229 protein-coding genes, 1 tRNA gene, 7 pseudogenes and 1 riboswitch (1 of these 238 cut by a window edge) are annotated in these 223,657 nt (G+C 71.3%); of the genes and pseudogenes, 114 read left to right on the top strand and 123 right to left on the bottom strand.

The window, feature by feature from the left end:
• Positions 1-35: 35 nt before the first annotated feature.
• The 3 genes from FDM97_RS01730 to FDM97_RS01715 all read right to left on the bottom strand — a co-directional run bounded on the left by FDM97_RS01730 (position 36) and on the right by FDM97_RS01715 (position 3,045).
• The gene (locus FDM97_RS01730; RefSeq protein ID WP_137988503.1) at positions 36-563 is read right to left on the bottom strand and encodes a flavoprotein; all 528 of its coding nucleotides are present in this window, start codon (positions 561-563) and stop codon (positions 36-38) included.
• A gap of 446 nt (positions 564-1,009) precedes the next feature.
• A complete protein-coding gene (locus FDM97_RS01720; protein ID WP_137988501.1) occupies positions 1,010-1,612 on the bottom strand; it encodes a GNAT family N-acetyltransferase in 603 nt (200 codons plus the stop codon).
• Positions 1,613-1,635: 23 nt separating this feature from the next.
• Positions 1,636-3,045, bottom strand: coding sequence for a hypothetical protein (locus FDM97_RS01715; protein ID WP_217510220.1), 1,410 nt, complete (start codon positions 3,043-3,045; stop codon positions 1,636-1,638).
• A 396-nt stretch (positions 3,046-3,441) separates the two neighbouring features.
• Here FDM97_RS01715 and FDM97_RS01710 point away from each other — a divergent pair, with 396 nt between their 5' ends.
• The 6 genes from FDM97_RS01710 (at position 3,442) to alaS (ending at position 9,880) form a co-directional block, all read left to right on the top strand.
• A complete protein-coding gene (locus FDM97_RS01710; protein ID WP_137988500.1) occupies positions 3,442-4,272 on the top strand; it encodes an aspartyl/asparaginyl beta-hydroxylase domain-containing protein in 831 nt (276 codons plus the stop codon).
• 41 nt (positions 4,273-4,313) lie between these two features.
• Positions 4,314-5,186: a hypothetical protein gene (locus FDM97_RS01705; protein WP_137988499.1), complete on the top strand. Its 873-nt coding sequence runs from the start codon at positions 4,314-4,316 to the stop codon at positions 5,184-5,186.
• Positions 5,183-5,782 carry an LOG family protein gene (locus FDM97_RS01700; protein ID WP_175439005.1) on the top strand — a complete coding sequence of 200 codons (600 nt, stop codon included), beginning with the start codon at positions 5,183-5,185 and terminating at the stop codon, positions 5,780-5,782. The genes FDM97_RS01705 and FDM97_RS01700 overlap by 4 nt, the downstream gene beginning before the upstream one ends.
• A complete protein-coding gene (locus tag FDM97_RS01695) occupies positions 5,779-6,333 on the top strand; it encodes an orotate phosphoribosyltransferase (RefSeq protein WP_137988498.1) in 555 nt (184 codons plus the stop codon). The genes FDM97_RS01700 and FDM97_RS01695 overlap by 4 nt, the downstream gene beginning before the upstream one ends.
• The gene (locus tag FDM97_RS01690; protein ID WP_254705458.1) at positions 6,330-6,983 is read left to right on the top strand and encodes an HAD family hydrolase; all 654 of its coding nucleotides are present in this window, start codon (positions 6,330-6,332) and stop codon (positions 6,981-6,983) included. The genes FDM97_RS01695 and FDM97_RS01690 overlap by 4 nt, the downstream gene beginning before the upstream one ends.
• Before the next feature lie 242 nt (positions 6,984-7,225).
• A complete protein-coding gene (gene alaS, locus FDM97_RS01685; RefSeq protein ID WP_137988497.1) occupies positions 7,226-9,880 on the top strand; it encodes an alanine--tRNA ligase in 2,655 nt (884 codons plus the stop codon).
• Between the two features lie 45 nt (positions 9,881-9,925).
• Here the strand turns inward: alaS and FDM97_RS01680 are convergent, their stop codons facing one another.
• Entirely contained in the window at positions 9,926-10,486 is a 561-nt protein-coding gene (locus FDM97_RS01680) for a GNAT family N-acetyltransferase (RefSeq protein ID WP_175439004.1), read from the bottom strand.
• Positions 10,487-10,905: 419 nt separating this feature from the next.
• On the opposite strand from FDM97_RS01680, the gene FDM97_RS01675 reads away from it, so the two are divergent.
• Positions 10,906-11,295, top strand: coding sequence for a helix-turn-helix domain-containing protein (locus FDM97_RS01675; RefSeq protein ID WP_137988495.1), 390 nt, complete (start codon positions 10,906-10,908; stop codon positions 11,293-11,295).
• Between the two features lie 520 nt (positions 11,296-11,815).
• A pseudogene (locus FDM97_RS01670) lies at positions 11,816-11,943 on the top strand (serine hydrolase domain-containing protein); the annotation flags it as partial.
• Positions 11,944-12,181: 238 nt separating this feature from the next.
• On the opposite strand, the gene FDM97_RS01665 reads toward FDM97_RS01670, so the two are convergent.
• Together FDM97_RS01665 and FDM97_RS01660 are read right to left on the bottom strand one after the other, a co-directional pair.
• Positions 12,182-13,423 (bottom strand): MFS transporter, encoded by a 1,242-nt coding sequence (locus tag FDM97_RS01665; protein ID WP_137988494.1) that lies wholly within the window; start codon positions 13,421-13,423, stop codon positions 12,182-12,184.
• The gene (locus tag FDM97_RS01660; protein WP_137988493.1) at positions 13,420-14,793 is read right to left on the bottom strand and encodes an NAD(P)-binding domain-containing protein; all 1,374 of its coding nucleotides are present in this window, start codon (positions 14,791-14,793) and stop codon (positions 13,420-13,422) included. The genes FDM97_RS01665 and FDM97_RS01660 overlap by 4 nt, the downstream gene beginning before the upstream one ends.
• 108 nt (positions 14,794-14,901) lie before the next feature.
• Between FDM97_RS01660 and FDM97_RS01655 the strand changes: the two genes are divergently transcribed.
• From FDM97_RS01655 to FDM97_RS01640, 4 genes are read left to right on the top strand one after another with little or no spacing between them, the layout of a single operon-like run.
• Positions 14,902-15,957 (top strand): flavin-containing monooxygenase, encoded by a 1,056-nt coding sequence (locus tag FDM97_RS01655; protein WP_137988492.1) that lies wholly within the window; start codon positions 14,902-14,904, stop codon positions 15,955-15,957.
• Positions 15,958-16,005: 48 nt separating this feature from the next.
• A complete protein-coding gene (locus FDM97_RS01650) occupies positions 16,006-16,368 on the top strand; it encodes an ArsR/SmtB family transcription factor (RefSeq protein ID WP_137988491.1) in 363 nt (120 codons plus the stop codon).
• Positions 16,365-16,865 (top strand): GNAT family N-acetyltransferase, encoded by a 501-nt coding sequence (locus tag FDM97_RS01645; protein ID WP_137988490.1) that lies wholly within the window; start codon positions 16,365-16,367, stop codon positions 16,863-16,865. The genes FDM97_RS01650 and FDM97_RS01645 overlap by 4 nt, the downstream gene beginning before the upstream one ends.
• A gap of 51 nt (positions 16,866-16,916) precedes the next feature.
• On the top strand, positions 16,917-17,663 hold the full coding sequence (locus FDM97_RS01640; protein WP_137988489.1) for a TIGR02391 family protein: 747 nt from the start codon (positions 16,917-16,919) through the stop codon (positions 17,661-17,663).
• A gap of 15 nt (positions 17,664-17,678) precedes the next feature.
• On the opposite strand, the gene FDM97_RS01635 is transcribed toward FDM97_RS01640, so the two are convergent.
• From FDM97_RS01635 to FDM97_RS01625, 3 genes are read right to left on the bottom strand one after another with little or no spacing between them, the layout of a single operon-like run.
• Positions 17,679-18,734, bottom strand: coding sequence for an ArsO family NAD(P)H-dependent flavin-containing monooxygenase (locus FDM97_RS01635; protein WP_137988488.1), 1,056 nt, complete (start codon positions 18,732-18,734; stop codon positions 17,679-17,681).
• Entirely contained in the window at positions 18,731-19,501 is a 771-nt protein-coding gene (locus tag FDM97_RS01630; protein ID WP_137988487.1) for an aquaporin, read from the bottom strand. Before FDM97_RS01630 ends, FDM97_RS01635 begins: the two co-directional genes overlap by 4 nt.
• 43 nt (positions 19,502-19,544) lie before the next feature.
• The gene (locus tag FDM97_RS01625) at positions 19,545-19,859 is read right to left on the bottom strand and encodes an ArsR/SmtB family transcription factor (protein ID WP_137988486.1); all 315 of its coding nucleotides are present in this window, start codon (positions 19,857-19,859) and stop codon (positions 19,545-19,547) included.
• Positions 19,860-19,933: 74 nt separating this feature from the next.
• On the opposite strand from FDM97_RS01625, the gene FDM97_RS01620 reads away from it, so the two are divergent.
• The 5 genes from FDM97_RS01620 to FDM97_RS01600 all read left to right on the top strand — a co-directional run bounded on the left by FDM97_RS01620 (position 19,934) and on the right by FDM97_RS01600 (position 24,025).
• A complete protein-coding gene (locus FDM97_RS01620; RefSeq protein WP_137988485.1) occupies positions 19,934-20,575 on the top strand; it encodes an arsenate reductase ArsC in 642 nt (213 codons plus the stop codon).
• A gap of 44 nt (positions 20,576-20,619) precedes the next feature.
• The gene (locus FDM97_RS01615; protein ID WP_137988484.1) at positions 20,620-21,033 is read left to right on the top strand and encodes an arsenate reductase ArsC; all 414 of its coding nucleotides are present in this window, start codon (positions 20,620-20,622) and stop codon (positions 21,031-21,033) included.
• 14 nt (positions 21,034-21,047) lie between these two features.
• Positions 21,048-22,019, top strand: coding sequence for a thioredoxin-disulfide reductase (gene trxB / locus FDM97_RS01610; protein ID WP_137994595.1), 972 nt, complete (start codon positions 21,048-21,050; stop codon positions 22,017-22,019).
• 283 nt (positions 22,020-22,302) lie between these two features.
• The gene (locus FDM97_RS01605; RefSeq protein WP_137988483.1) at positions 22,303-22,773 is read left to right on the top strand and encodes a cation:proton antiporter regulatory subunit; all 471 of its coding nucleotides are present in this window, start codon (positions 22,303-22,305) and stop codon (positions 22,771-22,773) included.
• Between the two features lie 4 nt (positions 22,774-22,777).
• Complete coding sequence (locus tag FDM97_RS01600; protein ID WP_137988482.1) at positions 22,778-24,025, top strand: cation:proton antiporter; 1,248 nt, start codon at positions 22,778-22,780, stop codon at positions 24,023-24,025.
• 198 nt (positions 24,026-24,223) lie between these two features.
• Here FDM97_RS01600 and FDM97_RS01595 read toward each other — a convergent pair whose 3' ends face one another.
• From FDM97_RS01595 to FDM97_RS01585, 3 genes are all read right to left on the bottom strand, one after another.
• Positions 24,224-25,408, bottom strand: a complete 1,185-nt coding sequence (locus tag FDM97_RS01595; protein ID WP_137988481.1) for a cation:proton antiporter — start codon at positions 25,406-25,408, stop codon at positions 24,224-24,226.
• A 5-nt stretch (positions 25,409-25,413) separates the two neighbouring features.
• A complete protein-coding gene (locus FDM97_RS01590; protein ID WP_137988480.1) occupies positions 25,414-25,893 on the bottom strand; it encodes a cation:proton antiporter regulatory subunit in 480 nt (159 codons plus the stop codon).
• A gap of 488 nt (positions 25,894-26,381) precedes the next feature.
• Positions 26,382-26,996, bottom strand: a complete 615-nt coding sequence (locus tag FDM97_RS01585) for a TetR/AcrR family transcriptional regulator (RefSeq protein ID WP_254705457.1) — start codon at positions 26,994-26,996, stop codon at positions 26,382-26,384.
• A gap of 82 nt (positions 26,997-27,078) precedes the next feature.
• On the opposite strand from FDM97_RS01585, the gene FDM97_RS01580 reads away from it, so the two are divergent.
• The 6 genes from FDM97_RS01580 (at position 27,079) to FDM97_RS01555 (ending at position 33,259) form a co-directional block, all read left to right on the top strand.
• Entirely contained in the window at positions 27,079-27,471 is a 393-nt protein-coding gene (locus FDM97_RS01580) for a nuclear transport factor 2 family protein (RefSeq protein WP_137988479.1), read from the top strand.
• A 77-nt stretch (positions 27,472-27,548) separates the two neighbouring features.
• Positions 27,549-28,244: an ester cyclase gene (locus FDM97_RS01575; protein WP_137988478.1), complete on the top strand. Its 696-nt coding sequence runs from the start codon at positions 27,549-27,551 to the stop codon at positions 28,242-28,244.
• A gap of 150 nt (positions 28,245-28,394) precedes the next feature.
• A complete protein-coding gene (locus FDM97_RS01570) occupies positions 28,395-29,483 on the top strand; it encodes a serine/threonine-protein kinase (RefSeq protein ID WP_175439003.1) in 1,089 nt (362 codons plus the stop codon).
• Between the two features lie 512 nt (positions 29,484-29,995).
• Positions 29,996-30,217 carry a hypothetical protein gene (locus FDM97_RS01565; protein ID WP_137988476.1) on the top strand — a complete coding sequence of 74 codons (222 nt, stop codon included), beginning with the start codon at positions 29,996-29,998 and terminating at the stop codon, positions 30,215-30,217.
• Positions 30,218-30,672: 455 nt separating this feature from the next.
• Positions 30,673-32,496, top strand: a complete 1,824-nt coding sequence (locus tag FDM97_RS01560) for a S9 family peptidase (protein WP_137988475.1) — start codon at positions 30,673-30,675, stop codon at positions 32,494-32,496.
• Between the two features lie 22 nt (positions 32,497-32,518).
• A complete protein-coding gene (locus tag FDM97_RS01555; protein WP_137988474.1) occupies positions 32,519-33,259 on the top strand; it encodes an SURF1 family protein in 741 nt (246 codons plus the stop codon).
• Between the two features lie 88 nt (positions 33,260-33,347).
• On the opposite strand, the gene FDM97_RS01550 is transcribed toward FDM97_RS01555, so the two are convergent.
• The 9 genes from FDM97_RS01550 to FDM97_RS01510 all read right to left on the bottom strand — a co-directional run bounded on the left by FDM97_RS01550 (position 33,348) and on the right by FDM97_RS01510 (position 42,439).
• The gene (locus FDM97_RS01550; RefSeq protein ID WP_254705456.1) at positions 33,348-34,643 is read right to left on the bottom strand and encodes a hypothetical protein; all 1,296 of its coding nucleotides are present in this window, start codon (positions 34,641-34,643) and stop codon (positions 33,348-33,350) included.
• A complete protein-coding gene (locus FDM97_RS01545) occupies positions 34,640-35,362 on the bottom strand; it encodes a SigE family RNA polymerase sigma factor (RefSeq protein ID WP_137988473.1) in 723 nt (240 codons plus the stop codon). Before FDM97_RS01545 ends, FDM97_RS01550 begins: the two co-directional genes overlap by 4 nt.
• 312 nt (positions 35,363-35,674) lie before the next feature.
• Complete coding sequence (locus FDM97_RS01540; protein ID WP_137988472.1) at positions 35,675-36,766, bottom strand: aspartate-semialdehyde dehydrogenase; 1,092 nt, start codon at positions 36,764-36,766, stop codon at positions 35,675-35,677.
• Between the two features lie 30 nt (positions 36,767-36,796).
• Positions 36,797-38,068: an aspartate kinase gene (locus FDM97_RS01535; RefSeq protein ID WP_137988471.1), complete on the bottom strand. Its 1,272-nt coding sequence runs from the start codon at positions 38,066-38,068 to the stop codon at positions 36,797-36,799.
• 104 nt (positions 38,069-38,172) lie between these two features.
• A complete protein-coding gene (locus tag FDM97_RS01530) occupies positions 38,173-40,263 on the bottom strand; it encodes a tetratricopeptide repeat protein (protein WP_137988470.1) in 2,091 nt (696 codons plus the stop codon).
• The gene (locus FDM97_RS01525) at positions 40,260-40,661 is read right to left on the bottom strand and encodes a hypothetical protein (protein ID WP_254705455.1); all 402 of its coding nucleotides are present in this window, start codon (positions 40,659-40,661) and stop codon (positions 40,260-40,262) included. The genes FDM97_RS01530 and FDM97_RS01525 overlap by 4 nt, the downstream gene beginning before the upstream one ends.
• 54 nt (positions 40,662-40,715) lie before the next feature.
• Positions 40,716-41,378 (bottom strand): DUF5063 domain-containing protein, encoded by a 663-nt coding sequence (locus FDM97_RS01520; RefSeq protein ID WP_137988469.1) that lies wholly within the window; start codon positions 41,376-41,378, stop codon positions 40,716-40,718.
• Between the two features lie 44 nt (positions 41,379-41,422).
• Positions 41,423-42,022 (bottom strand): recombination mediator RecR, encoded by a 600-nt coding sequence (recR, locus tag FDM97_RS01515; RefSeq protein ID WP_137988468.1) that lies wholly within the window; start codon positions 42,020-42,022, stop codon positions 41,423-41,425.
• A gap of 81 nt (positions 42,023-42,103) precedes the next feature.
• Complete coding sequence (locus FDM97_RS01510; protein ID WP_137994591.1) at positions 42,104-42,439, bottom strand: YbaB/EbfC family nucleoid-associated protein; 336 nt, start codon at positions 42,437-42,439, stop codon at positions 42,104-42,106.
• A gap of 267 nt (positions 42,440-42,706) precedes the next feature.
• Here FDM97_RS01510 and FDM97_RS01505 point away from each other — a divergent pair, with 267 nt between their 5' ends.
• Positions 42,707-43,447: an SLATT domain-containing protein gene (locus tag FDM97_RS01505; protein WP_432816274.1), complete on the top strand. Its 741-nt coding sequence runs from the start codon at positions 42,707-42,709 to the stop codon at positions 43,445-43,447.
• Positions 43,448-43,608: 161 nt separating this feature from the next.
• On the opposite strand, the gene FDM97_RS01500 is transcribed toward FDM97_RS01505, so the two are convergent.
• The 3 genes from FDM97_RS01500 to FDM97_RS01490 all read right to left on the bottom strand — a co-directional run bounded on the left by FDM97_RS01500 (position 43,609) and on the right by FDM97_RS01490 (position 46,560).
• Entirely contained in the window at positions 43,609-44,259 is a 651-nt protein-coding gene (locus FDM97_RS01500) for a hypothetical protein (protein ID WP_137988466.1), read from the bottom strand.
• Between the two features lie 112 nt (positions 44,260-44,371).
• A complete protein-coding gene (locus FDM97_RS01495) occupies positions 44,372-45,067 on the bottom strand; it encodes a GntR family transcriptional regulator (RefSeq protein ID WP_137988465.1) in 696 nt (231 codons plus the stop codon).
• 131 nt (positions 45,068-45,198) lie between these two features.
• Positions 45,199-46,560: an aspartate aminotransferase family protein gene (locus tag FDM97_RS01490; protein WP_137988464.1), complete on the bottom strand. Its 1,362-nt coding sequence runs from the start codon at positions 46,558-46,560 to the stop codon at positions 45,199-45,201.
• A 268-nt stretch (positions 46,561-46,828) separates the two neighbouring features.
• On the opposite strand from FDM97_RS01490, the gene FDM97_RS01485 reads away from it, so the two are divergent.
• Entirely contained in the window at positions 46,829-47,422 is a 594-nt protein-coding gene (locus FDM97_RS01485) for a DJ-1/PfpI family protein (RefSeq protein ID WP_137988463.1), read from the top strand.
• Positions 47,419-47,874: a MarR family winged helix-turn-helix transcriptional regulator gene (locus tag FDM97_RS01480; protein WP_137988462.1), complete on the top strand. Its 456-nt coding sequence runs from the start codon at positions 47,419-47,421 to the stop codon at positions 47,872-47,874. Before FDM97_RS01485 ends, FDM97_RS01480 begins: the two co-directional genes overlap by 4 nt.
• A gap of 10 nt (positions 47,875-47,884) precedes the next feature.
• Here FDM97_RS01480 and FDM97_RS36960 read toward each other — a convergent pair whose 3' ends face one another.
• The 3 genes from FDM97_RS36960 to FDM97_RS01465 all read right to left on the bottom strand — a co-directional run bounded on the left by FDM97_RS36960 (position 47,885) and on the right by FDM97_RS01465 (position 48,971).
• Positions 47,885-48,037 carry a hypothetical protein gene (locus FDM97_RS36960; RefSeq protein ID WP_349775365.1) on the bottom strand — a complete coding sequence of 51 codons (153 nt, stop codon included), beginning with the start codon at positions 48,035-48,037 and terminating at the stop codon, positions 47,885-47,887.
• 102 nt (positions 48,038-48,139) lie between these two features.
• Positions 48,140-48,388 (bottom strand): hypothetical protein, encoded by a 249-nt coding sequence (locus tag FDM97_RS01470; RefSeq protein ID WP_349775364.1) that lies wholly within the window; start codon positions 48,386-48,388, stop codon positions 48,140-48,142.
• A 172-nt stretch (positions 48,389-48,560) separates the two neighbouring features.
• Complete coding sequence (locus FDM97_RS01465; protein WP_175439002.1) at positions 48,561-48,971, bottom strand: hypothetical protein; 411 nt, start codon at positions 48,969-48,971, stop codon at positions 48,561-48,563.
• 144 nt (positions 48,972-49,115) lie between these two features.
• On the opposite strand from FDM97_RS01465, the gene FDM97_RS01460 reads away from it, so the two are divergent.
• Positions 49,116-49,964, top strand: coding sequence for a helix-turn-helix domain-containing protein (locus tag FDM97_RS01460; RefSeq protein ID WP_254705454.1), 849 nt, complete (start codon positions 49,116-49,118; stop codon positions 49,962-49,964).
• Positions 49,961-50,197: a DUF397 domain-containing protein gene (locus FDM97_RS01455; protein WP_137988460.1), complete on the top strand. Its 237-nt coding sequence runs from the start codon at positions 49,961-49,963 to the stop codon at positions 50,195-50,197. Before FDM97_RS01460 ends, FDM97_RS01455 begins: the two co-directional genes overlap by 4 nt.
• Here the strand turns inward: FDM97_RS01455 and FDM97_RS01450 are convergent.
• The 3 genes from FDM97_RS01450 to FDM97_RS01440 form a co-directional block, all read right to left on the bottom strand.
• On the bottom strand, positions 50,148-51,095 hold the full coding sequence (locus tag FDM97_RS01450; RefSeq protein ID WP_254705453.1) for a hypothetical protein: 948 nt from the start codon (positions 51,093-51,095) through the stop codon (positions 50,148-50,150). The genes FDM97_RS01455 and FDM97_RS01450 overlap by 50 nt on opposite strands.
• Positions 51,096-51,189: 94 nt before the next feature.
• Positions 51,190-52,089 carry a glycoside hydrolase family 19 protein gene (locus tag FDM97_RS01445; RefSeq protein ID WP_137988459.1) on the bottom strand — a complete coding sequence of 300 codons (900 nt, stop codon included), beginning with the start codon at positions 52,087-52,089 and terminating at the stop codon, positions 51,190-51,192.
• A gap of 108 nt (positions 52,090-52,197) precedes the next feature.
• Positions 52,198-52,665 carry a MarR family winged helix-turn-helix transcriptional regulator gene (locus FDM97_RS01440; protein ID WP_137988458.1) on the bottom strand — a complete coding sequence of 156 codons (468 nt, stop codon included), beginning with the start codon at positions 52,663-52,665 and terminating at the stop codon, positions 52,198-52,200.
• Between the two features lie 122 nt (positions 52,666-52,787).
• Here FDM97_RS01440 and FDM97_RS01435 point away from each other — a divergent pair, with 122 nt between their 5' ends.
• Entirely contained in the window at positions 52,788-53,285 is a 498-nt protein-coding gene (locus FDM97_RS01435; protein WP_137988457.1) for a MarR family transcriptional regulator, read from the top strand.
• A gap of 113 nt (positions 53,286-53,398) precedes the next feature.
• Here the strand turns inward: FDM97_RS01435 and FDM97_RS01430 are convergent, their stop codons facing one another.
• Positions 53,399-54,340, bottom strand: a complete 942-nt coding sequence (locus tag FDM97_RS01430) for an NADP-dependent oxidoreductase (RefSeq protein WP_137988456.1) — start codon at positions 54,338-54,340, stop codon at positions 53,399-53,401.
• Positions 54,341-54,505: 165 nt separating this feature from the next.
• Between FDM97_RS01430 and FDM97_RS01425 the strand changes: the two genes are divergently transcribed.
• Positions 54,506-56,047 carry a substrate-binding domain-containing protein gene (locus FDM97_RS01425; RefSeq protein ID WP_137988455.1) on the top strand — a complete coding sequence of 514 codons (1,542 nt, stop codon included), beginning with the start codon at positions 54,506-54,508 and terminating at the stop codon, positions 56,045-56,047.
• Between the two features lie 26 nt (positions 56,048-56,073).
• On the top strand, positions 56,074-57,936 hold the full coding sequence (locus tag FDM97_RS01420; protein WP_175439001.1) for a serine/threonine-protein kinase: 1,863 nt from the start codon (positions 56,074-56,076) through the stop codon (positions 57,934-57,936).
• On the opposite strand, the gene FDM97_RS01415 is transcribed toward FDM97_RS01420, so the two are convergent.
• Complete coding sequence (locus FDM97_RS01415) at positions 57,933-58,808, bottom strand: GNAT family N-acetyltransferase (RefSeq protein WP_137988453.1); 876 nt, start codon at positions 58,806-58,808, stop codon at positions 57,933-57,935. The two genes, FDM97_RS01420 and FDM97_RS01415, sit on opposite strands and share 4 nt — an antisense overlap.
• A gap of 198 nt (positions 58,809-59,006) precedes the next feature.
• The gene (locus FDM97_RS01410; RefSeq protein WP_137988452.1) at positions 59,007-60,290 is read right to left on the bottom strand and encodes an adenylosuccinate synthase; all 1,284 of its coding nucleotides are present in this window, start codon (positions 60,288-60,290) and stop codon (positions 59,007-59,009) included.
• 142 nt (positions 60,291-60,432) lie between these two features.
• On the opposite strand from FDM97_RS01410, the gene FDM97_RS01405 reads away from it, so the two are divergent.
• Positions 60,433-61,245 carry a diacylglycerol kinase family protein gene (locus tag FDM97_RS01405; protein ID WP_137988451.1) on the top strand — a complete coding sequence of 271 codons (813 nt, stop codon included), beginning with the start codon at positions 60,433-60,435 and terminating at the stop codon, positions 61,243-61,245.
• Positions 61,246-61,284: 39 nt separating this feature from the next.
• On the opposite strand, the gene FDM97_RS01400 is transcribed toward FDM97_RS01405, so the two are convergent.
• A complete protein-coding gene (locus FDM97_RS01400) occupies positions 61,285-61,791 on the bottom strand; it encodes a GbsR/MarR family transcriptional regulator (RefSeq protein WP_137988450.1) in 507 nt (168 codons plus the stop codon).
• Positions 61,792-61,875: 84 nt separating this feature from the next.
• On the opposite strand from FDM97_RS01400, the gene FDM97_RS01395 reads away from it, so the two are divergent.
• Positions 61,876-62,799, top strand: a complete 924-nt coding sequence (locus FDM97_RS01395) for an ABC transporter ATP-binding protein (protein ID WP_137988449.1) — start codon at positions 61,876-61,878, stop codon at positions 62,797-62,799.
• Positions 62,796-64,379, top strand: coding sequence for an ABC transporter permease (locus FDM97_RS01390; protein WP_137988448.1), 1,584 nt, complete (start codon positions 62,796-62,798; stop codon positions 64,377-64,379). Before FDM97_RS01395 ends, FDM97_RS01390 begins: the two co-directional genes overlap by 4 nt.
• 105 nt (positions 64,380-64,484) lie before the next feature.
• On the opposite strand, the gene FDM97_RS01385 is transcribed toward FDM97_RS01390, so the two are convergent.
• The 18 genes from FDM97_RS01385 to FDM97_RS35645 form a co-directional block, all read right to left on the bottom strand.
• Complete coding sequence (locus FDM97_RS01385) at positions 64,485-65,684, bottom strand: cytochrome P450 (RefSeq protein ID WP_137988447.1); 1,200 nt, start codon at positions 65,682-65,684, stop codon at positions 64,485-64,487.
• 17 nt (positions 65,685-65,701) lie between these two features.
• Positions 65,702-66,361: a response regulator gene (locus tag FDM97_RS01380; protein WP_137988446.1), complete on the bottom strand. Its 660-nt coding sequence runs from the start codon at positions 66,359-66,361 to the stop codon at positions 65,702-65,704.
• Positions 66,358-67,755, bottom strand: a complete 1,398-nt coding sequence (locus tag FDM97_RS01375; RefSeq protein ID WP_137988445.1) for a sensor histidine kinase — start codon at positions 67,753-67,755, stop codon at positions 66,358-66,360. Before FDM97_RS01375 ends, FDM97_RS01380 begins: the two co-directional genes overlap by 4 nt.
• A 55-nt stretch (positions 67,756-67,810) precedes the next feature.
• On the bottom strand, positions 67,811-68,686 hold the full coding sequence (locus FDM97_RS01370; RefSeq protein WP_137988444.1) for an alpha/beta hydrolase: 876 nt from the start codon (positions 68,684-68,686) through the stop codon (positions 67,811-67,813).
• Between the two features lie 108 nt (positions 68,687-68,794).
• Positions 68,795-70,012 carry a kynureninase gene (gene kynU, locus FDM97_RS01365; RefSeq protein WP_137988443.1) on the bottom strand — a complete coding sequence of 406 codons (1,218 nt, stop codon included), beginning with the start codon at positions 70,010-70,012 and terminating at the stop codon, positions 68,795-68,797.
• A complete protein-coding gene (locus FDM97_RS01360; protein WP_137988442.1) occupies positions 70,005-70,853 on the bottom strand; it encodes a tryptophan 2,3-dioxygenase family protein in 849 nt (282 codons plus the stop codon). The genes kynU and FDM97_RS01360 overlap by 8 nt, the downstream gene beginning before the upstream one ends.
• Positions 70,854-70,962: 109 nt before the next feature.
• A complete protein-coding gene (locus FDM97_RS01355; protein ID WP_254705452.1) occupies positions 70,963-71,763 on the bottom strand; it encodes a DUF3152 domain-containing protein in 801 nt (266 codons plus the stop codon).
• A gap of 627 nt (positions 71,764-72,390) precedes the next feature.
• On the bottom strand, positions 72,391-72,804 hold the full coding sequence (locus FDM97_RS01350; protein ID WP_137988440.1) for a DUF3151 domain-containing protein: 414 nt from the start codon (positions 72,802-72,804) through the stop codon (positions 72,391-72,393).
• Between the two features lie 25 nt (positions 72,805-72,829).
• Positions 72,830-74,401, bottom strand: coding sequence for an MFS transporter (locus tag FDM97_RS01345; protein ID WP_137988439.1), 1,572 nt, complete (start codon positions 74,399-74,401; stop codon positions 72,830-72,832).
• A gap of 138 nt (positions 74,402-74,539) precedes the next feature.
• Complete coding sequence (locus FDM97_RS01340) at positions 74,540-75,709, bottom strand: MalY/PatB family protein (RefSeq protein ID WP_137988438.1); 1,170 nt, start codon at positions 75,707-75,709, stop codon at positions 74,540-74,542.
• A 66-nt stretch (positions 75,710-75,775) separates the two neighbouring features.
• A complete protein-coding gene (fbaA, locus tag FDM97_RS01335; protein ID WP_137988437.1) occupies positions 75,776-76,798 on the bottom strand; it encodes a class II fructose-bisphosphate aldolase in 1,023 nt (340 codons plus the stop codon).
• A gap of 226 nt (positions 76,799-77,024) precedes the next feature.
• Positions 77,025-77,564, bottom strand: coding sequence for an orotate phosphoribosyltransferase (gene pyrE / locus FDM97_RS01330; RefSeq protein WP_137988436.1), 540 nt, complete (start codon positions 77,562-77,564; stop codon positions 77,025-77,027).
• A 10-nt stretch (positions 77,565-77,574) separates the two neighbouring features.
• A complete protein-coding gene (locus FDM97_RS01325; RefSeq protein ID WP_137988435.1) occupies positions 77,575-78,384 on the bottom strand; it encodes an aldose epimerase family protein in 810 nt (269 codons plus the stop codon).
• A gap of 36 nt (positions 78,385-78,420) precedes the next feature.
• Positions 78,421-79,329, bottom strand: a complete 909-nt coding sequence (locus FDM97_RS01320) for an SRPBCC domain-containing protein (protein WP_137988434.1) — start codon at positions 79,327-79,329, stop codon at positions 78,421-78,423.
• Positions 79,330-79,394: 65 nt separating this feature from the next.
• Complete coding sequence (locus tag FDM97_RS01315; RefSeq protein WP_432816186.1) at positions 79,395-81,203, bottom strand: spermidine synthase; 1,809 nt, start codon at positions 81,201-81,203, stop codon at positions 79,395-79,397.
• Between the two features lie 75 nt (positions 81,204-81,278).
• Positions 81,279-81,797 carry a DUF2617 family protein gene (locus FDM97_RS01310; protein ID WP_137988433.1) on the bottom strand — a complete coding sequence of 173 codons (519 nt, stop codon included), beginning with the start codon at positions 81,795-81,797 and terminating at the stop codon, positions 81,279-81,281.
• A gap of 310 nt (positions 81,798-82,107) precedes the next feature.
• Positions 82,108-82,335 (bottom strand): hypothetical protein, encoded by a 228-nt coding sequence (locus FDM97_RS01305; protein ID WP_137988432.1) that lies wholly within the window; start codon positions 82,333-82,335, stop codon positions 82,108-82,110.
• A gap of 49 nt (positions 82,336-82,384) precedes the next feature.
• Entirely contained in the window at positions 82,385-82,642 is a 258-nt protein-coding gene (locus FDM97_RS35645) for a hypothetical protein (protein WP_175438999.1), read from the bottom strand.
• A 121-nt stretch (positions 82,643-82,763) separates the two neighbouring features.
• Between FDM97_RS35645 and FDM97_RS01295 the strand changes: the two genes are divergently transcribed.
• On the top strand, positions 82,764-83,939 hold the full coding sequence (locus tag FDM97_RS01295) for a pyridoxal phosphate-dependent aminotransferase (protein ID WP_137988431.1): 1,176 nt from the start codon (positions 82,764-82,766) through the stop codon (positions 83,937-83,939).
• Between the two features lie 222 nt (positions 83,940-84,161).
• Here the strand turns inward: FDM97_RS01295 and FDM97_RS01290 are convergent, their stop codons facing one another.
• Positions 84,162-84,614: a hypothetical protein gene (locus FDM97_RS01290; RefSeq protein WP_137988430.1), complete on the bottom strand. Its 453-nt coding sequence runs from the start codon at positions 84,612-84,614 to the stop codon at positions 84,162-84,164.
• Positions 84,615-84,822: 208 nt separating this feature from the next.
• Here FDM97_RS01290 and FDM97_RS01280 point away from each other — a divergent pair, with 208 nt between their 5' ends.
• Positions 84,823-85,995, top strand: coding sequence for a glycosyltransferase family 39 protein (locus FDM97_RS01280; RefSeq protein ID WP_432816273.1), 1,173 nt, complete (start codon positions 84,823-84,825; stop codon positions 85,993-85,995).
• A gap of 11 nt (positions 85,996-86,006) precedes the next feature.
• Here the strand turns inward: FDM97_RS01280 and FDM97_RS01275 are convergent, their stop codons facing one another.
• Positions 86,007-86,537: a type III secretion system chaperone family protein gene (locus FDM97_RS01275; RefSeq protein WP_137988427.1), complete on the bottom strand. Its 531-nt coding sequence runs from the start codon at positions 86,535-86,537 to the stop codon at positions 86,007-86,009.
• 127 nt (positions 86,538-86,664) lie between these two features.
• On the opposite strand from FDM97_RS01275, the gene FDM97_RS01270 reads away from it, so the two are divergent.
• Entirely contained in the window at positions 86,665-87,102 is a 438-nt protein-coding gene (locus FDM97_RS01270; protein ID WP_137988426.1) for a hypothetical protein, read from the top strand.
• Positions 87,103-87,121: 19 nt separating this feature from the next.
• Here FDM97_RS01270 and clpB read toward each other — a convergent pair whose 3' ends face one another.
• On the bottom strand, positions 87,122-89,707 hold the full coding sequence (clpB, locus tag FDM97_RS01265) for an ATP-dependent chaperone ClpB (RefSeq protein WP_137988425.1): 2,586 nt from the start codon (positions 89,705-89,707) through the stop codon (positions 87,122-87,124).
• Between the two features lie 121 nt (positions 89,708-89,828).
• Between clpB and FDM97_RS01260 the strand changes: the two genes are divergently transcribed.
• Entirely contained in the window at positions 89,829-90,233 is a 405-nt protein-coding gene (locus tag FDM97_RS01260) for a pyridoxamine 5'-phosphate oxidase family protein (RefSeq protein WP_137988424.1), read from the top strand.
• Between the two features lie 138 nt (positions 90,234-90,371).
• Here the strand turns inward: FDM97_RS01260 and FDM97_RS01255 are convergent, their stop codons facing one another.
• Positions 90,372-90,920 (bottom strand): DUF1062 domain-containing protein, encoded by a 549-nt coding sequence (locus tag FDM97_RS01255; RefSeq protein WP_137988423.1) that lies wholly within the window; start codon positions 90,918-90,920, stop codon positions 90,372-90,374.
• Positions 90,921-91,160: 240 nt separating this feature from the next.
• On the opposite strand from FDM97_RS01255, the gene FDM97_RS01250 reads away from it, so the two are divergent.
• Positions 91,161-91,697, top strand: a complete 537-nt coding sequence (locus FDM97_RS01250) for a GNAT family N-acetyltransferase (protein WP_137988422.1) — start codon at positions 91,161-91,163, stop codon at positions 91,695-91,697.
• A 117-nt stretch (positions 91,698-91,814) separates the two neighbouring features.
• Here the strand turns inward: FDM97_RS01250 and FDM97_RS01245 are convergent, their stop codons facing one another.
• Positions 91,815-92,300, bottom strand: a complete 486-nt coding sequence (locus FDM97_RS01245) for a gluzincin family metallopeptidase (protein ID WP_175438998.1) — start codon at positions 92,298-92,300, stop codon at positions 91,815-91,817.
• Positions 92,301-92,373: 73 nt separating this feature from the next.
• Entirely contained in the window at positions 92,374-92,700 is a 327-nt protein-coding gene (locus tag FDM97_RS01240; RefSeq protein WP_137988421.1) for a Rieske (2Fe-2S) protein, read from the bottom strand.
• 363 nt (positions 92,701-93,063) lie between these two features.
• Here FDM97_RS01240 and FDM97_RS01235 point away from each other — a divergent pair, with 363 nt between their 5' ends.
• Positions 93,064-94,053 (top strand): helix-turn-helix transcriptional regulator, encoded by a 990-nt coding sequence (locus FDM97_RS01235; protein WP_137988420.1) that lies wholly within the window; start codon positions 93,064-93,066, stop codon positions 94,051-94,053.
• Between the two features lie 5 nt (positions 94,054-94,058).
• Positions 94,059-94,532 carry a hypothetical protein gene (locus tag FDM97_RS01230; protein ID WP_137988419.1) on the top strand — a complete coding sequence of 158 codons (474 nt, stop codon included), beginning with the start codon at positions 94,059-94,061 and terminating at the stop codon, positions 94,530-94,532.
• 93 nt (positions 94,533-94,625) lie between these two features.
• Here FDM97_RS01230 and FDM97_RS01225 read toward each other — a convergent pair whose 3' ends face one another.
• Genes FDM97_RS01225 through dnaK form a run of 4 tightly spaced genes read right to left on the bottom strand, consistent with a single transcriptional unit; the run spans position 94,626 to position 98,798 of the window.
• A complete protein-coding gene (locus FDM97_RS01225; protein ID WP_137988418.1) occupies positions 94,626-95,084 on the bottom strand; it encodes a heat shock protein transcriptional repressor HspR in 459 nt (152 codons plus the stop codon).
• Positions 95,085-95,088: 4 nt separating this feature from the next.
• Entirely contained in the window at positions 95,089-96,279 is a 1,191-nt protein-coding gene (gene dnaJ, locus FDM97_RS01220) for a molecular chaperone DnaJ (protein WP_137988417.1), read from the bottom strand.
• Positions 96,280-96,309: 30 nt separating this feature from the next.
• The gene (gene grpE, locus FDM97_RS01215; RefSeq protein ID WP_137988416.1) at positions 96,310-96,954 is read right to left on the bottom strand and encodes a nucleotide exchange factor GrpE; all 645 of its coding nucleotides are present in this window, start codon (positions 96,952-96,954) and stop codon (positions 96,310-96,312) included.
• Positions 96,954-98,798, bottom strand: coding sequence for a molecular chaperone DnaK (dnaK, locus tag FDM97_RS01210; protein WP_137988415.1), 1,845 nt, complete (start codon positions 98,796-98,798; stop codon positions 96,954-96,956). The genes grpE and dnaK overlap by 1 nt, the downstream gene beginning before the upstream one ends.
• 298 nt (positions 98,799-99,096) lie before the next feature.
• On the opposite strand from dnaK, the gene FDM97_RS01205 reads away from it, so the two are divergent.
• The 3 genes from FDM97_RS01205 to FDM97_RS01195 all read left to right on the top strand — a co-directional run bounded on the left by FDM97_RS01205 (position 99,097) and on the right by FDM97_RS01195 (position 103,029).
• Entirely contained in the window at positions 99,097-99,582 is a 486-nt protein-coding gene (locus FDM97_RS01205) for a sugar transferase (protein WP_137988414.1), read from the top strand.
• Between the two features lie 143 nt (positions 99,583-99,725).
• On the top strand, positions 99,726-101,996 hold the full coding sequence (locus FDM97_RS01200; protein ID WP_137988413.1) for a (Fe-S)-binding protein: 2,271 nt from the start codon (positions 99,726-99,728) through the stop codon (positions 101,994-101,996).
• A gap of 178 nt (positions 101,997-102,174) precedes the next feature.
• Positions 102,175-103,029: a Yip1 family protein gene (locus FDM97_RS01195; RefSeq protein ID WP_137988412.1), complete on the top strand. Its 855-nt coding sequence runs from the start codon at positions 102,175-102,177 to the stop codon at positions 103,027-103,029.
• 78 nt (positions 103,030-103,107) lie between these two features.
• Here FDM97_RS01195 and FDM97_RS01190 read toward each other — a convergent pair whose 3' ends face one another.
• Both FDM97_RS01190 and dcd read right to left on the bottom strand, forming a co-directional pair.
• Positions 103,108-103,605, bottom strand: a complete 498-nt coding sequence (locus tag FDM97_RS01190) for a phosphoribosyltransferase (protein WP_137988411.1) — start codon at positions 103,603-103,605, stop codon at positions 103,108-103,110.
• Between the two features lie 13 nt (positions 103,606-103,618).
• The gene (dcd, locus tag FDM97_RS01185; RefSeq protein WP_137988410.1) at positions 103,619-104,194 is read right to left on the bottom strand and encodes a dCTP deaminase; all 576 of its coding nucleotides are present in this window, start codon (positions 104,192-104,194) and stop codon (positions 103,619-103,621) included.
• 393 nt (positions 104,195-104,587) lie between these two features.
• Here dcd and FDM97_RS01180 point away from each other — a divergent pair.
• From FDM97_RS01180 to FDM97_RS01170, 3 genes are all read left to right on the top strand, one after another.
• Positions 104,588-104,658, top strand: a tRNA-Gly gene (locus tag FDM97_RS01180).
• A gap of 248 nt (positions 104,659-104,906) precedes the next feature.
• A complete protein-coding gene (locus FDM97_RS01175) occupies positions 104,907-105,836 on the top strand; it encodes a hypothetical protein (RefSeq protein WP_137988409.1) in 930 nt (309 codons plus the stop codon).
• Complete coding sequence (locus FDM97_RS01170; RefSeq protein WP_137988408.1) at positions 105,833-107,320, top strand: hypothetical protein; 1,488 nt, start codon at positions 105,833-105,835, stop codon at positions 107,318-107,320. The genes FDM97_RS01175 and FDM97_RS01170 overlap by 4 nt, the downstream gene beginning before the upstream one ends.
• A 54-nt stretch (positions 107,321-107,374) precedes the next feature.
• Here the strand turns inward: FDM97_RS01170 and FDM97_RS01165 are convergent, their stop codons facing one another.
• The gene (locus FDM97_RS01165; RefSeq protein WP_137988407.1) at positions 107,375-107,779 is read right to left on the bottom strand and encodes a hypothetical protein; all 405 of its coding nucleotides are present in this window, start codon (positions 107,777-107,779) and stop codon (positions 107,375-107,377) included.
• Between the two features lie 690 nt (positions 107,780-108,469).
• On the opposite strand from FDM97_RS01165, the gene FDM97_RS01160 reads away from it, so the two are divergent.
• Positions 108,470-109,804 (top strand): SMI1/KNR4 family protein, encoded by a 1,335-nt coding sequence (locus FDM97_RS01160; protein ID WP_432816272.1) that lies wholly within the window; start codon positions 108,470-108,472, stop codon positions 109,802-109,804.
• Positions 109,805-110,568: 764 nt separating this feature from the next.
• On the opposite strand, the gene FDM97_RS01150 is transcribed toward FDM97_RS01160, so the two are convergent.
• Both FDM97_RS01150 and FDM97_RS01145 read right to left on the bottom strand, forming a co-directional pair.
• Positions 110,569-111,111, bottom strand: coding sequence for a flavoprotein (locus FDM97_RS01150; protein ID WP_137988405.1), 543 nt, complete (start codon positions 111,109-111,111; stop codon positions 110,569-110,571).
• Positions 111,108-111,446: pseudogene (locus tag FDM97_RS01145) on the bottom strand (helix-turn-helix domain-containing protein); the annotation flags it as partial. The pseudogene FDM97_RS01145 and the gene FDM97_RS01150, both read right to left, overlap by 4 nt.
• Here FDM97_RS01145 and FDM97_RS01140 point away from each other — a divergent pair.
• Positions 111,408-111,722, top strand: a pseudogene (locus tag FDM97_RS01140) (glycosyltransferase); the annotation flags it as partial. The pseudogenes FDM97_RS01145 and FDM97_RS01140 overlap by 39 nt on opposite strands.
• 222 nt (positions 111,723-111,944) lie before the next feature.
• On the opposite strand, the gene FDM97_RS35640 reads toward FDM97_RS01140, so the two are convergent.
• Genes FDM97_RS35640 through FDM97_RS01130 form a run of 3 tightly spaced genes read right to left on the bottom strand, consistent with a single transcriptional unit; the run spans position 111,945 to position 112,996 of the window.
• Positions 111,945-112,118, bottom strand: a complete 174-nt coding sequence (locus tag FDM97_RS35640) for a hypothetical protein (RefSeq protein WP_175438997.1) — start codon at positions 112,116-112,118, stop codon at positions 111,945-111,947.
• Between the two features lie 30 nt (positions 112,119-112,148).
• Entirely contained in the window at positions 112,149-112,505 is a 357-nt protein-coding gene (locus FDM97_RS01135; RefSeq protein WP_137988404.1) for a PRC-barrel domain-containing protein, read from the bottom strand.
• Positions 112,502-112,996, bottom strand: a complete 495-nt coding sequence (locus FDM97_RS01130; protein WP_137988403.1) for a DUF5994 family protein — start codon at positions 112,994-112,996, stop codon at positions 112,502-112,504. The genes FDM97_RS01135 and FDM97_RS01130 overlap by 4 nt, the downstream gene beginning before the upstream one ends.
• 283 nt (positions 112,997-113,279) lie before the next feature.
• On the opposite strand from FDM97_RS01130, the gene FDM97_RS01125 reads away from it, so the two are divergent.
• The 4 genes from FDM97_RS01125 to FDM97_RS01110 all read left to right on the top strand — a co-directional run bounded on the left by FDM97_RS01125 (position 113,280) and on the right by FDM97_RS01110 (position 114,746).
• The gene (locus FDM97_RS01125; RefSeq protein ID WP_137988402.1) at positions 113,280-113,831 is read left to right on the top strand and encodes a DUF5994 family protein; all 552 of its coding nucleotides are present in this window, start codon (positions 113,280-113,282) and stop codon (positions 113,829-113,831) included.
• 4 nt (positions 113,832-113,835) lie between these two features.
• Positions 113,836-114,063 (top strand): hypothetical protein, encoded by a 228-nt coding sequence (locus FDM97_RS01120; protein ID WP_137988401.1) that lies wholly within the window; start codon positions 113,836-113,838, stop codon positions 114,061-114,063.
• Positions 114,064-114,168: 105 nt separating this feature from the next.
• Complete coding sequence (locus FDM97_RS01115; protein WP_137988400.1) at positions 114,169-114,435, top strand: hypothetical protein; 267 nt, start codon at positions 114,169-114,171, stop codon at positions 114,433-114,435.
• A 38-nt stretch (positions 114,436-114,473) separates the two neighbouring features.
• Positions 114,474-114,746: a hypothetical protein gene (locus FDM97_RS01110; RefSeq protein WP_137988399.1), complete on the top strand. Its 273-nt coding sequence runs from the start codon at positions 114,474-114,476 to the stop codon at positions 114,744-114,746.
• Between the two features lie 690 nt (positions 114,747-115,436).
• Here FDM97_RS01110 and FDM97_RS01105 read toward each other — a convergent pair.
• Positions 115,437-116,264: an alpha/beta fold hydrolase gene (locus FDM97_RS01105; protein WP_137988398.1), complete on the bottom strand. Its 828-nt coding sequence runs from the start codon at positions 116,262-116,264 to the stop codon at positions 115,437-115,439.
• A 903-nt stretch (positions 116,265-117,167) separates the two neighbouring features.
• Here FDM97_RS01105 and FDM97_RS01100 point away from each other — a divergent pair.
• The 3 genes from FDM97_RS01100 to FDM97_RS01090 all read left to right on the top strand — a co-directional run bounded on the left by FDM97_RS01100 (position 117,168) and on the right by FDM97_RS01090 (position 119,773).
• Positions 117,168-117,515: a transcriptional regulator gene (locus FDM97_RS01100; protein ID WP_137988397.1), complete on the top strand. Its 348-nt coding sequence runs from the start codon at positions 117,168-117,170 to the stop codon at positions 117,513-117,515.
• The gene (locus FDM97_RS01095; RefSeq protein WP_137988396.1) at positions 117,512-118,183 is read left to right on the top strand and encodes a nucleotidyl transferase AbiEii/AbiGii toxin family protein; all 672 of its coding nucleotides are present in this window, start codon (positions 117,512-117,514) and stop codon (positions 118,181-118,183) included. Before FDM97_RS01100 ends, FDM97_RS01095 begins: the two co-directional genes overlap by 4 nt.
• A gap of 561 nt (positions 118,184-118,744) precedes the next feature.
• Entirely contained in the window at positions 118,745-119,773 is a 1,029-nt protein-coding gene (locus FDM97_RS01090) for a hypothetical protein (protein ID WP_137988395.1), read from the top strand.
• Between the two features lie 78 nt (positions 119,774-119,851).
• On the opposite strand, the pseudogene FDM97_RS01085 reads toward FDM97_RS01090, so the two are convergent.
• Positions 119,852-120,313 (bottom strand): annotated as a pseudogene (locus FDM97_RS01085) (tyrosine-type recombinase/integrase); the annotation flags it as partial.
• A 226-nt stretch (positions 120,314-120,539) separates the two neighbouring features.
• On the opposite strand from FDM97_RS01085, the gene FDM97_RS01080 reads away from it, so the two are divergent.
• The gene (locus tag FDM97_RS01080) at positions 120,540-120,974 is read left to right on the top strand and encodes a transketolase C-terminal domain-containing protein (protein ID WP_254705450.1); all 435 of its coding nucleotides are present in this window, start codon (positions 120,540-120,542) and stop codon (positions 120,972-120,974) included.
• Between the two features lie 382 nt (positions 120,975-121,356).
• Entirely contained in the window at positions 121,357-128,793 is a 7,437-nt protein-coding gene (locus FDM97_RS01075; RefSeq protein WP_137988393.1) for a DNRLRE domain-containing protein, read from the top strand.
• Between the two features lie 55 nt (positions 128,794-128,848).
• On the opposite strand, the gene FDM97_RS01070 is transcribed toward FDM97_RS01075, so the two are convergent.
• The 6 genes from FDM97_RS01070 to FDM97_RS01045 all read right to left on the bottom strand — a co-directional run bounded on the left by FDM97_RS01070 (position 128,849) and on the right by FDM97_RS01045 (position 133,318).
• The gene (locus FDM97_RS01070; protein ID WP_175438995.1) at positions 128,849-129,313 is read right to left on the bottom strand and encodes an Imm21 family immunity protein; all 465 of its coding nucleotides are present in this window, start codon (positions 129,311-129,313) and stop codon (positions 128,849-128,851) included.
• 556 nt (positions 129,314-129,869) lie between these two features.
• Positions 129,870-131,072, bottom strand: a complete 1,203-nt coding sequence (locus FDM97_RS01065; RefSeq protein WP_137988391.1) for a cation:proton antiporter — start codon at positions 131,070-131,072, stop codon at positions 129,870-129,872.
• 5 nt (positions 131,073-131,077) lie between these two features.
• Entirely contained in the window at positions 131,078-131,557 is a 480-nt protein-coding gene (locus FDM97_RS01060) for a cation:proton antiporter regulatory subunit (RefSeq protein ID WP_137988390.1), read from the bottom strand.
• 157 nt (positions 131,558-131,714) lie between these two features.
• Complete coding sequence (locus FDM97_RS01055) at positions 131,715-132,089, bottom strand: hypothetical protein (protein WP_137988389.1); 375 nt, start codon at positions 132,087-132,089, stop codon at positions 131,715-131,717.
• 30 nt (positions 132,090-132,119) lie between these two features.
• Positions 132,120-132,671: a hypothetical protein gene (locus FDM97_RS01050; protein ID WP_137988388.1), complete on the bottom strand. Its 552-nt coding sequence runs from the start codon at positions 132,669-132,671 to the stop codon at positions 132,120-132,122.
• A gap of 245 nt (positions 132,672-132,916) precedes the next feature.
• Entirely contained in the window at positions 132,917-133,318 is a 402-nt protein-coding gene (locus FDM97_RS01045) for a hypothetical protein (protein ID WP_137988387.1), read from the bottom strand.
• On the opposite strand from FDM97_RS01045, the gene FDM97_RS01040 reads away from it, so the two are divergent.
• The 6 genes from FDM97_RS01040 to FDM97_RS01015 all read left to right on the top strand — a co-directional run bounded on the left by FDM97_RS01040 (position 133,311) and on the right by FDM97_RS01015 (position 137,661).
• Positions 133,311-133,835 (top strand): hypothetical protein, encoded by a 525-nt coding sequence (locus tag FDM97_RS01040; protein ID WP_137988386.1) that lies wholly within the window; start codon positions 133,311-133,313, stop codon positions 133,833-133,835. The genes FDM97_RS01045 and FDM97_RS01040 overlap by 8 nt on opposite strands.
• Before the next feature lie 438 nt (positions 133,836-134,273).
• Complete coding sequence (locus FDM97_RS01035; RefSeq protein WP_137988385.1) at positions 134,274-134,591, top strand: hypothetical protein; 318 nt, start codon at positions 134,274-134,276, stop codon at positions 134,589-134,591.
• Between the two features lie 4 nt (positions 134,592-134,595).
• Positions 134,596-134,889 (top strand): hypothetical protein, encoded by a 294-nt coding sequence (locus FDM97_RS01030; protein ID WP_254705449.1) that lies wholly within the window; start codon positions 134,596-134,598, stop codon positions 134,887-134,889.
• Positions 134,886-135,323: a hypothetical protein gene (locus FDM97_RS01025; protein ID WP_137988384.1), complete on the top strand. Its 438-nt coding sequence runs from the start codon at positions 134,886-134,888 to the stop codon at positions 135,321-135,323. The genes FDM97_RS01030 and FDM97_RS01025 overlap by 4 nt, the downstream gene beginning before the upstream one ends.
• 71 nt (positions 135,324-135,394) lie before the next feature.
• Entirely contained in the window at positions 135,395-136,339 is a 945-nt protein-coding gene (gene sigJ / locus FDM97_RS01020) for an RNA polymerase sigma factor SigJ (RefSeq protein WP_137988383.1), read from the top strand.
• Positions 136,340-136,452: 113 nt separating this feature from the next.
• Positions 136,453-137,661, top strand: a complete 1,209-nt coding sequence (locus tag FDM97_RS01015; protein ID WP_137988382.1) for an NAD(P)/FAD-dependent oxidoreductase — start codon at positions 136,453-136,455, stop codon at positions 137,659-137,661.
• Positions 137,662-137,749: 88 nt separating this feature from the next.
• On the opposite strand, the gene FDM97_RS01010 is transcribed toward FDM97_RS01015, so the two are convergent.
• The gene (locus FDM97_RS01010) at positions 137,750-138,178 is read right to left on the bottom strand and encodes a hypothetical protein (protein WP_137988381.1); all 429 of its coding nucleotides are present in this window, start codon (positions 138,176-138,178) and stop codon (positions 137,750-137,752) included.
• A gap of 182 nt (positions 138,179-138,360) precedes the next feature.
• On the opposite strand from FDM97_RS01010, the gene sigJ (FDM97_RS01005) reads away from it, so the two are divergent.
• The gene (gene sigJ / locus FDM97_RS01005) at positions 138,361-139,356 is read left to right on the top strand and encodes an RNA polymerase sigma factor SigJ (RefSeq protein ID WP_137988380.1); all 996 of its coding nucleotides are present in this window, start codon (positions 138,361-138,363) and stop codon (positions 139,354-139,356) included.
• A gap of 69 nt (positions 139,357-139,425) precedes the next feature.
• Here the strand turns inward: sigJ (FDM97_RS01005) and FDM97_RS35635 are convergent, their stop codons facing one another.
• The 3 genes from FDM97_RS35635 to FDM97_RS00995 are packed head-to-tail and all read right to left on the bottom strand — an operon-like array spanning position 139,426 to position 140,474.
• Positions 139,426-139,596, bottom strand: a complete 171-nt coding sequence (locus FDM97_RS35635) for a hypothetical protein (RefSeq protein WP_175438994.1) — start codon at positions 139,594-139,596, stop codon at positions 139,426-139,428.
• A gap of 30 nt (positions 139,597-139,626) precedes the next feature.
• Complete coding sequence (locus FDM97_RS01000) at positions 139,627-139,983, bottom strand: PRC-barrel domain-containing protein (RefSeq protein ID WP_137988379.1); 357 nt, start codon at positions 139,981-139,983, stop codon at positions 139,627-139,629.
• Positions 139,980-140,474 (bottom strand): DUF5994 family protein, encoded by a 495-nt coding sequence (locus FDM97_RS00995; RefSeq protein WP_137988378.1) that lies wholly within the window; start codon positions 140,472-140,474, stop codon positions 139,980-139,982. The genes FDM97_RS01000 and FDM97_RS00995 overlap by 4 nt, the downstream gene beginning before the upstream one ends.
• 296 nt (positions 140,475-140,770) lie before the next feature.
• Between FDM97_RS00995 and FDM97_RS00990 the strand changes: the two genes are divergently transcribed.
• Both FDM97_RS00990 and FDM97_RS00985 read left to right on the top strand, forming a co-directional pair.
• A complete protein-coding gene (locus tag FDM97_RS00990; protein ID WP_137988377.1) occupies positions 140,771-141,349 on the top strand; it encodes a DUF5994 family protein in 579 nt (192 codons plus the stop codon).
• 159 nt (positions 141,350-141,508) lie between these two features.
• On the top strand, positions 141,509-141,775 hold the full coding sequence (locus FDM97_RS00985; RefSeq protein ID WP_137988376.1) for a hypothetical protein: 267 nt from the start codon (positions 141,509-141,511) through the stop codon (positions 141,773-141,775).
• Positions 141,776-142,143: 368 nt separating this feature from the next.
• Here FDM97_RS00985 and FDM97_RS00975 read toward each other — a convergent pair whose 3' ends face one another.
• On the bottom strand, positions 142,144-142,959 hold the full coding sequence (locus FDM97_RS00975) for a cysteine--tRNA ligase (protein ID WP_137988375.1): 816 nt from the start codon (positions 142,957-142,959) through the stop codon (positions 142,144-142,146).
• A 160-nt stretch (positions 142,960-143,119) separates the two neighbouring features.
• On the opposite strand from FDM97_RS00975, the gene FDM97_RS00970 reads away from it, so the two are divergent.
• From FDM97_RS00970 to FDM97_RS00960, 3 genes are all read left to right on the top strand, one after another.
• A complete protein-coding gene (locus FDM97_RS00970; RefSeq protein WP_137988374.1) occupies positions 143,120-144,076 on the top strand; it encodes an NmrA/HSCARG family protein in 957 nt (318 codons plus the stop codon).
• Between the two features lie 83 nt (positions 144,077-144,159).
• Positions 144,160-144,798 carry an endonuclease gene (locus tag FDM97_RS00965; RefSeq protein WP_137988373.1) on the top strand — a complete coding sequence of 213 codons (639 nt, stop codon included), beginning with the start codon at positions 144,160-144,162 and terminating at the stop codon, positions 144,796-144,798.
• Positions 144,799-144,850: 52 nt separating this feature from the next.
• Complete coding sequence (locus FDM97_RS00960) at positions 144,851-145,213, top strand: DUF952 domain-containing protein (RefSeq protein WP_137994588.1); 363 nt, start codon at positions 144,851-144,853, stop codon at positions 145,211-145,213.
• A gap of 13 nt (positions 145,214-145,226) precedes the next feature.
• Here FDM97_RS00960 and FDM97_RS00955 read toward each other — a convergent pair whose 3' ends face one another.
• A complete protein-coding gene (locus FDM97_RS00955; protein WP_137988372.1) occupies positions 145,227-145,613 on the bottom strand; it encodes a VOC family protein in 387 nt (128 codons plus the stop codon).
• A 192-nt stretch (positions 145,614-145,805) separates the two neighbouring features.
• On the opposite strand from FDM97_RS00955, the gene FDM97_RS00950 reads away from it, so the two are divergent.
• Positions 145,806-146,390: a TetR/AcrR family transcriptional regulator gene (locus FDM97_RS00950; RefSeq protein WP_137988371.1), complete on the top strand. Its 585-nt coding sequence runs from the start codon at positions 145,806-145,808 to the stop codon at positions 146,388-146,390.
• 49 nt (positions 146,391-146,439) lie between these two features.
• Here the strand turns inward: FDM97_RS00950 and FDM97_RS00945 are convergent, their stop codons facing one another.
• From FDM97_RS00945 to FDM97_RS00935, 3 genes are read right to left on the bottom strand one after another with little or no spacing between them, the layout of a single operon-like run.
• Positions 146,440-147,006 (bottom strand): GNAT family N-acetyltransferase, encoded by a 567-nt coding sequence (locus FDM97_RS00945; protein ID WP_137988370.1) that lies wholly within the window; start codon positions 147,004-147,006, stop codon positions 146,440-146,442.
• Positions 147,007-147,020: 14 nt separating this feature from the next.
• On the bottom strand, positions 147,021-147,590 hold the full coding sequence (locus FDM97_RS00940; RefSeq protein WP_137988369.1) for a helix-turn-helix domain-containing protein: 570 nt from the start codon (positions 147,588-147,590) through the stop codon (positions 147,021-147,023).
• A 34-nt stretch (positions 147,591-147,624) separates the two neighbouring features.
• Complete coding sequence (locus FDM97_RS00935) at positions 147,625-147,924, bottom strand: hypothetical protein (protein ID WP_137988368.1); 300 nt, start codon at positions 147,922-147,924, stop codon at positions 147,625-147,627.
• Positions 147,925-148,055: 131 nt separating this feature from the next.
• Here FDM97_RS00935 and FDM97_RS00930 point away from each other — a divergent pair, with 131 nt between their 5' ends.
• Complete coding sequence (locus FDM97_RS00930; RefSeq protein ID WP_137994587.1) at positions 148,056-148,796, top strand: PP2C family protein-serine/threonine phosphatase; 741 nt, start codon at positions 148,056-148,058, stop codon at positions 148,794-148,796.
• A 30-nt stretch (positions 148,797-148,826) separates the two neighbouring features.
• On the opposite strand, the gene FDM97_RS00925 is transcribed toward FDM97_RS00930, so the two are convergent.
• From FDM97_RS00925 to FDM97_RS00915, 3 genes and pseudogenes are all read right to left on the bottom strand, one after another.
• Positions 148,827-150,194, bottom strand: a complete 1,368-nt coding sequence (locus FDM97_RS00925) for a hypothetical protein (RefSeq protein WP_254705880.1) — start codon at positions 150,192-150,194, stop codon at positions 148,827-148,829.
• Positions 150,191-150,631, bottom strand: a complete 441-nt coding sequence (locus tag FDM97_RS00920; protein ID WP_137994585.1) for a hypothetical protein — start codon at positions 150,629-150,631, stop codon at positions 150,191-150,193. Before FDM97_RS00920 ends, FDM97_RS00925 begins: the two co-directional genes overlap by 4 nt.
• Positions 150,632-150,722: 91 nt before the next feature.
• Positions 150,723-151,392: pseudogene (locus FDM97_RS00915) on the bottom strand (amino acid permease); the annotation flags it as partial.
• A gap of 160 nt (positions 151,393-151,552) precedes the next feature.
• On the opposite strand from FDM97_RS00915, the pseudogene FDM97_RS00910 reads away from it, so the two are divergent.
• A pseudogene (locus FDM97_RS00910) lies at positions 151,553-152,171 on the top strand (NAD(P)-dependent oxidoreductase); the annotation flags it as partial.
• A 142-nt stretch (positions 152,172-152,313) separates the two neighbouring features.
• On the opposite strand, the gene FDM97_RS00900 reads toward FDM97_RS00910, so the two are convergent.
• Entirely contained in the window at positions 152,314-153,120 is an 807-nt protein-coding gene (locus tag FDM97_RS00900; protein WP_137988367.1) for a CbtA family protein, read from the bottom strand.
• Between the two features lie 14 nt (positions 153,121-153,134).
• Complete coding sequence (locus FDM97_RS00895) at positions 153,135-153,365, bottom strand: CbtB domain-containing protein (protein WP_137988366.1); 231 nt, start codon at positions 153,363-153,365, stop codon at positions 153,135-153,137.
• 272 nt (positions 153,366-153,637) lie between these two features.
• Here FDM97_RS00895 and FDM97_RS00890 point away from each other — a divergent pair, with 272 nt between their 5' ends.
• Positions 153,638-154,177 carry a histidine phosphatase family protein gene (locus FDM97_RS00890; RefSeq protein ID WP_254705879.1) on the top strand — a complete coding sequence of 180 codons (540 nt, stop codon included), beginning with the start codon at positions 153,638-153,640 and terminating at the stop codon, positions 154,175-154,177.
• An 81-nt stretch (positions 154,178-154,258) separates the two neighbouring features.
• Here FDM97_RS00890 and FDM97_RS00885 read toward each other — a convergent pair whose 3' ends face one another.
• The gene (locus tag FDM97_RS00885) at positions 154,259-154,621 is read right to left on the bottom strand and encodes a GntR family transcriptional regulator (protein WP_137988364.1); all 363 of its coding nucleotides are present in this window, start codon (positions 154,619-154,621) and stop codon (positions 154,259-154,261) included.
• Between the two features lie 2 nt (positions 154,622-154,623).
• Entirely contained in the window at positions 154,624-155,583 is a 960-nt protein-coding gene (locus FDM97_RS00880; RefSeq protein ID WP_254705448.1) for a hypothetical protein, read from the bottom strand.
• Between the two features lie 119 nt (positions 155,584-155,702).
• Here FDM97_RS00880 and FDM97_RS00875 point away from each other — a divergent pair, with 119 nt between their 5' ends.
• The gene (locus tag FDM97_RS00875) at positions 155,703-156,668 is read left to right on the top strand and encodes a nucleoside hydrolase (protein ID WP_137988363.1); all 966 of its coding nucleotides are present in this window, start codon (positions 155,703-155,705) and stop codon (positions 156,666-156,668) included.
• 131 nt (positions 156,669-156,799) lie between these two features.
• On the opposite strand, the gene FDM97_RS00865 is transcribed toward FDM97_RS00875, so the two are convergent.
• Positions 156,800-157,243, bottom strand: coding sequence for a MarR family winged helix-turn-helix transcriptional regulator (locus FDM97_RS00865; RefSeq protein WP_254705447.1), 444 nt, complete (start codon positions 157,241-157,243; stop codon positions 156,800-156,802).
• Between the two features lie 92 nt (positions 157,244-157,335).
• Here FDM97_RS00865 and FDM97_RS00860 point away from each other — a divergent pair, with 92 nt between their 5' ends.
• From FDM97_RS00860 to FDM97_RS36245, 4 genes are all read left to right on the top strand, one after another.
• Positions 157,336-157,683 carry a DoxX family protein gene (locus tag FDM97_RS00860; RefSeq protein ID WP_137988361.1) on the top strand — a complete coding sequence of 116 codons (348 nt, stop codon included), beginning with the start codon at positions 157,336-157,338 and terminating at the stop codon, positions 157,681-157,683.
• Between the two features lie 124 nt (positions 157,684-157,807).
• A complete protein-coding gene (locus tag FDM97_RS00855; RefSeq protein ID WP_349775363.1) occupies positions 157,808-158,734 on the top strand; it encodes an ATP-binding cassette domain-containing protein in 927 nt (308 codons plus the stop codon).
• A gap of 9 nt (positions 158,735-158,743) precedes the next feature.
• Positions 158,744-159,085 (top strand): suppressor of fused domain protein, encoded by a 342-nt coding sequence (locus FDM97_RS36250; protein ID WP_254705446.1) that lies wholly within the window; start codon positions 158,744-158,746, stop codon positions 159,083-159,085.
• 6 nt (positions 159,086-159,091) lie between these two features.
• Positions 159,092-159,322, top strand: coding sequence for a suppressor of fused domain protein (locus FDM97_RS36245; RefSeq protein WP_284440312.1), 231 nt, complete (start codon positions 159,092-159,094; stop codon positions 159,320-159,322).
• A 12-nt stretch (positions 159,323-159,334) separates the two neighbouring features.
• Here the strand turns inward: FDM97_RS36245 and cobN are convergent, their stop codons facing one another.
• Entirely contained in the window at positions 159,335-163,006 is a 3,672-nt protein-coding gene (gene cobN, locus FDM97_RS00845) for a cobaltochelatase subunit CobN (RefSeq protein WP_137988359.1), read from the bottom strand.
• Positions 163,007-163,045: 39 nt separating this feature from the next.
• Positions 163,046-163,180: riboswitch (cobalamin riboswitch) on the bottom strand.
• Positions 163,181-163,247: 67 nt separating this feature from the next.
• Here cobN and FDM97_RS00840 point away from each other — a divergent pair.
• Genes FDM97_RS00840 through FDM97_RS00830 form a run of 3 tightly spaced genes read left to right on the top strand, consistent with a single transcriptional unit; the run spans position 163,248 to position 166,923 of the window.
• Positions 163,248-164,786 (top strand): cobalamin biosynthesis protein CobG, encoded by a 1,539-nt coding sequence (locus FDM97_RS00840; RefSeq protein ID WP_137988358.1) that lies wholly within the window; start codon positions 163,248-163,250, stop codon positions 164,784-164,786.
• Positions 164,783-165,442 (top strand): precorrin-8X methylmutase, encoded by a 660-nt coding sequence (locus FDM97_RS00835; RefSeq protein WP_254705444.1) that lies wholly within the window; start codon positions 164,783-164,785, stop codon positions 165,440-165,442. The genes FDM97_RS00840 and FDM97_RS00835 overlap by 4 nt, the downstream gene beginning before the upstream one ends.
• Positions 165,439-166,923: a precorrin-2 C(20)-methyltransferase gene (locus tag FDM97_RS00830; protein WP_137988357.1), complete on the top strand. Its 1,485-nt coding sequence runs from the start codon at positions 165,439-165,441 to the stop codon at positions 166,921-166,923. The genes FDM97_RS00835 and FDM97_RS00830 overlap by 4 nt, the downstream gene beginning before the upstream one ends.
• On the opposite strand, the gene FDM97_RS00825 is transcribed toward FDM97_RS00830, so the two are convergent.
• Positions 166,914-168,461 carry a serine hydrolase gene (locus FDM97_RS00825; protein WP_137988356.1) on the bottom strand — a complete coding sequence of 516 codons (1,548 nt, stop codon included), beginning with the start codon at positions 168,459-168,461 and terminating at the stop codon, positions 166,914-166,916. The two genes, FDM97_RS00830 and FDM97_RS00825, sit on opposite strands and share 10 nt — an antisense overlap.
• 234 nt (positions 168,462-168,695) lie before the next feature.
• Between FDM97_RS00825 and FDM97_RS00820 the strand changes: the two genes are divergently transcribed.
• Together FDM97_RS00820 and FDM97_RS00815 are read left to right on the top strand one after the other, a co-directional pair.
• Positions 168,696-169,544: a helix-turn-helix domain-containing protein gene (locus FDM97_RS00820; RefSeq protein WP_254705443.1), complete on the top strand. Its 849-nt coding sequence runs from the start codon at positions 168,696-168,698 to the stop codon at positions 169,542-169,544.
• Positions 169,541-169,780 (top strand): DUF397 domain-containing protein, encoded by a 240-nt coding sequence (locus FDM97_RS00815; RefSeq protein WP_137988355.1) that lies wholly within the window; start codon positions 169,541-169,543, stop codon positions 169,778-169,780. The genes FDM97_RS00820 and FDM97_RS00815 overlap by 4 nt, the downstream gene beginning before the upstream one ends.
• Positions 169,781-169,788: 8 nt before the next feature.
• Here FDM97_RS00815 and FDM97_RS00810 read toward each other — a convergent pair whose 3' ends face one another.
• Positions 169,789-170,517: a cobalt-precorrin-6A reductase gene (locus FDM97_RS00810; protein ID WP_137988354.1), complete on the bottom strand. Its 729-nt coding sequence runs from the start codon at positions 170,515-170,517 to the stop codon at positions 169,789-169,791.
• A 21-nt stretch (positions 170,518-170,538) separates the two neighbouring features.
• Here FDM97_RS00810 and FDM97_RS00805 point away from each other — a divergent pair, with 21 nt between their 5' ends.
• Positions 170,539-171,657, top strand: coding sequence for a cobalt-precorrin-5B (C(1))-methyltransferase (locus tag FDM97_RS00805; RefSeq protein WP_137988353.1), 1,119 nt, complete (start codon positions 170,539-170,541; stop codon positions 171,655-171,657).
• A gap of 10 nt (positions 171,658-171,667) precedes the next feature.
• Here the strand turns inward: FDM97_RS00805 and FDM97_RS00800 are convergent, their stop codons facing one another.
• Genes FDM97_RS00800 through FDM97_RS00790 form a run of 3 tightly spaced genes read right to left on the bottom strand, consistent with a single transcriptional unit; the run spans position 171,668 to position 173,042 of the window.
• Entirely contained in the window at positions 171,668-172,108 is a 441-nt protein-coding gene (locus tag FDM97_RS00800) for a PIN domain-containing protein (protein ID WP_137988352.1), read from the bottom strand.
• Positions 172,105-172,353 (bottom strand): type II toxin-antitoxin system Phd/YefM family antitoxin, encoded by a 249-nt coding sequence (locus FDM97_RS00795; protein WP_137988351.1) that lies wholly within the window; start codon positions 172,351-172,353, stop codon positions 172,105-172,107. The genes FDM97_RS00800 and FDM97_RS00795 overlap by 4 nt, the downstream gene beginning before the upstream one ends.
• A 29-nt stretch (positions 172,354-172,382) precedes the next feature.
• A complete protein-coding gene (locus FDM97_RS00790; RefSeq protein ID WP_137988350.1) occupies positions 172,383-173,042 on the bottom strand; it encodes a hypothetical protein in 660 nt (219 codons plus the stop codon).
• A gap of 104 nt (positions 173,043-173,146) precedes the next feature.
• Between FDM97_RS00790 and FDM97_RS37060 the strand changes: the two genes are divergently transcribed.
• Positions 173,147-173,221: a 50S ribosomal protein bL37 gene (locus tag FDM97_RS37060; protein WP_099895366.1), complete on the top strand. Its 75-nt coding sequence runs from the start codon at positions 173,147-173,149 to the stop codon at positions 173,219-173,221.
• Positions 173,222-173,324: 103 nt separating this feature from the next.
• On the opposite strand, the gene cobM is transcribed toward FDM97_RS37060, so the two are convergent.
• From cobM to FDM97_RS36795, 3 genes are read right to left on the bottom strand one after another with little or no spacing between them, the layout of a single operon-like run.
• Complete coding sequence (cobM, locus tag FDM97_RS00785; protein ID WP_137988349.1) at positions 173,325-174,074, bottom strand: precorrin-4 C(11)-methyltransferase; 750 nt, start codon at positions 174,072-174,074, stop codon at positions 173,325-173,327.
• Positions 174,071-175,300 carry a precorrin-6y C5,15-methyltransferase (decarboxylating) subunit CbiE gene (gene cbiE / locus FDM97_RS00780; RefSeq protein ID WP_137988348.1) on the bottom strand — a complete coding sequence of 410 codons (1,230 nt, stop codon included), beginning with the start codon at positions 175,298-175,300 and terminating at the stop codon, positions 174,071-174,073. The genes cobM and cbiE overlap by 4 nt, the downstream gene beginning before the upstream one ends.
• A gap of 44 nt (positions 175,301-175,344) precedes the next feature.
• A complete protein-coding gene (locus tag FDM97_RS36795) occupies positions 175,345-175,533 on the bottom strand; it encodes a DUF6126 family protein (RefSeq protein ID WP_137988347.1) in 189 nt (62 codons plus the stop codon).
• Positions 175,534-175,631: 98 nt separating this feature from the next.
• Here FDM97_RS36795 and FDM97_RS00770 point away from each other — a divergent pair, with 98 nt between their 5' ends.
• Positions 175,632-176,708, top strand: a complete 1,077-nt coding sequence (locus FDM97_RS00770) for an LLM class flavin-dependent oxidoreductase (RefSeq protein ID WP_137988346.1) — start codon at positions 175,632-175,634, stop codon at positions 176,706-176,708.
• Positions 176,709-176,711: 3 nt separating this feature from the next.
• A complete protein-coding gene (locus FDM97_RS00765; protein ID WP_137988345.1) occupies positions 176,712-177,338 on the top strand; it encodes an FMN reductase in 627 nt (208 codons plus the stop codon).
• A 61-nt stretch (positions 177,339-177,399) separates the two neighbouring features.
• Here the strand turns inward: FDM97_RS00765 and FDM97_RS00760 are convergent, their stop codons facing one another.
• Positions 177,400-178,266 carry an ABC transporter permease gene (locus tag FDM97_RS00760; RefSeq protein WP_137988344.1) on the bottom strand — a complete coding sequence of 289 codons (867 nt, stop codon included), beginning with the start codon at positions 178,264-178,266 and terminating at the stop codon, positions 177,400-177,402.
• Positions 178,263-179,330: an ATP-binding cassette domain-containing protein gene (locus FDM97_RS00755; protein WP_254705442.1), complete on the bottom strand. Its 1,068-nt coding sequence runs from the start codon at positions 179,328-179,330 to the stop codon at positions 178,263-178,265. Before FDM97_RS00755 ends, FDM97_RS00760 begins: the two co-directional genes overlap by 4 nt.
• Before the next feature lie 228 nt (positions 179,331-179,558).
• Here FDM97_RS00755 and FDM97_RS00750 point away from each other — a divergent pair, with 228 nt between their 5' ends.
• Positions 179,559-180,134 carry a hypothetical protein gene (locus FDM97_RS00750; protein WP_254705441.1) on the top strand — a complete coding sequence of 192 codons (576 nt, stop codon included), beginning with the start codon at positions 179,559-179,561 and terminating at the stop codon, positions 180,132-180,134.
• Here FDM97_RS00750 and FDM97_RS00745 read toward each other — a convergent pair.
• The gene (locus FDM97_RS00745; protein ID WP_137988343.1) at positions 180,083-180,496 is read right to left on the bottom strand and encodes a hypothetical protein; all 414 of its coding nucleotides are present in this window, start codon (positions 180,494-180,496) and stop codon (positions 180,083-180,085) included. The genes FDM97_RS00750 and FDM97_RS00745 overlap by 52 nt on opposite strands.
• A gap of 201 nt (positions 180,497-180,697) precedes the next feature.
• Here FDM97_RS00745 and FDM97_RS00740 point away from each other — a divergent pair, with 201 nt between their 5' ends.
• The 7 genes from FDM97_RS00740 (at position 180,698) to FDM97_RS00710 (ending at position 188,141) form a co-directional block, all read left to right on the top strand.
• Positions 180,698-181,120: a DUF7144 family membrane protein gene (locus FDM97_RS00740; protein WP_137988342.1), complete on the top strand. Its 423-nt coding sequence runs from the start codon at positions 180,698-180,700 to the stop codon at positions 181,118-181,120.
• Positions 181,117-181,569 carry a hypothetical protein gene (locus tag FDM97_RS00735; protein WP_137988341.1) on the top strand — a complete coding sequence of 151 codons (453 nt, stop codon included), beginning with the start codon at positions 181,117-181,119 and terminating at the stop codon, positions 181,567-181,569. Before FDM97_RS00740 ends, FDM97_RS00735 begins: the two co-directional genes overlap by 4 nt.
• Positions 181,570-181,573: 4 nt before the next feature.
• Positions 181,574-182,578 (top strand): endonuclease/exonuclease/phosphatase family protein, encoded by a 1,005-nt coding sequence (locus FDM97_RS00730; protein WP_137988340.1) that lies wholly within the window; start codon positions 181,574-181,576, stop codon positions 182,576-182,578.
• Between the two features lie 27 nt (positions 182,579-182,605).
• Positions 182,606-182,845, top strand: coding sequence for a DUF2630 family protein (locus tag FDM97_RS00725; protein ID WP_137994580.1), 240 nt, complete (start codon positions 182,606-182,608; stop codon positions 182,843-182,845).
• Between the two features lie 664 nt (positions 182,846-183,509).
• Complete coding sequence (locus FDM97_RS00720; protein ID WP_175438993.1) at positions 183,510-185,468, top strand: FUSC family protein; 1,959 nt, start codon at positions 183,510-183,512, stop codon at positions 185,466-185,468.
• 198 nt (positions 185,469-185,666) lie between these two features.
• Positions 185,667-187,139, top strand: a complete 1,473-nt coding sequence (locus tag FDM97_RS00715) for an APC family permease (protein ID WP_137988339.1) — start codon at positions 185,667-185,669, stop codon at positions 187,137-187,139.
• Positions 187,140-187,151: 12 nt separating this feature from the next.
• Complete coding sequence (locus FDM97_RS00710) at positions 187,152-188,141, top strand: hypothetical protein (RefSeq protein WP_137988338.1); 990 nt, start codon at positions 187,152-187,154, stop codon at positions 188,139-188,141.
• A 60-nt stretch (positions 188,142-188,201) separates the two neighbouring features.
• Here FDM97_RS00710 and FDM97_RS00705 read toward each other — a convergent pair whose 3' ends face one another.
• Entirely contained in the window at positions 188,202-190,250 is a 2,049-nt protein-coding gene (locus tag FDM97_RS00705; protein WP_137988337.1) for a PhoX family protein, read from the bottom strand.
• A 408-nt stretch (positions 190,251-190,658) separates the two neighbouring features.
• On the opposite strand from FDM97_RS00705, the gene FDM97_RS36790 reads away from it, so the two are divergent.
• Positions 190,659-192,347, top strand: a complete 1,689-nt coding sequence (locus FDM97_RS36790; RefSeq protein WP_284440277.1) for a VWA domain-containing protein — start codon at positions 190,659-190,661, stop codon at positions 192,345-192,347.
• On the opposite strand, the gene FDM97_RS00695 is transcribed toward FDM97_RS36790, so the two are convergent.
• Together FDM97_RS00695 and FDM97_RS00690 are read right to left on the bottom strand one after the other, a co-directional pair.
• Positions 192,314-193,447 carry an ATP-binding protein gene (locus FDM97_RS00695; RefSeq protein WP_137988335.1) on the bottom strand — a complete coding sequence of 378 codons (1,134 nt, stop codon included), beginning with the start codon at positions 193,445-193,447 and terminating at the stop codon, positions 192,314-192,316. The genes FDM97_RS36790 and FDM97_RS00695 overlap by 34 nt on opposite strands.
• Positions 193,444-194,097, bottom strand: a complete 654-nt coding sequence (locus tag FDM97_RS00690; protein WP_137988334.1) for a response regulator transcription factor — start codon at positions 194,095-194,097, stop codon at positions 193,444-193,446. The genes FDM97_RS00695 and FDM97_RS00690 overlap by 4 nt, the downstream gene beginning before the upstream one ends.
• 115 nt (positions 194,098-194,212) lie before the next feature.
• Here FDM97_RS00690 and metG point away from each other — a divergent pair, with 115 nt between their 5' ends.
• Together metG and FDM97_RS00680 are read left to right on the top strand one after the other, a co-directional pair.
• Complete coding sequence (metG, locus tag FDM97_RS00685) at positions 194,213-195,829, top strand: methionine--tRNA ligase (RefSeq protein WP_137988333.1); 1,617 nt, start codon at positions 194,213-194,215, stop codon at positions 195,827-195,829.
• A gap of 135 nt (positions 195,830-195,964) precedes the next feature.
• Entirely contained in the window at positions 195,965-196,807 is an 843-nt protein-coding gene (locus FDM97_RS00680) for an MBL fold metallo-hydrolase (protein ID WP_137988332.1), read from the top strand.
• A gap of 116 nt (positions 196,808-196,923) precedes the next feature.
• Here the strand turns inward: FDM97_RS00680 and FDM97_RS35630 are convergent, their stop codons facing one another.
• From FDM97_RS35630 to FDM97_RS00665, 3 genes are all read right to left on the bottom strand, one after another.
• Positions 196,924-197,187: a hypothetical protein gene (locus FDM97_RS35630; RefSeq protein WP_175438992.1), complete on the bottom strand. Its 264-nt coding sequence runs from the start codon at positions 197,185-197,187 to the stop codon at positions 196,924-196,926.
• 63 nt (positions 197,188-197,250) lie between these two features.
• Entirely contained in the window at positions 197,251-197,460 is a 210-nt protein-coding gene (locus FDM97_RS00670; protein ID WP_137988331.1) for a DUF397 domain-containing protein, read from the bottom strand.
• A complete protein-coding gene (locus FDM97_RS00665; RefSeq protein WP_137988330.1) occupies positions 197,457-198,332 on the bottom strand; it encodes a helix-turn-helix domain-containing protein in 876 nt (291 codons plus the stop codon). The genes FDM97_RS00670 and FDM97_RS00665 overlap by 4 nt, the downstream gene beginning before the upstream one ends.
• A gap of 154 nt (positions 198,333-198,486) precedes the next feature.
• Here FDM97_RS00665 and FDM97_RS00660 point away from each other — a divergent pair, with 154 nt between their 5' ends.
• The 4 genes and pseudogenes from FDM97_RS00660 to FDM97_RS00645 all read left to right on the top strand — a co-directional run.
• Positions 198,487-198,918, top strand: coding sequence for an ATP-binding protein (locus FDM97_RS00660; RefSeq protein ID WP_137988329.1), 432 nt, complete (start codon positions 198,487-198,489; stop codon positions 198,916-198,918).
• A gap of 273 nt (positions 198,919-199,191) precedes the next feature.
• Positions 199,192-200,043, top strand: coding sequence for a helix-turn-helix domain-containing protein (locus tag FDM97_RS00655; RefSeq protein ID WP_137988328.1), 852 nt, complete (start codon positions 199,192-199,194; stop codon positions 200,041-200,043).
• A gap of 52 nt (positions 200,044-200,095) precedes the next feature.
• The gene (locus FDM97_RS00650; protein WP_137988327.1) at positions 200,096-200,707 is read left to right on the top strand and encodes a Uma2 family endonuclease; all 612 of its coding nucleotides are present in this window, start codon (positions 200,096-200,098) and stop codon (positions 200,705-200,707) included.
• 9 nt (positions 200,708-200,716) lie between these two features.
• Positions 200,717-200,992: pseudogene (locus FDM97_RS00645) on the top strand (hypothetical protein); the annotation flags it as partial.
• A gap of 64 nt (positions 200,993-201,056) precedes the next feature.
• Here FDM97_RS00645 and aspS read toward each other — a convergent pair.
• Positions 201,057-202,877: an aspartate--tRNA ligase gene (aspS, locus tag FDM97_RS00640; protein WP_137988326.1), complete on the bottom strand. Its 1,821-nt coding sequence runs from the start codon at positions 202,875-202,877 to the stop codon at positions 201,057-201,059.
• Between the two features lie 137 nt (positions 202,878-203,014).
• Here aspS and FDM97_RS00635 point away from each other — a divergent pair, with 137 nt between their 5' ends.
• Positions 203,015-205,174, top strand: a complete 2,160-nt coding sequence (locus FDM97_RS00635; protein ID WP_137988325.1) for a SpoIIE family protein phosphatase — start codon at positions 203,015-203,017, stop codon at positions 205,172-205,174.
• Between the two features lie 250 nt (positions 205,175-205,424).
• Positions 205,425-206,243 (top strand): oxygen-binding di-iron domain-containing protein, encoded by an 819-nt coding sequence (locus FDM97_RS00630; protein ID WP_137988324.1) that lies wholly within the window; start codon positions 205,425-205,427, stop codon positions 206,241-206,243.
• A 12-nt stretch (positions 206,244-206,255) separates the two neighbouring features.
• Here FDM97_RS00630 and FDM97_RS00625 read toward each other — a convergent pair whose 3' ends face one another.
• A complete protein-coding gene (locus FDM97_RS00625) occupies positions 206,256-207,338 on the bottom strand; it encodes an AI-2E family transporter (RefSeq protein WP_137988323.1) in 1,083 nt (360 codons plus the stop codon).
• Positions 207,339-207,537: 199 nt separating this feature from the next.
• Positions 207,538-208,500 (bottom strand): pirin family protein, encoded by a 963-nt coding sequence (locus FDM97_RS00620; protein WP_137988322.1) that lies wholly within the window; start codon positions 208,498-208,500, stop codon positions 207,538-207,540.
• A 134-nt stretch (positions 208,501-208,634) separates the two neighbouring features.
• Between FDM97_RS00620 and FDM97_RS00615 the strand changes: the two genes are divergently transcribed.
• Positions 208,635-209,111 (top strand): hypothetical protein, encoded by a 477-nt coding sequence (locus tag FDM97_RS00615; RefSeq protein WP_137988321.1) that lies wholly within the window; start codon positions 208,635-208,637, stop codon positions 209,109-209,111.
• 34 nt (positions 209,112-209,145) lie between these two features.
• Here the strand turns inward: FDM97_RS00615 and FDM97_RS00610 are convergent, their stop codons facing one another.
• Positions 209,146-209,649: an SseB family protein gene (locus tag FDM97_RS00610; protein WP_137988320.1), complete on the bottom strand. Its 504-nt coding sequence runs from the start codon at positions 209,647-209,649 to the stop codon at positions 209,146-209,148.
• A gap of 251 nt (positions 209,650-209,900) precedes the next feature.
• On the opposite strand from FDM97_RS00610, the gene FDM97_RS00605 reads away from it, so the two are divergent.
• From FDM97_RS00605 to FDM97_RS00595, 3 genes are all read left to right on the top strand, one after another.
• Positions 209,901-211,730, top strand: coding sequence for an acyl-CoA dehydrogenase (locus FDM97_RS00605; protein WP_137988319.1), 1,830 nt, complete (start codon positions 209,901-209,903; stop codon positions 211,728-211,730).
• A 149-nt stretch (positions 211,731-211,879) separates the two neighbouring features.
• Positions 211,880-213,184 carry a M18 family aminopeptidase gene (locus tag FDM97_RS00600; RefSeq protein WP_137988318.1) on the top strand — a complete coding sequence of 435 codons (1,305 nt, stop codon included), beginning with the start codon at positions 211,880-211,882 and terminating at the stop codon, positions 213,182-213,184.
• A 112-nt stretch (positions 213,185-213,296) separates the two neighbouring features.
• Positions 213,297-213,620: a hypothetical protein gene (locus FDM97_RS00595; RefSeq protein ID WP_137988317.1), complete on the top strand. Its 324-nt coding sequence runs from the start codon at positions 213,297-213,299 to the stop codon at positions 213,618-213,620.
• Positions 213,621-213,633: 13 nt separating this feature from the next.
• On the opposite strand, the gene FDM97_RS00590 is transcribed toward FDM97_RS00595, so the two are convergent.
• A complete protein-coding gene (locus FDM97_RS00590; protein WP_137988316.1) occupies positions 213,634-215,427 on the bottom strand; it encodes an NHL domain-containing thioredoxin family protein in 1,794 nt (597 codons plus the stop codon).
• A 163-nt stretch (positions 215,428-215,590) separates the two neighbouring features.
• Between FDM97_RS00590 and FDM97_RS35625 the strand changes: the two genes are divergently transcribed.
• From FDM97_RS35625 to FDM97_RS00575, 3 genes are read left to right on the top strand one after another with little or no spacing between them, the layout of a single operon-like run.
• On the top strand, positions 215,591-216,808 hold the full coding sequence (locus tag FDM97_RS35625; RefSeq protein WP_175438991.1) for a hypothetical protein: 1,218 nt from the start codon (positions 215,591-215,593) through the stop codon (positions 216,806-216,808).
• A gap of 18 nt (positions 216,809-216,826) precedes the next feature.
• On the top strand, positions 216,827-217,588 hold the full coding sequence (locus FDM97_RS00580) for a bestrophin-like domain (RefSeq protein WP_137988315.1): 762 nt from the start codon (positions 216,827-216,829) through the stop codon (positions 217,586-217,588).
• 30 nt (positions 217,589-217,618) lie between these two features.
• Entirely contained in the window at positions 217,619-218,110 is a 492-nt protein-coding gene (locus tag FDM97_RS00575; protein ID WP_137988314.1) for an LURP-one-related/scramblase family protein, read from the top strand.
• Positions 218,111-218,243: 133 nt separating this feature from the next.
• On the opposite strand, the gene FDM97_RS00570 is transcribed toward FDM97_RS00575, so the two are convergent.
• Positions 218,244-219,053, bottom strand: coding sequence for a carbon-nitrogen family hydrolase (locus FDM97_RS00570; RefSeq protein ID WP_137988313.1), 810 nt, complete (start codon positions 219,051-219,053; stop codon positions 218,244-218,246).
• A gap of 158 nt (positions 219,054-219,211) precedes the next feature.
• On the opposite strand from FDM97_RS00570, the gene FDM97_RS00565 reads away from it, so the two are divergent.
• Positions 219,212-220,039 carry a maleylpyruvate isomerase family mycothiol-dependent enzyme gene (locus FDM97_RS00565; protein ID WP_137988312.1) on the top strand — a complete coding sequence of 276 codons (828 nt, stop codon included), beginning with the start codon at positions 219,212-219,214 and terminating at the stop codon, positions 220,037-220,039.
• Between the two features lie 101 nt (positions 220,040-220,140).
• On the opposite strand, the gene FDM97_RS00560 is transcribed toward FDM97_RS00565, so the two are convergent.
• The 3 genes from FDM97_RS00560 to FDM97_RS36785 form a co-directional block, all read right to left on the bottom strand.
• The gene (locus FDM97_RS00560; protein ID WP_137988311.1) at positions 220,141-221,454 is read right to left on the bottom strand and encodes an MFS transporter; all 1,314 of its coding nucleotides are present in this window, start codon (positions 221,452-221,454) and stop codon (positions 220,141-220,143) included.
• On the bottom strand, positions 221,451-222,092 hold the full coding sequence (locus tag FDM97_RS00555) for a GntR family transcriptional regulator (protein ID WP_175438990.1): 642 nt from the start codon (positions 222,090-222,092) through the stop codon (positions 221,451-221,453). Before FDM97_RS00555 ends, FDM97_RS00560 begins: the two co-directional genes overlap by 4 nt.
• Before the next feature lie 86 nt (positions 222,093-222,178).
• Positions 222,179-222,301 carry a hypothetical protein gene (locus tag FDM97_RS36785; protein ID WP_284440276.1) on the bottom strand — a complete coding sequence of 41 codons (123 nt, stop codon included), beginning with the start codon at positions 222,299-222,301 and terminating at the stop codon, positions 222,179-222,181.
• Between the two features lie 80 nt (positions 222,302-222,381).
• Between FDM97_RS36785 and FDM97_RS00550 the strand changes: the two genes are divergently transcribed.
• Positions 222,382-222,657, top strand: a complete 276-nt coding sequence (locus FDM97_RS00550) for a helix-turn-helix domain-containing protein (protein WP_137988309.1) — start codon at positions 222,382-222,384, stop codon at positions 222,655-222,657.
• Positions 222,658-222,674: 17 nt separating this feature from the next.
• Here the strand turns inward: FDM97_RS00550 and FDM97_RS00545 are convergent, their stop codons facing one another.
• Positions 222,675-223,657: the 3' portion of a dihydrolipoamide acetyltransferase family protein gene (locus FDM97_RS00545; protein WP_137994578.1), read on the bottom strand. Its footprint extends 397 nt past the window's final position; the window shows 983 of its 1,380 coding nt (coding positions 398-1,380); its start codon lies off the right edge, out of view — the gene reads right to left on this strand; its stop codon occupies positions 222,675-222,677.

Raw genomic sequence — 223,657 nt, 5'->3', positions numbered from 1 at the left:
CCACCACGATGCTTAGTGGGTAGGCCGGATCGAGATCAGTCGATCTTGCCCTCCAGCAGCTCCAACGCCTCCTCCCACCGGAAGCGGTCCGCTCCCCCGCCCGCCTTCGGCCGGTGCGGCTCGTACGTCCCGATCAGCACTCCCATCTCCCGCAGCTGGTCCAGGCTCCGGCCGTACGCCGGATGCGCGGCCATGGCCGCGTTCACGTAAGGCAGGACGACCGTCGGAATACCCATCCCGTACGCCTCGCAGAGGATGCCCAGCGCGAGGGTGTCAGCGATGCCGGCAGGCCACTTGTTGATCGTGTTGAAGGTGGCCGGCGCGACGGCGATGGCGTCGGCAGGCGGGAGGGGGCGCGGGTCGCCGGGGCTGCGCCACGCCGAGCGGATCGGATAGCCGGTCTGAGCCTCGATCGCCTCGGTGTCGAGGAAGCCGAGGCCCTGTGGCGTGGCTATGACCCCGACTCCCCAGCCCTGCTCCTGCGCGGCGGTGATCAACTTGTGGGCGTCGCCCGCGATGCCGGCGGCGCAGACGACGACGTACAGGAACGGCTGTGCGGTCACGCGGGGTCTCCCAGTCTGGCTCGGATCAGGGTCGGTGGCCGTTCTCCTCCCCCGGCAGGAGCTGGGCTTGCTCGCGCCGCAAGGGCCTGCTTCTGCCTCGATGGCGGCCCGTCCTACGACCGGCCGGCGGCGGCGTGGCATCCGGAACGTCGGGCGGCGCTTGCCGAGCCGACCCATCGTCGAGGAGGACGGACTGCCAGACCCGCTGCTGGAGTTCTTGGATGCAGGGGCCGCAGGCGTACATGGGCGCTTGGGTGCCCGCCACGCTCGCCGGTCCGATCCACAGGACGCGGGTCCTCTGCTGGCCGCAGTACAGCCAGCAGATCCCGTCGACCCAGTGGTTCCCGTCGTCCGTGGTCGGCGGGTCGGGTAGGCCGCCTCGTGCGAATTCGGCGATGCCGGGGATCACCAGGTGGTGCTGTAAGTCCGCCTCGGTGGTCACCGGCTCACGTCCCCTGGCTGTCGGCTGTGCCCTGCACGCCCGGCGCCGGACCGCCGTCCAGGCCGTCGATCGGCGTCCACTCGTGCTCCAGGATCGAGTACGTGATCGAGTCCCGCCATGCCCCGCGGACGAAGACGTGGTCGCGGATCCGGCCGTCCTCGGTCATGCCGGCCCGAAGCAGGGTTCGCGCGGACGCTTCGTTGAGAGGTGAGCGGGCCGCCCAGATGCGGTGGAGGCCGACCGTCTGGAAGCCTAGGGCGCACAGCAGTTGGACCGTCTCCGTGCCCAGTCCCTTGCCCCACTCGGCCGGGTGCAGGGCGAAGCCGATGGTGGCCGCCTGCTGCGGTTCGGTCGCCAGACGGGCGTAGCCGATCAGCTGGTGCTCGCCGAGCCGGGTGATGGCGAGGCAGTACTCGGTCCTCGGGCTGTCCGCAGCGGAGGCGATGGACCGGTCGACGATCGCCTGGACCTGCTCGGGCGTACGGGGCTCGAAGCTGAGGTGTCGGGTGGCCTCGGGGTCGCCGTAGATGGCCAGGAGGGCGTCGGTGTCCTCGGGTTCGACTTCGCGCAGGGCAAGGCGGGGACCGAACAGGTGGACTGGAGTCATGGGCGCGGAGCCTACCTGCCGGTTCATCGGACGAGGACGGACGTCGGGGTGGCGGTGAAGGCTTCGATCTCCTCCCGCAGGCCCGCCGCCGCGCCGCCGTTTCGGCGCCCGTCGGCGTGCAGCGCGGCGTGGACGCGCTGGGCGCTGCTCGTGATGCCGAAGTTCCGCTGCTCGATGGGGAGGTCGAGCACGGGGCGTACGGCCTCGATGGCGCCCTCGATCTCGCCACGGGCAATGCGGGCGAGGGCGAGGTCGGTCTGCGCGCCGGCCTCGTCGCCGAAGGCCCACTCGTCCTCTACGGCGTCTCGATACGCGGTGACAGCGGCCTCCGACCGGCTCTCGCCGAGCGCCGGGTCGTCGCCGAGGTGCACGGTGGCCTCGGCGACGTAGTACAGCTGCCGGGGTACAGGGAAGGTCATGATGCCGCCGAAGGCGTCGAGGTCGTCGGGTTCGACGGCCGCGCGGGCGTCCTCGGCCTGCTGGATGGCGGTGCGGGTGGCGTCGGCGTCGCCGATCAGGGCGTGTGCGCGGGCGGAGAGACAGGCGAGCCAGACGCCGGTCGTGCCACGGACGTTGCCAGCAACGCCCTGGCCGAGGGTGGCGTAGTCGGCGGCCTCGGCGGGGCGGCCGGCCCAGTACGAGATGAGCGACTGCAGGGAGCGGACCCAAGCGCGCATGGCGTGGTGGTCGGCGTTGTCGGCGCACACGAAGGCGGTACGGGCCTGCATCATCGCGGCGCTCGGGTTGCCCAGGTCGTGGCTGGCCTTGGCGAGCATGCCGGAGGTGATCCCGGCGAGCAGATACAGCTCCCGGGCCTGCAGGGGCTTGACCCGGCCGTGCTCCAGGAGCCGGAAGGTGAGGTCCTGCACCTCGACCAGGTCGCCGAGCAGCGTCGGCAGCGCCAGCCTCGGGTACGCGGCGGTGAGCCGCCGCACTTCGTCATGGATCTGGCCCAGGGTCTCCGGGCCGATGCTGCTGCCCTCCGCCATCGCGGTGAACCGAAGCGCACGACGAGCCGCCATCGCGACCTGCCTTTCCAATTCCGTTGTGCCCGCGTCGAAGTGGGGCTCGCTGCTGAACGGGCCGCCGACAGGCAGTGCCGCTGCCTGCTCGGTGGGGAGGAGGACAGGGGCCGGCCGTGGCGGCGGGACGACGAGCGGGGGATCGGCTGCGGGCGCGGTCGGTGAAGCGGCCGGCGGTGCGGGAGCGAGAAGGAGATCGACGCCAACATCGAACATCGCTTCCAGTACCCGGCACTGGTCGGGGTAGGGGCGGGTCTTCACCGCGCCGCCGTACCAGCGCTCGAACTGCCGCTTCGAGACCGACAGGCCCTGGAGCCGCGGATCGTTCTCGCTCTCGGCGATCGAGCTCGCCGTCGCTTCGAACCGGAGGCGGAAGGTCTCGTAGACCTGCCAGTGCCGCCGGAGCGTCAAGACCCGTAAGAGCGTGGGAGTTTCTGCCACAGCGGATCCTCTCCGTCCCCGTTCGTCTCCACCCGACGATAGCCGCGTCGGATCGGCGGGAAACCCGTTCAGCGGCTCCCTGACCGAGATGACGGCGGCCATGACGGTGGTCATGACGTACGGGCCGTCACCGACCGACATCGACCGGGTCGACGGCCGTCCCGGGAGGGCGGTTCCATGACGGCGGCGACGTCGTATCCATGTCTCACCGCCCACCTCCATGCTGAACGCCACTTCGCCGTACGTGTACTTCCGACGGCGGAGGGTGAGATCGGGAGCCGCCTCGGCAGCTCCGGCCGATCACCCCATCCAGCACCACGTGCCCGTCGGCCCGTTCATGGACGGGCCGGCGACGGGAGGGAACCGATGGATACCCTGACCGCCCTTGCGGGGCAGATCGCCCAGCTCGACGCCGTCGACTCCGCTCAGCTGGAGCGGATGCGCCACGAGGCCCTGACGGCCCAGACCCCCTGGAAGGCGGAGTATGGCGCCTACCAGTCCGGGGGCTGGTGGACGACCTCGCTCATGAACGCGTCCGGCGACCCCGCCGACGTGACGATCGGCGACTGCGCCGCCCGGCCGACGGACCTGCTGGCGCAGATGCCGGCCACCGCTGCTCTGCTGACCGAACTCGGCCTGAACTACATGTGGGTGCGGCTCGCCCGGCTGGAGGCCAACGCCTTCCTGTGGGAGCACCGCGACTACGACGAGCTCGACCAGGTCGAGCGGCACCGGCTGCACATCCCGCTGCACACCAACACGTCGGCGTTCCTGGTCACCGGCGGGGCCAAGGTGCACATGACCGGCGGGCGGATCTGGCGGCTGACGCCGACGTACGCCCACGGGGTCTGCAACCTGCTCGGACCGGACCGGATCCACCTGATCGCCGACGTGTACGCCGACGACGCCTACCGGCGCCTCGCCCGCCGGCCCACGCTGCACCCCGGCTCCGCCGAGCCGCTGCCCTCGGCCGACGCAGCGGTGCTCGCCGAGCGGCTCCAGGCCGCCCGCGGCATGGCCGGCCTCGGCTACACCGACGCGGCCGAGCGGATGCTCCTGCGGCTCTTCTACACCTACGCCCTGCCCGAGGGCGCGGTCTACGACCTGATCGCCGAGCTGCACACCTCGCTCGGCGACGAGGAGGCCGCCACGCGCTGGACGTCGGCCAAGCGCCGCCTCCTCGCCCTCACGGCCTGACCGCCACGGCCCACACGCCGAAATCCGATCGGAGGACGCACGTGCCCACCCTGCACCTGGCCGAACTCACCTTCGCCAACCGCCCGTCCCAGCTCCCGCTGCTGTCCCGGCTCGCCGACGTCCTGGCCACGTCGCCAGCGGTCACGCACCTGATGGTGCGTGGGTCGCTGGCCCACGGCACCGCCGACCGCCTCTCGGACGTCGACTTCGTCGTCGGCGTCCAGGACGCCGATCTGCCCTCGTTCGTCGAAGCCCTGGACGACCTGATGTCCGTCGAGGCCGGCGCCCTGCTGCCCGGCTGGCGCGACACGATCGTCGCCGACCTCGGCGGGGTGGGCATGGTCTTCCTCGTCCCGGACGACGGACGCCTGCACCAGATCGACATGTACCTCGTGCCCGCGTCGCGCGTCCCGAGCCTCCGGGCGACCGTCTCCACGGCCTTACTCCTCGACCGGGAGCCACCGCCCGCCACTCCTGAGGAGAGCGGAGTGGCCGCACGCTTCGCGGCCGAGTTCCTCGCCCGCCCCCGTACCTGCACCGAGCTGCTCATCGAGCACCTGGTGCTGGCCGTGCTGCTGCACAAGCGCATCAAGCGCGGCCAGCGGTTCGTCGCGTACTCCGAGTGGCACCGCCTCCACACCGCGACGAAGGACCTGATCAAGACGGCTCTGGCCCCCACCTCGCGGTTCTGGGGCTGGTACCAGCTGCGCGAGGAGATCGCCGTCACCCCGATCGGCCGGACCTGCCTCGGCGACCTGGAGGCGGCGATCGGCGGACCGGCCGTCCCCTGCGCCGCCGACGTGGACGCGGCCGTCGAGCGGACGCTCGCCCTGGTCGAGCGGGCCTGCCCCGAGGCGCTGATCGGGCTGGAGAGCCCGATCGCCGCGTACCGCACCTACCTGGAGCTGATGTGAACGCGCTCCACCTCGCGGGCCCGGCCTCCGACCGGGCCCGCGAGGGTCTGACCGCCGTCTTCTTCGGTGGGGTCCGTCCCGCCTCCGGCGAGGAGGAGAAGCTGGCCGAGGAGATCGGCCGGACCCTGGCCCAGGCCGGATACCAGCTCCTGCACGGCGGCTACAACGGCCTGATGGAAGCCGCCGCCCGCGGGGCCTCGTCCAAAGGAGCCCTGGTCACCGCAGTGACCCTGATCAGCAAGCACGACGAGTGGGGCGCGTTCAACCCGCACGCCACCACGTCCGTCCACCTGCCCGACCTCGGCACCCGGCTCAACCACTACCTAAACCACGCCGACCTGGTCGTCGCGATGGGCGGAGGCATCGGCACCCTGCACGAGCTGACTGCCGCCGTCTACTACGCGACGACCATCCGGCGTGTACCGATTTTCCTCGCCGGGCCGACCGCCCTGCGCCTGCTCGCCTTCCTGCGCGAGGAGAAGTGGCTGTACGAAACCCCGACCCGACCTCTCGGATTCCTCAGCACCGCCGAGTCCGCCGACGTCTTCCGCGACCGCCTCGCCGCTCTCGACACGGCACAGATCGGAGGAGCATGACCACCAGCACCCGGCTGCCCGACCTCACCGTCCGGCTCGCCGAAACCGCCCTCGTCACGGCCCCCTTCCACCTCGCCGACGGCGCGAGGCTCGACAGCTACTTCGACGAGTACCGTCTGGCCGCCGACCCCGAGCTCCTGCGCGACACCGTCTCCGCCATGGCCGCCCTCGTCCCCGCCGATGCCCAGCTCCTCGCCGGCATCGAACTCGGCGGCGTCCCCCTCGTCGTCGCCCTGTCCGCCGCCACCGGCCTGCCCGCCGTGTTCCTGCGCCGCCGACCGAAGGGATACGGCTCCCGCCGGCAGATCGAAGGCGCGCCCTTCACCGGCCGACGGACCGTTCTCGTCGACGACGTGGTCCGCTCCGGCGGACAACTGCTCGCCATGGCTCGCATCCTGCGGATCGCCGGCGCACCGGTCAGCGACGCACTGTGCGTCCTTGAGCGACCGCTCGGCGGCAGAACGCTGCTGACCGAGCACAACATCACCCTCCACTCCCTGCTCACCGAGGCCGACCTGCCGGAATCGCCGCGGAGGGGTGATCCCGCGTGAAGCGGGCCGTGCTGTTCGACCTCGACGGCGTCCTCGTCGACACCCGCCACGCCCAACTCGCCACCCTGGCGGGCTTCGCGACCTCCGCCCTCGGCCGACGCGTCACCGTCGCCGACCTTCCGGCCGGGGCCGCGACCACCCCGCGCGAGCACATCCTCGCCGAACTCGGCTACACAGGAGCGATCAACCAGGACAGCTGGGACGCGGCGACGGCCACCGCGACCCTCAGCGCCGAGGTGTTCCCGTTCGTGGCCGACACTCTCGCCGCGCTCCGCGCCGCCGACGTCGCCACCGGCATCGTGACCCTGCGAAGCCGCCAGCGGGTCGACTGGTTACTGCCACCCGGCATCCTCGGCCTGATCGACGTCGTCATCTGCTACGAGGACGCGGCGCCGAAGCCCGCGCCGGACGGCCTCCTGCTCGCCCTCGACAAGCTCGGCGTGTCACCCGGCGACGCCGTGTTCGTCGGCGACATGGAGTCCGACATGCACGCGGCCCGCGCGGCCGGCGTGACACCGGTCGGCTCCGGTTGGGGCTTCTCCGACCCGGCGGCGCTCACCCGGGCCGGCGCCGCCGTCGTACTCCCCCACGCCGACGACCTCGCCGGCACGCTCCTGTCCCTGACAGGCACCAGACGGCGGGGCGCATAAATCGAAGCGATCTCGGCTCCGAACCCGCTACGCTGGGTGGCGCAGCCACAGCGGACCGTTGCGTCCGGTGTCGACTGCGCCACCTCAAGCGACGGATCTGGAGTCATGGTCTACACCGTGGGGGCGCGAGCTATCTGCGTCGAGCTGGAGAACTGAGAACCCCTCAGTCCCTGTTCTCGGCCCGGCTCGGCGTGTGATCGACCCCCATCTCTCCACGACTCTTCCGTGAGGGCCACACCACCATGCGCTCGACCCAGATCCGCTCCACCTTCCTGGACTTCTTCACCTCGCGCGGCCACCGCCAGGTCCCGTCCAGCCCGCTGATCCCCTCCGATCCGACCCTTCTTCTCGCCAACGCCGGCATGAACCAGTTCAAGCCCTACTTCCTGGGCGAGGTCACCCCGGAGTTCCCCCGCGCCACCACCATCCAGAAGTGCGCCCGTACCTCCGACATCGACAACGTCGGCCGGACGAACCGGCACGCCACGTTCTTCGAGATGATGGGCAACTTCTCCTTCGGCGACTACTTCAAGGCCGACGCCATCGCCTACGCCTGGGAACTCCTCACCCAGGTCTACAACCTGGAGAAGGACCGCCTCTGGATCACCGTCTACCAGGACGACGACGAGGCCGAGCAGCTCTGGCGCAAGATCGGCGTCCCCGCCGAACGCATCCAGCGCCTGGGCATGGACGACAACTTCTGGTCCATGGGCGTCCCCGGCCCCTGCGGTCCCTGCTCGGAGGTCAACTACGACCGGGGTCCCGGCTTCGGCCGCGAGGGCGGACCGGCCGTCGACAGCGAGCGCTACGTGGAGATCTGGAACCTCGTCTTCATGCAGTACCAGCGCGGCCAGGGCGACAAGAAGGGCGACTTCCCGATCCTCGGCGACCTCGCCCAGCAGAGCATCGACACCGGCCTCGGCCTCGACCGCCTCGCCGCGATCCTCCAGGACGTCGAGAACGTCTGCGGCACCGACCTCCTACAGCCCACCCTCACCACCGTCCAGGAACTCGCCGGCCGCGAGCACCCCGGCAACGGCGAGGAGAAGGTCTCCTTCCAGGTCGTCACCGAGCACGCCCGCTCCATCGCCTACCTGATCGCCGACGGCGTCCTGCCTGCCAAGGACGGCCGCGGCTACGTCCTGCGCCGCCTGATGCGCCGCGCGGTCCGCCACGCCCGCCTCCTCGGCATCGACCAGCCCGTCCTCGCCCCGGCCACCGCCAGCGTCATCGCCAACCTCGGCGGCGTCTGGCCCGAGCTGACCGCCCAGGCCGCCCTCATCGAGCAGGTCGTCACCGCCGAAGAGGAGTCCTTCACCCGCACCCTCGCCCAGGGCACACGGCTCCTGAACGCCGCCATCACCCGCAGCCGCGAGAACCGGTCCACGACCCTGACCGGCGAGACCGCCTTCGAGCTGCACGACACCTTCGGCTTCCCCATCGAGCTGACCATCGAAGCCGCCCGCGACGCCGGCCTGACCGTCGACGAGAACCGCTTCGCCGACCTGCTCGCCGAGCAGCAGCGGCGCGCCAAGGCCGGCGGCAAGGCCAAGACCGCCGAGGCGCTGCGCCGCCAGGACGCCTACCGCGAACTGTCCGCCCGCCACGGCCGTACCGACTTCGTCGGCTACGACCGCCTCGACGCCGAAGCCACCATCCTCGGCCTCATCTCCGACGGCACCGTCGTACCCGGTGCCGACGAGGGCAGCACCCTCGAACTGGTCCTGGACCGCAGCCCGTTCTACGCCGAATCCGGCGGCCAGGTCGGCGACACCGGCACCATCCGCACCTCCGGCGGCACCCTCCTTGAGGTCCTGGACACCAAGCCCGGCCTGGAGGGCTTCCACGTCCACACCGTCCGCGTCACCGAAGGCGAGATCCGCACCGGAGAGCAGGCCGAAGCCCTCGTGGACGGCGCCCGCCGCGAGGCCGTCGCCCGCTCCCACTCCGCCACCCACGTCCTGCACGCCATGCTCCGCCGCACGCTCGGCGACCACGCCCGCCAGCACGGCTCCCTCGTCGACGCCGGCCGCCTCCGCTTCGACTTCGCCCACTTCTCCGCCGTCGACCGCCCCCAGCTCGCCGCCATCGAGACCCTCGTCAACGACCACCTCCTCGCCGACCCCGAGGTACGCGTCTGGCACGCCTCGCGCGCCGAAGCCGAGGCCGCCGGCGCGACCGCCCTGTTCGGAGAGAAGTACGGCGACCGCGTCCGCATCGTCGACATCGGCGACTTCTCCCGCGAGCTCTGCGGCGGCACCCACATCGGCCACGGCTCCAACGCCGGCCCCGTCCGCATCGTCGGCGAAGCCTCCATCGGCTCCAACCTCCGCCGCATCGAAGCCCTCACCGGCCGCGACGCCCTCGACTACTACGACACCGAGCGCCGCCTCCTCGAAGAACTCTCCGCCCTCCTCGGCACCCGCCCCCAGGACGCCCCCAACGCCCTCCGCAAGCGTCTCGACGCCCTCGCCTCCGCCGAACGGGAACTCGGCCGCCTCCGCGAAACCGAGCTACGAGACCGCGCCCAGCAGCTCGCCGCCTCCGCCCGCGCCGTCGCCGGCGGCCGGATCGTCACCGAGAAGGTGACCGGTCTCGGCCCGGACGAGCTCCGCACCCTGGCTCACCACACCGCCGGCCTCCTCGACGCCGGCCACGCCGTCGTCGTCCTCGGCACCGAGCACCAGGGCAAGGCCCTCCTGGCCGCCGCGGTCACCCGCAGCCTCCACGACACCGGCACCGACGCCAGCCGCATCCTCATCCCGGCCGCCCGCACCGTCGGCGGCGGAGCCGGCGGCAAGGGTCCCGTCGCCAGCGCCGGCGGCCGCCGCACCGAAGCCCTCGACGAGGCACTCACGATCGCCGCCCAGGACGCCTCCCGCGCCCTCGACCAGTAGTGCCCGGGTTGCCGGTGCCGCTTGCGGCGGCACCGGCAACCCGTGTCACAGACCTTGTCCGCCCGGCACCAGCTCTTTCAGGAGCACCACGCTCTCGTAGTTCGTCACACCCCACTGCCAGGACCCGACCGGCACGTAGCCGCACCTGCGATACCAGCCGACCAAGTCAACCGCCTCGGCCGACGTATCGATCACCACCTGCGCAGACCCGAGCGCGGCAACACGTTCCTCCGCCAAAGTCAGCAGCCGCTGCCCGAGACCCGTTCCCCGGTGCGAAGGGTCCACAGCCAACTGCCAGAACGACCCTGACCCCGCTGGAGCCGGATACCCCTCCGGCACCTCATACGGAGCCGCCACCGTCACGGTGCCCACCAGCTCCCCCGCCTGCAGAGCCAGCCAGCACTCGCCCCTGCCCAGCCTGTAGGCCGTGTCCTGCACCGACTGATACGAGGCGAAGAAGACCCGGCCTTCGGCAGCATGATCGAAATACGCGCGGTGAAGCAGACGCGTCAGCTCCGCAGCGGAGTCGCCCTCGGCGAACGACCGCACCACAACCGGCTCACGATTGCCGAGCCGTGTCGACCTGCCGACTGGTGGTCTGTCCATGCGAACAAGTATCGGCCGGAGAGTGACACGCCGCCTGCTGAGCTGCACAGATCGGCATTCTGTGCCAGCGGTCGGAGGATGGTCGTCGCCCCCCAGTGAGGCACGAACACTTGGCTCGGCGACTCGTCCGTCGGAGGAGGATCGATCACCGTGCGGTCGGCTTTGCCGCCGTTCGCAGCCGACGGCTGATGTCTGACCCCGCACACGTCCGTAACAACCTGTGGATCGCGCCGAATGCCGAACCGCGACTTCAAGAGCTCGCAGGCTCTGGCCTTCTGCCATGTCTGATCACGTCAACGTGGGCGTCACCGGAATGAACGGCTCCTTCCACCCCGGCGTGAATTGTGTCCGGTCCTCGTTCCCTCGGACCTGAGGGATCGTTTCCCCGGCGGTTCATCACATGATGTGGAGGTACACCGTTGTCCTTTGATTCGCGCTTCAGCGCAGAGGAGCGAGCCGCGTTCGCAGAGCTCGTGATCACCGGCCAGCAGACCACCAGGGAGATCGCCGACAAGCACGAGGTCTCGCGCAGCACCGTTCAGAGCTGGGTCGATCGATACCGCAAGGAGCGGGGCGTACCGACACCACCCCGAGGCGGCGGCGTGGACATGTCCGCCAAGGCAGTTGCCAAGTACGAGAAGCTGGAGAAGGCGAAGGCGGAGTCGGATCGCCGAGCGGAAGTGGCCGAGTCGCGCCTGGCGCAGGTGGAGGCACTGGCGGCGCGACAGAGCTCCGCCATCGAGGCACTCAAGGGAGCGCTTCGGCTGTTCATGAATCCGGATGAGTTCGGCGACGGCGCGTTGGCCTGAGCCCGATGAACGGACGACTACTGAAGCTGAACGTCCTCCGCGCGGTTCTCTCTCCGGTCACCAGCCTGCGCGCGGTCGCGCTCCGACTCGGGCACGGCGGACCGCTGACACATGACGAGGCGTGGCGCCAAGCAAGGCTTCGCACACATCCGGACGAGCTCCCCTACTGGCCACACGCTGGCGATATGGGACCGCAAGGGTGACCCTGGGTCGCCTCTCGAGGCGCACCCGCAGAGCACCGCTGGCGGGTGCGCCTCTCGCTGGTTCCTGCCCGCGGTCGACCCAGTAGCGGGGGTCACTGATCGGCGGAGTCCAGCAGGTACGACACGGTGGTGGGGAGTTTCGGCGAACGCCAAGCGCGTTGTCGGCCGGGGCCCTCCGCGCGCAACAACTCCGCGGCGACGCCGCCCCACGCCCACTCGCCAAGCCATGCCGCTGGTGCCGGTCGAAACCCGTCATGACGGCCCGTAGTGCGCGGGTACGACAACCGCCGTTCGCCCAGCGATCGCCTGATCATCCGTCCGGCATGTGGATCTCCCCACGAAGGATCAGTGGGCGGTACTGCTGACCAACAAGCTCTACTACACCCGCGGCCGCCAACCGCTGACCGACGTCCGCAACGCGTTCCGCGAGGTGGCGTTCGCCTAAGGCACCCGAGCGCCCTTCGCAGCCTGCGGATGATATATACCGAACGGGGGGCGCCGAGCTGGCCGCAGTCCGGCATGGCCACTGCGGCTATCGCCCTGGCATGTTCCCTGAGGGAACGCCGAATCCGTTCCGTTTCGGAACAGAAGGAACAGCCGGCCTCGCCCCAGCTCGTGATCTCCGTCGCCCACTTCAGGAAGCAGTCGGCGATGCCACCGTGCGTGTCGAGCGCTCGTGCGCATCAGACCCCAGTAGACCTCGCCTTCTCTCGCGGGGTGGCTCTCGTCGCCAGGAGGGCTGCCGTGAGGGAGCTTCCGCTCAGGGCGAGGAAGAGGGCGCCGTACCCGCCGAGCACACCGGCGAGAGCGGCTCCGGCCCAAGGGGCGAGGGCGGCGGCGATGGTGGCCGGGGCTGCGAGGAGGGCGGAGAGTCGGCCGTAGTGGGTGGTTCCCCAGCGGTCGGTGACGGCGGTGGCCTGGAGGAGGGTGAGGTTGCCGCGTACGACTCCGGCGAGGACGGAGAGCAGGACGAGGAGCGGGATCGGGCCCGGGACCAGCGCGAGGGCCGCGGTGGTGGCGCCGCCGAGGGCGATCAGGGCGGCGGTTCGGGTGGTTACGGTCGTGCGGGTAGCGAGGGCGGCGTAGAGGGTGCGGCCGAGGGTCTGGCCGGCGCCGCCGAGGCCGAGTGCCCACGCGGCGGTGGTCGGGCTCGCGCCGCGTTCTTCGAGGAGCGGTACGAGTCCGATGACGACGGCGTACATGGCGAAGCCGGAGAGGGTGAACGCGGTGGCGAGCAGGATGAAGGGCCTGCTGCGTGCGGTCCGGTCGCCTCCGGTCGGCTGGTCGGGGTGCTGGGTCTGCGGGGCAGGCGGCCAGGGGGCTCGGAGGGCGAGGGCGTGGGCGGGGAGGGTGATCGCGGCGAGGATGCCTGCGAGCACGAGGTAGGTGGCGCGCCAGTCAAGGTGTTCGGCGAGGGTGGCGGTGAGCGGGGCGAAGACGGTGGAGGCGAGGCCGCCCGCGAGGGTGACGATCGTGAGGGCCCGTACGCGGTCGGGACCCCACCATCGGGTGAGGGCGGCGAAGGCGGGCTGGTAGAAGGTGGCGGCCATCGCGATGCCGGTCAGGGCCCAGGCGGCGTAGAAGGCGGGGAGGTTGGGGGCCGTTGCCACGGCCAGTACGCCGATGACCGCAAGGGCGGATCCTCCGGTCATGACCAGGTGCGGGCCGCGCCGGTCCAGGATGCGGCCGATCGGTACGCCTGCGGCTGCCGAAACGAGGAGGGCCAGGGAGAACGCGCCCGTCGTGGCATCTGACGACCAGCCGGTGTCGGCCGTGATGCGGGAGATCAGGACAGGGAAGGCGTAGTAGACGATCCCCCAGCCGGTGATCTGTGTCAGGCAGAGGGCAGGTAGCGCGGCGCGGGGCCGCGACCGGACCCCCGTCCCGGTCGCGGCCCCGTCCGTGCGGGTGTCGAGGTCGGTCACGAGCCGCAGGAGGGCGCGGGGCTGGTGCTGCCGAGCTGGATCAGCGCGGGAGCGGGAGCACAGCAGCCGCCGCCGTCGGCGGCCGTGTCGGTGTCGGGCTGGTCGAAGAGGCCGGCGCCGCCGCAGACTCCGGTCTCGGGAAGGACGAGTTCGACGCGCTCGGCGGACTCGTGGTCGCCGGCGATCGCGGCGACGACGGAGCGGACCTGCTCGTAGCCGGTGAGGGCGAGGAACGTGGGCGCGCGGCCGTAGGACTTCATGCCGACCAGGTACACGCCCTGCTCCGGGTGCGAGAGCTCCTTCACGCCGTGCGGGTAGACGGTGCCGCAGGAGTGCTGGTTGGGGTCGATCAGTGGCGCCAGCTCGACCGGGGCCTGGAGGCGCTCGTCGAGGCCCAGGCGCAGCTCGTCGAGGAAGGACAGGTCGGGGCGGAAGCCAGTAAGGACGATGACCTCGTCGACCGGGTCGAGGCGGCGGCCGTCCTCCGCCACGAGGACGAGCTGGTCGCCGTCGCGCTCGATCGCCTCCGTACGGAAGCCGGTGACGGCGTCGGCGTGGCCCTCGTCGACGGCGGTCTTGGCGGCGAGGCCGAGGGCGCCGCGGGCGGGGAGCTGGTCGGCGGTGCCGCCGCCGAAGGTGGAGCCGGAGATGCCTCGGCGCAGGATCCATACCGCCTTGGCCCCCTCACCGTCCTCGGACTTGGCCAGGTCGGCGAGCGAGGCGAGCGCCGTGAAGGCGGAGGCGCCGGAGCCGATCACGGCGGTGCGCCTGCCCGCGTAACGGGCGCGGGCGGCCGGGTCCTTGAGGTCCGGGACGCGGTAGGTGACGCGGTCGGCAGCGGCCTTCTCGCCCAGGGCCGGCAGGCCGGAGGCGCCGGCCGGGCTCGGGGTGGTCCAGGTGCCGGAGGCGTCGATCACCGCGCGGGCGAACAGCCGCTCCTCGCGCCCGTCGGCGTACGTGACGTGGACGGCGAAGGGCTGGGTCTCGCGGTCGGCGTCGACGATCCGGTCGCGGCCGGCGCGGGAGACGCCGGCGACCCGGGCTCCGAGGCGGACCTTGTCGCCGAGGACGTCGGCGAGTGGCTGGAGGTACTTCTCCGCCCAGTCACCGCCGGTCGGATACGTCTTCGCGTCGGGCTTCACCCACCCGGTCGGCGCGAGGAGCTTCTCGGCGGCCGGGTCGGTGACTTCGCCCCAGGTGGAGAACAGCCGCACGTGCGCCCACTCACGCACCGCCGCACCCGCCTGCGCGCCGGCCTCCAGGACCAGCGGCTCCAGGCCCCGCTCGACGAGGTGGGAGGCGGCGGCCAGACCGGCCGGGCCGGCTCCGATGACCACGACGGGCAGCTGCTCGGTGGCGGTGGCGTTCATGACGAGTCCCCTTGTGTTTCGACGTCCGTCGATCTCTTGCGCCCTCAGCATGGCACCAGATATCGATAGACGTCAACATAGACATTCATCGAAACGGAGTGATGGTTCGTGGAGTACATCGATGTCGCCGTCATCGGGGGTGGGCAGTCGGGCCTCGCCACGGCGCACAGCCTTCTGCGCGTGGGGCTTCGACCTGTGATCCTGGAGGCATCCGAGCAGGCCGCCGGTTCGTGGCCGCGGTACTACGACAGCCTCACCCTGTTCTCGCCCGCCCGGTACAGCGCGCTGCCGGGGTTGCCGTTCGGTGGCGACCCGGACCGCTACCCGCACCGGGATGAGGTGGTGGCCTACCTGGTGCGGTACGCCGAGCGCCTGGATGCCGACATCCGCACCCGTAGCAGGGTCACGGCTGCACGTGCGGCCGGGGACGGCTTCGCGCTGGACCTCGAAGGCGGGCAGCGGCTGGGGGCTCGAGCGGTGGTGACGGCTAGCGGGGGCTTCGGTCGGCCGAACCGGCCCACCCTGCCCGGGCTCGACACCTTCGCCGGCGCGCTGCTGCACGTCTCGGAGTACCGAACCCCCGAGCCGCACGAGGGGCAGCGGGTCGTGGTCGTCGGCGCGGGGAACTCGGCCGTGCAGGTCGCCGCCGAGCTGGCACAGGTGGCGCGGGTGAGTCTGGCGAGCCGAGCGCCGGTGCGCTGGTTCCCGCAGCGGCCGCTCGGGCGGGACCTGCACTACTGGCTGACGGTCACCGGCCTGGATGCGGCACCGCTCGGCCGCTTCCAGCGGCGTCCGGCCACGATGGCAGTCATCGACGACGGCCGTTACCGCGCCTCCCTCGCCGCCGGCCGGCCGGACCGGCGCCCGATGTTCACGCGGGTCGACGGCCCGACGGTGACCTGGGACGACGGGACGAAGGAGGAGGTGGACGCCATCATCCTGGCCACCGGCTACCGGCCCGACCTCGGCTACCTCACCCCGCTCGGCATCCTCGACGGCTCAGGGCGTCCCCGACACCGGAACGGCGCCTCGCTCACCCACCCACACCTCGTCCACGTGGGGCTGGAGTGGCAGCGCAGCCTGTCGTCGGCGTCCTTGCGGGGCGTCGGCCGCGATGCCGAACGGGCCGCCCGCAGGATCGCCCGTCAGCTGCGCCGCTCATAGCCTCCCTGCCCTCCTGACTCCTGGTTCGACATGTGTCAACATAGACGCATGTCGAATGTCAAGGTGTTGCCGCTGCTCCAGCCGGAGGTCGAGCCGTGCTGCCCGCCGCTGACGGAGCGCCCGCTGACGGCGGACGAGGCCGAGCGGACAGCGAAGATGTTCAAGGCGCTCGGGGACCCGGTGCGCCTGCGGCTGTTCTCGGCGGTCGCCTCTCACGAAGGCGGCGAGGCGTGCGTGTGCGACATCTCCGATGTCGGCGTCTCGCAGCCCACGGTGTCCCATCACCTGAAGAAGCTGAAGGAGGCCGGGCTGCTCTCCTCCGAGCGGCGCGGCACCTGGGTGTACTACCGCGTCGAGCCCGCCGTGCTGGCGGCCATGGGGCAGCTGCTGACCAAGGCGGCTGCCGCGTGACCGCCTCCGCCCTGGTGGTGCCGCTCACCGCCGCGCACGCCGACGAAGTGATCGCGATCTACCAGGTCGGCATCGACGAGGGCAACGCCACCTTCGAGACCACAGCCCCCACCTGGGAGCAGTTCGACGCGGCAAAGCTGCCCGAACACCGGTTTGCCGCCGCCGACGAGACCGGACGGGTCCTCGGCTGGGTCGCCACCACCAAGGTCTCCGACCGGTGCGCGTACGAGGGCGTCGTTGAGCACTCCGTCTACGTCCACCCCGACGCCCGGGGCCAGGGTGTGGCCTCCGCCCTGCTGAAGGCGCTCATCGACTCCACCGAGGCGGCCGGGATCTGGACCATCCAGTCCGGCATTTTCCCGGAGAACGCCGCGAGCCTCGCTGTTCACGAGCGGGCAGGCTTCCGGGTGATCGGCACCCGCGAGCGCATCGGCCGCCACCACGGCGTGTGGCGGGACGTCGTGCTCGTCGAGCGGCGCAGTCCTGCCATCTCCTGATCCCCATGCCATGCGGGTTTCAGTGTCGGTGGGTGTGTGGATGATGGCGTGATGACTCTCGACATCGACTGGGCGCGCGGAGAGCTCGCCCACTTCCTTGAACTGACCGAGCTGTACCGGCCGCCCGACCCGCCAGGCGTGATGGTCCTCAGCAGCAGCCTCTCCAACAGGGGATCGCGCAGGGACATCGTTGCAAGCGCCCATGTTGTGGAGCAGATCCTCGACCGGGTGCTGCCGCGGTGGAAGACCGAGGTCCCGTCCGACCGCAACAAAACGGTCAACCGTTGGTGCCAGCACCGGGAGGCAGCACAGCGCGCCGACGCGGCACTCGAGCGGGATGCGGAGATTCGTGAGCGTCTGGGGGACGACGCTCCCCAGCTCAGTGCCGCGACGATGCATCCGTGGATCTGGCAGGGGGCACGGGCACTGTGGCAGAGCGGTCACTTCCGCGAAGCGGTCACCGCTGCGGCGAGGAAGGTCAACGCCGAGACACGGAACAAGGTGGGACGGCGGGACCTGAGCGAGACGAAGCTCTTCCAGAACGCCTTCTCCCTGACCGCCCCGAAGGACGGCGAGCACCGCCTTCGGCTGATGGAGGATGACGGCGGGGACACCTTCCGCAGCATCCATCGCGGTGCCATGGCCTTCGCCGAGGGCTGCTACGCCGGCATCCGCAATCCCAACAGCCACGAGGACGGCCTCCCAGAGCTGCCCGAGCATGAGGCCCTGGAGCAGCTGGCCGCGTTCAGCGTCCTGGCCCGATGGGTGGATACGGCCACGGTCGCGCAGGCCGAATAGCCCAGGTCTGCAACCTCAGCGCAGAAGCCCGGCAATCTGCCGGGCGGCGTCGCGGGCGGGACGGCCGACGCCGATGAGGGTGGCCGAAGCGGGGCCGGTCCAGTCGCCGTAGCCGAGGAGGTGGAGTCGGGGCTCGCCGGTCGCCCGGGTGCCGGTCGTGGGGATGTGGCCGCGAAGGCCGCGCAGGCCGAGTGGCGCGAGGTGGGAGAGGGCGGGGCGGAAGCCCGTGCACCAGATGATCGCGTCGGCCTCCGCCGTCAAACCGTCGGACCAGGCGACCCCGGTCGGAGTGAGCCGGTCGAACATCGGCTGGGCCTTGAGCAGGCCCGCATCGCGTGCTGCGCGGACGGGCGGAACGGCGACGATGTCGCCCAGCGAGGCGACGCCGCCAGTGTCGGTGCGGCCATCGTCGAGGGCGCGGCGGCGGGCGGTGGCGTGGTCGAAGAGGGCGCGGCCGTCGATGTCGTCGGCGAGGTAGCGGGGTTCGCGCAGGGTGACCCAGGTCAGGTCGGAGCCGTACGCGAGGTCGGCGGCGATCTGGGCTCCGGAATTGCCGCCCCCGACCACGATCACCTTCCGCCCGGTGAAGTCGGAGGGACTGCGGTACTCGACCGTGTCGAGCTGGGCGCCCCAGAACTCCGTACGACCCGGCACTGCGGGGACGAAGGGGCGTGACCAGGTGCCGGTCGCACTCACCACCGCCTGGGTACGCCACGTACCGGAGTCGGTCTCGACGCGCAGGAGTTCGCCGTCGCGGTGGACGCCGGTCACGCGGACGGGTCGGTGGACCGGGAGGTCGTACCGCTGCTCGTAATCGCTCAGGTACGAGACGACGTGGGCGGCGTCCGGGTAGGTCTCGCCGGGCTGCGGGGGCATGAGGCGGCCGGGCAGGGAGGAGTACGCGGCCGGGGAGAACAGGTGCAGGGAGTCCCAAGTGTGCCGCCAGGCACCGCCCGGTGTGAGCTGCGCGTCGAGGATGACGAAGTCCAGGCCCAGGCGGCGCAGGTGATAGCCGGCGGCGAGCCCGGACTGGCCGCCGCCGATCACCACCACATCCACAGCCTGGGTCACTCCGTGTCCGTCCTGCCGCGCATGAAGATCACGGCGACCAGGGCCAGGCCCACGACGGCGCCGATCAGCTGCATGGCGATGAAGCCGGGGACGGAGGCCGGGGCGATGCCCGCGAAGGTGTCGGTGAAGGCGCGGCCGATCGTCACCGCCGGGTTGGCGAAGGAGGTGGAGGAGGTGAACCAGTAGGCGGCGCCGATGTACGAGGCGACGGCGACTGGCGCGAAGCGGAGCCGGTCGGTGCGGGCCAGGCCGAAGATCAGCAGGATCAGGCCGGCGGTCGCCACCACCTCGCCGAGGAGCAGGTTGCCCGCCGAGCGGTCGTGCGTCGACCACTTCACCAGCGGCTCGCCGAACATCGCGTCCGCGAGCACCGCGCCGAGGATCCCGCCGACGATCTGCGACGGGACGTAGACGGCGAGCTCGCGGGCGTTCACGCCGGCACCGCCCCGGCGGGCGGTCCACCACTCCGCCAGGCTGACCACCGGGTTGAAGTGCGCGCCGGACACCGGGCCGAGGAGGGCTATCAGCACGCCGAGGCCGAAGACGGTGGCCGTGGAGTTGGCGAGGAGCTGCAGAGCGACGTCGTCGGTGAGCTGGGTCGCCTGGATGCCGGAGCCGACGACGATCGCCACCAGCGCCGCGGTACCCACGAGCTCGGCAGCGGCTCGGGCGGCGAGCGGGGTACGGGGCGGGGTCGCGCCGGGGGCGGGCTGCGGCGACAGGTCGGTGGCTATGGCGTCGCTCGCGGCGGGCTCGGTGGCGGTCACGGGCGGGTACTCCTCGGCAGGTGAGGCACGGGGGCAGGGGCTACTACGGGCAGGAACGCTTGAAGTTCGCCTCGGCGGTCAGGCGCGCGGTCTGGGCGAGAGCGGTGAACTGGCCGGCGAGCTGCTCGATGACATCCGGCTTGAGGCGGTAGTAGGTGAACCGGCCGCAGGGCTCCGTCTCGACGACCCCGGCTTCGCGCAGGACTCTCAGGTGGTTGGAGAGGTTGGTCTGCTTGGCACCGGTCTCCTCCACGAGGTGGGTGGTGCACAGCGTCTCGCGGGCGAGCAGGGTCACGATCTGGAGGCGCAGGGGATCGCCCAGCACCCGGATCAGATCAGCATCGACTGACGTCATCATGTGCTGATACTCTCACATCACCCGGAGCTGATACCAGCCTGGGCTGACCTCTTTGAACCCAGGGGGTTCTCACCATGGCCGCGTCCTCGTACCCGGTCCTTCCCGACGAACGTCTCGCGGCCGGTGTCGCCCGCCTTGCCGTACGCCACCGCGGCCGGTTCTCCCCGGAGACGGTGCAGCGGTTGATCGCGGACTCCTACCAGCGGCTCGCCGCGAACGCGCACGTCCGCACCCACCTCGTGGTGCTCGCGGAGCGGTTCGCCGCTGAGCGCCTGGACGCACTCGCGCACGTCGAGAACCCGGCCGCGGGCGACGGTCGGCCGCGGGTGCTGTTCGTGTGCAGCCACAACGCCGGCCGCTCCCAGATGGCCGCGGCCCTGCTCGCCCACCGGGCCGGGGACGGCGTGATCGCCTCCTCCGCGGGCACCCACCCGGCCGGCGCCGTCGAGCCGCACGTCGTCCAAGCGCTCACCGAGGCCGGCGTCGCACTCGACGAGGTCTACCCCAAGCCGCTGACCGACGAGGTCGTCCGGGCCGCCGACATCGTGATCACCATGGGCTGCGGCGACGCCTGCCCCGTCTTCCCCGGCCACCGCTACCTGGACTGGCCGGTCCCCGACCCCGACGGCGCCCCGATCACCGTCGTGCGCGAGATCCGCGATGCCCTCGACGCCCGGATCACCGACCTGCTGGACACCCTGCCGTCCGGCTCCTGAACCTTTCCGTCCCCCGCACCACTGCTGCTCCCGAGGAAGAACCGATGACTGCTCCGCTCGCCTCCGTGCTGTTCGTCTGCGTCCACAACGCCGGCCGCTCCCAGATGGCCGCCGGTTTCCTGCGCCACCTGGCCGGCGACCGTGTCGAGGTCCGCTCCGCGGGCTCTCTCCCCGGCGACCAGGTCAACCCCTCCGCCGTGGCCGCCATGGCCGAGCTGGGCATCGACATCTCCGACCAGAAGCCGAAGGTCCTCACCCCCGAGGCCGCCCAGGCGTCCGACTACATCATCACCATGGGCTGCGGCGACGCCTGCCCCGTCTTCCCCGGCAAGACCTACCTCGACTGGCAGCTGGAGGACCCCGCCGGACAGGGCGTCGAGGCCGTCCGCCCCATCCGCGACGAGATCAGGACCCTCATCGAGGGCCTCATCGCCGACATCGACGCCAAGAAGGCGTGACCGGCGTGAGCGACATCGACCAGACCGACGGCATACGCGACGTCGTCATCATCGGCTCCGGCCCCGCCGGGTACACCGCCGCCCTCTACACCGCCCGTGCTCAGCTCAAGCCCCTGCTGTTCGGCAGCTCGATCTTCATCGGCGGCTCGCTCACCACGACCACCGAGGTCGAGAACTTCCCCGGCTTCCCGCAGGGCATCGACGGCCCGGACCTGATGGAGAACATGCGGGCCCAGGCCGTGAGGTTCGGCGCCGAGATGATCGACGACGACGTCGTCGAGGTCGACCTTACTGGCGACGTCAAGCTGCTGACCGACTCCGCCGGCACCATCCACCGCGCCAAGGCCGTGATCATCGCCACCGGCTCCGGCTACCGCAAGCTCGGCCTCCCCAAGGAGCAGGAGCTGTCCGGGCGCGGCGTGTCCTGGTGCGCCACCTGCGACGGCTTCTTCTTCCGCGACCGCGACATCGTCGTGGTCGGCGGCGGCGACACCGCCATGGAAGAAGCCACCTTCCTCACCCGCTTCGCCCGCTCGGTCACCGTCGTCCACCGCCGCTCCACCTTGCGCGCCTCCAAGGCCATGCAGAACCGGGCCTTCGCCGACGACAAGATCTCCTTCGCCTTCGACAGCGAGATCGCGGAGATCAAGTCCGAGAGCGGCATGCTCGCCGGTGTCGTCCTCCGCGACGTCATCACCGGCAAGACCCGCGACCTCGACGCCACCGGCCTGTTCATCGCCATCGGCCACGACCCGCGCACCGAACTCTTCACCGGCCAGATCGACCTCGACGACGAGGGCTACATCAAGGTCGAGTCCCCCTCGACGCGCACGAACCTCCCCGGCGTCTTCGCCGCCGGCGACGTCGTCGACCACACCTACCGCCAGGCCATCACCGCCGCCGCCAGCGGCTGCCAGGCAGCCCTCGACACCGAACGCCATCTGGCAGCACTGGCGCACAAGACTGCCGCGTCGGTCACCGTCTGAAGCGCTGCGAGCAGCCGTGCCCCATCCGTCCCCTTCATGGCGGCGAGCAGTGGTCGACGCGGATATCTTCTGCGAAGCCCCAGGTCAGAGACCTGGGGCTTCGTCATCGTCCAGACCTGTCCGGGCCTGCCGCGCGCGGGCACGTGGCCGTGGGGTGCCGCGAATGCTCCCGTCGTCCATGTTCGTCGCCTGGGTAAAGTAACCGTCAAACCGCCACCCGTACGTGGGCTTCTCGCGTGCCCTCGTCGACACCGCAGGGAGTTCCGTCGTGCCCACTCGGAGGATGAGCAGTACGCCGCTGCCCGGGATAGGGGTCCGCTACGACCTCACCACGCGTGAACAGCGGCGGCTCTCGGTGGTCGCGCGTCGTGACGGGGGGCGGGTGCTCAACGCGTACCACCGGGACGATCCGGACGAGTGCGCGCTGTCGGTGAAGCTGACCTCCGGTGAGGCGGAGGCGCTGATCGACGCGCTGATGCCCTCGCACCACAGCCCGAACCTGCTGTCGACCACGGATCTCGGTCTGGTGGCGGAGCGCGTCGAGCTGTCCTCGACCTCGTACTGGAACGGGCGGCTGCTCGGCGAGACCCGGATGCGGACGGAGACCGGGGTGTCGATCGTCGCGGTGCTGCGCCGGTCCGGCGCGGTGCCCTCTCCGGGGCCGGAGTTCCGGCTGGCCGGCGGTGACGTCCTCATCGTGATCGGCACCCGTGAGGGTGCGGAGGCGGCTGCCTCGATCCTGGGCCGGGAGTGAGCGCGTGCACTCCTCCGCCCTCTTCCTGATCGAGTTCGGTGCGATCATCCTCGGCCTGGGGCTCCTCGGCCGTTTCGCCGGACGGTTCCGGTTCTCCCCGATACCCCTCTACCTGCTGGCCGGGCTCGCCTTCGGCGAGGGCGGTCTGCTGCCCCTGGGCGCGAGCGAGGAGTTCGTCGCCATCGGCGCCGAGATCGGCGTCATCCTGCTGCTGCTGATGCTGGGTCTGGAGTACACGGCCAGCGACCTGGTCACCAACCTCAAGACCCAGTACCCGGCCGGCCTGGTCGACTTCGCCCTCAACGCCCTGCCCGGCGCGGCGATGGCCCTGCTCCTCGGCTGGGGTCCGGTCGCCGCCGTGGTCCTGGCGGGCGTCACCTGGATCTCGTCCTCCGGCGTCATCGCCAAGGTGATGGGTGACCTCGGCCGTCTCGGCAACCGCGAGACCCCGGTCGTCCTGAGCATCCTGGTCCTCGAAGACCTCGCCATGGCCGTGTACCTGCCGATCATCACCGCCCTGCTCGCCGGGGTGAGCCTGGCCGCCGGAAGCATCACCCTCGCCATCGCCCTCGGCGTCGCGGGCTTGGTGCTGTTCCTCGCCGTCCGGTTCGGGCGGGTCATCTCCCGGTTCGTCTCCAGCGACGACCCCGAGAAGCTTCTCCTGGTCGTCCTCGGGCTCACCCTCCTCGTGGCGGGCATCGCCCAGCAGCTCCAGGTCTCCGCCGCCGTCGGCGCGTTCCTCGTCGGCATCGCCCTCTCCGGGGAGGTCGCCGAGGGAGCGCACAACCTGCTGAGCCCGCTGCGGGACCTGTTCGCCGCCGTCTTCTTCGTCTTCTTCGGGCTGCACACCGACCCCGCCAGCATCCCGCCGGTGATCCTGCCCGCCCTCGCGCTGGCCGTGGTCACCGCCGGAACGAAGATCGCCACCGGCTACTGGGCCGCGCGACGTGCCGGGATCTCCGTCAAGGGCCGCTGGCGGGCGGGAGGCACGCTGGTCGCCCGTGGCGAGTTCTCCATCGTGATCGCGGGTCTCGCCGTCACCGCGGGCATCGAACCGGCCCTCGGGCCGCTGGCCACCGCGTACGTGCTCGTCCTGGTGATCGTGGGCCCGCTCACCGCCCGCTACACCGAACCGATCGCCATGCGGCTGACCGCACGCCGCCGGAACAAGGGCCCCGCCCCCGCCCCGGCGGCCGGGACTCTGCCGGAGAGCCTGGAGCCGGTCGACGACGGCACGGTCACCAGGGGGTGACCGACGACGGCCGGGCGGCGATCACCAGCTTCGACACGCTCGTAAGGCTCGCCGTCCTGGCCGTCTACCTCAGCGGAGTCGTCGGCATCGCCGGGAACCTGCCCCAGGGGCTACTCCGGAACACCGACTGGCGGCGGGAACACCGAACAAGACCCCCGGCGCCGCCGAGGCGGCCTCTGAAGCTCACGTGCACGCGGGTCACGGCGGAGGAGGCGCGCCCTCTCGTGCCTCGGTCACCGGCCCCGGCCGGACGGGCAGGACTCCGGCGAAGCGGGTGAGGAGGGGGCCGGCGATGGCGAGGAGGAAGACGTACGCCGTCACCAGCGGGCCCAGCGTGCTGTGCGTGGTCCCGACAAGGCCGACGATGACGAGGGAGAACTCGCCGCGGGCGATCAGCGCGGTGCCGGCGCGCCACTGCCCGCGCCGGCCCACCCCGTCACGGAAGGCCGCGTACCGGCCGACGATCACCTTCGTGACGAGGGTGACGGCCGCGAGCGCGAGCGCGGCGGGCAGCACGGGCAGCAGGTCGGCGGGGTCGACGGACAGGCCGATCGCCAGGAAAAACACGGCGGCGAACAGGTCCCGCAGGGGGCTGAGCACAGCCCGGGTACGGGTCGCGGTCTCCCCCGTCAGGGCCAGCCCGACGAGGAAGGCGCCGACGGCCGCCGAGGCGTGGACGAACTCGGCCAGCGCAGCGACGATCAGGGTGAGGCCGAGGACGCGCAGCAGCAGCTGCTCGGCGTCGGGGTGTGCGACAAGGCGACCGAGGTGATGCCCCCACCGGTAAGAGACGGTGAAGGCGACCAGGACCGCGCCGACCGCGACAAGAACACCCAGGACCGCCTGCCACCACACGCCCCCGGAGGCCAGGACCGCGAGCACGGGCAGGTAGAAGGCCATGGCAAGGTCTTCGAGGACCAGCACCGACAGGACCGCCGGCGTCTCCCGGTTGCCCAGCCGGTGCAGATCGGACAGCAGACGGGCCACGATGCCCGACGAGGAGATGTACGTGGCACCCGCCAGGGCGAGCACTCCGACGCCATCCAGGCCGAGCAGCCACCCGGCCACCGCCCCCGGAGCGGCGTTCAGCACCACATCCACCACGGCCGAGGACACGTGCCGCCGCAGCCCGACCGCGAACTCCTGCAGCGAGAACTCCAGCCCCAGCACCAGGAGCAGCAGAATGACCCCGATGGCGGCGCCGGCCCCGACGAACTCGCCCGCGGCCGGGACCGGGGCGATACCGCCCTCCCCCACGGCCAGGCCCGTGAGCAGATAAAGAGGGATCGGCGAAAGGGTGAAGCGCCGCGCCAGCGCCCCCAGCACGCTCAGGGCGGCCAGGATGACGCCCAGCTCCAGCAGCAGGGCGACCGGCGTCTCCACGGCCCTCAGCCCCGGATGATCTGTTCCACGCCCGCGATGCCCTCGTGCGTACCGATCACCACCAGGACGTCACCTCCCCGCAGGACCGTCCTCGGCGTGGGCGACGCGATCACCTCCTCGCCCCGCACCACCGCCACGACCGACGCCCCGGTCAGCGTCCGCGCCCGCGTATCCCCCAGCGGCCTGCCGTCGAACGCGCTGCCCGCCCGCACCTCGACCTGCCCCGACGCCAGGCCCGGCACCTCCTTGGTCAGGTCCGCGAACCGCTCCGCGATCCGCGGGGCGCCCAGGATCTCCGCGACCGCGTCGGCCTCCTCGTCGTTGAGCTCGAACACCGACCGGCCCTCGTCCGGATCGTCCGTCCCGTAGACGACCACCTCGAAGTCCCCCGTGCGCCGGGCCACCACACCGATCCGGTCGCCCCGGTGGTTGGTGAACTCGTAACGCAGGCCCACGCCGGGCAGCAGCACCTCGGTGACATCCATCCACCCATCGTCCGGTGACCCTCCAGGCACGGCACGGTGGAGGGGCCGTGCGGGTACACCCGCAACCGACGGCCAGTACGAGCATCCCTGGCGTCGGCGATGCGTCTGCAAACGGTCGGCCACAGTGAGCGTGGCTGCTCGTACTCAAGCCCTTGGGAGAGATCTGGGAGACGATCTTCTCCCAGCCTCCTCGTCAGACCGACGCAGCCTCGCCCGTACCAATCCTCTGACCTGCACTGTTGCCAAAATAGCCAGGCCACGAGCCCTGCCGGACCTCATTCGGGACGAAGAGGTCGTGGGTTCAAATCCCGCCACCCCGACAGCTGAAAGACCAGGTCAGGGGCCTGATCCGCGAAAGCGGGTCAGGCCCCTGAATGGTTTCCGGGGGCTTTGCGGCCGGCTCCGCGCGCCCCCCGCGCGCGGGGAGGGGCTGAGCAACCGCGCCCTGGGGTCCGCGTGTTCGCCCTGTGGGCGCGCGGGGCGCCGGCCTAAGGGCTGGGGGGTTCCGGGGGGCGGGCTTCCAGGACGGCGAGTGTGGCGGTGCGCAGGCATGTCGCCGCCTCTTGGACCGTCAGCCGGCCCGCGGCGGCCTCGTCGCCCGCGGCGTGGGACAGGGCGGTGACCGCGGCCACCAGCCAGGTGGCGGGCGGGGTGGGGGCGAACTCGCCTGTCGACTGGCCGTTTTCGATCAGGCGTGTCAGGCGGGCGATGACCGGCTCGTGCCGGGTGCGGTCGGCTTCGGCGCTGCCGAGCTGGAGCAGTACCGGGTGGCGCTCGAACAGGCGCCAGCCGATGTCCTGGAGCCGTAGCAACGAGCCCAGAGCGGACTCCTCGGCCGCTTCCGCCTCGTCCATCGCGGCCATGGCGTCGTCCGTGATCCGGTCGGCCACGGCCTCCAGCAGAGCGTCCCGGGTGCCGAAGTGCGCGTAGACGGTCTGGCGGGTGACGCCGGCCGCGGTGGCGATCGCGGCCATGCCGGCGTCGGGCCGCTCGGCGAGCAGGCGGACCGCGGCGTCCAGTACGGCGGCCCTGCTCCGTTCGGCGTCGGCCCGGCGGCGAGGGCGAACGCGGGACGGGCCGCCCGGGCTCTCGGAAGCAGACAACTCTTACACCCTTGTCAAGGTTGACTGGGCCTGTATATCTTACAGGCATGTAAGCGATCGTATCTCGTCCGGCTGGAGCGTCATGAAGCCTCTCGAAGCGAAGCCGCCCGAGCGGTTCGTCACCGACTTCTTCACCACCTTCACCGAGGCCGTCGTCCGCGGCGAGGAGGACCCCGCCGAGCTGATGGCCAGGTACTACACCCGTGACGTCGTCCAGATCGCCGACGGCGTCCGGCTCGACTGGGACCGGCTCGTCGCCCATCTCCGTCCCGTACGCAGGAACCTGATCGCCTTCCGCTTCGAGGTGCATGAGGCGCTCGCCGCCGGCCACCGGATCGCGGCCCGGTTCACGATCCACGCCCGGATGCGCAAGGGCGGGCCGGTCACCACGCGGGTCCACATGTTCGCGGAGTTCACCCCCGACGGCCTGCTGCGACGAGCCGAACAGCTCACCCGTGCCGTCGGCGCGCCCTGAGACGACCGACAGGGCACACACCCTGAACCGGGCATAGCCTGAAAATGTCCCGAGTCCTCCGATCGATGGGAGACGTCATGACATTCGTGCAGGTCATCGACTGCAAGACGAGCAGGGCCGATGAGTTGAACCACTTGATGGACGCCTGGGTCGAGGCGACTCAGGGCAAGCGGACGGCCACCCACTCGATCGTGGGGCGGGACCGCGCCGACTCCACGCACGTGGTGGAGATCGTGGAGTTCCCCTCGTACGAGGAGGCGATGAAGAACTCGCACCTGCCGGAGACCGACCGGATCTTCCGGGAGATGGTGGCCCTGTGCGACGGGGAGCCGTCGTTCACGGACCTCGACGTCATGCGGGACGAGCAGCTCAACAAGATCGTGGTCCGGAGCTTCTTCGAGGACGTGGTCAACGCGAGGAACATCGACGCCGTGGACGCGATGTGTACCGACGACTACCGGGAGCACGACCCGTCCCTGTCGTCGTACGACATGGGGCTCGCGCAGGCCAAGATCGAGAACCGGGAGATCCTGGAGGCGTTCGAGCCGATGGCGACCATCGAGGGCATGGTGGCCGAGGGCGACATGGTGTGCGCGCGGCTGTCCTTCAAGGGGCGTCACGTCGGTGCGTACCAGGGCATGGAGGCCACCGGCCGGGAGGTCTCGGGAACCGGGCACGCGACCTTCCGCTGCAAGGGCGGCAAGCTCGCGGAGAGCTGGTGGAACTTCGACGACCTCGGTCTGATGCAACAGCTCGGCGCGATAGAGGCCTGATCGACCGTCAGGCGCCTCGATGGCCGGAGGTCGTGGCCGGGGAGTGGATCCAGCGGCTCTACTCTTGAACGGCATCGGATGCCGGACGGCGGAGTACGGCGACGCGTGCTTCTCCTCGGGTTGACCGATCGTCGAAAGGCTGGGTCTCAGGTGCTGGTCGCGGACCGATATCGGCTCCACATATGTGTCGGCCGTGGCGGCATGGGCGAGGTGTGGCAGGCCACCGACGAGGTGCTCGGGCGTGCCGTGGCCGTGAAGTTGATGCTGGGTCACGGCACCGACCCCTCGGCGGCCGAGCGGTTCCGGCTGGAGGCGCAGACCGCGGCGCGGCTGAGTCATCCGCATGTCGTGGGCGTCTTCGACTTCGGGACGTGGGACGGAAAGCTGTTCCTCGTCATGGAGTTGGTCGACGGGGCCAGCCTCGCCGGTGACCCGGGGTCGCCGCCGGTGCTTCCCCCGGACCAGGTCGCCGTGGTGGCCGCCCATGCCGCCGCGGGGCTCGCCGCCGCGCACCGGGAGGGTGTGGTGCACCGGGACATCAAGCCCGGGAACCTGCTGCGCGACGCGGACGGGACGGTGAAGCTCGCGGACTTCGGGATCGCCCGGTTCGTCGACGATCCCTCGGCCGGGCTCACCACGACCGGGCAGATCGTCGGCACGGGCCTCTACCTCGCCCCCGAGCGGGCTCTCGGCCGGCCCGCGTCGCCGGCCTCCGACGTGTACTCGCTCGGCTGCGTGCTGTACCAACTGCTGACGGGGCGGCCTCCGTTCCAGGGCGACACCGCCACATCGCTGCTCTACCAGCACATCGACACCCCGCCCGCTCCGCCCCGGCAGCTCGGGGTGGGGCTGCCCGCCGCGTTCGAGGCGTACCTCCTCATGCTGCTGGCGAAGGAGCCGGAGCAGCGGCCTCCCGCGCAGGCGATCGCGGACTGGTTCGCCTCCGGTGCCTGGCGCGGCCACCCGCAGCCGAAGCCGCAGCCGCAGGCCCAGCCCCAGCCGCAGCCGCACGCCCGGCCTCACCGCCAGCCGCGTCCCCAGGCAGCCCAGCCGCGTCCGCAATCCCGGCCGTCGCGCGCGCCCCAGTCCCCGCCCCCGCCCCCGCCCCGGCGTCAGGCGCGCCGGAGCGAGAGCGGGCTCGCGGCCCTCTCCCGGCGCCGCCCCAGGAAGACGGCCGCCGTCGCCGGCGGCATCGCCTTCGTGGTATTCCTGCTCATCGGCATGGCCTGGCTGTCCTAGGCATCGAGGGCCTGAGCATGCGCAGGCCTCGTCGTGCTCGCGGCCGACCGGGTGGGGAGCGAGCTCGCGCTCCACGACCCCGCCGAGGTCGGCCGGCGCGCCGCCGCACGCGCGCTGGTGCACGACACGTAGGCGCTGGGCATGCGCCACCCCTGGCTCGTCCCGGCCATCAGCTCGTACTTCGTCCACGGCCCCGGCATGGCCCGCTTCCAGGGCCGGGAGCTCGACTGGGCCGTGAACTCCGCCTTCACGTCCGTGACCGGCACCCTGCTCGTCGACGCGACCGAGGCCACGGTCCCGCCACCGCCCAGGTCCCCCCGGGGCAAGGGCCCCGCCTGGCCGGCGAGAAGTCCGAGTTCGGGGTCGAGGCCATCCGCGACGGCCTCGAAGCGCGGCTCGGCGCTCCCGACCGCCGTCACTGAGGCCGGCCGGCCCACCGATCGGGGCGGGTGCCTGACCCGATCGGGGTCCGCCGGGTGGCCCGCCGGACCGCGGTCCGTTCCCCTGGGGACATGCACCCCCTCCAGACAGCCGCCGTCGAGGCGGCGACCGCCGTCCCCGCCGAAGTCGTCGCCGACTCCGGCCCGTCCGCCCTCGCCCTGGGCCTCGGCGCCGCCGCGCTCGCGGGCGCCATCGGCACCGCCGTCGTCCGCAGCCGCCTCTCGAAGACGGTCGACGGATCACCCACGCAGGCACGCCGAGCAGGATCGGCGTCCGACAGACCCCGGGGTTGACCGCCATCGCGTGCGACTCGGGCAGCTTCTCGCCCGGGCCACGCGCGCGGTGAGCGACGCGTACACCTCCCGCCCCCGCCCGCTCGCGAACAGCAGCAGCAGGGTCGCGCCTAACCCGCCTGCTGCTCGGCCTCGTGCGCCAGCGCGTACAGCCCGCGCCGCGCCCCCTCCTCGTACGCCCGGCGCAGCTCCGGGTCCATCAGCGCGCCGCGCAGCGCCCGGTCGCCGCGCTCCCGGGCCGGGGCGCAGAACGGCGCCGGCGCCGGCCCTGCGCATCCACAAGCTGGGCGCGCAGGTCCTGGGCCCCGACGGCCGCCGCGTCCACCACGTCCGCCCGGACATCTGGCCCGCGGGGCGGTAGCGCCCCCGGTACCCCGTCCCAAAGGAGCGCGCGCCCGGGAAGTTATCCACAGGCTGCGGACGACGGGAACGGATTGTCGGCGGACCGGAGCATCATGGGGGCCATGACCGATGACAACAAGATCACCGACATTCCCGCCTGGGAGCAGCGGTTCCGGGCCGCCCGTGTGTCCCTGCCCGAGTGGGCCGAGGAGGCGCCCGACCGTTCGCTGTTCGTGTCCAACGCGACGGGGACGTACGAGCTGTACGCCTGGGACCGGGCGAGCGGCGGACAGCGGCAGGTCACGGACCGGCCGAACGGGACGACGGACGGCACGCTGTCCCCGGACGGCCGGTGGATCTGGTGGTTCTCGGACAAGGACGGGGACGAGTTCGGGGTGTGGATGCGCCAGCCGTTCGACGGCGGCGCGGACGAGCCCGCGGTGCCCGGGCTCGCGCCCTCGTACCCGGCGGGGCTCGCGATCGGGCGGGACGGCACGCTGGTCGTCGGCTGCTCGACGGACGAGGAGGGCTCGACGATCCATCTCGTACGGGACGGGGCGGCCCCGGTCGAGATCTACCGGCACCGGGAGTCCGCCGGGGTCGGCGACCTCTCGCACGACTCCACGCTGATCGCGATCGAACACACCGAGCACGGCGACGCCATGCACTCGGCCCTGCGGGTGCTGCGGGCGGCGGACGCCTCGGTGGTGGCCGAGCTGGACGACTCCAAGGGCGGCACGGAGGAGCTGGGCCTGGCGGTGCTGGGCTTCGCCCCCGTGGACGGTGACACCCGGCTGCTCGTCGGCCACCAGCGGAGGGGCCGCTGGGAGCCGCTGCTGTGGGACGTGGCGACGGGCGAGGAGACCGATCTGCGCCTCGAGCTGCCGGGCGACGTGTCGGCGGAGTGGTACGCGGACGGCACGGGCCTGCTGATCGTGCACAGCTTCGAGGCGCGCAGCGAGCTGTGGCGGTACGACATCGCGACGGGCGCGCTGGTGCGGGTGGAGACCCCGGCCGGGTCGGTGTCCGACGCCACGGCCCGCCCGGACGGCAGCGTGGAGTACCTGTGGTCCTCGGCCGCCCAGCCGCCGGTGGTGCGTTCGACGGCGGGCGGGGTCGTCCTCGACCCGCCGGGCCTGCGGGCGCCCGGTTCGGTGCCGGTGGAGGACGTGTGGGTGGAGGGGCCCGGCGGCCGTATCCACGCCCTCGTGCAGCGGCCCGCGGAGGGCGAGGGGCCGTTCCCCACGATCTTCGAGGTGCACGGCGGACCGGCCTGGCACGACAGCGACGCGTTCGCCTCGGGCCCGGCGGCCTGGCTCGACCACGGCTACGCGGTGGTCCGGGTCAACTACCGCGGTTCTACCGGCTACGGCCGGGAGTGGACGGACGCGCTCAAGCACCGGGTCGGCCTGATCGAGCTGGAGGACGTGGCCGCGGTGCGTGAGTGGGCCGTGGCCTCCGGTCTCGCCGACCCGGCGAAGCTGGTCCTGTCGGGCGGCTCGTGGGGCGGCTATCTGACGCTGCTCGGGCTCGGCACGCAGCCCGACGCCTGGTCGGTGGGGCTGGCCGCCGTCCCGGTCGCGGACTACGTGACGGCGTACGAGGACGAGATGGAGGCCCTGAAGGCGCTGGACCGGACGCTCTTCGGCGGCTCGCCGGAGGAGGTGCCGGACCGGTTCGAGGTCTCGTCGCCGCTGACGTACGTCGACAAGGTCACGGCGCCGGTCTACATCTCGGCGGGCGTCAACGACCCGCGCTGCCCGATCCGCCAGATCGACAACTATGTGGACCGGCTCGCCGCCCGGGGCGCGGTCCACGAGGTGTACCGGTACGACGCGGGGCACGGCTCCCTGGTGGTGGAGGAGCGGATCAAGCAGGTCCGCCTGGAGCTGGCCTTCGCCGCGCGTCACCTGGGGACCCGGCCGGTCGGGGGGTGAGGCGGCTGCGTACCGTGGAGGGGTGTACCGGTTCCTGAAAACGCCCCGCTGGTGGGGGATCAACGTCTTCGTCCTGCTGGCGATCCCGTTCTGCCTGTTCATGGGGACGTGGCAGATGGGCAAGTTCGAGGACCGCGTCGACTCCCACCGGGAGGCGGAGCGGGCCCCGGACCCGGGCACGCTGAGGACCGAGCCGCTGGATGAGCTCCTGCCGGTGGACAAGGAGACCTCGGGCCGGCACGCGCAGGCGAGCGGCCGGTACGGAGAGCAGTTCCTGGTGCCGGACCGCGAGCTGGACGGCCGCCGCGGCAGCTACGTCCTGACGATGCTGAAGACGGACGGCGGCAAGTCCCTGCCGGTGGTACGGGGCTGGCTGCCGGCCGGGGCGAAGGCACCGGCCCCGCCGGCCGGCGAGGTCACCGTGGTCGGCGCCCTCCAGGCCTCCGAGAACGCGGGGACCAAGGGCGTCCACGCGGCGGGCGGCCTCCCGGAGGGGCAGCTCGGCATGATCAGCGCGGGGTCCCTGGTGAACGTGGTCCCCGACGAGGTCTACGACGCCTGGGTCACGGTCACGGACTCCCCCGCCGGACTGACCCCGGTCCCGGCGACCGCCGCGGCGGGCACGTCCCTGGATCTGAAGGCGTTCCAGAACCTCGGCTACACGGCGGAGTGGTTCGTCTTCGCGGGCTTCGTGCTCTTCATGTGGTTCCGCCTCCTGCGCCGCGAGGTGGAGGCCCAGCGGGACGAGGCCCTGGGCCTCTGACACGCGGGCCCGCCCTCTCACGGGCGGGCCGTGGTGCCCAGGACGCCGTGGGGACGCCCTGGGACGCCGTGTGACGCCTTGTGACGCCTCAGGACGCGTCCAGGACCCCGGTGCGGTAGATGGTGCCCGCGCAGGCGTTGGGGATCGTGGTGGTCGCCTGGGGGGCGCCCGCCTCGGCCGTGTGGCTGACCGCGACGCTGCCGTCCGCCGGCGTCCCGTCCATCACGAGCTGGGGCACCGTGCCGTCGGTCGTGTCACCGCCGTTGCCGGTCGAACCCGTGGTCCCCGTCGACGTACCCTCGCCGTCCTTCGTCGGACTGGGGCTCGGGTCCGGGTTCGGGCTCGGGGTCGGATCGGGGTTCGGGGTCGGATCGGGGTTCGGCGAGGTGCCCGTGGTGGGACAGGTCGCCGCGGGGACCCAGGCGAACCTCACCTCGTACGCGTTGTCCGGCTGGAGGACCAGCCGGGGCGACTCCTGCGAGGGGTCGGGCAGTCCGCTCGCCGCGTCCCCGGCCGTGTGCGCGACGACCGAGATCCTGGACGGATCCGCCGCCCCGAGCGCCTGGAAGCCGACGCTGCCGTCGCCGCTCACCAGGCACTCCTTGCCGGAGACGTTGGCGATGCGGAAGGTGCCGTAGACCTTCCCCTCGGCGTCGGGCCCGCCCGCCCGCACCGAGCTGACGGCCAGCTGGCCGGCCTCGCAGGCCGGTGAGGAGCCCCCCGCCGGCTTCGAGCCGGTGCCCGCGCCGCCGTTCGCGGATGCGTCGGCGTCGCCCCCGCCCGTGGCCCCCTGGCTCGGAGCGGTGCCGCTCGGCGTGCCGTCGCCCTTCCCGCCGCCCTCGACGCCGGTCTCGGAGCCGGTGCCGCCCTGGGCCTGCTCGCCGTGGCCGGCGTTCACGGCCTGGTCGGCGGTGATACCGCCGGAGGTGGCGACGTGCACGAAGGCGGGCACGGCCGTGCCGATGAGCACGGCTGCCGCGGCGAAACCGACGACGGCCTGGCGCTTGCGGGTGCGCCGCGCGGGCACGGCACGGCGCAGGTGCTCGAGGGTGCCGTCGGCGGGCTGGAGGTCGGCCACGGCGCCGTGGAGCAGCCGCCGCAGTGCCAGTTCGTCACCGCCGAAGAGGTCGTCGTGGCCGTCGGCCCGCTCGTTGTCCGGCCCGTCGTTCACAATCCCGTGTCCCATGTCGTCGCGGTCACCGTCGGGCAGTCCGCTCGTACCGCCGCTGTCCGCCTCGCGGTTCTTCGCCTCGCGGTTCTTCGCCTCGCGGTTCTTCGCCTCGCCGCTGTTCGCCTCGCCGGACCCCATACCGTCGGGGCTCTTGGCCTCAGGGTTCATGCCGTCGGGGTTCATGCCCTCGGGGTTCATGCCGTCGGAGCTCATGCCGTCGCCTCCATCGCGACGCGCAGCGCCGCGATGCCACGCGAGCCGTACGCCTTCACCGACCCCAGGGATATGCCGAGGGTCTCGGCGACCTGTGCCTCCGTCATGTCCGCGAAGTACCGCAGGACCAGCACCTCGCGCTGGCGCCGCTGCAGCCCGCGCATCGCCTTGATGAGCGCGTCCCGCTCCAGCTGGTCGTACGCGCCCTCCTCCGCGCTCGCCATGTCCGGCATCGGCTTCGAGAGCAGCTTGAGCCCGAGGATGCGGCGGCGCAGCGCGGAACGCGACAGGTTGACGACGGTCTGGCGCAGATAGGCCAGCGTCTTCTCCGGGTCCCGGACCCGCTTGCGCGCGGAGTGGACGCGGATGAACGCCTCCTGGACCACGTCCTCGCAGGAGGCCGTGTCGTCGAGGAGCAGCGCGGCGAGACCGAGCAGCGAGCGGTAGTGGGCCCGGTAGGTCTCGGTGAGGTGATCGACGCTCGTGCCCGAGGTCACGACGCCTTCAGTGCTCTCGCGCGGCGAGGGGATGCCGGTCACCCCGACCGCCCGGCTTCTCGTGGGCACGGGAGCGATCACCGGCATGCCGCCGGCCGGACGCGGTCGCCGGAGCGGACGCGCGACCGTGCCGCGCACGGGAACACCGATCGTGCCCCGGACGGGGATGACTGGCGTGCCGCGGAGCGGGACCACCGCTGGGATGTCGAGTACCTCTGCCACGCCTGTTGGACACGCTTCCCCCCGTCAGGGTTGTACGAGTACGCCACCGATTTATTCGGTGCACCAATTGCCCTCATACGCACTCGTTCTCCCCCCATGCCCGTTTCTCAGCACGTTTTGCGACACACCGAAAGAGCGCACGCAGAGACGCCTCCCGCCCAACCACCGGTTGCAGTAAGGAGAGAAAAGCATCGTCGAACAGGAATCACCCCAGTTCAAGGGGCATCTGGCGCCGAATTGCTCACAAGGCGTTCACAGATCCTACAAAGGTGAGCGGTGTTCCGACGTCGATTTCCGGACGCTCCCGGACGGTCAGGTGCGCTCGCGACCGTCCGGATGGTCGGCCCCCATAGGACGCTCCGGGCGAATGACCGACTCGGCGATCTGTACGGCGTTCAGCGCCGCGCCCTTGCGCAGGTTGTCGCCGCAGACGAAGAACTCCAGCGCCCGCTCGTCGTCCATGGACCTGCGCACCCGCCCCACCCAGACGGGGTCCGTGCCCACGACGTCGGCGGGCGTGGGGAAGTCGCCCGCGGCCGGGTCGTCGTAGAGGACCACACCCGGCGAGGTCGCCAGGATCTCGTGCGCCCGCGCGACGCTCACGGGCCGCTCGAACCGCGCGTGCACGGAGACGGAGTGCGCGGTCACGACCGGCACCCGTACACAGGTCGCGGCGACCGGCAGCCCGGGAAGGCCGAGGATCTTGCGGGTCTCCTCGCGAAGGCGCAGCTCCTCCGAGGACCAGCCGTCCTCCCGCGGAGCGCCCGACCAGGGCAGGACGTTGAGCGCGACCGGCCCGGGGAAGGGCCCGGTGTCGTCGCCGACGGCCCGCCGTACGTCTCCGGGATGGTTGCCGAGCTCGGTCCCGGCCACCAGCGACAGCTGCTCGCGCAGGGCGGCGACACCCGCCTGCCCGCCCCCGCTCGCGGCCTGCTGCGCGGTCACCACCAGCTCGGCGACCCCGAACTCGGCGTGCAGGGCGCCCACGGCGACGATCAGCGCCAGCGTGGAGCAGCCGGGGCTCGCGACGATGCCCCGGGGCCGTACCCGTACGGCGTGGGGATTGATCTCCGGGACCACCAGCGGCACGTCCGGATCCATCCGGAACGCCACCGAGGTGTCCACGACGACCGCGCCCTTGGCGGCGGCGATCGGCGCCCACTGCGCCGCCACCTCCTCGGGCGCGAGGAAGACGGCGAGGTCGACGCCCTCCAGTGCGTCCTCGCTCAGCGCGAGGACCTCGCTCTCCACCCCGCGCACGGCCAGCTTGCGGCCGGCCGAACGCGGGGAGGCGACGAGCCGGATCTCGCCCCAGACGTCGGCGTGCTGCGACAGAAGCTGGAGCATCACCGCACCGACGGCTCCGGTCGCTCCCACGACCGCGAGCGTCGGCTTGCAACTCATCGGTGACTCGTCGGGCGACTCATCGGGACGTCACCGGCCGGTGCCGCCGTAGACGACGGCCTCGTCCGAGTCGCTGTCGAGTCCGAAGGCGGTGTGGACGGCGCGCACGGCCTCGTTCACATCGTCCTCGCGGGTGACGACCGAGATCCGGATCTCGGAGGTCGAGATCAGCTCGATGTTCACGCCCGCGTCCGACAGCGCCCGGAAGAAGTCGGCGGTGACGCCCGGGTTCGTCTTCATACCGGCGCCGACCAGGGAGATCTTGCCGATCTGGTCGTCGTAGCGCAGCGAGTCGAAGCCGATCGCGGCCTTCGCCTTGTCCAGGGCGTCCATGGCCTTGCGGCCCTCGGCCTTGGGAAGGGTGAAGGAGATGTCCGTCAGGCCGGTGGAGGCCGCGGACACGTTCTGCACGATCATGTCGATGTTGATCTCGGCGTCCGCGACGGCACGGAAGATGGCCGCGGCCTCGCCCGGCTTGTCCGGCACGCCGACGACGGTGATCTTCGCCTCGGAGGTGTCGTGGGCGACGCCCGAGATGATGGCCTGCTCCACCTTGCGGTCCCCTTGCGGCTCGTTGCTGACCCACGTGCCCCGCAGCCCCGAGAAGGACGAGCGGACGTGGATCGGGATGTTGTAACGGCGTGCGTACTCGACGCACCGGTGCAGCAGCACCTTGGAGCCGGAGGCGGCGAGCTCCAGCATGTCCTCGAAGGAGATCCAGTCGATCTTCTTCGCCTTCTTCACCACGCGCGGGTCGGCCGTGAACACACCGTCGACGTCGGTGTAGATCTCGCAGACCTCGGCGTCCAGTGCGGCGGCCAGCGCCACGGCCGTGGTGTCGGACCCGCCACGCCCCAGCGTGGTGATGTCCTTCTTGTCCTGGGACACGCCCTGGAAGCCGGCGACGATGGCGATGTTGCCCTCGTCGAGGGCGGTACGGATCCGGCCCGGCGTGACATCGATGATGCGCGCTTTGTTGTGGACCGAGTCGGTGATGACGCCTGCCTGACTGCCCGTGAACGACTGGGCCTCGTGGCCCAGGTTTTTGATCGCCATGGCCAGCAGGGCCATGGAGATCCGCTCTCCGGCGGTCAGCAGCATGTCGAACTCACGCCCGGCAGGGATCGGGGATACCTGCTCGGCGAGATCGATCAACTCGTCCGTCGTGTCGCCCATCGCGGAAACCACGACGACCACCTGGTGGCCGTTCTTCTTGGCGTCCACGATCCGCTTGGCGACGCGCTTGATGCCCTCGGCATCGGCAACGGAGGAGCCTCCGTACTTCTGCACGACAAGGCCCACGTGCGCTCCTCGCTCGGTCTCTGCCGCAGTCATCACTGCGGTCGGCTCAGTCTAACGAGCGGCCCGGAATCGCCGACCGTATATCACATCCTGAGATGTCCCGCTCAGGGTGCGATCACGTCCGGCGGGCCGGGCCGCCCGGGACGGGGTCCCTGCCCGGGACCGGCCGAGGTACGCGGAGGTGTGGGCGGGCTCACATGCCCCAGGTGCGTGGTGAAGGGGTGGTCCTCCCCCAGGAACCGGACGCTGTCGTCCACCACCGCGTCGAACTCCGCCACCGCCCGCTCCGCCTCCCCCACGGCCTCGTACAGCCGCGCCAGGTTGAGCCGGGAGGTGAGCGTCTCGGGATGGGCGGCGCCGAGCAGCTCCCGGCGTTCGGCCAGCGTCCGCTCGTGCAGGGCGATGGCGTCGGCGAACCGCCGCGCGTCCTGGTAGGCGACGCCCAGGTTGTTCCGCACCCGCAGGGTGTCGCGGTGGGCGGGCCCGAGCAGCCGCTCCAGCCCGGCGAGCGCGCCCTCCAGGAGGGCGACCGCGCCGTCCATGTCCCCCATGTGGCGCAGCGTGATCGCGAGGCGTCCCCGTGCCAGGTGGGTCTCGGCCCTGTCCTCGCCCAGGACGCGTTCCAGATCGGCCACGATCCACTCCTGGAGGCGGTACGACTCCCCCAGGTGCCCCTCACGGGCCCAGCACTCGGCGATGCCCTCACGGCTGCCGAGGGTCCGTACGTCGTCCGCTCCGAGGACCTGCTCCCGGCAGGCCACGACCCGCTCGAACCAGTCCGCCGCCCGCAGCGTGTCACCGGCGCCCAGCATGCACCGGGCCGCCCGGTCCATCAGCGCCGCCGTGCGCGCGGTGTCCGCCGCCGCGTCGGTGTGCTGGACGTACGCCTCGATGTGCGGGAACAGGATCCGCCAGGCGGCCCATTCCCCCGCCTCCGCGCTGTCCGCCGGCGCGGCCAGGCCCAGCGCCTCCTCGGCGAGGAGCCGCGCCGCGTCGATGTCCTCCGCCCGCCGGTGCGGATCGCTCGCGTCCGGCGTACGCGCCACGGCCTGGACCAGCCGGTGCACGGAGACGGCCCCGTCCTCGTGCAGCGTCACCATGCTGTGCGCCGCCAGCCGCCCGACCGCGCGCCGCACGGACAGCGGCGGGGCGAGCCGCTCCAGCAGCGCGCGCGGAATCCGTTCCGGCCCCCACCAGGCGAGGACCCGCAGGATCGTCCCGGTCAGCGGGTCGGCCACCGCGAGCCTGTCCAGGGTCAGCCGCCAGGTCCAGGCGACGGCCTGCCCGCCGTCGACGCCGCCCTCGACGGGGATCTCGTACAACTCCCCGGGATACTGAGCGAGTTGCTCCAGGTACTCGGCAGGCGACGTCCGGGTCTCGGCGCAGTACGCGGCCGCCTGCGCCACCGCGAGCGGCAGCTGACCCAGCGTCGCGCACAGGGCGTACGTCCCGGAGGTGTCGCGCGGACCGGTGTGGGTGAGGATCCGGGTGAACATCTCGACGGACTCGCTCCGGTCCGGCACGTCCAGCGTGAGAACCCTCGCGATCCCGTACCAGCCGCCGGCCTGCCGGGTGGTGATCAGGATCTTCCCGTGGCCGACACGGCCGACGTGGCCGGCGCGGGGGACGTGGCCGGCGCGGGGGACGTGGCCGACATGGCCGGCGCGGGCGACGCGGGCGAGCAGCGCCCCGACGTCGGCGGGTTCGGAGACGTCGTCGAGGACGAGCAGCCATCTGTCGTTGCCGGACAGCCACTGCAACGCCCGCTCGCGCAGCGCCTCTTGGGGCAGTACGTCGATGAGGGCGGGCTGCATGGCGGCGGCGAGGCCGGCGAGGCCGGCGTCGAGTTCGGACCGGTTCTCGGCGTTGATCCACCAGACGAGGTCGTGGTCCTCGATCTCTCCCGACACCCAGCGCGCGGCGAGCGTGGACTTGCCGACACCGCCGAGCCCGCAGACGACCAGGACGTCGAACTCCTCGTCGAGGAGCGCGATTTCGCGCCGCCTGCCGACGAAGTGCGCGTGGCGCCGGGGCACGTTCACCAGTCTGCCCGGGTACGCGGCCGAGGCCAGGGCCTCCGGCGGCAGCAGGGTCGCCCGCTCGACCCGGGTGACGTGGTCCCCGGTGCTGACCCACCCGATGTTCCCGCCGGCCGCGACGGACCGGTCCCCGGAGGCTTCGACGCCGCCGCTCACGCGTCGCCCGTCGACACGCTCCCGATGTCCCCACCGGCGGCGACGGACCGGTCCCCGGACGCGGTGACGGGCCCGGCGGCCAGTGTCCCGGCGGCCGGTGTCCCACCGGCGGGCATCGTGGGCGCGGGACCGGCCTGGGCGCCGTTCCCCGTGGCCACGGACCCGATGTTCCCGCCGGCGGCCACGGACCGCTCCCCGGAGGCACTCACACCACCCCCGCCTCGCGACCAGAGCGAGAGCCCCAGGCCCGCGGCGGCCAGTACCGCCCCGACCACGCTCGCGATCTGATCGGCCTTCCCGAGGTCGGCGACGGCCACGACGACGAGCGCCACGACTCCGACCGCCCCGACGCCGACGCCGGTCCACAGCAACGCCTTCGCACGTCCTTGCCCCGTCATGACCACATCATGGCAGGGCGGCCGTCACCCCCGCGGGGAGCCGGGAAGGACGCGCTACTTCTTCAGCGTGCGCAGACCCAGCGGGCCCGCGATCTCCTCCGCCATGACCTTGCCCGCCTCCTCCGCGAGGTCGTCCTCCGCCAGGTCCTCGTCCGTGTCGAGGCCGTCCAGGGCCGCCAGCGGCTGGTCGAGACGGACGTGGGCGACGAGGGACTGCAGCGCCCGCAGGGTCGCCGAGGCCGTCGGACCCCAGTTGGAGAAGTACGAGAACTGCCACCACCACAGCGCCTCGCTCGTCCGGCCCGCCCGGTAGTGGGCCAGACCGTGGCGCAGGTCGGTGACGATGTCGGCGAGGTTGTCGGAGATCCGGGCCGGGACGGGCGCCTTGCGGGGCTCGTACGGGTCGAAGACCTCCGAGAAGACGTCCACCGGGTCCAGCATCACCGCGAACCGCTCGCGCAGGTCGTCGACGTCCGGCTCCGGGCCCGTGTCGGGCTCGTAGCGCTCGTCCGGGACGATGTCCTCGTGCGCGCCCAGCCGGCCGCCGGCCAGCAGCAGCTGGGAGATCTCCAGGAGCAGGAAGGGCACCGCGCTGTCGGGCTCGTCGCCCTTGGCCACTTCCGTGGTGGCCACGATGAAGGACTCGATCGAGTCGGCGATCTGGACCGCGAAGTCGTCCGGATCCTGCGTGATCGCGTGCAGTGTGGCGTCAGACATCGCGGGTGCCTCCTTCGGGCGCGGCCGGCGCGCAGACCCTGTCGTCATACATCTAGCAGTCGCCGCCCCTCGAAGGCACGCCCCAGGGTGACCTCGTCGGCGTACTCCAGATCGCCGCCGACCGGGAGCCCGCTCGCCAGACGCGTGACCTTGAGTCCCATGGGCTTGATCATCCGCGCCAGGTACGTCGCGGTGGCCTCGCCCTCCAGGTTCGGGTCGGTCGCCAGGATCAGCTCCGTGACCGTCCCGTCCGCGAGCCGCGTGAGCAGCTCACGGATGCGCAGGTCGTCCGGGCCGACGCCCTCGATCGGGCTGATCGCGCCGCCGAGCACGTGGTAGCGCCCGCGGAACTCACGCGTCCGCTCGATCGCCACGACGTCCTTGGGCTCCTCGACCACACAGATGACCGACTGGTCCCGGCGCGGGTCGCGGCAGATGTTGCACTGCTCCTGCTGTGCCACGTTGCCGCAGACCGCGCAGAACCTGACCTTCTCCTTGACCTCCAGGAGCGCGTGCGCGAGCCGGCGTACGTCGGTCGGTTCCGCCTGGAGGATGTGGAAGGCGATCCGCTGCGCGCTCTTGGGACCGACGCCGGGCAGCCTGCCCAGTTCGTCGATGAGGTCCTGAACCACGCCTTCGTACAACGGAACGCCCTTCTCAGAAGTGCTTGTTTCTTACGGTAGTGGCTGCCGGGGCGCCTTAGAAGCCCAGGAGCCGCCGGGGGCTCAGAAGCCGAGGCCCGGCATGCCGCCCAGGCCCTGCGCCAGCGGGCCCAGCTTGGCCTGCTGCAGCTGCTGCGCGTTGTCGTTGGCGGCCTGGACCGCGGCCACGACCAGGTCGGCCAGCGTCTCCGTGTCCTCCGGGTCGACGGCCTTGGGGTCGATCACCAGGCCGCGCAGCTCGCCGGAGCCGGTGACCGTCGCCCGCACGAGGCCGCCGCCCGCCTGGCCCTCGACCTCGGTCGCGGCGAGTTCCTCCTGGGCGCGCGCGAGGTCCTGCTGCATCTTCTGGGCCTGCTGGAGGAGCTGCTGCATGTTGGGCTGGCCACCACCGGGAATCACGGTCACTCCTGGCATTTCGACGACAGATGTTCGGTACGCCGAGCCTACGTGGTCCATGCCCGGCCTGCCGCCACAACTCTTTCGAGTGAGAAACTGCGGGCTCCTCTACCTGATCAAGACCCCCTTGCGGGCGGAAATCCCGGGATTCCGGGCCCACAGACCACCATTCGGCGGTAGGAAGGGCAGGCACCACGTGCACCGCACGTCACAGAAGGCCACGAGCGCTGAGCTGAACAGAGGAGTGCCCCGGTGAGCCAGCAGCCGGAGATGCAGCCGCCGCAGCCGCCACCCGGGCAGCCGGAACAGCCGGGGCGGCCCGGGCGGCCCGCCGCGAGCCGCGATCTGACCGGGACGCCGTTCCCGCTCGGCGACTGGGGTGAGCCTGCGGAGCGGCTGGACGAGCTGTACCGCTGGGTCGAGTCCAACGCGCTGCGCACGGCGGAGTGGTACCTGTCCGACCGTGTCTGGAAACGCCGCTGCGCGCGGGCGCTGCGGGTCGGTACGGCGCTGGGCGTCATCGCCGGCGCGGCGCTGCCGCTGCTCGACCTCACGGGCGTCGCGGCCGACGGGGCGGCGGGCTGGGGGTATCTGTCCCTGCTGCTCGGCGCGGCGTGCATGGCGTGCGACCGGTACTTCGGGCTGACGTCCGGCTGGATAAGGGACGTGGCGACGGCGCAGGCGGTGCAGCGGCGACTTCAGGCGCTGCAGTTCGACTGGGCGTCGGAGAGCGTACGGGAGGTCCTCGGGCCGACGGAGGGGACCGCGAGCGAGGCGGCGGAGCGGTGCCTGGGGGTGCTGCGGCGGTTCTCGGAGGACGTGACCGAGCTCGTACGGGCGGAGACGGCGGACTGGATGGTCGAGTTCCGCTCCGGTCCGGCGCCGCTGGCCCTGCAGTCGGTGGGCGTGGTCGCTGCCCGCCCCGAGGGGGCGCACCCCTCGTCCCGCTTCCCGCTGCCTCCGGGCACCCGCCCCAACATGCCGAGGCAGCGGCCGCCCGAGCCCCGCTGACACCGAAGAGGGCGCCCCCGGCAGGAGGCGCCCTTCTTTCGGTCGGTACCGGCTCTTCGGTCGGTACCGGCTCCTTCGGTCGGTACCGGCTCCTTCGGTCGGTACCGGCTCCTTCGGTCGGTACCGGCTCCTTCGGTCGGTACCGGCTCCTTCGGTCGGTATCAGCTCAGGATGATCATCGAGCCCTGTCCGAGGCTCCGGGTCGCCGCCGCGTGCAGCCCGAGCCACACATGGCGCTCCCGCGCGAAGGGGCTGTCGTCGTACGCGATCGGCTGCGCCGGTTCCTCCAGCGAGGTCGGCCGCTCCGGCGGCAGCGGCGCGGCCGGCGGGTTGGCCGGGTCGATCCCGATCGCGGGCGCGACGAACTCCAGTTCCCGCAGCAGCCCGTGCGAGGACCCCAGCGGCCCGCCGCCCTCCAGGAGCTCGTCGTTGGAGAGGGGGGCCGGGAAGTCCACGGGCACGTAGGCGCCGGCGTGGTCGTAGTGCCAGACGAGGTGCGACTGCTGCGCGGTCGACTCGAACATTTCCAGGAGCTGCTCGTAGTCCCCGCCGAGCTCGTCGACCGGTTCGACCGGGAGGCCGCACAGGTGCAGCAGGTAGGCGCGGCGCAGGAAGTGCAGGGCGTCGTAGTCGAACCCGGCGACGGGCGCGACGTCACCGGAGAGCCCCGGCATGTACGCGAAGACGGGGACGGTGGGCAGACCGGACGCGGTCAGCACCGTGTCGTAGGCGGCGATCTCTTCGGCGAAGGGATTGTCGGGGCTGTGGCACAGCACGTCGACAAGGGGGACCAGCCACAGGTCACAGGCCAAGGGAGGCTCGCTCTCCGTCAGTTGCAGGGACGGCCAGGGTAGTCGGCGCGGTCCGCGCCGCACACCCGGTGGTGACCTGCCCTTCGACACGCCCGGTCAACCCGGTGGACCCTCAACGGGAGAGCCGCTCCAGTCGGTCCGCCCACTCCAGCGACTGCGTGTTGTACGCCCGTACGACCGCGATCGCCGCCTCCGCGTCGCCGAGCGTGAGCGCGTCCACGAGGTCGACGTGCCCGCTCCACAGCCAGCCCAGCACATCACGGTCGGAGCGCAGATACGGCACGGAGAACACCCACGCCTGGACCCGCAGCCGGTGCAGGAAGTCGGCGATGTAGTCGTTGGCGGACACCAGGTGGGCCAGCTCGCGCCAGTAGCGGATGTCGTACCCGATGAGGACGTCCAGGTCCCCGGCACGGGCCGCCCGAGCCGCGGACTCGCCCCGGCGCCGTACGGAGACGAGCGCGAGCCCTCGGGAGACGTCGGGACCCAGTGGATGGGCGACGGGATCGTGGCGGCGGAAGATCCCGTCCACGACGAGCATGCGGGCCTCGACCATCCCGCGGTAGTCGTCGATCGTGAACTCGTGCACCCGGAAACCGCGGTGCTGGTCGGAGTCGAGGAGGCCTTGCGCGGAGAGGTCGACGAGGGCTTCGCGTACCGGCGTCGCGGAGACTCCGTACTGCTCCGCGATCTGTTTGACGGTGAATTCCTGCCCGGGCTGCAAACGCCCAGCGAGCACCTCGTCACGCAGCGCGTCCGCGATCTGCCGCCGCAAGGTGTTGCGGGTGACAGCTCCGCTCGCGGGCATGATGGTCGGCCCCCTCCGTCCGGTTTCGGGACACCCTAGACCAGACGGAGGGAACCGCCCCGCTTCCGCCCTGCGCGTTCCACTGCGCGGTGTTGTTCGTTACGCGGTGCGCTTGTCAAGCGGTGTGCTTGTTACGCGGTGTGCTCGTCGGCCACGCTCAGCGCCGCGTCGAGGGCGGCGAGACCCTCCTTGGCCTCCGCCTCGGAGACGTTGCAGGCGGGGACGGCGTGGGTGCGGTTCATGTTGATGAAGGGCCACAGGCCGTGCTTCTTGGCCGCCGCGCCGAAGGCCGCCATGGGGGCGTTGGCCTCACCCGCCGCGTTGTACGGGACGAGCGGCTCGCGCGTCTCCTTGTTCTTGACGAGGTCGAGCGCCCAGAACGTGCCCATGCCGCGCACCTCGCCCACCGACGGGTGACGCTCGGCGAGCTCGCGCAGGCCGGGGCCGAGGACGGTCTCTCCGATGTGGGCGGCGTGCTCGACGACCTTCTCGTCCTCCATGACCTGGATGGTGGCCACGGCGGCGGCGCAGGCGAGCGGGTGGCCGGAGTAGGTCAGGCCGCCGGGGTAGGGCCGCTTGTCGAAGGTGGCGGCGATCTCGGCGGAGATGGCGACACCGCCGAGGGGTACGTAACCGGAGTTCACGCCCTTGGCGAAGGTCATCAGGTCGGGCACGACGTCGAAGTGCTCGGCGGCGAACCACTTGCCGGTCCGGCCGAAGCCCGCCATGACCTCGTCGAGGACGAAGACGATCCCGTACTTGTCGCAGATCTCGCGGACGCCGGCGAGGTAGCCGGGCGGCGGGGTCATGATGCCGGCGGTGCCGGGGACGGTCTCCAGGATGATCGCGGCGATGGTCGCCGGCCCCTCGAAGGCGATGGTGTCCTCGAGGTGCGCGAGTGCGCGCTCGCACTCCTGCCGCTCGTTCTCGGCGTAGAACGGCGAGCGGTAGAGGAACGGCGCCCAGAAGCGCACGACGCCGGCGGAGCCGGTGTCGGAGGCCCAGCGGCGCGGGTCGCCGGTCAGGTTGATCGCGGTGGAGGTGGCGCCGTGGTACGAGCGGAAGGCGGAGAGCACCTTGTGGCGGCCGGTGTGCAGCCGGGCCATCCGTACGGCGTTCTCGACGGCCTCGGCGCCGCCGTTGGTGAAGAAGATCTTGTCCAGGTCACCGGGGGTGCGCTCGGCGATGAGGCGTGCGGCCTCGGAGCGTACGTCGATGGCGAAGGCGGGCGCGAAGGTGGTGAGCTTCGCGGCCTGCTCCTGGATGGCGGCGACGACCTTGGGGTGCTGGTAGCCGATGTTCGTGTAGACGAGGCCGCTGGTGAAGTCGAGGTAGCGGTTGCCGTCGTAGTCCCAGAAGTACGAACCCTCGGCGCCGGCGACGGCGAGCGGGTCGATCAGGCCCTGGGCGGACCAGGAGTGGAACACGTGCGCGCGGTCGGCGGCCTTCACGGCCGCGCCGGCCTGGGGATCGGGTTCGACATGAGGGGTCATGTGGCCAGGGTAGGTACGTGCAGGTCGGAGCGGCCATGACCATCTTGTCCACCGAGACCGGCGGCGACGCGACAGGTTGCTGGGACTCCCTCCGTGTGGGCAATCGTCCCGCAGGGCGGGACGGGTGGGCACACGGGACGGCGCCCTGGCGAGCCCAGGCTCCCGGTCCGTACGGTGCCCACGGACTCGGACACTTGACAGCATCCTGTCGTCATGACAGCCTTCTGTCATACAAGGAACGGCACCGACACAAGCTGGAGGCCCCGAAATGCCCCGCACCGTCCACCTCGCCGTCTACGACACCCTCGCCGACTGGGAGACGGGCCACGCCACGGCCTGGCTCGCCCGCTCCGGCTTCACGGTCAAGACCGTCGGCCCGGTCGCGGACAAGCCGGTCACCAGCATCGGCGGCCTGCGCATCACCCCCGACCTCGCTCTCGCGGACCTGCGCCCCGAGGACAGCGAGCTGCTGATCCTCCCGGGCGCCGACCTCTGGGACACCAGCGACGACCTCGCCCCCTTCGCGGCCGCGGCGCGCCGGTTCCTCGACGCGGGCGTCCCCGTCGCCGCCATCTGCGGCGCCACGGCGGGACTGGCCCGCGAGGGCCTGCTCGACGACCGCCCGCACACCAGCGCCGTGTCGTTCTACCTCGCCGCGACCGGCTACAAGGGCGGCGAGCACTACATCGACACGGACGCGGTCACCGACGGGGACCTGATCACGGCCGGCCCGACCGAGCCGGTCGCCTTCGCCCGCGAGGTGCTCGGGAAGATGGGCGCCTTCGAGGGCACGAAGCTGGACGCCTGGTACCGCCTCTTCCACGACTCGGACCCGGCGGCGTACGAAGAGCTCAACGCGTGAGCCGCGAGCAGCAGGAGGCCCTCAGCCGGACGGCCCTCGGCGTCTTCCGGCTCAACGGCCAGTTTCTCGCCGTGTCCGAGAAGCTGGCCGAACCGGCCGGCCTGACGGCCGCCTGGTGGCAGGTCCTGGGCGCGGTCCTGCGCGAGCCCCTCCCGGTGTCCGGGATCGCCCGTGCCATGGGCATCACCCGCCAGAGCGTCCAGCGGATCGCCGACCTCCTGGTGACCCAGGGCCTGGCCGCGTACGCACCGAACCCGGCCCACCGCCGCGCCAAGCTCCTCACCCCGACCCCCGAGGGCCGCGCCGCGATCCAGCGCATCGACCCGGGCCACGCCGAGCTCGCGGCACGCCTGACGCGGGAGCTGGGCGGCCTGGAGGCCATCGAGGAGACGGCACGGGTCCTGGAACGGCTGTCGGCGGCGCTGGACGCGATCGAAGGCGAAGACCGGTAGGCCGCTCGGGTCACCAGTAGGTGACCTGGCGGATGTAGACGCACTCGTGTCGAGGGACGACCAAGTACGTGAACATGCCGCCGGGAACGAGAGCGTCAGTCCCCTTGGGCCCGACCTCGGAGTAGGTGGCGCCGTCGAGATAGAAGGCGGCAGCAGCCCTCACGAGCTCATCGGCCTTCTTCGCCACTTCTCCACCTCGGCGACGAATGCGGGCGGAGCACCGCCGGTCACGTACCCCTCGCTGGGGTCGTACTCCCCCTCCAGCTCACTCGGACGCCGACCTCGTGGCCTCGTCCTCGACCGCACGGAGTTCGTCCATGGCGGACCGGAAGGCCGGATCCTCCTTGCTGCTGGTGCGCTGGACCACGTCCAGCGCGCTGCGGCGACGCGAAAGGAGGTCCGGGCGACGCTCGATCTCGACCTCACGAGCCCAGATGGCCATCCAGCCGTGGATGGGGCCGAGGGTGTCGTGCTGCACGGCAAGAGAGAAGGCCGCGTTCTTCTGCTGCTCCATCTCCGCGAGGCGATGCGGGGCGATGCGGGGCGATGCGGGGCGATGCGGGCGAGGGCGACCCGCAGGGCGTCGGGGGTGCGCTCGGGACGCGGGATCAGCTCCGCGCCGTGATCCGGCTGTGTGCTCACGGTGTCCTCCAAGGGGCGCCCCGCCACCCTAGCCAGCGGGGACGTCATCCGGAGAGCAGCTCGGAGACCGCGCTGCGCAGCAGCAACGGGTGCACGAACCGGCCCGGGCCGGTCGGCGGAAAGCGCCAGGCGAGGGGCCAGGTCCGGCCGCGCAGGGCGGGGACGGGGACGTAACTCACGTGCGCGGGACCCGCGTTGAGGCGGGTCACACCGCGCGGCCAGGGCCGGTGGGCGGTCGTACCGGCCGGGACGAGGAAGTAGACGCCTCGCCGCCCGTTCGCCTCGGTGACCACGGGGCCGGGATCGCCGCCCGTGAGCTGTTCCATCCAGTCGGCGAGACGGCGGCCGTCGTCCCCGTCGACCCGTACGGCATCGAATTGCACGCCGGCCTTGCGGAGTTGGAATCCGGAAACTGGAATCCAATCCATGTTTACCTGTCGATTCTCTGCATTCACAAGGACATGTTCCCGCGTCGCCGCTAGCGTTTTCCACGACTGAGGAGGGCGCGTCGGCAACCCTTTGACCTGCGCCAACGCACCCTGCAGGCAGTCGAATTCGGCGGGGAGCAGTTGAGACCGGTTGAGATCGGTTGAGTCCGAATGGGGATCGCGATGGCGCGAGCGGAAAACAAGGAATCGGCGGGCCCGGCGGCGCGGATGGCGGCGCAGGTGGCGAAGCGAATGCGCGTGAAGAAAGGACTGACGCAGGACCAGTTGGGGGCGCAGATGGGTTACACCGGCGCGGCGATCAGCGCGCTGGAGACGCTCGCGCAACCGGTGAGCGACGAGATGCTCACGAAGCTGGAGCTGGTGCTCGGGGAGGGAACGGGCATCTTCGAGGAGATGCGGGAGCTGGTACGGCTGGAGAAACTGCCGCGGCAGTTCAGGGACTACGCACCGATCGAGCAGAAGGCGGTGGGCCTGAGCCTGTACGCGAACCACGTCGTCCACGGCCTGTTCCAGACGGAGGAGTACGCGAGGGCGCTGATCGCGGGCGGGTATCCGGAGCCGACGCCGGAACGGGTGGAGGAACTGGTCGAAGGACGGATGGCACGCAAGGCGCTGTTCGACCGGAAGCCGCCGTGCCTGATCGAGCTGGTGCTGGAAGAGTCCGTACTGGAACGGCCGTACGGCACAGAGGAGATCATGCGGGAGCAGTTGGTGTACCTGGTCGAGTGCGCCCGGCGCCGGAACGTCCACTTCCAGATCCTCGCGAAAAGGGCTGGTCTCGGCGGCGAGTACGCAGGTGACCGCGGCGAGCTGAACGTGATCGAGACCCCGGATCACGACCGCCTGACCTTCCTGGAGATCCAGGGCGAGAGCCTCCTGATCACCGACCGGGCAAAGGTCAGTACGCACACCCAGCGGTATGCGAAGATCCGGGCACAGGCTCTGGACCCACGTGAGTCGCTGAGCCTGATCGAGCGCTTGGCGGGAGTACAGACATGAGCGAGAACCTGCGCTGGTTCAAGTCCAGCTACAGCGACAGCGGCGGCGGCGACTGCGTCGAAGTGGCCTTCGACTGGCACAAGTCGTCGTACAGCGACAGCGGCGGCGGCAACTGCGTCGAGGTCGCCACCTGCCCCGACGCCGTCCACCTCCGCGACTCCAAGGTCACCGCCGGGCCCACGTTCACCGTGGAGCCCGCCGCCTGGTCCGCGTTCCTCGCCTGGCAGGACTGAGGAACGCGTACCGCGACCCGGGTCCGGCTCCGCAGAGCGGCATGGTCCGTACGTACCCGCCGAGGTTCTCGTCGTCCGTACCGAGGACGGCCTCGGCGGAGCCGGGCAGGCACTCCACGGCCTCGATCCCGTACTGCGGGAACGTCCCGAGCACGGTCGGGGCCGCCGCGAGCGTGACCCGTACCCGGCCGGCGCCACTCACCGCGGAGTCGAACGGGCCGCCGTCGCCCGCGTCCGCCGCCGAACTCACGATGATCCGGCCGGAGTCGGTCACCGAGATGTCGGAGATGTGCCGCGTGCCGCCGTCGGTCGGGTACGGCGCCCGGTAGGCCCGGCGCGTCACGGCGCCGAACTGGGCCTGCCCCCACGGGGCGAACGTCAGCGGCGCCGCGTAGAGCGTCGCGGGACGGTCCGCGCCCGCTCCCCGGTCCGCCCACAGCGCGGAGAGCTTCCCGTTCTGGGCGACGAGCGCGAAGCTCTCGAAGCCGTCGCCCTCGCCGATCGCGGGCAGCGGCGTGTAGTCGACGACCGTCGCCGTGCCGCCGCTGACCTTCAGGCGGTAGACGATGCCGCGGCCGGTGAGCGCCACGTACTCCCCCGGCATCCCGGGGATGGCCTCGATGGTCTCCAGGTCGACGGGTTCCGCGCCGTCCCAGGCGATCGGGGAGATGCCGTCGGAGCCCTCCCAGTGGGTGATCCGGGACAGACGCTGCTGCCTGGTCCGCTTGTTGTCGTGGACGACCAGCACGTTCGTCCCGGCTCCGGCTCCGGCTCCGTCGCCGGTACGGCCCTCGTCCGCGATGCCGCTGACGCCGCCGCGGGGAGCCAGGCCACGCGCCGCGACATCGAGAGTTCCATGGGGGCGCTCACCTTCACTGTCCGACAGACGCGAGGTCACGCGCCGGGCGTCAGGCTATTGATCAAGGTGAGCGCCTCCCAACGGCGCTCAGGTCATTCGGCGGGGCGGATCGGCGGGGCGGAGACGAACCGTGTCAGCAGTACAGATTCGATCCCGTCGGTACGCCCAGGATCTGGGTGAACTGCTGGTACTTGGTGACCCGGCTCTGGACCTGGGCCGGGTTCTTGCCGTCGCACTCCAGCGCGCCGTTGATCGATCGGATCGTCTGGCCGAAGCCCGCTCCGTTGACCATGGCGTTGTGGCCGGTCATCGTGCCGGGGCCGTTCTGGGTGTTCCAGTACCAGAGGCCGGTCTTCCAGGCGACGGCCGACTCCCGCTCGACGCGGTACGGGTTGTTGAGGAGGTCGATGCCGAGGGCGTCGCCGGCGGCCTTGTAGTTGAAGTTCCAGGAGAGCTGGATGGGGCCGCGGCCGTAGTAGGCGGCCTGGCCGGCGGGGCAGCCGTAGGGCTGGCTCCAGTCGCAGTAGTGCGGGTAGTTGGCGGTGTTCTGCTCGACGATGTGGACCAGGCCGCCGGTCTCGTGGCTGACGTTGGCGAGGAAGGCGGCGGCCTCCTGCTTCTTCACGGTGTCGCTGCCGGTGGTGGCGAAGGCGGGATAGGCGCCGAGGGCCGCCGTGAGGCCGCTGTAGGTGTAGAAGGAGTTCCGGCTCGGGAACATCTGGTTGAACTGGGCTTCGGAGACGACGAATCCGGAGGGGCTCGGGGTCGGGTCCGTACCGCCGCCACCGCCCGTGCCGCAGGTGCCCTCGTCGCGCCAGACGTCGGCGGTGCCGGGGCGTTCGTTCTGGGTCCACCACTTGGCGTACCAGTTGTGGCCGTTGTACGAGGCGGTCATGCCGCCGGTGTAGACGCTGGAGGAGTTCCAGGCTGTGACGCAGGCGGGCGCGGCGCCTGCCGAGGCCGCGGGGAGGAACACGGCGAGGCCGACGGCCGTACAGAGGGCGGACATGAGAATGAGCAGACGTCGCAGCATGCGCTCGTCCTTCCGTGGGGGAAGACCAGCGAAGCGGCTTTGGTCTGGACCTGTCAAGGTCTAGACCAGCGACTGTGACAATCGGCGGCGGCCGGTCCGGTCTCCTTCTCAGCGCTCCAGCACGCGCTCCAACAGGCTTGTCAGCAGCTCGCGTTCGAGCTTCGACAGCGGCTCCATCAGCTCGTCCTGGATGCCGGCCAGCACCTCGTCCAGGCGCTCGAGGTGCCTGCGGCCCTGCCCGGTGAGGGTGATGACGTTGCGGCGGCGGTCCTCGGGGTCGGGGGTGCGCTCGACGTGGCCGCGCTCGGCGAGTTCGTTGATGACGGCGACGAGGTCACTGCGGTAGATGCCGGTGCGGCGACTCAGGCCGGCCTGGCTGGTCGGGCCGTACTCGTCGAGGGAGGCGAGCACCGAGTAGTGCCACTTGCGGGCGTCCTCCCCCGCGAGGCCCGCACTGACCAGGCGGTCCGCCCGCGCGGCGGTCATGGCCAGGAGGCGGCTGGGCAGGCCGCGCAGGCGGGCCGGCGTCTGGCTCTCGTCCATCTCGGGGGCGTCGCTCCCGCTGTCCGTCGTCATGGCCGCAGATTACCTCTTGCGTTAGTGGTCCGAACGATGTAGCTTCATTAGCGCAATAAACGTTAGAGCCACCAACGTTAGAAGAGCGAACGGATCACGCCTAGCAGTCAGGGGACAACACCATGACCACCACTGCATCCATCACGGCAGCCACCGCCGCCGCCACCACCGCCACCACCACCACCACCGCACCCCTCGCCGACGCCCGGGCCGCCGGCCTGGCCCACTACGCCGCCCGCGGCGTCCTGGAGCACGTCCTGGCCCGGCACGGCATCACGTTCCAGGAGCAGATCGCCCTGCGCGCCGCCGTCACCGCAGACGCCCCGCAGACGCCGGACGATCTCGTCACCCAGGTCCGGGGCTCGCTCAAGGCCGATCCGGCCGACATCCGCGCCACTCTCGACGAGCTGCTGGCCAAGCAGCTGCTCGTCGCGGACGGAGCGCGCCTTCGCCCCACGGATGCGGGACGGGAGCTGATCCCCGCCGTCGGCGCGGAGACCGCCCCCATGGCCGCCCGCATCTGGGGCGGGATACCCGCCGAGGACCTGGCCGCCGCCGGCCGCGTCCTCGCCCTGGTCACCGCGCGCGCCAACGCGGAACTTGCGGCACTGACCGCCTGAGCGCGCGAGCGCCTGACCTCCTGACCGCCCCGCCCGGTCATCCGGCGACGGCGCGGTACCCGAGCAGACGGGCCCGGGCCCCGGGGCCCCCCGCCCCCGCCCCCACCCCCGCCTCAGATCATCAGCACGATGCGGCCGGGTCGGTGACCCGCCTCCGCCCGGCGGTGCGCCTCCGCGACCTCCTCCAGGGGCATGACGTCGGCCACCCGGGTGATCAGCTCGCGGGAAGCCACCTTCTCCAGGATCTCCTTCAGCCGGGCGGCGTCCGGCCTGCCGAAGACGGTCTCGACGCGGATGTTCCGTTCGGGCGTCGGCGTCAGGTCGACGGCGAGGGCGACGAAGGCGCCGCCGTCCTTCACGGCCGCGAGGGCAGGGGGACCGACGAGGGCCCCGTCGAAGACACCGTTCACCCGCTCCGGGGCGAACTCCAGCAGCCTCTCGAGCACCTCCGGCATCTCGCCGCGCGGGATGGTGTGCTCGGCGCCGAGGACCTTCAGCTCGCGTTCGTCGCCCTCGTGCGCGACCGCCACCACCCGTAGTCCGGTGGCCGCCGCGTACTGGACCGCGAACCGGCCCACCACCCCGCTGGCGCCGGTGACGAGCAGCGTCGCCCCCTCCGGGAGCGCGAGCCGGTCGAGGGCCTGGAAGGCGGTGATCGCGGCCAGGGGGACGGAGGCGGCCACGGTGAATTCCACGTCGTCCGGGATCGGGGCCAGCCACTCCGGGGCGACCTGAATGACCTCGGCGTACGTGCCCTCGCCCGTCAGCTCCTCGAACCAGGGCACGAAACCGGCCACGCGGGTCCCGGCCGCCATGCCGGGCACCGGATCGAGGAGCTTGCCCGCGAAGTCCGTCCCGAGAACGAACGGAGGAGTGAGATCGCCGACCTCGTCGACGTACTTGCCCGCGCGGATCCGCAGATCCGCCTGGGTCACACCGGCGGCCTTCAGCCGCACCCGTACCCGTCCCGGGACATCACCGGCCTCGGGCTCGGGCCGGCGGGCCATCCTCAGGACCTCAGGGCCGCCGTAGGCGGTCACTTCGACGACACGCATGGGGTTCCTCTCCGACGGGCCCCCTCGTCGCCATTACACCCACGCTCCACACCCCCGGCAACCGTTGATCCGCCAACCCGTGCAGGGCTGAACGAAGGGAGAACTCCAGGTGGCGGGATGCGACCTCCCCCACGGAACCGCACACACGTCCGTACCGTCTCGGGCGTGGACTGGCTTACCGCTGAGAACGTCATCGCCGTGGTCACCGCGCTCCTCGGTGTCCTCGTCTCCGCCGGTGTCGTCTGGTACGAGCGGCGCGTGCCGCGCCACCGGCAGATCGGCTACCGCGTCCAGCTCAACACCCCGCTGGGCAGGCAGAGCCAGGGCCGGACGGGCGACAACGTGCGGATCGGGCTGTTCAACGACCTGCCCGACATCGCCGACGGGGCCAGTCTCGTGCTGCTCCGGGTGGAGAACGACGGTGGCCTCTCCATCGGCCGCGAGGACTACAACGCCCCCGAGCACGCGACCCACGGGCTGACCGTCACCTACGGCGACGGGCAGGTGCGGGGCGTCGTCGCGACCACGTCGCCCGAGTACCAGGATCTGCTGGACCATCTGACAGAGGCGGCCGGACTGCGCAAGGACGGCAGCTCCGTGCTGGTCCCCAAGGTGCCGCTCAATCAGGGTCAGCACTTCAAGCTCCTCGTGCTGCTCGCCGGGAGCGTGACCGACGAGGCCGTCACCGTCACCGGCGGTCTCAAGGAGGGCGTGGTCCGCCGGAACCACAGCACGACGCCCGACGACACACCGCCGCGCTTCAGCCCGGTGGCCAGGAACATCACCATCGTCCTCACCGCCTGTGTGATCGCCCTGGCCACGATCATCGTCCGGAGCGAGACCCCGCCGCCGATCGGCTGCGCCAAGGGCTCGCTCACCGTCACCGGTTCGACCGCGTTCGCACCGGTGGTGCGTGAGCTGGCGAAGAAGTACGAGAAGGACTGCGAGGGCGCCACCGTCGTCGTGGACGCGCACGGCTCGACGGCGGGCATACGGGAACTGGCGGCGGCCGGCGCCGCCGGTGGCGGTCAGGGCTCCCCGGCCGTCGTCGCGCTCTCCGACGGGCGCAAGCCCGGCGGCTACCCGCAGCTGCGCGAGAGCATGGTCGCCGTCTCCCTCTTCACCCTCGTCCTCAACGACGGGATACCGGTCACGAATCTCTCCCTCGACGAGGTCCGCCGCCTCTACCAGGGCGAGATCACCAACTGGAAGCAGATCCCGGGCGGCCCGGACCGGCCGGTGCTGCTGGTCAGCCGCGACGCCAACTCCGGTACACGGGAGGTCTTCCAGCGCCGGGTCCTCGGCCGCAACGAGCCCGCGAACTCCTCGCGGGACTGCGAGAGCAAGGACGACCCGGCGGCCCGGGTCGTGCGCTGCGAACTCGACAGCACGGAGCAGGTGTTGTCGACCGTCGCCCGGCTGCCGGGGGCCATCGGCTACACCGAACTCCGCGCCGGGAGCGGGCTGAAGGGCCTGCACCGGGTGGCCATCGACGGCCGGGCGCCGAACGTGGACGAGATAGGGGAGTCGACGTACCCGTACCGGGAGATCGAGTACGCCTACACCTGGGGACAGCCCCCGGCCGACTCGCTGACCTCCAGTTTTCTCACCTACCTGAGCCGGGGCAGCGGCCAGGACGTCATCCGGACCCATGGGCACCTGCCATGTGCGACGCCCAAGGGGCTGCGGATCTGTGGCGAGGGGTGAGTGGTCGTCTGGCATGCTCTTTCGACGTGGAGCCATTGAACGCGGAAGACCCGGTCAGCATCGGCCCGTTCCGTCTGCTCGGCCGGCTGGGTGCCGGTGGGATGGGCCGGGTGTTCCTGGCGCGTTCCGCGGGCGGCCGGACGGTCGCGGTGAAGATCGTGCACGCCGAGCTGGCGGCGCAGGACGAGTTCCGGCGCCGGTTCGCCCGCGAGGTCGCCGCCCTGGAGCGGGTGGGCGGCACGGGCACGACCCCGGTGCTGGGCTCGGACACGGCGGCCGAGGCCCCCTGGGTGGCCATCGGCTACGTACCGGGTCCTTCGCTGCGGACCGTGGTGGGCGAGGAGTTCGGGCCGCTGCCGCCCGCGACCGTACGCGCGCTCGCGGCCGGGCTCGCGCGGGCGCTCACCCATGTGCACGCCGCCGGGCTGGTCCACCGCGACCTCAAGCCGTCCAATGTCCTGCTCACCGTCGACGGCCCGCAGATCATCGACTTCGGCATCGCCCGTGCCGTCGACACGATCGCCGACGGCGGCGGACTGACCAGTACCGGCGCGGTCGTCGGCTCACCCGGCTTCATGTCCCCGGAGCAGGTGCGCGGCGAGAAGCTGACCCCGGCCTCGGACATCTTCTGCCTCGGCTCGGTCCTCGCGTACGCGGCGACGGGCCGCTCACCGTTCGGCACGGCGGACAGCGGCGTCCACGCCACGATGTTCCGCATCGCGCACGACGAGCCCGACCTGACGGGCCTTCCGCCCGAACTCGCCGGCCTGGTACGGGCCTGCCTCGGGAAGGACCCGGCCGCCCGGCCCTCGGCGACCGAGCTGGTGGAGACGATCACGGTCGCCGACCCGTGGCTCCCGGCGGAGGTGCTGGCCCGCCTCGGCCGCCACGCGGCCCAACTACTCGAAACGGAGACGGAGTCCGGGGCGACGGCCACCGCCGCCGCGGGCGGCGACCCCACGCCCGTACCGGCTCCGAAGCCGCCGAAGCCGAAGCGCCGCCGCACGAGCCTGATCGCGGCCGCCACGGCCCTCGTCGTGGCGGCCGCCGCCGGCCTCACGTACACCTTCTGGCCGGACCCGGGCTCCGGTGTCGACGGCCAGAAGAACAAGGCCCGCGGTGAGACCGACGGGATCTCCGCCCGGCCCTCCGGGATCCTCCCGGCCGCCTTCCTCGGCGCCTGGGAGGGCGTCCTGCAAGGCGCGGCCGACCACCCTCGCGAGACCGTGCGGATCGAGCTCGGGCAAGGCGCGGCGGGCGCCAAGGCCGCCGTCTACGTCCAGGTGACCGAGCAGCGGCTGTGCATGGGCCGCTCCCGGCTCGTCTCCGCCGACGAGGACAAGGTGGTACTCGGCGAGTCCGACGTGACCACCAGCGTCCCGGCCCAGCGGTGCACCGCCGCCGCCCACCAGACCCTCACCCTGCGCTCCCCGGACGTCCTGGAGTGGACCTCGGGCGCGGCGAGGGCCACCTTCCGCAAGGCGCGCACCGGCACGGCCGTGGTCCCTCCCGCGCTCCTCGGCGTCTGGAGGACCCGGCCCAACCCTCTGGTCTACGGCGAGAACGCCGACCGCTACATCGACGAGGTGACGATCACCCAGGGCCCGATCGGCGCCCCTGTCTTCCGCTATGTGAGCGGCTACCCCCGCCAGGACGACGAGGGAAACCTCACCGGGGACGCGGTCAGTTGCACCTCCACGGCGCTCCTCGCCGGCTCCGGCACCCCGCTGGTCATCGGCCCGACGAGCCCCGACCCGGCCTCCTCGGACCGCGACTGCGAACAGGCCGGCACCGCGGGCTATCTGGTGATCGACCGCTTCGAGGGCAAGGAGCGCCTCCTCGTCTTCCCGATGCTCGACGGGGAGCCGGGCGAGTTCTACCGCAACTAGGGGGTGTCAGCGTTCCGGTACTGGTCCCGGACCTCGGGGCGTTGCCGGAAACCGGCTGACGCGTAGGTGGCGACGGCGCCGACATTGGAGCTCGGGGTACACACGATCGCACTCGACGAGCCCAGCTCCCGGAGTGCGGCCGCCGCTGCGACGCTGATCGCCTCGCCGTAGCCGCGACGGCGATGATCCCGGTGCACGCCCATCGGTTCGAGGAGCCCGGGCCTGCCCGGACCGGCCGACCACACCGTCACCGCCGCCACCGCGTTGCCCCGGTCGTCGTACGCGACGAGACACCGGGCGTCGGCGTACGGCGATCCGGCCGCCATCGCGTGCCAGCGCTCGTCCGTGAACCTCGACCCGTCGAACGCCGCCCGAAGCACGGCGGCGAACACGTGCGCCTGCTCCGGCCCGACCACCTCGATCCGCACGCCCGGGTCATGCACCGGCTCCGTGAGGTCGCGGCGCAGCGGCGTCCACGGCTCGTCGACGTTCCAGCCGGCCTCGAAGAGCAGATCCTGGACCAGGGCACCCATCGGTGCCTCGATGCTCGCCTTCCCCTCGGGCAGCACGCCGCGCTCCGGCTCGGTCACGTCGTGAACCAACTGCCGCGCCAGCTCCTCGTCCCGCTGAGCGTCCGGCGCGATCGTCAGCCGCAACAGCCCGGGGCCGTCCAGCAGCCCGACGGCGAGAATCCGTCCGTTCCGCCTCCACGTCCTGACCGCCGCGGCGGTCGCTTCCGCCCCTGACCGCCAGAACCATCCCAGGTCCCCCGGATGCAGTTGCATCGGCGCCCCGTCGTACTGCCACTCCCGCAGCACGCCCACAGCCTCGCTCAGCCCGTCGACTCCCGGCTTTCCCAACACAGTCGCCATGCCCTCGATCACACACCACCGCGCCGACCGCCCGCACCTGGTTTCCGACCGGCCGAGGCGCCGACGCGACGAAGTGACGAAGTACCGCAGGCCCCGCCTGCATGCCCACGAGGGCGGCGCACAGGAAACGTGCGCCGCCCTCGTGGCGTCGTGCCCACCCGTCCCGCCCCGCGGAACGAACGCGCACGACAGGTTCCCCTAGAGGAACGAGTTGATCTCGATCGTCTCGGTCCGGCCGGGGCCGACGCCGATCGCGGAGATCGGGGCGCCCGACATCTCCTCCAGGGCCTTCACGTACGCCTGCGCGTTCTTCGGCAGGTCGGCGAAGGTCTTGGCCTTGGTGATGTCCTCGGACCAGCCCGGCAGCATCTCGTAGACCGGCTTCGCGTGGTGGAAGTCGGTCTGCGAGTACGGGAGCTCCTCGACGCGCTTGCCGTCGATCTCGTACGCGACACAGACCGGGATCTGCTCCCAGCCCGTCAGCACGTCGAGCTTGGTGAGGAAGAAGTCGGTCAGGCCGTTGACGCGGGTCGCGTAGCGGGCGATGACCGCGTCGAACCAGCCGCAGCGGCGGTCGCGGCCGGTGGTGACACCGCGCTCGCCGCCGATGCGGCGCAGGTCCTCGCCGTCCTTGTCGAAGAGCTCGGTCGGGAACGGGCCGGCGCCGACGCGGGTCGTGTACGCCTTGAGGATGCCGATGACCCGGCTGATCTTCGTCGGGCCGACACCCGTACCCGTGCAGGCGCCGCCCGCGGTCGGGTTCGAGGAGGTGACGAAGGGGTACGTGCCGTGGTCGACGTCCAGGAGCGTGCCCTGGCCGCCCTCGAAGAGCACGACCTTGTCCTCGTCCAGCGCGTTGTTGAGGATCAGGGTGGTGTCGGCGACGAAGGGCTTGATCTGCTCCGCGTACTGGAGCATCTCCTCGACGATCTGGGCGGCGTCGATCGCGCGGCGGTTGTAGAGCTTGGCGAGCAGCTGGTTCTTGCCCTCCAGCGCCGCCTCGACCTTCTGGGTCAGGATCGACTCGTCGTACAGGTCCTGGACCCGGATGCCGACACGGTTGATCTTGTCGGCGTAGGTCGGGCCGATGCCCCGGCCGGTGGTGCCGATCTTGCGCTTCCCGAGGAACCGTTCCGTCACCTTGTCGAGGGTGACGTTGTAGGGCGTAATGAGATGCGCGTTACCGCTGATGAGGAGCTTGGACGTGTCGACGCCTCGCTCGTTCAGCCCGCTCAGCTCGGAGAGCAGGACCGCCGGGTCGACGACGACACCGTTTCCGATCACCGGGGTACACCCCGGCGAGAGGATTCCGGAAGGGAGAAGATGCAGCGCGTACTTCTGGTCGCCGACGACGACGGTGTGGCCGGCGTTGTTGCCGCCCTGGTAACGCACTACATAGTCAACGGATCCACCGAGGAGGTCGGTGGCCTTTCCCTTGCCCTCGTCACCCCACTGAGCACCGAGCAGCACAAGTGCGGGCACAGGCGTACACCCCTTCCGGGTGGGGCATGTCCAAGGTCAGGGGCCGAGGCCGCCTCACCGGTGTGCCCCGGAATAGACGAAGCCCCTGGCGCAATAGCGCAAGGGGCTCTTGCACAAAGATGCTACCCGAGGAAGGACCGAGGTGTCGGCTCACGACCAGCTGCTGGTGGTCATCGACCCGGTCGCCCGCCGAAGTGACGGCGAGTCCGTACGGATCGCGAAAGATGTGTTGTGTGCGGGGGCAGAAGCGAAGATCTGCCTCCCGGACAGCCCGGAGGAATTCTCCCGGGCCCTTGCCCGGCGGGGCTCCCGCCGCACTGTGGTGGTCGGCGACGACCGTGCGCTGCTACGGACCGTGACGCTGCTGTACCGGGAGCGTGACCTCGCGGGCGGCGCGCTGGCCCTCGTCCCGATCGGCGCCCCGGGCTGTCTGGAAGTCGCCCACGCGCTCGGCGTGCCGCAGAGCGCGGTGACGGCGGCGCGGGCGGTGCTCGACGGGGTGGTACGGCAGCTCGACCTGCTGGTCGACGACAGCGACGGGGTCGTCCTGGGCGATCTGCGCATCCCGGCGGTCCAGGGCCCGGTGGTGAGCGCCGAGACCCCGCCCTCGGTCTGGGACACGTGCCGCTCCCTGGTCCGCACGCTGGTCCGGCCGGCCCCGGCGCACCTCGCGATCCGCACCCACCGCCTCCGGGTGGAGGCGGACGGCGTGCTGCTCAGCGACATCGACGCCCCGGTGGAGGGGGTGAGCGTACGGTCCCTCGGCGGCGTGGCCGAGGTCACGGTCCATCCTCCGTCCGCGCCCCCCTTCCACACGGACGCGCGCACCCTGACGGTCTCAGGCCCGGACTTCCGCTACCGCGCGGACACGGTGGTGACGGGCCCGGTCCGGCGCAGGACGTGGACGGTACGGGCGGATGCCTGGGGGCTGACGCTGCCGAAGAAGGAGGGCTAGGAGGGGGGAAGGGGCTGGAGGGGGAAGGGCTGGAGGAGGCTAGGAGGCGTCCTGCGCGGTCGTGGCGGCCTTCTGCGCGCGCCAGCGGTCCATCATGGCCAGCATCTCCTTCTGGAGGAACTCGAAGAACTCCGCCGTCTCGGCCGTGCGCCTGCCCGCCGCCGTGTCGGGGCCGAGGAGCTCCGCGCCTTCGCGCAGGACCTTCTCCCAGCGGGTGAGGATCTGGTCGCGGCGGGTGAAGGCCTCGTACCAGACCTCGCTGTGCAGGACGTAGCGGTCGCGGCGCGAGCCCGGGTCGCGTTCGCGGCTGACCATGCTGACCTGGGAGAGGTAGCGGACGGCGCCGGAGACGGCGGCCGGGCTGATCCTGAGCTGTTCGGAGAGCTCGGCCGAGGTCGCGGAGGCGGATTCGGAGGCCAGGAGCGCCGCGAAGACCCGCGCGGCCATGCGCTGCATGCCGGCCTCGGTGAGCTCGGCGGCGAAGCGCTCCACGAAGCGGGACACCGCCTCTTCGTCGCCTGCGATGGGGGTCGTCATGTCGGACATCGTCTCCCTCGTTCCTCGGACGCCCACGATTTTATACGCTTCCTTAACTTCACAAGTTTCTGAAAGAAGCGTACGTTCTGAAACATGACGAAGGCAATCACCGTCGCCGGACTCCACAAGTCCTTCGGGCGGACACACGCGCTGGACGGCCTCGACCTCACCGTCGAGACCGGTGAGGTCCACGGCTTCCTCGGCCCCAACGGCTCCGGGAAGTCCACGACCATCCGGGTGCTCCTCGGGCTGCTGCGGGGCGACTCCGGCGCCGCGCAGCTCCTCGGCAAGGACCCCTGGCAGGACGCCGTCGAGCTGCATCGCCACATCGCGTACGTCCCCGGTGACGTGACGCTCTGGCGCAACCTCTCCGGCGGCGAGGTCATCGACCTCTACGGGCGGCTCCGCGGAGGGCTCGACAAGGCCCGGCGGGCCGAGCTGATCGAGCGCTTCGAGCTCGACCCTACGAAGAAGGGCCGGACGTACTCCAAGGGCAACCGGCAGAAGGTCGCCCTCGTCGCCGCCTTCGCCTCCGACGTCGAGCTCCTCATCCTCGACGAGCCCACCAGCGGCCTCGACCCGCTGATGGAGGGCGTCTTCCAGAGCTGCGTCGCCGAGGCGCGCGAGCGCGGCCGCACGATCCTGCTCTCGTCGCACATCCTCAGCGAGGTCGAGACCCTCTGCGACCGGGTCAGCATCATCCGCAAGGGGCAGACGGTCGAGTCCGGCTCGCTCGCGGACCTGCGCCACCTGACCCGTACGAGCGTCACCGCCGAACTCGCCGGCGCGCCCAACGGACTCGCCCACCTCCCGGGCGTCCACGACCTGGCCCTTCAGACAATCGAGGGGGGCCAAGGGCGCCGGGTCCGGCTCCAGGTCGACACCGACAAGCTCGACGCGGTGCTGCGGTCCCTGACCGAGTCCGGCGTCCGGTCCCTGACCAGCACGCCTCCCACGCTCGAGGAGCTTTTCCTCCGGCACTACACCGACGACACCGACGAGGTGGCGGCGCGATGAGCACGCTCACCGTCCCCCTGACCGGGACCGGCTCCCTCACACGGCTCGCGCTGCGCCGCGACCGGGTCATGATGCCGATCTGGGCCGTCGTCGTCGGTGGCATGGTCGCCAGCGGCGTCGGCTCGATCCAGACCCTGTACGACACCCCCGCCGCCCGCGCCCGGATCGCCGGCGCGATGAGCGGCAACAGCTCCCTGCGGGCGCTGTACGGACCGGTCTTCGACGACTCGGTCGGCGGACTCGTGGCCTGGCGGTTCGGGGTCTTCTGCGCCACCCTCGCCGCCGTGATGAGCCTGATCATCGTCGTCCGGCACACCCGTGAGGAGGAGGAGACGGGCCGCCAGGAGTTGCTCTCCTCCGCCGTGGTGGGGCGCCGGGCGCCGCTGACCGCCGCCCTCCTCACCGCCCTGATCGCCAACACCCTCGTCGCCCTGATCATCACGGCCGGACTCGCCGGCCAGGGAGCGGACGGGGCGCTCGCCCTCGGCCTCGCGGTCGGCGGAACCGGCATGCTCTTCGCCACCATGGCGGCGATCGTCGCCCAGCTCACCGAGAGCGCGCGGCTCGCGAAGGGCCTCGCGGCGGCCGTCCTCGGCACCGCGTTCCTGCTGCGGGCCGCCGGTGACGCGGGGACCTCCGACGGCAGCTCGGTCCTGACCTGGCTCTCCCCGATCGGCTGGGCCGAGAACGTACGCCCGTACGCCGACGAGCGCTGGTGGGTGCTGCTCGTGATCGGCGCCGCCGTCCTCGTACAGGCGGGCATCGCCTACGAGCTGACGAGCCGTCGCGATGTCGGCATGAGCTTCCTGGCGACCCGGCCGGGCCCGGCCGAAGGGCGCCTCGGGACGGCGGCCGCCCTGGCATGGCGGCTGCAGCGCGGCGGACTGCTCGGCTGGTCGATCGGCTTCCTGGTCGCCGGGATCGCGTTCGGCGGGATGGCCGCCGGAGCCGCGGACATCGTCGGTGACAACGAGCAGGCGAGGGAGATCTTCGAGCGGATGGGCGGCCAGGCCCGCCTGGAGAGCGCGTTCCTCGCCGCGATGGTCGGGATGTTCGGGATGATCGCGGCCCTGTACGCGGTGGGGTCGGTGCTGCGGCTGCACGGCGAGGAGACTTCGGGGCGGGCGGAGCCGATCCTGGCCAACGCCGTCGGCCGGGTCCGCTGGGCGGCCGGTCACCTGGTGATCGCCTTCGCGGGCGCGGCGCTGATCATGCTGCTCGCCGGGCTCGGCCTGTACCTGACGTACGGCAAGGACCTCGGCCCGGTCCTGGGCGCCTCGCTGGTCCAGCTGCCCGCGATCTGGACCCTCGCGGGGATCGCGGTCCTGTTCCACGGCGCCTTCCCCAAGGCCGCGGTGGGCGGATGGGCGGCGGCCGGGGTCAGCCTGGTCATCGGCTGGATCGGACCGGCCCTGAACCTGCCCCAGTCGGTCCTGAACCTCTCGCCCTTCGGCCACCTGCCGAAGCTGCCCGGCCAGGACATGGCCTGGACCCCGGTCCTGGCCCTGACCGCCCTCGCGGCGGCCCTGGTGGCCGCGGGCCTGACGGGCCTGCGCCGCCGGGACGTCGTGACGGCCTGACGGCCCGACGGCCCGACGGCCCGACGGCCCGACGGCTGACGGCCCGACGGCTGACGGCCTGAAACGAAGGGCCCCCGGTTTCCCGGGGGCCCTTCGCCATGGGGGTCACACCTCCACGAGCAGCTCGTGCACGCCCCTGATCACGTACCCCGGCTTCCACCGCGGCTCCGCCGCCAGCCGCAGCCCCGGCGCCTGGCGCAGCAACTCCCCGGAGACCGCCGTCAGTTCGAGGCGGGCCAGCGGTGCGCCCAGGCAGTAGTGGATGCCCGCGCCGAAGGTGATGTGGGGGTTGTCGGCCCGGGTGAGGTCGAGCACGTCGGCGGTCGGCCCGAAGCGCGCCGGGTCGCGGTTGGCCGAGCCGAACAGGAGGGCCACCTCCGAGCCGCGCGGGATCACCACACCACCGACCTCGATGTCGTCGAGGACCCAGCGCTCGAACATCTGCAGCGGAGTGTCGTAACGCAGCAGCTCTTCCACAGCTGTGGACAACTTTTCGGGATCCGGACGGACGCCCTCGCGCAGCAGCGTCCACCATCCGTTGACCGTCGTGTTCACCGTCGCCTCGTGCCCCGCGTTCAGCAGCAGCACACAGGTGGAGATCATCTCCTGCTCGGTGAGCCGATCGCTTTCGTCGTGCGCCGCGATCAGCCCCGAGATCAGGTCGTCGCCCGGCTCCTTCCGCCGCCGCTCGATCAGCTCCCGGAGGTAGTCCGAGAACTCGATCGACGCGCGCACCGCCCGCCGCGCCGTCTCCTCCGAGGGCTTCAGTTCGAACATCCCGCAGATGTCGGCCGACCAGGGCCGCAGCATCCGCCGCTCCTCGTCCTCCTCCGGAATGCCCAGCATCTCGGCGATGACGGCGACCGGCAGGGGCTCGGCGACGTCGGCGAGGAGGTCCCCGCCGCCGCGCTCGACCAGGCCGCCGACGAGCTCCGTCGCGAGCCGCCGTACCGTCGGCGCCAGGTTCTCCACGGTCCTCGGCGTGAACGCCTTCGACACCAGCCGCCGGATACGGGTGTGGTCGGCCGCCTCCAGGTCGAGCAGACCATGGTCGTTGAGGGTGTGGAACGGCTCGTGCGCCGCGGGCGGCGCCTCCCGCCCGAACTCCTCGTGCGTGAAGCGGTGCGTGTACGTACGGCCGAGGCGCCGGTCCCGCAGCAGCGCCGACACGTCCTCGTAGTGCGGGATCAGCCACTGGCGCGTACGCCCGTACCAGTGCGCGCGGCCGGCCGCCCGCAGCTCGGCGTAGGCGGGGTACGGGTCGGCGACGAACTCGGGCGACCACGGGTCGAAGGAAGCGTCCATGGCTGGACGCTACCGGCCTACCCGCCGGCCCGCACCAGTCCCGCCTCGTACGCGAACACCGCCGCCTGCGTCCGGTCCCGCAGCCCCAGCTTCACCAGGATCCGGCTCACATGCGTCTTGATCGTCGACTCGGCCACCACGAGATGGTCGGCGATCTCCGCGTTCGACAGGCCCTGCGCGATCAGCACGAGGACCTCCGTCTCCCGCTCGGTCAGCTCCCCGATCCGCGACAGCGCCGGCGGCCTCGGCGTCTCGGCCGCCTTCGCGAACTCGGTGATCAGCCGCTTCGTCACGGTCGGCGCGAGCAGCGCCTCGCCGGCCGCCACGACCCGTACGCCGTCGGCCAGCTGCCGCGCGGACGCGTCCTTCAGCAGAAATCCCGAGGCCCCGGCGCGCAGCGCCTGGTACACGTACTCGTCCAGGTCGAAGGTCGTCAGGACCAGCACCTTCGCGTCCGCGTCCGCGGCCACGATCTCGCGGGTCGCCTCGATGCCGTTCAGCTCCGGCATCCGGATGTCCATCAGGACCACGTCCGGGCGCAGGGCGGCGACCTGGGCGATCGCCTCGCGCCCGTTGACGGCCTCGCCGACGACCTCGATGTCCGGCATCGCGCCGAGCAGCACCGAGAAGCCCTCGCGGACCATCATCTGGTCGTCGACGATCAGTACCTTGATCACTGCTCGGCCTCCTCGCGCGCCACGGGCACGAACGCGGTCACCTCGTAGCCGCCGTCCTCGGTCGGCTCGGCGGTCATCTCGCCGTTCAGCATGGTCACCCGCTCGCGCATGCCGGTGATGCCGTGCCCTGCCCCCATCGGAGGGGGCGGGCGAAGCCCTCCTTGAGGGGTGGTGGCCGGGTGACGGGCGGGCTTGACCAGGCCGCGGGCGGGGCCGTTGACGATCCGCAGGCCCAGGCCGCCGAGGACGTAACTGACCTCCACCTTCGCCCCGGCGCCCGGCGCGTGCCGCAGAACGTTGCTCAGCGCCTCCTGGACGATCCGGTACGCGGAGAGCTCGACGCCCTGCGGAAGCTCCCGCACCGAGCCGGTCACCGTCTTCTCGACGTCGAGCCCGGCCTCGCGGACGTTGGCGACGAGCCCGTCGAGGTCGGCGAGGGTGGGCTGCGGGGCGTCGGGGGCCTCGTAGTCCTCCGCGCGTACGACTCCGAGGACGCGGCGCAGCTCGGTCAGCGCCGCGACCGCGTTCTCGCGGATGGTGGCGAAGGCCTGCTCCAGCTCGGGCGGCGGGTTCTCGACCCGGTAGGGCGCGGCCTCGGCCTGGATGGCGACCACGGACATGTGGTGGGCGACGACGTCGTGCAGCTCGCGGGCGATGGTGGTGCGCTCTTCGAGCAGGGTGCGCCGGGAGCGCTCCTGCGCGGTGACGGTCTGCTGGGCGGTGACCTCCTGCTTCGCCTCCCGGCGGACCTGGACGACGGTCACGACGAGCAGCGCGAGCGCGGCGCAGAAGAGGAGCGGCGGGGCGTCGGTGGTGTAGCCGATGCCCAGGAAGACCTCGGCGAAGACCGCGTACCCGCCGGTCAGCAGCCACATCCAGCCGCCCGTGCGCGGCCGGGTACGGGCGGCGACCACCGTCAGGACGACGAGGTGCGCGACGAAGCCGGCCGGCGACCAGGGCCAGCCGTCGCCGGCGCTGCCGAGGAAGCCCAGGAACGGGGTGGAGGCCAGCGACGCCCAGAAGGCGAGCACCGGGCGCACGAGGGTCAGCAGCACGATCACGGCGGGCGTGAAGGCGTACACCGCAAGCAGCGGAGGGGCGGCGCCCTCGGCGGCCGCGGCGCCTATCAGGAAGACGAAGAAGGCGCAGACCGCGACCACCGCGTGCGGGGTCCACCCGGCGTTGGCGCGTATCCGCTCCGGAAGACGCCGGGTGATCGGCCCGTCCACCGCCATGGGTGGCAGCGGCCGGTAGGCGAAGGCGTTGTGGAACAGGTCCTGGCGCAGCCCGCCGAGCGCGCTCTGGGCCAGGCGGAACTCGGGGCTGCGGCTCGTTTCACGGGTCTCGGTCACGTCAGCCACCGTACGGGGGCGGGCGGACGCGGTCGTCACCATGAATATGGATCCTCCCGCGTCCGTCCCAAGTACTACGCGCCAAACCCTGTCGGATTCAGAAGGCGAGCTGGGCGATCTCCTCCGCGACCACCGCGCACGCGTCCGCCGCCGGGTCGATCAGGGGGAAGTGGCCCACGTCCTGGAGGAGCGTGAATCCGACCGTCTCGCCCGCCTTGGCGGCCGCCTCGACATAGGCGTCGGCGACGGCCTGGGGGACGACGATGTCGTCCCGGCCCTGGACGACGGTGGTGGCGATCCCGGTCGGCAGCAGCAGGGCGGGGTCGGCGTGCCGGGCGCGGACGTCGAACTCGCCTTCGCCGCCGAGGAGTTGTGTCACCGCGTCGCCGCACACCCCGAGCTCGACCGACCGGTCGAAGTGCGCGATGGGGGCCAGTGCCACCACCCCGCGCAGCGGCGGTGGGGCGGGGAGCCGCCAGGACGCGGGTGCGTCGGGGGCCAGGACGTGGCGGGCGGCGGCCCACAGGGCGAGGTGGCCGCCCGCGGAGTGGCCGGTGAGCACGATCCGGCGCGGATCGGCCTGCGGCAGATGCTCGGCGGCCAGCCGCGGTACGGCGTCGAGGGCGGCGGCCACGTCGTCGAAGGTCTCGGGCCAGCGGCCGGCGACGGGGGCGGTACCGCCCTGCCGGGGGATGCTGCTGCCGCGCCGGTACTCGACGTTGGCGACGGCGAAACCCCGGCGGGCCAGAAAGTCCACGAAAGGGGTCAGGTGCTGTCGGTCGTACGGCGCCCGCCAGGCGCCGCCGTGCAGCGCGACGACGAGCGGGGCCCGCTGCCGGCCGTCGCGCGGAGCGTAGAAGTCGACGACCTGGTCGGGGTGTTCGCCGTACGCGGCGGTCGCGTCCGGGGCTACGGCCGGGTGCGAGAAGGCCGACGCTTCTTCGGCGGCGTCGCGCGCGGCGGGGTCCGGCATGCTGTTCCAACCTCTCGGGGACGGGGCCGAATTGGCCTGACCTGCGGGGACCGTACCAGGACTGACGCCCCCACAGATCACGCGATCATCCGACCTACGGCCTACGGCCTACGAGCCCGGCGCGTCGCCCAGCACGTCGCCCAGCACGTCGGCCAGGACCCGCGCCGCCCGCTCCGCGTCGGCGAAACCGACGTACAGCGGGGTGAAGCCGAAGCGCAGCACGTCCGGCCTGCGCAGATCGCCCACGACACCGCGCGCGATCAGCTCGGCCATCACCTTGGGCGCCTCGTCGCAGCGCAGCGCCACCTGGCTGCCGCGCTCGCCGTGCGCCTCGGGTGTCAGCGACTCCACCCGGCCCTCGGGCACGTACGCCCGGACGCACTCCAGGAAGAAGTCCGTCAGGGCGAGGGACTTGGCCCGCACGTCCTCGATGCCGACGCCGTCCCAGACGTCCAGCGCCGCTTCGAGCGCCAGCATGGAGAGGATGTCGGGCGTGCCGACGCGGCCGCGGAGCGCGCCCGCCGCCGCCTCGTACCCGGGGGTCATCCCGAACGGGTCGGCGTGCGAGTTCCAGCCGGGCAGCGGCGAGTCGAAGGCGGCCTGGTGGCGCTCGGCGACGTACAGGTACGCGGGCGAACCGGGGCCGCCGTTCAGGTACTTGTACGTACAGCCGACGGCCAGGTCGACCCCGTTCCCGTCCAGGCCGACCGGCAGGGCGCCCGCGCTGTGGCACAGGTCCCAGACGGCGAGCGCGCCCGCGTCCCGGACCGCGGCGGTGATGCCGGGCAGGTCGTGGAGGCGGCCGGTGCGGTAGTCGACATGGTTGACCAGTGCGGCGGCCGTGCGCGGTCCGACCGCGGCCGGTACGTCGGCGGGCGCGACCGGGACGAGCCGGTGGCCGGTCATCCGTGCCGCGGACTGCGCGATGTACCCGTCCGTGGGAAAGGTCGTCGCGTCGACGAGGATCTCGTCCCGGTCGTCCGAGCTCAGCCGGGCCGCCGCCACGACCGCCTTGAAGACGTTCACGCTGGTCGAGTCGCCGACCACGATCTGCCCCGGGGCGGCGCCGACGAGCGGGGCGATCCGGTCGCCGATCCGCTCGGGGGCGGTCCACCAGCCGGACTCGTCCCAGGAGCGGATGCGCAGCTGCCCCCACTCGCGGGTGATGACGTCGGCCATGCGGGCGGGGACGTGCGCGGGCAGCGCGCCCAGCGAGTTCCCGTCCAGGTAGACGGTCGCGTCGTCGAGGGCGAACTTCTCGCGCAGCTTGCCCAGCTGGTCCTCGGTGTCGAGCCGCAGCGCGTTCTCGCGCAGTACGTCAGACATGGCTGCGCGCCGTCCACAGCTCGGGGAACACGTTCTTCTGCGCGCGCTTCTCCAGCCAGGCCACGCCCGCCGAGCCGCCGGTGCCGGTCTTGGAGCCCATGGCCCGCCGGGTGGCGACGAGGTGGTCGTTGCGCCAGCGCCAGATCAGCTCGGCGACATCGCTGAGCGCCTCGCCGAGGCGGACGAGCTCGCCGTTCTGGTCGGGGTCGGCGTAGATGCCGGCCCAGATCTCCTCGATCTCGGGCGACGGCTCGTACTTCTTCGCCAGGTCGCGCGCGAGCACGGCCTCGGGCACGGGCAGCCCGCGCCGGGCGAGCAGCCTGAGCACCTCGTCGTACATGCTCGGCTCCTGCAGCGCCTTCTCCAGCTCGGCGTGGACGCGGGGCGCGCCGCGGTGCGGCACCAGCATCGACGCGGACTTCTCGCCGAGCAGGAACTCCATCCGCCGGTACATCGCCGACTGGAAGCCGGAGCCCTCGCCGAGGGCCGCGCGGTAGGAGTTGAACTGCGCCGGGGTGAGCTGGGCCAGTGGCCGCCAGGAGTGGTTCAGCGCCTCCAGCTCGCGCACGGAGCGCTTGAGCGCGTCCATCGCCACCGGGACGCGGTCCTCGCGCAGCGCGCGGCTCGCGGTCTCCCACTCGTGGACGATGACGGTGAACCACAGCTCCATGACCTGGGTGGTGACCAGGAAGACCATCTCGCCCGGGTCGTCGGAGCGCAGGTGCTGGAGGTGGGTGAGGACGTCCGCCTGGACATAGTCCTCGTACGGCGTCGTGCCCGCGAAGTCGAGGTTCGGGTCATCGACCGAACCGGCTCCAGAGGCATCGGGGAAGGTGGACATTGCTGTCTCCTCGATACGTACTACCGGGTAGCGGTCCGCTCCTTCCGTTTGGCAGTGGAGCCCCGGTCCCCTCGGGGCGCACGCTTCGTCGCGCGCGCTCCCAAGCGCATCATGGCACGATCGGACCCTCGATGTAGCTACCGTCTTCGTCATACGGAAATGCGTTCGAACGACAGCCCTTGAGCCCCTTGATCTGCTGCATCATCACGGGCGCCGGCTTCCCGGCGCCGGGGCAGGTCATGTGCATCCGGATGCCGATCTCGTGCCCGACCTCGTGGTTGATGATCAGGTGCCGGTACTCGGCGGGCGTGCCGGCGAACGTCGGGGAGCCGAGCATCCACCGCTTCAGGTTCACGACCACCCCCTGGGACGTCTCGCAGTTCAGCTCGCCGCGGGTGTTGAGCCCCTGCGCGAGGCAGAGCCGGTCGGCGGTAGTCGGGGTCGCGATACGGATGACGAAGTCGGCGTTCTCCGAGACCAGTTGGAACCGGCCACGGCCGTGGGCGGCCCAGCCCCGGGGATGGGCCAGGATCTCCTGGATCTCGGCGGCGGCCTGCCGGGCGGAGATGTCGATGCCGTCCTCGACCTGGACGCGGTAGCGCCGCAGGGTGCCACCGGTGCCGACGGCGTCACCGGAGGCCTGGGCCGTGGTGAAGGTACCGGCGCCGGAGGCGGGCACGGTCGTCTTCCTGGGCGTGATCGTCGGCTTCGGCGACAGGGTGCTCGGCTTCGGCCGCAGGGTCGTGACCTGGGGGGTGGGCGTCACCGTGGTCGGGGCCGGGTCGGTGGTGGGGGCCGCGGCGGCTCCGCCGGAGCCGGTGTCCTCGCCGCTGTTGTAGTGGGCGAGCGCGGCGCCACCACCGAGGGAGAGCGTGATCAGCGCGAGCGTCGGCAGGACGAGCCGCCCCACAGGACTCCGCCGGGACCGCCCGCGGCCACGCCGGCGGCTCGTCGCTCGTCTCCGTCCCGCGGGTGCGGCAGCGCGCTTGCCCAAGACAGACTTCTCCCCTGCGTCAGCCGGTGCGGGGGAGAGGGTGGGGCCTCTGCGCCGGCGGCTCTCGGTACAACGGTCCGAAGGATCGTACCGGCCCCTTCGAACGCGATCGAACGCCCGCGGCACTATGACCGGTTTCCTCCGGGTCCCTCCGTACGGATGCCCCGACGCCCCCGAACGCATGGGCGCCGCCCCGGTGTTCACCCGGGTGCCGGCCTGTGCCGCCCCCGGGTGCCGGCCCGGTGCTTCCCGGTCCCCGGCCCGGTGTTCGCCCGGGTGCCGCCTGGTCGCCACCCCGGTCGCCGCCCGGTCCCCGGCCCGGTGTTCGCCCGGGCGTCGCCCCGCGTGCCGCCTGGTCGCCGCCCGGGTGCCGGCCTGTGCCGCCCGGGTGCCGGCCTGTGCCGCCCGGGTGCCGGCCTGTGCCGCCCCGGTCGCCGGCCCCTGTACTGGCCCGGTGCCGCCCGGGTGCCGGCCTGTGCCGGCCCGGTGACAGCGGGCTGCCCCCGGGGGCGCGGGTGGCGCCCCCGGGGGTGGGATCGGGCGTCAGCCGAGGGTCTCGGCCGCCGTCTCGGAGGAGTCGCGCAGGAACGTCGAGCAGCGCTCGTACTCGTCCTTCTCGCCGATCTCGCCGGCCGCCCGCGCCAGCGCGTGCAGCGCCCGCAGGAAGCCGCGGTTGGGCTCGTGCTCCCACGGCACCGGCCCGTGGCCCTTCCAGCCGCTGCGGCGCAGCGCGTCCAGGCCGCGGTGGTAGCCGGTACGGGCGTACGCGTACGACTCGACGACGCGGCCGGCCTCGAACGCCTCGTCGGCGAGCTGGGCCCAGGCCAGCGAAGAGGTCGGGTACTTCGCGGCGACGTCCGCCGGCGCCGTGCCGTTCGCGAGCAGCTCGCGCGGTTCGGGGTCGTCGGGCAGGTGAGTGGGGGGCGGTCCCCCCAGCAGGTTCTCGTGGATGGCCATGGGGCCAGTCTGCCTCAGCGACCGCTCACTGATCGCCCGGGTGCGACCGGCGCCCCCAACCGTGCCCTCGCCGGGGTGCCGGCCGGGACCGATGGCCACCCCGGACTCTGCCCATCGCCCCGGGGCGCCCGGCCCCCGCGCCCGAGCCGTCGCCGGGGACCGAGCGCTCCCCCGGGTTCAGCGGTGGGGCCGTCACCCCGCAGTGGACCTTGCACTCGGGGTGGCAGCCCGGCGCCCCGGCGGGCACCCGGACCGTCGTCCAGGCCAGGACCGCCCCCGCCACCATCAGCCCCGCGCACATCGGCATCGCCCGCCGGAACGTCTCCCCGAACTCCTCCGCCGAGCGGTACGCCTCCGGTCCCATCCCCGCCAGCGCCGGCAGCGCCGCGACCGCGAGCAGCCCCGCCGCGCGGGCCGCCGCGTTGTTGATGCCGCTCGCCAGGCCGGCTCGCCCCACGTGCACCGAGGCCAGGACGGTCGCCGTCAGCGGGGCCACCAGGACGGTCAGGCCGATGCCGAGCACCAGCATGGCCGGCACCACGTCCCGTACGTACGAGGCGTCCTCGCCCACGCGCAGCATCAGGACCATCCCGCCCGCGCACACCAGCGGGCCCACCGTCAGCGGGATCCGCGGCCCGATCTTCTCGCCCAGCTCCCCCGCCTTCGCCGAGAGCAGCAGCATCAGCACGGTGGTCGGCAACAGCGCCGTCCCCGTCGCGAGCGCCGAGTAGCCGGACACCACCTGGAGCTGGAGTGCGACCAGGAAGAAGAAGCCGCCGAGCGCCGCGTACACGCACAGCGTCACCAGATTGACCGAGGTGAACAGCCGGGACGCGAAGACCGACGGCGGCACCATCGCGCTCTCGGCCCGCCGCCGCTCCACGAGGACGAACGCCGCCCCGACCACGACACCCAACGCCCCCGCCCACCACACTCCGGCGATCAGCGCGTACGTGACGAGGCCGAGCCCCCCGGCCGCGAGGACCGCGCCGAGCACGTCGAAGCGGCCGTGGGCGGACTCGTCTCGCGACTCGGGCACGTGCCGCAGCGCGACCGGCACGCACAGCGCGGCCAGCGGCACGTTCAGCAGGAACACCCACCGCCAGCCGGGCCCGTCGACCAGCCAGCCGCCGACGAACGGCCCGATCGCCGCCCCGACCCCGCCGAAGCCGGACCACAGCCCGACGGCCCTGGCCCGGTCCTCCCGGTGGAAGCTCGCCTGGATCAGCGCGAGCGACCCGGGGGTCAGCAGCGCGCCGCCGACGCCCTGGAGGGCGCGGGCGGCGATCAGCACACCGGCGTTCGGCGCGAGCCCGCACAGCAGCGAGGCCACGGCGAACCACACCACCCCGACCACGAACACCCGCCGCCGCCCGTACCGGTCGCCCAGCGCCCCGCCGAGCAGGATGAGGCCGGCGAGCGTGAGCATGTAGGCGTTGACGGTCCACTGGAGCGCGGCCATGTCGGCCCCGAGGTCCTCGCCGATGTGGGGAAGGGCGACGTTGACGACGGTGGAGTCGAGCAGCGCCATCCCCGAGGCGAGGACGGTGGTGAAGACGATCCACCGCCCCGTGCCCGAGGCGAGCCTGATGTCCATGCCTGCCATCGTCCTCGCGGGGGCGGGCCTGTGCACATCCGTGGCGACCCCGGGGAGGGACGGGTGGGCGCAACGGGACGGCGACCTGGCGAGCGCGTCCGCTCCATGACCCCGGCGCCCACGAGACCGGCGTCCGTGTCAGGCCCTCCGCAGCCTGCCCGCCGCCCGCACGAGCGCGTCCACGCCCCGTTCCGCCTTCTTCCGCGGGCAGCCGACGTTCAGCCGGACGAAGCCCGGCGTCCCGTACACCCCGCCCGGCATGATCGCGACCTTCTCGGTCTCCACCAGCTCCCGCTGGAGCGCGGCCTCGTCGATGCCGAGCGGCCGCAGGTCGATCCAGGCCAGGTAGCCCGCCTGCGGGGGCGTCCAGGTCACCCCCGGCAGCCCCTCCGCGAGCCGCTCCTCCACCAGCCGCATCGTTCCGGCCACGTACGCCCGCAGGGAGTCCAGCCACGGCCCGCCCTCCCGGTACGCGGCGATGTGGGCGGTCAGCGAGAGCACGGCCGGAGAGGCGAGCCCCTCACCGGTCTCCATGCGGCGGACGAACGCCTCGCGCTCGTCGGGGTCGCCGATGATCCCGTACGAGCCGGTCAGCGCCGGAAAGTTGAAGGCCTTCGTGCCCGAGGTGATCAGGGCCCAGCGCCGGCCGCGGCCGGCCTCGGTGAAACGGCTCCACGGCAGATGGCGCCGGCCGCCGGCCACCAGGTCCGCGTGGATCTCGTCGCTGACGACCGCGACCCCGTGGCGCTCGGCGAGCCGCGAGAACTCCGCCAGCTCGTCCTCCCGCCAGACCCGGCCCGTCGGGTTGTGCGGCGAGCAGAGCAGCAGCATCCGGCTGTCCGCCCGCGCCAGCTCCGCCTCCAGCGCCTCGGTGTCCCCGACCGGTACGCCGCGCAGCTCACGCCCCAGACCCGTGACGGCCTTGCGAAAGCCGTCGTACGTCGGGGTGTGCACCACCACGCCGTCGCCGGGCTCCGTCCACATCTGGAGCAGCTGCGAGAGCTGGCTCAGCACCGAGGGGGCGTACACCAGCGTCTCGATGTCGAGCGCGGTGTCGTGGCGGGTCGCGTACCAGTGGCGTACCGCCTCCCGGAACGCGCCGAGCCGCCAGTCCGTGTAGCCGAAGACGCCGTGCGCCACCCGCTCCTGAAGCGCCCGCAGCACCTCCGGCGGGGAGGCGAAGTCCATGTCGGAGATGGTGAAGGGGAGCAGCTCACCAGCGCCGAAGCGGTCCGCGATCCCATCCCACTGCACCGACCACGTGCCGTGCCGGTCTATCTCACGGTCGAAGTCGTACGTCGTCGTCACTCAGGCCTCCCGGAGATACGAGGGGCCCGGCACCACCGTGGTGCCGGGCCCTCGCCATACGAACGCCTACTTCAGCTTCGTACCGGTCGAACGCAGCGCCGCGCAGGCCTCGGCCACGCGCGTGGCCATGCCCGCCTCGGCCAGCTTGCCCCAGGTGCGCGGGTCGTAGGTGGACTTCTTGCCGACCTCGCCGTCGACCTTCAGGACACCGTCGTAGTTCTTGAACATGTGGTCCGCCACCGGACGCGTGAAGGCGTACTGGGTGTCGGTGTCGAGGTTCATCTTCACGACGCCGTTCTCCAGCGCGGTGGCGATCTCCTCGGCGGTGGAGCCGGAACCGCCGTGGAAGACGAAGTCGAACGGGGAGGCCTTGCCGTACTTCTCGGCCACGCCCGCCTGCAGGTCCTTGAGCAGCTCGGGACGGAGCACGACGTTGCCCGGCTTGTAGACGCCGTGCACGTTGCCGAAGGAGGCGGCCAGCAGGTAGCGGCCCTTCTCGCCCAGGCCCAGGGCCTCGGCGGTGCGGATCGCGTCGTCGACGGTCGTGTACAGCTCGTCGTTGATCTCGTGGCTGACGCCGTCCTCCTCGCCACCGGTCGGGGTGATCTCGACCTCGAGGATGATCTTGGCGGCGACGGCCTTGGCCAGCAGCTCCTGGCCGATGGCCAGGTTGTCGGCGAGGGTCTCGGCGGAGCCGTCCCACATGTGGGACTGGAACAGCGGGTTCTTGCCGGCCTTGACGCGCTCGGCGGAGATGTCGAGCAGCGGACGGACGTAGCCGTCCAGCTTGTCCTTCGGGCAGTGGTCGGTGTGGAGGGCGACCGTGATGTCGTACTTGGCGGCGACGATGTGCGCGAACTCGGCCAGGGCAACGGCGCCCGTGACCATGTCCTTGTTGTGCTGGCCGCCCAGGAACTCGGCTCCGCCGGTCGAAATCTGGATGATGCCGTCGCTCTCGGCCTCCGCGAAGCCCCGCAGGGCAGCGTGCAGGGTCTGGGACGAGGTCACGTTGATGGCCGGGTAGGCGAACTTGCCTGCCTTCGCCCGGTCGAGCATCTCGTTGTAGACCTCGGGGGTTGCGATGGGCATTCGTCCGCTCCTTGTGATGTGCGGGTGTGTGCGTGGCGTTGCTTGGCCCTGACCTGGGGCGACGTCATCGTCGGGGCCCATCTTTCCAGACTCTTCCGCGGACACCATGGGGAAGGGGCGGAGCGTTTCACGTGAAACACTCCGCCCCTTGCCAAAGCCCCAGGTCAGAGCCGCTCCGTGAGCGGCCCGGGACCTAAGTCACGACTTTGCCTCGATCAGGCGAGGTTCAGGCGAGACCGAGGTCGCCCAGCTGGTATCCGGTGAGGTACGGCAGACCGGCCTCGGCGATCGCACCCGCGGCGCCGCGGTCGACGATCGTGGCCACGGCGACGACCTCGCCGCCCGCCTCGCGCACCGCCTCGACCGCGGTCAGCGGCGAACCGCCGGTGGTGGAGGTGTCCTCGACGACCAGGCAGCGACGGCCCTTGACGTCCGTGCCCTCGATCCGGCGCTGCATGCCGTGCGCCTTCTGGGCCTTCCGGACGACGAAGGCGTCCAGGCGCTGCCCGCGCGCGGCGGAGGCGTGCAGCATCGAGGTGGCCACCGGGTCGGCGCCCAGCGTGAGGCCGCCCACGCAGTCGAAGTCCAGCTCGGCGGTGAGGTCGAGCATGACCTGACCGACCAGCGGTGCGGCCTCGCCGTCCAGCGTGATCCGGCGCAGGTCGATGTAGTAGTCGGCCTCACGACCCGAGGAGAGGGTCACCTTGCCGTGCACCACGGCCTTGTCCTTGATCTGCTGGAGCAGCTCAGCGCGTACGTCAGTCATGCTCATGAGCTTAAGCCGCCTCGGCTCGAAGCCGCCGCCAGGCCAGCGTGGCCTCGATCTCCAGGGGATCGATGGGGGTGACAAGACGAGGAAGCGTGTTGAGGCCGTTCGGCGGACCGGACTGCGGCTCGACGCACACGGCCGCCTCCTGCTCGTCGTAGATCACGACCCACTCGGTGCGGCTGGTCACCTTCAGCTCCAGCTGCTCCGGCCAGGTGAGGGTGACGTCGACGCCGTCGGACATGCCGAAGCAGTCGTCCCAGGGACCGGGGGTAGGGCCGATCCGGCGCCCGGTGGGGAGATGGTCGGAGCCGCGTTCCTCCTGCCAGTCGGCGGTGAAGTCGATCCGTACGTCCTTGCCGCCGCCGAGGCTCCGGTTGAACCAGGGGTGCCAGCCGGCCTGGGCCGGGAAGGAGTCGGCGTAGGTCTCGACACCGAGCTGGAGCGTGAGCGAGTCCTCGGTGAGCGCGAAGGTCTGGGTGACCCGGCCGGCGTACGGCCAGGGGTCCGCGAGCTCGTACGTGAACGCCGCCGTGCGCCCGTCGTCCTCCGTCCGGGCGGCCCGCCACGCGGTGTCGCGGCCGGTGCCGTGGGTGGCGTGCGGCGGGGAGTTGAGGGGCATCTGGTACTTTTCGCCCCCGTTGCGGAACTGGCCCAGCTCGATCCGTCCGCACCACGGGACCATCGGGAAGCACCCGTACCGCTCGCCCTGGCGCAGCAGTTCCATGCCGCCGATCCGCAGGCTCTCGATCCGGCAGCCGTTGTCGGGGTTGATGGTCAACTCGGCGTCGGCCGCCGTCAGTCGTGTCAGCTCGCTCACGCCGTCGACCCTAGTGGCCCCGCGCCCCGGGGGAGGTCAGCGGCGGCGCCGGAGGGCGCGGCCGACGACGACCGCGGAGGCGAGCGCGAGGGCGGCGGCGGGGGCGATCCAGCGCAGGGTGGCGCCCGCGGTGGTGGACTCGGGGGCCGGGACGGGGGCGTACCGGCCGCGCGGCGGGGCGTGGTCGACCTCCTCGGCGCTGCGCCCGATCATCGTCCGCCGCGCGTGGGCGGCCTCGACGGCGGGGGGTTCGGCGGGGTACTCGACCGGCGTGTCGTCGAAGTCACCGCTCAGGAAGGGGTCGAGCGAGGGCTGGGGGACCTGTGACTCGACGGGCGACGGGCGGTGGGGTTCCTCGATCCCGTCGTCGACTCCGTCGCTGTCGATGTCGGCCTCGTCGTCGACCTCGTCGACCGCCTCGGCCTCGTCGACCGCCTCGCCGTCGGCGCCGAGGCCCGCCTCCAGGTCCGCCTCCAGGTCCGCCTCGGCCACGTCCTCGGCCTTCTCCGGCCCGGTTTCCGCTACGGCGGTCAGTCCCGCCACGAACTTCTCGATCAGCCGCTGGGCCGCCGATTCCCGTGTCTCCTCGGAGAGGTCCGCGAGGCGGCCGGCCTGCTTCACGGTGCCCGAGAAGGTGAGCGTCGTGCCGTCGGCCACCGGGGTGAGGGCGATCGCCAGGGACAGCTTCACCGAGGCCTTGCCACGGACCTCGCTGCCCTTGCCCTCGACGGCGATGACTCCGCCGTCCCGTTCGGACAGCCGCAGCGCGCCGCGGTAGGTGATGGTGTTGCCGCCGGCCCGGATCTTCAGGCGGCCCGAGAGGGGGCCCGCCTGCGCGTCGGCGTCCTGCTGGAGCCCGGGGACGCAGCGCGCCACCCGTGCGGGGTCCGTCAGCGTCGCGCGCAGGACATCGGCCGGGACCGGAACGAACACCTCATGCTCCATGGAAGCCGAGCCTACTCAGACCGGGCGCCGCCGTCGCCTGTTTGTCGCTCCCCCGTTGCGGGCGCTCAGCCGCCGTAGCGCGGGTGGACCAGCGTCGACGGCGGAGGTGCGGCCTCCCGCGCGTCCCGGGTCAGCTCCACGGCCCACGCCCCCGTCGCCAGGGCGTCCGCCGTCAGGGACCGCAGCGGGGGCACGTCGGGGGCGAGGCCCAGCTCGGGCGGGTACGTGCCCGCGACCGCCAGGACGTACCCCCAGTCCCCCGCGCCCGTACCTGCCCCCGTACCCGTACCCGTACCGATGCCCGCCTTCGCCCCCGCCTCCGTCGCGCCGGCGGAGCGGTCGGCGCGCTCGGCCCGGTCGGGTCCCGCGGCGAGGCTCGCCCCGCGCCCGTGCGCGCTGTAGGGCCGGGTCGCGAAACCGGCCGCGCGCAGGGTGGAGTCCACCGTCCAGAAGGTGCGCGGGCGGGCCGAGGCCGAGCCGGCGTGGACGACGAGCCGTCCGCCGTCGGCGAGGACCCGGGACGCGAGCCCGTAGAACTCCTCGGAGTACAGCTTGGTGCTGGCGGAGATCCCGGGGTCGGGCAGGTCCGAGATCACCACGTCGTACCGCTCGCCGGCGCCCGCCCCGCGCAGCCAGCGGAACGCGTCCGCGAACGCCACCCGCACGCGCGGGTCCCGGTAGGCGTTGCCGTTGAGGGTGGCGAGCTCGGGGTGGGTCCGGGCGAGCCGTACGACTCCGGGGTCGAGCTCGACGACGGTGACCGAGCGGACGTCGGCGTAGCGCAGCACCTCGCGAGCGGCGAGGCCGTCACCGCCGCCGATGATCAGCACCCGGGCGCGCGGCCCGTTCATCGCGGGGTGCACCAGCGACTCGTGATAGCGGTACTCGTCCTGTCCGCCGACCCGCAGCCGCCCGTCCACGAAGAGGTCCGGCGGTCCCCCACGCTCCCCCGTCACCACCACTTCCTGCAGGTCGGTGCGGACGGCGACCCGCACGCTGTCGCCGTACACCGCGCGGCGCGCCGCCTCCTCGAAGTCGTCGACGAGGACGGTGGCGGTGGCGAGGACGGCGAGGACGGCCAGGTTCGTGCCGATCAGCAGCGCCCGGGAGCGGCGGGTCAGATCGCGCCGGAACAGCCACAGCACCAGGCCGCCGCCCGCCACCGCGTTCACCGCGCCGGTCACGAGCGCGCCGGTGAGCTGGCCGAGCCAGGGCAGCAGCAGGAACGGGAAGGCGAGGCCGCCGACCAGCGCGCCGACGTAGTCGGCGGCGAAGAGGTCGGCGACCGTGCCCGCCGGATCCCTGTCGTACTGCTTGTCGGCGTACTGCTTGTCGTCGTACTGCTTGTCGGCGCACTGCCTGTCGTCGTACTGCCTGTCGTCGTACTGCCTGTCGTCGTACTGCTTGTCCCGCACGCCGTAGGAACGCCCCGACTCCGCCCGCTGGATGAGCGACATCAGCAGCGGGATCTCCGCCCCGATCAGCACCCCGATGGCGAGGGAGAACGCCACCAGGACGTACCGCGCCTCGCCCAGCCAGGCGAACGCGGCGTACAGAACGAGGGCGGAGCAGCCGCCGACCAGCGCCAGCCCGCCCTCGACCAGGCCGAAGCCGACGGCGGCACGGCAGCGCAGCCGCTTGGCGAGCAGCGAGCCGACGCCCATCGCGAACACCATCACGGACAGGACCACGGAGGCCTGGGTGACCGAGTCGCCGATCAAGTACGAGGCGAGCGCGACCAGTTCCAGCTCGTAGACGAGTCCGCACGCGGCGCAGACGAACACGACGACGAGAACCGGAAACCGCACCGCAGTCGGCCGAACGGGCAGCCGCGTCACCCTCTTGGGTGGCATGGTCACGGGCGGATCGATCATGTTCGTAACGCTACGTCACACAAGTTTCGCCGCCTGTCACCCACACGAGTGCACCTGAGGCTCCGAGACGGCGCGTTACAGCGTTGCGGGCATACGAACGCCGATCTGGGTCCTGGTGACCACGAGCTGCCCTTCCTGCGGGTACGCGTGCCAGGTACGCCAGCGGACCTGGCCCTCGTGGCGCTGCGCCAGCATCGCCGTGAAGGCGTAGGGAGAGCCGGGGAACGTCCCGGCGAGGCCGTTGGGATGGTCGGTGACGAGCGCGAGCAACTCCTGGGCACGGCCCGCGAACGAGCCGTGCGAGAGCGTTTCGACGCGCGCCGCGAATTCGTACTCCCATCCGCCGATGCGCTTGGAAACACCCAGTGGCAGCGGCGTACTGCTGCCGGGCATACAGGCGACGGTCTCCGAGCAGCTGTGCTCCTCTTCCTCCAGAAGCACCTGATGGGAGGCGCCGAGCAGCCGCAACTGCAGCTTGGCGCCGGTCAGTTCGAGGTCGAGTACGGCGAGGGCGGGCAGCGGCTCGCGCCCGAGTGCCCAGGCCAGGTCGGCCGCACGCGTGTCGGTGTAGGAGGTCTTCAGGGTCGTGAGCATGGGTCGGCTCCGCAAACACGGTTTGACGGGTGGGCCGGGGGCGCCCCGGAGAAAGGGTTCAACGGGAGTGGGGGATCGCCGGCTCGGGTCCACACACGGTCCGAGGGCTGTCTCTTAACAAGAGCGAGGGAATCATGGACTTCGAGCGACTCGCAGCGTTTTTACCCAACTTGCATTGGTTTCCATCCCCTTCGGGGACCCCACAGTTCAATTGTTCACTCAGGCTCGAAGATCGGCCTACAACACGAAGGTGCCCGGCGGATGTTGGACCGGCCGGGCACCTGGTGATCGCGGGGGCGACTGCCCCGTGTCAGTCGCCCCCGCCGCCGCCACCGCCGCAGCCGCCCCCGCCGCCACCGCCGCCACCGCCGCCACCGCAGGACGAACCGCCTCCGCACGAGCCCCCGCCCCCGCAGGACGAACCGCCCCCGCCGTCGGCCCAGCGGCGCCGCCGCGCGCTCCGCCGCCGGTTGCGGGCGTTGGACGCCAGGCCCATCACCACGATCAGCACGATGAATCCGATGACCAGAAATTCCATCCGTGACACCCCCGTAGGTCTGTTGTGTGAGGGGGATGCCCCTCACGGCTCACGGCCAAATCCGACTTGAGGAACTCCAGAGCTTCAGCTGCAGGAGGAGGAAGAGCTGGAGCAGGACGAGCACGACGAGCTCGAACAGGACGAGCTCGAGCACGATGACGTGGACGTCGAGCAGGAGGAGGACGATGAGGACGAGGAGGACGATGAGGACGAGGAGGTCGACGCCGAGGTGTGCGTGGCCGGACCGGCCCACCAGCTGTCGGCGCCGGGCCGCGGGGTGCTCCTCAGCCCTCGTGCCACCACCCACACGACGATCCCGATGACGGCCGCGATGCCGGCCGTGAAGAGAAGGATTCCCATGGCCTGGCGATCCCCTGTCGGCGACCGCCCCAAAGCGCACTTGAGGAACTCCAGAGCTTCGGCCCAGGATGGCCCCCATGACACGACCGCTGCTCAATCGCCGGCTCGCCGAGTTCGGGACGACGATCTTCGCCGAGATGTCCGCGCTGGCCGTCCGGACCGGGGCGATCAATCTCGGGCAGGGTTTTCCCGACACCGACGGCCCGGAGGAGATCCGGGAGGCCGCGGTCCGCGCGCTGCGCGACGGGCGCGGCAACCAGTACCCGCCGGGACCGGGTGTTCCGGAGCTGCGCACGGCCGTCGCCGAGCACCAGCTGAAGCGGTACGGACTCGCGTACGACCCCGACACGGAGGTCCTCGTCACGGCGGGCGCGACCGAGGCGATCGCCGCCTGTCTGCTCGCCCTCGTCGAGCCGGGCGACGAGGTGATCGCCCTGGAGCCGTACTACGACTCGTACGCCGCGTGCATCGCGATGGCGGGCGGCACCCGCGTCCCGGTCACCCTGCGCCCGCACGACGGCGCCTACCACCTGGACCTGGACGAGCTGCGGGCGGCGGTCACCGACCGGACCCGGCTGATCCTCCTCAACACCCCGCACAATCCCACCGGCACGGTCCTCGACCGCGCCGAGCTCACCGCCGTCGCCGAGCTCGCCCAGGAGCGGGACCTGCTCGTCGTCACCGACGAGGTGTACGAGCACCTCGTGTTCGACGACGCCGAGCACCTGCCGATCGCGAGCCTGCCGGGGATGCGGGAGCGCACGGTCACGATCGGATCGGCCGGCAAGACCTTCTCCTTCACCGGCTGGAAGGTCGGCTGGATCACCGCGCCCCCCGAACTGACCACCGCCGTCCGGTCCGCCAAGCAGTTCCTGACGTACGTCTCCTCGGGCCCGTTCCAGTACGCCGTCGCCGAGGCGCTGCGCCTGCCCGACACGTACTTCGACGGCCTGCGCGCCGATCTGCTCGCCAAGCGCGACCTGCTCTGCGACGGCCTGGCCCAGGCGGGCTTCGAGGTCTACCGCCCGGCCGGCACGTACTTCGTCACCACCGACATCCGCCCGCTCGGCACGTCCGACGGCTTCGCCTTCTGCCGCGCGCTCCCCGAGCGCGCGGGCGTGGTCGCGATCCCCAACGCCGTCTTCTACGACCACCGGGACGCGGGCGCGCCGTTCGTACGCTTCGCGTTCTGCAAGCGCACGGACGTCCTCACGGAGGCGGTGTCCCGCCTGAAGCGGCTGTGACCCCGCCGCCGGTCCGGAGCGCGTGCGGGCAAGGGCGCGCCGGAGGCTGACCGCCTCGGCGCGGGCCGCCTCGCCCCGGCAGGGGGCCAGGGCCAGCATGCCGGCGCAGCCGCCGACGGGCCCGGCGGAGTTCTTCGACTGACAGCCGGCGCGGGAGCCGAAGGCCGTTCAGGATCCGGGCGCACCGCGCGCTGAAGTCCGCACACGCGTCGTGACGCACGGTCAGCCATCGTCCGCGTCCGGCTGTCGCCGGCTGCCGCGGGATGCCTGCTCGACCAGGTTCCGTACGAGGTCGATGCCTTGCGCGGAGGAGGTGGCGACGGCGGCCGCGCGCAGGGCCACGGCCTGGACGTCCTTGCGGCGCATCGCGGTGACGAGGGCCAGCTGGGCGACCGTCTGGTCGGCGACGTCGTCGTCGACGAAGTAGGCGACGGGCACGCCGAAGAAGACGCCGAGGGCGCGCAGCGTCCCGATGGTGGGGTTGGCCGCCTTGCCGTTCATGATCATCGAGAGCCGGCCGACGCTCAGTGACGTCCCGTCGGGGTCGTCGGCGTTCTTGATGCCGTCGACGACCTCCTGCAGGGTGTGCCGCCGGCCCAGGGGCTGGACGTGCTCGAAGAGGTACTCCAGGCGCGCGGCGAGCCGTCGTGCCTCCCGGCCTTCCGTGTCACCCACTGGTGATCGCCCTCTCTGCCCCCGTGACCGTCGGAGGCAGTATGGCGCAGCGCCTCTTGTCACGGCGACACGCGCGCGCCGCCGCGCGGGGCGGAAAGTTTCACCCGGGCGGGCTCACGGCTCGCGCGCGCCCCCTCCGGAGCGTGCCGATTGTCGGGTAGACCGACTTCCCGGGCCGACCCGATTCCCGTGCGCACGGAGGTGCACCCTGTCCGCCGAGACTCTCGACCGCCCGGTCTCGTCCGCCGCTGTCCGCAGCGCCCCTCGCCGGCGGGCCTCGCTGTACCGGGCCGCCCCCGCGCTCGGTCTGTTCGCCGCCGCGCGGCTGACCGGGATGCTCGTCCTCGCGGGCTGGGCCTGGCACACCGGCCGCTCACCGCGCGCGCTGCTCGCGAAGTCCTGGGACTCCGACTGGTACACCCGGATCGCGGCGCACGGCTACGGCCACACGCTCCACTGGCCCGACGGCGTCGTCCAGTCCGACCTGGCCTTCTTCCCGCTGTATCCGGGACTGGTCCGGGCCGTGACGACCGTCCTGCCCGTCACGGGCGGCACCGCGGGGCTGCTCCTGTCGTGGCTCTCGGCCGGCGCGGCGGCGTGGGGGATCTATCTGATCGGCGAACGGCTGTACGGGCGTCCCACCGCGGTCGTCCTGGTGCTGCTCTGGGGCCTGCTGCCCCACTCGATCGTCCTGACCATGGCGTACACCGAGCCCCTGATGACGGCCCTGGCCGCCTGGTCGCTGTACGCCGTGCTCACCCGGCGCTGGCTGTGGGCGGGCACGCTGGCCGCCCTGGCCGGCCTCTCCCGCCCCAACGGGGTCGCGATCGCGGCGGCGGTCCTGGTGGCGGCGGTGTACGCGATGTGGCGCCGTGAAGGGAACTGGCGGGCGGGGGCGGGGGCCGTGCTCGCTCCCGTCGGGTGGGTCTCGTACCTGCTCTGGGTCGGCGCCCGGCGGGGTGATCTGCTCGGCGGGTACTTCGCCGTCCAGGACGGCTGGACCTCCCGGTTCGACTTCGGGATCGGCGCGCTGCGCTTCGTACGGGACATGCTGAGGGGGCCGACGCAGTTCGGCTTCGCGATGGCGCTGGTGATCACGGGCGCGGGGGTGCTGCTGTTCGCGCTGCTCGCGCTGGTGGAGCGGCCGCCGCTGCCGATCCTGGTCTACACGGCCGTGCTCGTCGTGATCACGGTCTTCGGCTCCGGGTTCTTCGAGTCCAAGCCGCGCTTCCTGCTCCCCGCGTTCCCGCTGCTGCTGCCGCCTGCCCACGCACTGGCGAAAGCCCGGCCGGGAGCCGCGATCGTGGTGATCACGGCCCTGGCCGGGCTGTCGTTCGGCTACGGGGTGTACGCGCTGACGCTCGCGCGCATGGCCCTGTGAAGACCCGAGGGCTACTCGCCCTCGGCCTCCTTGTCCTCGGGGGACTCCAGGCCGAACTGCTCCACGAGCCACTTGTCGAACTCGATGGACGCGCGGACCCAGCTGACGGTGGAGGACACGAAGTGCTCCAGCGCGACGCCGGTGCCGATCAGCATCTGGGCCTCACCGATGAGGCGGAGGGTGGCGGAGCCGTCCTCCTCCTCGTGCAGGTGCGTGTACACCTTGGGCCACAGGGTGCGGCGGTTCCAGTCGTCGATCGCGTCGAGAACCTTGGCGCGGTCGTCGGCCGAGTGCGGCCGGTCGTAGAACGTCCGCACCGAGAAGACACGCTGGTCCTCCTCGCCGCGGAACATGAAGTACGTCCGGAATTCCTCCCACGGCGCCGCGAGGTCACCCTCGTCGTCGACGACGTACTTCAGCTCCATCTGGTCGAGGAGCTGCTTGACCAGGTCCTGGTCGGGGACGACGGGGCCCGCCGGTCCTGCGGCCTGAGGCTGGGGCTGGCCCCCGAAATTCGGAATCGAGGACGGGTCGATGCTCACCGTGAATATCCCTTCGTACGGTTGCCGCCATCCTCCCCCATGCCGGGCGGTACGGCGCAAGCCCCACCTCCCACGATCCGCTGCGGGCTGACAAGATCTGGTGCCTATGGGGGACAAAGTAAGACCGGTGAGGCCGCGCCTGTCGACATGGATCTGGGCTTCGGTGCTGGTGTCGTTCCTCTGCGGGGGCCCGCTGGCGCTGGTGGCCTGGACCGTGTGGGAGTGGAAGGACGTCGGCAGGGCGCAGCCCGTCGACTGCACGAAGGCGATGGCGTTCGCGGAGGCGACCCTGCCGAAGAGCGCCTGGGACGCGCGGTGCACGGCGACCCACTGGCAGGACACGTTCGTCGACGTGGAATTCCGGATGCCGCGGCGCGAGGTCCGGCCGTGGCTGGCGGGGACGTACCCGGGCCACGAGCCGCCCCCGTCCTGCCATGCCGACGTCTGCCTCGACGTGGGGTACGGCGAGCCACCGGCACCCGGCGGGGCGGCCGCCGTGAACGTGAAGGTGACGTACGAGGACGGCGACACCGCCCTCGTACATCTCGGGGCCTTCGACCTCTGACCGCGGCCCGACTGCCTGCCTACTGCGCCGCGCCCACGATCAGGCCCTCCTCGAAGCGGTCCACCCGGACCGTGTCGCCGTCCCTGACCTCGCCCGCGAGGATCTCCTTCGCGAGCCGGTCGCCGATCGCCGTCTGGATCAGGCGGCGCAGCGGGCGGGCGCCGTACGCCGGGTCCATGCCCTCGTCGGCCAGCCACTCCAGCGCGGCGGGCGTGACGTCGAGCGTGAGCCGGCGCTCGGCCAGGCGCTTGGCCAGGCGGTCGATCTGGAGGCGCGCGATCCGCCCCAGCTCGGCCTTGTCGAGGGCCGAGAAGACCACCAGGTCGTCCAGCCGGTTGAGGAACTCCGGCTTGAAGGACGCCCTCACCACCTCCAGGACCTGCTCCTTCTTCGCCTCCTCGGAGGTGAGCGGGTCCATCAGGTACTGGCTGCCCAGGTTGGACGTCAGGATCAGGATGGTGTTGCGGAAGTCCACCGTCCGCCCCTGGCCGTCGGTGAGCCGGCCGTCGTCGAGGACCTGGAGCAGGATGTCGAAGACCTCCGGGTGGGCCTTCTCCACCTCGTCGAGCAGTACGACGCTGTACGGGCGACGGCGGACCGCCTCCGTGAGCTGGCCGCCCTCCTCGTAGCCGACGTAGCCGGGGGGCGCGCCGACGAGCCGGGCGACGGAGTGCTTCTCGCCGTACTCCGACATGTCGATGCGGACCATGGCCCGCTCGTCGTCGAAGAGGAAGTCCGCGAGCGCCTTCGCCAGCTCGGTCTTGCCGACACCGGTCGGGCCGAGGAAGAGGAAGGAGCCGGTGGGCCGGTCGGGGTCGGCGATCCCGGCGCGCGTGCGGCGCACGGCGTCGGAGACGGCCCGCACGGCCTCGCTCTGGCCGATCAGCCGCTTGCCGATCTCGTCCTCCATGCGCAGCAGCTTCTGCGTCTCGCCCTCCAGGAGGCGGCCGGCGGGGATGCCGGTCCAGGAGCCGACCACGTCCGCGATGTCGTCCGGTCCGACCTCCTCCTTGACCATAGTGTCCTTGGAGACCTCCTGCTCGGCCTCGGACGCCTCCTCCAGCTCCCGCTCGAGCGCGGGAATCTCGCCGTACAGCAGCTTGGAGGCGGTGTCGAAGTCGCCGTCGCGCTGGGCGCGCTCGGCGCGGCCGCGGAGCTCGTCGAGCTGTTCCTTCAGCTCGCCGACGCGGTTGAGGGACTGCTTCTCCTTCTCCCAGCGGGCGGTCAGGCCGCGCAGCTCCTCCTCGCGGTCGGCGAGGTCGCGGCGCAGCTTCTCCAGGCGCTGCTTGCTCGCCTCGTCGGTCTCGTTCTTGAGGGCGAGCTCCTCCATGTGCAGCCGGTCGACCGAGCGCTGGAGCTCGTCGATCTCGACGGGCGAGGAGTCGATCTCCATGCGGAGCCGGGAGGCGGACTCGTCGACGAGGTCGATGGCCTTGTCGGGCAGGAAGCGGGAGGTGATGTACCGGTCGGAGAGGGTGGCGGCGGCCACCAGGGCCGAGTCGGCGATCTGGACCTTGTGGTGGGCCTCGTACCGCCCCTTGAGTCCGCGCAGGATCGCGATGGTGTCCTCGACGCTGGGCTCGGCGACCAGGACCTGCTGGAAGCGGCGCTCCAGGGCGGGGTCCTTCTCGATCCGCTCGCGGTACTCGTCGAGGGTCGTCGCGCCGACCATGCGCAGCTCGCCGCGGGCCAGCATCGGCTTGAGCATGTTGCCGGCGTCCATGGCCGAGTCGCCGCCGGCGCCCGCGCCGACGACGGTGTGCAGCTCGTCGATGAAGGTGATGATCTGGCCGTCGCTCGCCTTGATCTCGGACAGGACGGTCTTCAGGCGCTCCTCGAACTCACCGCGGTACTTGGCACCGGCGACCATCGCGCCGAGGTCGAGCGCGACCAGGCGCTTGTTGCGGAGCGACTCGGGGACGTCACCCTTCACGATCCGCTGCGCGAGCCCCTCGACGACGGCTGTCTTGCCGACGCCGGGCTCGCCGATGAGGACCGGGTTGTTCTTCGTGCGGCGGGAGAGCACCTGGACGACGCGCCGGATCTCCTGGTCGCGCCCGATGACGGGGTCCAGCTTTCCCTCGCGCGCGGCCGCCGTGAAGTCCGTACCGAACTTCTCCAGCGCCTTGTACTGACCCTCCGGGTCGGGTGTGGTCACCCGGCGCCCTCCCCTGCTCTTCTCGAACGCGTCAAGGAGCTTCTTCGCGCTCGCCCCCTGCCGGTCGAGGATCTCACCCGCCTGGCCGCCCTTCGCCGCGATCCCGATGAGCAGGTGCTCGGTGGACAGGTACTCGTCCCCGAGCTCCTTGGCGCGCTCGGCGGCGTCGGCGATGACGGCGAGCAGCTCCCGGTTGGGCTGCGGCGGCGCGACCGTGGAGCCGGTCACGCTGGGCTGCGCGGCGAGCAGCCGCTCCGCACCGGACCGTACAGCGGCCTGGTCGGCCTCGACGGCGGCGAGCAGGTCGATGATGTTCTCGTTGTCCTGACCCGCGAGCAGCGCCAGCAGAAGATGCGCGGGGGTCAGATCCGGGTGCCCCTGGGACACGGCGCGGCTGGTGGCCGCGTTGATCGCGTCCCGGCTCTTGTTGGTCAGTTCGGCGTCCACGTGCGGTGTCTCCTCCTCGGCGTACGGCTACACACGGTCTATGACTCGTCCAACGTCCACAAAGTTGAGTCTATTCCACTCAAGGTGTGGGAGCCAGGTCCGCCGCGGGTAGGTTCCGGGCATGGCGACTGACCCGAGGAACCCGGACGACTCGTATCTCAGCTTCTGGCGCGAGTACCACATGTGCACCCTCACGACCCCCCGCGCGGACGGTACCCCGCACGTGGTGGCGGTGGGCGTGACGTACGACCCGGAGAACGGGCTGGCGAGGGTCATCACCAACAAGCACAGCCACAAGGTCGCCAACGTCCTGGCGGCGGGCCCGGAGGGCGCGCGGGTCGCGGTCTGCCAGGTGGACAAGGGGCGCTGGGCGACGCTGGAGGGCGTGGCGCGCATCCGCACGGAGGCGGAGGTCGTCGCGGACGCGGTGGACCGCTACGCGGCGCGGTACGGGCGGACGCCGACGCCGAACCCGGACCGGGTGGTCATCGAGATCGCGCTGACGCGAGCGATGGGCCGGGCCTAGGTCCGGTCCAGGCCCGGTCCAGGTCCGGTCCAGGTCCGGTCTAAGCCCGGTCTAAGCCCGGTCCAGGCCGGGTCCGGGCCGGGCCCAGGGGCCTGTCCGGCGGATCATGCCGGACAGGCCCCTGGCCCCGAGGAGGGCTCAGCGCTTGAGCGTGAAGGTGAAGTCGCCGGAGAGCCTGCCGCTCAGCCGGACCGCCGACACGAGACTGCCCTCCGTGATCAGTCTCTCGACCTCGGCCCGCGAAAGACCGCACCCTTCGGCGATCAGTCGCACCGGCCGGACGGGGATCCGCGCCGCGAAGCGCACCGAGACGTCGACCGCCTCGCGCTCCAGGTGATCCGATCCGCCGGTGTCGAGGCGCCAGGCGGCGTCCCAGTCGAGGGCGATGCGGTTACGGCGCCGCACGACCGGATCCTGGAGCAACTCGGCTGTCAGGCCGGGGTCGTTGCCGTGCAGCCGGTCCAGCAGCTCAGGTCGTACGGAGCGGACGTTCGTCCGCTCCAGGACCGTGAGCTTCGCGGTCTCCCCGCAGGCGGTACAGAGGACGAGGAGCCAGGCGTCGATGAGCTTGTGGTGTGCGTTGACGCGGAATGTGCCGCTCGCCCGGAAGCGCTCGGACGCGCACGCGTGGCAACGGCGGAGAACGAGCGGCAGGCAGGTGGGCATGACCACCCAGTTTTCGAGCACAGAAGTACACCGGTTTCAGTGAGAAGTCCGCAGCAGAAAGGAGCGCGGCGCACAGGCGCGACGCGCGACAGATCAGCGCTCGGGGGGTCTCACACGGTGTACAACGGCACGTCCTTGACCAGACGACTCGGTTCGGCAGCACGCTAACGGCGCCCAGCGGCGCCGCTCCACCGGTTTTCGAGCCCATGCGGTCGCCCTAATCCGTTTGCCGTCGGCGAACCGGTCCGATAGGAAGCCCGCATGCTTAGAGGCACCAAGGTCGGGCTCAGGGCCCGCCACGAGGACGACATCCCGATCCTGCGGACCGAGCTCTACGACGACGTGGTCAACGGCTCGCGGGCCGAAGGCGGGCCGTGGCGGCCGATCACGCCCGGCTCGAAGGACCCGCGGCTCGTGGTGGACGACAAGGAGCAGGGGCACGTCCCGTTCTCCGTGGTGGAGTTGGACGGCGGCACGCTGGTCGGCACCGCGACGCTGTGGGGCATCGACACCCACAACCGGTCCGCGCACGTCGGCCTGGGACTGCTGCCGTCCGCTCGCGGCAAGGGCTACGGCACCGACGTGGTCGCGGTGCTGTGCCACTACGGTTTCGTCGTGCGCGGCCTGCAGCGGCTGCAGATCGAGACGCTGTCGGACAACGACGCGATGCTGCGCGCCGCCGAGCGCAACGGCTTCGTCCGCGAGGGCGTACTGCGCTCCTCGGCCTGGGTGTTGGGCGAGTTCCTTGACGAGGTGCTGCTCGGGCTCCTCGTCAAGGACTGGAAGCAGGAGCCGTAGGGCCAGGTCGAAGGACTAGCTCGAAGGGCCGGCTCGCAGGGCCGGGTCGCAGGGCCGGGTCGCAGGGCCGGGTCGCAGGGCCGGGTCGTCTCCTCAGGATCCTCCGACCTCAGAAGGTCAGAGGATCCTGTGCTCTGTCCAGAACGGGCCGAGGTCCTGCGTCGTCGCCGCTGCGCCGTCCCTGCCGAAGCGGTGGACGCGGTCCGGGACGGTGATCTCGGCATCGAAGGAGACGCTCGTACGCGCCCCGTACGGCAGCGGCGCGGGCAGGTCGATCCGCAGCGCGGTGCAGCCGACGGCGAGCGGTCGCGGGGTGCCTCCGGTGGCCCTGCCCACCCGGACCGGGGACGGCCTGTCCGGGGCTCCGCAGCCGTCGGTGCCGTTGCCCCACAGCCGTACGTCGACCGAACGCAGTGGAGTGCGGGCGGCATCGCGGAAGGACACCGTCTGGCGGCCGGTCCAGTGCGAGCCGTCGGCGTCGCCGCGCGGCGACACGTCGTACGAGGGGCGGTCCGGTGTCGCCGCCCTCACGGGGGCGGCGGGGTCCGCGGCGTCCTGGGCCGCGGCCGTCTGCGGCCGCCCCGGGCAGCACAACGGCGCCATCGCGTTTCAGGTCCGCGATGGCGCCGCTGTGTGGGGGAAGCACCTGAGCGATCTACAACGACGGGGGAACCGCTCAGGCACTGCGGGGGGTGGCGGTGATGGTTTCGGGCTCGGACTCGACGAGCTGGTGGTCTCGTTGGTCGAGATTGACGAAAATCATGCCGTACCGGATGGCACAGCGAACGGGCTGCGGGGCGCCACGAGGCCGCCGCAGGCACCGATAGGCGCGAACGTCCTCGTCCTGCTCACGAGCGACGACGATCGGTTCTCCGAAGAGGGTGACCATCAACGAATCACCACGGTGGGGGATGGCCGTGACGAGATCGATGAAATGCCACCCGGATCGATAGGCCGAGGCCATCTCTCGCCGGAAGACCCGGTCGTCCGGCGGCACAGTCATACGCCCGTGCCCGCCGGAGCGGAGTCCCACACCGGGTCACCCTGACCCGTCGGCGCGGAGTCCCACACCGGATCACGTTCGCCGGCCGGGACGAGGTCCCACACCGGGTCACTGGGAGCGGCGACAACGATGGCAGGAGCGCTGTCCCATACCGGGTCGCTGGTGGCCAGCGCTCCTACTGCCGCCGCCCCTATGAAGACGGAAGCAAGTACCGAGCGAAGCAGTTTTCTGGACATGAGCGGCTTCGACCTCACTTGATGGTTTCCTCTCCCCCGCGTACAAGACGATGGCTCAGTCTTTGCGCTTCCACCACCAGGGCAATGCATCATGTTCCTGAAATACAGGATCCTGGGGGGTGTTCAAATGCCGCAGAACGAACCAGAAGCGACACATCCCCACGGGCATGTCGATCTCTGTGCTGCCGGATCGGACTTGTACGCCAGTGCGTTGCGTACGGGGCGAATAACCAGGAGTGAGGCAGAAGCCGCACCCTGCCTCATGGACCTGGCACTTCTCCATCCCGACGCCGACGACCCGGCATGGCTGCGACCGGTCCCACCCTCGGCGGCGCTGGCCCGGCTCGTCCACCCCCTGGAGCGCGAAATCCAGGAACGGCGCAGCCTGGCCATGGGACTCTCCAGCGTTTTCGAGCCGTTCATGGCCATCAGCGCGCAGGACCCCTCGACGACCCACGCGATCACCGTCCTCGAAGGCATCAACCGCATCGACGCCGTCCTCGGCCGCGCCACCGCCGAGTGCTCGCAGGAGCTGCTGACCATCCAGCCGGGCGGCGGACGCAGCGAACACACCCTCAACACCGCGCTCCACCGCATCCAGCCGCTGCTCGAACGCGGCGTACGCGTCCGCACCCTCTACCAGCACACGGCACGGCACAGCCACGGCATGCAGGTCTACCTCGAACAGGCGGGCATGGACCGGCTGCAGGTGCGGACCCTGGAGGAGAGCATCGAGCGGCTCATCATCATCGACCGCTCGGTGGCGCTGATCCCGGCCCGCCAGGACCGCCAAGTCGCCCTGGAACTGCGCCATCCCGGGCTGGTGGAGTACCTGGCGACCGTCTTCGAGCAGTCCTGGGCCCGGGCGACCCCCTTCGGCGAGCAGGTGCCCTACGCCCGGACCCACGACGGCATCAGCGGCATCCAGCGCTCCATCGCCAAACTCCTCGTCGAGGGCCACGTCGACGAGGCCATCGCCCGCCGGCTCGGCATGAACGTCCGGACCTGCCGCGCCCACATCGCCAAGCTCGCCGCCGCCCTCGGCAGCGGCAGCCGCGCCCAACTCGGGTACCTCATAGCCCAGTCCGGAATCCTGAACCAGGAGCAGGACCACTGACCACGATGTACGTACAGATCGACCTCGACGGCCCCGCCGGGACCCTGCGCGTGTCCGGGTACGGGATGCCGACCGTGGACCTCGTCCGGGCGCCGGGGGCCCCGGTGAACGAGCACGTCCCCATCGGCACCCGCAAGACCGCCCTCCTCACGCTCACCGTCGACGGGCAGCCCGCCCGCATCCGGCCGGCCCGGGGGCGGCTGCTGCGGTCGTCGTACCGCGTCGACGCCCGCGTGGACGGGACCCGGTACCGCCTGATGCCGTGCTCCTGGCACGAGAGCCGGCTCGTCCGCGACGGCCAGCGGATCGGCACCCTGGAGTCCTCCGGCGACGGCACGGTCGAGGCCGAGTGGAAGCCCGATGCCGGGCTCACCCCCCGCGACCGCGCCGTGGGCACCGCGCTGGCCGCGGCGTTCGGGACCGGGGCCTCGCCGTGGTGGGAGACGGTCGGGGACATCGTCGGCGAACTCATCCCGTAACCGCAGGAGTGCGGGCATGCGACGAGGCCCCCTCCCGGTCCGGGAGGGGGCCTCGTCACGTACGAGACACGAGAACAGCCGGTTACTCGGGGCTTACTCGGCGCCGGGCCGCTTCGGGCGCCAGACCACCAGCGCGCTCGCCTGCTGCACGTCCTGGTACGGCACCAGATCGCGCCGGTACGAGGCGTGCACCTGCGCCTCGCGCTGCTGCATCGCCATCGCCGCGCCCTCCACGGCCGCCGACAGCTCGGCCACCCGGGCCTGCAGCGCCGCGACCTGGTTCTCCAGCTCGATGATGCGCTTGATGCCCGCCAGGTTGATGCCCTCGTCCTGCGACAACTGCTGGACGGTGCGCAGCAGTTCGATGTCACGGGCCGAGTAGCGCCGGCCGCGCCCGGCCGTGCGGTCCGGGGAGACCAGGCCGAGTCGGTCGTACTGACGCAGCGTCTGCGGGTGCAGGCCCGAGAGCTGGGCCGCCACCGAGATGACGTACACCGGCGTCTCGTCGGTCAGTTCGTACGGGTTGCGGCTGCGTCCCGGTCGGCTGTCCATCGGGTCAAGCTCCCTTCGCGGCCTGGAACAACTCTGCCCTGGGGTCCTCGCCCGCCGTCGCCTCACGGTAGGTCTCGAGGGCCTCGCGGGCCTTGTCGTCGAGCTCCTTGGGCACCGCGACCTCCACCGTCACCAGCAGGTCGCCGCGTGTGCCGTCCTTGCGGACCGCGCCCTTGCCGCGGGCGCGCATGGTCCGGCCGTTGGGCGTGCCGGCGGGGAGCTTGAGCGTCACCGCCGGGCCGCCCAGGGTCGGCACCTTGATCTCGCCGCCGAGCGCCGCCTCGTCGAACGTGACGGGCACGGTGACGGTCAGGTTGTCGTCCTTGCGGCCGAAGACCGGGTGGGCGTCGACATGGACGACGACGTAGAGGTCGCCGGCCGGGCCGCCGCGCTCGCCCGGAGCACCCTTGCCGCGCAGCCGGATCCGCTGCCCGTTCGAGACACCCGCGGGGATGCGGACCTGCATGGTGCGCGAGGACTTGGCGCGCCCGCTGCCCTTGCAGACCTCGCAGGGGGTCTCGGCGATCAGTCCGCGGCCCTTGCAGTCCACGCACGGGTCGGTGAGCGAGAAGGAGCCGCTGCCGCCGCGCGAGACCTGGCCGGTGCCGACGCAGGTCGGGCACACGCGGGGCGTGCCGTTCTTGTCGCCGGTGCCCGAACAGGCCTTGCAGGGCGCCTGGGAGGACATGCGCAGGGGCACGGTGGCGCCGTCCACGGCCTCGGTGAAGCTGAGCGTCACCTCGGACTCGATGTCCTGGCCGCGGCGGGGCTGCGTACGCGTGCCCGCGCCGGCGCCTCCGCCACGGTTGAACAGTCCGCCGAACACGTCGCCGAGGCCGCCGCCGAAGCCGCCCGCCCCGCCGGGGCCGCCGGGGCCCTGGGCGCCGCCGAAGAGGTCGCCCAGGTCGAAGTTGAACGTACCGCCGCCGCCCGGTGCCCCGGCGCGGAAGCCACCGTTGCCGAAGAGCGCGCGGGCGTCGTCGTACTCCTTGCGCTTCTTGGGGTCGCCGAGGACGTCGTTCGCCTCGGAGATCTCCTTGAAGCGCGCCTCCGCGCTCGCGTCACCCTTGTTGGCGTCCGGATGGTTCTCGCGGGCGAGCTTCCGGTACGCCTTCTTGATCTCGGCCTCGGTGGCGTCCTTGGGGACGCCGAGAACCTTGTAGTAGTCCTTCTCGACGAAGTCCTTCGTGCTCATCGACGTCCCTCCTCTCGGACGATCTTCGCGTTAGCCCTCCTCGGGGCCACCGCTCTCCTCGTCTGCCGACGTGTCTTCCTTCGCGGCCGGCGTCGCCCCGGGCTGGGGCTCGGCCACCGCCACGCGCGCGGGCCGGATGGTCCGCTCGCCGATCCGGTACCCCGGCTGCAGGATCGCCACGCAGGTCGTCTCGGTGACATCCGGCGCGTACGAGTGCATCAGGGCCTCGTGGATCGTCGGGTCGAAGGGCTCGCCCTCCTTGCCGAACTGCTGCAGACCCATCTTGGCGACGACGGTCTCCAGCGACTCGGCCACCGACTTGAACCCGCCCACGAGCTCGCCGTGGTCCCGGGCCCGGCCGACGTCGTCGAGCACGGGCAGCAGCTCGGTCAGGAGGTTCGCGACGGCGATCTCCTTGACCGTGACCCGGTCCCGCTCCACGCGGCGGCGGTAGTTCTGGTACTCGGCCTGGAGCCGCTGGAGGTCCCCGGTCCGCTCGCTGAGCGCGGAACGGGCCTGGTCCAGCTGAGCCACCAGGGCTACATCCTGTGCGTCCCCGGCCGGGGCCGCCTCCCCCTCCTTGGAGGAGTCGGCGGCCTTCGGCTCGGCGTCTTCGGGGGTGGCGCCGGAGGGGACGTCGGGCTTCTCCTCGAAGCCCGGGGTCTCCTCCGTCATCAGGCCGCGCCGCCCTTCTTGGGCTCGTCGTCGACGATCTCGGCGTCGACGACGTCGTCGTCGGCCTTGGCCTCGCCCTGCGGGGCGTCGCCGCCGGCGGCCTGGGCGGCCTGGGCGTCGGCGTACATGGCCTGGCCGAGCTTCTGGGAGACGGCCGCGACCTTCTCGGTGGCGGTACGGATCTCCGCGGTGTCCTCGCCCTTGAGCTTCTCCTTCAGCTCGGCGACGGCGGTCTCGACCTCGGCCTTGACCTCACCGGGGACCTTGTCCTCGTTGTCCTTGAGGAACTTCTCCGTCTGGTAGACCAGCTGCTCGCCCTGGTTACGGGTCTCGGCGGCCTCGCGACGACGGTGGTCCTCGTCCGCGTACTGCTCGGCCTCCTGGCGCATCCGGTCGACCTCGTCCTTCGGCAGCGAGGAGCCACCGGTGACGGTCATCTTCTGCTCCTTGCCCGTGCCCAGGTCCTTCGCGGTCACGTGCATGATGCCGTTGGCGTCGATGTCGAACGCGACCTCGATCTGCGGCACACCACGCGGGGCCGGCGGCAGACCGGTCAGCTCGAACATCCCGAGCTTCTTGTTGTACGCCGCGATCTCACGCTCGCCCTGGTACACCTGGATCTGCACCGACGGCTGGTTGTCCTCGGCCGTCGTGAAGATCTCGGACCGCTTGGTCGGGATCGTGGTGTTGCGCTCGATCAGCTTGGTCATGATGCCGCCCTTGGTCTCGATACCAAGCGACAGCGGCGTCACGTCCAGCAGCAGGACGTCCTTGACCTCACCCTTGAGGACACCGGCCTGCAGGGCGGCACCGATGGCGACGACCTCGTCCGGGTTCACACCCTTGTTGGCCTCCTGGCCACCGGTCAGCTCCTTGACGAGCTCGGCGACGGCCGGCATACGGGTGGAGCCACCGACGAGAACGACGTGGTCGATCTCGGACAGGTTGATGCCCGCGTCCTTGATGACGTTGTGGAACGGCGTCTTGCAGCGCTCCAGGAGGTCGGCGGTCAGCTGCTGGAACTGAGCGCGGGTGAGCTTCTCCTCCAGGTGCAGCGGGCCCTCGGCGGAGGCCGTGATGTACGGGAGGTTGATCGACGTCTCGGTGGAGGACGACAGCTCGATCTTCGCCTTCTCCGCGGCCTCGCGGAGACGCTGGAGAGCCATCTTGTCCTTGGCCAGGTCGACGCCGTGGCCGTTGGCGAACTGCTTCACCAGGTAGTCGACGACACGCTGGTCCCAGTCGTCACCACCGAGGTGGTTGTCACCGTTGGTGGCCTTCACCTCGACGACGCCGTCGCCGATCTCCAGGAGGGACACGTCGAAGGTGCCGCCACCGAGGTCGAAGACGAGGATCGTCTGGTCGTCCTTGTCCAGGCCGTAGGCCAGGGCGGCCGCGGTCGGCTCGTTGACGATGCGCAGGACGTTGAGGCCCGCGATCTCGCCGGCCTCCTTGGTGGCCTGACGCTCGGAGTCGTTGAAGTACGCGGGCACGGTGATGACCGCGTCCACGACCTTCTCGCCCAGGTACGCCTCGGCGTCGCGCTTCAGCTTCTGCAGGATGAAGGCGCTCATCTGCTGCGGGTTGAAGCTCTTGCCGTCGATGTCCATCTTCCAGTCGGTGCCCATGTGGCGCTTGACCGAACGGATGGTCCTGTCGACGTTGGTGACCGCCTGGCGCTTGGCGACCTCGCCGACGAGCACCTCACCGTTCTTCGCGAAAGCGACGACGGACGGCGTGGTCCTGGCGCCCTCGGCGTTGGTGATGACGGTGGGCTCGCCGCCTTCCAGAACGCTGACGACGGAGTTAGTCGTGCCCAGGTCGATGCCGACCGCACGTGCCATTTCGATTCCTCCAGCTGACTGACTTGAGTGGAACTGACTCAAGGATGCACGACGGACCGCAACCCGTCAACAGACCTGAGCGGAGGCGACTCAACTCTTCGCCCTGCGAGCCACTCAAAGAGCCGCCGGAGGTGCGTCGTTCAGCGGCGTTCAGCGGCGCTCAGCGGCATTCCGCGGCATTCCGCGTCATTTCCCGGCCGATCACCCCTCCCCGTGAGAGAGTCCGGGGAGCCCTCGACGGGCATAGCGGGCATATCCCACGAATATCCCATAAGCGTCCCTCGAAAGGGTGTGGGGAATGGCGGCCAAGCGCGCACTCGACCTCTTCGCCGGACTCGTCCTGCTGGCCCTCCTGTCCCCCCTGCTCGCGGCGGTCGCGCTCTCCGTCGCCCTCGCCACGGCCGGCCCCGGCGGGATGCTGCGCCGCCGGACGGTCGCGGGCCGCGACGGACGGCCCTTCACGATGGTCACCTTCCGCACGAAGAGCCCACTGGCCGCGCTGCCCCTGCTGCTCCATGTCGTACGGGGCGAGATGTCGCTGGTCGGGCCGTGTCCGCTCGCCCCCGGGCACCGCGAGTGCACGGGCGAGTACCGCCGCCGGCTCTCGGTGCGCCCCGGCCTCACCGGCCTGTGGCAGATCAGCGGGCGCTCGGAGCTGCCCTGGGAGGAGCGCGAGCTGCTCGATCTCCACTATGTGGACCATCATTGGCTGGGAATGGATCTGGCGATCCTGGCGCGTACGCTTCCAGCAGTCCGTAGACGCCGCGCGGCAAGGCTTGCCTGAGCGACACAGATCACCGCAGGGGCCGCTTACAGGGTGGCGCCCCGAAGGGTAATCTCAGCACGGACTGAATAAGTTACCGCTTAGTAGTGCCACACTCGAGAGTGCCGGCACTCCGCCTCGCAGGCCCGCCCGAGGAGCCCCTCATGCAACTCGCCGCGATCGTCGTGTCGATCGTCATCACGGTGGTAGCCGTCGCGCTGTTCGGCCGCGCCATCGCGCAGATCTACCGCTTCGTGCGGCTCGGTCAGCCCGTACCCGCGGGCACGCGCACCGGCGACCCCAAGCAGCGCACCATCACGCTGGTCAAGGAGTTCCTCGGCCACACACGCATGAACCGCTGGGGCGTCGTCGGCGTGGCGCACTGGTTCGTGGCGGTGGGCTTCTTCGCGCTGCTGCTCACGATCGTCAACGCCTTCGGCCAGCTCTTCCAGGCCGACTGGCTGATCCCGATCATCGGCGACTGGCTGCCGTACGAGGTCTTCACCGAGTTCCTCGGTCTGATGACGGTCCTCGGCATCGTGACCCTGATCGTGATCCGGCAGCTGAGCCGGCCGGGCAAGGCGGGCCGCAAGTCCCGCTTCGCGGGCTCCAAGACGGGCCAGGCGTACTTCGTCGAGGGCGTCATCCTGATCGTCGGCGTCTGCATCATGACGCTGCGCGCCCTGGAGGGCGTCCAGCACCACGTGACCAGCTGGGAGCCGGGCTTCTTCGCCTCGTACCCGCTGATCGCGCTGCTCGACGGGCTGGACCTGAACACGATCCAGCACCTCACCTACTTCTTCGCGGCGCTCAAGATCGTCACGTCCTTCACCTGGATGATCACGGTCTCCCTCAACACCAACATGGGTGTGGCCTGGCACCGCTTCCTCGGCTTCCCGAACATCTGGTTCAAGCGCGAGGCCGACGGCTCCACCGCCCTCGGCGCGCTGCAGCCGATGACGACCGGCGGCAAGGAGATCGACTGGGAGGACCCGGCCGAGGACGCCGTCTTCGGTGTCTCCCAGGTCGAGCAGTTCTCCTGGAAGGGCATCCTCGACTTCTCCACCTGCACCGAGTGCGGCCGCTGCCAGTCGCAGTGCCCCGCCTGGAACACGGGCAAGCCGCTCTCCCCCAAGCTCCTGATCATGTCGCTGCGTGACCACGCGTACGCCAAGGCGCCGTACCTGCTGGCCGGCGGCGGCAAGACCATGGAGGGCGAGGAGAAGGCGTCCGCCGAGGCTCTGAAGGACGTCCCCGCCGCCGCTCTCGCCGAGGCCGAGCGCCCGCTGATCGGCACGGTCGAGGAGAACGGCGTCATCGACCCGGACGTGCTGTGGTCCTGCACCACCTGCGGTGCGTGCGTGGAGCAGTGCCCGGTCGACATCGAGCACATCGACCACATCGTCGACATGCGCCGCTACCAGGTGATGATCGAGTCCGCCTTCCCTTCGGAGGCCGGCACGATGCTCAAGAACCTGGAGAAGAAGGGCAACCCCTGGGGTCTGGCCAAGAAGCAGCGCGTCGAGTGGACCAAGGAGGTCGACTTCGAGGTCCCGATCGTCGGCAAGGACGTCGAGGATCTGACGGAGGTCGACTACCTGTACTGGGTCGGCTGCGCCGGCGCCCTGGAGGACCGGGCCAAGAAGACCACCAAGGCCTTCGCCGAGCTGCTGCACATGGCGGGCGTCAAGTTCGCGATCATGGGCGGCGAGGAGAAGTGCACCGGTGACTCGCCGCGGCGCCTGGGCAACGAGCCGCTGTTCCAGCAGCTCGGCCAGGAGAACGTCGCGATGCTGAACATGGCGTTCGGCGAGGACGAGGACGACGAGTCGACGAAGAAGCCGAAGTCCTCGAAGAAGATCGTCGCGACCTGCCCTCACTGCTTCAACACGATCGCGAACGAATACCCGCAGCTGGGCGGCGAGTTCGAGGTCATCCACCACACGCAGCTGCTCCAGCACCTCATCGACGAGGGCAAGCTGATCCCGGTGACGCCGGTCGAGGGTCTGATCACGTACCACGACCCCTGCTACCTGGGCCGCCACAACAAGGTCTACACGCCCCCGCGCGAGATCATGGACAAGGTCCCGGGCCTGCGTCAGCAGGAGATGCACCGCCACAAGGAGCGCGGCTTCTGCTGCGGCGCCGGCGGCGCGCGGATGTGGATGGAGGAGCGGATCGGCAAGCGCATCAACAACGAGCGCGTCGACGAGGCCCTGTCCCTCAACCCGGACATCGTCTCCACCGCCTGCCCGTTCTGCCTGGTCATGCTGACCGACTCGGTCAACGGCAAGAAGAACGAGGGCAAGGCCAAGGAGTCCGTCCAGGTCGTGGACGTGGCGCAGCTGCTGCTCGACTCGGTGAAGACGCCGGTGGAGGAGCTGCCGGCGGAGCCGGAGCCGGAGCCGGAGTCGGAACCGGTGTCGGCCGAGTAGTCCGTACGTCCGTACGTCCGTACGACGAGAAGGGCCGCCCCGCGCGCATGCGGGGCGGCCCTTCTCGTCGTACGACGGCTCGGTGAACGCCCCAGAACCCCTAGGGGATGTCACAGCTCAGTGGCAAGCACAGGGGCAAACGAGCGCCCTCACAGGGGGAACGGGTACGTTCAGAGGCGTGGCTGGATTCAGGAACGGACGCGGCCGGGACAACCGCCCCCCGCAACAACAACCGCAGCAGGCGCCGTACGGGTACAACGCGGCCCCGCCGCCCCACCCGCAGCAGCAGTGGCCCCAGCAGGGCCCGCAGGGCGGCGGCGGCGCGCACGGGGAGCCGGAGTACTTCGGGGACCCGTACGGAGGGCAGCAGCAACAGCAGCAGCACTACGCGGCGAACACCCCGGGGCACACGCAGATGTTCAGCGTGAACGAGGACCCGTACGGCGACGCCGCGACGTACAACGCCGGTGCGGCCCCCGCCGCCCCGGCCGGCCCGCGCCTGCCCTGGAAGGCCCTGCTGAGCGGCATCGTGCTGCGCCCGGCGCCGACGTTCCTGCAGATGCGGGACCACGCCGTCTGGGGCCCGGCGCTGGTCGTCACGTTCCTCTACGGACTGCTCGCGATCTTCGGCTTCGACAAGGCCCGCGACGAGGCCATCAACGCGACCCTGTCGACGGCGATCCCGTACGTCCTGATGACCGGCGTGGGCTTCGTCCTCGGCGGACTGATCCTGGGCGCGGTCACCCACACCCTGGCGCGCCAGCTCGGCGGCGACGGCACCTGGCAGCCGACGGTCGGCCTGTCGATGCTGATCATGTCGATCACGGACGCGCCCCGGCTGGTCTTCGCGGTCTTCCTCGGCGGCGAGAACGGCCTGGTGCAGGTCCTCGGCTGGGTCACCTGGCTGGCGGCGGGCGCGCTGTTCACGATGATGGTGAGCCGCTCGCACGACCTGCCGTGGCCGAAGGCGCTGGGCGCGTCGGCGATCCAGCTGATCGGGCTGCTGAGCCTGATCAAGCTCGGCACCCTCTGAGACGCCCTGGACGACAGGAAGGCCCCCACCGCGGCGGTGGGGGCCTTCCTCATGCCGTATCCGTATCCGTATCCGTGCTCAGGCGTCGAGGACCTGTCCTTCGCGCTTCACGACGGGCGGCTCGACGGACCAGGGGAAGTTGATCCACTCGTCGGTCTTCTTCCACACGTACTCGCACTTCACGAGGGAGTGCGACTTCTCGTAGATGACGGCGGAGCGCACCTCGGCGACGTGGTCGACGCAGAAGTCGTGGACGAGCTTGAGGGTCTTGCCGGTGTCGGCGACGTCGTCGGCGATCAGGACCTTCTTGTCGGAGAAGTCGATCGCGTTGGGGACGGGCGCCAGCATGACGGGCATCTCGAGCGTGGTCCCGACCCCGGTGTAGAACTCGACGTTCACGAGGTGGATGTTCTTGCAGTCGAGCGCGTAGGCCAGACCGCCGGCGACGAAGACGCCGCCGCGAGCGATGGAGAGAACGACATCGGGCTCGTAGCCGTCGTCGGCGATGGTCTGCGCGAGCTCGCGGATCGCGCGCCCGAAGCCCTCGTACGTCAGGTTCTCGCGTACTTCACTCATGCCGGCCGCCGCCTCACACCTGGGTCCGATGGAAGTTCATGTACGAGCGCGAGGCCGTCGGCCCCCGCTGCCCCTGGTAGCGCGAGCCGTAGCGCTCGCTGCCGTACGGGTGCTCGGCGGGCGAGCTCAGCCGGAACATGCACAGCTGCCCGATCTTCATCCCCGGCCACAGCTTGATCGGCAGGGTGGCGAGGTTCGACAGCTCCAGGGTGACGTGCCCGGAGAACCCGGGGTCGATGAACCCGGCGGTCGAGTGCGTGACGAGCCCGAGCCGCCCGAGGGAGCTCTTGCCCTCCAGGCGGGAGGCGATGTCGTCCGGCAGCGTGATGACCTCGTAGGTCGAGGCGAGCACGAACTCGCCCGGGTGCAGGATGAACGCCTCGTCGCCCTCCGGCTCGACCTCGCGGGTCAGGTCGAGCTGCTCGACGGCGGGGTCGATGTGGGGGTACCGGTGGTTCTCGAACACCCGGAAGAAGCGGTCAAGCCTCACGTCGATGCTCGAGGGCTGCACCATGGATTCGTCGTACGGGTCGATGCGCACCCGTCCGGCATCGATCTCGGCCCGGATGTCCTTGTCTGAGAGAAGCACGCCCCCACGATACGCAGAGGGCGCGGACCTCCCCCAATCGGGAAGACTCCGCGCCCCGGATACCATCAGCGCTGCTCAAGCTCCACGGGCACCGCGTGCCTCAACCGCGCACACCGCGGACACCGAATGAGCCGCCCTGGCCCGATCCGCCCGGCACCGAGCTGCTGCAGCGGGAACGAAGCGGTACTGAACACATGCCCTTCGACACAACGGACGACGGTGCGCTCCATCGAACCCATCAAGTCCCTTCCCCGACAAGTGGTGGACGAGACAGCCACATTAGGGGATCAAGAGGACACCGCTCCAGGCGGCACTCCGTCACGGGGAGGTACGCCTCAACTTCGCGATGGGGTACAGTGTCCGAGTCTGCGGTACCGATCACCGGTCCGCTGCGCGGATGTAGTTTAATGGTAGAACATGAGCTTCCCAAGCTCAGAGCGCGGGTTCGATTCCCGTCATCCGCTCTTACAAGAAGGCCCAGGTCAGCGACCTGGGCCTTCTTTGTTATCTAGACCTCTCAGGCCCGCACGTCCTTCATGTGCGACAAGTGCCCTCATGCCACGTCAGATTGGGCAACGATGATGGAGCATAACGGCTACGGACATCAACAACTTGTTGCAAAATGGTGCGGAGCAGGCACCCGCGGGTAATGACTTCCGCGCACAGAGACCAGCGAGCCGCTCAGCCGCGGCCGGGACGGGGAGCAGCTCAGGTGGGCATAGCCATCTTCGACGCAATGGGACTGGCCAAGAAGAATGGGCGTCGGCACAAGAAGCTGGTCCAGCGGCAAGAGTGCCTCACCGAGCGCCTCGTGGCCGAGACCGAGGCACAGGAGCGAACCCGGCGCAGGGCTTACGACAAGGCACTCGTGCCGTTCGTCGATGTGTTCTCCCGTCTGAAGAACGTGGACCTGGCCGAACTGGTGGCCATCGCCGAGCCTGCGGAGACGGAACTGACGGATGTGGAAGTACGCCGTATCCAACTGGACGCGGTGAACGCGGTTGCTACGTTGGCGGGCGGTGTCGCCGTCGGGGCCGGTGCGGGGGCGGTCACGTTCGCCGCAGTGGGGGCATTCGCCGCCGCATCCACGGGAACAGCCATCTCCGCCCTGTCCGGAGCGGCCGCGACGAGTGCCACGCTCGCCTGGCTGGGCGGCGGCTCACTAACGGCGGGCGGCGGCGGGGTGGCGGCGGGGACGGCGGTGCTCACCGGCATCGTGGCACTGCCTGTTCTGCTGGCGCTGGGCGGATTCTTCGAGTGGAAGGGCCGCAACGACCTGCGCGAGCAGCGTGGCGTCGCCGCCGAACTCAATAAGCTCGCCGCTGAACTCCGTGCCAGAGAAGCACGTGTCGAAGCCTCGGGCAAGCGCAGCCGCCAGGTGCGGCAGCTGCTGGACCGACTCCGCAAGGAGATACGGCGCAGACTGCCCGCCTTGCGGACCCTGGTGGACGGTCAGGACGACTACGCCGTCTACACGCCCACGCAGCGAGCCGAGGTGGCCGTTCTCGTCGGGCTAGCCGGTGCCATGGTCGCCGTCATGGGAACTCCGATCACCGACGATGACGGTCATGTCACCGACTTGTCGAAGCGCGTGGTGAAGGACACCCGTATCCGGCTCGAAGCCCTCGTGACCGCCCAGTGAGCGACCGGCCAGCGAGCGACCGGCCGCCGAAGCCGGTGGGCCGGCCGCTGCTTGGTGGCATCGACGCCGCCGCCTGGGCGCTGGCTGACAGTGCGACCCGACGTCTGGCCCTCGCCACCCTGGAGACACTGCGGGTCAGGAAGACGGCGGGAGCCCTTGCCACCCGCTATGTGAACATCGGCAACGAGCAGCGCGCGGGACACCTCTTCGAGCTGATGCATGCGCTGTCCTTCAACCTGTCCGCCATAGACAAGGGCTCTTCGGTGCGTGCCGTCGTCACCGAGTGGGCTCCGGGCGGTTCGCAGACCGACCCGGCCGACCTGCGTCTGCTCAACGGGGGCCGCCTCGTGTGGCAGGCACAGGCGAAGCTCTACCAGGATTCCTCCGCCACCGCCGAGCAGCTCGCCCGGCCCCACTACGACGGCATGCAACGTCTGGTGGCCTCCGACCGGCTGTCGGCCGTCGAGGACCTCTTGGACAAACGGCTCACCATGCCCCCGGAGGGACTTCGGTACGAGAACTACCAGGACGCCCGCGCCCATGTGACCGACCACCTCGAACACGGCGGCGTGCGGAGCGAGGGTGTCCCGCTCGACGAAGCACACCAGGCGGCTCGTGACCCGCGCCGGTGGGCAGACCGGCAGTTCGCGCACACTGGGGCGCAGCAGATAGCAGGTGCCGCCAGGCCCGCGGCCGTGCTGGGCGGGATCACCGCTGGGGTGAGCGCGGCCGTCCATCAGACGGCCCGCGTGCGGGCCGGCGAGACCTCGGCCTCTGTCGCCGCCTTCACCGCGGTCGGCGCCGCCGTCCGCGGGGCCGCCCGCTCCGGCGGAATGGCCGCGCTCGGCGAAGCCGTCCGGATCTCCGCCGCTGCCGGCGTCCTGCCGGCCGCGCTGGGTGGCGGGACGCTCCCGGGGGCCACCGCGCAGGCCGCGTTCGCCGTGGCAGAGGCCGGGCTGGACCTCGCGCTGGGAAGGAGCAACGTCAAACAGTTCGCCGCGCGCGCGTCGACCGCAGCCGTTTCCACCAGTCTCGCCTGGGGCTGCGGTGTCGTCGGCCAGACGTTCCTGCCCGTTCCCGTAGTCGGCGCGCTGGTGGGAGGGGTGGTGGGTCAGGTGGCCGCCGCCGTCATCGTCCAGGGGCTGCAGATCGCCGTCGTCGCGGCCCGCGCGGATGCCGCGGCGGAAGCCCGGGTCCGGCTCCTGGAACAGGAAGCCGCCACGGCTGTCCTCATGGCCGACGCCTTGCGCCGTGCGACCGAGCGGCTGGCCAAGGAACGGAACGCCTACGTCGCCCGTGAGGTGCTCCCCCGATTCGGCCGCGTCCAGATCGCACTGGCCGGGGACCGTCCCGCCCAGGCCCTCGCGGACCTCGCCGAGCTCACACGGCAGTTCGGCGGACAGCCGGTCTACGGGACACAGGAGGAGTTCGACACGTGGATGCTCAACGAGTCGACGTCGCTCACCCTGAACCCCAACTGGTGAATCGCCGGCCCGCGTCACCGGATCGCAAGGCTGACGGGGCCGAGTCGTCCGCTTTCACACACCCCGGGCAGGCTTCGAACCACGGGCCGCCGTTCCCTGAGCTGCCTGAGCCTCAAGCGAGGTGCGCCGCTGCACGCGTTGGTAATACGCGGTGTGCGCGCCGGACCAGAGAGCCCCGTGCACGACGGTCATGAGGAGGGCGGCCACACCGACGAGCTCGATCCCTGCCCTGGCGGTGAAGGTGACAGCCGCGGAGACACCCGCCGACAAGGCTTCCTCGCCGGATGCGGCGGCGTCGTACCCGAAGGCCTCGCGGTAGAGAAAGTAGAGGACCCCGGCGGCCACCGCGACCGCGGCGCTGACGTAGGTGCCTGCTTCATGCCGGGTGCGCCGAGACGCCTGGCGGGCTATCTCCGCATCGAGGTACGCCAAGGTGTACCGGAAGTCGTGCGCGGGCACAGCAGCGTCCTTTGTCTAATGGCCCGTAAGGGACCGTCCGGAGGGGAATGCGCATCGCGACCCTACCGAATCGTCAACACACTGTTGATTACGGGGTCATCAGCTTCCTGATCGACGACTTACTCTTCCACCCCGGCGACGCGCTCACCAGTGCCGGACCAGGCCGTCGCGACCTGGCGGGCCCTCGTCGTAGGTTCGATGTATGCGGGCACGGGGCGTGCCCCAGCCGTGCCCTTAGGGGCGGTGAACAGCGGTCAAATCCGGTAGGCAGAGGCAGTCCCCATGGAGCCCGCCAGGGAAGGAAGCAGCAGGTCAGAGGTCATATGGGTCACCTATGCACCATAGATTCCCAAGCTCAGAGCGCGGGTTCGATTCCCGTCATCCGCTCCATAGCAAAGCCCCAGGTCAGAGACTTGGGGCTTGTTTGTTGTCCAGACCTATTCGAGCTCGCTCGCGTGCCATTCGCGTGCCATAAGTAGCGTAACGGGGCGTCAGATAGGGCAGAGATCCGCCGCTCTCGGTCGAGTGGCTTCGGACGCTCTCGAATACCGAGACGTACATCAACGATCCGCGCCACAAGCAGGGTCGGTGTGGCTGAGCGCTGCACTTGGCCACAGCGCGTTCCAGTTGGCCGCCTCCTCTGTCCTTGGCTCCGCGTACGGTCTGCGCATGGTTGATCAGAGACCCCCGTTGTCATCGGTATGCGGATTCGCGGCCTGGGAGCCCGTGCTGCGGCTCATGCTGGGCGACGACGTGGAGCGGCGTGCCGCCCAGTCGGCCCGTTTGGCCGGACGCATCAGCCAGCACGGCTGGAGCCTTGCCCATCGAGGACCTATGTCGTCGACAGCGCGGATTGCGGTGGAGGACATCCAAAGGGCGCTCGCGCGCGGCGGAGTCCAAGAGATCGCCTTCAGGGCGGAGGCCCAACCGGACGGAAGGACCATGCTCGGCCTGGTCTGGCCTAGCCCGGTCGTGGAACCGGCCATCGGCTACCCGGACCTTGGTGTGCTCATCCTGGCCGATGGTTCCCTTCCCGAGCCATGGCTTCGCCGTCCCAATCCGGTGCCTGGGGCGGTGCCGGCGCCCTCGGCGGATCTGGAGTTGCTGGAGCGGACGCTCCGTGAACGGTTGCCCGACGCCGTTGGCGCGAGCGAGGAGGAGATCGCTGCCGCCGAAGCGCGCCTCGGTGTCACGCTGTCCGAGGAGCTCAAGGTTCTCTACCGGGTGACACGGGTGGACTGGGGCGACGACTTCGAGGCGGCGGACCGCGCCGGTGAGGCTGTTGGCTGCGAGCTCTCCGGCTTGGAGCACCTGTACGCCGTTGACGGGGCTGTCCGACACCTCAGCTGGGATCTGGGTGCGATGCGAGCCGTCAACACCGCACCCGACGCCGCGGTGCAGGGCCTGGCCGGCTCACCGGGCTGGATCGGCTTCGGAAGCAACGGCGGCGACGAGTTCGCGGTCGACCTGACTCCTGGCCCGGGCGGGCACTTCGGGCAGGTCATCCTGGTCGATCACGAGCAGAGCCTCGGTGCCGAGCTCGTGGCCGATTCCCTCACCGATTTCGTTCTGGGCCGGGTGCGGGAAGAACGCCGTGACCGCCGCGGCGATGAGCTTCCGGCTCTGGCCAGGGTCGGCACCGGACGCCTTGAGTCCGTCCAGGCCGCCGCCCATCCTGCCCTGGAAGTCCTGTCCATCGGCACCTGGGACGGCACACCGTTCAGCCTCGCGCCTGTCGCCGGCCTGCCTCGCCTGCGCACTCTCACCGCCTTCCCCGGCACGCTGTCCGACCCTCTGGACGTCGCCGGGCTCACCGGATTGGAGTTCCTGGAACTCGGCGCGCGGGAATGGCGCGTCCTCCTGGATGCTGGAGCCGTTCCGCGCACCCTGAAAGCCGCAGCCATCAAGGTGTGCGACCAGGACCACCTACCCGTCGTGGCCCTCGCCAACGAGATCCTGGCCCTCTGGGACCGGCCCGAGATCATACAAACGCTCATCGAGGGAGACCTCGGCCCGACGGCCTGACCGGCGGGGCCGCACAATCCCCTGTACACCTGGCCAGAGCGACCAAGTAGAGCGCTAAGCCACAGCCGGGTGGGGTCCGTGTTGGACCCCACCCCTGGTCATCCCCTGGCCCGCGCAGCTCCGCTGGGACCAGGGGATGGGGGCGGAAGCTTGTGGACAGCAATTGTCGCGCCACCGTCCTCGCCGACGCGGAAACAGCCGGCCACAACCCGGCCACCCTCCTCGACCAGGCCCTCAACCAGCGAACCCTCGATGACGCCCGCAACCCCGCCCGCGCCTTGACCTGGCGCATCCACCGACTCGGCCAACGCCACACACTCGGGCCTCGCGCCCAGGCAGCAGCCTTGGCCCGCAGCACCACACGCCGCCCACCACCCCGACGCACCCGTCGGCCGCCGCGCCAGCCGCCGCGCCAGCCGCCGTCACACATGCGCCGGCGTTGATCGGCCGACACGTTCCGCGACGGAACAGCGAAGATGATCCGTCGCGGAACACCTGCTCCGTTCCGAGAGGGAACAGGCCGCAACTTGTTCATTTTCGGAACGGCGGTCACGTTCATTTTCAGAACGGTCGCCCGTTCATTCTGTGAACAGGGTGGCCGTCGCCAGGAGGCACGGTGCCGAGCCAGCAATACATGGGAACGCCATCAGGGCCTGCTCATCTCAGCGTCGGACCTGATGGCGCGTTGACGTACTCGAAAGCTCAAAGTGATGCCTCGGCTCCGAGAGTTCCGGCGCTGATGGCTCCTCGCAGAACGTGCGCGATCACCTTCCGGAAGAGCCTGCGATCTTGCCGTCCAGGAGCTCCAGCGCCTCCTCCCACCGGAAGCGGTCCGCTCCACCGCCTGCCTTGGGGCGGTGCGGCTCGTACGACCCGACCAGCACGCCCATCTCGCGCAGCTGGTCCAGGCTCCGGCCGTAGGCCGGATGTGCGGCCATGGCGGCGTTCACGTACGGCAGGACGGCGGTCGGGATGCCCATCCCGTATGCCTCGCACAGGATGCCGAGGGCGAGTGTGTCGGCGATGCCGGCCGCCCACTTGTTGATCGTGTTGAAGGTGGCGGGCGCGACGGCGATGGCGTCGGCAGGCGGGAGTGGACGTGGGCCGCCGGGGCTGCGCCAAGCCGAGCGGATCGGGTAGCCCGTCTGGGCCTCAATCGCCTCGGTGTCAAGGAAGCCGAGCCCCTGGGGCGTGGCGATGACACCGACACCCCAGCCCTGCGCCTGCGCAGCGCTGATCAGCTTGTGGGCGTCGCCCGCGATGCCGACGGCGCAGACGACGACGTACAGGAACGGCTGTGCGGTCACGCGGGGACTCCCAGTCGGCGGCTGAAGTGGTGGAGTTCGGGCAGCGTACGTCGCCGGTCGCGGGCGGCCATGTCGGCGACCAGGTCGCGGACGGCGGGGCGGCGTACGTCCTGGGCGGCGCAGGTCTCAGCGATGCGAAGAGCCTGGTAGCCCTCGGCCAGGCGGCCCTGCTGGTTGTAGGCACGGGCTGCTTCGACCCACAGAGCCGCTCGGCGCTCGGGCACGGGGATATGGCGGCGCATGAGGGGCGCGGCAGTGTTCAGGGCGATGCCGGCGTCACCGAAGGCGACCGCGGCGCTCACCCCACGCACCCCCGCATCGCCCTGGTCCATGGCACCGACCTGATCTTCGCCGAAGCCCACCGCGACCAGCTCCAGGTGCTGCGGGCGACCGCCCGGGACGCCGACGCCATCGTCGTCCCCACCGGAGCCATGGCCGACCACCTCCTCAAGCTCGCCCCGCAGACCGACCGCCGCAAGATCGTCCACATCCCCTGGGGCATCCCCGACCGGCTCCTCAGCTGCCCGCCCTTCCGCACCACCCATCCGTCGAGGAGCCACCTGCGCCTGCTGTACGCGGGCCGGCTGACGGCGGAGAAGGGCGTCGAGGCCTGACTCCGCCACATGCCGTCCCGGCGCCGGTGTGTCGTACGGCAGGAGACCCGGAGCGGCGCACGGGCGGAGGCAGCAGCCTGACCTCGCGCCGGCCGAACCGCCCTCGACACGGCAGACCCAGTCACCCGGCTACCCATCAACGGCCCCCGGGCGCCCAGCCCTGCCCGTACTCGCCCTGACCTGCTGCCATTTACGCGTCAGATGCCCCGGTGCGCCGGGTCACCGGACTGGGTGGCGGTGGGCGGAGCGGCGGCGGAGGCGCATGGCGACGTAGATGAGGTCCGCCACCAGCAGCACGATGCCGATGATCAGCAGGAAGAGTAGTCCGTCGGCGGTGGCACCGATGATGCCCAGCACGATCGCGATGATGATCAGGACCAGGAAGAGCGTCATGAGGGTTGCCCCCTCGGTCGGCTGGTGGGCTCAGCGGCGGGCCAGCTGGCGTTCGCCTTTCGCCCCGGGCTCGTAGGGGAGTTCGTAGTGCCGGAAGACCGCTTCCTCGTCCCCGGCGGGCAGTACGTCGTCGGTGTCGATCGAAGGGCTCTTTTTCACCAGTGCCTTGTCATGGGCGACCTTCACATAGCCGGGCCCCACCGTCGCACCGTCCAGGGGGACGAACACCAGACGGTGTCGGGTGGGCAGGCCGACCCGGATCGTGGCCATGGCCGGCTCGTCGGTGGTGGTGTCGACGTAGATCGCCTCCAGCTCACCGATCCTGTGGCCCCGCGCGTCCACCACGTCGTGGGTTCGCCACTCACGAATGTCCGCCATCTGGATCATGCCGACTCCTCGCGGTCAGTCGCTGGTTCGGGAGGCGTGGCGACAAGGATCTCGGCGGCCTGGGTGACGTTACCGGCATCGACCGCACGGGCCATGGCGTCACGTGCCGCGTCGGGTGTCGTGTCCGGCGGCACCACCAGGAGGGCGAAGTGGTCGTTGTCGCCGCGTGTGATGAGGACGGTGTCGTCGCCGACGGGGAAGGAGTCGAGGTGCACGACCCGGTCGTCGACGACCACACGGGTCGGGACATCCTCCCAGGCGGCGGTATCCAGGCCGACCCTCGTGATGGGTCCGAGGTGCGCGGTGAGCGCCTGCACCAGGGCGGGCAGCTCGGCCACGACGTTACGGGAACGGGGCCACCACGCGCCGTCGAGGACGCCTTCGCGGGAGTGCGTCGTCTGCAGCCGGAGCAGGGCCGTGCCGGGTTTCACCGCCCGATGGATCTCGTCCGGCAGGAGCTTCCGGGGGGTGGGGGTGTCGGGTTCGGCCATAGTGGTCCGCCTGCCTGCACGGGGCCGCCGACACCTCATGGCCGGCGAGATGCCGCCGTGGTCTCACGATACTCCGCGTGCCTGCGATCACGCCCGCGAGCAACCGGCCCGGGCGGTGTTCCCGATGGGAGATCACCTGGTCAGAACGGATCGCCCGACCACGGCACGGAGTACGCTGAAGATACCGGGAGTAACTCGTACACCCGCTCCCACGCGGACGTCGTTTCCGGCGATCAAGGCACTGGGCCACCCCGCAGGGCGGCCCGGAGACGGGTCCGCGATCATGACCACCCTCGCACCCCCGCTTTCGGCACGCCTGTCACTGACGCCGAAGACCACACTCGCCGGCCTCCTGGACGGCGCCTGGTGGCCTCGCTCGAGTGACCTCACCGCCGAACTTCCACCCCTGGTCGACACACTCGAACAGCGCTACGGACGCATCACACGCGTCATGGTGAACCCCACCCGCTGGCCCGTCGTCCCACACAAGGTTCCCGCCACCGGGCACACCGTGCACGTCGGCTGGTTCACGGAACAGGATCCCGACAAGATGATCCTGCTCTCCTACACCGTCGGCCGCTGCGACCTGCTGGTGATCCCGCCCGAGACCGAACCCGCCGCAGCCGCCCGGCTCATGACCGCCGCCGCCATCCCCGGCAGCGTCCTCACCGCCGCTGAGCTGATGTCCGGCGAAACCGCGACCGGCCGCCATGCGCGGGACACCCGCAGCAGCGAAGACACCTGGGAGAACGACGGCGGGTCCGCCCCGCCGCCCCTCCGGCACCCGGTCGTCGGCGCGCGGATGATCCCCCTGCCGGGAAACCAGCGGAGATGACGCCATGGAGACCCTGATCACGCTCGCGGCAGGCACCCTGCTGATCGCGCTCGGCATGCGCCTGATCCACCGGCTCAACGCCCAGCACGACGCACGCATCGCGGCCCACCACTTCGACGAACCCTTCCCGGCCATCACCCGGCCGCCCGGCCACGGCCTCCACACGACGACAAGGCAGGACACGTCGACAGGGCAAGCCTCCCGCCGCAGGCTCACGGGCACCTGGCCCTGACCAGCCTCAGACCACTCCTCCGACCGAAGGCCGCGGGTGGGGCACCCGTCACCCGGGACAACCCACCCGCCGGCCTCTCGCTCGCCCCTGAAGGGACCACGCCCCTTGTACCCCACCGACACAGCGACCCTGCCCTCGGCCGGACACGCCGAAATCCGCATCGTCGCGGCCAGCCCCGAAGCCGCCCGCGCGGTCGCCGAAGTGATCCGCCGCTCCTTCGCCGGGACGGAACAGCGCAGCTACCCCGTTCCCGAAGGCGGCACCCGGCTCCACCTCACCGTCGACACCGAAACCGCTGCAAAGCCCGCCCACTCCTGGCTCACCACCAGCAGACCGTCCCCCCTCACCGGCACCCACGTCGACGAAGTCTGAGAAGCATCGGACCCTCACCTGAACCAAGGGACTCGATCATGGCGACACTCCGCGAGCGACAGGTCTACCGCGAACGAGTCCTGACCGCCCTCTACGAAGCCACCGAAGGCAACCGCCTCCTCGGAGTCCCGGGGCGGAAGCTACGGAACGACCTGCGCATCCCGGAGGAAGACCTGGCCGCCGCCTGCACCTACCTCGCCGGCGAGGGCCTGATCACCGTCGACTGGGAACCGGGCAACACACCCGCGATGGTCTCCCTCACCCACCAGGGAATCCGCCGCATGGAGGCCGAAGAAGAGGAACGCGGCTGAGCCGAACCGCCCGATGGCTCGTCGGCCCGCTCGCACTGCCCGGCCCGCAGTCGTAAAATCGAACATGGATCGAGCACTCTCACGTGTGACGATCCGGAAGGGCGGCCTCGGCGGAGTGAATGCGCTGAGGCCGTTGTGACGACCTGGGGCTTCGTGGTTGTTTCGGGCTGCTCCGGGCGCCGTGCCATCGGGGCTCAGGAACTGAGCCGCATGCCCCGGTGAACGAAGACGCACGGGAAAGGTGTCGACGGTCCGGCGCACGCCGTGCGGGTTCCAGTGCAGCGACGCCTGGTGGCAGGTGAAATGCGAACCGTCCGGCGAAGCTCGCGACGGCCGAACCTCATTCGGGGCGAAGAGGTCGTGGGTTCAGTACCGCCGGCACGGCTCCCGCGCTCGACGCCGGTCCGCTTCGGCTTCGCCCACTTCTCCCCACGCTACCCAGGACACGTGCCACAACGTGCCAGCAGGAGCGGTAAACAGCGGGCACCAGAGGGTCCGCCGGGCCTGGCGGGACGAGGGGTTCAAGGTGCGTTTCCGCAGGTCAGACACCACACACCAGGTTGAGCACCGAGTGATTCCCAAGCTTATAGCGCGGGTTCGATTCCCGTCATCCGCTCTTCTACAAAGCCCCAGGTCAGCGACCTGGGGCTTCGTCGTTGTCTATTCGGGCCCGCGTGCCCTTCACCCTGATCAGCCTTGCAGGAAGTCCAGGAGGTCCTGGTTCAACTTCTCCTTCTCGCCCGGGACCCCGGCGATGCCGTGGCCGGCGCCCGCGTAGACCTTGAGGACGGCGTTCGGGATGATCTGGGCGGCCTTGCGGGCGGTGGTGTCGATCGGCACGATCTGGTCGTCGTCGCCGTGCACGATGAGGGTCGGGATGTCGAACTTCTTCAGGTCCTCGGTGAAGTCCGTCTCCGCGAACGCCGTCACGCAGTCCACACCCGCCTTGATGCTCTGGTGCATGGCCATGTACCAGTACGCGTCCTGGTTGCCCTGGGTGACCGTGTTGTCGGGGCGGTTGGCGCCGAAGAACGCCGGCGCGAGGTCCTTCCAGAACTGCGAGCGTTCCTTGAGGAGGCCGGCCCTGATGCCGTCGAACACCTCGGCCGGCACGCCGTCGGGATTCCCGTTGGTCTTGATCATCAGGGGAGTGATCGAGGAGAGCAGGAGCGCCTTCGCGATCCGGCCGGTGCCGTGGCGGCCGATGTAGCGGGCGAGCTCGCCGCCGCCCATGGAGTGGGCGACCAGCGTGACGTCGCGCAGATCGAGCTGCGTGAGCAGGTCGTTCAGGTCGTCGGCGAAGGTGTCGAAGTCGTAGCCGCCCCAGGGCTGTTCGGAGCGGCCGTGGCCCCGGCGGTCGTGGGCGATGCTGCGGAAGCCGTGGTCGGCGACCAGCTTCATCTGGTCCTCCCAGGCGTCCGCGTTCAGCGGCCAGCCGTGGATGAAGACCACCGGGCGACCGGTGCCCCAGTCCTTGTAGTAGATCTCGACGCCGTCGCGGGTCGTCAGCGTAGGCATGGCCTTCTCCTCATCAGGTTCACCGGCCGACCTGGAGTCGGCCCGTCTGCCACCTTGCGAGCACGCGATGGATCCGACAACGCGAACCACGGGGCGGCCCGATGAACTGATGCGGATGGCCTACTGCCCTACCAGGGCACGCGCGGACGCCACGAGGCCGAGGTCGGCGGCCGATGCGGACCACAGCCGGATCAGCCCTCGGCCTCCGGGCGCGCCGTCGAGTGGAGCAGCTGGTAGGACCTGGCGTCGGCACAGCCGGCGACACCGTCTCCGTGCGGCTGGAGGCCGCACAGGCCGACGGCTCGACGAGGATCTCCGAAGGCACCTACACGGTTCGCGACGGCACGATCGTCGGCGCTGACGCACGACCGCCTACGGGTACCGGGTGCGGGACAGAATTCGGCGCCCTGCCCGCCAGGTCGCCGCTCGTGCTGTCCAAAGGCAGCAGCGGTGCCTTCCCCTGCTGTGGAGGGCCGTGCCACAACGTGCCAGTAGGGGCGGTGAACAGCGGTCACCATGGGGCGGGACGAAGCAGCCAGGACGAGGTCATTGCCACACGTTTTCGCAGGTCAGATGCCATATAGAGGTCAAGTGCCGGGTGATTCCCAAGCTTATAGCGCGGGTTCGATTCCCGTCATCCGCTCTTGAGAGAAGGCCCTGGTCAGAGACCAGGGCCTTCGTCGTTGGCAGGCCGGTCTCGCCGTTCGTACGCTCTTCAGCCCCGCGAGATGGGGCACGCGGAGGGCATGAACATCGCATTGTCTTGCCGGAGGTGTCACATGAGTACTCTGACCTGCCCTTACGGCAGCGTTACCGCCACTGCGGCCAGGTAGAAGCTCTGAGCCGGGTGTTACCTGCACCGGAAACACGGCCCGCCTCGCCCTCCTGCGGAATAATCAAGGCATGGCAGCCACGCCCAGTGTTTCCGAGCTCCGCCGCACCAGATTTGCCAGGCGGCTTCCCGCCAAGCTCTCGGAGCTCGGCGGGCCCGCCCACGGCCACGTCGACCTTCCACTGCACCTCGCGTGGTCCGGCCTGTCTCGGTTCGACCTCGACCAGCCCCGATTGCGGATGGGCTGCTATCGGATCGTGCTGGCCGAAGGGCAGCACGATGACCTGGTCCGTTACCTGAACCGGGATCTGCTCGTCGTCATGTGGCCCGTCCTGCGCACACTGATCAGCCGGGACATCCGCGATGTCTGGGAGGACGCCTTCAACGAACTGACGCCCGACGCCCAGGCCGCTGCGTGAATCTCACGGAACTGCATCGGCGGCTCCTCGCGGATGTCCTCGCCGTGGGCGATGTCTACCCTCTCGTGCTCACGGGTGGCTACGCCGTCCAGGCACACGGTCTGGTCGACCGGCTCAGCAAGGACCTCGATGTCGCCACCGAGAACCCAGAGCCGATGGAGAAGATCACCGCCGCTGTGCGCGCCGGGCTCGAGCAACGCGGCTGGCGGGTACGCGCGTTGGAAACCGACCCGCTGTCCGCGCGGCTCATCGTCACCGACACCTCCACCGGTGAGGAGTGCGAGGTCGATGTCCTCAAGGAAACACTCTGGCGTCCGCCTGTGAAGACCCAGCACGGCTTGGTGCTTTCCCTGGAGGACGTGGTCGGCACGAAGGTTCGCGCGCTGGCGGACCGGGGCCTGGCGCGTGACCTGATCGACGTCCGAGCGGCAACGGATCGCTGGAGTCACATCGAGCTCGAAGAGCTCGGCCGCCGCCACGCCCGTGACAGCTTCGACCTCTCCGATCTACAGGCCCGGCTCGCCGGCGCGGACTGGATCGATGACACCGAGTTCGCGGCCTACGGACTCGACGACCAGCAGACCATCGAGCTCCGCCGGTGGGCTCAGGAGTGGGCCGATGACATCGCCGAGAGACTCCAGGAAGCGGAAAGCCCACTCGACGACTGATCGCCGAGCATCGGACACGCGGAGGGAGCGCCGCATCTCCGAGGAAGCCGGTCGTGCCCCGTCCGTGCCCTTCGAGGCGGTGAACAGCGGTCACCACGGGTATCGCCGAGCGCAGGTCAGCGACCTGGGCCTTCGTCACTGTCTAGACCTCTTGGGGGCTGTCGTGCCCTCCGCGTGCCCCAACTCCCATAAATTCCCTGGCCGGAGGCCATCGGCCGCACCACGCGCATCGCGCAGGCAGGCCGCCAGACCGAACACAGAGACACATGTCCGGTTGACCTGCGTCACGTGGCGCCATGGATTCGCGTCTTCGCTCGGCAGACGGCCGGCGACCGCGCCGCGGAGGGATCTGCCGTACGGGGGACACACAGCAAGCCCCGCCCTCAAGCGCATGGCGCCGCGCCAGTCAGTCGTGACGATCGCGGCCCGATGTGGCCGATGAGCGCATGCAGGGGGGCGCGCCTACGGTGGGAATCGCACCGTCCGCGGCAGTGCCGTGCACGCCGGCGGGCACGGGACCCGGCCCGCGCAGCAGCCGGCCGGGCCGGAAGGGAGTTCATCGTGACGTTCGTGGAGAAGAAGCGACTCGACGTCGGTCGCAGCGAGAAGGCGCTGCTGAAGGTGTCGTGGGAGGGCGAACTGTTCGGGGTGGGGCTGTTCGAGGCAGCGGCCGAGAGGTTTCCCGAGCATGCCGACGTGTTCACGGCGTGCGCGACGATGGAGTGGATCAACATCCACGACTGCGAGCCGTTGGGCCACAGCCTGGGCGTGCACATCACCCTGGAGGAAGCGGAGAAGCTGGGCCGCGAGGGTGAAGCGTTCGCGCGCCACCTCTCGTTCAAGCACCTGGCCGAGATCACGAGCATCGAGACTGCCGAGGCCGATGAGCTGTACGAGCACATGGGCAAGCACACCGACTCTCCGGAGCTGAAGACGCTCGCGGACGACCTCTACGACCACGAGAACGCGCTCCGCGACTGGATGAAGTCCGAGCTGGCCGGGAACTCCGACGGCGGCGAGAAGGTCTTCGCCTGGCTGGAACGTCACGGGGTGAGCCGGAGCGAGGCGATCACCCCGCGCAAGCTCCGCGAGGACGTCGGCGGCGACAAGCAGGAACTGGTGCTCGCGTTCTTCGACACCGAGGACGCCGCCGACGCGGCGGCCGAGACGCTGAGGAACTGGGAGAAGGCCAGCGAGTACATGCGGGTCGACGCCATCGGCGTACTCGTCAAGGACGACAACGGCAAGGTCAAGGAACACAAACTGGGCCGGCGCGCGGGAAAGCACGGTATGGGCATCGGCGTCGCCCTGGGCGTGGTGGCCGCGATCCCCACCGGCGGGCTGTCCCTGGCCGGGGGTCTTCTGGGCGGCGCCGCCGGCGGCGGGGTCATCGGCCAGTTCTTCCACAAGGGCCTGAAGATGAGCGACGAGGACGCGACCCGGATCAGCGGCGAGCTGGACGCCGGCCACGCGGCGGTCGGCGTGCTCACCTGGGACTTCGAGACCCAGGCAGTCTCGGACAAGCTCACCGAGCTAGGCGGGACACCCCAGACGCACGAGGTGGCCAAACTGCCCGCCGAGACCAGCTGAACGACACCATCTTGCGGGCAGACCGTGGACAACCTGCCCTCGGGGCCGGGAAGGCGCTCCGCCCCCGGCCCCGAATCATCAGGCTTCTCGCGCCTGCCTCGGCTGGGCCTTCGACTTGTCACGGGCGGCCCGGACCCGTGCATCGATACCCCCAGCGACCTCCTGCTGACGTTCGTCGTCGGAGTGCTGGTAGATCATCGCGGCCTTCTCCGAGGACTGGCCGACGCGGACCATCGTGTCCTTGAGCGTGGCGCCGGACTGGGTGGAGAGGGTGTGGCCCGTGTGCCGGAGGTCGTGGAAGCGGAAGTCCTTCGGCAGGCCGACCTTGGCGCGGGCCTTCGCCCATTTCCGGCCGAAGGTGGTCCGCCGGAAAGGCGCCCCCCTCTTCCCCACGAACAGCAACCCGTCGGGGTCCTTCTCCGCGAGCCAGTCCAGGTGCCGCTTGACCTCGATGTGGAGGAAGGCGGGCAGGTGGATGGTGCGGACACCGGCCGCGGACTTGGTGTCGCCCTCGACGCGGTGGCCGGTGTTCAGTTCCGGCACCACGCAGGCTCCGGTGATCGTCCGAGCGAAGGTTCCGATCGGGCTCGGTTACGGCCCGCAGCACGGGCTGAACCCGGCAGGCTTGTTCACGTCGTTTCCCGGCTGGCGGGTGTTCGCCCCCGCCGATCCCCGGGAGTACCTCGGCATTCTCAATTCCGCGTTGGACTGTCCGGACCCGGTACTGCTCGTGGAGTTCTCGTCCTTGTACGACGAGGTGTTCTCCGTGACTGAGGCTGATTTCACCGCGAAGCTGCCCCTGGAGGGAGTCCGGTTCGTCCGGCGCGGCACCGATGTCAGCCTCCTCAGCTACGGAGCCGGACTGTCGTGGACGCTGGCGGCCGCGGAGGAGCTCGCCGCCCACGGCTGCTCGGCGGAAGTGATCGACCTGCGGGCCCTGGACAGCCCGGCCATGGACTGGAAGACCCTGGTCAGTGCGGTGTCACGTACGGGAGCGGCCGTCTTCGTGGACCCGGCGGCACAGGGTCAGGCGATCGGCCCACGGGTGATCGCCGAACTGGTGAGCCGCCACCGCCTCCAGCTCCCGATGGACCACGTGGCCTGTGCGGACGTCCAGCCCGTCGCCGCGGCACTCGAACGGCAGGCCACCGCCGGCGTTCCGGAGATGGTGCACACCGTCCGCCGACTGCTGGAGCCGTGACCCGCGGTCCCTGCCCAAGCTGTCTGGCCGCCGCTCGCGAAGGCCGTGCCCCAAGGGCCGGTAGAGGCGGTTACTCGTCGGGGAGCGGAACCCGCGCCTCGCTCGACGCCCGTGTGTTGACAGTTCAGAACAGATCCCTGGCCAGCGGGAACCGGCTCCTGACCAAAGCAGAGCCGTAGCACGTGAACGCCGAGACACAGTTGCAACATATTTCCCTCACAAGATGCCAGCTTGATGAGCAGTCATCCAGATATGGCCGTTGTCCGATCTCGATAAGTTCCCCCTGATCGCCAACAGGTGATCGGTAAGGGGAGGAACGAACAGGATGAGACAACGGACGTCCGCTCTGAGCGAGCGGCATCCGGTGCCTTCGCCTGGCCGGATGAGGCGAATAGCCCTGGCCACGGCGTTGGTGATGACCTTCGGACTGATGGAAGGGATGGCGGCTGCGGAGCCGCCGAAGGCCCCCGTCGAGGAACCGCAGGTGCAGGGCCCCGCCGAGGCTGAGGACGCCGCGTCGGCGCTGCTCATGGCCCGGCTGCAGAACCGGCGGATCGAGGTGACCGGGGAACGGACCGAGGCCACGACGAGCTGGGCCAACCCCGACGGCTCGATGTCGCTGGAGTCGTACACCGGACCCGTCCGGTTCCAGGACGACAACGGCACCTGGCGCAAGGTCGACCCGAGCCTGGTCGAGGCGCCGGGAGGTGGGGTCCATGCGGCTGCCCACCCGCTCGACCTGACGCTGGCCGGCAAGTCGTCGGCCGCGGATGTCGCGCGGATCGAGGCATCGGGTGGCGAGCCGGGCGAGAAGACGACGCCCGCCGTGCCGCTGGTCTCGCTCGACAGCGGTGAGGGGCACGAGATGACCCTCTCGTGGCGCGGCGCCCTGCCCGACCCGACCGTGCACGGGACCGAGGCGCGGTACCCGGGTGTGGCGCCCGGCACCGACATGATCGTCGAGTCGACCCGTACGGGCTTCGAGCAGTTCCTGGAGCTGAAGGACCGTAGCGCCGTCGACGCCAACGGTTCGGTGACGATGACGCTTCAGGCCAACGGTCTGACGGTCAAGGCGAACGCGGACCGGTCGGTGTCGTTCCTCGACCCCCAGACCGGCAAGAACGTCGGTGTCCTGCCCGCGCCGGTGATGTGGGACGCGACAGTCGACCCGAACTCGGGCGAGCACGAGCGCAAGGCCGACGTCGGCCTGAAGGTCACCCAGAACGGCGACACGGTCGACCTCACGCTGACCCCGGACGCGGCCTTCCTCGCCGACCCGGCAACAAAGTTCCCGGTGACCGTCGACCCGGCCGTGAACATCGGCACGAGCTTCGACACCTTCGTGCAGCAGGGCTACACCACCGACCAGTCGACGTCGACCGAGCTGAAGCTGGGCAACAACGGCTCCGGCCAGATAGCCAAGTCGTTCCTCGCCTTCCCGATGTCCAAGATCACCGGCAAGGTGATCAAGTCCGCCAGCCTGAACCTGTACAACTTCCACTCCTGGTCGTGCAGTGCGCGCAGCTGGGAAGTCTGGGACACGAGCTCCGCCTCCACCAGCACCCGCTACACGGCCCAGCCGAGCTGGAACAAGAAGTGGTCGACGTCCACAGCCACCAAGGGCTACTCGTCGTCCTGCGCTGACGGGTGGGTGAGCACGGACATCACGAGCCTGGCAGCCGCCTGGGCAGCCAACGGCAACGGAACCAACACCCTCGGCATCCGGGCGACGGACGAGACCGACGAGTACGCCTGGAAGCGGTTCAACTCCGGTAACGCTGCCTCCGGCACGCCGTACCTGTCGGTCACATACAACACCAAGCCGGGTGCGGCCACTCCGCTGTCGCCACTGACGGGCGCTGCGACGAACGACACGACGCCGACCCTGTCCGCGAAGGCGACCGATGCCGACAGCAACACCGTCCGGCTGTCGTTCGAGCTCTGGACGTCGTCCGGGACGGCGGCTCTGCAGGCCGGCCAATCGGTGTACGTGGCCTCCGGCGCCACCGCGACCTGGACCCCGGGCACGGCCCTCGCCCCCGGCTCGTACAAGTGGCGGGCGGCGGTCTACGACGGCCAGGACTGGAACGGCACCTGGTCGGCCTGGCAGACCTTCACGGTCGACACCACCAAGCCAGGCGCCCCGTTCGTGACGTCCACGGACTATCCGCAGGACGGTGCCTGGCACGGTAGTGGAGGTACGCCGGGCACGTTCACCTTCACTCCGGCCTCTGGCACCACCGACCTGGCTGGGTACGTCTACTCGCTGGACGGCGCCACCGCGGTGAACCTGGCCGCCACCGGGGCCACGACGGTGTCCCTCACTCCGGCCGCTGACGGTCACCGCACCCTGCGCGTCCAGACCAAGGACGAGGCGGGCAACGTCTCGACGGCAGTGCTCTACGACTTCCTGGTCGGCCAGGGCGCGATGGTGCAGCCGGCCGAAGGCTCGGTCAGCGCGCGCCGCGTCAAGCTGGCCGTCGACGCTCAGCCCAAGTACACGCGCATCAGCTATGAGTGGCGCCGCGGCCCGGGAGCGACGATCCACCCGGTCCCGCTGGCCAACCTCACCAAGTCCGACAACACGCCGGTCACCGCGGCGAAGACGCCGCTGTCGGAGATAGGCCCGCACGCCAACTGGTCGGTCCTGGAGACCCTCGGCCAGATCGGCGGCGTCGTCCAGGTCCGCGCACAGCTCTACACCAACAGCGACACCGACCCCGCGTACATCAGCGAGTGGCGGGGCTTCACCGTCGACCCGAACGCCGACGGCGCCGCATCTGACGAGGTCGGCCCTGGTTCGGTCAACCTGCTGACCGGCGACTACTCGGTCAGTGTCACGGACGCCGACGAGTTCGGCCTGTCCTCCTCCCGTACCGCCTCCTCCCGGGGCACGGACCGGGGCTGGATGCCGCAGGGCGAGCGACTGACCGCCAACCAGCAGCACGTGTCCACCGACACGGCCGGCTTCTCCGCCTACACGGCGACGATCACCCGGGACACCACGCTCGGCCAGGACGGGTCGACCGACTCACTGAAGGTCGTGCCGACAACCAATGCCAACGGCGACGCGTTCGCCGAAGTCGGCGGCGACCAGAACGGGCTGCGGCTCGGCATGAAGCCGGGCAAGACGTACCGGTTCTCCGCCTGGGCCTACGTGCCCTCCGCGACCGGTCTGTCCCCGCAGCACGCCCGCGGTCTGAGGCTGTACGCGGGCTTCTCCACGCCGGGCGGCTACGTCGAGCCCACCTCGCGCAAGGTTCCGTACACGGACGCCTGGGCCGAGCTGTCGCTCGACTTCACGGTCCCGGCGGATGCCACCACGGCGTTCCTTCGCCTGTACAACGGCTTCCCCGCCAACTCGGGCAAGGCCGTGTACTTCGACCACCTCTCGCTGCGCGAGCTGGTGGCGCCCTTCGGGCCGGAGTGGGCCGGTGGCGCCACTGGCGGTGTGACGGACAACGAACTGCACTCGCTGACGTTCCCCGGCAAGGACGTCGCGGTCATCACGGGGTACGACGACTCCACGATCACCTTCGCCAAGAGCTCAGACGGCTCCTTCAGCCCCGAGCCTGGAGCCGAGAGTCTGATCCTCTCGGCATCCGGGAGCGAGTATGTGCTGACCAACGACGACGGCACGGTGACCCGCTTCAAGAAGCAGACCGGGTCCGACGTGTACGTCGTCGACAGCGTCTCCGGTACGGATGCCGCTTCCACCAGTCGCTATGTGTACGACACGGCCGACGGCCGCACCCTCGTCAAGCGCGTCATCGCCGACGTGGAGCCGGGTGTCGACGACATCGGGCAGTGCACCGGCGCTGTCCCGGCGCGCGGCTGCGAGGTGCTGGAGTACGTCTACGCGACGGCCACAACCGCCACGGCCACCACTCCGGGCGACGTCATCGACCGCGTCAAGGCCGTGCGCATCTGGTCCTGGGACCCCGCCGCCGGAGCCGTCACCGCCGTCGACGTGGCCACCTACCGCTACGACTCCCTCGGCCGCCTGGCCGAGGCATGGGACCCACGCAAGGGATCGGTCGGCGACACCTCGATCTTCAAGACCGCTTACACCTACGACAGCGGCAACCGCCTCACCAAGATCGACACCGCCGGTGAGCTGCCCTGGTACTTCGACTACGGCAAGGCCGGCGCCGACCAGGACCCGGGCCGTCTGCTCCAGGTCCGCCGCCCCGCGCTCCAGCCGGGCAGCAAGGACGTCGTCGAGGGCGAGACCGCCTCGAAGGTGGTCTACGAAGTGCCCCTGACCCGCTCCGCGGGCGGGCCCCACGACCTCGACGGGGCCAGTGCGGCCAAGTGGGGGCAGTCGGACGTGCCCACGGACGCGACCGCCGTCTTCGACGACGCGTCGGACCCCGGCACCCACACCGCCACGTCGACCACACCCGGCAAGGACGGCTATCAGCAGGCACTCGTCCACTACCTGAACGCGTCCGCGCAGGAGGTGAACACCGCCACCTGGTCCCCCCTCGGCATCGGTGACATCGGCACCGTCGAGTACGACCGCTTCGGCAACACCGTCCGGAAGCTCGATGCTTCGGCCCGTCTGCTCGCCCTGGGTCTCGGTGAGGACGCCGCAGAGCGTGCCGTCGAACTCAACCTGCCGGACGACTCCGCCGCTCGGGCCGCGTTGCTGGACTCCCGTGCCGTCTACAGCCGTGACGGTCAGGACGTCCTCGAAGAGCTGGGTCCCGTCTATCGGGCACTGCTGGACGAGGCGGTGCCGGCGCAGGCCGACCCGCCGATGCCCGCACTCGCTGTAGGCACGTCGGTGCTCGTCCGCGAGCACACCGTCCACAAGTACGACGAGGGCAAGCCCGACGGCGCGGCCTACCACCTGGAGACGACCACCCTCGACGGCGCCAAGATCGAGGGCTACACCAACGACGTCGAGGTCCGGGTCACCAAGACCGGCTACGGCACCCCGATCGGCGGCACCTCCGGCTGGACCCTGCGCACCGAGACCTCGGTGACCACGGACGCCGTGACCGGCGGGGCCAACATGACGGCCACGCTCAAGTACGACGCGTCGGGCCGCGCGGTCGAGTCCCGCAGGCCGGGCTCGAACGGCGCCGACACCGGCACGGTCAAGACCGTGTTCTACACGGCCGACGCCAACCCGGACGACGCAGCCTGCGGCAACCGCCCCGAATGGGCGGGCAACCCGTGTGTCACGCTCCCCGGCGGCAAGGTCACCGGCGCGGACACCACGCGCATGCCGGACACGCTGCCGGTCAAGCGGGTCACCCGCTACTCCCGCTTCGGGGACGTCGAGGAGGTCACCGAGACCAACGCGGGCAAGACCCGCACGTCGACCACCGTCTACGACGCTGCCGACCGGATCGTCTCCACCCGGATCACCGGAGACCTCGGCCAGGACCTCCCCGAGGTCACCACCGAGTACGACCCGGTGACCGGCAACGCCGTCAAGACCACGGCCGGGGCCAAGACCATCACCCGGGTCTTCGACGCGCTCGACCGTCTTCTCTCCTACACGGATGCGGACGGCGGCACGACCACGACCGAGTTCGACAGGTTCGGCAAGCCGGTCAAGGTCAGCGACAACACCGGCTCCACCACCTACACGTACGACCGCACGCAGGAACCGCGCGGCATGGTCACCTCGGTGACCGACAGCATCGCCGGCACCTTCACGGCCAAGTACGACTCGCAAGGCCGACTGGTCGAGCAGACCTACCCGGGCGGCTACGTCCGCAAGGACACGTTCAACGCCGCGGGCGGTGGCACCGGCCGTACGTACACCCGCGTCTCTGACGGTGAGGTCGTCTACGGCCAGCACCTGGACATGACGACCCAGGGCGCCGTCGCCACCGACACCAACTCCACCGACAGCAAGGAGTACACCTACGACCGGCTCGGCCGCCTGACCAAGGCGATCCAGACCACCACCGCCGGCTGCACCACCCGCGCCTACGCCTTCGACGAGGCCGGCCGCAGCATCACCGGCCGCATGAACCGCACCTCGAAGACGGTCTTCGCCGCCGCCGAGGACGGCTCGTGCACCGCCACCGGCGGCACGGTCACCGCCAGCTCGTACGACAGCGCCGACCGGCTGCTGACCGCCGGCTACACGTACGACGCCTTCGGCCGCACCACCGCCACCGGCACCGGCTCGGTCAACACCTACTGGGACAACGACCTCATTGCCTCCCAGACCGTGGGTGACAAGCGACAGTCCTGGAGCCTCGACCCGGCGCACCGCTTCACCGCCTTCACCACCGAGGTGAAGCAGCCGGACGGCACCTGGGCCAACTCGACCAGCAAGCTCAACCACTACGGAGATGACTCCGACGAGCCCCGCTGGATCATCGAGGACACCACCCAGGGCACCGTGACCCGCAACGTCTCCGGACCGGACGGCGACCTCACCGCCACCACGTCCGCGACCGGCGACGTGGAGTTGCAGTTCGCCAACCTCCACGGCGACGTGGCCGTCACCCTCGACCCCGCGACGACCACGCCGAAGGTGCTCACCTTCGACGAGTTCGGCGTCCCGGCCCAGGGCCAGGCCACCCAGCGCTACGGCTGGCTCGGCGCCAAGCAGCGCTCCTCCGAGGCACTCGACAACGTCATCCTCATGGGTGTCCGCCTCTACAGCCCCGAGCTCGGCCGTTTCCTCCAGGTCGACCCGGAGCCGGGAGGCAACGCCAACCCGTACGACTACTGTGCGGGCGACCCCGTCAACTGCAACGACCTCGACGGGAACTGGGGCTTCAGCTTCAAGAAGATGTTCAAGGCGGTCGCCCGCGTAGCGGAAGTGGCCTCCTACATCCCAGGCCCCATCGGCAACGTCGCGTCCGCCGTCGGAGCCATCTCCTACGCCGCCACCGGCAACTGGCGCAAGGCTGCCGAGATGAGCGTCGGCGTCGCCTTCGGCTCCGCCGGCCGCCTCGCGGTCAGGGGCTTCAAGGCAGCGCGTTCTTTGCGCAAGGCCGGCCGCGTCAACCGCGTGGCCTCACGAGCCCGTTCGGTCTTCAGGCGCTCACGGTGCAACTCCTTCGCTCCGGACACACCGGTCCTGATGGCCGACGGCAGCTATCTGCCGATCAGCGCGGTCCGCATCGGTGATCTGGTGCTGTCGACCGATCCCGTCACGGGGGTCAGCACCGCGCAGCCGGTGCTGGACGTCATCTCCGGATTCGGTCTCAAGCACCTGATCGGGATCGACACGGACACCGATCCCACGAACGGCGGCCTCGTCGCCACCTCCGAGCACCCGTTCTGGGTCGTCGGGAAGGGATGGACGCCCGCCCAGCAGGTCCGGGTCGGCGACCGACTCCTGAACCCGTCCGGGGCTGACCATGTAGTCCGCCGCGTCGTCGACCTAGGCGAGGCCGAGGACCAATCCGTCTTCAACCTGAACGTCGGGAACGTTCACACCTTCGTCGTCAACGACGGCACCGCCGACGAGGTCGTCCACAACGCCAGCGAATGCCCTATCGTGCGCGTTCAGGGCCGGCCCAACGGAGGCATTGTCTCTCCAGGCCCCTTCGCCCGGTACGGCGTCCGGTGGCCCAAGGGAATGTCGCGCAGCTTCACCAAGGACGTACGCACCAAGATCGACAACCTGGGCCGCGCCCACGGATGCCACCGGTGCGGGGCCAAGACGCCGGGCGGGGGCCTGAAGCGGTTCATTCCGGACCACTGGCCCGCCGTCTCCATCAACAAGCGCTGGGGAGGGAAGCTGAAGACGCTCCTCCTCCCGCACTGCTCTCGCTGCTCACTCCTGCAGCGGGACAAGCTCCGGGCGCTTTCCAACGCGATCAGAAGGAGAAGGTAGGCAAGTAGGTACTCCCGGTGGGTCGGCCAGTCCGGCCGACCCACCGGGTCACCCCTCACCGGATAACGGAGACGAGCCGGTCGAGCTGGAACTCCGCGTCATCGCTCGGAGCGATCAACAGGGATTGCACCCGGTACCGCCCCTTCGGGACATCAACGCGGAGAACATCCGACTCGCTGACGTCGCTCCCGCCCATCGCGGAGTCCAGGAGCGTGTAACCGCCTTCGAGGGTGATCTCGAACAGGTCCTGCCAGTCCTCCGACCGCACAGCGGCCTCCACCGCCTGCTCCAGCCCTTGATCGTCATCGGCGGCCACCCATCGGACGAACGTCATGACGTTCTCGAGATATGCGATGGGGAGAGGCTCACCTCCTAGCGTCAGCACGTCGCCATGACCGGGCAGAACGATCTTTCCCGCAGAATCGGCGGCCGTCGCGTCCGCCTCGGTGCCGTCCCAGTCGGCCACATACGAATCCGGGCACAGTGCATACAGGCCGAAGTCCGTTTCGAGCCACCTCACCGGCGGTCTCCTTTTTTCGTGATGCGTGGCGCGCTCAAGCCACGTCCATCCCATGTTCCAAGGCAGGCCCCAGACGCTCGAGGTGAGCGTCCGAGATTCCCCAGCCTATAGCGCGGTCCAGATTCCAGTCATCCACTCTCTGACTGCCACGAAGGCCAGAGAGCGACCGGGGAAAGCGGCCATTCAGCGCTTCGGTCACCCGTGCTCGGATGCTCCGGGCGCACGGGCTGCGGCTGCGCACCTGGCGGCCGCTGGGTGACGGCTGAGGACCGGCCGAATCGGACCGGGCTGCAGGGGATACGGAATGCTGCGCACTCCAGCGCGGAAATCTGTCGCCATCGGCGAAACTGGCGACTGGGCCCGCCGGCGCTGGTCGGCACGGCCTGTAGAGGCGGTACACAGTGGTCAACAAGGGGCTCGCCGGAACGCCCGAGACGAGTCCCCATGTGACTGTTTTCGCAGGTCAGACGCCGTGCGCACGTCCAAGTGCCGGGTGATTCCCAAGCTTATGGCGCAGATTCGATTCCCGTCATCCGCACGTGAACGAAGGCCCTGGTCAGCGACCTGGGCCTTCGTTGTTCGTGGGGGGCGTGCCGCCGGGTGCGTCGGTCAGCGGGACGGTCCGGAAGGGCAGGGCGCCGGCCAGGCGGGTGAGGAGAGGGCCGGCGATGGCGAGGATGAAGACGTACGCCGTCACCAGCGGGCCCAGCCTGCTGTGCATCGTCCCGACGAGTCCGACGATGACGAGGGAGAACTCGCCGCGGGCGACGAGCGCCGTCCCGGCACGCCACTGACCCCGTGGGCCCACGCCGTCGCGGGAGGCGGCGTACCGGCCGGCGAGGACCTTCGTGACGACGGTGACGGCGGCCAGCGCGAGCGCGGCGGGCAGTACGGGCAGCAGGTCGGCGGGGGCGACGGACAGCCCGATCGCCAGGAAGAACACGGCGGCGAACAGGTCCCGCAGGGGGCTGAGGACGGCGCGCGTACGGGCCGCGGTCTCCCCGGTGAGCGTCAGTCCGACGAGGAAGGCACCGACGGCGGCGGAGGCGTGGACGAGCTCGGCGAGCGCGGCGACGATCAGGGTGAGGCCGAGAACCCGTAGCAGCAGCTGTTCCGCGTCGGGGTGGGAGAGGAGCCGGCCGAGATGGTGCCCCCATCGGTAGGAGACGGCGAACGCGACCAGGACCGCGCCGACGGCGGCGAGCACGCCCAGGATCGCCTGCCACCACACTCCCCCGGAGGCCAGGACGGCGAGGACGGGCAGGTAGAGGGCCATGGCGAGGTCTTCGAGGACCAGCACCGACAGGATCGCCGGAGTCTCCCGGTTGCCGAGCCGGTGCAGGTCGGACAGCAGGCGGGCGACGATGCCGGAGGAGGAGATGTACGTGGCGCCGGCCAGGGCGAGCATCCCGATGCCGTCCAGGCCGAGGAGCCATCCGGCCACCGCGCCCGGGGCGGCGTTCAGCACCGCGTCGACCAGCGCCGAAGGCACGTGCCGCCGCATCCCGACCGCGAACTCGGCCAGCGAGAACTCCAGGCCGAGCACCAGGAGAAGCAGGATGACCCCGATGGCCGCCCCGGTCCCGACGAACTCACCGGCCGCCGGGACGGGCGCGATACCGCCTTCCCCGATGGCGAGCCCGGTGAGCAGGTAGAGCGGGATCGGCGAGAGGGTGAAGCGCCGGGCCAGTGTCCCCAGGATGCTCAGGGCGGCGAGGATGACGCCGAGCTCCAGCAGCAGCGCGACCGGCGTTTCCACGGCCCTCAGCCCCGGATGATCTGTTCCACGCCCGTGATCCCCCCGTGGGTACCGATCACCACCAGGATGTCCCCGCCCCGGAGAACCTCCTGCGGCGTGGGCGAGGCGATCACCTCTTCGCCCCGTACGACCGCGACGATCGACGCCCCGGTCCGCGTCCGGGCCCGCGTATCACCCAGCGGCCTGCCGTCGAACGCGCTGCCCACCCCCACCTCGACCTGCCCCGACACCAGACCGGGCACCTCCTTGGTCAGATCCGCGAACCGTTCCGCGATCCGGGGGGCGCCCAGGATCTCCGCGACCGCGTCGGCCTCCTCGCTGTTGAACTGGAGCACCGACCGGCCCTCGTCCGGGTCCGGCCCCTCGTAGACGACCAGCTCGAAGTCGCCCGTACGCCGAGCCACCACGCCCACCCGGTCACCCCGGTGATTGGTGAACTCGTAGCGCAGCCCCACGCCGGGCAGCAGCACCTCGGTGACGTCCATCTGCCCATCCTCGGGCGACGCCCGGGGGACGGCACGCGTGAAGGGGCCGTGCGGGTAACCGCGGCGTCGCCTTCCGCCGGCGGGGCACCCGTCGCCCGGGCCGTCCAGCCCCTGCTCACAGGAGGGACGCGCCTGCCGAGGCGAAGATCGATGGGTCTCAGCCGAAGATCTGGAAGAACTCCGGGAACGTGCCAAGGACCCCCAGCGCGATGAGCACCAAACTGACGCCAAGGGCACGCACTGTCTCGTACGGCTTGTCGCGCAGCGCCGTGTGCAACACCACCCACGCCAGCAGCCAGACCGCCACGGCCAGCGTGCTCTTGCCCGAGAGCGGACCGACCGAGTCGCTCCACGCCAGGGCGTCCTTCACGCCCGTGCCGGCCTCGGCGAGCGTGGTGACCACGCCCAGCGCGGTGGCGCCGACACCCGCGGCGATGACCGCTGCCGAGATCGGACCCTCCGCCTTCTCGCTGAGGGGGAACTCATCCCGCCCCTCGCTCTCCGAGGGGTTCGCCCCGTTCGTGGATTCCATGCCGTCTTCGTCCTCTCTTCGCCCCCCGGCTCATTGGAGTGGCGCGACCTTGGTGATGAAGGCGCCCAGCACCCCGGCGATCGCCGCGAATGCGAAAGCGAGAACGAACAGGGTGATGGTGGTGTGCCGGACCCGGTTGTGCCGGATCAGGCCCGGGCCGTAGTACCAGACGATGAACGCGACGGTGGTCGCCAGGATCGGACTGAGCCAGGCGATGTGTTCCTTCCACTCCATGCCGAATTCGTGCCAGTCCGCTGTGGCGTGGTCGGCGAGCAGCTGTGACCTGGGGCTGTCCGGGATCGCCTCCCTGTACCAGGGGTAGACGACCCAGGTACCGGTGATCACGGTCGCCCACGCGGTCACCGCCATCGCTGTGACGCCGATCCTGACCCGCCGCATTCGCTCCACCACTCCTTCGCGGGTCATCAACGAGGGTTTGAGGCTGTAGAGCTCGGCAAGCCCGCCGGAGAATGCGAGCAGAAACGCCGCACCAAGAACGATGCCGTGAATCAGTGCCCACCATTCACGGCCAGTGAAGCTCAGGGCAATCGTCTGGTGCGTTCCCGAGATCAGCGCCGCCATCGGTCTGCCTTTCGAAGGTGACAGTACTTCGACAAGCCAGAAACCCGGCTCGGAACGTCACGAAACGACCTTATCGGCGCCGGGTGATGCTGCCTCGCAAGCCTCCCTCCTCCGCGAGTCAAGCCGTTGCCCCTTCGTGGAGGAGGAGATGTCCAGACCCCGTGAGGCCCCTGGTCGGCTCGGGGCGCGGGGGAAGGCACGCGGGCGTCGCGGTGTGCCCTCCCCTGCCGAGACGGGGCGTCCGCTCAGAGGTTGAAGCGCTCGACCCTCAACGCCCCGTTCTGAACGCCGCCGCTGCCGCCCACCACCTTGAGCTTGACCCGGGCCGTGACGTCCCTGCCGGTGAAGTCCGGCTCGAAGCGCGAGACGCGGACCAGGGTGTGGTTGGACCACTCGGGGTTCCCCCGGGCCGTGACGTAGCGGTGGTTGTTGCTCAGAGGCTGGGCCTGCTCGTCACCGAAGAAGACGGTCGCCTGCAGCAGACCCTGACCGTCGCCGTCCGTGTCCGACGACAACGCCTCGGCGCTGAAGGTCGCCACGAAGACGGCTCCGTACAAGGGAGCGCCCTGGCCCAGCCGGAGGTCGATCGAGGCGCCGGGCACCTCGATCCAAGAGGGGCTCGTGGTCTCGAAGCGGGTCGTGTCCACGTGGCTCGCGGTGCGGATGACGAACGAGGTGACCGAGAAGCTCGGCCGCGGTGGCGAGCCGCTTCCCATGCCGGAGGACGGAGCGGTGCCCGACACCGGCAGGTACGTGCCGCGCGCGGAGGCGAAGGGCACCGCCTGCGCCGCTCTCGCCACGACCCGTGTCCCCGCGGAGGGGCGCGACGGGAAGGTCCGCATCGCCATCGCCGACGGCGGGGTCGTCGTACGGTGCACCCTGCGCGCGCCCGGGGAGGCCGACGACGATGCGGAGGGGAGCGACAGCGCGAACCTGGGCCCACGGCTCGTCGAACTCACCAGCTGGCGCGGCGACTGGGGCACGGTCGTGCGTGAGCGGGACTCGGGTCCCGACGGGGCGTGGGCCTTCGCCCGGTGCGACGGCGAGAACACCGGCTTCGCGGCGCACTGGGGTGACGACTACCCGTACCGGGAGAAGGGCGAGAAGTACGAGCCTGCGACAGCGGCGGAGCCGCATGGCCGCATGAGCGGCGCGTGCCGCTGAGCGAGTACGTAGCCGCGTCCGCGAAGGACCAGATTCGGCGCGGGAACTGCACGGGCCTGCGATTGCCACCGAACCCGTGAGGCGTGCCGCCCGCCGGGCCGACGAACCGGCTGCTGCCCTCGACGCCGTACGACGTGGCCCCGGCCTGCACCTCCCTGCCGTTCGTGGAGCAGCTCCCCGGCCGGCAAGGAGCGGAGCGCTGCTCCGAACGCCTGCTTGCCCCGTGGCGGCAGCACACCATTCGGACGGGACCGACCATGGCAGGCTCCGGCAGTCCTGGAGCACGCAGACAGCCGGCACACCCCTCTGCCCCCAGCGGTCGCACCCTCGGTAGGGTCATGGGGACGCCAGGATCCGGCGTGCGGCGTCATCAGGTCCGCGTTCGTCCGCTGCCCACGCGGCCGTGCGGCGCAGGTGCATCTCCCAGGAGCCAGCCCCATGACATGGCAGTGGATCGGCCTGACCGCGTTCTCTCTCACCCTCCTGCCCTCCGGCGTGGCGATGGCCGTGGACCGGGTCCCCGAGCGGCTGCGCGCCAGGCCGGCGCCCGTACCGACACGTGGCCGGGCCGTTCTGCTGATCTACGCCACGGCGCCGGTCAACGCGCTCCCCCGTCTGGCCGATGCCTCCGCCGACGTCACGCTCGCCTGCACGGTGGCCGGCGGGGCCCTCGCCGTCGCCGGCTGCCTGCTGATGGGGTGGGCCACAGGGGCCGGCCGGCGCCGGGCGGCCGCGGCTCCGTATGGGGAGTGCTGACGCCATGTCCGCCGCACCCCGTCGAACGGGCACCCGACAGCGTCAAGCCGTATCCCTGATCGCGTGGTGGGCCGCGCTCACCCTCATCCTCTGGCTGCTCGGACATACGACAGGCCACCCGGCCGGCCTCGCGCCGAGCGCCGCGTCCGCCGCCCTCCTGGTCGCCGTCGGCGAGACCGGCGACTGGGTCCGCCGGCGGTGGACGGCACGGCGACGCCGCACGGTGCGCGGGAGCGCTCGCCTCGCCGCACGGGCCGGGCGCGGTCAGGGCTCCGTTTCCCGGCGGAGGGTGACGTGAAGGGGCAGAGTCGCCCGCGCGGGCGGACGGGCCTCGCGTTCGCCGTCGGGGTGCTCGTCTTGGCAACCGGCGCCTGGTTCCTCTCCATGACGATCCAGGAGACGAGGGACCTCGGCCACGGCGTGGGGACGACCGCCACGCTCCTGGACGAACCGTCGGACTGCTCCGAGGGGTGTCGGGTGACGTTCGACGTCGCCACCGGCTCCGTGGTGGCGAAACTGCCGGCCCATGAGCTCATCAAGAGGTTCCACAGGGGCAGCGATCTGAGGATCGTCTACGTACCTGAGGACCCGCAACGGATAGCACTCGCCGACAGCGTCGGTCCCGGTCCGATCGTCCTGGGTTCCCTCATCCCTCTCCTGGGACTCTTTCTGGTCGTCAGTTCCTCGGCCACATGGGCGCGTTCCCGGCTGCAGCGCTCCCGGACGCCGTAGGGCGTCGGTGAGCGCGCGTTCGACGGCCTGCGGCGAGCCGGGCCACCCCGGGGGCGCCTAGGATCGCGAGCATGGCCCTGATCATGAGTGACGTGGACCGGTTCGAGACCGCCAGGCCCCGGCTGGAAGCCATCGCCTACCGCCTGCTCGGCTCGTCGAGCGAGGCCGAGGACGCCGTGCAGGAGACGTTCCTGCGCTGGCAGGCGGCCGACGTCCAGCGGATCGAGGTGCCTGAGGCCTGGCTGACGAAGGTCCTCACCAACTTGTGCCTCAACATGCTCACTTCGGCACGCGCCCGGCGTGAGACGTACGTGGGAAGGTGGCTCCCCGAGCCACTGCTCGCCGGGGACCCGATGCTCGGCCCGGCCGAAACCGCCGAGCAGCGCGAGTCGGTGTCCTACGCCGTCCTCGTGCTGCTGGAGCGCCTGTCGCCGGGCGAACGGGCGGTGTACGTGCTGCGTGAGGCCTTCGACTACCCGCACCGGGAGATCGCCGAGATCCTGGACATCACCGAGGCCGCCGCCCAGCAGATCTACCACCGGGCCAAGAAGCACATCACGGACGGCAAGGCCCGCACCGAGATCGACGAGGCCACCGCCCGGAGGATCATCGAGGAGTTCCTGGCCGCGGCGACCAGCGGGCGCACCGAACCCCTCGTACGCCTGCTCACCCAGGACGCCGTCTCGGTCGGCGACGGCGGCGGGAAGATCCCGGCCCGCGCGAAGGCGTTCGAGGGCGCGCTCGCGGTCGCCACGTTCCTGCGCGGCCTGTTCAAGCCCGGCAAGGCCAAGCGGGCCCTTGTCGGCGGCGCGCCCGAGATCTACGCCACGACCGCCAACGGCGGGCCCGCCATCGTGGCGGTCGTGGACGGCCGGGTCGTCGGGATCACCTGCCTGGAGGTCACCGCGGAGGGCATCGCCGCGGTCCGCAGCCAGGTCAACCCCGACAAGCTCGTCCGCGCGACCGAGCAGTGGGCCGCCGCGGGCCACGGGGAGGCCCCGCTCCACACCCTCTGAAGAGACGTGACGCAGGTCACATCACGATCCTGTCAGGGAACGCGGGGCTGTCCGGTTCAAGGGGCGGAACCACGCCGGACAACGGCAGCCCCCGCCCAGACAGGAGCACGGACATGCAGCACCGAATCGTCGTCCTCGGAGCCGGCTACACCGGTGCCGTCGCCGCCGGCCGCCTCGCCAAGCGGCTGCACCACGAGGACGTCGCCATCACCCTCGTCAACCCCGAGCCCGACTTCGTCGAGCGCGTCCGGCTGCACCAGCTCGCGGCCGGCCAGGACCTCAGGCCCCGCCCGTTCGGCGAGATGTTCGCCGGCACGGCTGTGGAGCTGAAGCTCGCGAAAGTCACCGCCGTGGACGTGGACCGCAAGACGGTGACGGTGACGGTCACCGCCGCGAACGGCCCCGAGCGGGAGCAACTGGAGTACGACACCCTGGTCTACGCCCTCGGCAGCGGCTGGAACGACGGGGGAGTCCCCGGCACCGCCGAACACGCCCACGAGATCTCCAGCCGCCCCGGCGCCCTCCGGCTCCGCGATCGCCTGGCCACCCTGGACGCCGGCCGGCCCGTGGTCGTGGTCGGCGGCGGCCTGACAGGCCTGGAGGCCGCGACCGAGATCGCCGAGGCCCGCCCGGACCTCGACGTCGCCCTGGCCGCCCACGGCGCCCTCGGCGACTGGCTCTCGGAGAAGGGCCGCTCCCACCTGCGGAACGTCGTGGACAAGCTCGGCATCACCGTCCACGAACACACCGCGGTCGACGCCGTGGAGGCGGACGGCGTGACGACCGCCGACGGCCGGACCATCCCCGCCGAGGTCACGGTCTGGACCACCGGCTTCGCCGTCCACCCGATCGCCCGGGCCACCGCCCTGGAACTCACCGACCGCGGACAGATCGTGGTCGACACCACGATGCGCTCGGTCTCCCACCCGGATGTGTACGCCGTGGGCGACGCGGCGATGGCGATCGGCCCCGACGACAAGCCCCTCCGCATGTCATGCGCCTCGGGCGTCCCCATGGCCTGGCAGGCCGCCGACGCCATCGCCGCGCGTCTCGCCGACACCAAGGTCCCCCGCGTCTCCATCCGTTACTTCCAGCAGTGCATCTCCCTCGGCCGCAAGGAGGGCCTGATCCAGTTCGTCACCGCCGACGACCGAGCAGTCGACAGGGCCCTGACGGGCCGCGTGGCCGCCCTCTACAAGGAACTGATCTGCAAGGGCGCGGCCTGGGGCGTCGCCAATCCGACAGCGGGCATGCCGTCCCGGCGCCGCCGTGTCGTACGGCAGGAGACTCGGAGCCGCGCACGGGCGGAGGCAGCGGCCTGACCTCGCCGGGTCGGATCTCTTCACGTCATCCGCTCCTGGACGAAGGCCCTGGTCGGGGACCAGGGCCTTCGTCGCTGTCCGGACCTGCTCAGGAGTCGCGCGCCACCTGCGCACCGGACCGGGTGCCGGAGCGCTTCGACAAGCGGGCGGACACTGCCTGGCCCAGCGCCAGCACGCTCAGGCCGAACATCAGGATGCCCAGGGGGACATGGAGCGACGGCAGGTGCGCGACGCCCAGCACCACCTGCACCGAAGCGAGTACGAGGAAGCCCGTCGCGTACAGGATCGGGCGGGGCGACCCACCGCCCGGCCGCCACGCCAGGATCGCGGCGAGCACGTACAGCATCGCCGCGCCGTACATCACCTTCGATCCGGCGTCGTGCAGTGCGTAGCCGTGGGACGAGGACAGCAGCATTCCGGCGGTGACCGACTGGAAGAAGAGAGACAAGGTCTGCAGGGCGATCGCGACCTGCGGGAATGTGAGTCTGCCCGGTACTGCCGTCTTCTGTGCGGCCATGACGTGGCCCCCTCTTCTGCCTCGCGGCGGTGGATCGGTAGTGTCTCGGTGGTTCGACGACGTGGGTCCGCGAAATGTGAGGCGAAGCGCCGATCTCACGGTCCGGCGGGGTGTTGTGACGAAGCGTCGAGAGCGGAAGCGGACGAGAGGGACCAGAACCAGAACCAGGAGCGGTCGCGACCATGAGCATCCCGTCCGAGCCAGGGCACGTCCCGTCCGAGCCAGGGCACATCCCGTCCGAGCCAGGGCACGTCCCGTCCGAGTCGGGCCTGAGCGTGATCGCCGGTGAGCGGCGCCGGCTGATCAACGTCGCCTACCGGCTGCTCGGTTCGCTGGCCGAGGCCGAGGACGCCGTGCAGGAGACCTACGCACGCTGGTACGCGCTGTCGCGGCGGCAGCAGGAGGCCATCGAGTCGCCCGGCGCCTGGCTGACGACGGTGGCCGGCCGCATCTGCCTGGACGTGCTCGGCTCGGCGCGGGTCCGGCGCGAGCGCTACGTCGGCGAATGGCTGCCCGAGCCGCTGCCCGACCGTACGGAGTGGCTCGGCGGGCGGGCGGGCGGCGACAGGACCTGGTCGGCCGACCCCGCCGACCAGGTCACCCTGGACGAGTCGGTGAACATGGCCTTCCTCGTCGTACTGGAGTCGATGACGCCGGCCGAACGCGTGGCGTTCATCCTGCACGACGTCTTCCGGTACCCCTTCGGCGAAGTGGCCGAGATCGTCGGCCGGACGCCCGCGGCCTGCCGGCAGCTGGCGTCCTCGGCCCGTCGGCGTGTTCGCGCCGCGCAGGCTCCGGCGGCCGCGACGGCCGGGCAGGCCAGTCTGGTGCGGCATTTCAAAGAGGCGTGGGAGGCCAGGGACATCAAGGCCCTCGTGGGCCTCCTCGACCCCGGCGCCACGATGATCGCCGACGGCGGCGGCCTGGTCGGCGCCGTCCTCCGCCCGGTCGAGGGCAGCGAGCGCATCACCCAGTACCTGATCCACATCGCCGACAAGGCCCCTGGGCTGACGCTCCTGGAGCGGACGGTCAACGGCCGGCCCGGCCTGGTCGCCCAGCACGCCGGCATCACCGTGACCGTGGCGGCGTTCAGCCTCACGGGCGGCCGCATCACTCGCATCTGGGCGGTCCGCAACCCGGAGAAACTCCGTCCGTGGACCGAGAACGGACAGAGCTAGCCGACCCGCTTCCGTGAAGCCGGGGGCGCGCCCCGGCCGTGCCCTCGGTGGCGGTGAACAGCGGTCACGTCACCGGGCCGGGCGGTGGCGGGCCGAGCGGCGTGCGCGCATGGCGATGTAGACGAGGTCCGCCACGAGCACCGCGATGCCGATGAACAGAAGGAAGAGCAGTCCGTCGGCGGTGGCACCGATGAGGCCCAGCACGATCGCGACGATGACCAGGGCCAGGAAGAGCGTCATGAGGGCTGCCCCCTCGGTCGGTTCGGGGGCTCAGCGGCGCGCCAGCTGCCGTTCGCCGTTCGCCCCGGGCTGGTAGGGGAGGTCGTAGTGCCGGAAGACCGCCTCCTCTTCCCCGGCGGGAAGCACGTCGTCGGTGCCGAGCGAAGGACACTTCTTCACCAGCGCCTTGTCGTGGGCGACCTTCACATAGCCCGGCCCCACCGTCGCACCGTCCAGGGGGACGAACACCAGACGGTGTCGGGTGGGCAGGCCGACGCGGACCGTGGCCATGGCCGGCTCATCGGTGCTGGTGTCGACGTAGATCGCCTCCAGCTCACCGATCCTGCGGTCCCGCGCGTCCACCACGTCGCGGGTCCGCCACTCACGGATGTCCGCCATCTGGATCATGCCGACTCCTCGCGGTCGATCGCTGGTTCGGGAAGCGTGGCGAGAAGGATCTCGGCAGCCTGGGTGACGTTACCGGCGTCGACCGCACGGGCCATGGCATCACGTGCCGCGTCGGGTGTCGTGTCCGGCGGCACCACCAGGAGGGCGAAGTGGTCGTTGTCGCCGCGGGTGATGAGGACGGTGTCGTCGCCGACGGGGAAGGAGTCGAGGTGCACGACCCGGTCGTCGACGACCAGGCGGGTCGGGACCTCCTCCCAGGCGGCGGTGTCCAGGCCCACCCGCGTGAGGGGGCCGAGGTGCGCGGTGAGCGCCTGGATCAGGGCGGGCAGCTCGGTCGCGACGTCCCGGGAGCGGGGCCACCACGCGCCGTCGAGGACGCCTTCGCGGGAGTGCGTCGTCTGCAGCCGGAGCAGGGCCGTGCCGGGCCACACCGCTCGGTGGATCTCGTCCGGAAGGAGCTTCTGAGGGGTGCGAGCGTCGGATTCGGCCATGGTCGTCCGCCTGCCTACGCGGGGCCGCCGACACCTCATGGCCGGCGAGATACCGCCGTGGTCTCACCGTACTCCGGGTGCCTGCGGGCACGCCCGCAGGCGTCGGCCGGGCGGTGTTCCCGGTCGGAGATCGCCTGGTCGGAGATCGCCTGGTCGGAGAGCACTCGTCCGACCATGGGCCGGAGTACGCTGAAGGTACCGGGAGTAACTCGTACACCCGCTCCCACGCGGACGTCGTTTCCGGCGATCAAGACACTGGGCCGCCCTGCAGGACGGCCCGGAGACGGGTCCGCATCATGACCAGGACCGTCGAACGCGGAGTGGCACGAGCGCTCGTTCCCCCGCTCCCGACGCGCTTCTCCCTGACACCGAAGACCACCCTCACCGGCCAGTTGGACGGTGCCTGGTGGCCTTATTCGCGCGACCTCGCCACCGAGCTTCCACCGCTGGTCGACGCGCTGCAGGCGCGCTGCGGACGCATCACACGCGTCACGGTGAACCCCGCCCGCTGGCCCGTCGTCCCGCACAAGGTCCCCGTCACCGGGCACACCGTGCACGTCGGCTGGTTCACGGAACAGGATCCCGACAAGATGATCCTGCTCTCCTACACCGTCGGCCGCTTCGACCTGCTGGTGATCCCGCCCGAGACCGAACCCGCCGCGGCCGCCCGGCTCATGACCGCCGCAGCCATCCCCGGCAGTGTCCTCACCGCCGGTGGGCTGATGTCCGACGAAGCGGCGACCGGCCGCCGTATGCGGGACGCCCGAAGCGGCGAGGACGCCTGGGAGACCGACGGCGGGTCCGCCCCGCCGCCCCTCCGGCACCCGGTCGTCGGCGCGCGGATGATCCCCCTGCCGTGGAACACGCGCGGATGACGACAGGGCAGGCCCGCAGCCGAAGGCTGACGGGCACCTGGCCCCGACCTCAGACCACTCCTCCGGCCGAAGGCCGCGGGTGGGGCACCCGACACCCGGGACAACCCACCCGCCGGCCGCTCGCGTCGCCCCGAAGGGAACGCCGTCTCGTACCCCGTCTTGCACCCCGTCGAGAACGAGCCCCTGCCGCAGGCAGGGCACGCCGAGATCCGTATCGTCGCCGCCACCCCCGAAGCCGCCCGCGCGGTCGCGGAAGTGATCCGCCACGCCTTCGCCGGGACGGAACAGCGCGGCTATCCCGTTCCCGACGGCGGCACCCGGCTCCACCTCACCGTGGACACCGAATCCGCCGCGGAACCCGTCCTCTCCTGGCTCACCACCAGCAGACCGTCCGCACGCACCGGCACCCACGTCGACGAAGTCTGAGAAACGTCGGACCTCCACACGAACCAAAGGACGCGATCATGGCGCCCCTCCGCGAGCGACAGGTCTACCGCGAGCGGGTCCTGACCGCCCTCTACGAAGCCACCGAAGGCAACCGTCTCCCTGGAGTCCCCGGGCGGAAGCTGCCAACACACCCGCGATGGTCTCCCTCACCCACCAGGGAATCAGGCGCATGGAGGCCGAGGAAGGAGAACGCGGCTGAGCCGGACCGCCCGAGGACCGGCCCCCAGTCGTGCAATTGGACGTGGATCGAGCACTCTCACGTGCGACGATCCGAAAGGGCGGCCCTGGCGGAGTGAATGCGCCGGGGCCGTTGTGACGACCGCCGTCATGAGGCGCCGCGCCCGACGTCATGTCGCCGCGCGGTGCCGGCGACCCACCTCGCGCGCGAGGTCCAGTCCGAGGACGCGGTCGAGAAAGGCGAACGTCTCGAACTTGGCACCGGCCGGTACGTCGGCGCGCGCCGCCACGGTGCCCAGCGTGTCCAGGACGGCGGGGACGCCGAGATCATCGGCCAGCACCGCATGGGCGTGTCGCAGCACATCGGCGGGGACCGGCCTGGACGGCTCCTGTGCCCAGTCGGCCACCAGCCGCCGCCAGTCCCCCAGCCTCCGCCGGGCCTCTTCGAGCGCGGTACCGGTGACCGTGACCGGCGTGCGGTAGGCGTGGCCGAGCATCAGCATCCTCACAGCCAGCGGATCGGTCCCCTCCGGGGCGAAGGCGTCCAGGAGCCCCGGGGCGCCGCTGTCCCCGGTCGCCGGGACGACCTGGCCCACGTCGACACGGACCCCGCCGACCTCGTCCTGTGCGGCGGTCTCGTACGCGTGGACGTGTACGTGTACGTCGGCAGCGGCGTCGCAGAGTGCTCCGTTCGGATGGTGGACACCGGCGGTGGCGGGCGGGTGGATGCCCAGAGCGGACATGGCGCGATCAAGCGCCTCGGCCTGCTCGTGCGGCAGGTCCGGCGTGGTGAGGAACGTACGGGACTGCAGGCCGTGCAACTCCGCTGTGCGCGCCAGTACGTCACCGACCAGGAGCGCCCGCAGGCCCATCATGCCGATCCCGGCGTCGCTGACCGGCGGGTGGACGCAGATGCTCAGCAGATGGCGGCTCACGGAAGGAATCTCCACGAGGTGGCCGGTACGGGTGTCGACGATACGCAGCATGATGCGGAGGCTAGTCGTGGAACCCTCCGGCACCGGGGAGGACCACTCCGTCTGGGGCGACGATGCGACGCATACCGGCCGGCACCCCGGGAACGCGCTGACCAGAGGTACACCGAGTGGGGCGGCGTCCGCTGCGCCCGGACCGGAACCGAGGCGAGTCATGGTCGAGAAGAAGATCATCACGGTGATCGGAGCGACCGGTAAGCAGGGCGGCGGGCTCGTGCGGGCCGTCCTCGCCGACCGCGAGGGAGAATTCACGGTACGGGCCGTCACCCGCCACCCCGACGGGGAGCCCGCCCAGGAACTGAAGCGCCTCGGCGTCGGCGACATCGTCCGGGCCGACATGGACGATCCGCCCAGCCTCGCCCCGGCCTTCGAGCACGCGTACGGCGCCTTCGTGGTCACGAACTTCTGGGAGCACATGTCCGCGGAGCGGGAGAAGACCCAGGCCCGCGCGGTCGCCCAGGCCGCCTCGCACGCGGGCGTCCAGCACGCGATCTGGTCCACCCTGGAGGACACCCGTGAGTGCATCCCTCTCGAGGACGAACGGATGCCGACGCTCCAGGAGCACTACAAGGTGCCCCACTTCGACGGCAAGGCCGAGGCGGACCACCACTTCACCGACGCGGGGGTACCGACGACGTTCCTGCGGACCACCTTCTACTGGGAGAACCTCCTCGGCCCGTTCGCCCCGCAGCGCGGCCCGGACGGCGCCTTCCTGCTGACGTATCCGATGGGCGAGAGCAGGCTCTCCGGGATCGCCGTGGACGACATCGGCAAGACCTCGCTGGCCGTCTTCCAGCGCGGCACCAGCCTCATCGGCGCCACGGTCGGCATCGCCGGCGAGCACCTCAAGGTCGCCGACATGGCCGCGGCCCTCACGGACGCGCTCGGCGAGCCGGTGAAGTACCGGCCCCTGACCGCGGACGAGTGGCGCGCGCAGGGTTTTCCCGGCGCGGACGAGGCGGGAAACATGTTCCAGTACTACGCCGACTGCGAGCACCACTTCACGGCGGCCCGCGACCTCGACGCCGTCCGGGGCCTCAATCCCGCCCTCCAGGACTTCGCCACCTGGCTCGCCGCACACCGGGACAGGCTCCGCACCGCCTGGACGTGACGTAACGTGCCGTGCCGTGCCGTGCCGTGGCGTGACGTGGAGTGGAGTGACGTGGCGTGGCCCGAGTGGGAAGGAGCGCTCCGATGGACACCTCCGAAGTGATCGCCAAGCTGCTCGACGAGCACGGACAGACCTACGCCGACGAAGCCGGCATCACCCTGCGCGACAAGCCCGCCCCGCTGTACCAACTGCTGGTGCTCACCGTGCTCTGCTCGATCCGGATCAAGGCCGCGACGGCCACCGCCGCCGCCCGGGAGCTGTTCGCGGCGGGGCTGCGGACGCCCCGGGCGATGGTGGACTCCGACTGGCAGGAGCGCGTGGACGCCCTCGGGCGGGCGCACTACGTCCGGTACGACGAGAGCACCGCGACCGCGCTGGGGGACGGTGCGGAGCTGCTGCTCGACCGCTTCCACGGCGACCTGCGAAGACTCCGCGAGCAGGCCGCGGGCGACACGGGAGCGCTGCGCGAGCTGTTGCAGGAGGTGCCCCGAATCGGGCCGGTGGGCGCCGACATCTTCTGCCGGGAAGTCCAAGCCGTATGGCCGGAGTTGCGTCCGTTCTTCGACGAGCGATCCCGCGCGGCCGCCGCCGAGCTCGGGCTTCCGCATACTCCGGGCGACCTCGCGAACCAGGTCCCGCCGAAGGATCTGGCCCGGCTGGCGGCCGCCCTCGTGCGCGTCAGCCTGTCCAGGAACGCGGCGGAGGAGCTGCGGGCCGCATGAGCGCGGGCCGCATGAGCGGGGGCCGGTGCTGCGCGCCATGCAAGACTGGCGCGTGATCTACCACGTCGTGACGTCAGCCGAGTGGAACGCCCACCCCGACAGCCCGTACGCGCCCGCTTCCCTGGCGGCGGACGGTTTCGTCCACTGCTCCCCCGACGAAGCGACCACGCTGGCCGTCGTCAACGCCTTCTACCGGACCGCGCCGAGACCGCTGCTCGCACTGGTCCTCGCCGAGGACCGCCTCACCGCCAGGCTGGAGTTCGAGGCGGCCGGTGCGACCCCGCCGCCCGGGGTCGGCAAGGACGTGCTGTTTCCGCACCTGTTCGGTCCCGTCGACCGCGACGCCGTCGAGCGGGTGCTGGAGGTCGAGTGGGACGAGGACGGCCGGGCCACAGGGTTGAGGGACGTACGTTGACACCGCCGGTCGGTCACCAGGTCTGCTTCTGGGTGACGCCGATGACGTAGCCGTCGGGCTCGGTGAAGTAGAAGATCTTCTGGCCGTTGTGCTCGGTGACGTCCTTGGTGACGTCGACCAGGGGCCGGACGCGCTCGACGTACGAGTCGAAGTCGTCGACGGCCAGATAGAACATGCCGAAGGCTCCGACGGGGGTGTCCTTGAGGACCGGCAGCCACTGACGCAGCTGGTCGTGGCGCTGGACCATGAGCGCGAACTCGCCGTCGAAGAGCAGGATGCGCAGGTCGTCGTCCGGGTCGCCGCCGGCGGGCAGGGCGGTGAAGCCGAGCTTCTCGAAGAAGTCGACGGTCGCCTGGGTGTCGGTGACGCCGAGGCAGGGGGAGATGGCGGGAGGCTTCATGGGGTCGCTCCTTGAAGGGGTCGGCGGATGACCGCGTCTCGATTAGTACATTAGTACCGTACAAGATAATGAAGGAGGGGGCAATACGGACATACACCACGCCGAAATCATCGCACTGCAGGCACCACCCCCAGAGGGCAGTTACAGTACCTTCGTACTAGATTGCTTGTGTCCTGGTGGGAGGGAGGCCTCGTGGCCGTCGACAAGCCCGTGCGGCGCCGCCGCGATCCGCAGCGTCGGATCGAGGAGATCGCCTCGGCGACCGAGAAGGTCATCGCGGAGCGGGGCATCGAGGGGCTGACCCACCGCGCGGTCGCCGAGGAAGCCGGTGTGCCGCTGGGGGCGACCACGTACCACTTCGCGTCCAAGGACGACCTCATCGCCGCCGCCCTCACGCGAGCCGTCGACCGCTACGCCGCCTACCTCGACGACTGGGTCGCCCAGCGCCCCGACCTCACCACCGACCAGCTCGTGGTCCTGCTCACCGACGTGTTGCTGGGCTGCTTCGGCCCGCAGCGCGATCAGCAGGTGATGGAGTTCGAGCTCTACGTCGCCGCACTGCGCCGCCCCGCCCTGCGCCCCCTCGCCGATCGGTACGTCGAGCTGAGCAGCCGGGCGCTGGCCCACTACACCGACGCCGTCACCGCCACCGCGGCGACGGCCCTGATGAACGGCCTCACCCTGCGCGGCCTCGCCGGCACCACACCCCCCGGACGCGCCGACATCGAGGCGCTCCTGGGGCGGGTCCTCACCCCCAACCCCGCACTGGCCCGCTAGCCGCCCACGGCGTAGTGGACCGGGAGCACCAAGGCCGGTCGGAGACCCGTCAGGCGAGTCGCTTGTAGAAGAAGGTGCAGTCCTTCAGGGCGCCCGAGGGGTTCGTGGCGTAGGACGGGACCGTGCCGAAGGGGGTCCAGCCGGTCGCGGTGTAGAGGTGGGCGGCCGGGCCCGCGGTCTCCGTGTCGAGCAGCAGGAGCGTGATGCCCGCCTCCCGGGCGGCCGCTTCGGCGGTGGCGAGGAGGCGGCGGGCCAGGCCCTGGCCGCGGGCCGTGCGGTGGACCATCAGTTTGACGATCTCGGCGCGGTGGCGGCCGTTGGGCTTCGGCTCCAGGGCCAGGCTCACCGTGCCGACGATGCCGTCGGGGGCCTCGGGGGCCTCGGCGACCCAGACCAGCAGGGAGCCGGCGTCGACCTCGGGGCGGCGGGTGGTCCACCAGGCGGCGGCGTCCTCGTGGTCGAAGGGCTGGAGGAAGCCCAGGGACGCGCCGCCCGCGACGGCGTCGGCGAGGACGTCGGCGAGGCCCTTCGTCGCGGCGCCGAATCCCGCGGGGGAGAGCTGTCGCACGGCGACGGTGGCGGTGGCGGTGGCGGTGACGGTGGCGGTGACGGACATATCGGCGTTCCTTGTCAGGGGAGGACGATCAGGACGGCGTAGCGCACGGGATCCGCGCCCAGGCAGCGGAATCGCGAGCGTTCCCAGAGCCGGAAGCGCAGACAGTCCCCCGCCGCCAGCTCGTGCGTGCGACCGCCCTCGGTCACCTCGAGACCGCCCTCCAGCACCCAGATGTGCTGCTCCATACCCGCGACCGGAGGACCGTCGTACGCGATGTCCGCCCCCGGGCGCAGCACGCCCTCGACGACCTCCCCCCGGAGCCCCGGATGCGGCGGAGACACCGAGCGCCGGGTGAAGCCCGCGGGCTCGTCGCGCCACACCGTCTGCCGGCCGGCGCGCACCACCGGCGGCGGCGCGGACTCCACCTCCGCGAGAAGGCGCGACATCGTCAGCCCGTACGCCGCGCACAGCTTGCCCAGCAGGACCGCGGTCGGGCTCAGCTCCTTGCGCTCCAGGCGGGACAGCGTCGACCGGCTCACGCCCGTACGGCGCGCCAGTTCGTCCAGCGACCAGCCGCGCTCCGTCCGCAGTTCCGCGAGACGGGCCGACAGGCGGGACTCCACCCACTCCCCATCGGTTCTCATATCCGGGAATGTATCTCAGATATGAGACGGAGATCTACGGGGCCAGGCGGGCGAACGCCACCTCGAAGCGCTCCACCGACACCACCCGCTGCCCCTCCCGCTGCGACGACTCGTCCCGGACCTCCGCGGCCCGGTCCTCGCTCGCGTTCATCGACGCCTCGTCCTCCCACAGCGTCAGCGACGTCGCCTTCCCCGTCGCCCGGTCGACGAGGTAGTACGCGCCCCGGAAGCCCGGAAGGGTCTCGACCAGCTTGACGATCGCCTCCGTCTTGGCGGTCAGGTCTCCCTCCGCCGGAACCGGCGACCCCTGGTAGGTGCTCAGCCTCGCGTACATCGACGGACGTCCTTTCCTCGGCGGACAGGCAGCTCAGCACCAGCGTGCGGCGGCGGGCCGCGCCCCGCATGCCGGGACGTCCGCGCGGGACAATGGAGGGTGGGTGGGGGACGAGGAGGCGGGACGCCGTGGTGCCGTACATAGCCGTGACCGCCCTGAGCCACGCCGGGCTGCTGCGCGAACGCAACGAGGACAGCCTCGTCGTCGGACCGTGGACGCTGTGCGGGACCGTGACCGAGAGCCCCCAGACGATGCTGTTCCCCCTCGACCGGCCCCTCCTGGTCGCCGTCGCCGACGGGCTCGGCGGGCAGCCCGCCGGCGAGGTGGCCAGTGCCCTGGTCGTCAGCCGGCTCGCCGCGCTCGGCCCCTCACTCGACGGTACGGAGACGGTCGGCGAGGCGCTCGACCTGTGCAACCGCGCGGTGTACGCGGCCGCCGACGGCCGTCCGGAGCTGGCCACCATGGGGACCACGGTCGCCGGCACCCTCGTCCTCCAGGAGTCGCTGCTGTCGTTCAACGTCGGTGACAGCAAGGTGTTCCACGCCGCACAGGAGGGGCTGCGGCAGGTCAGCGTGGACGACAGCCCGCCGCCCGCGCCCGGGCATCGCACCACGTCGGCCGTCACCCAGACGCTCGGCGGCAGCCACGCGTACAACGCCGTCACCCCGCACGTCGCCGCGTTCCCGCTGGCGCGGGGCGACCGCTACCTGGTGTGCAGCGACGGGCTGACCGACCCCGTGCCCGACGAGGAGATCGAGGATCTGCTGCGGGTGCACGACGACGGCAAGGCGGCCTTCGAACTCTGGAAGGCCGCCATCGAGGCCGGCGGGCCCGACAACATCACCCTCGCCCTCGTCCGTATCGGCGAGTGATCACGCGGCGAGTGACCACGCGGCGAGTGATCAGGTCTTCTCCGGCACCTTCTCCTGAGTCTTCTCCGGAGCCTTCTCCTCCGCCAGGAACTCCATCACCGCCAGCGCGAACAGCAGCGCCAGCGCCAGACCAAGCACCACCCAGCCCGTGGGATAGCTCCAGAGGACGTACGTCAGGACGGCCGCCCCCACCAGGATCCACGTGATCCACACCCGGTAGCGGGCGACGAACGGGCCCACCGGGCCGGTGCGCAGGCCCACGCGGTCGGCCGTGGTGCGGGTGGCGGAGATGCCCGAGTGCCACATCTGGCGGGTCACCGTGGCCCACCGGCCCGGCCCGGAGAGCCAGGCCGCGAGGGCGAGCACCACCCCGAGGACGATGACCATGCGGATCGTCGTCCGCAGGAGGCGGATCAGGGCGTCGTAGACGGAGCTCGCCGCGGCCTGGGAGACGGTGTCCGGGAGGGCGTTGAGGTAGACCGTACGGAACACGGTCAGGACGATGCCCAGGACCAGGGCCGCGACGGCGAAGCCGAGGGCCGCGGCGATCAGGGAGCGGCGCCGGTGCCGGGAGAGCAGGACCCCGCCCACCGCGAGCAGGACGGCCAGGACCGGCAGCCAGAAGCCCATCAGCTGCAGGAGCCGGAACCCGGTCTTCACCTTGCCGATGTCGTCGGCCTTGAGGACCGTGAAGTCCGTGTGCACCTCGGGGATCTTGGAGGCGACCGAGAGTCCGGATTCGACCAGCCGCTGCTTGACCCGTTCGATGACGGGAGCGAGGTCGAGCGTCACCGTGTCGTTCTTGATCTCCACCGCGCCGTCGCCGCTGCCGGTCAGGGCGCGGACGAGCGCGGTGTGGATCGCGCGGTTGGCGTCGGTCCAGACCGTCTCGAACGCGTCGGAGGCCACGACCTCCTGCGCCTTGTCGTTGACGAAGCTGCGGACCGCGCCCTCCAGGGAGTCCCCGAGCCGGCCCAGGGCCTTTTCCAGGAGGGGCCGCTGGTCGGGGGCCACGCCCTCCAGGAGGGCCTTGAGGTCGATGTGTTCCATGACCGCGTCGGTGACCCGGCCCGCGACGGCGGCCTGCACGTCCGGGTCCGAGGCGAGCGGGGCGACCGTGGCGACGTAACGGTCGGTGTCGCCGACCTCGTCGGCCGTCCAGGCGGCGAGGATGCCCAGCGGGGCGAGGACGCAGCCGAGGACGATCAGCAGCGCGGCGAGGAAGGACCGCATCCGGTGCCGGGGCGCGCGCGGCCGTTTCGTCGCCGCCTCGGCCTCCAGGGCGGCGATCCTGGCTCGGAGCGCCTCCAGCTCACCGGAGTCGGGGGTCCCCGGAGTGCCCGGGGTGCCGGGGGTATTGGGGGTGTCAGGGGTGTCGGGGGTGTCTGGCGTACTCATCGGCGTACCGTCTCGTCCGTCTTGAGGTCGTCGACGTCCTCGTCGAACTCGTCGACCTTGTCGGGGCAGTACACCTGGAGCACGATGCGCTCGGCGGCGACCGCCTTGCTGTCGGCGATGACGGGCCGTGAACCGGGTCCCGATGCGCCGTTGGAGAGCTGGTGGATGCGGTAGAGCGCCTGTTTCAGGGCGCTGCCGGGCTGTTCGCAGACGGGGCCTCCGTCCATGCCGAGCAGCCGCTCGGTGATCTCCACGTCGGGTGCCGGGTAGCCGGCCCGCACCAGCTCCTCGTGGAGCCGGTTGGCCTTCTCGGCGGTCTCGGCGTTCCGTTTGACGGCGCTGTACCGGATCAGCCCGGTGACCACGAGACCGACCAGGACGACGATCGCGCCGATGTGGATCCACCGGTGTTCGGCGGCGAAGCGGGTGGGGCTCATGACGGGCCTCCCGGGGGCGTGGCTCCCGTGGGCGCGGCAGCGGCGGCGGCCGTACGCCGGCTGGCTTGCGGAACTTCAGGAACAGCCAGGGAATCAGCAGGCCCAGGATCACCAGGCCGCCGCCGATGAGCAGGACGTACGACCAGACGCTGTCCATGGGCGCAGCCGAGGGGTTGCCCTGGCCGAGGAAGACCATGCCGAGGACGACGAGGACGGTGCCGGGGACGAGCGTGCCGATGATCAGGCCCCAACTGGAGAGCCCCGCCAGGGTTTTCGTACCGCGCGAGGAGACCCAGACGCCGGTCCGGTACAGGACCATGATGACGACGGCGGTGTAGACGCCGTTGGCGGCGAGGGCCGGGTCGATGACGTACGCGATAGTGGAGGCGACGAACGCCAGCAGGCTCGGGTAGTAGAAGATCGTCATCGCGAACTGGCACCAGACCGCGAGGAAGCCGAGCGGCTTGGACAGTCCCTCGGAGACCCAGCGGTAGACGCCGCCGCTCCAGCCGGAGGCGAGTTCGGCGGAGACCAGGGCGGTCGGCAGCAGGAACACGATCGCCGGGACGAGGTAGAGGAAGACGCAGGCCAGACCCGTAGACCGCCATGGTGGGGGCGGCGCGCAGGCTCGCCACGGACGCCGTGGTCATCAGCGCCAGCGTCACCCACGTCATCGTGGGTGTGGGCACGGCCGGCCTGCGGGTCGCGGTCGGCTGGGCCACCTGCCGGGGCACGTCGGCGGGCAGGTCCATGGAACTCATACGTCTCCGCTCTCTCTGCCGAACTGCTGCTTCAGATCGTGACGAATCAGCCCAATTCTGTGTTCGGGCGGTGCGTTTGTCGCTCCGGGTTCATCCGAGTTCGTCCGATCACCCGACTGCCGCAGCCCCGAGAGGCAGGACCGTGCCCCCTGTCGTACGATCGGCGGCCGGGGACTGCGAGATCGTGGTCGTCATGCGGGAGCGGACGCCGCTGGACGCCGAGCTGCTGAAGCGGCTGCCACGGCTGCGGCTGATCGTCACGTCCGGGATGCGCAACGCCTCCGTCGACACGGCCGCCGCGGCCGGGCTCGGGATCACCGTCTGCGGCACCGCCGGCAGCTCCGAGCCGCCCGCCGAACTCACCTGGGCGCTCCTCCTCGGCCTGGCCCGGCACGTGCGGACTCGTCGGTCTCGGCAAGATCGGCGGCCGGGTCGCGCGGGTCGGTCTCGCCTTCGGCATGGACGTCCTGGCCTGGAGCCCGAACCTGACGGAGGAGCGGGCCGCCGAGCACGGGGTCGTCCGCGCCGCGGGGAAGCGGGAGTTGATGGAGCGCGCCGACTTCGTCTCGCTGCACAAGGTGCTGTCCGAGCGCACCCGGGGCATGATCGGCGCCGGCGAACTGCGGGCGCTGCGGGAGGGGTGGATCGCGGGGGCGGGTCTCGACGTCTTCGACACCGAACCTGGCGCCGACGACCTTCCTACGCCCGCTACTTCGGACAGGCGGTCGAGGACATCGAGGCGTTCCTGGCGGGGGGCACCCGTGCGCGAGCTCGGCTGAGGCGAGGCGAGGCGAGGCGAGGCGAGGCGGGGCGGGGCGGGGCGGGGCGAGGCGGGGCGAGGCGAGGCGAGGCGGGGCGGGGCGATGCGAAAGGCTCCGTACTCCCTGCGCGCCCAGGGGGTACGGAGCCGGTGGCGGTCTCTCAGACGGCCGTGGCCGCGGTGGTGGCGGTGGCCGGTGCGGCCGCTGCCTCGCCGGGTGCCAGGAGCCGCTGCGCCAGGACGCCGAAGACGATCCCGAAGGCCGCCCACAGCACCGCCTGGATGCCCAGCGTCGCGAGCCTGAAGTCCCACAGCACGGCGGCGGGGAAGCCCGCCTGCACCGCGTCCTCGTTCCCGGGCAGGAACGCGCACGCGACCGCGACGGCGGCGACGAAGGCACCGCCCGCGACCAGGGTCGCGTTCCAGTTGCCCAGGCGCGGGGCGAGGCGCCGGCCCAGGACGACCGCGGCGATGCCGAGCAGCACGCTCAGCAGGATCATCAGGAAGAAGAGCGTGGTGCGCTTCCCGATGGTGTCCGGGTTGCCGACGGCCGGCGGGGTCGCCGGGTACTTCAGGAACGGCACCAGGTAGACGGTCGTGAAGGCCGCGGCCGCGGTGAGCGCGGCGGTGGCCTTCGGGGTGAAGCGGCCCACCCGTCCGAGGACGAAGCAGAACGCGAGAGACGCGATGCCGCCGAGGGCGACGCCGTAGACGAGGACCCCGGTGGCCAGGCCGGCCGTGGACTGGACGTCCCGGCTGACGAGTTCCTCCTCGGCCTCGGCTTCGGCGGCGTGGCCGGCGTGCGCAGCCTCGTGCGCGGCGGCGGCCTCCTCGACGGCGATCGAGGCGTCGACGGACGGTTCACCGGCGACGTACGCGACGGCGAAGGCGAACAGTCCGGCGATCAGACCCGCGAGCATGCCGCGGACCAGCAGTTTTCTTACGGTGGAGCCGGTAGCGGCGTACATGGTGGTGCCGCCCCTCAGTGGCAGGGGAAGCCGAGCAGATGACGTCCGTCGTGCACCCACTCGTGCACGTCGCTGCCCGCGAAGACGGACAGGGCACCCTGCTCGGCGCCGACGAAGTACAGCGCGACGAGCGCCAGGATGCCGACGAAGAACGCCCAGGGCAGCACGGCGCCGACCGGCAGGGAAGCCGGAAGGGCGACGGAAGGGGTGGATGGAGCGGCGGGCGGGGCGATGGCCTCGGCCATGGTGGTACCTCCTCGGGAACTCGCGTCCCATACGGTGGTGCGCGACGACGCGGGCGGGTCTGACTCACCGGTTCCCGTGGTGGGGCCGGTTCACAGTGGCGCGACCGTGCCGGAGTTGCACCGGACTTCCGTCTCGCCGTCGTCGATTTGTTGAAATGTCGCGGAGACCGTACCGCGCCCGGCCGACCTGGCCAAGAGCGCACGAACGCCTGAGGGATGTATCACCGGTGACCTCGCCCACGACCGTACGTCTGTCCTTGATCTCCCCCGCCATGAACGCGGCGCTGCGCGAGGCCCGGTTCGACGACGACGGTCCGGTGGAGGCGGTGGAGGCGGCGCCCTGGCTGGGGGGTTCGGGGGTACGGGTCCACAGCTCGCCCTCCGGCCGTTGCCGCGCGACGGCCGAGGCCCTGGGGCTCGCGGCCGTACCGCTCGACGCGCTCGCGGGCTGCGCGATGGGGCGCTGGCGGGGGCGGCGCCTGGACGAACTCGCCGCGCAGGAGGGCGCCTCGGTCGCCGCCTGGCTCTCCGACCCGGAGGCCGTGCCGCACGGCGGTGAGTCCCTGCGGGCGCTGCGCGAGCGCGTGGGCGTGTGGCTGGACGGCCTGACGCCCGGCCGGATCGTGGCCGTCGTCGAACCGGACGTCCTGCGCGCGGCCGTCGTCCACGCCCTGGGGGCGGGCGACCAGACCTTCTGGCGCCTCGACGTGCGCCCCCTGGCCTCGGTCGCGCTGAGTGGCCGGTCGGGGAGGTGGAACGTACGGCTGGGCGAGCCGCTCACGCCGCCCACCGGCGCATCGGACGGCGCGTGAGACGCGACGGGGGCGTGAGGTGGGTGACGGGGGCGTGAGGTGGGGGACGGGGGCGTGAGGTGGGGGACGGGGGGCGCGCGCTCACGTCGCCGACAGACTCGTCCTCACCAGGGTCAGGACCTCGTCCTCCGTCATGCCCAACTCCCGCGCCTCCGCCACGACTTCACGCACCCGCTCGACCAGGCGCGCCCGGTCCGGGACGGCCGCGGCCGGGACGATGACCGCGCCGCGGCCGCGGCGGAGTTCGATCAGGCCCTCCTCGCGCAGGCGCTGGTAGCCGCGCAGGACCGTGTGGACGTTGACGCCCAGGGAGTCGGCGAGCTCGCGGGCGGCCGGGAGGCGTTCGCCCGGGGCGGCCGAGCCGTCGGCGAGGGCGCCGCGCACGCAGGCGGCGATCTGGTCGCCGAGGGGGACGGCGGAGGCGGGATCGACCCGGAAGAGCATGCTCAGAGCCTCCCACGCCGCTCGACGAGCGCGTTCAACAGGGCCGATGCGGTCGCCGCGTCGGGCACGGTGACGGCGACCTCCCGGCCGCCGTCCCGCCGTACGACCAGCGCCTCGCCCGAGCGCAGCACGACGCCGGTGCGGTGGGCCCGGACGCGGTAGCCCCAGCCGCCGTACTCCGCGAGCGCGTCGATCTCCCGGGCGCTCGCCCCCTCGACCCCGTCGAGCGGCACGGTGAGGCGCGGCCAGGGGGAGAGCGCGGGGCGGACGGTCAGCCCGCGCCGGTCGACGGTGACGCGGATCCGCGCGGAGACCAGGAGGAGCAGTCCGAGGAGGGCCGGGCCGGGAGCGAACAGCCACTGGCCTTCGTACGCCAGGATCAGCACCCCCGCCCAGGAGCCCACGCCCAGGACCGTCAGCGCCCGCGAGCCGACGGTCCGCGACCAGCTCGCGACCTCGCTCGCGCCGAGCGGCAGCCGTACGTCCTCCGGCGACAGCACGCCGGCCCGCGCCGGAACCTCCTTCGGTACGAGACGCGTCAGCGCACGCCCGAGGAGGACCGCACCCTGCGCGACCGCCGCCGCAAGGACGATGTTCAGCATCGACGAAGCGACCTGCCTCGCGTCGGCCGCGTCGACGTTGTCCTGCACGAGAAGGACGAGCAGCGCACCGACGAAGCCCGCTGTGCCCCACGCGCCCCAGAGCACGCTCCGGCGTATGAGGAAGGCCCAGCCGGCCCCCAGCGCGAGAAGCAGTCCCGAGCTGACGAGGAGAAAGGCCGTCAGGCCGGTCCAGCCGTCGGCGCGACCCTCGAAGCCGGGAGAGAAGTGCGTGGCCATCGGGTCCGGCAGCCGATCGCTCCGGACGCCGAGCAGGGTCAGATGGAGAGCGAGCGCGAGCAGGAACGGCAGCGCGGCCAGGGCGCGGAGGCGAGGCGGGACGCGGTTCACGGAAACCCCCAAGCGTGTAAGTTGTTAGCACTCTACTAGAACAATGCGTGCAGAGTTCAAGAGGCGCGGACGGGGGACCCACGACGGCGGGGACACATGACGGGGGCGCGGGCGTGTGGGACGGTGGACGTATGCCGGTACCCGTGATCCTCGACTGCGATCCCGGTCACGACGACGCCTTCAACATCCTGCTGGCCGCCGCCCATCCGGCCGTGGACCTGCTGGCCATCACCACCGTGGCGGGGAACCAGTCCCTGGAGAAGACGACCCTCAACGCCCGCCGGGTGTGTGCCGTCGCCGGGATCCGCGACGTGCCGATCGCGGCCGGCCGGGACCGGCCGCTGCACGGCGCGGCGCTCGACGCCGAGAACATCCACGGCGGCTCCGGGCTCGACGGGCCCGGCTTCGGCGAGGGGGAACCGGACGTTCCGCAGGACCCGCGCGACGCCCTCACCCTGATCCGGGACACTCTGCTGCGCCACCCCGCGCCGGTGACGCTCGTCCCGACCGGGCCGCTGACCAACATCGCGACCCTGCTGCTCGCACATCCGGAGCTGATGCACCGGATCGAGCGGATCGTGCTGATGGGCGGGTCGACCGGGCGCGGGAACACCACCCCGGCCGCGGAGTTCAACATCCTCTGCGACCCGGAGGCGGCGGACATCGTCTTCACCAGCGGGCTGCCGGTCACCATGTTCGGGCTCAACGCCACGCACCAGGTCCGGGCCACGCCCGACGTCATCACCCGGATCGCGGCGCTCGGCACCCCGCTCGCCAAGCTCTGCATCGAGCTGCTGACCTACTTCGCCGCCACCTACCGCGAGGTCTACGGCTTCGACGCACCGCCGCTGCACGACCCGTTGACGGTGGCGCATCTGATCGACCCGTCGCTGATCAGCCTGGTACGGGCGGCGGTGGCGATCGAGCTGACGGGGACGTACACCCGGGGTGCGACGCTCGTCGACCTGGACGGCGTGACCGGCCTCCCCGCCAACGCGGACGTGGGGATGGAGGTCGACGTCCCGGGGTTCTGGGACCTGATCGTGGAGGCGGTACGGGTCCTGGGCGAGCGGGCCCGGAGCGAGGTCCAGGCCTAGCCCGTCCAGGCCCAGCCCGCCCAGGCCCAGCCCGTCCAGGCCCAGCCCGCCCAGGCCTAGCCCGTCCAGGCCCAGCCCGCCCAGGCCCAGCCCGCCCAGGCCCAGCCCGCCCAGGCCTGGCCCACGGGCCGCTAGTCGCCGGAGCAGTCGTGGTCGCTCGCGTCCACGCTCACCCGGTCCAGCAGGCTGCGCAGCACGGCCTGTTCGGCCTCCGACAGATCGGCGAAGAGCTCGCGCTCCGCCGCGCTCACCGCCTCGTCGACGCGCTCGAGCGCGCTCGCGCCGGCTTCCGTGATCTCCACGATGTGCCGGCGGCGGTCGGCCGGGTCCCGGCGTCGCTCCGCGAGCCCCTCGCTCTCCAACTCATTGAGGATCGCGACGAGTTGACTCGGGTCGACCTCCATCACGGCGGCCAGCTCGCGCTGACTCATCGATCCGGGGGCGAGCCGCATCAGCGTCATCGCCTGCCGCGGATGCAGCCCGGCGACACCGAGGGCGGCGCGGATGCGCGCGCCGGTGAGCTCGCCGCGGAAGGAGAGGAGAAAGCCGAGGCCGTCGGCCGGTGAAGCTGCCATACCACTCACCGTAACAGCGGCTCCATTGTGGAACCAGGTCAATCGTTGATACCGTTCAATGATTCGTGCCCACATATCGTTGGAGCGTCACCATGTTCATCGCCTACGCCGTCGTCGCCACCCTCCTCGCCCTCGCGATCTCCGCCTCCGCCTTCCTGACCTTCACGCGCAACCCCCAGGTCATCGAGAACATGACGAAGCTCGGCGTCCCCGACTCCTGGCTCCCCTGGCTCGGCACCGCGAAGGCGGCGGGTGCGACAGGCCTGCTCGTGGGACTGGTCGTGGCGCCGCTCGGCATCGCCGCGGCGATCGGGGTGGCGCTCTACTTCGTCGGAGCGGTGATCACGCACGTCCGGGCGAAGGACTACGAGATGGCGCCGGCGGTGGTCCTGACGCTGATCGCGGTGGCCGCCGCCGTACTGCGGGTCGCGTCCGCGTGATCCGCGCGAGGTGACGAGACGCAGCGTCTTGCGCAATGGACCGGGAGGGCTTACCGTCGCCAATGCCACGAGACGTCTCGTCTCGTGTCGCGGCCATCGACGTAAAGGACGTCACCCTTGTTCCGTGTCCGCGGTCCTGGAGGTGAACTCCGAACTGCGGACGGTACGGCGGTACGGCAACGGCTACGCGGGCTACCTGACCGGCCGGGCCGCCGAACGGGCGCGGTGGGAGCGGGAGTACGAGGAGTGGCGCGGCGAGATCGCCCACGGCTCGGCCCTCGCCGACACGAACATCGACCGCTTCTCCGCCATCCCGCGCAAAGCCCCGGCCTCGTTCAGCGGGGCGGGCGCCTTCCGGGCCCGGTCACGGGCGCACGGCGCGATGAGCAGGATCCGGGCGGCGCGGGAGCGGCTCCAGCGGCTCACCGAGAACCCGGTGGCGCCCCCGGCCCCGCTGCGCTTCCGAGGGCGCGTCGAGGGCACGGGAGCAGCGGTCGCCGTGACCGAAGTACGAGTGCGGGGCAGGCTGCGCCTGGACTCCCTGCGCGTGGCCCCCGGCGAGCGCCTCCTGATCACCGGCCCGAACGGCGCCGGAAAGAGCACGCTGTTGAGGCTCCTCGCCGGCGAACTGGCCCCGGACGTCGGCACGGTGACGTCCCCGCCCCGCACGGGCCTCCTCCGCCAGGACACGGCCCCGCCCGACGACCCCCGCACGGTGGCCGAAGCCTTCGGCGAGGACCGCGAGGACGAGCTGCTCGCGCTCGGCCTCTTCGCCCCGGCCGACCTGGCCACCCCCGTACGGGACCTGTCGACGGGCCGGCGCCGCAGACTGGAACTCGCCCACCTGCTCACCTGCCCCACCGACCTCCTCCTCCTCGACGAGCCCACCAACCACCTGGCCCCCGGCCTGATGGAAGACCTGGAAGCCGCCCTCGCCACCTACCCCGGCACGCTGGTGATCGTCACCCACGACCGCCGCATCCGCGAGAACTTCCGGGGCCGGCGCGTGGACCTCGCCCCGTGTGCGGTCCCGGTCGCCGGCGCGGCATAGCATCCGCTCATGCTCCAGGCACCGGACGCCCTCGTCACCGCCCTCGACGCGCACGTCCGGCGGTTCTTCGCCGGGCACGCCGTGCGTCCCGTCGACCACGCGCTGCGTGACGGAAGCCGGGGCCGAAGCCCCGGCTTCCGCGTACTCGAGGCGCCCCCCGAACAGCCCGGGGACTGCTGGACGTACGTCACCATCGGATGCTCCCCGGGGGAGCACCCCCGACTGGAGTTCCTGATGACGGCGCCCGTCTCCGACCCGCGCTTCGCCGACCTGCTCGCCATGGCGGTCGCCTACCACCGGGACCCGGCGGACTACCCGCTGGACCTCGGCCACAGCCTGCCGATTGGCTAGCCCTGGCTGCCCGGCTCGGCGTGCACCCATCTGCTCGTCAGCCTGCCGTACCTGCACGGCCCCGACCTGGAGCACTGCCCGCTGCCCGGCGGCGGACACGCCCGCTTCCTGTGGCTGCTCCCGGTGACGGACTCCGAGATCGCCTACCGCCGCGCGCACGGGACGGAGGCGCTGGAGCGGCTCTTCGACGAGGCGGGTGTCAACCCCGTCGATCCGCGCCGCGCCCCCGTCGCGTAACCCGCGGCCGGGTCAGCCCTCGGCGCCGTCCTCCAGGTCGCCCTCGGTCTCCAGGAAGACCTGGCGCAGGGCCGCCAGGGTCTGCGGGTCCGGCTTCTCCCACATGCCGCGGGACTCGGCCTCAAGGAGACGCTCCGCGATGCCGTGCAGGGCCCAGGGGTTGGCCTCCTTCAGGAAGGCCTGGTTCTCCGGGTCCAGGACGTACGTCTCCGTGAGCTTGTCGTACATCCAGTCGGCGACCACACCCGTCGTCGCGTCGTAACCGAAGAGGTAGTCGACCGTCGCCGCCAGCTCGAACGCGCCCTTGTAGCCGTGGCGGCGCATCGCCTCGATCCACTTCGGGTTGACCACCCGGGCGCGGAAGACCCTCGACGTCTCCTCGACCAGGGTCCGGGTGCGGACCGTCTCGGGGCGGGTCGAGTCGCCGATGTACGCCTCCGGGGCCGTGCCCGTGAGCGCGCGGACGGTCGCCACCATGCCGCCGTGGTACTGGAAGTAGTCGTCGGAGTCGGCGATGTCGTGCTCGCGCGTGTCCGTGTTCTTCGCGGCGACGGCGATCCGCTTGTACGCCGTCTCCATCTCCGAACGCGCCGGGCGGCCTTCCAGACCGCGGCCGTACGCGTAGCCGCCCCACACCGTGTACACCTCGGCGAGGTCCGCGTCCGTGCGCCAGTCGCGCGAGTCGATCAGCTGCAGGATGCCCGCGCCGTACGTGCCCGGCCGCGAGCCGAAGATACGGGTGGTGGCCCGCCGCTCGTCGCCGTGCTCGGCCAGGTCGGCCTGCGCGTGCGCCCGTACGTAGTTCTCCGCGGCCGGCTCGTCCAGGGACGCGGCGAGCCGTACGGCGTCGTCGAGGAGCCCGATGACGTGCGGGAACGCGTCCCGGAAGAAGCCCGAGATGCGCAGCGTGACGTCGATGCGCGGACGGCCCAGCTCCTCCAGGGAGATCGGCTCCAGGCCGTTCACGCGACGCGAGGCGTCGTCCCAGGTGGGGCGGATGCCAAGGAGGGCCAGCGCCTCTGCCACGTCGTCGCCCGCCGTGCGCATCGCGCTCGTGCCCCACAGGGACAGACCGACGGAGGTCGGCCACTCGCCGTTGTCGGAGCGGTAGCGCTCCAGGAGGGAGTCGGCGAGCGCCTGGCCGGTCTCCCACGCGAGGCGGGAGGGAACGGCCTTGGGGTCGACGGAGTAGAAGTTCCGGCCGGTCGGCAGCACGTTGACCAGACCGCGCAGCGGCGAGCCCGACGGGCCGGCCGGGACGAAGCCGCCGTCCAACGCGTGCACGGCGTGGGTGAGTTCGTCGGTGGTGGCGGCGAGCCGGGGCACGACCTGCTCGCAGGCGAAACGCAGGACGGCCGCGACGTCGTCCGCCCGCGCGTCGGCGGCCGCGGGCACGCCGTCGGCGCCGGGCGCCGGGGCCAGGCCCCGCGCCACGACGGCCGGAACCGCCGCCGCGTCCCAGCCGGCCGCCTCCATCGCCTCGACCAGCGCCCGCGCCGTCGCCTCCGCCTCGTCGGCGGTGGCCCGGGTCGCGGCCGACTCGTCCAGGCCCAGCGCCTCGCGCAGACCCGGCAGCGCCTGCGTGCCGCCCCAGATCTGCCGGGCGCGCAGGATGGAGAGGACCAGGTTCACCCGGGCCTCGCCGGTCGGCGCGCCGCCCAGCACATGCAGACCGTCTCTGATCTGCGCGTCCTTGACCTCGCAGAGCCAGCCGTCGACGTGCAGCAGGAAGTCGTCGAAGCCGTCGTCCTCGGGGCGGTCCTCCAGACCCAGGTCGTGGTCGAGCTTCGCGGCCTGGATCAGCGTCCAGATCTGCGCGCGGATCGCGGGCAGCTTGGACGGGTCCATCGAGGAGATCTGCGCGTACTCGTCGAGCAGCTGCTCCAGGCGCGCGATGTCGCCGTAGGAGTCGGCGCGCGCCATCGGCGGCACCAGGTGGTCGACGAGGGTCGCGTGCACGCGCCGCTTGGCCTGCGTGCCCTCGCCCGGGTCGTTGACGAGGAACGGGTAGATCAGCGGGATGTCGCCGAGCGCCGCGTCCGGGCCGCACGCGGCGGACAAGCCCGCGTTCTTGCCCGGCAGCCACTCCAGGTTGCCGTGCTTGCCGAGGTGGACCATGGCGTCCGCCCCGAAACCGCCGTCCTCGGCGCGCGCCGCGATCCAGCGGTAGGCAGCCAGGTAGTGGTGGGAGGGCGGGAGATCGGGGTCGTGGTAGATCGCGATCGGGTTCTCGCCGAAGCCGCGCGGCGGCTGGATGAGGATCAGCAGGTTCCCGCGGCGCAGGGCGGCGAGGACGATATCGCCTTCCGGGTCGCCTTCGGCGGTACGGGACCGGTCCAGGAACATCTCGCCGGGCGCCGGACCCCAGTGCTCCTCGACCTGCTCACGGAGCTCCTGCGGCAGGGTCGCGTACCAGCGCTTGTAGTCGGCGGCCGGGATACGGACCGGGTTGCGGGCGAGCTGCTCCTCGGTGAGCCATTCCTGGTCGTGGCCGCCTGCCTCGATCAGGGCGTAGATCAGCTCGTCGCCGTCGCCGGAGACCAGGCCGGGGATCTCGTCCTCGGGCCCGAAGTCGTACCCCTCCTCGCGGAGGCGGCGCAGCAGCGCGACGGCGGAGGCGGGGGTGTCGAGACCGACCGCGTTGCCGATACGGGAGTGCTTGGTCGGGTACGCGGAGAGGACGAGCGCCAGCTTCTTCTCGGCGTTCGGGATGTGCCGCAGGCGGGCGTGGCGGACGGCGATCCCGGCGACGCGGGCGGCGCGCTCGGTGTCGGCGACGTACGCCGGGAGGCCGTCCTCGTCGATCTCCTTGAAGGAGAACGGGACGGTGATGAGCCGGCCGTCGAACTCGGGGACGGCGACCTGGCTGGCGGCGTCCAGCGGGGAGAGACCCTCGTCGTTCTCCTCCCAGGCGGAGCGCGAGCCGGTGAGGCAGAGCGCCTGCAGGATCGGTACGTCGAGGGCCGCGAGCGCGCCCGCGTCCCAGGCCTCCTCATCGCCGCCGGCCTGCGCCTCGGCGGGCTTGGTGCCGCCGGCGGCGAGGACGGTGGTGACGATCGCGTCGGCGGACCGCAGGGTGTCGAGGAGCTCCGGCTCGGGGGCGCGCAGGGAGGCGACGTAGAGCGGCAGGGCCTGGGCGCCGGCGTCCTCGATCGCCTCGCAGAGCGAGCCGATGAAGGCGGTGTTCCCGCTCATGTGGTGGGCGCGGTAGTAGAGCACGGCGACGGTCGGGCCGTCGGTCCGCCTCGACTCGCGCTCCAGCGGGCCCCAGGTCGGCGCGGCGGCCGGGGCCTCGAAGCCGTGGCCGGTGAGCAGCACGGTGTCGGAGAGGAACCGCGCCAGCTGCTCCAGGTTGTCCGGGCCGCCGTGCGCGAGGTAGGCGTGGGCCTCGGTGGCGACGCCGACGGGGACCGTGGAGGTCTCCATGAGCTGGGCGTCCGGGGCCTGTTCCCCGGAGAGCACGACCAGCGGCCGGCCCGCGGCGCGCAGCGCGTCCAGGCCCTCCTCCCAGGACCGCAAGCCCCCGAGGAGGCGTACGAGAACGAGGTCGGCGCCGTCGAGAAGGCCGGGCAGCTCGTCGAGCGTGAGGCGGGAGGGGTTGGCGAACCGGTACTCGACCGGGCCGCCGGCCGCGCGGGCGCTGAGCAGGTCGGTGTCGGAGTGCGACAGCAACAGAATTCGCATGCGAGCGCAGGCCTTCCTCGGGGTTGTCCGCGCCCCGGGTGGTCGTGTGGACGGCGGGAGTTCCTGACTCACCCACCCCGTCTCCGGGCCGGGCTCACAGTGGCGGGACCGCGCCGGAATCTCACCGGGCTTCCTCCCCGGGGTCCTGGGACCCCATGCCGATCTGCATAGTAGAGCGTGGCCCCGGCGGGCCGGGGGGTTGGCCGGATCACACCCGGTGGCCGCCCGGATCCACGTGGGTATGCTCGCCGCCATGCCGCCCACCCCACCCACAACGCCCAACCGGGGCGAACCTCTCATAAGGGACCGTGGCGACGCCTGCCCCGGGGCGCTGCGCCTGCACCCCGCCGACGACGGCCGCCTGGCCCGACTGCGCCTGCCCGCAGGCCTGCTGACGGCTCATCAGGCCGAGGTCCTGGCCGCCGCGGCCGAGGCCCTCGGCGACGGACAGGTCAGTGTCACCTCCCGGGGAAACGTGGAGCTGCGCGGCCTCGGCGAGGGCTGCGGGGCGGAACTGGCGCGACTTCTCGCGGAAGCCGGCCTGCTGCCCTCCACGACCCATGAGCGGGTCCGGAACGTGGTGGCCTCGCCGACGGCGGGCCTGGACGGACTCGGCTTCGGCGACGTGCAGTTGTGGGCCCGCGAACTGGACGCGCTGCTGTGCGCGGAGGACTGGACGGCATCCCTTTCCGGCCGTTTCCTGTTCGTTCTGGACGACGGCCGGGGGGACGTGGCGCAGCTCGGCGGAGATGTGACCTTGATCGCAGCGGGGGCCTGTGCGGCCGGCGGCGACGGTACGGACGGGGCCCAGACCCCGGACGGACCGGACGGACCGGACGGACCAGGCGCCTCGGGCGCGGCGGGGGCCTGTGAGGCCGGCGGCAAGGGTTCGGACGGGGTCCGGACGCCGGACGGGCCGGATATCGGCGCGACAGCGACAAGCAGGCCGGGAGGCCGCGAAGCGAGCGAGCCCGCGCCGGGCGCGGCAGGGCCGGCGCGGCCGGATCGGGTCGCCTCGCCGGGCGCCCCGGGCACCGGCGCGTACCTCCGCGTGGGCGCCCAGGTCTTCCGGATCGCCGCCGCCGACGCCCCCCGCGCCGCGCTCGCCGCCGCCTCCGCCTTCCTCGCCGCCGCGCGGGACGCCGGGAACGGTGCCTGGCGGGTACGGGAGCTGCCCGAGGGACACGAGCCGGACCTGGCGGGGGCCCTCGCCCGGGCCGGGATCGCGGCGGAGCCCGTACCGGGGGCGGAAGTCCCGCACGGAGGACCCCCGGCACCCGGGCCCCTCGGCACCACCGCCCTCCATGTCCTCGCGCCCCTCGGCCGCCTCACCGCCGCCCAGCTGCGCGCCCTGCTCCCCGCCGACGAGGTACGGCTCACGCCCTGGCGCGGCGCGGTCGTCGTCGGGACCTCGGTCGGCGTCGGGACGGCCGGGGACCGGCTGGCCGAGCTGGAGTCGTACGGTCTGATCACCCGCCCCGACTCCCCCTGGGCCGGCGTCAGCGCCTGCACCGGACGCCCCGGCTGTGCCAAGTCCCTCGCCGACGTCCGCACGGACGCGAGCCCCGGCCCGGCGCCCGGACTCCCCGTCCACTTCTCGGGGTGCGAGCGGCGCTGCGGTCACCCGCACGGCACCTGGGTCGACGTCCTCGCCACCGCCGACGACACCTACCTGGTGAACGGCGCGCCCACCTCCCGTACAGACCTCCACGACGCGGTCGCAACGGCCCGCACCACCGCCCGCACCACCGCCCGCACGACCGCCCGCACAACGAGATGAGCGAGAACGACACGATGTTCGACTACGAGAAGGACGGGGCGGAGATCTACCGCCAGTCCTTTGCCACGATCCGTGCCGAGGCGGATCTGGCGGGCCTGCCCGCCGACGTCGCCCAGGTCGCGGTCCGCATGATCCACGCCTGCGGCATGACCGACCTCGTACGCGACATCGCCTACTCGCCCCTGGTCGTCTCCCGCGCACGCGCCGCGCTGCGCGCCGGTGCGCCGATCCTGTGCGACGCGCAGATGGTCGCGAGCGGCGTCACCCGCAAGCGGCTGCCGGCCGACAACGACGTGGTCTGCACGCTCTCCGACCCCTCCGTGCCCGCGCTCGCCGCCGAACTCGGCACCACCCGCAGCGCCGCCGCCCTCGAACTGTGGCGCGACCGCCTCGAAGGCTCCGTCGTCGCCATCGGCAACGCCCCCACCGCCCTGTTCCGCCTCCTGGAGATGATCGAGAAGGGCGCCGGACGCCCGGCGGCCGTCCTCGGCATCCCGGTCGGCTTCATCGGCGCCGCCGAGTCCAAGGACGCGCTGGCGGACCGGGGACAGGAGCTGGACCTCGACTACCTCGTCGTACGGGGCCGGCGCGGCGGCAGCGCGATGACCGCCGCCGCGATCAACGCCATGGCGACCGAAGCGGAGATCCAGGCATGAGCGGGAAGCTGTACGGCGTCGGCCTCGGGCCCGGCGACCCGAACCTGATGACGGTCGCGGCCGTGAAGGCCATCGAGTCGGCCGACGTCGTCGCGTACCACTCGGCCCGCCACGGCCGTTCCATCGCGCGCTCCATCGCGGCGGAGCACATCCGCGAGGACCACATCGAGGAGCGGCTGATGTACCCGCTCACGGTGGAGACCACGGACCACCCCGGCGGCTACCGGGGCGCGCTCGACGACTTCTACGAGGAGGCCTCGGCCCGCCTCGCCGCCCACCTGGACGCGGGCCGCACGGTCGCCGTGCTCGCCGAGGGCGACCCGCTCTTCTACGGCTCGTACCAGCACATGCACAAGCGGCTCGCGCACCGCTACGACACCACCGTCATCCCCGGTGTCACCTCCGTCAGCGCGGCCGCCGCCCGGCTCGGCGAGCCGCTGTGCGAGGCGGAGGAGGTTCTGACGATCATCCCCGGCACGCTGCCGGAGGACGAGCTGACGGCCCGTCTCGCGGGCACCGACTCGGCGGTCGTGATGAAGCTGGGCCGGACGTTCCCGACGGTTCGGCGCGCCCTGGAGCGGGCGGGCCGCCTGGAGGACGCGCGGTACGTGGAGCGGGCGTTCATGGCGGGCGAGCGGACGGAGACCCTGTCCGAGGTGGACGCGGAGACCGTCCCGTACTTCTCGGTGGCCGTGCTGCCCTCCCGTATCGACGCCGTCCCTCCCGTACGGGAGACGGGCGAGGTCGTCGTCGTCGGCACCGGCCCGGCCGGGGCGCCCTGGCTGACACCGGAGTCGCGCGGCGCGCTGGTCAACGCCGACGACCTGGTCGGCTACACCACGTACCTCGACCGGGTCCCGGTGCTGCGCCCCGGCCAGCGCCGGCACGGCTCGGACAACAAGGTCGAGTCCGAGCGCGCCGAGTTCGCCCTCGACCTGGCGCGGCGCGGCCGGCGGGTCGCGGTCGTCTCGGGCGGCGACCCGGGCGTCTTCGCCATGGCGACGGCGGTCCTGGAGGTGGCGAGCGAGCCCGCGTACGCGGACGTGCCCGTACGGGTCCTGCCGGGCGTGACGGCCGCGAACGCGGCGGCGGCCGCGGCGGGCGCCCCGCTCGGCCACGACTACGCCACGATCTCCCTCTCCGACCGGCTCAAGCCCTGGGACGTCATCGCGGGCCGGCTGCGCGCGGCGACGGAGGCGGACCTGGTCCTCGCGCTCTACAACCCGGGGTCGAAGTCCCGTACGCACCAGGTGGCGGCGGCCCGCGACCTGCTGCTCGAACTGCGCGCGCCCGAGACCCCGGTGGTCGTGGCGCGGGACGTCGGCGGCCCGGAGCAGTCGGTGCGGGTGGTGACCCTGAAGACGCTGGAGCCCTCCGAGGTCGACATGCGCACGCTGCTGCTCATCGGCTCGTCCCAGACCCGCGCGGTCGAACGGGGCGACGGCCGCACGATCACGTGGACGCCGCGCCGCTACGGCTGACCGGTCCGGGTGAAGGTGCCGAGACCGTTGGCGTCCAGGTACTCGACGCGGACGGTCTTCCCGTCCGGGGAGAAGGTGACCCCGGTGAGCCCGACGGCGTTCTCGCCGCGCGTGGGGAAGCTGAACGTGTCGCCGTCGTAGTGCGTCAGCGGGTACGACTGGGGCTCCGGCCCCAGTCGCAGGACGAGCCGGCCGTTCTCCTCGCTCACCGTCAGCTTCCCGTAGTAGGCGTTGGCGTACGTGCCGGTGTACGCGTCGTCGGCCCGCGCGGGCTCGGCGTCGGCCGGCGGGTGGGCGTAGTCGGTCGGGGACCGGAGGGCGTCCTCCTGCTGCTGGAACGCGGCGTCGGCGAGCGGCAGCCAGTCCCGGCTCGGCTTCCCGTCCTGCGCGATGTCGAGGAAGTCGAGGGCGACGGCGTCCGCCACGCCCGCGGGGGCGCCGTTGGTGAGGACGACGATGCCGAGCTGCTCGCCCGGCAGCATCGTGACGTTGGTGTGCGCGCCGAGGGCGAACGCGCCGGTGTGCGAGAGGCGGAGCCGGCCCTCGTCGTCGTAACTCACGTTCCAGCCGAGGCCGTAGAAGCCGGTCCGGGCGGCCGGGGCACGGGGCGGGCCGGAGACGACCTCGGGCCAGTGGGTGCGCTCCAGGGCCTCGGCGTCGACGATCTGCCGGCCGTCGAGCTTGCCGTTCGCGAGCTGGAGGCGCAGCCAGGCGGCCATGTCGCGGGCGGAGGAGCTGACACCACCCGCGGGTGACTGGGCGTCGGGATCCCGGACGTACTGCGGCTCCCAGGTCCCGTCGCCGGTCCGCACATGGCCGACGGCCCGGTCGGGGTTGTCGACGTAGTCCGCGAAGCGGGAACTGGTGTCGTCCATCCCGGCCGGCTTGTACAGGGTATCGGCGGCCAGTTTCTCCCAGGCCACGCCCTTCTCACGGGCGACGGCCTCGGCGGCGGCGGTGAGACCGAAGTTGGTGTACGCGTAACTGGCCCGGAAGGGTGCCAGGGGCTCGTACCGCAGGTGGGAGAGGATGTACGCCTGGTCGTAGCCGAGGTCTTCGAGGAGGTCCCCGGCGTGGTCGGGGAGGCCGCTGCGATGCGAGAACAGGTCGGCGACGGTGGCGTGGGAGGTCACCCACGGGTCCTTGAGCCGGAATTCGGGCAGGTGGGGGGAGACGGGCTTCTCCCAGCCGTCGACGCCCACGGCGCCGGCGACGACGGTGGAGGCGACCGGCTTGGACAGTGACGCGAGCTGGAAGACGGTGTCGGCGTCGACGGCCGCCTTCTCGCCTGCCTTCCGCAGGCCATAGCCCTTGAGGCGCAGCACCTCGTCCTCGTACACGACGGCGACGGAGACGCCCGGAACCCCGGTGCGCTTCATGGCCTGTTGGACGACGCCGTCGAGCGCGTCCACAGCACGGTCCACATCGGCACGGTCGAGCTGCGCGGGCGGCTGGGGCGGGGGCGGGGAGGGCCCGGGGGCGGTGGCGCCCAGGAGCGCCGCCACTCCGGCCGCGGCAAGCCATCGAACGGTACCCACCCCTCCATATAACGCCCTGGGGCGGTGTCTGTCGCGCGGAGGGCGAGGGTAGCCCTCGCGTCCGTTTTTGTTTCCCGATTCGGAGAATTCGCGGGAATTTCGGCGCGGGTCGCCGCTAGCGTTTTCCACGACTGCGGAGGGCGTGGCAACCCACCTGACCTGCGTCAACGCCCCTCGTACGCAGTCGAATTCGGCGGGGAGCAGTTGAGACCGGTTGAGATCGGTCGAGACCGAATGGGGATCGCGATGGCGCGAGCGGAAAACAAGGAAACGGCGGGCCCGGCGGCGCGGATGGTGGCGCAGGTGGCGAAGAGAATGCGGGTGAAGAGGGGCCTGACGCAGGACCAGTTGGGGGTGGAGATGGGATATACCGGCGCGGCGGTCAGCGCGATGGAGCGCCTGACGCAGCCGGTGAGCGACGACATGCTGGTGCGGCTGGAGAGGGCGCTGGGCGAGGGAACGGGCATCTTCGAGGAGATGCGGGAGCTGGTACGGCTGGAGAAGCTGCCGAGCCAGTTCCGGGACTACGCGCCGATCGAGCAGAAGGCGGTGGGTCTGAGCCTGTACGCAACGCAGGTCGTGCATGGCCTCTTCCAGACGGAGGAGTACGCCAGGGCGCTGATCGGCGGCGGCTACCCGCCGCTCCCGGAAGCGCGGGTCGAAGAGCTGGTGGAGGCGCGGATGCTGCGGAAGGCGCTCTTCGACCGGGAGCCGACGTGCCTGATCGAGCTGACCCTGCACGAGACCACACTGCGTTGGATGGTCGGCACCAGAGAGATCATGCGGGACCAGTACCAGCTGTTGACCGAGTGCGCCCGACTCAAGAACGTCACCCTCCAGGTGCTGCCGATGGACGTCGGCCTCAGCGGAGAGAATGCTGGTGCCCGAGGCGAGCTGAATGTGATCGAAACGCCGAAACACGACCGCCTCGTCTACCTGGAAGTACAGGACGAAAGCGTGCTGATCACCGACCCGGCGAAGGTAAGTACGTACGCCCAGCGCTGTGCGAAGATCCGGGCACAGGCCTTGGATCCTCGCGACTCTCTGGGCCTCATCGAGCAGTTGGCGGGAGAGGGAAGATGAGCAAGACCCTGCACTGGTTCAAGTCCAGCTACAGCAGCTCCAGCGGCGGCGACTGCGTCGAGGTGGCCTTCGACTGGCGCAAGTCGTCCTACAGCTCCGACAGCGGCGGCAACTGCGTCGAGGTCGCCACCTGCCCCCACTCCGTCCATCTCCGCGACTCCAAGGTCACCGACGGCCCCACCTTCGCCGTCGCCCCCACCACCTGGTCCACCTTCGTCGCGGGCCTCGACGGCTGACCCTGGCGTCAGCCCAGCACCCAGGCGGCGGCCTCCTCGGGGGTCGCCGCCGTCGGCACGCCCTCCGGTACGGGTGGGCGGCGGACCACCACGACGGGGATGCCCGCCTCGCGGGCCGCGCGGAGTTTCGGGGCCGTGGCCGCGCCGCCGCTGTCCTTGGTGACCAGGACGTCGACGCGGTGGCGGCTCAGCAGTTCGCGCTCGCCTTCGAGGGTGAAGGGGCCCCGGTCGAGCAGGATCTCGGTACGGGCCGGCATCGGGGGTTCGGGGGCGTCCACCGAGCGGACGAGGAACCACTGGGGGCAGGCCGCGAAGGCCGCGAGGCCCATCCGGCCGGTCGTCAGGAACACCCGCTCCCCGAGGCCGTCCAGCGCGCCGGCCGCCTCCTCCAGGGAGGCGACCTGGTGCCAGTCGTCGCCCTCGACCGGGACCCAGCCGGGGCGGCGCAGGGCCAGCAGGGGAACATGGGCGGTGGCGGCCGCCCGGGCCGCGTTGAAGCTGATCCGCTCGGCGAAGGGATGGGTGGCGTCGATGACCGCGTCCACGTGGTGCTCGCGCACCCAGTCGACCAGCCCCTCGACACCCCCGAAGCCGCCGACCCGTACCTCGCCGGCCGGGAGCCGGGGCTGGGCGACGCGCCCCGCGAGGGAGCTGGTGACGCGGACGCCCGGGTGCGGGTGCAGGGCCGCGGCGAGGGCGCGGGCCTCGGTCGTCCCGCCGAGAATGAGTACGTGCACGGGAGCCACGGGAGTCCCTTCATGAGTTCGGGCGGCGGGCGCGACGCCCAACTCAAGCACACCGGCCTGCGCCCGGGCTGGACGACCGGTGCCTGTGCGACGGCGGCGACGACGGCCGCGTACACGGCGCTGCTGACCGGCGAGTTCCCCGACCCCGTGACGATCACGCTGCCGAAGGGCGGGCGCCCCTCGTTCGCCCTGGCGGCCGAGGAGCTGGCCGCGGACCACGCCATGGCCGCGATCGTGAAGGACGCGGGTGACGACCCGGACGTCACCCACGGCGCGCTGGTCCGCTCGACGGTACGGATCCTGCCGCCCGGCTCCGGCGTCGTCTTCCGGGCCGGCCCGGGCGTCGGCACGGTCACACTGCCGGGCCTGCCCCTGGAGGTCGGCGAGCCGGCGATCAACCCGGTCCCGCGCCGGATGATGCGCGAGCACATCGCCGAGGTCGCGGCGGCCCACGGCGCCGGCGGCGACGTGGAGATCACGGTCTCCGTCGACCACGGCGAGGAGATCGCCCGCTCCACGTGGAACCCGCGGATCGGCATCCTCGGCGGCCTGTCCATCCTCGGGACGACCGGCATCGTCGTCCCGTACTCCTGCTCGGCCTGGATCGACTCCATCCGCCGCGGCGTGGACGTGGCCCGCGCGGCGGGGCTCACGCACGTGGCGGGCTGCACCGGCTCGACCTCCGAGAAGACGGTGACGACGCTCTACGACCTGCCGGGGATCGCCCTGCTCGACATGGGCGACTTCGCTGGCGCGGTCCTCAAGTACATCCGCCGCCACCCGGTCGACCGCCTCACCGTCTGCGGCGGCTTCGCCAAGCTCTCCAAGCTGGCGGCGGGCCATCTGGACCTGCACTCGGCCCGCTCCCAGGTCGACAAGCCCTTCCTGGCCGACCTGGCCCGCTCGGGCGGCGCGTCCGAGTCCCTGGCGGCGGAGATCGCCGACGCGAACACGGGCCTCGCGGCCCTCCGCCTCTGCGAGGCGGCGGACGTCCCCCTCGGCGACCTGGTGGCCACCCGGGCCCGCGACGAGGCCCTCGCGGTCCTGCGGGGCGCCCCGGTCGCGGTCGACGTCGTCTGCATCGACCGCGCGGGCACGGTGGTGGGACGATCGGCGGTGGCGGGGCCGTAGCGGCCTGACCTCACAGGTCGTCGGGCAACAACCGGAACGCCTTGTGGCCGGTGAGCGGTCGGACCATGCGGAAGTGCCGGTCCGTGGTGAACAGGACCTCCGTGCCGTACGCGGCCGCCAGGGCGACGTTCATCGCGTCCGTCATCCCGATGCCCCTCCCGCCATCCGCGTCCGCGTAGCCTTCGGCGACGGCGATCGCCGTGGACAGATGCGCAGCCACCGGCGGAACCTCGAAACGGCGGGTGGCCGTGTAGCGCTCGATGAACCGGGCTGCGGTCAGCGCCTCGCGTGCACCGGCGCGCGCCGAGACCAGACAGTCCAGTTCGGCGAGCACCATGGGAGAGATCACCAGGTGGCTGATCACCTGCAGCCCTTCCTTGTGCGCTTCGTGCCCGGTCAGACGCGGGTCGAGGAGACGGTAGAGGGCGTTGGTGTCGGCGATGGCGATCACGCCGAAGTCCCGCCCATCCCCTTGAGGACGTCCTCGATCTCATCGTCGGTGAGGTCGGGAAGGCCGAGGTCGGGAAGGTCTATCGGCCCCATGGGGTCGGTGGGATACGGGGGGATCTCGTCTCCTATGGGCACCACGCGCGCGACCGCGACGCCGTTCTTGGTGACCGTGACGGTCTCACCACGGGCCGCCGCGGCCAGGATCTGGGACGACTTCTGATTGAACCCTCGGGCCGTGGCTTCCATGTAGCACATGTTGCTACCCGCGCCCCCCGTCAGGCCGGGTAGCCGATCTCCTCGATGTCGTCGGCGAGTTCGGCGAAATCGACGTCCGGGTTGAGGGCGGCGACGAGCTCCTTCGTCAGCGGACGCAGGGCCAGCACGTGGCGGACGGCGGCCGCGTCGACGGGCGTCTCGTAGTACGCCTCGGCCCACCGCGCGTACGCCTCGGGCGAGCGGTCCACCAGCAGGTGGAAGAGGAACCCCTGGAGGTCGGAGTCGGCCGGGTGGTCGAAGGTGCCCGTGCTCCACGCCGCGTCACCCACCTCCCGCCACAGGCAGGCGGTGACCACCGGGACCCCGTCCTCGTCCGTGAACGCGGGCTCCGTCACGTACGGCCGGAACACCTCGGGCACCGAATCGAGCACGCCGGGCCACGGCTCGCCGTCCGCGAGCGGACCGTACGGGCTCAGGGGCGACTCGTGGTCGAAGCCGCGCACGTAGGCCCCGGCCGGGGAGAAGACGATCGCGTACTCGTTGCCCTGACCGTCCCGCATCGAGGCCATGTCCTCGGACTCGGACCAGTGCGAGTCGAAGGAGTAGTACCGGTCCTCCCACTCCGGGCTCAGGACCGCGTCCAGCATGGCCAGGCCCCGGCAGTGGTCTCTCAGCTCACCGATGCCCGGAAGCGCCCGGGCCACGTCATGTACGGTCATGCGGCCATCCAAGCGCACGCCACCGACAGCCGTTCAGCGGATGCGGCCGGCACCCCGCGTACCTAGGCTTGCCAGGGCAAAGCCCCCCGACGAGAGGGAGTCCCATGGCGAAGCGTGGCAACAAGAAGCGGGCCCGCAAGAAGAAGAAGGCGAACCACGGCAAGCGGCCGAACGCCTGAGGTCCGTGAGTCGAACAGGCCGGGCCGGGCACGACACGTGCCCGGCTCGCCTGCGTCCGCGCCTGCGTCCGCGTCCGCGCCCCCGCCTGCGTCCGCGTCCGCGTCAGCAGACGTGACGCTCCCGCGCCGGGTCGTAGAGGTGGCTGTCGCGGAACTGCGAGGCCGCCAGCGTCCGTCCGACCAGGATCACGGCCGTCTTCGTGATCCCGGCCTCCTTCATCTGCGGCGCGATGTCCTCCAGGGTGCCCCGCAGCACGATCTCGTCCGGGCGGCTGGCCATCGCCACGACCGCGGCCGGGCAGTCGGCGCCGTAGTGCGGCAGCAGCTCGGAGACGACGCGGTCCACGTACCGGGCCGCCAGGTGGAGGACCAGGAGGGCGCCGCTGCGGCCCAGGGTCGCCAGGTCCTCGCCCTCCGGCATGGGGGTGGCCTGCTGGGCGATGCGGGTGAGGATGACCGTCTGGCCCACCGTGGGGACGGTGAGCTCCCGCTTGAGCGCGGCGGCCGCCGCGGCGAATGCCGGGACGCCCGGTACGACCTCGTACGGGATGTCCAGCGCGTCCAGCCGGCGCATCTGCTCGGCCACCGCGCTGAAGACCGACGGGTCCCCCGAGTGGAGCCGGGCCACGTCGTGGCCGGCCTCGTGGGCCCGGACGATCTCGGCGACGATCCCGTCCAGGTCCAGGTCGGCGGTGTCGACGAGGCGCGCGTCCGGCGGGCACTCGGCGAGCAGCTCGCGCGGGACCAGGGAGCCCGCGTACAGGCAGACGCCGCAGGAGGCGAGGGTGCGGGCGCCCCGCACGGTGATCAGGTCGGCCGCGCCCGGGCCCGCGCCGATGAAGTAGACGGTCATGCTCCAACTCCTGATTTCGTTACGGACCACTGCGTGACCGGCATCGCCTGGCGCCAGCCGGTGAAGCCGCCCACCGGGACGGCCTGGGCGACGGCGAGCCGGACCAGTTCACCGCCGTGACGGCGGTAGCGCTCCGCGAGGAGGGCCTCGGACTCCAGCGTCACCGTGTTGGCGACCAGCCGGCCGCCCGCGGGGAGCGCCTCCCAGCAGGCGTCGAGCAGGCCGGGCGCCGTCAGGCCGCCGCCGATGAAGACGGCGTCGGGCGTGGGCAGCCCGGCGAGCGCGGCGGGTGCGGGGCCGGTGACGACGCGCAGGGCCGGTGTGCCGAGGGCGTCGGCGTTGCGGAGGATGCGCTCGGCCCGCTCGGGGTGCTTCTCGACGGTGATCGCCCGGCAGGAGCGGTCGGTCCGCATCCACTCGATGCCGATGGACCCCGACCCGCCGCCGATGTCCCAGAGCAGTTCGCCGGGCGCGGGCGCGAGGGCCGCGAGGGTGGCCGCGCGGACGTACCGCTTGGTGAGCTGGCCGTCGTGCTCGTACGCCTCGTCCGGCAGGCCGGGTACGGCGCCGAGGCGCGGCGCCTCGGGGGAGCGGACGCAGTCGAGGGCGATGACGTTCAGCGCGTCCGCCCGTCCGCCGGGCGGCCAGGTGTCCGCGGTGGCGTCCACGGTCCGCTCGCGGTCCGAGCCCAGCTGCTCCAGGACCCGCATCCGGCTCGGCCCGTACCCGCGCTCGCGCAGCAGGTCCGCCACCTCCGCCGGGGTGCCGCCGTCCGCGCTCAGGACGAGCAGGCGCCTCCCGTCGTACAGGGCGGCGGTGAGCGCGGCGAGCGGCCTGCCCACCAGGGAGACGGTCTCGACGGCCTCCAGGGCCCAGCCGAGGCGGGCGCAGGCGTACGAGACGGAGGACGGGTGCGGAAGGAAGCGGAAGCGGTCGGCGCCGACGGTCTCGGCGAGCGTGCGGCCGATCCCGTAGAACATGGGGTCTCCGCTGGCCAGGACGGCGACGGAGCGGCCCTCGTGGGCCGCGAGGAGGCCGGGGACGGCGGGGCGCAGCGGGGAGGGCCAGGTGACCCGCTCGCCGGGGCACTCGGCCGCGGGCAGCAGGGCGAGCTGTCGGGGGCCGCCGATCAGGACGTCGGCGGCGCGCAGGGTCCGGCGGGAGTTCTCGGGGAGGCCGTCCCAGCCGTCCGCGCCGATCCCGACGACCGATATCGCACCGTTCACGTCGGCGAACTCTACGGGAGCTCTACGTGAGCCGGTCGCGGCGGCTACTTCTGGGCGTTCTGGCCCACGTAGAAGAGCAGCCAGACGAAACCCGCGAACGCGTGCGTCGCGAAGACGTACACGAAGACGCGGAGCATCACGCCGCGCTCTTTCCACCGCTCGTTGTCGAGGGCGGGATCGGGCGCGGGCACGGGATCGGGCGCGGGCACGGGGTCGGTGCCGGTATCGGTCATACCGACCAGAGTACGGCCGGGGAATAGGCCGCGGGGGTGCGCGGTTGGGCAGGATAGTTTAAGATTCAATCAACTCCACCGAGTGAGAGGTGAACACGATGCAGTTCGGGATCTTCACCGTCGGCGACGTCACGACCGACCCCACCACCGGCCGCACCCCCAGCGAGCACGAGCGGATCAAGAACACGGTCGCGATCGCGCTCAAGGCCGAGGAGGTCGGGCTCGACGTCTTCGCGACCGGCGAGCACCACAACCCGCCGTTCGTGCCCTCCTCCCCCACCACCCTGCTCGGGCACATCGCCGCGCGGACCGAGAACCTGATCCTGTCCACCTCCACGACACTGATCACCACCAACGACCCGGTGAAGATCGCCGAGGACTACGCCACCCTCCAGCACCTCGCCGACGGGCGCGTCGACCTGATGATGGGCCGCGGCAACACCGGCCCCGTCTACCCGTGGTTCGGCCAGGACATCCGCCAGGGCATCCCGCTCGCCATCGAGAACTACGCGCTCCTCCACAGGCTGTGGAGGGAGGACGTCGTCGACTGGGAGGGGAAGTTCCGCTCCGCCCTCCAGGGCTTCACCTCGACCCCGCGCCCGCTCGACGGCGTCCCGCCGTTCGTCTGGCACGGCTCCATCCGCTCCCCCGAGATCGCCGAACAGGCCGCGTACTACGGCGACGGCTTCTTCGCCAACCACATCTTCTGGCCCAAGCAGCACACCGAGAAGATGGTCCGCCTCTACCGGCAGCGGTACGCGCACTACGGCCACGGCACCCCCGAGCAGGCCATCGTCGGCCTCGGCGGCCAGGTCTTCATGCGCAAGAACTCCCAGGACGCGGTACGCGAGTTCCGCCCCTACTTCGACAACGCGCCCGTCTACGGCCACGGTCCGTCCCTGGAGGAGTTCAGCCGGGAGACCCCGCTGACCGTCGGCTCGCCCCAGGAGGTCATCGAACGCACGCTGTCCTTCCGGGAGTACGCCGGCGACTACCAGCGTCAGCTCTTCCTGGTCGACCACGCCGGTCTGCCCCTGAAGACGGTCCTGGAGCAGCTCGACATCCTCGGCGAGGAGGTCGTCCCGGTGCTGCGCAAGGAGTTCGCCGCCCTGCGGCCGGCCGGCGTGCCGGAGACCGCCCCGCTCCACCCCGCCGTACGCACTCAGGAGGCGTAAGTCATGCAGACCCTGAAGCTCGTCGCCGTGTCCGCCGGACTCAGCAGCCCCTCCTCGACCCGGCTGCTCGCCGACCGGCTCACCAAGGCCGCCGAGGGGCGGCTCACCGAGCAGGAGTACGCCGTCGAGGTCCAGGTGATCGAGCTGCGCGACCTCGCCCTCGACATCGCCAAGAACTTCGTCTCCGGCTTCCCCTCGGAGCAGCTGGGCGCGGCGATCGACGCCGTGACCGGCGCGGACGGGGTCGTCGCGGTGACCCCCGTCTTCACCGCCTCGTACAGCGGCCTGTTCAAGTCCTTCTTCGACCTGATCGACCCGGACGCGCTGACCGGCAAGCCGGTGCTCATCGGGGCGACCGGCGGCACCGCCCGCCACTCCCTCGTCCTCGACCACGCGCTGCGGCCGCTCTTCGCCTACCTGCGGGCGCTCGTCGTCCCGACGGCCGTCTACGCGGCCTCGGAGGACTGGGGATCGGGCGGCGACGAGTACACCGAGGGCCTGCCGTCCCGGATCCGCCGGGCCGGACACGAACTCGCCGACCTGGTCGCGGCCAGGGGCCCGGCCGGGGACGCGGACGACGACGAACTCGTGCCGTTCGAGCGGCAGCTCGCCGACCTGCGCCTGGACTGAGGCGCCGCCTCGGACCTTGATCACGGTGACACGGTGGCGGCCCCCAGCGGGCCGCGCCGCCTCACTTGCGGTTGTAGAGCCGCATCGTGACCGCCCCGAAGACGACCACGAACAGCGCCGACCACCCCAGCGTCCAGGCGATGTCCGCCGCCGGCCAGTTCCCGGCCATCAACTCCCGTACCGCCGTCGACAGATGCGTCACCGGGCTGTTGTTGACGAAGGCCTGCAGCCAGCCCGGCATCGTCCTCGGGTCGACGAAGACGTTGGAGAGGAACGTCAGCGGGAAGATCACCATCATCGAGACGCCCATGACGGACTTCTCGCTGCGCAGCAGCAGCCCGAACATGGTCCAGATCCACGAGAACGCGAACGAGAACACCAGCAGCAGCGCGACCCCGAGCAGGACGCCCACGGCCCCGCCGTGCGGCCGGTAGCCGATGATCACGCCGACCGTGAGCATGACCGCGGAGGCGACCAGATAGCGCACGACATCGCCCAGCAGATAGCCGACCATCGGTGCGGGCCGCCAGATCGGCAGCGTGCGGAAGCGGTCGAAGACGCCCTTCTCGATGTCCGTGTTGACCGAGACACCCGTGTACATCGTGATCATCACGACGCTCAGCACGAGGATGCCCGGCAGCAGGAACTGGATGTACGCCGAGACCGAGCCGGCCAGCGCGCCCCCGAAGAGGTACGTGTACATCAGCACCATCATGATCGGGAACGCCGTCACGTCGAACAGCTGCTCCGGCACGTGCTTGATCTTGAGCATGGCCCGCCAGCCGAACGTCAGCGAGGCGGAGAGCGCGCTGGGGCGCGGCGGGCGGGACTGCCCCACGAGCAGCGCCGCCAGCTCGTCCGCCTTCGGGGCGACGAAGTCGAGGGCATCGGCCGTCTGCGTGTCCTTGCCGGTGGTGACGGTGGTCATGCCGTCGGTCCCTTCCGGTCGGAGGTCGGATCGGGGGTCCGGTCGGAGGTCGGGGCGGAGGTCGGGGCGGAGGCCGGATCGGGGGCCGGATCGGGGGTGGTGCCGTCGGCGGGCCGGTCCGTCAGCGCCAGGAACACCTCGTCCAGGCTGGGCTGGCCAAGCCCGAAGTTGTCGACCGTGATCCCGGCCCTGGCGAGCTCGGACAGGGCCCGCGCCGCCTGCTCCGCCGCGCCGAGGTCCGTGCCGTGGCCGTTGACGGTGGCGGTCAGCGCGACCGGGTCCGGGTCGAGCTGGACGGTCGCGTTCAGGGCGGTCGTCAGGATCCGCTCGGCCGCCGGGCGCTGCTCGGGTTCCCGGAGCCGTACATGCACCGATCCCGAGCCCACCGAGGCCTTCAGCTCGCCCTTCGTGCCCTCCGCGATCACCTTCCCGTGGTCGATGACGGCGATACGGGACGCCAGCTGGTCCGCCTCGTCCAGGTACTGGGTGGTGAGCAGGACCGTGGTGCCCTGGGCGACGACCGCGCGCACGATGTCCCAGACCTGGTTGCGGCTGCGCGGGTCGAGACCGGTCGTCGGCTCGTCGAGAAAGAGCAGGTCAGGGGTGTTGAGGATGGACGCGGCGATGTCGATGCGGCGCCGCATGCCGCCCGAGTAGTTCTTGATCTGCCGGTCGGCCGCCTCCGCGAGCCCGAAGGCCGCGAGGAGCTGGGCGGAGCGCTCGCGGGCGGCGGGGCGGGAGTGGCCGAGGAGCCGGCCGAGCAGGACCAGGTTCTCGGTGCCGGTCAGGTCCTCGTCGACGGAGGCGTACTGGCCGGTCAGGCTCACCCGGCCCCGTACGGTGTCGGCGTCCTCCACCACGTCGTTGCCGAAGACCCGGGCCCGGCCGCCGTCCGGGCGCAGCAGGGTGGCGAGCATCTTCACGGCGGTGGTCTTGCCCGCGCCGTTGGGGCCGAGGACGCCGTAGACGGTGCCGGCCGGGACGCGAAGGTCGATGCCGTCGACGGCCCGGTTCGTGCCGAAGACCTTGACCAGGCCCTCGGTCTCGATGGCGAGGTCGGTCATGCGCTTCCTTCCGGCAGTCCTTCCGGCGGGCAGGTCGGTTCCGCTTCAACCAGTCTCCGACGACCGCGCCCGGGATGCCAGAGGACGACGTCAGGGGACGACAGGGGACGACAGGGGACGACGTCAGGGGATGACGTCAGGGGATGACCTCGCCTCCGCCGCGCGGCGGAGGCGGAACGGCCGCCGGGCCGACGCCCTGGCCGCCGCCCCACCGGCACGCTGATGCCCATGACGATGAAGCCGAAGACGCGGCCGAAGGCCCTGGCCGACGTGCCCCGTTGGGCCGTCCTCGCCGCCCACGCCGTCCCGCTGCTCGTCCTGCCCTCCGGACTCTGGCGGATCGCGCTCGGGCTCGGCGCCCCGGTCGTCCAGCACGCCGACACCGACCCCGGCACGGGCGGACTCCCGTACCTCGTCGCGCTGACGGCCCTCTCCGAGCTGCTCGCCTTCCTCACCCTCGGGCTCGTCCGCTCCTGGGGCGAGGTGTTCCCGCGGTGGATCCCGTTCCTGGGCGGCCGGAACGTCTCCGTAAGTGCCGCGACCGCCACCGCGCTCGCGGGGGCGGCCGGGCTCTACGGCCTGATGGGCTGGTACGCGTACGCCGCCTACGCCGGACTCGGCGGGCCCGACGGCCGGATGCGCACCGACGCGCTCCAGGAGGCCGTGTTCGCCGGCTGCTATCTGCCCCTGGTCGCCTGGCCCGTCCTGCTCACCGCCGTCGCGATCGCCTACCACCGGCGCCGCACCGGCCGCTACGACGGCGCGCCCCGCACCGGCCGGCCCGCCGCGTCCTCGTGCGTGTAGAAGAAGTAGAAGCTGGCGCAGAACATGCCCGCCGCGACCACGAGGCCGAGCACGGTCGAGGACACCACGCTCGCATCGGAGAGGCTGAACAGGAAGCCGATCGCGATGCCGGCCAGCGCCGCCCACGCCGTGGCGCGCAGTTCGCGTGGCAGAACGTGGCCTTCTCGCCGCAGTGCGTACACGGCGCCGGCGAGGGCGACAGCGGAGACGATTCCGTACAGGAACTGGCCCCAGGAGCCGACGCCTTCACCGCGTGCCATGAAGGACGTGTAGAGGCCGTAGACGGCGCCCAGCGTCGCGGGCAGGGCCCAACCGGGTGTACTCGTCCGGCGCCGTACGGGCACCGCTGCGTGTGCGGCCATGGCAGGAGCTCCTTCACTCTCGCCCCCCTCACCCCCTCACCACCTCAAGGGCACACCCGGAGCCCCGGCCCCCGCAACCGGACCGCCCGGGGCCCGGTCGGGCACGGCCGGGCACGGCCTGGCCAGGGGCTCCGCGGGCCCGATCACCCGTTCGGCGTAGTAGAAAGTTCGGTCCTTGACGATCGGCCGGACGATGAGCGCATGAGCCAGAACACTGCACCCCGCACTCAGAGCACCGGTGACTCCTGGACCTCCGGCGGCACTCTCTTCGCCGGCGTCCTCATGGTGGTCATCGGCATCGTCGACATCCTCCAGGGCATCGTGGCCATCGCGGAGGACGAGGTCTTCACCCGCGTCGGCGACTACGTCTTCAAGTTCGACCTGACGGCCTGGGGCTGGATCCATCTCTGCCTCGGCGTCATCGTCGCCCTCGCCGGCTTCGGCATCCTCAAGGGCACCGCGTGGGGCCGGATCGCCGGTATCGCGCTGGCCTCCCTGAACATCATCGCCCAGTTCCTCTATCTGCCGTACCAGCCGTGGTGGGCCCTGTTCTCGATGGCCGTCTCGGTCTTCGTGATCTGGGCGCTGGCCACGCACGAGACCTACGGCAAGGACACGGTGTGACCCGCACCCGAACCGGCGCCCCCGTCCGGGCCCTCGCCGTCGCCACGGCCGCGCTCCTCGCCCTGGCCGTCACCGGCTGCACCGAGGAGGACCAGCAGAAGGCGGAGGACATCGTCGCCTCCGCCACCGCTGCCGTGGCCTCGGCCGCCCAGGAGAAGATGAACGAGGTCAAGGACGGGGTGAAGGCCACCGGCGACGTGAAGGCCGGGCCGACGGAGGAGGACGGCGACCGGACCATCTCCGAGATCACCGCGACGAACCCGGCGGACAAGAGCGCCGACTACACGATCATGGTCAACTTCCGTGACGGTGAAGGCAATCTGCTCGACGTGGTCGTCCTGAACATCGACGGTGTCGAGCCGGGGCAGTCCAAGACCGGTACGGCGCGCAGCAATCGCACCCTGACGGGAAGCACCACGGCGGAGATCGGGCAGGCCCTGCGACACTGACGAGGTGGCCATCACCGAGGCAACCGCCGCCGAGCCCGCTCCACCCCTCGTACGGCCCAGGCATCGCGTCACCGCCTGGGCCGCCGGGCTGCTGGTGGCCGTACCGGCCCTGATCACCGGCTGCCGGATCCTCGGCACCGACGCGATCAGCCCCGTACCGCAGTTGCTGTCCTTCCTGCCCTGGCTGACCCTCCCGGCCGCCCTCGCCCTGCTGCTCGCCCTCGCCGCCCGGCGACGGCCGCTCGCCGGAGTGGCCGCGCTGGTCCTCGCGGCCACGGCCTGGTGCGTCCTGCCGTACGGGCCGGACACCACCACCGCCCGCGGACCCGTCGTCGAACGGCTCCGGGTGCTCGCCTCCAACGTCGAATTCGGCGGGGCGACCGAGGCGTTGGCCGAGGCCGTACGACGCGAGCGGCCCCAGCTCGTGTACGTCTCCGAGTGCGACCGCGCCTGCGTACGCACCCTCACCGCCGAGCTGGGCGCCGACCACCCCCATCGGGCCGTCGTGGACGGCGAGGGCTCCACCGGCTCGCTGATCCTCAGCGCCTATCCGCTGACCGCGCGGCCCCCGATCCCCGCCGCGATGGGCATGCCCGGCGCCACGGCGCGGATCGGCGGCCGGGACGTCCAGCTCCGGCTCGCGCACCCGATGCCGCCGCTGCCGGGGCAGGTCGACGTGTGGAACGGCGAGCTGGACCGGGTGGAGCGTTTCGCCGCCGAGCACCGCGACACCGGCCCGGTCGTCCTGGCCGGCGACTTCAACGCCTCCCAGGACCACGCCGCCTTCCGCTCGGTCCTCGACGCGGGCCGGCTGCACGACGCCGCCCGGCTCGCGGGCGCCTCCCGGACGCCGACCTGGCCGCAGGGGGCGAGCCTGCCGCCGTACGTCCAGATCGACCACGTGCTGGTCAGCGACGACTTCCGGGTGCGCGGCGTGCGCTTCCTCGACCTGGCGGGTACGGACCACCGGGCCGTCCTCGCCGAGCTCGACCTGCACTCCGGCCGCTGATCGGCCACGCTGGATTACATGGAGCAGATGTACGACGACGAGCAGATCCTGGAGAACATCAGCGCCCTCGTCGAAGAGGAACGAGCCCTGCGGCAGCGGACCGGCGGGCTGCTCGCGGAGGAGCGGACCCGGCTCGCCGAGCTGGAGGTGCAACTGGACCAGTGCTGGGACCTGTTGCGCCAGCGCCGCGCGAAGGCCGAGTTCGGCGAGGACCCGGACACGGCGGCGGTCCGCCCGGCCTCCGAGGTAGAGGGCTACCGCAGCTAGCCCCGGTCGTGGGCCTCCACCCCGCTGGGGCGGTGCCCACCCTCACCCCTCCCGGGGTTGTGGGCAGGCGTCCCACAGGGCGGTGCCCACCCTCCCCCCTCCCGGGGTTGTGGGCAGACGTCCCACAGGACGGTGCCCTCCCCTCCCCTCCCCTCCCCCTCCCGGGGTTGTGGGCAGACGTCCCACAGGGCAGTGCCCTCCCCCCTCCCGCTCCCGGGGTTGTGGGCAGACGTCCCACAGGGCAGTGCCCACCCTCACCCCTCCCGGGGTTGTGGGCAGGCGTTCCGCAGGGCGGAACGGGTGGGCACAACCCACGACGGCGCCGCACCCGTGGGCACCGCAGGCACAGGGAGCCTGGGCCCGGCAAGGGCGCCGTCCGTTGTGCCCACCCGTTCCGCCCCAGCGGAACAGTTGCCCACAACGGGGGGGTGGCGGAGGTAGGGGCGGGCACCGCCGCAGTGGAACGGGTGCCCACAACGGAGGCGGGTGGCCGGGTAGGGGCGGGCACCGCCGCAGTGGAACGGGTGCCCACAACGGAGGCGGGTGGCCGGGTAGGGGCGGGCACCGCCACAGCGGAACCGAGGCCCACAACCCCGGGAGGGGTACGGGCGGGCACCGCTCCGGCGGGGGCGGGCCCCGTAACGGGGGCACGTAGATTGGGCGCATGGCGCGCAACGCACGGATGGCCCCGCCCCCCTGGCTCACCGCGGGACTGCGCCCCCAGCCCACCCCCATCCCCTGGGCCGCCGTCGCCCGCGCCTCGATCGCGCTCGCCGCGCCCCTCGCCGTCGGGTTCGCCGCCGACCGTCCCGTCTACGGGGCCCTCGTCTCCATGGGCGCCCTCTCCGGCGTCATCGGCGACACCGCCGACGCGTACCGGATGCGCTTCTACAACATCGCCGTCCCGCAGCTCTTCGGCGCCCTCGGCGTCACCCTCGGCAGCCTCGTCTTCGGGCAGGGCTGGCTCGCCGTCGTCGTCCTGACCCTGATCGCGCTCGTCTCCGGGATGATCTCCTCGATCGGCGCCGTCGCCTCCGTGTCGGGCCTGCTCCTCCTCCTCAACGCGGTCGTCGGCGCGGGCCTGCCCCTGCCCGAGCCCTGGTGGACGGCGCCCCTCCTGCTCTCCCTCGGCGGGGTCGTCGTCCTCGTCCTGACCCTGCTCGGCTGGCCCCTGCGCGGCGGGGTCCCCGAGCGGACGGCCGTGGCCGGCACCTACCGGTCCGTCGCCGAACTCCTCGAAGCCGCCGGATCGGACGCGTACGACGAGAAGCGGCGCGCCGTCACCGCCTCCCTCAACCAGTCCTACGACCTCGTCCTGGCCCGCCGCGCCCGCGTGCACGGCCGGGCGCCCGCCCTCGTACGGCTGCTCTCCCAGCTGAACGTGGTGATCCCGCTCGTGGAGGCGGCCCCCGCCGCGCACCTGGCGGCGCTGCGCTTCCACCGGCCGCTGCCCGCCGAGATCCCGGCGGCCGTCCGCGAGCTGGCCGAGGCGGTCGAGGAAGGCCGCACCGGCACGCCCGTCCTGGACCTCCCCGAGGCCTCCCGCCCCTCCGAGAAGGCCGTCGACCACGCCCTGCGGCACGCGGCGGCCGTCGTGCACAAGGCCGAGCCGAACCCCTACAACGTCGACGACCGGCTCGGCCGCCCCGCCGCCCTTCGCGTACGGGCCCGCCGTACCGCACGCGCCGTGCTGGTCTCCGAGGCGTCCTGGCGGTACGGGCTGCGGCTCGCGCTCTGCATCGGCCTCGCCCAGGCGCTGGTCTCGCTCGTCGACGTACCCCGCTCGTACTGGGTCGCCCTCACCGTCACCTTCGTGATGAAGCCGGACTTCGGCTCGGTCTTCTCCCGGGCGGTGCTGCGCGCGCTCGGCACGGCCGCCGGTCTGGTCATCGCCGCACCGCTCCTCGCGGAGGTGCCGCGAGGATGGTGGGACGTGCCGGTGATGCTGGCGCTCGGCGCGCTGATCCCGGCCTTCTCCGCCAAGGGGTACGCCTTCCAGACCGCGGCGATCACCCCCGTCATCCTGCTGCTCTCCGACCTCCTCAACCGCCAGGGCGTCGACCTGGTCCTGCCCCGCCTCTACGACTCCCTCGTCGGCTGCGGGATCGCACTGGTCGCCGGCTATCTGCTCTGGCCCGAGTCCTGGCACAGCCGGGTCGGCGACCGGCTCGCGGACGCGGTCGCGGACTGCGCGGCGTACGTGACGCGGGCGTTCTGCTCACCCGAGGAGGAGGACCAGGGCGCCCGGGTCCGGGCCCGGCGCGCGCTCTACCGCGACCTGTCGGCCGTACGCTCCGAGTTCCAGCGCGCCCTGACCGAGCCGCCGCCGACCGGTACCGTCGCCGCCGCCTGGTGGCCGCTGGTCGTCGCCGTGGAGCGGATCGTCGACGCGACGACCGCCGCCCGGGTCCGCGTCAACCACGGCGCCCCCGCACCCGCGCCGGAGGAAGTGGCCGCCGTGGAACGGCAGTTGCGCGAACTCGCGGACGGACTGCGCAGCAGCGACGTCCTGGTGGAGGTACGGGCGGAGCTCACCGGGGACGAAGAGGGCGTGCTCGCGCCGCTGCGCCAGGAGGTGCGGGCCGCCCGGGCCATCGCCTCTCCCCGGGGAGAGGCGGACTAAACGCCCGTCGCGGGGCGCACGGATGCCCTTACCGGTGGTCACGGAACGGAACCCTCCATGCCGCCGTCCACGGAGTCCGCGGGTGCGACTACGATGCGCTCGATTCACCTTGATCCGTGCTCGTTCCGGCGAACAAGTGACCCGGCGACACGGTCACTTCGTCCTGCACCACCCCCGTGCCCCCCAAGGACATCCGCCATGCGCACGACCACCGGCAGAGGGCTGCAGCCCAATGTTCTCGGGACCTTCGACACCGTCGTCATGGCCGTCGCCGGCAGTGCGCCCGCCTACTCGCTGGCCGCCACCACGGCCGTCCTGTTCGGCGCGGTCGGCGTGGCGGGACCGGCGGCGCTGCTCTACTGCGCGATACCGATGTTCGGCATCGTCCTCGCCTACGCCCGCCTCGGCCGGATCGACGTCAACGCGGGCGCCGGATACTCCTGGGTGGGCCGCACCCTCCACCCCTTCCTCGGCTTCCTCTCCGGCTGGGCCCTCGTCGTCTCCGCGACCGTGTTCATGGTCGCCGGATCCCTGCCCGCGGGCACGCTCACGCTCTCCCTCGTGGCCCCCTCGCTCGCCGGCAGCACCCCGCTGGCCGCCGCCGTCGGAGCCGGCTGGTTCCTGGTGATGCTGCTCGTGGTCCTGGCCGGCGCCCGGCTCACCGTACGGGCCCAACTGCTCATGTCCGGCGTCGAGATGCTCATCCTCGTCGTCTTCGTCGTGGCGGCCGTCCTGCACCGCGGGCACGCCACCGCCTTCGACTGGTCCTGGTTCGGCTTCGGCCACTTCGACGGCCCGGCCGGCTTCGCGTCGGGCGCGCTGATCGCCGCGTTCTACTTCTGGGGCTGGGACGTCACCAGCAACCTCAGCGAGGAGACCCGCGACAGCCGCCGCACGGCCGGGCTCGCCGCGCTGATCGGCGTCGGCGTCGTCTTCCTGCTCTTCGAGGCGTTCACCGTCGCGGTCAACGTGCTCCTGAGCGCCGGGCAGATCGAGTCCGCGGGCGCGAACGTCCTGGCCGTCCTCGGTCAGGAGATCTGGCCGGGCGTCGGCGGCAAGCTGCTGATCGTGGCGGTGCTGCTGTCCACGGTCGCCACCCTGGAGACCACCCTCATCCAGGTCACCCGCTCGCTGTTCGCGATGGGCCGCGACCGCACGCTGCCGGCCGCGCTCGGCACCGTCCACCGCCGCTGGAACACCCCGTGGGTCGCGATCGCCGCCGTCGGGGCCGCCGCGCTGCTGATGTTCTGCGCGGCGGCGGCCGCCGGTTCGGTGGGACAGATCCTCAGCGACGCGGTGAACGCGATCGGCCTCCAGATCGCGTTCTACTACGGCCTCGCGGGGCTCGCCGCGGTCGTCGCGTACAAGTCGCTGCTGCTGACCTCCGTACGGAACTTCCTGCTCGGCGGGGTGTGGCCGCTGCTCGGCGCCGCGTTCATGCTGTGGGCGTTCGTCGAGTCGCTCGGCGAACTGTCCACGACCGCGCTGGTCATCGGCCTCGGCGGACTGCTCGTCGGCGTCGTCCCGATGGTCGTGCACTGGCGCAAGGGCAGCGCGTACTACCGTCCCGCCCGGCTCGACGCGGTGCGCGCACTGGCCGCGGCCGGGCCGTTCGCGCCGACCACCCCCCGCGCCCGCCGCGCGGACGAATCGCTCGCCACGGACTTCTGAGGGAGGACCCGGATGGCCGCACTCCGCCGACCCGCACGCTCGTCCCGCCCGGCACGCTTCACGCCCGACCTCGACCCGGACTTCGGGGACCGCGCGCTCACCGAGGCGCGTCACGACATCGTCATCGGCCGCTGGCAGGGCGTACGCGACCTGCTGCGGGACACCGGCGAGAACTGGCCGCGCCGCACGCACCGGGTGCGGCTGCTCGCGCACGCGGCCGCGGGCAGCTCCACGGTCGAGGCCTGGCGGGCGGCCGAGCCGGACAGCCCGGACGCGGCGGTCCTGCGGGCGGCGACCGAGGTCGTACGGATCTTCGACACGGCCATCGCGGCCGGCCGGGGCACGGCCGTGGACCGGGGGCGGCTCGACGCGACCGTCGACGCCTGCCTCGCCGCGGCGCGGGCGGCGCCCGCCGACCCGATGCCGTGGGTCTCGCTGCTGTCGGTGGCCCGGCTCTACGAGGGCGGGGTGCCGCGCCGCGAACTGCGGCAGTGGTTCGACGAGTTGCGCCGACGCGACCCGTACAACACCGAGGGCCACGCGCAGGTGATGCGCTACTGGTCGGCGCGCTGGCACGGCACGCACGGAGCGATGTACGACTTCGCGCGGGACGCGGCGGGCGTGGCACCGCCCGGGTCGCCGCTGCCGGTCCTGGTGCAGGTGGCGCGGGTGGAGGAGTACCGCTACATCGCGGACGGGGCGCTCGGGCGCGGCCCGGTGCGCGGCTTCGACCAGCACTGGAAGCACGAGCTCGCGGTGACCGAGCTGCGCCGCACGCACGCCCGCTGGATCGGCGGCAGGGAACCGGGCGCGCCGGTGGCCCCGGAGGAGGTGGCGGACCTCAACTACCTGGCGCACGCGGCCTGTTACGCGGGCCAGGCCGAGGTGGCGCGGGAGGTGCTCGGGATGCTCGGGGCGCGGGCCTCGTGGGTGCCGTGGTCGTACACCGGGGATCCGCAGGAGCAGTTCACACGGTTCAGGGAGGGCCTGGGGGTGGTGTGAGGGACCCCCGTGGGCCCCTCACACCCCCTCACACCCCCTCACACCCCCTCACCCGTGGGACTAGACCCCGATGTCGCGGCCGTCCTTGCGCCAGACGGCGACGACGGACGGGCGGACGATCTTGCCGGGGCCGTCGGGCCAGACCGACTTCGGGTTCTCGACGGACGCGCCGTCGATCTCGCCCGGGTGCTGCACGGCGACGACGACCCGGCGGTCCTGGATGATCGGGCCGCACGTCTCGGCGCCGGCCGGCACGGTCAGGAACTGCTTGAGCTCACCGCGCCGCTCGCCGTGCGTGGCCACGCCGAACAGGCCGTCGTGCGAGCCGAGCTGGTTGCCGTCGGTGGAGATCCACAGGTTGCCGTGCGGGTCGAAGGCGACGTTGTCCGGGCAGGAGATGGGGGACACCCTCTCCTTGGGGAAGCCGGCGAAGTAGGTGGCCGGGTCGTTCGGGTCGCCCGCGACGAGGAAGAGGCGCCAGGCGAAGCCGTCGCTCGCCGGGTCGTCCCAGTGCTCGGCGAGCTCCAGGATCTGGCCGTGCTTGTTGGCGTTGCGCGGGTTGGCCTCGTCGGCGGGGGCCTTGCCCTCCTTGCCGCGGTCCTTGTTGTTGGTGAGCGCGACGTAGACGCGGCCGGAGCGCGGGGACGGCTCGACGTCCTCGGGGCGGTCCATCTTGGTGGCGCCGACCTTGTCACCGGCGAGGCGGGTGAAGACGTACACGTCCTCGGCGGTCATGCCGGGGACGTGGGAGACGTCGTTCGTGGCCAGCGGAATCCACTGCCCGCTGCCGTCGAACTCGCCGTCGTTGGGAAGCTTGCCGGTGCCGTCGATCTCGCCGGGCGAGTCTCCCGTCAGCTTGGCGACGTAGAGCGTGCCCTCGTCGAGGAGGGTGAGGTTGTGCTCGCGGGCCTTGCGGGAGCTGCCCTTCATCATCCGCTTCGACGAGACGAACTTGTAGAAGTAGTCGAAGCGCTCGTCGTCGCCCATGTAGACGACCGGGCGGCCATCGGCGGTCAGCCGGGGCTGCGCGGCCTCGTGCTTGAAGCGGCCGAGCGCGGTGCGCTTCTTCGGCGTGGAGTCGGGGTCGTACGGGTCGAGCTCGACGACCCAGCCCTGGCGGTGGGCCTCGTTGGGCTCCTGGGCGAGGTCGAAGCGCTTGTCGAACCGCTCCCACTTGCGCTCGGAGGGGCCGGAGCCCATGCCGTACCGCTTGTCGGTGGCGGACGAGCCGTTGGCGAAGTACTGGTTGAAGTTCTCCTCGCCGTGGAGGGTGGTGCCCCACGGGGTGGTGCCGCCGGCGCAGTTGTTGAGCGTGCCGAGGACCTTGCGGCCGGACGGGTCGGCGGAGGTCCGCAGGAGCTTCGAACCGGCGGCCGGGCCGGTCACCTCGAACTCGCTGGTGGTGTGCAGACGGCGGTTGAGCGGGTGCCGGGTCACGGGAGTGAGCCTGCCGGAGCGGTGCTCCTCCTGGACCACGACGACGGACAGACCGTGGGCGGCCCAGGTGATCTCGACCTGCTCGCGGGTCGGGTTCTCGGCGTCGTAGCCCTTGAACATCAGGACTTCGTCCGTGTACTCGTGGTTGGCGACGAGCAGCTGACGCCCGTGCTCGCCACGGAGCGGGAGGAGGCTCAGGAAGTCGTTGTTGTATCCGAACTGCCCGGCCTGCGCCGCGGCGGTCTGCTTGTCGGCGTCGAAGGCCGGGGCGCCGCGGAGGATCGGCTCACCCCAGCGGATGACGACGTTCTGCTCGTAGCCGGCGGGGACGGTGACCTGGTCGGCGGTGTTGGGCGCGACGGGCGTGAAGCGCAGGCCGCGGGCGCCGTCGACGCGTCCGGGCTTCTGGGGCTTGTGCGTACGGGCCTCGGCGGCCGGGGCGTTGCCGACGGCGACGGCCGTACCGGCGGTGGCGGCGACGGTGACGACGGCGGCGGCGCGCATCATCGAGCGGCGCGAGAGCGCGCCGGCTATGACGTCGCCGACGTACTCGTTGTCGCTGGTGTTGGGCACCTCGTGGAAGCAGGCGTCACCACACCGGAACCGGCAGGTAAGGGCGGAACGGCCGCCTCCGTGCGGGTTGGTGCTCAGCAGCGGCAGCAGTTTGCGCACTTCGTCCTCCTCCGGCGCACACGCGCCGCCTTGGTCCCGACATGGTGTCGGGAATCCGTCCGGCCGCGACGTTATGTGCGCACATCTGCAAGGGGGCGGCGCCGGAATGAACGTCGGATGAATGCGGGGAAACCGGAGGCGGTTGGGGGGAGATTCCGCGGAGGTCGGGGCGCCGGAGGCGACACACCCGGGGCCGCTAACCTTACGTGTCCGCCCTGGCCAGGGATGATTCCTCCCAGTACGGACATTCATCGCACCCAACTCATGCGAAAGGCCTCGCCCATGGGCATTCGGAGCTTGCTGCGCAAGGTGTTCGGACGCGACCGTGCGGACCAGCACGACGAAACTCCGGCAACCTCCGTCCCGCCCCAGGCGGACCGCGCGACGCCGCCTGAGGAGCCCGCGTCGGTGACGCTCCCGTCCCCGACGCCGGCGGAGAGCGCGACCGAACGAGCCACGACGGACACGGCGGCGAAGCGCGCCGCGGACGACCTCGTGGCGGCGGCCTTCGACAACCCGAAGGTCCCGAACGCGAGGCCGTCGGAACCGGAGGGCACGGTCGCGTCGGCCTCCGAGCCGGAGGACACGGCTACGGCCGCCTCCGAGCCGGAGCCCGAACCCGAGACCGCCGACCCGACGACGGAGCCCGCCACGAAGGCGGCGCTGCCCGCCCAGGCTGTCACGGAGCCGAAGACGGAGGACGCCCCCGCCACCGCGGACACCCCTGAGCCGGAGGCGATCGCTGCGGCGGAGGCCGAACCGGCCGAGGAGGAGGCGGTTGCCGCGGCCGCCGAGCCGGCGGAGCAGGTCACGGCGGAGCCGGAGACCGAGTCCGCGCCGGAGGCGGAGCTCGCGAGCGCCGTCAAGCCGGCCGAGGAGGCGGAGGCGGAGGCGGAGGCGGCCGCCACGGCGGCCGACCCGGAGCAGCAGGGCGCGGCGGAGCCGGAGACCGAGTCCGCGCCGGAGGCGGAGCTCGCGAGCGCCGTCAAGCCGGCCGAGGCACCCGCCGAACAGGAGCCGATCGCCGCAGCCGCAGAGCCCCAGGCTCCCGAGGCCGAGGCAGTCGCCACGCCGGCCGACCCGGCGGAGCAGGTCACGGCGGAGCCGGAGACCGAGTCCGCGCCGGAGGCGGAGCTCGACAGCACCGTCAAGCCGGCCGAGGCACCCGCCGAACAGGAGCCGATCGCCGCAGCCGCGGAGCCCCAGGCTCCCGAGGCAGAGGCAGAGGCCGAGGCGCCCGCGCCGGAGGCGGTCGCCGTGCCCGTCGCGGAGGACGAGGCCACCCCCGAGCCGGAGGCTCAGGACGCACCCGTCGCCGTGCCCGTCGCGGACGACGAGGCCACCCCCGAGCCGGAGGCTCAGGACGCACCCGTCGCCGTGCCCGTCGTGGAGGACGACGCCACCCCCGAGCCGGAGGCTCAGGACGCCACCGGCGCAGGGCCCGCCACCCCCCTCGCCCAGGTCAAGGCGCAGGCGCCGCATCTCGTCGAGGCGTACAAGGCCGCCGGGAGCGTGCTCAAGAAGCAGGGGCTCGACGGGGCGCGGGCCGCCGTGTACCTCGTCGTCGACCGGTCCGGGTCGATGCGCGGGTACTTCAAGGACGGCTCCGTGCAGCGTCTCGCCGAGCAGGCCGTCGCCCTCGCCGCGCACCTCAGCGAGGACTCCACCGCCACCGCCGTCTTCTTCTCCACCGACATCGACGGCACCGCCGAGCTCACCCCCGCCACCCTCACCGAGACCGCCGTCGAGACGATCAACGCGGGCCTCGGCCGCCTCGGCCGTACCAACTACCACCGCGCCGTCGAAGAGGTCCTCGCCCACCACGAGAAGGCCGACCCCACCCGCCCCGCCTTCGTCGTCTTCCAGACCGACGGCGCCCCGGAGTCCAAGACGGCCGCCACCCAGGCGCTCGCCGAGGCCGCCGACCGCCCGATCCACTGGCAGTTCGTGGCGTGGGGCGAGGAGGACAACAAGGCCTTCGACTACCTCCGTAAGCTCACCGCCCCCCGTACCGGCCACTTCCTCGCCGGCCCGACCCCCGCCGAGACCGCGCACCCCGCCTTCTACCGCGGGCTGCTCGCCGACTGGCAGGTCTGACCCCTGGTCGCGTGACCGTGGACCGGCAGGTCCACGGTCACGGCCAGGCCGCCCCCGGCCGCCCCCGCCCGGGCCACGGCGCTGACCGTCCCGCCGTGCGCGGCGGCGATCGAGCGGACGATCGACAGGCCGAGCCCCGCCCCCGGCCCCATCCGGTCGCGGCCCTCGCCCCGCCGGAAGGGTTCGAAGAGCGCCGGGACCTCCCCGGCCGGGACCACCGGCCCCGTGTTGACGACGGTCAGGACGCCGCCCTCGACGCGCACCTCCACCACGCCCCCACCCGGCACGTTGTACGTGACGGCGTTCGCGAGCAGGTTCCGTACGAGCTGCCCGAGCAGCACCCGGCTCCCCCGGACGACCCCCGCCTCGCCGGTCGCCGCCTCCACCCCGTACGTCTCGCACTCCTCCGCGACCACGGCCCCCAGCCGTACGTCCTCCCGCTCCTCCAGGCCGCGCTCGCTCCGGGCCAGCATCAGCAGGCCCTCGATGAGCCGCTCGCTGCGCCGGTTGGAATCCAGCAGCACCTGCTTGACCTCGGACGAGTCGTCGATCCCCACCTGGATCGCGGTGCGCTGCGTGGCGAGCGGGGTGCGCAGTTCGTGCGAGGCGTTCGCGATGAACCGCCGCTGGCTGTCGAAGGCGGCCTCCAGGCGGCCGAGCAGCGCGTCGATCGTGTCGCCGAGCTCCTTCAGCTCGTCGTCGGGCCCGCCCGCCGCGACCCTCTCGTGCAGGTTCCGCTCCGACAGCTTGCGCGCCCGCGCCGTCATCTCGTGGACGGGCCGCAGGACCCGCCCCGCCGTCCACCAGCCCACCGCGACCGCGCCGAAGGCCATCACGACCAGGGCGAGGCACGACCACATGAGCATCTGCTCGCCGGCGGCCCGGCTGACGTCGTCGCTCAGCCGGTACGCGGTGGTGGTCGTGACGTTCTCGAACGGCGCCACCACGCGCACCCGCGCCGCGATGGCCTGCGCCTCCCCCTCCGTACCGGCGCGGGAGAGCAGGTTCACCACGCCGAGCAGGCAGCCGCCGAGGACGACGAAGACACCCCCGTACACGAGCGCGATCCGCGTCCTGATCGTCGACCCGGAACCGATCACAGCGCGTACCCCACGCCCTGCACCGTCCGGATCAGCGCCGGCTCGCCGAGCTTGCCGCGCAGCTTGCTCATGCAGACCCGCACGGCGCCCGTGAAGGGGTCCGTGTGCGCGTCCCAGGCCCGCTCCAGGAGCTCCTCGGCGGAGACCGTGGCCCCGTCCGCCTCCAGCAGGATCTGCAGCACGGAGAACTCCTTCGGGGAGAGGTCGAGGTCCCGTCCGTCGCGCGTCGCCGTCCGCCGTACGGTGTCCATCCGCAGGCCCGCGCGTTCGAGGAGCGGGGGTACGGGACGGGCGCTGCGCCGCCGCAGGGCGCGCACGCGGGAGACCAGCTCGGGGAACTCGAAGGGCTTGCCGAGGTAGTCGTCGGCGCCGAGGTCGAGCCCCTCGACCCGGTCCTCCGTCGTCGCGGACGCGGTCAGCATCAGGATCCGGGTCCTGGACGCCCCGGCGACGAGCTCGCGCGCCACGTCGTCGCCGTGGACCCGGGGCAGGTCGCGGTCGAGGACGACGACGTCGTAGTCGTGCAGGCCCAGGTAGGCGAGCGCGGCGTCGCCGCTGTAGACGGTGTCGACGGCGAAGCCGGCCCGCCGCAGTCCGGTGGCGACGAGCTCGGCGAGGACCTCCTCGTCCTCGGCGACCAGTACGCGCATACGTTCCTCCCTCACCCCTGCTTTCTACGCGGGCCAACGTTTCGCGAACCTCTCCATGTGCCCCGGGCCTTTATCGATGTGAGTGGATCTTGAACTGCCCGTTAGGATTTCGACCATGGCGGCCACTGGATCCGAGAAGCAGGGGGCGAACGGCGTGAAGTCCTTCTACGTATCGACCCCCATTTACTACGTCAACGACGCTCCTCACCTGGGCCACGCCTACACGACCGTCGCAGGCGACGTGCTCACGCGCTGGCACCGTCAGCGCGGCGAGAAGGTGTGGTACCTCACCGGCACGGACGAGCACGGTCAGAAGATCATGCGCACGGCCGAGGCGAACAACGTCACGCCCCAGGCCTGGTGCGACAAGCTCGTCGAGGAGGCCTGGAAGCCCCTCTGGGAGCACCTGAACATCGCGAACGACGACTTCATCCGGACGACGGAGAAGCGTCACACGGACCGCGTCCAGGAGTTCGTGCAGGACCTGTACGACAAGGGCGAGATCTACAAGGGCGGATACGAGGGCCCGTACTGCGTGGGCTGTGAGGAGTACAAGCTCCCCGGCGATCTCATCGAGGCGGAGGACGGCACCAAGCTGTGCGCCGTCCACAAGAAGCCGGTGGAGATCCTCAAGGAGGAGAACTACTTCTTCAAGCTGAGCGCGTACGGCCCGAAGCTGATCGAGTTCTACGAGTCGAACCCCGGCTTCATCCAGCCGGAGTCGGCCCGCAACGAGGTGCTGAACTTCGTCAAGCAGGGCCTCGAGGACCTGTCGATCTCGCGCTCGACGTTCGACTGGGGCGTCCCGGTGCCGTGGGACGAGAAGCACGTCATCTACGTGTGGATCGACGCCCTGCTGAACTACGCGACTGCGGTCGGCTACAACGAGAACCCGGAGAAGTTCAACGAGACCTTCCCGGCGAACGTCCACCTCATCGGCAAGGACATCCTGCGCTTCCACGCGATCATCTGGCCGGCGATGCTGATGGCCCAGGGCCTGCCGGTCCCGGGGCGCGTGGCCGCGAACGGCTGGCTGATGGTCGGCGGCGAGAAGATGTCGAAGTCGAACCTGACCGGCATCAAGCCGCAGGACCTGACCTCGCACTTCGGCGTGGACGCGTACCGCTGGTACTTCCTGCGGGCCATCGCCTTCGGCCAGGACGGCTCGTTCTCCTGGGAGGACTTCACCGCCCGCTACACCTCCGAGCTCGCCAACGACTACGGCAACCTCGCCTCGCGCGTGGCGGCCATGGTCGGCAAGTACTTCGACGGCGCCCTGCCGGCCGCGGCGGCCGACGGCGACGCGGAGAAGGCGATCCACGAGGGCCTGGCGAAGGCGGTCGCGACGGCCGACCGGAAGATCGGCGAGGAGCTCGACTTCCAGGGCGGCATCCTGGCGATCTTCGACTTCGTGAAGCAGGTCAACGGCTACATCACGGAGCAGGAGCCCTGGAAGGTCGCGAAGGACGACTCCGAGGCGGGCCGCGCCCGCCTGGCGACGATCCTCTACACGGCCGCCGAGTCCCTGCGCGGTGTCGCGGTCCTGCTGAACGCGATCATGCCGGAGACCTCCCAGAAGCTGTGGGACTCCCTCGGCGCCGAGCCCGCCCTGGGCCCCCTCCCCTCCCAGCCGCTGGCCGCGGCCGGCGAGTGGGGCAAGCTCCCGGCGGGCGCGACGGTGACGAAGGGCGCGGTCCTCTTCCCGCGCCTGGAGGAGCCGAAGACGGCGTAGGCGTCGTACGGACGAGAAGGTACGAGTAGGGCCCCGGAACCGCCACGGCAGGTTCCGGGGCCCTTCTCCGTGCGGTGGTGCCTGCGGGCGTGAGGTGCGCACGATGGAGTTACAGCCGTCATGAGGAGGTGGGCCATGACCACCGCCGAAGGGATCTTTGAGCCGAAGGTCGAGCCGTACAAGGTCGCGCAGGACACCTTCGTCATCCCCCAGCTGCTGGAGGCGCCCCCGGTCGGCATGTTCTACGTCAACTCCATGGTGATCACCGGCAACGAGCCCGTGCTCGTCGACACCGGTGCGCCGTCGAACCGGCAGCAGTGGCTGGCTCACGCCTGGAGCATCGTCGATCCGGCCGACGTGCGCTGGGTCTTCCTGACCCACGACGACCACGACCACGCGGGAAACGTCCGCGAGGTCATGGCCGCCTGCCCGAACGCCACCCTGGTCACCACCTGGTTCTCGATGGCCCGGTACGCGATCGACACGGAGGAGTTCTGGATGCCGTTCAACCGCTCCCGCTGGGTACGCGACGGCGAGAGCTTCCAGGCCGGCGACCGCACGCTCCTCGCGGTGAGGCCGCCGTTCTTCGACAACCCCACGACGCGCGGGCTGTTCGACTCCACCACCCGGGTCTACTGGGCGGCCGACACCTTCGCCACGGCCCTCCCGCACCCCGTCGAGAACGCCGCCGACCTGGACCGGGAAGCCTGGCGTGAAGGCATGCTCCTGGGCAACCGGCTGAACCACCCCTGGCATCTGTGGCTGGACACCGGCAAGTTCAACGAGCACGTGAACCACGTCCAGGCCCTCGACATCGACGTCGCGGCGTCCTGCCACGGCCCCGCGATCCACCGCGATCTGATGGACGAGGCGTTCGAACTCATCCGGAAGGTCCCGGAGCTGCCCTCCTGGGAGGAGCCGGGCCAGGACTTCCTGGAGGGAATCATCGCGGCGACGGCGAAGCCGGTGGTGTCGTAACGCCAGTCGCCGGCCGGCGAGGGGCATGGGGGGCCGCACCGGGATCGCGCCGGGGGCGCTGGTACGTGAACCCCGAGACCGCCGACGCCGCCGACGCCGCCTGACAACCCAGGACGTCACGTCCCGGGGAACCCTCCTGCAGCACCGGTATACCCGCGCAGCGGCCCCTCGGATGAGGAGCTGGGCCGGGCCGCCGTGGTGGGCTGGTCGGCCTCGGTGGTCTCCGAGGTGAGCACGTAGCAGGCCTCGCCGCTCGCCGATCCCGCCCCCGAGGCCGTCACCTTGCCCTGGCCCGCCGACGCTGTCGTCACGACCCCGGCTCCGATGCCCGCGGCGACGACCACCCCGCCGCCCGCGACCAGCGCACGGCGTCGGGTCATGTCCCTCCTAGGAAGCCCGGCTGTCAGGGACACGGGCGGCGGCTGTGGGTTCCTGTGGCCAGGTCAGTAACCCGACGCGTACGACACGAAGTCCGCCCAGGCATCCTGCATCAGCGCGAGCTGGGGGCCGTCGGTGCACTTGGAGTCGCGGACGTGGACCGTGCCGGGGGTGGTGGCGACCTCGACACAGGAGTCGCCCTCGTTGCCGTCGCTGTAGCTGCTCTTGAACCACGCCGGCTCGGAGGCGTCTCCAACAGAGGGCTTGCGGATCATGTCTCTCCCAGCAATTGCTCAATGAAGGCCAGCGACTCCCTAGGCGGAAGAGCCTGAGCCCGGATCGTGCCATACCGCAGCTCAAGGACGCGTACCTGCCTCGGGTCCGTGACGGGACGACCGTTGAACGCGCCGTCGGAGCGTCCCGTCGCCGTACCGTCCACGAACTTCAGCAGCTCGATCCTGCCGTCCAGACCAGGATGGACCTCTACGTGCGTCGGCATCACCTGAAGCGTGACGTTACGCAACCGACCCACCTCCAGGAGACGTTCGAGCTGCCCTCGCCACACCATTGTGCCTCCCAGCGGCCGCCGCAGCAGCGCCTCTTCCAGCACGAAACCGAGCGCGGGCGCCGGGTCCCGCTCGAAGATGGACTGCCGAGCCACCCGAGCGGCCGCCAACCGCTCCACCTCGGCCTGCGAGTAGGGCGGTTGCCGCGACTCGAATGCGGCACGAGCGTGTTCCGGCGTCTGCAACAACCCATTGATGCTGTTGCAGACGTACACCCCGATCTCTACGGCCTTCGCCTCCATGTCCGCCAGATCCCGCAGCTTCTTCGGGTACCGGACCTTGTTGACGTCCTCCTTCATCGCCGCGATCAGCCCGCCCGCGTCCAGCACCTCGTCCGCCTTGTCCAGGAACTCCGGGCGAGGGATCCGCTTCCCTCCCTCGATCTTGTAGATCAGGTCCTCGCCGTATCCGACCGCCTCTCCGAACTCGGCGGCCCGCATCCCCGACGCCTCCCGCCACAGCCTCAACTGCCTTCCCACGGTGGCGACGACGGCCACACCCCAGTCGTCGTCCGGGTCCACCTCCCAGCCCGGCTCGTCCGCCTCGTTCTTGAGCCGTCGTACCTCGCCGTCCACCGACATGCCGCACCCCTCCGTCGTACCTCCGTGCCTCGACGCCCCTACCCGTCGGACGGGTACCGACAGCCCGGACAGCAGTGGACAAGCTCCGGACAGTCACCCTACGCATCGGCGTCGTCACTGTTCACGGTAGGCGTGGACCGGCACGCTCGGTGACGTGAACGAGAAGAAGACCATCCAACTCCACGCACCCGCACGTCACTTCAGTGTCCTGCTGTCCCCCACGCCACGCGGTGCGCGGCTCGCCCGGCTGCTCGCCGTGGAGTGGCTGCGCACCCGGGACCTGCCGTACGGCGTCACCGAAATCGCCGAGCACGTCGTCGCCGAGCTCGCCACGAACGCCGCCACCCACGGCCGGGTTACCGGACGGAACTTCCGCCTCGCGCTCCTGGTCGACGCGGGCACCCTCCGTATCGAAGTCACCGACACCCGAGGCGACGACCTACCGCGCCTGAAGTCTCCGGGCGCCGACGCCGACTCCGGGCGCGGTCTGCTCCTCGTCGGTGCCCTCGCCGACCGCTGGGGCGTCGAGCTCGGCCCCGTACCCCGTAAGACCGTATGGGCCGAAATCGATCTGCGAGCTCCGTGACCGGAGGCCCACCGCGCGGGCTCCGGTGCGGCCGACGGTCTTCCCAAGAAACGACGAGAGAGAAAGAAACCGCACCAAGCCCCACCCTTCCCCGCCCACGGTGCGCACGCTCACTCATGCGGGTGAAAGACACCAACTCGGCTGGCTTTGGGACGGGTTGTTTGATCTACGCTCAGCGCGACACACCACATCACCGCTGACATGCGTCGGCCCCCGCCGGGACTGCGAATCCCAGTGCGAGGGCCTGACCATCAAGGAAGAGAACCCTTCCCGATGGATAGCCAGAACACTAGCGTGCGCCCGCACGCCCAGTCCCGTAACGGCGGGAAAAACCACCCCTATCGGCGTGCCGGTGGCGTCATCCACGACAACTCCCGCCACACCACCCGCTTCACGGTGATCGGCAACCACCTCGCCCAGCACGCCGAGTTGTCGCTCCTGGCCATCGGCCTGGCCGTCCACATCCAGTCGCTCCCCAGCGGCGCTTCCGTCGACATCAGGACCCTCGCCGACCGTTTCCCCGAGGGGAAGACCCGGATCGCCGCCGCCCTGCGCGAGCTGGAGACCCACGGCTATCTGCGCCGCACCTGCGAACGCACCAGCAGCGGCCGCATCGTCACCCGTACGGTCTCGTGCAACCAGCCGGGACGGACCGGCGACGCGACCGAGACGAAGCCCGCGAGGCCCGCGAGGCCCGCGAAGCCCAGGCCCCCGGCCCGCCGCGCCCTGCCCGCCGTACCGCAGCCCGCGTACCCGGCGCCCGACCTCCTGGAGACCGCGCTCGGTGTCCTCGCCGGCCTCCACCGTGAGGACCCCCGCCTGCTGTTCTCGGCCACGGACGCGGAACACCTCGCTCCCGGCGCCGCCGCCTGGCTGGAACGAGGCCTCACCGCCGACGCGGTCCAGCGTGCCCTGTCAGCCGACCTACCACCGGAGCCCCTGCGCCGCCCGGCTGCCTTCCTGGCCCACCGCCTCACCGCCCAGCTCCCGCCGCTGCCTTCCTTCCGCGCCCCGGAAGCGGAACGCCACCCGCTCCAGAACTGCGACGTCTGCGACCACGCCTTCCGCGGCCCCGAACCGGGCCGCTGCGGCGGCTGCCGCTCCGATCACCAGGAAGGTGCCTAACATGAACGTGACGATCCTTGCCCCTGGGCACAGACGACGAGGAGCGAGCGCCATGACCATCGTCCCGGACGACGCACGGCAGGGCGCCTCCCACCTGTACCGGACCATGAGGGACTTCGTTCTCTCGGTGGACGACACACTTCCGGGCAAGTTCGAGATCACCAAGGAAGGGATCGTCCTCGACATGATGTCGCCCAGCGGCCGTCACGAACTGACGGCACTGCGGCTCCGGAAGCGCCTGGAGAAGGTGATGCCGGAGGAGTTCGCGGCCCACACGGGCGAGCCCAATGTGGAGAACGAGCCCGAAGGCATCATGCGCCGCCCCGATCTCATGGTGATCGCGGAAGCGGACATGGACATCGACGGTTCCTTCGACCCCCGCACCCTCCTCGCCGCCGTCGAGGTCGTCTCCCGCTCCAACCCCGACAACGACTGGGTGGGCAAAGTGCGCGACTACGCCCTGATCGGCGTCCCCGTCTACGCGATCTTCGACCCCCGAACCGGCACCGGCGCCGTCCTCACCGACATCCACTCCACCCCCGACGGCCCCCGGTACGCCACCCGCAAGGACTTCGTGTACGGCGAGGACGTCACCATCGCCGACTGGGCCATCTCGACCCAGGACCTGCCGCGTTACGAGAGCGGGTCCGGCAAGGGGCGCTGACACGCACGGCAGGGGGTGGGAAAGCGCCCGGCCAAGGAACTCTGGAGGAACCTGGTGGCCGTGGACCTCTCCTTCTACACGTCGTGGCTCTCGGAAGAAATCCGGGACGAAGGCCGCGCCCATCGCGCCGCCGAGGACGTACTCGACGTCTTCGAGGTGCGGGGCATTGATGTCCCCGACGACGTCCGGGAACGCATCACGACCTGCGACGATCTCGAGCTTCTGCGGCACTGGCACCGCCGCGCCATCACCGCGCCCACAGCGCGCGACATCTTCGGGGCCTGAGACACGAAACGCCCGGCCGGGAAGTCCCGGCCGGGCGTTTCGTGTACGTACACCTACCGCCGCGTCAGCGGCCCGCGTCCGGGTGGACCGCCTCGGTGATCGGGCGGCCGTCCGTCGGCTTCTCCTTCGCGACCGGCTTGCGGAGCTGGATGTTCAGCTCCTTCAGGCGCGACTCGTCCAGCTCCGTCGGGGCGCCCATCAGCAGGTCCTGGGCGTTGCCGTTGAGCGGGAAGGCGATCGTCTCGCGGATGTTCGGCTCGTCGGCGAGGAGCATCACGATGCGGTCCACGCCCGGGGCGATGCCGCCGTGCGGCGGGGCGCCGTACTCGAACGCGCGGAGCATGCCCGCGAACTCGCTCTGGACCGTCTCGCGCGAGTAGCCCGCGATCTCGAAGGCCTTGAACATGATCTCGGGCTCGTGGTTCCGGATCGCGCCCGAGGAGAGCTCGATGCCGTTGCAGACGATGTCGTACTGCCAGCCGAGGACGTCCAGCGGGTCCTGGGTCTCCAGGGCCTCCAGACCGCCCTGCGGCATCGAGAACGGGTTGTGCGAGAAGTCGATCTTGCCGGTCTCCTCGTCCCGCTCGTACATCGGGAAGTCGACGATCCAGGCGAACCGGAAGACGTTCTCCTCGAACTGGCCGGCGCGCTTGGCGGCCTCGACCCGGACCGGGCCCATGATCTTGGAGACCTCGTCGAACTCGCCCGCGCCGAAGAAGACGGCGTGGCCGGCCTCCAGGCCGAGGCGCTCGACGAGAACCTTGACGTTCTCCTCGGTGAGGAACTTGGCGATCGGGCCGGTCAGGGCGTTGTTCTCGCCGACGCGGACCCAGGCCAGGCCCTTGGCGCCGAGGGAGACGGCGAAGTCGCCCAGGCCGTCGAAGAACTTGCGCGGCTGGTCATCGGTGTTCGGCACCGCCAGGGCACGCACGTGCTTGCCGGCGAACGCCTTGAACTCGGAGTTCTCGAAGACGTCGGTGATGTCGACGAGCTCGAGCTCGGTGCGCAGGTCCGGCTTGTCGTTGCCGTACTTGAGCATCGACTCGCGGAACGGGATCCGCGGGAAGGGCGACGTGACGTGGCGGCCGCCGCCGAACTCCTCGAAGAGCTCGGTCATGAGCTTCTCGATCGGCTGGAAGACGTCCTCCTGCTCGACGAACGACATCTCGACGTCGAGCTGGTAGAACTCGCCCGGCGAACGGTCGGCGCGGGCGTCCTCGTCGCGGAAGCAGGGCGCGATCTGGAAGTAGCGGTCGAAGCCGGAGATCATCAGCAGCTGCTTGAACTGCTGCGGCGCCTGCGGCAGCGCGTAGAACTTGCCCGGGTTCAGACGGGACGGGACGACGAAGTCGCGGGCGCCCTCGGGGGAGGTCGCGGCGAGGATCGGGGTCGCCATCTCGTTGAAGCCGAGGGCCACCATCTTGGAGCGGATGGACGCGATGACGGCGGAGCGCAGCATGATGTTGCGGTGCATGCGCTCGCGGCGCAGGTCGAGGAAGCGGTACTCCAGGCGCCGCTCCTCGTTCACGCCGTCGTCGGTGTTGATGGTGAACGGGATCTGCTTGGCCGCGCCCAGGACCTCGATCTCGGCGGCCTCGATCTCGATCTCGCCCGTCGGCAGCTCGGGGTTGACGTTCTCCGCGCCACGCGAGACGACCTTGCCGTCCACGCGGACGACGGTCTCCTTCGTCAGCTTGTCGAGGACCTCGGCAGCGGCGGTGCCGGGCCGGGCGACGAGCTGCGTGATGCCGTAGTGGTCGCGCAGATCGATGAAGAGGATGCCGCCCAGGTCGCGCCGATTGTGCAGCCAGCCGCTCAGCCGGACGTCGGTGCCGACGTCAGAGGCGCGGAGCTCGCCGCAGGTGTGGGACCTGTACCGATGCATCGTCGTTCATCCAGTCTTCGGAATCGGTGGGGAGCCTGGGTATACATCCAGGCCCGTCAAGGGTACCGGGCGACCCAAGATCCCTTTTCGAATACTCTCAGTGGCGACCTGGAGTCCGATATTCATAAAGTGGGGCAATGCGCACCGAGGACGTCCTGGCCGCGATCGCGACCGGTCTGTGGCGCTGGGACAACGCGTCCGGGATCGTCACCCTCGACGCCGAGGCGGCCCGGCTTCTCGGGCTGCCCGCGGAACCCGTTCAGCTCAGTGAGGCGGCGGTCCGCTCCCGGTTTCATCCGGTCGACTGGAACGAGATCGACGGGGTCGTCAACCTGGCGGTGGCGGAAGGAACCCTCGCGGAGGCGCGGCTGCGCATCATGGACGGGGACGGACGGGTGATCCGTACCGTACGCAGCCGGTCCAAGCCGCTCATCGAGGGCAAGGACTACCAGCTCGTCGGCACCCTCCAGGAGGTCGCCGAGCCGCAGCCCGGCACCGCCGCCCGTACGCCCGTCACCGGGGACTGGCGCCGCTCGCGCGAGGCGTTCCTGCTGGACGCGGGCCGGGCGCTCGCCGAGGCCCGGTCGACCGCCGAGGTGCTGCGGGTCGCCGCCTCCCTCTCCATGCCCGGCTTCTCGCCCGACGGGCTCGCCGTCTTCGGGGTCGCCGGCGAGCGGCTGACGATCATCGGGCACCACGGGCACAACGCGGGCGACGAGGGGCCGTTCACGTCGATGTCGGTGGACACCGACTATCCCGCGGCGGAGGTCGTACGGACCGGGCGGGCGATCTATCTGCCGTCGCCGCAGGAGTATCTGCGGCGCTTCCCGGTGACCTGGCCGCTGGCGAAACGCTTCGGCCGGCAGTCCTGGGCCTACCTTCCCCTCATCGTCGCCGGGCGGACCATGGGCGCCTGGATGGCCGCCTTCAAGCACCCCGTCGCCTTCACCCCCGACGAGCGCTCCGTCCTCACGACCGTCGCCCGCATGCTCGCGCAGGCGCTGGCCCGGGCGGGCGTCGCCGAGTCGGAGCGCGAGCTGTCGCTCGGCCTGCAGCGGACGATGATGCCGGTCCTCGGGCCCGGCATCCCCGGCCTGCACGTCGCCGCCCGGTACGTCCCCACCGGGGGCGGGCTGCAGGTCGGCGGCGACTGGTACGACATGATCCAGCTGCCGGGCGGCCGCATCGCCCTGGTCATCGGCGACGTCCAGGGCCACGACGTCCGCGCCGCCGGGCTGATGGGCCAGCTTCGGATCGCCCTGCGCGCGTACGCCTCCGAGGGCCATCGGCCCGACGCCGTCCTCTCCCGCGCCTCGCGCTTCCTGTACGGGATCACCGACGGGGACGGGGACGGGGACCGGGACCGGGACGGAGTCACGGCCGCAGACGGGGGCGGGGACGAGGGCAAGGGCGAGGGCGGCGGCGCCCCGGACGGCGGTCCCCGTTTCGCCACCTGCCTCTATCTGGAGATCGACCCGGCCACCGGCGTCGTGGACATCGCCCGCGCCGGGCACCCCGACCCGGCGGTCCGGATGACCGACGGAACGGTTCTGCTGCGGCCCACCGCCGGCGGGCTGCCCCTGGGCATCGACCCGGACACCGACTATCCGACGACCCGGTTCACGCTGGAGCCCGGCGAGACCCTGATGATGTGCACCGACGGGCTCCTGGAGACCGGCGGCCACGACCTCGACAGCGGCTGGGAGCGCATCCGCGCGCTGCTCGAAGGACACGAAGGCGATTCCCTGGAGGAGCTCGCCGACGGCCTCGTCGAGGCCGTCCACGGGCCCGGCTCCCACCACACGACCGGGCCGCTCGCCGACCGCCGCGAGGACGACATCGCGCTCCTGCTCCTCTCCCGCCAGGGCGCGGCCGTCCGCCAGGCCCCGCGGCGCACGATGATGACCGTCGCCCAGGCCGAGCCGGAGCGGATCGCGGCCGCCCGCCAGCACCTGCGCCAGCTGCTCCACGACTGGACGGACGACGACCAGATCGACTCGGCGGTCCTGATGGTCTCCGAGATGGTCACGAACGTCCTCATCCACACGGACGGGGACGCGCTGCTCGTCGCGGAGGTGACCTGCGACGACGAGGCGCGCCGGCTGCGGGTGGAGGTCTCGGACGGCAGCGACGAGCTGCCGCACAAGCGGCATCCGGGCGAGATGGCGTCCTCGGGGCGGGGGCTCGTGCTGATGGAGATGCTGGCGCACGCGTGGGGCGTGGACCCGCGGGGCGAGGGCAAGTCGATCTGGTTCGAGCTGAACGAGCCGCCGTCGGGGAAGGGCTGCTGCTCGTAGTCGACGCGGGGCGGCGGGGCCGGCACCGGGCCGTACGGGCACGGCAGCGCACGCTGCGCGAGGCGTACCGAAGCGTGAGGCGCACGGCGCGCGGGCAAACCGGCGCGTGAGCGCCGCCGCGCGAGGCGTACCGGCGCGTGAGGCGCACGGCGCGCGGGCAAACCGGCGCGTGAGGCGCACGCCGGGCGAGGCGTACCGGCGCGGAGGAGACTGGTGTCGTACGGCCGCCGGGGGGACCACGGAGCGCGCCATGGACACCCACAGGGTCGGAAGCGACACCACCGTCCTCGCCGACAGCCTCGAAGTACCGGGCATCGGCCACATTCCCGCCAACGCGTACGTCGTCACCGCCAAGGAGCCGGTCGTCGTCGACACCGGTCTCTCGATAGCCGACCGGAACTTCGTCAACACGCTCGCCGAGGTCATGGACCCCGCCGACGTCCGCTGGATCTGGCTCACCCACCCCGACCGTGACCACACGGGCGGCATCTTCGACCTGCTCGTCGCCGCGCCCCAGGCACGGGTCGTGACCACCTTCCTCGGGGCCGGGATCATGACGACCGAGCGCCCGTTGCCGATGGACCGCGTGTACTTCGTCAATCCCGGCCAGTCCCTCGACGTGGGCGACCGCATGCTGCACGGCTTCCGGCCGCCGCTCTTCGACAACCCGGCGACGGTCGGCTTCTACGACGACAAGACCCGGATCTGCTTCAGCTCCGACTGCTTCGGCGGGCCGATGCCGACCGCCGAGCTCGCGGAGAGCGGGCACGCGAACGACCTCAAGCCCGAGGAGCTGCGGCAGGCGCAGCTGCTGTGGGCGACGGTGGACAGCCCGTGGGTGCATCTCGTGGCCCCGGCGAAGTACCGGGAGACGATCGAACCGCTGCGGGACATGAACCCGGAGATCGTGCTGTCCACGCATCTGCCGCCCGCGGTGCGGATGACCGAGCTGATGATCGAGACGATCTCGATGGCCCCGGACGCGGACCCGTTCGTGGGCCCCGACCAGGCGGCGCTGGAGCAGATGCTGGCGTCCTTCGAGCCGGGCGGCATGCCGGCGGCGACCTGAATCACTCCGCGATCACTCCGGGGCGGCCGGGGCCGGTGCCTCCGGCGTCCCGTACCGGCTGCGCAGCTCGCCGATCACCCCGAAGGCGGCCGCCGTCACGGGCACGGCGAGCAGCATGCCGAGGACGCCTGCGACGGAGGCCCCGGCCGTGATGGCGAGCATGACGACGGCCGGGTGCATCTGCACGGTCCGGCTCTGGATCACGGGCTGCAGGACGTTCCCCTCCAGGACCTGGACGGCCAGGACGACGCCGAGGACCCACAGGGCGATGACGAAGCCCCGGTCGGCGAGCGCGACGAGGACGGCGACGGCGCCGGAGAGGAAGGCGCCGAGATACGGGATGTAGGCGGTGACGAAGACGAGCGCGCCGAGCCCGACGGCGCCGGGGACCCGCAGGATCAGCAGCCCGACGGTGATGAGGACGGCGTCGACCAGGGCGACGATGGTGGTCCCGCGCATGAAGCCCTCGACGGCCTCGAAGGCGCGGCGGCCCATGGCATCCATCGTGTCGCCGGTCGCGCGCGGGGCGACCGAGCGCAGGGCCCCGGCCACCTTGTCGGAGTCCCGGAGGAAGAAGAAGATCAGCAGCAGGGCGAGGATGGCCATGGCGGCCACCTGGGCGACGACGCTGAGCCCGGAGATCACGCCGGAGGCGGCGGTTCCGCCGAACCTCTCCAGCAGCGTCTTCGCGTTCTTCGCGACGTCGTCGAGCGAGGTGCCGGCCGCGCCCAGGTGGTCGGCGATGTCGACGGCGGCCTGCCGCAGCGAGGTGATGATCTGGTCGCCGGTCTCGAGGAGCGCGACGACCACGATGTAGGTGGCGCCGCCGACGAAGCCGAGGACGGCGAGGACGGTCAGCCCGGCCGCGAGCGACTTCTGCACCTTCATCCTCAACAGGCGCCGGTAGAGCGGCCCGAGGAGCGCGGTGCCCAGGATCGCGAGCAGGACGGGCGTGACGGCCGTCTGGAACACGACGCACAGCCAGATCCCGACGGCGGCGACCCCGGCGACGAGCAGAGCGACGACACACCAGGCGGCGACCCGTCGGGCGGCCTCGGGAAGGAGCGGTCTCCGGTCTTGCGGCTGCGGCTGCACGCCTTCACCGGACCACGCCCCGCGGCGTGTCGTCCTGCGGTACGGCCCCGGACGGGTGACGGGCCGTCAGAGCCCGTACGGATACGGCCTCCGGTACGCGTACGGGGCCGGGCGCGAGCCCAGCCCCGTAACGCGTCTTCGCCGGCGCCGTCGCCGTACCGCGCCGTCGCCGTACCGCGCCGTCGCCGTACCGCCTCGCTTACTCGCCCATGCCGTGCACGGCCGGGATCGTGCCGAGGCGGCCCGCCTGGAAGTCCTCGAAGGCCTGGCGCAGCTCGGCCTGGGTGTTCATGACGAACGGACCGTAGTGCGCCATCGGCTCGCGGATCGGCCGGCCGCCGAGGACGACGACCTCCAGGTCGGGGGTGTGCCCGTCCTGCTGCTCGTCGGCCCGGACCGTCAGCGCGCCGCCCTTGCCGAAGACCGCGGTCTGGCCCATGTGGATCGGCCGCCGCTCGGTGCCGACGGAGCCGCGGCCCGCCAGGACGTAGACGAGGCCGTTGAAGTCCTCGCGCCAGGGCAGGGTCACCTCGGCGCCCGGACGGACGGTCGCGTGGATCATCGTGATCGGGGTGTGGGTGATGCCCGGGCCCGCGTGGCCGTCCAGCTCGCCCGCGATGACGCGCAGCAGCGCGCCGCCGTCGGGGGAGGCCAGCAGCTGCACCTGGCCGCCGCGGATGTCCTGGTAGCGCGGCGCCATCATCTTGTCGGAGGCCGGCAGGTTCACCCACAGCTGGAGGCCGTGGAAGAGACCGCCGCTCACGACGAGGGACTCCGGCGGGGCCTCGATGTGGAGCAGTCCGGATCCGGCGGTCATCCACTGGGTGTCGCCGTTGGTGATGGTGCCGCCACCGCCGTTGGAGTCCTGGTGGTCGAAGACGCCGTCGATGATGTACGTGACGGTCTCGAACCCGCGGTGGGGGTGCCACGGCGTCCCCTTGGGCTCGCCGGGCGCGTACTCCACCTCTCCCATCTGGTCCATCATGATGAACGGGTCGAGGTACTGGTAGTTGATCCCCGCGAACGCGCGGCGCACCGGGAAGCCCTCGCCCTCGAATCCCGACGGCGCCGTGGTCACGGCGAGCACGGGGCGGGAGACGGCGTCGGCCGGGGCGGCGACGCGCGGGAGCGTCAGCGGGTTCTCCACAGTCACTGCAGGCATGGTCGGTACCTCCTCGTCAGCCGAGTTTAGTTGAAACTCGAACTTTCTGCCACACCTCGCAGAACAGAGAAGATCCCGGGGACATTCCCCCGGGACCCAACCGTCGCGGGTCGGCCCGCGTCCTACCGTCCGTGATGGATCCCCACGACCACGACCACGACCTGCCGGAGAACCCGGAGAACCCGGAGAACCCGGAGAACGAAGAAGGCGAGCTCAGGCCCGGCCCGCTGTGGCGGCACGCGCTCTGGGCGGTGGGCGTCACCCTCTGCGGCCTCGGCCTGGGCTGGGCGGCCTCGACGTTCCGCCTGGGGCCGCCCGAATACGGCATCCCGAGCGCCGCGCCCGGATCGCCCTGGCTCCTGCTCGCCGTGTGCGGCGTCACCGGCCTGGCCGCCGCCGCGCTGCTGCGCGCCACCGCCGCCCGCGTTCCGGTCTACGGCCCGGGCCGGGTCGGCCTGGGCATCGCGTTCCTGGGAACGCGGCTCGCGCTCGGCTTCCGCCCGGAGCCGGCCGTCCTGGGCGCGGGAGCCGCCGCCGCGCTGCTGATCGCCGTCGCCTGGTGCGCGTACGCCCGGTGGACACACCGCGGTGCGCCCCCGGTCGAGGCGTAGATCAGTCGGGAATCAGCCGGGAATCAGCCGGGAATCAGCCGTACATCCGGCGCATCGCGAAGTCGACCATCTGCTCCACGGCCTTCGCGTCGAAGACCATGCGGTGGTCGCCCTCCATGTCGAGGACGAAGCCGTAGCCGGTCGGCAGCAGGTCGATCACCTCGGCGCCGGTGATCACGAAGTACTTCGACTCCTTGCCCGCGTACCGCCGCAGCTCCTTCAGGGAGGTGAACATCGGGATGACGGGCTGCTGGGTGTTGTGCAGGGCAAGGAAGCCGGGGTTGTCGCCCCGGGGGCAGTAGACCTTCGAGGTCGCGAAGATCTGCTGGAAGTCCTCGGCCGACAGGGACCCGGTCGTGAAGGCCCGCACGGCATCGGCGAGCGACGGCGGCGACGGCTCCGGATACAGGGGCGGCTGCTGGCCGTACCCGCCCTGCATCCCGCCCTGCATACCCCCCCCAATGCCGCCCTGCATCGGCTGCTGCGGCGGCGGGGCGTACTGCTGCTGGGCGCCCTGATTCTGCTCGTAGCCGTACATGTGCCTAGCGTACCGAGCGGGCCGGGCGGCCGTGCCGGTACGCCCGTGGACGATCCGGACGCCCTGCGGCTTCGAGAGGAAGTCGTCCGTCGGCGCGGGCCGCGCAAGGGGGTCGGGGCATTGCGCGCGTCACAGATCGACCGAAAGGGTTGCTCTTATTACCGGTGGGTAGCATCATCGGAGAGAGCATTAGCTACTCGCTGGTACGTGTACGAGGAACCTGCCTCCCCGATCCTTACGGAGCCGTCGCCATGGGGCACTACAAGTCGAATCTCCGCGACATCGAGTTCAACCTCTTCGAGGTCCTCGGGCGCGACAAGGTGTACGGCACCGGTCCGTTCGAGGAGATGGACGTCGAGACCGCCAAGAGCGTCCTGGACGAGATCCGCCGCCTCGCCGAGAACGAGCTGGCCGAGTCCTTCGCCGACGCCGACCGCAACCCGCCGGTCTTCGACCCCGAGACGAACACCGCGCCCGTCCCGGCGAGCTTCAAGAAGTCCTACGAGGCCTTCATGGAGTCCGAGTACTGGCGCCTGGGCCTCCCCGAGGAGATCGGCGGCACCACCTCGCCCCGCTCCCTGATCTGGGCGTACGCGGAGCTGCTGCTCGGCTCGAACCCGGCCATCTGGATGTACTCCTCCGGCCCGGCGTTCGCCGGCATCCTCTTCAACGAGGGCAACGAGGCGCAGAAGAAGGTCGCGCAGATCGCCGTCGAGAAGCGCTGGGGCTCCACGATGGTCCTCACCGAGCCGGACGCCGGCTCGGACGTCGGCGCCGGCCGCACGAAGGCGGTCCAGCAGGAGGACGGCTCCTGGCACATCGAGGGCGTGAAGCGCTTCATCACCTCCGGTGAGCACGACATGGAGGAGAACATCCTCCACTACGTCCTCGCCCGCCCCGAGGGCCACGGCCCCGGCACCAAGGGCCTCTCCCTCTTCCTCGTGCCGAAGTTCCACTTCGACTGGGAGACCGGCGAGCTGGGCGAGCGCAACGGCGTCTACGCCACCAACGTCGAGCACAAGATGGGCCTCAAGGCCTCCAACACGTGCGAGATGACCTTCGGCGACCAGCACCCCGCCAAGGGCTGGCTGATCGGCGACAAGCACGACGGCATCCGCCAGATGTTCCTCATCATCGAGTTCGCCCGCATGATGGTCGGCACGAAGGCGATCTCCACCCTCTCGACGGGCTACCTCAACGCCCTCGAGTACGCCAAGGAGCGCGTCCAGGGCACCGACCTGGCGAACTTCATGGACAAGACCGCGCCCAAGGTCACCATCACGCACCACCCCGACGTCCGCCGCTCGCTGATGACGCAGAAGGCGTACGCCGAGGGCATGCGCTCCCTCGTCCTCTACACGGCCGCGGTCCAGGACGAGATCCAGGTCAAGGAGGCGGCGGGCGAGGACGCGAAGGCCCTGATCGGCCTGAACGACCTGCTGCTCCCGATCGTGAAGGGCTACGGCTCCGAGAAGGGCTACGAGCAGCTCGCCCAGTCGCTGCAGACCTTCGGCGGCTCCGGCTTCCTGCAGGAGTACCCGATCGAGCAGTACATCCGGGATGCCAAGATCGACACCCTCTACGAGGGCACCACGGCCATCCAGGGCCAGGACTTCTTCTTCCGCAAGATCGTCCGCGACCAGGGCGCGTCCCTGAACGCGCTGGCCGAGGAGATCAAGAAGTTCCTCGCGGTCGGCACCGGCGGCGAGGAGCTGGCCGGCGCCCGCGACGCGCTCGCCAAGGCGGCCGTGGACCTGGAGGGCATCGTCGGCAAGATGCTCACCGACCTCACCGCCACCGGCGAGGACGTCAAGAACATCTACAAGGTCGGCCTCAACACCACCCGCCTGCTGATGGCCTCCGGCGACGTGGTCGTCGGCTACCTGCTGCTGAAGGGTGCGGCCGTCGCCGCCGAGAAGCTGGCCGCCGGCGCCTCCGCCAAGGACCAGGCCTTCTACCAGGGCAAGATCGCGGCCGCGAAGTTCTTCGCCGCCAACGTCCTGCCGGGTGTCGGCGCCGAGCGCGCGCTCGCCGAGGCCGTCGACGGCTCGCTGATGGACCTGGACGAGGCCGCGTTCTAGTACGCGCCCCGTCCACGAAGGAACGGCTCGCTCCCGGGGAGGGGAGTGGGCCGTTCCGTTTTCCTCGCCCGGCTCTGGCCGTCAGGGACGGCCCGTTCCGTTTTCCGGGGCCCCGTCATCGCCTTTCGGACCGTGCGTATGGTGAACGCATGAGTAGCGCACCCTCCCGCCCCTCGCAGGCGTTCGACCGTGGCCACACCGACGACCTCATGACCTTCCTGGCGGTCTCGCCGTCGCCGTACCACGTGGTGGCGAACGCGGCCGAGCGCCTGGAGAAGGCCGGATTCCGGCAGGTCGAGGAGACCGCGTCCTGGGACGCCTCGGCCGGCGGGAAGTACGTGATCCGCGGCGGCGCGATCATCGCCTGGTACGTACCCGAGGGCGCCGCCGCCCACACCCCGTACCGGATCGTTGGCGCCCACACCGACTCCCCCAACCTGCGCGTCAAGCCGCAGCCCGACATGGGCGCCCAGGGCTGGCGCCAGGTGGCCGTGGAGACGTACGGCGGCACGCTGCTCAACACCTGGCTCGACCGCGACCTCGGACTCGCCGGCCGCCTCACCCTGCGGGACGGCTCGACGAAGCTGGTGAACGTCGACCGCGCCGTGCTGCGCGTCCCCCAGCTCGCCATCCACCTCGACCGCCAGGTCAACGACGGCCTCAAGCTCGACCGGCAGCGCCACATGCAGCCCATCTGGGGGCTGGGCGAGGTCCACGAGGGCGACCTGATCTCCTTCGTGGCCCAGGAGGCCGGCGTGGACGCCGAGGACGTGGCCGGCTGGGACCTCATGGTCCACGCCATCGAGGCCCCCTCCTACCTCGGCCGCGACCGCGAACTGCTCGCGGGCCCCCGCATGGACAACCTGATCTCGGTGCACGCGGGCGTGGCCGCCCTGACCGCCGTGTCGGCGCAGCCGGACCTCGCGTACATCCCGGTCCTCGCCGCCTTCGACCACGAGGAGAACGGCTCCGAGTCCGACACCGGCGCCCAGGGCCCGCTCCTCGGCAACGTCCTGGAGCGCTCCGTCTACGCCCGCGGCGGCGCCTACGAGGACCGTGCCCGCGCCTTCGCCGGCTCGGTCTGCCTCTCCTCCGACGTCGGCCACGCCGTCCACCCCAACTACGCGGAGCGCCACGACCCGACGCACCACCCGCGCCCCAACGGCGGACCGATCCTCAAGGTCAACGTGAACCAGCGGTACGCGACCGACGGCACCGGCAGGGCCGTGTTCGCCGCGGCCTGCGAGAAGGCCGGCGTGCCGTGGCAGTCCTTCGTCTCCAACAACGACATGCCGTGCGGCACGACGATCGGCCCGATCACCGCCGCCCGGCACGGCATCAGCACCGTCGACATCGGCGTCGCGTGCCTGTCGATGCACAGCGCCCGTGAGCTGTGCGGCGCGGACGACCCGTACCACCTCGCCAACGCGCTGGTCGCCTTCCTGGAAGGCTGACAAGGCCTGACAAAGGCCCGGCGAAACCCGGCGAGGTCCGACGAGGCCCGGCGAGGTCCGACGAGGCCCGGCGAAACATCCGGGAAAGGCCCCTCCTGACACGGTCTCTCTCATGGAGCGTCAAGAGGGCCCGTCCCGAGGGAAGTTCATCGTGTGCCTGACCGCCGCCGTGCTCCTGGCCACGGCGGCGGGTGGTCTCGTGATCGCGCGGTACGACGAACGCCCGCCCTGGGGCACGGACATCGCCTACGAGGGCGGCTATCTGCAGGCCGTCCGGATCAGCAAGCTCCGGGCGCTGCGCGACGGGGAGTGCGCGGAGATGGAGCGCACGGGCATGGGCGGCGAGCGTGCCGTCCACAACCCGCGGGCGTGGGTGGACGGTTGCCTGGACGGGGCGGCGGGCCGCCCGTCCAGGAACCAGGGGATCGTGCGTTAGGGCCGGGAAAGCCCTACGCGTCCATCCCCGCGAGGATCAACGGCAGGCGCTGGACACCCTGTTCCGCCACCTTCACCGGAACACCCCAGTCCTGCTGGTGCACATGGCAGGCCGGGTACTCGTTGGCCGGGTCGTCGTCGCAGGACGCCGCCATCGCCGAGACGTGCAGCACGCCCTCGGTGATCGCCGGGTTGAGGTCGAGCTCCCGGAAGAGATCCGTGCCCGTGCCCTCGCCGCCGAGCAGCAGCTCCGGCGGGGTCGAGGAGACGAGGAGCCGCGTCGAGGGCCCGTACCGCTCGTCCAGCTTCTGCCCCGTCGGCGCCTGGAAGACGACGTCGAGCCGCAGCCGGCCGGGGGCGACCTCGGTGGCCTCGCGCTGCGTGCGGTGGGCGACCGCCTCGACCTGGACGGCTTCCTCGGGCAGCCGCAGCCGGGTCAGCCGGTGCCGGGCCGACTCGACGACGACGATCTCGTCACCGACGAGCACCGCGTCGCTCGGCTCGCGCAGATCGGTGGCGAGCGTCGTCACCTCGCCGCTCGCCGGATCGAAGCGGCGCAGGGCGTGGTTGTACGTGTCGGAGATGGCGATCGACCCATCGGGGAGGGCCGTGACGCCGAGCGGGTGCTGGAGCAGCGCCTGGGCGGCGGCGCCGTCGCGGTGGCCGAAGTCGAAGAGCCCGGTGCCGACGGCGGTGTGGACGACGCCCTCGGTGTCGATCCAGCGGACCGCGCTCGTCTCGGAGTCGGCGATCCACAGCCGGTCCCCGGTGGCGGCGAGCCCGGACGGCTGCGCGAACCAGGCCTCGGCGGCCGGCCCGTCGACCAGCCCTTCGTTGGTCGTACCGGCCGCGACCTCGACCGTGTCCGTCGCGGGGTCGTACGTCCACAGCTGGTGGACACCGGCCATCGCGATCCACACCTTGCCCTGCCACCAGGCCACGTCCCACGGCGAGGAGAGGTCCACCTCACGGGCGGGCCCGGACGTCGGCGACCCCTGCCACCACTGCTTCCCGGTACCGGCGAGCAGCTCGACCCCGCCGGTGGCCGGGTCGAAGGTACGCAGCGCGTGGTGGACGGTGTCGGCGACGACGACCCTGCCGTCGGGCAGCACCGCGAGCCCCTGCGGCTCGCGGAACGCGCCGTCCCCGATCCGCCGCACCACGCTCTCCCCGTCCGCCGCGAGCTCGACGAGCTCGTGGCGGGTGGTGTCGGAGACCAGGAAGTTCCCGCTGTCGAGCAGGACGGCCTTTCCGGGGAACCGCAGATCGGTCGCGACCGGCTCCGGCGGCACGTACGGCCCGTCGCCGCGCCGCAGCGTCCCCTTGGCCCCGTGCTCGGCCTCCAGCTCCTCGACGAGCGTCCGGATGGCGTTGGCGTGCCCCTCGCCCGCGTGCTGCGCGACGACGTACCCCTCGGGATCCACGACGACGAGCGTCGGCCAGGCCCGGACCGCGTACTGCTTCCACGTCGAGAGCTCGGGGTCGTCGAGCACGGGGTGGTGCACCTCGTACCGCTCGACGGCGTCGACGACGGCCTGGTGCTCGGCCTCGTGGACGAACTTCGGGGAGTGGACACCGATGATCACGAGGGTGTCGCGGTGCTTCTCCTCCAGGTCACGGAGCTCGTCGAGGACATGCAGGCAGTTGATGCAGCAGAACGTCCAGAAATCGAGCAGAACGATCTTTCCTCGCAGGTCGGCGAGGGTCAGTTCGTCTCCACCGGTGTTCAGCCAGCCGCCCTTGCCGATGAGCTCGGGGGCGCGGACACGGGCGCGGGCGCGGGGTGAGGCAGGCGCGGAGTCGTTCATGGTTCAAGGGTGCCGTACGGGGAGTCGGGCGGCGGGACCGGGAGGGTGAAACCGGGGCCGAGGCGGCGGAGTGGGGCGTGTTGTGCCTTTGGCATGTGCCTGTGGACTGGCAAGCATGGCGGAGATCATCCGATTTTCCGTCCTCCGTTGACTGCGAGGTGTCATGCGTCGTCGGCACGCCTGCCTGCCGCTCCTCGCGGCCGCCCTGCTGGTTCTTCCGGTGTCCGGTGCCCGGGCGGGCGGGGCGGGGGACGGGGCGCTGCGGCTCACGGTCACCGTCAACACGCGCGGCGACAGCGGAAGCCGGCCGCCCGACGTGCGGGTCGGGGACCCGGTCGAGAAGCGGTACCGGCTGGTGAACAGCGGGGAGGCGCATCTGTACGGGGTCCGGGTGAGCGATCCGGGGGTGAGCGTGCGCTGTCCGGCCGAGGTGCTGGCCGCGCTCGCCTCCATGGAGTGCACCGCCCGTTTCCCGGCGCGGGCGGGCCACCACGGCGGGACCGCGACGGCCGTGGGGGACATTCCCTCGCTACGGAAGCGGCTCACGGCGACCGCCCGCTCCGGGTACACGGGGGTGGGCGGCGCGCTGGAGCTGACCGCGACCGCAGGGACCCGGACGCCGGGGACCGTGGTCGTCCAGTACGTGATCGCCAATCGGGGAAACCGGCCGGTCCACGCGATCAGGGTCGGGGACGGCGCCCTCGGCCTGGCGGAGGCCGGCATCGACTGCGCGGGGCGGCCCGGCACCGTGCCCGTACTCGCCCCGGGCGCCTCGGCCCGGTGCACGGCGAGCGTCCGGCGGCCGCCGGGCGGTCACCGCAGTGCGGGGAGCGTTGCCGGCAGCGACCGCCTCACCACCCTGGGCGCGCGGGGGAACCCGGTGGGACCGCCGCTTCTGACGGCGCGCACCTCGGCCGCGTTCACCCTGCGGGCACCGGCGGAGGTGCCGGAGGCCGTACCCAAGGCGCGTCGGCCGGCGGGTGGTGCTCCGGGGACGTACGTCATGCCCGTCGGGCCCCCTGTCGGACCGCCGGGCGGCGGGGCCGCCGGAGCACCGGGGCCGGCAGTCGGAGCGGGCCCGGGAGCCGGAACAGGGCCGGGTGGGGAGCCCGGCGCGGGGGCCGCCGCCGTACCCCCACCCGTAGCGCCACCACCACCGCCACCACCGCCGCCACCACCGCCACCGCCGCCTCCGGCCACCGCCGACCTCGCCGTACCACCCCCCACCACCACCACGACCACGACCGACGACGACGGACTCCTCCCCCGCCTGCGCCGCCGCTCCCGCGAACTCCCCGAGCTCGGGATCGTCCTGGCGCTCCTGCTGATCCTGATCCCCGCCGCGATCGCCGCCGCCCTGCTCGGATCCCGACCCCGCTGACCGACGACGGGAAACACCATGGCCCTGCTCGAGATCTCCGTCGTCGTGATGGGTGTCGCCCTGGCCGCCGCTCTCATCGTCGTCGCCAAGACCAGGTTCTTCCCGGTCGGTGAGGACGCCGAGCCGCGCGAGGACGTCGCCGAGTACATCGCCATGATGGTGTCGGTCCTCTACGCCCTCGTCCTCGGCCTCTGCCTCGTCACCGTCTGGGACAACCGCGAAGAGGCCGAGAACTACGTCCGGGCCGAAGCGAGCGCCCTGCACCAGACGTATCTCTTGGCCGGCGCGCTCCCCCCGCCCCAGCGCGCACCCCTCCGCGAGGCCGCCCGCTCGTACGCCACCCATGTGGTCGATGTCGAATGGCCCAGGATGGCCGCCCGCGAGCCCCTCGGCTCCACGGGCTGGGCACTCCTCGAGCGGCTCCGCGCCTCCGGCGAGACGCGCAACCGGCCCACGAGCTCCCAGTGGATCGCCGCCCAGGAAGTGCTCGTCCAGATCGGTTACGTGGACGACGCCCGGCGCCTCCGGGAAGCGGCCTCCCAGGAACGGCTCTCACCCGTCCTGTGGGCGGGCTTGGTCATCGGCGGCGTGCTGACGCTGGCCTTCATGTTCCTCTTCGGCATCAAGCGGAGCGCCACCCATGTGGTGATGGTGATGGGCCTCGCCGGCTTCATCGCCTTCACCGTGCTCCTGATCCACCAGCTCGACGCCCCCTTCGGCGAGATGCTGGGCACGGACCCGGAGCCCTTCACCCGCTACTTCTCCATGGCCCCGGCGTGAACCGGCGCCCGCCGGGGAAGCCCTGGCAGCATGAAATACCTCGTACGGGACAAAATCTTCGCCATCGGCGACGACTACTGGATCGAGGACGAGAACGGGCGCCACGCCTTCCTCGTCGACGGCAAGGCCCTGCGGCTGCGCGACACCCTGGAGCTGAAGGACCCCGCCGGGCAGGTCCTCGTCACGCTGCGGCAGAAGATGTTCAGCCTGCGGGACACGATGACGATCGAGCGCGACGACCGGCCGCTCGCCACGATCCGCCGCAAGCGGCTCTCGCTGCTCCGCAACCACTACCGGGTCACGCTGGTCGAGGGCACCGAGCTGGACGTCAGCGGCCGGATCCTGGACCGGGAGTTCACCGTCGAGTACGACGGTGAACTGCTCGCCCACATCTCCCGGCAGTGGTTCCGCGTCCGGGACACGTACGCCGTCAACGTCGTCCGCGAGGACACCGACGCGGCGCTGCTGATCGCGGTCGCGGTGTGCGTGATCCGGATGGCGGAGCGGGAACGCGAGGACTAGGCCGCAGGACGAGGACCAGGGACCGGCGAGGCACTCGGTCGCGGAGTGGAGTGGAGTGGAGTGCGCCGGCGCGCCCGGAGGCGTACGGGATCGGACGCGACGCCCCGTCACGCCCGCGCCACCGCGGCGGCCCTCAGCCCCGTTCCGGCCGCGCCACGCCCAGCACCCGGTCCTTCAGCGCCGGGAACTGCTCGCGTGTCGTCGTCACCTTCGCCGGGTCGAGCTCGACCCGCAGGATCTCCTCGCCCGGGCCCGCCTCCGCGAGGACCTCGCCCCACGGGTCCACCACGATCGAGTGGCCGGCCTGCTCCACGCCCGCGTGCGTGCCCGCCGTGCCGCAGGCCAGCATGTACGCCTGGTTCTCCACCGCCCGGGCCCGGGCGAGGAGCGTCCAGTGGGCGCGGCGGCGCGCCGGCCAGCCCGCCGGAAGGACGAAGGCCTGCGCGCCCGCGTCCACCAGGCCCCGGAACAGCTCGGGGAAGCGCAGGTCGTAACAGGTGCCCACACCCACCGTCAGGCCGGGCAGGGCGACCGTCACCAGTTCGTCCCCCGCCGCCATCATGACGGCCTCGCCCTTGTCGAAGCCGAAGCGGTGGATCTTCCGGTAGGTGGCGGCCAGTTCGCCGGCGGGGGAGAAGACGAGCGAGGTGTTGTAGAGGGCTCCGCCCGCCGCCTCGACGACCGAGCCGGCGTGCAGCCAGACCTCCGCGTCCCGGGCGGCCGCCGCCATCGCCTCGTACGTCGGGCCGGGCGTGGGACCGTTCACCGACTCGGACTCCGCCGCGAAGGACTCGTACGCGAACGCCCCCATCGGCCACAGCTCCGGCAGGACGACGAGATCCGCGGCGCCGCGCTCCTCCCGTACCAGCCCGGCCACCCGTGCTCGGCGAGAATCAACCGATTCATCCGGGTCTACTGCGATCTGGATCAGCGAGGCGCGCACACTACCACCGTCCTGGCATTCGAGCCGTCAACACGGGCCTACGATCGTCACACGAAAGCACTGCCGGGGTGCCTTCGGGCAGCGTAACTTAGCGTCCGAGCCTCCCACGCAGTCATGTTTTCAGCCCGCGCACCGCAGAAGAACCGCCGAGGGGTCCCGTGACCGTCCATCCCAGCCTTCAGACCTACGCCGACGCCTGGACCCACTCCATCGAGGCGATAGCCGAGCTGGTGCAGCCGCTCGTGGAAGGCGAATGGAATCGCGCCACCCCGTGCCCGGGCTGGTCGGTGCGCGACATCGTGTCCCATGTGATCGGCATGGAGTGCGAGATGCTCGGCGACCCGCGCCCCATCCACTCGCTGCCGCGCGATCTCTACCACGTACGCAGTGAGTTCGCCCGCTACATGGAGATGCAGGTCGATGTGCGGCGGCACCACACCGGCCCCGAGATGACCTCGGAGCTGGAGTACGTCCTCATCCGCCGCGCCCGCCAGCTGCGCAACGAGAACCGCCGGCCGGACCATCTGATCCGCGCCCCGCTCGGCGCCGAGCAGACCCTGGAACTCGCCTACCGGCTGCGGGCCTTCGACGTCTGGGTCCACGAGCAGGACCTGCGCGCCACGCTCGGGCAGCCGGGCAACCTGGACTCCCCCGGCGCCCTGGTCACCCGTGACGTGCTCCTCGAGGGGCTGCCGAAGGTGGTCGCCAAGGACGCGGGGGCGCCGGCGAGTTCGGCGGTCGTCCTCGACGTGCACGGTCCGGTGGAGTTCCTGCGGACGGTACGGGTGGACGCGGAGGGCCGCGGGTCGGTCGACGGAGCGCCCTCGCTCGGCCCGCTGGCGACGCTGGCGATGGACTGGGAGACGTACGTCAGGCTGGCCTGCGGCCGCGTCCGGCCGGCCGAGGTGGCCGACCGGATCAAGACCGAGGGCGACATGGACCTGGCGCAGGCGATCCTGGACAACTTCGCGGTGACGCCCCGGTAGTCCACCGGGGCGGCCCACCGGGCGATCCACCGGGCGGCCCACCGGGCGATCCGCCGGGCGGTCCACCGGGCGATCCGCCGGGCGGCCCACCGGGCGGTCCGTCACGCCGGTACGTGCACGGCCTCGACGCGGCTGGCGACGAGGCGTTCCCGTTCCCTGCGGGCCGTGCGGGCCTTCAGGCGCAGGATCTGCACGATGCCCAGTGTCTCCAGGACGAAGACGGAGGAGAAGGCGATCCGGTAGTCGTCTCCGGTCGCGTCGAGGAGGACGCCGACCGCGAGCAGGGTCGTCATCGAGGCGACGAAACCACCCATGTTGACGATTCCCGAGGCCGTTCCCTGACGCTCCGGCGGATTGGCCGGGCGGGCGAAGTCGAAGCCGATCATCGACGCGGGTCCGCAGGTGCCGAGGACGGCGCAGAGGGTGATCAGGAGCCACAGCGGCGCCCGGTCGCCGGGGTACGCGAGGGTGGCGCCCCACAGCAGCGCGGTCGCGGCGACCGTGCCGAGGGCCAGCGGGGCCCTGGCCGCGTGGTGCCGGGCGATGATCTGCCCGTACGCGAGCCCCACCACCATGTTGGAGAGCACCACGAGCGTCAGCAGCTCCCCGGCGGCGCCCCGGCTCAGGCCCTGGGCCACCACCAGGAACGGCAGGCCCCAGAGCAGCAGGAACACCATGGCCGGGAACTGGGTGGTGAAGTGCACCCACATGCCGAGCCGGGTACCGGGCTCTCGCCAGGACTCGGCGATCTGGCGGCGGACGAACGCCGCGCCGGCGTGCGCGACGGGCTGCGGCTCGTGGCCCTCGGGGTGGTCCTTGAGGAAGAGCAGCAGGAGGGCGAGGACGACGACGCCCGCGATCGAGCTGCCGACGAAGGTCGTCGTCCAGCCCAGGCCGTGCAGCGCGCGGGCGATGAAGATCGTCGAGACGAGGTTGCCCGCCATGCCGAAGAGGGCCGCGACCTGGCCGATCAGGGGGCCGCGCCGGGCGGGGAACCAGCGGGTGCCGAGCCGGAGCACGCTGATGAAGGTCATCGCGTCGCCGCAGCCGAGCAGCGCGCGGGAGGCGAGCGCCATGCCGTACGAGGGGGAGAGCGCGAAGCCCAGCTGCCCGACGGTGAACAGCACGACGCCGATCGTCAGCACCCTCTTGGTGCCGAGCCGGTCGACCATGAGGCCGACGGGTATCTGCATGCCGGCGTAGACGAGGAGCTGGAGGATGGAGAAGGTGGAGAGCGCGGAGGCGTTGACGTCGAAGCGGTCGGCGGCGTCGAGTCCGGCGACGCCCAGTGACGTACGGAAGATGACGGCGACGAAGTAGACGGCGACGCCCACGCCCCACACGAGGGCGGCGCGCCGGCCGCCGGGAGGGTCGCCGGGCAGGGTGGCGGCCGGTCCGAGGCCCCGTCCGCTCACCGGGCCTCACCCCGGACCAGGACCTTGACCCAGCTCAGGTGCTGCCGGACGCAGTGGGCGGCGCCCTCCGTGTCACCGGCCCTGATCCGCTCCAGGATCTCGGCGTGCTCGGTGATGTTCTTGGCGATGCGGTCGGGCTGGGACTGCATGACGGCGACGCCCATGCGCAGCTGACGGTCGCGCAGCTGGTCGTAGAGGCGGGCGAGGATCTGGTTGCCGGCGTGCTTGACGATCTCGGCGTGGAAGCAGCGGTCGGTGACGGCGACCTCGGCGAGGTCCCCGGCCTCGGCCCGTCGGCGCTGCTCCTCCAGGAGCTCTTCGAGGCGCTCGATCAGGGAGGCCGGCGCGGGCACGGCGCGGCGGACGGCGAACTCCTCGACGAGCAGCCGGGTTTCGACGACATCGGCGATCTCCTGCGCGGAGACGGCGAGGACGAGGGCGCCCTTCTTCGGATAGAGCTTGAGCAGCCCTTCCATCTCCAGCTTGAGCAGCGCTTCCCGTACGGGGGTGCGGGAGACCCCTACGGCCTGGGCGAGTTCGCCCTCGGTGAGCAGGGTCCCTCCCTCGTACCGGCGGTCGAGAACGGCCTGCTTGACGTGCATGTAGACACGGTCGGCTGCTGGGGGTGCGGATGCCATGCGCACAGCTTAGATACAAGAGGGGTGCAACAGGCAGGCCCGTCCGCGATGCGGACGGGCCTGACTGTCGGGAAGGGATCAGCCGGTCAGCTGCCGATCGGGATGTAGCCGGACCAGCTGGTCGCGGCCGTGCTGGCGGCGGTGCTGCCGTTGCGCACCGCGACACGGAAGTTGATGCGACCCTCCTCGCACATCTCGTAGTTGCACACGCCGGTACCGCCGTCGGAAGCGGTTACCGTGGCCGAGATCGCCAAGACCCGGGGGCTGCGGAAGCAGGAGGAGACGAGGCGTGCACGACGCTGTGGACAATCAGTACATCGTCGAGTTACTGGTGCGGGGGTGGAGCGACGAGCGCATCTCACGCGCGCTTGCCCTGAGCAAACGCACCGTGCAACGACGCGTACGTCAGCTCATGCAGGAGTACGGCTGTACGAGCCGCTTCGCGCTCGGCTTCGCGCTCGGCTTCGCGCTCGGTCTGCGGGCCGTGCCGCGGTCGACGGGCAGAGGCAAGGGCCCGGACGCCCACAGGCGTCCGGGCCCTTCGCCGTCCCGGCGTTTCACGTGAAACGCACTTCTGACTCTTTACGCCCAGGTGATGAGCCTCTTCGGCTGCTCCAGGATCGCGGCGACGTCCGCCAGGAACTTGGAACCGAGCTCGCCGTCCACCAGGCGGTGGTCGAACGACAGGGCCAGCGTCGTCACCTGACGCGGCTTCACCTTGCCCTTGTGGACCCACGGCTGGAGCTTGATCGCACCGACCGCGAGGATCGCGGACTCGCCCGGGTTCAGGATCGGGGTACCGGTGTCGACGCCGAAGACGCCGACGTTGGTGATGGTGAACGTGCCGCCCTGCATCGCCGCCGGGGTCGTCTTGCCCTCGCGGGCGGTGGCGACCAGCTCGCTCAGGGACTTCGACAGCTCCGGCAGGGTCTGGGCGTGCGCGTCCTTGATGTTCGGCACGATCAGACCGCGCGGGGTGGCCGCGGCGATGCCCAGGTTGACGTAGTGCTTGAGCACGATCTCCTGGTTCGCCTCGTCCCAGGCCGCGTTGATGTCCGGGTTGCGCTTGGCGGCGACCAGGACGGCCTTGGCGATGAGGAGGAGCGGGTTGACCCGCAGGCCCGCCATGTCCTTGTCGGACTTGAGCTCCTCGACCAGCTTCATCGTGCGCGTGATGTCGAAGGTCACGAACTCGGTGACGTGCGGCGCGGTGAAGGCCGAGCCGACCATCGCCGCCGCCGTGGCCTTCCGTACGCCCTTGATCGGGATACGGGTCTCCCGCGCCTCCGCCGAGACGGCGACGGCGGGTGCCTCGGCCGCGACTGCCGGAGCGGTCACCGGAGCCGCCACCGGCGCGGGTGCGGCGACGGCGGGCGCCGGGGCGGCCGCCGCGTGGACGTCCTCGCGGGTGATGATCCCGTCCGGGCCGGTCGGGGTGACCGTCGCGAGGTCGACCCCGAGGTCCTTGGCGAGCTTGCGCACCGGCGGCTTGGCCAGCGGGCGTGCGGCGGTGGCGACACCGCCGTGCCCGTTCAGCTGCTCCGGTACGGAGACAGGAGCGGATA

It is taken from the genome of Streptomyces vilmorinianum (genome assembly GCF_005517195.1).
GTDB classification, from domain to species: domain Bacteria; phylum Actinomycetota; class Actinomycetes; order Streptomycetales; family Streptomycetaceae; genus Streptomyces; species Streptomyces vilmorinianum.
This window is presented reverse-complemented; position numbering and strand designations above follow the sequence as displayed.

Bases quoted from the DNA above. Each gene is read 5' to 3' on its own strand.
- FDM97_RS00580 (WP_137988315.1), top strand. From the start codon at position 216,827: ATGGCCCTGCTCGAGATCTCCGTCGTCGTGATGGGTGTCGCCCTGGCC.
- FDM97_RS01110 (WP_137988399.1), top strand. From the start codon at position 114,474: ATGGCGACACTCCGCGAGCGACAGGTCTACCGCGAACGAGTCCTGACC.
- FDM97_RS00835 (WP_254705444.1), top strand. From the start codon at position 164,783: ATGAGCGAGAACGACACGATGTTCGACTACGAGAAGGACGGGGCGGAG.
- FDM97_RS01470 (WP_349775364.1), bottom strand. From the start codon at position 48,388: ATGGAGCAGCAGAAGAACGCGGCCTTCTCTCTTGCCGTGCAGCACGAC.
- FDM97_RS01015 (WP_137988382.1), top strand. From the start codon at position 136,453: ATGCAGCACCGAATCGTCGTCCTCGGAGCCGGCTACACCGGTGCCGTC.
- FDM97_RS01720 (WP_137988501.1), bottom strand. From the start codon at position 1,612: ATGACTCCAGTCCACCTGTTCGGTCCCCGCCTTGCCCTGCGCGAAGTC.
- FDM97_RS01620 (WP_137988485.1), top strand. From the start codon at position 19,934: ATGGCCGCGTCCTCGTACCCGGTCCTTCCCGACGAACGTCTCGCGGCC.
- FDM97_RS00600 (WP_137988318.1), top strand. From the start codon at position 211,880: ATGAGTAGCGCACCCTCCCGCCCCTCGCAGGCGTTCGACCGTGGCCAC.
- FDM97_RS00650 (WP_137988327.1), top strand. From the start codon at position 200,096: ATGACCATCGTCCCGGACGACGCACGGCAGGGCGCCTCCCACCTGTAC.
- FDM97_RS00630 (WP_137988324.1), top strand. From the start codon at position 205,425: ATGGACACCCACAGGGTCGGAAGCGACACCACCGTCCTCGCCGACAGC.
- FDM97_RS01615 (WP_137988484.1), top strand. From the start codon at position 20,620: ATGACTGCTCCGCTCGCCTCCGTGCTGTTCGTCTGCGTCCACAACGCC.
- FDM97_RS01315 (WP_432816186.1), bottom strand. From the start codon at position 81,203: ATGATCGATCCGCCCGTGACCATGCCACCCAAGAGGGTGACGCGGCTG.
- FDM97_RS00605 (WP_137988319.1), top strand. From the start codon at position 209,901: ATGGGGCACTACAAGTCGAATCTCCGCGACATCGAGTTCAACCTCTTC.
- FDM97_RS00830 (WP_137988357.1), top strand. From the start codon at position 165,439: ATGAGCGGGAAGCTGTACGGCGTCGGCCTCGGGCCCGGCGACCCGAAC.
- FDM97_RS00690 (WP_137988334.1), bottom strand. From the start codon at position 194,097: ATGCGCGTACTGGTCGCCGAGGACGAGGAGGTCCTCGCCGAGCTCGTC.
- FDM97_RS00635 (WP_137988325.1), top strand. From the start codon at position 203,015: ATGCGCACCGAGGACGTCCTGGCCGCGATCGCGACCGGTCTGTGGCGC.
- FDM97_RS01295 (WP_137988431.1), top strand. From the start codon at position 82,764: ATGGCCCCCATGACACGACCGCTGCTCAATCGCCGGCTCGCCGAGTTC.
- FDM97_RS01250 (WP_137988422.1), top strand. From the start codon at position 91,161: ATGCTTAGAGGCACCAAGGTCGGGCTCAGGGCCCGCCACGAGGACGAC.
- FDM97_RS00805 (WP_137988353.1), top strand. From the start codon at position 170,539: ATGAGTTCGGGCGGCGGGCGCGACGCCCAACTCAAGCACACCGGCCTG.
- FDM97_RS01460 (WP_254705454.1), top strand. From the start codon at position 49,116: ATGGGGATCGCGATGGCGCGAGCGGAAAACAAGGAATCGGCGGGCCCG.
- FDM97_RS01650 (WP_137988491.1), top strand. From the start codon at position 16,006: ATGTCGAATGTCAAGGTGTTGCCGCTGCTCCAGCCGGAGGTCGAGCCG.
- FDM97_RS01695 (WP_137988498.1), top strand. From the start codon at position 5,779: ATGACCACCAGCACCCGGCTGCCCGACCTCACCGTCCGGCTCGCCGAA.
- FDM97_RS01660 (WP_137988493.1), bottom strand. From the start codon at position 14,793: ATGAACGCCACCGCCACCGAGCAGCTGCCCGTCGTGGTCATCGGAGCC.
- FDM97_RS00745 (WP_137988343.1), bottom strand. From the start codon at position 180,496: ATGGCCGCACACGCAGCGGTGCCCGTACGGCGCCGGACGAGTACACCC.
- FDM97_RS00970 (WP_137988374.1), top strand. From the start codon at position 143,120: ATGGTCGAGAAGAAGATCATCACGGTGATCGGAGCGACCGGTAAGCAG.
- FDM97_RS01105 (WP_137988398.1), bottom strand. From the start codon at position 116,264: ATGCCTACGCTGACGACCCGCGACGGCGTCGAGATCTACTACAAGGAC.
- FDM97_RS01440 (WP_137988458.1), bottom strand. From the start codon at position 52,665: ATGACGACGGACAGCGGGAGCGACGCCCCCGAGATGGACGAGAGCCAG.
- FDM97_RS01235 (WP_137988420.1), top strand. From the start codon at position 93,064: ATGCCGCAGAACGAACCAGAAGCGACACATCCCCACGGGCATGTCGAT.
- FDM97_RS00900 (WP_137988367.1), bottom strand. From the start codon at position 153,120: ATGTACGCCGCTACCGGCTCCACCGTAAGAAAACTGCTGGTCCGCGGC.
- dnaJ (WP_137988417.1), bottom strand. From the start codon at position 96,279: ATGAGCACGAAGGACTTCGTCGAGAAGGACTACTACAAGGTTCTCGGC.
- FDM97_RS01260 (WP_137988424.1), top strand. From the start codon at position 89,829: ATGGCGACTGACCCGAGGAACCCGGACGACTCGTATCTCAGCTTCTGG.
- FDM97_RS00890 (WP_254705879.1), top strand. From the start codon at position 153,638: ATGAACGCGGCGCTGCGCGAGGCCCGGTTCGACGACGACGGTCCGGTG.
- FDM97_RS35630 (WP_175438992.1), bottom strand. From the start codon at position 197,187: ATGACCCGACGCCGTGCGCTGGTCGCGGGCGGCGGGGTGGTCGTCGCC.
- FDM97_RS01560 (WP_137988475.1), top strand. From the start codon at position 30,673: ATGGGGGCCATGACCGATGACAACAAGATCACCGACATTCCCGCCTGG.
- FDM97_RS01640 (WP_137988489.1), top strand. From the start codon at position 16,917: ATGACTCTCGACATCGACTGGGCGCGCGGAGAGCTCGCCCACTTCCTT.
- FDM97_RS01580 (WP_137988479.1), top strand. From the start codon at position 27,079: ATGAAGCCTCTCGAAGCGAAGCCGCCCGAGCGGTTCGTCACCGACTTC.
- FDM97_RS01190 (WP_137988411.1), bottom strand. From the start codon at position 103,605: ATGAGTGAAGTACGCGAGAACCTGACGTACGAGGGCTTCGGGCGCGCG.
- FDM97_RS36250 (WP_254705446.1), top strand. From the start codon at position 158,744: ATGCTCCAGGCACCGGACGCCCTCGTCACCGCCCTCGACGCGCACGTC.
- FDM97_RS00725 (WP_137994580.1), top strand. From the start codon at position 182,606: ATGTACGACGACGAGCAGATCCTGGAGAACATCAGCGCCCTCGTCGAA.
- FDM97_RS01350 (WP_137988440.1), bottom strand. From the start codon at position 72,804: ATGGCCATCCACGAGAACCTGCTGGGGGGACCGCCCCCCACTCACCTG.
- FDM97_RS01135 (WP_137988404.1), bottom strand. From the start codon at position 112,505: ATGATCCAGATGGCGGACATTCGTGAGTGGCGAACCCACGACGTGGTG.
- FDM97_RS01130 (WP_137988403.1), bottom strand. From the start codon at position 112,996: ATGGCCGAACCCGACACCCCCACCCCCCGGAAGCTCCTGCCGGACGAG.
- FDM97_RS35625 (WP_175438991.1), top strand. From the start codon at position 215,591: ATGCGTCGTCGGCACGCCTGCCTGCCGCTCCTCGCGGCCGCCCTGCTG.
- FDM97_RS01490 (WP_137988464.1), bottom strand. From the start codon at position 46,560: ATGACCCCTCATGTCGAACCCGATCCCCAGGCCGGCGCGGCCGTGAAG.
- FDM97_RS00750 (WP_254705441.1), top strand. From the start codon at position 179,559: ATGACGATGAAGCCGAAGACGCGGCCGAAGGCCCTGGCCGACGTGCCC.
- FDM97_RS01100 (WP_137988397.1), top strand. From the start codon at position 117,168: ATGGCAGCCACGCCCAGTGTTTCCGAGCTCCGCCGCACCAGATTTGCC.
- FDM97_RS01400 (WP_137988450.1), bottom strand. From the start codon at position 61,791: ATGTCCGACATGACGACCCCCATCGCAGGCGACGAAGAGGCGGTGTCC.
- FDM97_RS01565 (WP_137988476.1), top strand. From the start codon at position 29,996: ATGCACCCCCTCCAGACAGCCGCCGTCGAGGCGGCGACCGCCGTCCCC.
- FDM97_RS00975 (WP_137988375.1), bottom strand. From the start codon at position 142,959: ATGCTGCGTATCGTCGACACCCGTACCGGCCACCTCGTGGAGATTCCT.
- FDM97_RS00595 (WP_137988317.1), top strand. From the start codon at position 213,297: ATGGAGCGTCAAGAGGGCCCGTCCCGAGGGAAGTTCATCGTGTGCCTG.
- FDM97_RS01230 (WP_137988419.1), top strand. From the start codon at position 94,059: ATGTACGTACAGATCGACCTCGACGGCCCCGCCGGGACCCTGCGCGTG.
- kynU (WP_137988443.1), bottom strand. From the start codon at position 70,012: ATGTCTGACGTACTGCGCGAGAACGCGCTGCGGCTCGACACCGAGGAC.
- FDM97_RS00665 (WP_137988330.1), bottom strand. From the start codon at position 198,332: ATGTCGGTGGACGGCGAGGTACGACGGCTCAAGAACGAGGCGGACGAG.
- FDM97_RS00680 (WP_137988332.1), top strand. From the start codon at position 195,965: ATGACCACCGCCGAAGGGATCTTTGAGCCGAAGGTCGAGCCGTACAAG.
- FDM97_RS00770 (WP_137988346.1), top strand. From the start codon at position 175,632: ATGCAGTTCGGGATCTTCACCGTCGGCGACGTCACGACCGACCCCACC.
- FDM97_RS01525 (WP_254705455.1), bottom strand. From the start codon at position 40,661: ATGACGGGGCAAGGACGTGCGAAGGCGTTGCTGTGGACCGGCGTCGGC.
- fbaA (WP_137988437.1), bottom strand. From the start codon at position 76,798: ATGCCCATCGCAACCCCCGAGGTCTACAACGAGATGCTCGACCGGGCG.
- FDM97_RS01520 (WP_137988469.1), bottom strand. From the start codon at position 41,378: ATGTCTGACGCCACACTGCACGCGATCACGCAGGATCCGGACGACTTC.
- FDM97_RS01390 (WP_137988448.1), top strand. From the start codon at position 62,796: ATGAGCACGCTCACCGTCCCCCTGACCGGGACCGGCTCCCTCACACGG.
- FDM97_RS01445 (WP_137988459.1), bottom strand. From the start codon at position 52,089: ATGCTGCGACGTCTGCTCATTCTCATGTCCGCCCTCTGTACGGCCGTC.
- FDM97_RS01120 (WP_137988401.1), top strand. From the start codon at position 113,836: ATGGAGACCCTGATCACGCTCGCGGCAGGCACCCTGCTGATCGCGCTC.
- FDM97_RS00590 (WP_137988316.1), bottom strand. From the start codon at position 215,427: ATGAACGACTCCGCGCCTGCCTCACCCCGCGCCCGCGCCCGTGTCCGC.
- cobM (WP_137988349.1), bottom strand. From the start codon at position 174,074: ATGACCGTCTACTTCATCGGCGCGGGCCCGGGCGCGGCCGACCTGATC.
- FDM97_RS01455 (WP_137988460.1), top strand. From the start codon at position 49,961: ATGAGCGAGAACCTGCGCTGGTTCAAGTCCAGCTACAGCGACAGCGGC.
- FDM97_RS01200 (WP_137988413.1), top strand. From the start codon at position 99,726: ATGCAACTCGCCGCGATCGTCGTGTCGATCGTCATCACGGTGGTAGCC.
- FDM97_RS01205 (WP_137988414.1), top strand. From the start codon at position 99,097: ATGGCGGCCAAGCGCGCACTCGACCTCTTCGCCGGACTCGTCCTGCTG.
- FDM97_RS00715 (WP_137988339.1), top strand. From the start codon at position 185,667: ATGCGCACGACCACCGGCAGAGGGCTGCAGCCCAATGTTCTCGGGACC.
- FDM97_RS00885 (WP_137988364.1), bottom strand. From the start codon at position 154,621: ATGCTCTTCCGGGTCGATCCCGCCTCCGCCGTCCCCCTCGGCGACCAG.
- FDM97_RS01710 (WP_137988500.1), top strand. From the start codon at position 3,442: ATGGATACCCTGACCGCCCTTGCGGGGCAGATCGCCCAGCTCGACGCC.
- FDM97_RS01075 (WP_137988393.1), top strand. From the start codon at position 121,357: ATGAGGCGAATAGCCCTGGCCACGGCGTTGGTGATGACCTTCGGACTG.
- FDM97_RS01055 (WP_137988389.1), bottom strand. From the start codon at position 132,089: ATGGAATCCACGAACGGGGCGAACCCCTCGGAGAGCGAGGGGCGGGAT.
- FDM97_RS35640 (WP_175438997.1), bottom strand. From the start codon at position 112,118: ATGACGCTCTTCCTGGTCCTGATCATCATCGCGATCGTGCTGGGCATC.
- FDM97_RS35635 (WP_175438994.1), bottom strand. From the start codon at position 139,596: ATGACGCTCTTCCTGGCCCTGGTCATCGTCGCGATCGTGCTGGGCCTC.
- sigJ (WP_137988383.1), top strand. From the start codon at position 135,395: ATGGCCCTGATCATGAGTGACGTGGACCGGTTCGAGACCGCCAGGCCC.
- FDM97_RS01375 (WP_137988445.1), bottom strand. From the start codon at position 67,755: ATGGTGACGACCGCGTCCGCCCGCCCCCGTACGGTGGCTGACGTGACC.
- FDM97_RS00795 (WP_137988351.1), bottom strand. From the start codon at position 172,353: ATGGAAGCCACGGCCCGAGGGTTCAATCAGAAGTCGTCCCAGATCCTG.
- FDM97_RS00615 (WP_137988321.1), top strand. From the start codon at position 208,635: ATGGATCCCCACGACCACGACCACGACCTGCCGGAGAACCCGGAGAAC.
- FDM97_RS01320 (WP_137988434.1), bottom strand. From the start codon at position 79,329: ATGGAGCATGAGGTGTTCGTTCCGGTCCCGGCCGATGTCCTGCGCGCG.
- FDM97_RS01240 (WP_137988421.1), bottom strand. From the start codon at position 92,700: ATGACTGTGCCGCCGGACGACCGGGTCTTCCGGCGAGAGATGGCCTCG.
- FDM97_RS00945 (WP_137988370.1), bottom strand. From the start codon at position 147,006: ATGTCCGTCACCGCCACCGTCACCGCCACCGCCACCGCCACCGTCGCC.
- FDM97_RS01000 (WP_137988379.1), bottom strand. From the start codon at position 139,983: ATGATCCAGATGGCGGACATCCGTGAGTGGCGGACCCGCGACGTGGTG.
- FDM97_RS01575 (WP_137988478.1), top strand. From the start codon at position 27,549: ATGACATTCGTGCAGGTCATCGACTGCAAGACGAGCAGGGCCGATGAG.
- FDM97_RS00955 (WP_137988372.1), bottom strand. From the start codon at position 145,613: ATGAAGCCTCCCGCCATCTCCCCCTGCCTCGGCGTCACCGACACCCAG.
- FDM97_RS00995 (WP_137988378.1), bottom strand. From the start codon at position 140,474: ATGGCCGAATCCGACGCTCGCACCCCTCAGAAGCTCCTTCCGGACGAG.
- FDM97_RS00820 (WP_254705443.1), top strand. From the start codon at position 168,696: ATGGGGATCGCGATGGCGCGAGCGGAAAACAAGGAAACGGCGGGCCCG.
- FDM97_RS00555 (WP_175438990.1), bottom strand. From the start codon at position 222,092: ATGGCATCCGCACCCCCAGCAGCCGACCGTGTCTACATGCACGTCAAG.
- FDM97_RS01030 (WP_254705449.1), top strand. From the start codon at position 134,596: ATGTCCGCCGCACCCCGTCGAACGGGCACCCGACAGCGTCAAGCCGTA.
- FDM97_RS00940 (WP_137988369.1), bottom strand. From the start codon at position 147,590: ATGAGAACCGATGGGGAGTGGGTGGAGTCCCGCCTGTCGGCCCGTCTC.
- FDM97_RS01245 (WP_175438998.1), bottom strand. From the start codon at position 92,300: ATGGCGCCGTTGTGCTGCCCGGGGCGGCCGCAGACGGCCGCGGCCCAG.
- FDM97_RS00710 (WP_137988338.1), top strand. From the start codon at position 187,152: ATGGCCGCACTCCGCCGACCCGCACGCTCGTCCCGCCCGGCACGCTTC.
- FDM97_RS01010 (WP_137988381.1), bottom strand. From the start codon at position 138,178: ATGGCCGCACAGAAGACGGCAGTACCGGGCAGACTCACATTCCCGCAG.
- sigJ (WP_137988380.1), top strand. From the start codon at position 138,361: ATGAGCATCCCGTCCGAGCCAGGGCACGTCCCGTCCGAGCCAGGGCAC.
- FDM97_RS01415 (WP_137988453.1), bottom strand. From the start codon at position 58,808: ATGGCGACTGTGTTGGGAAAGCCGGGAGTCGACGGGCTGAGCGAGGCT.
- FDM97_RS00865 (WP_254705447.1), bottom strand. From the start codon at position 157,243: ATGGCAGCTTCACCGGCCGACGGCCTCGGCTTTCTCCTCTCCTTCCGC.
- FDM97_RS00740 (WP_137988342.1), top strand. From the start codon at position 180,698: ATGAGCCAGAACACTGCACCCCGCACTCAGAGCACCGGTGACTCCTGG.
- alaS (WP_137988497.1), top strand. From the start codon at position 7,226: ATGCGCTCGACCCAGATCCGCTCCACCTTCCTGGACTTCTTCACCTCG.
- FDM97_RS00895 (WP_137988366.1), bottom strand. From the start codon at position 153,365: ATGGCCGAGGCCATCGCCCCGCCCGCCGCTCCATCCACCCCTTCCGTC.
- FDM97_RS01050 (WP_137988388.1), bottom strand. From the start codon at position 132,671: ATGGCGGCGCTGATCTCGGGAACGCACCAGACGATTGCCCTGAGCTTC.
- pyrE (WP_137988436.1), bottom strand. From the start codon at position 77,564: ATGACTGACGTACGCGCTGAGCTGCTCCAGCAGATCAAGGACAAGGCC.
- FDM97_RS00670 (WP_137988331.1), bottom strand. From the start codon at position 197,460: ATGATCCGCAAGCCCTCTGTTGGAGACGCCTCCGAGCCGGCGTGGTTC.
- FDM97_RS01485 (WP_137988463.1), top strand. From the start codon at position 46,829: ATGCCCCGCACCGTCCACCTCGCCGTCTACGACACCCTCGCCGACTGG.
- FDM97_RS01345 (WP_137988439.1), bottom strand. From the start codon at position 74,401: ATGGACATCAGGCTCGCCTCGGGCACGGGGCGGTGGATCGTCTTCACC.
- FDM97_RS01590 (WP_137988480.1), bottom strand. From the start codon at position 25,893: ATGGATGTCACCGAGGTGCTGCTGCCCGGCGTGGGCCTGCGTTACGAG.
- FDM97_RS00935 (WP_137988368.1), bottom strand. From the start codon at position 147,924: ATGTACGCGAGGCTGAGCACCTACCAGGGGTCGCCGGTTCCGGCGGAG.
- metG (WP_137988333.1), top strand. From the start codon at position 194,213: ATGGCGGCCACTGGATCCGAGAAGCAGGGGGCGAACGGCGTGAAGTCC.
- FDM97_RS01550 (WP_254705456.1), bottom strand. From the start codon at position 34,643: ATGAGCTCCGACGGCATGAACCCCGAGGGCATGAACCCCGACGGCATG.
- grpE (WP_137988416.1), bottom strand. From the start codon at position 96,954: ATGACGGAGGAGACCCCGGGCTTCGAGGAGAAGCCCGACGTCCCCTCC.
- FDM97_RS01360 (WP_137988442.1), bottom strand. From the start codon at position 70,853: ATGTCCACCTTCCCCGATGCCTCTGGAGCCGGTTCGGTCGATGACCCG.
- FDM97_RS01395 (WP_137988449.1), top strand. From the start codon at position 61,876: ATGACGAAGGCAATCACCGTCGCCGGACTCCACAAGTCCTTCGGGCGG.
- FDM97_RS01435 (WP_137988457.1), top strand. From the start codon at position 52,788: ATGACCACCACTGCATCCATCACGGCAGCCACCGCCGCCGCCACCACC.
- FDM97_RS00765 (WP_137988345.1), top strand. From the start codon at position 176,712: ATGCAGACCCTGAAGCTCGTCGCCGTGTCCGCCGGACTCAGCAGCCCC.
- FDM97_RS01625 (WP_137988486.1), bottom strand. From the start codon at position 19,859: ATGATGACGTCAGTCGATGCTGATCTGATCCGGGTGCTGGGCGATCCC.
- FDM97_RS01385 (WP_137988447.1), bottom strand. From the start codon at position 65,684: ATGGACGCTTCCTTCGACCCGTGGTCGCCCGAGTTCGTCGCCGACCCG.
- FDM97_RS36795 (WP_137988347.1), bottom strand. From the start codon at position 175,533: ATGACCGATACCGGCACCGACCCCGTGCCCGCGCCCGATCCCGTGCCC.
- FDM97_RS00815 (WP_137988355.1), top strand. From the start codon at position 169,541: ATGAGCAAGACCCTGCACTGGTTCAAGTCCAGCTACAGCAGCTCCAGC.
- FDM97_RS01225 (WP_137988418.1), bottom strand. From the start codon at position 95,084: ATGGACAGCCGACCGGGACGCAGCCGCAACCCGTACGAACTGACCGAC.
- FDM97_RS00620 (WP_137988322.1), bottom strand. From the start codon at position 208,500: ATGCCTGCAGTGACTGTGGAGAACCCGCTGACGCTCCCGCGCGTCGCC.
- FDM97_RS01505 (WP_432816274.1), top strand. From the start codon at position 42,707: ATGCAGCCGCCGCAGCCGCCACCCGGGCAGCCGGAACAGCCGGGGCGG.
- FDM97_RS00575 (WP_137988314.1), top strand. From the start codon at position 217,619: ATGAAATACCTCGTACGGGACAAAATCTTCGCCATCGGCGACGACTAC.
- FDM97_RS00860 (WP_137988361.1), top strand. From the start codon at position 157,336: ATGTTCATCGCCTACGCCGTCGTCGCCACCCTCCTCGCCCTCGCGATC.
- FDM97_RS01540 (WP_137988472.1), bottom strand. From the start codon at position 36,766: ATGAGTTGCAAGCCGACGCTCGCGGTCGTGGGAGCGACCGGAGCCGTC.
- FDM97_RS00990 (WP_137988377.1), top strand. From the start codon at position 140,771: ATGACCAGGACCGTCGAACGCGGAGTGGCACGAGCGCTCGTTCCCCCG.
- FDM97_RS00875 (WP_137988363.1), top strand. From the start codon at position 155,703: ATGCCGGTACCCGTGATCCTCGACTGCGATCCCGGTCACGACGACGCC.
- FDM97_RS01430 (WP_137988456.1), bottom strand. From the start codon at position 54,340: ATGCGTGTCGTCGAAGTGACCGCCTACGGCGGCCCTGAGGTCCTGAGG.
- FDM97_RS00755 (WP_254705442.1), bottom strand. From the start codon at position 179,330: ATGACCGACCTCGCCATCGAGACCGAGGGCCTGGTCAAGGTCTTCGGC.
- FDM97_RS01310 (WP_137988433.1), bottom strand. From the start codon at position 81,797: ATGCTCACGACCCTGAAGACCTCCTACACCGACACGCGTGCGGCCGAC.
- dnaK (WP_137988415.1), bottom strand. From the start codon at position 98,798: ATGGCACGTGCGGTCGGCATCGACCTGGGCACGACTAACTCCGTCGTC.
- FDM97_RS01605 (WP_137988483.1), top strand. From the start codon at position 22,303: ATGAGCAGTACGCCGCTGCCCGGGATAGGGGTCCGCTACGACCTCACC.
- FDM97_RS00760 (WP_137988344.1), bottom strand. From the start codon at position 178,266: ATGACCACCGTCACCACCGGCAAGGACACGCAGACGGCCGATGCCCTC.
- FDM97_RS01495 (WP_137988465.1), bottom strand. From the start codon at position 45,067: ATGCCCGCGAGCGGAGCTGTCACCCGCAACACCTTGCGGCGGCAGATC.
- FDM97_RS01370 (WP_137988444.1), bottom strand. From the start codon at position 68,686: ATGCCGGACCCCGCCGCGCGCGACGCCGCCGAAGAAGCGTCGGCCTTC.
- FDM97_RS00720 (WP_175438993.1), top strand. From the start codon at position 183,510: ATGGCGCGCAACGCACGGATGGCCCCGCCCCCCTGGCTCACCGCGGGA.
- FDM97_RS00790 (WP_137988350.1), bottom strand. From the start codon at position 173,042: ATGACCGTACATGACGTGGCCCGGGCGCTTCCGGGCATCGGTGAGCTG.
- FDM97_RS00610 (WP_137988320.1), bottom strand. From the start codon at position 209,649: ATGTACGGCTACGAGCAGAATCAGGGCGCCCAGCAGCAGTACGCCCCG.
- FDM97_RS00965 (WP_137988373.1), top strand. From the start codon at position 144,160: ATGGACACCTCCGAAGTGATCGCCAAGCTGCTCGACGAGCACGGACAG.
- FDM97_RS00655 (WP_137988328.1), top strand. From the start codon at position 199,192: ATGGATAGCCAGAACACTAGCGTGCGCCCGCACGCCCAGTCCCGTAAC.
- cobN (WP_137988359.1), bottom strand. From the start codon at position 163,006: ATGCGAATTCTGTTGCTGTCGCACTCCGACACCGACCTGCTCAGCGCC.
- FDM97_RS00840 (WP_137988358.1), top strand. From the start codon at position 163,248: ATGCTCGCCGCCATGCCGCCCACCCCACCCACAACGCCCAACCGGGGC.
- FDM97_RS01060 (WP_137988390.1), bottom strand. From the start codon at position 131,557: ATGGACGTCACCGAGGTGCTGCTGCCCGGCGTGGGGCTGCGCTACGAG.
- FDM97_RS00925 (WP_254705880.1), bottom strand. From the start codon at position 150,194: ATGAGTACGCCAGACACCCCCGACACCCCTGACACCCCCAATACCCCC.
- FDM97_RS01680 (WP_175439004.1), bottom strand. From the start codon at position 10,486: ATGGACAGACCACCAGTCGGCAGGTCGACACGGCTCGGCAATCGTGAG.
- FDM97_RS01035 (WP_137988385.1), top strand. From the start codon at position 134,274: ATGACATGGCAGTGGATCGGCCTGACCGCGTTCTCTCTCACCCTCCTG.
- FDM97_RS00920 (WP_137994585.1), bottom strand. From the start codon at position 150,631: ATGAGCCCCACCCGCTTCGCCGCCGAACACCGGTGGATCCACATCGGC.
- FDM97_RS01125 (WP_137988402.1), top strand. From the start codon at position 113,280: ATGACCACCCTCGCACCCCCGCTTTCGGCACGCCTGTCACTGACGCCG.
- FDM97_RS01305 (WP_137988432.1), bottom strand. From the start codon at position 82,335: ATGGAATTTCTGGTCATCGGATTCATCGTGCTGATCGTGGTGATGGGC.
- aspS (WP_137988326.1), bottom strand. From the start codon at position 202,877: ATGCATCGGTACAGGTCCCACACCTGCGGCGAGCTCCGCGCCTCTGAC.